Raw genomic sequence first — 229,820 nt, forward strand, 5'->3', positions numbered from 1 at the left:
ACCGCTCCCGCGCTTCACTGCGGAGAGTTTCAAGCTCTGACTGGATCGACTTCCAGTGGCTGTACAGCTCCTGGTACTCCCCCAGGGCCTTGGCGAGGGGCGCACCTGCGAAACGGTCCAAAGCATGCCGCTGCGCCGTGGAACTCTTGAGTCGGATTTGGTCCGACTGCCCATGGACAACCACCAGGCTCTCGCCCAACTCGGCCAGGACCCCCACAGGTGCCGCGCGGCCGCCAACGTAAGCACGGCTGCGCCCATCGGCACCCACGGTACGGGCGAGCAGGAGCTCGGCAACGCCGTCGAACTCTTCGGCCTCGCCGCCGGCTTCCCTGGCACGTTCAACGGCACTGTGTGTGGGATCTAGCTTCAACACCGCCTCGGCGGAGGCTGACTTGGCCCCGCTGCGGACGGCACCGGCATCTGATCGGGCACCAAGGAGGAGCCCGACGGCGGTCACCACCATGGTCTTACCCGCACCGGTTTCGCCGGTGACGACGCTCAGGCCAGGGCCCAACGGCAGGGCGGCATCGGTAATGACGCCAAGGTCACGGATTCGGAGTTCTTCAAGCATGGTTCACTTCGCATTCGTGGGATCGGAAAGGTCACCGTCCCGGGGACCATCTGCATCCCGCGGGCTGTCTACATCCCGGGGACTGGGCAACGGAGCCGGCGAAAGGGTGCGGATGACCGGGATGGGGCCGGTATGGACTTCCCCGGTCCGGGGAGCCGGACCCCGCCAGCCATGGATTGGCAGCTCAAACTTGCGGACCAGGCGGGCAGAGAACGGAGTTTTGTGGGTACGTGCCAGTCGCACCGGAGTGGCCGAACGCGTCACTTCCACACGTGCCCCTGGAGGAAGATCCACCGAACGGCGCCCATCGCACCAGAGGACTCCAAGGGCTTCGGTGCGGTTCATGATTTCCACGGCCAGCTTGGACCTCGGAGAGACCACCAAAGGCTTGGCAAAGAGGGCGTGGGCGCTGATCGGAACGATCACCAAGGCCTCCACCTCAGGCCACACCACCGGCCCCCCGGAAGAAAAAGCGTAGGCGGTGGAACCCGTGGGGGTTGCCAGGACTACGCCGTCGCAGCCAAAGGACGTCAAGGGGCGTTCGTCCACCTCCGTGACAACTTCCAGCATGCGCTCCCGGTTGGCCTTTTCAATGGCAGCCTCGTTCAACGCCCAGGTGTGCCAGATCTTTTGGCCCTTGACCCAGACCTGGACGTCGATGGTCATGCGTTCTTCCACCGTGTACTGCCTGCTTGCGATCCACTCCACCGTTTGGGCGAGGTCTGCGCGTTCGCTCTCCGCGAGGAAGCCAACATGGCCCAGGTTCACGCCCAGCATCGGGACGTCCACTTCCCGGACCAGCTCCGCGGCGCGAAGTATGGTTCCATCCCCACCCAGCACCATCACCAGCTCCACGTCTTCAAGATTGACGTGGTCGTTCAGGATCTCGATTGGTGTATCCAACGCTCCGAAAAACCGTTCAATATCGGCCAGTTCGGACTTCTGCAGCACAGGAACCAGCCCTGAGGAATGCAGTTGCGTACAGGCATCCCACGCTGCGCGGAGCGATTCTTCCCGCCCTGTGTGGGCAAGGACAAGTACACGCCTGCTCATCGGTTCTGCTTTCTAGTGGTTCGGCCAGAGTTTCTTGATCAACGCAGCAACGTCCCCGTCCCGCTCTTCGATCTTAGGCAACACCGCGGACATCCCGCGCTTCATCCACAGGAAGTATTCAACATTTCCGTCCTGCCCCGGCAATGGACTGGCCGCTATATCCATCAGGACGAGCCCCGCATCCACCGCAGCCCTGGCGACCTGCGTAACCGCCCGGCGTCGTTCATGGTCCGAAGAGACCACGCCTGTCCGGCTCAGCCGCTCTTTGCCCACTTCGAATTGCGGCTTGACCATCAGGACCAAATCACCGCCGGGTTCGGTACATTGCGCGAGGGGCCACAGGACCAAAGTCAACGAAATGAAGGACAAGTCAGCCACCGTCAGGCTGACGGGCCCGCCGATCTGCTCCGGGGCCATGTACCTGACGTTCATGCCCTCATGGACATCTACCCGGGGATCGTCCCGCAGGTGTGGCACCAGCTGGCCGTGACCTACGTCAACGGCCACGACGTGCGCGGCACCCTGCCGCAGCAGGACGTCGGTAAAGCCGCCCGTGGAGGCACCGGCGTCGAGGCACCGCTTACCGGCAACCACGACGGCGGGAAACGCCTCCAGTGCGCCCGCCAACTTATGACCGGCGCGGCTGACGTAAATATCCTCCAGGTGGGCCTCGACGCTCAAATCCGTTGTCGGGTCGACTTGGAAGGCGGCTTTGGCCAGGACAGTCCCGGCGGAGCTCACCTTGCCGTCGCTGATGAGCTTCGCTGCATGGGTGCGTGACCTCGCCAACCCACGGGTGACGAGCTCCTGATCAAGTCGGGCCATACGCTTAGCTGTCGCTTTCCAGGCGGGGAGTGTTTATGGGGGCGGCAGGCAAACCGGGTTCGGAGTCCAAGGCCTCCAGCAACGAGTCGTGGATCGCTGCGTACAGGTCACCATGATCCGCCACCGGGGCCGCCGGAACGCTGCCCAGTCGATTCAGTGCCTTGTCAACCAGCGGGTCCCCCGTAAGAGTCGCGGAATCGGGCCACTGCACCTCCGGGCGCACCGTTTCGGGGCTCACGGACGCTGGAATCCCAGAGGCAGGACTTCCGGGCACCGAACCTCCTGAGGCAGGGCTTCCGGGCACCGGGCCATCATGCACGGGGCCGGAAGCCGAAACGTTGTGGGGCTGAATCATCGCACCAGTCTAGTGAGTTCGCCATTCCAGTTGCGGAGCGTGGGCCACCGTTGTGTCAGGCACTTCGGCCCACCACGCGGCGCAAGCTGCACGCCAGGCATCGAGGTCGCCCTCCTCACCTGTCACAGTGACGGTTCCGTCCCCGGCAACTGCCGAAGCTGCCCCGCAACGGAACGTCCCGCCGTCGTCTACTACTTCGGGGTACGGGGCGTACAGGCCCTCAAGGTCTGCCAAGAGGTAGCCGGGACGCTCGTCCGTCCTGGCCGCGAGGATGGTCTGTTTGGTGTCAACCCCGGTGAGGACTGCCGCCGTCGCATATCCTGCGCGGTTGCCGCCCAGGATATCGGTGTCCAAACGGTCGCCCACCACCAAGGGACGATCAGCGCCAAGCCGCTTCGCGGCTGCATGGAACAGCGGCGCCTCGGGCTTACCAGCCACCAAAGGCGTCTTTCCCGTAGCAGCCGCCACTGCAGCCACCAAAGTGCCGTTCCCCGGCGCCATACCCCGGGCCTGCGGAATGGACATGTCGGTGTTCGTGGCAAACCACATGGCTCCCCCGGCCACCACATACGAAGCCTCCGCCAGATCCTTCCAACCGATCTCCGGGTTGAAACCCTGGACCACGGCAACCGGGGATTCAGCGGCACTATGCACCGGTTTGAGCCCGACCAACTCGATCTCGTGGGCCAGAGCCGCGCTGCCCGTAATAAGCACGTGCGCCCCCGCAGGCAGCATGGAAGCCAAGAGCTCCCCTGCTGCCTGGGAGGAACTGACCACCTGATGGTCCTCCGCGGGCGCACCCAACTCACGCAGGTGCGCCGCGACCTGGGCCGGGGTGCGGGAAGCATTGTTAGTCACGTAGCCAAGGCCTACGCCTACGGTTTCGAGACGCTGCAACGCCTCCACGGCCCCCGGGATGGCGTGCGGTCCTGCATAGACCACACCATCCAGGTCCGAAAGGACAGCATCAAAGGATGAGATCAGTGAATCAGCCATGCTGGGAGTCGGTGCCCTGGTTGTCGGCGTCTTCTTCCGCTGACTCATCCTCGTCAGCTTCTGCCGAATCGATGTCCGACTCAGCGTCATCGGATTCGAAGTAGTCAGATTCCGCGTCATCCACCTCAACGTCATCATGCTCAACGTCAGCCGCTGCGGCTTCCGCGATGACCGTTTCCGTTTCAGGTCGAACGACGTCGGACTCCGGAGCCGCCTTGACGAAGCGCGGCTTGCGGGCGGCTGCTTCCTCCTGCTCGTCCCATCCGAGGTCAAGGATCTCCGGCTCAGCGAAATCGCCGACGCCCAAGGCATTCTCGGCCACCAGCGCCTGGCGGGCCCACTTGTCCGCTTCCTCCGTGCGACCCACAGCGGTGAGCGCTTCAGCGTAGGCACGGAACAATCGCGGGCTGTAGGAGAAAGCCCTGTTGATGTCCAGCTGAGGAATCTCCAGCTCGGTGACAGCGGCATCAAACTGCTTGAGATCCGCACGGGCACCGGATGCCACCATGGCGAGCTCCACCTTGCCCGGAGCATCAAGGTCCTGGGCTTCGGGAGAACGAACCATATCCAAGGCACGGTCCGGGCGTCCCAGGCCACGCTCGCAATCAGCCATGACCGGCAGGTGCACATTGGACCCGCTGATACGGCGGTACGTACGGAATTCACGCAGCGCCTCGCCGTAGTGCCCGGCCGCGTAGGCTGTCAGGCCCACAGCTTCACGAACAACCGACAGACGCCCGCCGCGACGGCTTGCTGCCAAGGCATGCTGGAACGCCAGCTCCGGCTCGATGTCGATCAAGCGGCCGGCCATGACCAGGTGCTTGGCCACCCAGCCTGCGCTTTGCTCTTCAAGAGTCTTGATTTGGTGGCCTGTTGCGCGGTCCAGTTCCTTACCTGTGACATCCTCATCGATCTCGGGAGAACGTTCGCGGTCGGGACGGTTGGCACTCCGGATGTCCTTGGCGTTGGGAACCCGCGCCGGACGGTCTTCCCAGGAGTTCCCCCGGTCATTGCGGTCACGGTCTCCACCGAAGGAACGACGCTCGCCATCACGGGCGGGACGGTCACCGCGGTCACCGAAGGGCTTACGATCACGGTCGCCGAACGGCTTGCGGTCCCCACGGTCATTGTTGAAGGGACGGCGATCATCGCTGTCGCGACGCGGGCCATCGAAATTCCGCGGACCACGCTCGGGACGATCACCAAACGGCTTACGATCCCCACGGTCATTGTTGAAAGGACGACGATCATCGCTGTCGCGACGCGGGCCATCGAAGTTCCGCGGACCACGCTCGGGACGATCACCAAACGGCTTACGATCCCCACGGTCATTGTTAAATGGCCGACGCTCGCCATCACGGGCGGGACGGTCACCGCGGTCACCGAAGGGCTTACGGTCACGGTCGCCGAACGGCTTGCGGTCCCCACGGTCATTGTTGAAAGGACGACGATCATCGCTGTCGCGACGCGGGCCATCGAAGTTCCGCGGACCACGCTCGGGACGATCACCAAACGGCTTACGATCCCCACGGTCATTGTTGAAAGGACGACGATCATCGCCGTCGCGACGCGGGCCATCGAAATTCCGCGGACCACGCTCGGGACGATCACCAAAAGGCTTACGATCCCCACGGTCATTGTTGAAAGGCCGACGCTCGCCATCACGGGCGGGACGGTCACCGCGGTCACCGAAGGGCTTACGATCACGGTCGCCGAACGGCTTGCGGTCCCCACGGTCATTGTTGAAGGGACGGCGATCATCGCCGTCGCGACGCGGGCCATCGAAATTCCGCGGACCACGCTCGGGACGATCACCGCGGTCATTGTTGAATGGACGACGCTCGCCATCACGAGCCGGACGGTCGTTGCCGTCACGGTTTTCCCTGGAACGGAACCCACGGGGATCCCCGCCTGAGTTGTTGTTGGGGCGGTACGAACCGCGGTCGTCGCGATTGCCGCCAAAGTTTCCGCGATTGCCGCCGCGATTGCCGCCGTTGTGCTCAGCCATGGTGGATTCCTCCTGTTGCGAGCCGACCACTGGCGCGTGCGTAGTCGCTCATAACCCTTATTTCGTTTTCACGCCGCCGGCAGCACTCAGCTACCGACTCGTATGTCTTATGCAATTCTATTCGACGCGACCACAGCGATCGAACGCCTCGGGCCTATTAGCAGCTCCCGTGGGAAGTTTCACAGCTGATGAAGATGCCCACCCTTGCGGCCCATGCAACTCTGGATCAACGGCCCGGGCCGGTTGTCATCCATTTTATGGAGGCCACGCAGAATGCTTACTGGGTGGCCCAGCCGGTGCTTGATGTGGTGCCTGCTTGTGGTGGTGTTGTGGTGGTTAAAGGGGAAGAGCCCCGACCTGGGGTCGGGGCTCTTGCCTTAATGGTTGTCCGGCGGTGTCCTACTCTCCCACACCCTCCCGGGTGCAGTACCATCGGCGCTGTGGGTCTTAGCTTCCGGGTTCGGAATGGGACCGGGCGTTTCCCCCACGCTATGACCGCCGTAACCTTTTTACCCGTCCCGGACTGGCCGGACACCCTGTGTTGGGGTGTGGTTGTCCTGGGTGGGAAGTTTGTGGTTACAACTGTGGTGCTTGGTTGTTATTCAGTTATTTGGTTCCGGCAACCCGTGGTGGGTTGTTGTTCGGGAACCACATAGTGGACGCGTGCAGTGTGTTGTGTGGTGTAAGTTGTTGGCCTATTAGTACCGGTCAGCTTCACGAGTCTTTAGTCCTCGCTTCCACATCCGGCCTATCAACCCAGTGGTCTGGCTGGGGGCCTCTCACACATAATGTGTATGGAAATCTCATCTTGAAGCGAGCTTCCCGCTTAGATGCTTTCAGCGGTTATCCCATCCGAACGTAGCTAATCAGCGATGCACTTGGCAGTACAACTGACACACCAGAGGTTCGTCCGTCCCGGTCCTCTCGTACTAAGGACAGCCCTTCTCAAATTTCCTGCGCGCGCAGCGGATAGGGACCGAACTGTCTCACGACGTTCTAAACCCAGCTCGCGTACCGCTTTAATGGGCGAACAGCCCAACCCTTGGGACCTACTCCAGCCCCAGGATGCGACGAGCCGACATCGAGGTGCCAAACCATGCCGTCGATATGGACTCTTGGGCAAGATCAGCCTGTTATCCCCGAGGTACCTTTTATCCGTTGAGCGACGGCCATTCCACAATGTACCGCCGGATCACTAGTCCCGACTTTCGTCCCTGCTTGAGATGTCTCTCTCACAGTCAAGCTCCCTTGTGCACTTACACTCGACACCTGATTGCCAACCAGGCTGAGGGAACCTTTGGGCGCCTCCGTTACTTTTTAGGAGGCAACCGCCCCAGTTAAACTACCCATCAGGCACTGTCCCTGACCCGGATCACGGGCCGAAGTTAGATGTCCAAAGTGACCAGAGTGGTATTTCAACGATGACTCCACCCGAACTGGCGTCCGGGTTTCAACGTCTCCCACCTATCCTACACAAGCCACTCCGAACACCAATACCAAACTATAGTAAAGGTCTCGGGGTCTTTCCGTCCTGCTGCGCGTAACGAGCATCTTTACTCGTACTGCAATTTCGCCGAGTTTATGGTTGAGACAGCGGGGAAGTCGTTACTCCATTCGTGCAGGTCGGAACTTACCCGACAAGGAATTTCGCTACCTTAGGATGGTTATAGTTACCACCGCCGTTTACTGGGGCTTAAATTCTCAGCTTCGCCACCGAAGTGGCTAACCGGTCCTCTTAACCTTCCAGCACCGGGCAGGAGTCAGTCCGTATACATCGTCTTGCGACTTCGCACGGACCTGTGTTTTTAGTAAACAGTCGCTTCCCCCTGGTCTCTGCGGCCCACACCCGCTCACGGAGAGCAAGTCTCCATCACGGGGCAGGCCCCCCTTCTCCCGAAGTTACGGGGGCATTTTGCCGAGTTCCTTAACCATAATTCTCTCGATCGCCTTGGTATTCTCTACCTGATCACCTGTGTCGGTTTGGGGTACGGGCGGCTAAAACCTCGCGTCGATGCTTTTCTTGGCAGCATAGGATCACCGGATCCCCCCTTACGGGAGTCCCATCAGATCTCAGGCACGTGCTCGAAGCACACAGGAACGGATTTGCCTATCCCTGACCCTACATCCTTAGACCGGGGCAACCATCGCCCGGCCCGGCTACCTTCCTGCGTCACACCTGTTAATACGCTTACCTCCCAGGATCAGGTCCCGCGCTCGGCCAAAACCCACAACACCACAAGGGTGAGCGGGCAGGCTCCGGGCGGTTAGTATCCCCCGCTTGGCATGGGCGGTTTTTCGCCGGTACGGGAATATCAACCCGTTGTCCATCGACTACGCCTGTCGGCCTCGCCTTAGGTCCCGACTTACCCAGGGCAGATTAGCTTGACCCTGGAACCCTTGATCATTCGGCGGACGGGTTTCTCACCCGTCTTTCGCTACTCATGCCTGCATTCTCACTCGTGTAGGCTCCACCGCTGGTTTACACCGCGACTTCACTGCCCACACGACGCTCCCCTACCACTCCACACCCCTGAACCACGAAGGCTAGGGCAATGTGTGAAATCCACAACTTCGGCGGTGTACTTGAGCCCCGCTACATTGTCGGCGCGGAATCACTTGACCAGTGAGCTATTACGCACTCTTTCAAGGATGGCTGCTTCTAAGCCAACCTCCTGGTTGTCTTCGCAACTCCACATCCTTTCCCACTTAGCACACGCTTAGGGGCCTTAGTTGGTGGTCTGGGCTGTTTCCCTCTCGACTATGAAGCTTATCCCCCACAGTCTCACTGCTGCGCTCTCACTTACCGGCATTCGGAGTTTGGCTGACGTCAGTAACCTTGTAGGGCCCATCGGCCATCCAGTAGCTCTACCTCCGGCAAGAAACACGCAACGCTGCACCTAAATGCATTTCGGGGAGAACCAGCTATCACGGAGTTTGATTGGCCTTTCACCCCTACCCACAGCTCATCCCCTCCATTTTCAACTGAAGTGGGTTCGGTCCTCCACGACGTCTTACCGTCGCTTCAACCTGGCCATGGGTAGATCACTCCGCTTCGGGTCTAGATCACGCCACTACACTCGCCCTATTCAGACTCGCTTTCGCTACGGCTACCCCACACGGGTTAACCTCGCGACGTAACACTAACTCGCAGGCTCATTCTTCAAAAGGCACGCCGTCACCAGAATCAGACTGGCTCCGACGGATTGTAAGCACACGGTTTCAGGTACTGTTTCACTCCCCTCCCGGGGTACTTTTCACCTTTCCCTCACGGTACTGGTCCGCTATCGGTCATTAGGAAGTATTTAGGCTTATCAGGTGGTCCTGACAGATTCGCACGGGATTTCTCGGGCCCCGTGCTACTTGGGATACTCTCCAGGCTGCACACAACATTACGGTTACGGGGCTCACACCCTCTCTGGCCGGCCTTTCAAGACCGTTCACCTATGCACGCACATCACCCCACTGGTCCGGCAGAACCAGAACGGAAAGTCCCACAACCCCGCCCATGCAACGCCCGCCGGCTATCACACATGGAAACGGTTTAGCCTGATCCGCGTTCGCTCGCCACTACTAACGGAATCACTATTGTTTTCTCTTCCTGCGGGTACTGAGATGTTTCACTTCCCCGCGTTCCCCCCACGCACCCTATGTGTTCAGATGCGGGTCACACAATCACCTTGCAGCGTTGTGCGGGGTTTCCCCATTCGGACATCCTGGGATCAACGCTCGGTTATCAACTCCCCCAGGCTTATCGCAGATTCCTACGTCCTTCTTCGGCTCCTAATGCCAAGGCATCCACCGTGTGCCCTTAAAAACTTGACCACACAAGATCAATAAACTTACTCGAGAGAACCACGAGCCACTTGGGCCCAAGGTTCATTCATAAGAAATTGCTGTAGAAACACACACACCAACCACCCCCACCCACCCAAAAAAGGGAAGGACAAAAGGATAATCAGCCACCGTGCATGTTTCAGATGCTCGCGTCCACTATGTAGTTCTCAAACAACAACCCCATCAACCAGCCCCCCACCCACCACAACCCACACACCAACGTGCACGGACCATGACAAACAGACAAGGAAAACCGGAAGCAGGAACAAAAGAAACACCAGAAGATGCCCCCCTGCATTGCTGCAAAAAGGTCCTGTTGCCTCAGGACCCAACAGTGCGCCAAACACAACCCACCAACCACGCCCCAGCAGCGTTCCACACACCCCACACCCCCCAAAAGAAGGACACAAGATGCCGTACTAACACCAGGACACAACCAGCAAAGGCCATGCCAAAAAATGATTTGTTGATATTCCACCCATGAGCACCCACCGCAGAACAAACGCCTGCGCAATGGGCAACACTGGCAACCCGTCATCCACCCATGCAGGCAAACAACACGACTGCTAGCAGCTCCTTAGAAAGGAGGTGATCCAGCCGCACCTTCCGGTACGGCTACCTTGTTACGACTTAGTCCCAATCGCCGGTCCCACCTTCGACGGCTCCCCCCACAAGGGTTAGGCCACCGGCTTCGGGTGTTACCAACTTTCGTGACTTGACGGGCGGTGTGTACAAGGCCCGGGAACGTATTCACCGCAGCGTTGCTGATCTGCGATTACTAGCGACTCCGACTTCATGGGGTCGAGTTGCAGACCCCAATCCGAACTGAGACCGGCTTTTTGGGATTAGCTCCACCTCACAGTATCGCAACCCTTTGTACCGGCCATTGTAGCATGCGTGAAGCCCAAGACATAAGGGGCATGATGATTTGACGTCGTCCCCACCTTCCTCCGAGTTGACCCCGGCAGTCTCCTATGAGTCCCCGCCATAACGCGCTGGCAACATAGAACGAGGGTTGCGCTCGTTGCGGGACTTAACCCAACATCTCACGACACGAGCTGACGACAACCATGCACCACCTGTAAACCGACCGCAAGCGGGGCACCTGTTTCCAGGTATTACCGGTTCATGTCAAGCCTTGGTAAGGTTCTTCGCGTTGCATCGAATTAATCCGCATGCTCCGCCGCTTGTGCGGGCCCCCGTCAATTCCTTTGAGTTTTAGCCTTGCGGCCGTACTCCCCAGGCGGGGCACTTAATGCGTTAGCTACGGCGCGGAAAACGTGGAATGTCCCCCACACCTAGTGCCCAACGTTTACGGCATGGACTACCAGGGTATCTAATCCTGTTCGCTCCCCATGCTTTCGCTCCTCAGCGTCAGTTACAGCCCAGAGACCTGCCTTCGCCATCGGTGTTCCTCCTGATATCTGCGCATTTCACCGCTACACCAGGAATTCCAGTCTCCCCTACTGCACTCTAGTCTGCCCGTACCCACTGCAGAACCGGAGTTGAGCCCCGGTCTTTCACAGCAGACGCGACAAACCGCCTACGAGCTCTTTACGCCCAATAATTCCGGATAACGCTTGCGCCCTACGTATTACCGCGGCTGCTGGCACGTAGTTAGCCGGCGCTTCTTCTGCAGGTACCGTCACTTTCGCTTCTTCCCTACTGAAAGAGGTTTACAACCCGAAGGCCGTCATCCCTCACGCGGCGTCGCTGCATCAGGCTTGCGCCCATTGTGCAATATTCCCCACTGCTGCCTCCCGTAGGAGTCTGGGCCGTGTCTCAGTCCCAGTGTGGCCGGTCACCCTCTCAGGCCGGCTACCCGTCGTCGCCTTGGTAGGCCATTACCCCACCAACAAGCTGATAGGCCGCGAGTCCATCCAAAACCACAAAAGCTTTCCACCCCCCACCATGCGATGAGGAGTCATATCCGGTATTAGACCCAGTTTCCCAGGCTTATCCCAGAGTCAAGGGCAGGTTACTCACGTGTTACTCACCCGTTCGCCACTAATCCCCCAGCAAGCTGGGATCATCGTTCGACTTGCATGTGTTAAGCACGCCGCCAGCGTTCATCCTGAGCCAGGATCAAACTCTCCGTTGAAGTAAAACAAATCAAACAGACACAACCACACCCACCGGAAATAACGACAGGACGCGGCTGCACAAAATTCGAAACCAGCTGAAAACCAGACCACCACACACGGGGGTGCGCAGCAATCCGGCCATAATTTCAACCAATCAATAAAACAATCGGCATCAACAAACTTGGCACACTATTGAGTTCTCAAACAACAGACACTACCGGCACCACCCACACCCACCAGGGTCCAGGATCGCTCCGGAGCAACTTTTCAAACTTACCCGAACCAGCCGCACAAAGCAAACCAACCCCAGGCCTCCCACACCAACCCGGAAGCGCACCAAAGCACCACCGAAACCGGCAATCTGAAGGGAGTCTGTCACCATCATTTCCGCATCAGCGGCGGCGACTCGAATAACTTTACACGCGCCCCACCCCCACACCAAATCCACACCAACACCACCCAAAAACCCCGAAAACACAACGAAAACACCAACCCCACCCCCACAAAACACCCCCAAACACCAAAAACAAACCCCCGTGAACCCCATCACACAACACAACCCCCAAGACATGAGACCCGACATGAGAGAGGACCCGCCCCCAACGCCGGGGGAAGTGAAAGAGGATCCGCCCCAACCCCGGGGAAGTGAAAGAGCGTCGGAAGGTGCAGGGACATCCGGCAGCGCGCGCCCAAAGGAAGAACGACCAAGCGCACCCCAGAATGTCCCACCCGACCAGCCGCCAACCCAACCCCTGGGAAGTGAGCGGGCATCCGGCCCAAGACCCGGGGGATGTGAGAGAAGATCCGCCCCCAACCCCAGGGGACGTGAGAGAGGATCCGGCCCCAACCCAAGGGGACGTGCGAGAGCGTTGGGAAGGGGCAGGGGGCATTCGGCAGCGCGCGCCCAAAGGAAGAACGACCAAGCGCACCCCAGAATGTCCCACCCGACCAGCCGCCAACCCAACCCAACCCAGGGGACGTGAGAGAGCACCCGGCCCCAACCCAGGGGACGTGAGAGAGGACCCGCACCCGCAACCCGGGGGATGTGAGAGAGGATCCACCCCAAACCAAGGGGACGTGAGAGAGGATCCGCCCACAACCCGGGGGAAGTGCGAGAGCGTCGGAAGGGGCGGTGGCGTCCGGCAGCGCGCGTCAAAGCGACGAAGGAGCAGCGCGCCGAGGACGACGCCGCCCCTCCAGCACCCACTCCCACCCCTCCAGCAGTCACACAGCAACCACACCCACTCGGCACTCCCCCGCCCCAACCAACTGCACTCCCCCGCCCCCTCCCAACAAACGCCGGCAAACACAGAAAGGGCCGGCAACCATAACGGCTGCCGGCCCTTTCAGAGCTGGAAAAGTGAAACCTACGCAGATACCTCGATGGTGGCGAGGTTCTTCTTGCCACGACGGAGCAGCAGGTAGCGGCCGTGAAGCAATTGGTCCTGGCCAATAACTGCCTCGGGGTCGGAGACCTTGGTGTTGTTGACGTACGCGCCGCCTTCACCCACGGTCCGGCGGGCAGCGGACTTGCTGTCGGACAGTCCCGAAGCCACCAAAAGATCAATAATGCCCAGGCCATCTGCGGCAACGGTCGCGGACGGAAGCTCTGCCGTTGCGGCTTCGAGGGTTTGCTCATCAAGGACGCCGAGGTCGCCGTTGCCGAAAAGCGCGGCTGAGGCAGCGATGACCTTCTCGGTGGCGTCGACTCCATGGACCAGCGATGTGACCTCGAAAGCAAGCTTCTTCTGGCCTTCACGGGCAAACGGACGCTCCGCCACAGCTTCCCCGAGAGCCTCAATCTCAGCCCGCGAAAGGAACGTGAAGACCTTCAGGCGGTCCACGACGTCCGCGTCGGCCGTATTCAGCCAGAACTGGTAGAACGTGTACGGGCTGCACATGTCCGGGTCCAGCCAGATGGCGTTGCCTTCGCTCTTGCCGAACTTGGTGCCGTCGGAGTTGGTGATCAGCGGCGTACCCAGCGCGTGGACGCTCTTGCCCTCCACCTTGCGGATGAGTTCGGTTCCGCTGGTCAGGTTGCCCCACTGGTCCGAACCACCGGTCTGCAGCGCACAGCCGTAGTCACGGAACAGTTGGAGGTAATCCATGCCCTGCAGGATCTGGTAGCTGAACTCGGTGTAGCTGATGCCTTCGTCAGAGTTCAGGCGCGACGCAACAGCATCCTTGCGGAGCATGGTGCCCACGCGGAAGTGCTTGCCGATCTCACGCAGGAAATCGATGGCGCTCAGGGGCGCGGTCCAGTCCAGGTTGTTCACCATGCGGGCGGAGTTTTCGCCCTCGAAACTCAGGAAGCGGCGCACCTGGCCCTGCAGGTAACCGACCCACTCGGCAACGGTGTCCTTGGTGTTCAAGGTGCGTTCCGCCGTCGGGCGTGGGTCGCCGATCAGGCCGGTGGACCCACCCACCAGGCCCAACGGTTTGTGCCCTGCCAACTGCAGGCGCCGCATCACCAGCAATTGCACGAGGTTGCCCAGGTGCAGGGAGGGCGCGGTGGGATCGAAGCCACAGTAATAGGTAATCGGGTCCCCGGCGAGCAGCTTTTCCAGTTCCGTTTCGTCAGTGGAAACGTGGATCAGGCCGCGCCATTTGAGCTCCTGCCAGACGTTGGCAAAGGCGGGATCGTTGTGCTGGGACTCGAGGTTGTTTACGTGTGACACGAGATCTAAGTTAGCAGGGTTGAAGGTGACCGTTTTCCTAGCGCTCGATGCCCGCTGGTACCGGAGCGGCAGCAATGAGGCGCAAACGCTGCGTGGCACGCGTCATGGCGACATAGAGGTCGCCCACCTTGCCGTGCTCATGGTTGAGCATCGCAGCTGGTTCCAGAACCACCACACCGTCGAATTCCAGGCCCTTGGCTTCCTTGGGGCTGATGACCACGATGTCCTGCTCGTAGCTGCCGGCACCTGTCCCGATGCGGCGCCCGTAGACCTCCCGCAGTGCAGCGGTGGCTTGGGGCAGCAGAGGTCCGTCGGCGATAACAGCCAGCAGGCCGCCGTCGATCGCTTCCACTTCCTCGGGCAGGACCTCCACGAGGTGCGAGACGATTCCCTCGGCATCAACGCGGTCCACAATGGGTGACCATTTGCCTTCACGAACAGCCTTGGGGGCTGAGACCACCAAGCCTGCACGGTTGGCCATGCGGACGGCGGCTTCGGCAATCTGGGAGGGCGTACGGTAGTTGACCGTGAGCTCTTCGAGCGTCCAGCGGTCACCGAACGACGGCGCCAGCGCACTTTGCCACGAATTGGCACCTGCCGCGGCGCTCGTCTGGGCGATGTCGCCCACAATCGTGAAGGATTTCAAAGGACAGCGTCGAACGAGCAGCCGCCATTGCATCGGTGAGAGTTCCTGGGCCTCGTCAACCACAATGTGGCCGAATGCCCACGAACGGTCGCTCGTGGCACGCTCTGCGGCCGTCAGCCGGGCTTCGCGTTCCTGGTTCTGGTCGGCGAGTTCTTCAGCCGAGACCAGAACGTCCACGCCCATGGCTTCCATGTTGGCCAGGGTCTGCTTGGCATTGGCAATGTCCCGGGCGCGGTCAGCTTCCTGCTGCGCCAGCCCCCGGCCGGCCGCCGGATCCAGCTCGCCCAGGAGTTCAGCTGCCTCATCCAGCAGGGGAACGTCCGCTTCGGTCCACGGCGCATCCACCGGCCGCTGCAGCAGGGCACGCTGGGCTGGCGTCAGGTGGGGCGTGCACGCTTCGAGAATGGCCGGCTTGCTGAAGAGTTCGGAGATGAGTTTCTCCGGCGTCATCGGCATCCAGCACAAGTTCAGCGCAATACGCACATCCCTTGCCGAGCGGACGTCCTCGGCCAGGTAGGCACGATCGGCGTTGTTGCCAATGTTTGCCTCCTCAACGAGGTCGGTCAACTGCTCAGTGAGTTCGCGCAGGAGGATCTTGATGAACGTCAGGCGGGCTTCGTTGTGGGGCTTGCCGGTAGCACGTGCCTTCTCGCGGGCCCGCCGGACCTGGCGGACAGTGAGCGTCAGCTTGCGGGAATCAACCTCGAGCACGCGGTCCTCGGCGGGCGTCCGCTGGCGGTTCGCGACCGCGTTCGCCACCACCTTGGCCATGTCCAGTTTGCCTTTGAGGGCCGCGATGTCGGCATCGTCCTCGGGGATGGCGTTGATGCCCGGCATCAGGCGGCCGAGGCTTGCCATGACCACACCCGTTTCACCGAGGGATGGAAGCACGCGCTCGATGTAATGCATGAAGGAGGACGAGGGTCCCACGAGCAAAACACCGGCACTCTTGAGCCGTTCGCGGTGTGTGTACAGCAGATAGGCAGCGCGGTGCAGGGCAACAGCGGTCTTGCCTGTACCGGGACCACCTTGGACCACCAGGGCGCCGGAAATGGAGGAACGGATAATCCGGTCCTGTTCGGACTGAATGGTTCCGACGATGTCAGACATCCGGCCGGTTCGTTTGGAGTTCAGCGCAGCGAGCAACGCGCCTTCACCCTGAAGGGAGTCGTTGTCCGCCAGCATTCCCGCATCCAGGACATCATCCTCAATGGCCTTGACGTCACGCCCCTGCAGGATCAGGTGACGACGACGACGCACACCCTGCCGGTCGAACGCGGTGGCCTGGTAAAAGTGCCCCGCCTCCGGCGCCCGCCAGTCCACCATCAACCGTTGGAGATCGGCTGTGGAAAGACCGATGCGGCCGATGTATTGGGCTTCACCCGAATCAAGGTCCAGGCGGCCGAAGACCAGGCGGTCGTCGACGGCGTCGAGCTGGGCCAGGCGGTCCTCGTACAGGGCCGCGAACGCGTCACGTTCTGAAACGTTCTGCATGGTTCCCACCGCGCCGGCCTTGCGCACCTGCGCCAGCTGGGCGCGCTTTTCTGCGCGCAGCTCATCGAGCCGGGCATACAGCCCGGCCACATATTCCTGCTCGTGGACCAAATCAGCGTCGTGCATCGAACCGTAACCCCTATCGCAAAAGACAGACCGTCCATTCTACAGCGATTTTGGTAAACGTGGGGGGTACATGTCATGTGGTGGGACGCGTACTAAGGAACGATCCGATTTCTGGGCCGTGCTGCCTTGTATCGGGACACCGTGGGATCGTCCTCAATCCAAAACCGCCACGGATAATCGGTGCTTCCCCCTGGACCCGCTACTCCTACCCGAGGCCCGCTGGCGACAGCAGGTGCGGGCGTCGCGGGCAACCACAGGCTGAACGGTGAGGCGAGCGCGTCACGGCCGGTGTCCGCCGTCGTGAGTCCCAAAGCAGAGGCCAGCCGCGCTGGTCCGCTGGCGAGGTCTTTGTGCGATTTGGAAGCCGGACGTCGGATAGCGGCGAGCCCTTCGCCTTCCACGATTTCTCCAGCGCGCAAGAGCAGTGCCGAGGGTGAACCGTCAGGGCCGCAGACGATGTTGGCGCAGTAGTGCATGCCGTAAGTGAAATAGACATAAAGGAATCCGGGCGGCCCGAACATGGGCGCGTTACGGGCTGTGGGACCACCGAAAGTGTGGGAACCGGGATCGGGATGCTCGGAATCGCGCGGGCCCATATACGCCTCGACCTCTGTGAGCCTGACGGCGACGGGGCCGGCTTCCGAGTGGTGGGTGAGTACTGCGCCAAGTATCAGCGGGGCGATTTCGCGAGGATCGCCCTCGAGGAACCTTCGCACCTCCAGTGGATCGGTGACTTCGTTATTGGTGGACGAATTCATGAGCAGACCCTAGCAAGAAAACACCGAACGGCCATGTCCGATTTCCGCTAGCAGCGGCTCCTTGCGGCTGGCAGGATGAAGCTATGGATTTCTGGCAGCGCTACCGGGCGATCGACGCCCGCGACACCCGCTTTGACGGTCAATTCTTCACGGCTGTCAGTTCCACCGGCATCTACTGCCGCCCGTCGTGCCCTGCCCGCACACCCAAAGCAGCGAACGTCACCTTCTACGAGACATCCGCCGCTGCCCACGAAGCAGGATACCGCGCCTGCAAACGGTGCTTGCCTGAAGCCGTCCCGGGTACGCCCGCGTGGAACCTCCGCTCCGACGTCGCCGGCAGGGCCATGCGCCTGATCAACGATGGCGTGATCACCCGTGAAGGGGTGGACGGCCTGGCGCACCGCTTGGGCTACTCTGCCCGGCAACTCAACCGCATCCTCAGCAACGAACTCGGCGCAGGCCCCCTCTCACTGGCACGGGCCAGCAGGGCACAAACGGCCAGGACTCTCCTGGTCTCCACCACCATGCTCCTGGCAGATGTCGCGTTCGCCTCCGGATTCAACAGTGTTCGGCAATTCAACGACACCATCGGCGAAGTGTTCGCGATGACCCCGACGGCGTTGCGCGCCACAGGTGCGAAGTCCGGCCACCGCCGGGGTACTGTGGCGCCCTCAGGCATTGCCCCTGGCGCCTTGACACTCAGCCTGCCCTACAGGGAGCCCTTCGACCCCCGTATTTTCGACTTCCTCGCAGTTCGTGCAATCCCGGGAATAGAGTTGTCGGGAACAGGACCGGACGGAAGCAGAAGCTATGGAAGGACGCTCCGGCTAGCGGGCGGCTCTGCTTCTTTCAGCGTGAAGTACAGTCCCACCGCTGCTGGCAAACCACTGCAGCTGACAGCCTCGGCAGTGGATCTCCACGATCTGCCTGCTTTGCTAAGCCGGGTCCGCCGTTTGTTCGATCTGGACGCCGATCCGCAGGCTGTTGACGCCACCTTGGCCTTGGACCCACGGCTGATGGACAGCGTGCGGGCGATCCCCGGTATCCGCGTCCCCGGTGCCGTGGACCCCCAGGAACTGCTTATCCGGGCCATGATCGGTCAGCAGATCACTGTGGCCGCAGCCCGAACTGCCCTCACTCAGTTGTCCGCGGCGGGTTCCCCAACCGGAAATGGATCCCCCGGCTTGGAGCGCTTGTTTCCAACCGCGGCTGAGCTCGCCAGCCATGGCCGCGAACTTCTTCGCGGACCTCAGCGACGGATCGACTCCATAATTGCGGCAGCCGAAGCGATGGCTGTGGGCGCCCTGGACTTCGGCTACGGGGACGACGCCATCAGCCTCGAACAAAAGCTGCTCCCCCTGCCGGGCGTGGGGCCATGGACTGTTGGCTATGTGGCAATGCGTGTTCTGGGCGCGCCGGACGTTTTCCTGGCGAACGACGCCGCGGTCCGGAACGGCTTGAAGGCTCTGCCGGCTGGCACTGGCCTCAGCGCGGACTTCAGGGAGGTCAGCCCATGGCGTTCGTACGCCACCATGCATTTGTGGCGCGCGGCGGCAACGGCGCGGCTCGGAAGCAAATAAACACGCGGGATGTGATCGAGCGTCCGGCCCAGACCCCGGGGGACGTGAAAGAGCGTCCGGCCCACACCCCGGGGATGTGAAAGAGCGTCCGGCCCACACCCCGGGGAGGTGAGCGAGCGTCCGGGCTTTAGCGGGCGGCGGGTTGGGGTGACGGCCAGGGCAGAAGTTCCGGCAGGTCCACTCCGTCGGCTGCTGCGGTGGCGCGGAGGCTGCCCAGACTGGGTTCCCTGCCCGCAAGCCACGCCGCGATGTCGGTCAGCATGCCCGTGATGGCAATTGAAGTGCCGCCTGTACCAATGCTGAGCTGGGGCAGGCCTGTTGGTTGCAGGACGAACTTATAGGTTTCCGGAACGCGTGCAGCGAGGAACCCGATGAGGTGTTCGCAGAAAGGCCGGCTCCACGTCTCGGGCCCGAATCCCAACCCCAGGTCCGAGGCATGGATAGTGAGCTCGCGCCAAAGGGCCAGGCCACCATCGAATACTGTTCCGTCCCTGTAAGCGATGCGGGCCTGCCAGTCCTCGGGGGCCAAAGAATCGAACGCGGCGATCACTGCCTCCACCGCAGTGGTGACGGACTTCGTGTGCTGGGCCAGGCTGTGCCCGGCGGCAAGTTCGATTGCCTTGTTCCGGCCGTCCATGCCGCCGTCGTAAAGTTCGATACTTTCACCGCGTCGCGCATACTCAAGTTGCCGTGCCATGGCTTTGGATATTCCGGCCACGTGGGCCAGGACGTGACCCCGGGTCCAGCCGGGCAGTTCCGACGGTTCAGCGACGGACGATTCGTCCAGTTTGGTGAGGAGGCGGGTGAGGGTGCCGGCGGCTTTGTGAAGCTCGGCGGGCAGCGCCTCGGGGGTGATCTGAGTCATAGCGCCATGCTAACGCACGCTTAAACGCCTGTGGGACAGCACGTGACGTGCCATCCCACAGGTCATGCAGATACAACTAGCCGGCGTAGGAACGCGCTGCGTCCAGTTCCGCTTCGAGTGCCGTCAGTTGGCGCTCGACGGCGGCTGGTGCCGTCCCGCCCTGCGAGTTGCGGCTGTTGAGCGAACCTTCCGTGCTGAGGACACTGCGGACCTCGGGAGTCAAGTGCTCCGAGATCGTTGAGTACTCCTCGTCGGTCAGGTCCCACAGCTCAACGCCACGGCCTTCGGCCTGCTTGACGGCAGCGCCGGAGAGCTCGTGGGCCTCGCGGAAGGGGACGCCCTGGCGGACCAGCCACTCAGCGATGTCCGTTGCCAGTGCGAAGCCCTGGGGAGCCAGGGATTCCATGCGCTCGGTGTTGAACTTCAACGTGGCAATCATGCCGGACACGGCCGGAAGCAAAAGCTCCAGGGTGTCGGCGGCGTCGAAGACAGGTTCCTTGTCCTCTTGCAGGTCTCGGTTGTACGCGAGCGGCAATCCCTTGAGCGTTGCCAGCAGCCCGGTCAGGTTGCCGATCAGGCGCCCTGCCTTGCCGCGGGCAAGCTCGGCAACGTCCGGGTTCTTCTTCTGCGGCATGATCGAGGACCCCGTGGAGTACGAGTCATGCAGCGTGACGAAGGAGAACTCCTTGGTTGCCCAGAAGATGACTTCCTCGGAGATCCTGGACAGATCCACACCGATCATGGAGCAAACCCAGGCGAACTCGGCAAAGACATCGCGGGAGGCGGTGCCATCAATCGAGTTGTGGACGGCCGAGAAGAATCCGAGGTCTGCAGCAACAGCCTCGGGATCCAGTCCCAGGGAGGAGCCAGCCAGGGCACCTGAACCATACGGCGAAACACCGGCCCGCTTGTCCCAGTCCTGGAGACGCTGCACGTCGCGAAGCAATGCCCACGCGTGAGCCAGGAGGTGGTGGCTCAGCAACACCGGCTGGGCGTGCTGCAAGTGTGTCCGGCCCGGCATGGCAACGCCCTGGTGGGCCTTTGCCTGCTCTACGAGGGCATCGATGGTGGCTAGGACGCCACCGGCAATGATCCGGGCGTGGTCACGCAGGAACATCCGGCCAAGCGTTGCCACTTGGTCGTTGCGGGAACGGCCGGCACGGAGCTTGCCGCCCAGCTGGGTTCCGGCACGTTCGATCAGGCCACGCTCCAAGGAACCGTGAACGTCCTCGTCGCTCTCGGCCGGCAGGTAGGCGCCGCTTGCGACGTCCTCGTCCAGCTGGGTGAGGGCTGCAAGCATGCCCTCGAGCTCGGCGTCGTCCAGCAGTCCGGCCTTGGCCAGCACGCGGGCGTGAGCCTTGGAACCTGCGATGTCGTAGCGGGCAAGCCGCCAGTCAAAGTGGGTGGACTTGCTCAGTGCGGCCAGCGCATCCGCAGGGCCGCCGGCGAACCGGCCGCCCCACAGTGCACCTTCGTTTGTTGCGGACGTCATTACTGCCCTGCGACGCGCAGGTCGCGGCCGGAGGCAACCTTGGAGGACATGCCCCACAGCTCGATGAAGCCACGTGCCATGGACTGATCGAAAGTATCGCCGGTGTCGTAGGTGGCGAGGTCGAAGTCGTACAGCGAGGTCTCGGAGCGACGACCGTTGACGATCGCCTGGCCACCGTGGAGGACCATGCGGATGTCACCGGAAACGTACTGCTGCGTGTCCTCGATGAAAGCGTCCAAGGAGCGCTTCAGCGGGGAGAACCACTGGCCGTCGTAGACCAGCTCGGACCAGCGCTGGCCAACAGTTGCCTTGAAGCGGGCCTGCTCGCGCTCGATGGTGATGTCCTCGAGGTGCTTGTGCGCGGTGATCAGTGCCATGGCACCCGGGGCTTCGTAGATTTCGCGGGACTTGATGCCCACGAGGCGGTCCTCGACCACGTCGATGCGGCCAACGCCTTGGGCGCCTGCACGGCGGTTCAGTTCCTGGATGGCCTGCAGCGGGGTGACTTTGACGCCGTCGATCGCTACCGGAACGCCGGCCTGGAAGGAAATGGTGACCTCATCCGGTGCCGGCGGGAATTCCGGGGTGGCGGTGTAGTCGTAGATGTCCTTGGTGGGCGCGTTCCAGATGTCCTCGAGGTAGCCGGTCTCGACGGCGCGTCCCCAGACGTTCTGGTCGATCGAGTACGGGTTCTTCTTGGTGGTCTCGATCGGCAGTCCCTTTTCCTCGGCGAAGGCGATGGCCTTGTCGCGGGTCAGGGCGAGGTCGCGAACCGGTGCGATGCACTTCAGGTCCGGGCCGAGGGTCTGGATGCCGACTTCAAAGCGGACCTGGTCGTTGCCCTTGCCGGTGCAACCGTGGGCAACGGTGGTGGCGCCGAATTCGCGTGCAGCTTTCACGAGGTGCTTCACAATGACCGGGCGGGAGATGGCCGAAACCAGCGGGTAGTGGCCCTGGTAGAGGGCGTTGGCCTTCAGCGTGGGCATGGCGTACTCGTTGGCAAACTCATCACGGGCGTCGGCCACGTAAGCCTCGACGGCGCCGCAACCGAGGGCGCGTTGGCGGATGGTCTCCAGGGACTCACCGCCCTGTCCGACGTCGACGGCCACAGCGATGACCTCGGCGCCGGTGGCTTCACCGATCCAGCCGATGGCTACGGACGTATCAAGGCCACCGGAGTAGGCCAGAACAATGCGCTCAGTCACGAGAGTGCTCCTTTGTTGTTGCTTGGTTCATTCGAATCAATGCTGTGTGAATCAATGCTGAAAAAGATCAATCAGTTGCCAGGCCCGGCTTCTTCGGCCATGCGCAGGAAACGCGCCGCCAGTTCGGCCCCACCGTCGGGGTCGCGGGCGACCAACAGCAAAGTGTCGTCGCCTGCGATCGTACCCAATACAGAGGGCATCACCGAGTGGTCCACGGCCAGTGCCAGGAAGTTCGCAGCTCCGGGCGGGGTGCGGAGCACCACGATGTTGCCCGAGGCCTCCGCCGTCACCAGGAGTTCTCCGCAAAGCCGGGTCAACCGCGCATCCAGGATTTCCTGGGTGACGCCGCTCTTGGCATTGCGGTCCCCGCCCTCCCCCGGAACGGCGTAAACCAGCGCGCCTTCCTTCCCGCGGACCCGGACTGCGCCCAGTTCCACGAGGTCCCTGGACAACGTGGCCTGGGTGACCTGGACGCCGTCGTCCGCCAGCAGGGCTGCAAGCTCTGCCTGGGAACGCACGGACTCACCCGTCAGGATCGCGGTGATGCGCGCCTGACGGGCAGTCTTGGTGGCCGGGCTGGCACCCGGCACGGAGGGATTGGTGGACACTAGAACGTGCTCTCTCCGGTGCCTTCAACAGGTGCCAGGCCCTCAACAAAAGCCAGTCCGGAGCGGTGCATCAACCAGGCCATGAGCGCCTTCTGGGCATGGAGGCGGTTTTCCGCCTCATCCCAGACAATCGACTGCGGGCCGTCGATGACGCCGGCTGAAATTTCGTAGCCTCGGTAAGCGGGGAGGCAGTGGAGCACGACGGCGTCCGGCGCGGCTTGCGCCATGGCGGCCTCGTCCACGGAGTACTCACGGAAGAGGTTCATGCGGGCTTCTTTTTCGGATTCCTGCCCCATGGAAACCCAGGTGTCCGTTGCCACGACGTCGGCGCCTTTGAGGGCTTCGGCGGCATCGCTGGTGATCAACACCGACCCGCCCGTCTCGGCAGCGCGCTGTTCCGCTGCAGCCACGATCTCTGCTGCGGGCAGGTACCCTTCCGGGCCGGAGATGCGAACGTGCATTCCGGCTGTGACACCGGCAAGCAGGTACGAGTTGGCCATATTGTTCGCGGCATCACCCAGATAGGCCATGCTCAAGCCGGCCAGTTCGCCCTTGTGCTCCTTCACGGCCAGGAGGTCGGCCAGGAGCTGGCAGGGGTGGTAGTCGTCGCACAGGGCATTGATTACGGGCACTTTGGAATTTTCCGCCATGGCTACCAGGCCCGAGTGGGCACCCGTCCGCCACACAATGGTGGAAACCATGCGCTCCAGGACCTTCGCGGTGTCCTCCACGGATTCCTTGTGCCCGATCTGCGCCTCGCCAGGGTTGATGATCAGTGCGTTCCCGCCCATATCCGCAATACCGGTGGCGAATGAAACACGCGTGCGGGTGGAGGTCTTATCGAAGATGACGGCGACGGTCTTGCGGCCGTTTCCCTCCGCGGCGAAGGGCTGGACGCTGTAGGGCGCTGCCTTCATCCGGGCGGCGAGGTCCAGGACCTCTGCCTGCTCGGCGGGGCTCAGGTCCGTGTCCTTGAGGAAGTGACGGGTGGTTGACGTGCTCACTGTGCATCCTTAGCGGTCTGGGCGGTGGCCGTGGCGATCAGGGTGGGAAGGGCATCGAGGAACCTGTCCGCCTGCTCGATGGTCAGGATCAGCGGAGGGGCAAGACGGATGGTCCGCAGGCCCGGGCTGTTGATGATGAAACCGGCGTCCAATCCTGCAGTAACCATGGCAGGGGCGATGTCGGCGTTCACATCGAAGCCGATCAGCAGGCCCTCACCACGGACCTCGGTCACGGCCTCAATGGCTGCCAGTCCTTGGCGCAGGTACTCCCCGACTGTGACTACGTTCTGCAGGACCCCCTGGCTTTCAATGGCGTGCAGGGTGGCAAGTGCCGCGGCGGTAGCCACCGGATTCCCACCGAATGTGGTGCCGTGCTGCCCGGCGGTGAGCAGGGCCGACGTCGTACTTCCGAAAGTGATCAGCGCCCCTACCGGGAAGCCGCCACCGAGGCCCTTGGCGAGCGTGACAGCATCGGGCACGATGCCTGCCTCTTCGCTGGCAAGCCACTTGCCGGTACGGCCAATGCCCGTCTGGACCTCATCGAGGATCAACAGTGCGCCGGCAGCCGTAGTAGCTTCGCGTGCGGCCTGCAGGTATTCGGCGCTGAGCGGGCGAACACCCGCTTCGCCCTGGATGGGTTCCAGGAAGACAGCGGCAGTTGAATCGTCGACGGCGGCACGCAGGGCTTCGATGTCACCGAACGGAATGTGGACCACACCGCCGGGCAGTGGCTCGAACGGCGCGCGGTAGGCCTCTTTGGCCGTGAGCGCCAGCGCACCCATGGTCCGTCCGTGGAAGGCGCCCTCCAAAGCAATGATCTTGGTCCGCTTTCCTCCGGAGTTGTTCCGGCGGGCCAACTTGAACGCAGCTTCGTTGGCCTCGGTGCCGGAGTTGGCAAAGAAGACCTTGGAACCCTCCGGAGCCTTGCTGAGGGCCAGGAGCTTTTCGGCCAAAGCGATCTGCGTGGGGCTCGTGAAGAAGTTCGAGACATGGCCGAGTGTGGCCAACTGGCTCGAAATCACGGATGTGACGAACGGATGTGCGTGGCCCAGGGCATTCACGGCGATGCCGCCCAGGAGATCCAGGTATTCCTTGCCGTCGGCATCCCAGACGAGGCACCCGGCGCCACGGACCAGGACACGCTGCGGAGTACCAAAGACACCCATCAGGGAGGACGAGTAACGGGCAAGCCAATCAGCACCAGAGCTCTGGGAAACGAGGGTGGTTGCGGCAGCCTCCGCAGCGATGGGGGCCCCGCCCGCTTCGCGGTGCCCGACCACGCCCGGCCCCCCATCGCTGCTGCGGCTTTCGGCGGTATGGCTCAGTTCGGTGCTCATGCGTTCACTTCCTCATCAGGGACTACTTGGGTGCCGATGCCCGCCGTCGTGAAGGTTTCCAGCAGCATGGAGTGCGGCAGGCGTCCGTCCACGATGTGTGCGCGCTCCACGCCCTCATCGATGGCTTTAAGGCAAGCAGCCATTTTGGGGATCATGCCGGACTCCAGGCGAGGAAGCATCTCGCGGAGTTCTGATGCTGTCAGCGACGAGATCAGCGACGATTTGTCCGGCCAGTTGGCGTACAGGCCTTCGACGTCGGTGAGGATAACCAGCTTGGTGGCACCCAAGGCCGACGCGACGGCGGCGGCTGCGGTGTCGGCGTTGACGTTCAGGACTTGGCCGGTGGTGGGACCGGAGCCGGCGCCGTCGTCGAGAATTTCAGGGGCGACGGTGGAAATCACGGGGATGCGGCCGGCGTCGAGAATGTCCTTGATACCTGCGGGATCGACGCCCACTACTTCGCCTACAAGGCCCAAGTCCACTTCTTCGCCATCCACAACAGTGCCCGTGCGGACGGCACGCAGCAGCCCGCCATCTTCCCCGGACATGCCCACGGCATAGGGGCCGTGGGAGTTGATGAGGCCGACGAGTTCGCGGCCTACCTGGCCGGTGAGGACCATCCGCACTACGTCCATGGCCTCAGGCGTGGTGACACGCAAGCCACCTTTGAACTCGGATTCAATCCCGAGGCGTCCGAGCATGGAGTTGATCTGGGGTCCACCACCGTGGACCACCACGGGGTGGATGCCCACGTGATGAAGGAACACAATATCCTCAGCGAAGGCACGGCGGAGGTCGTCGTTGACCATGGCGTTGCCGCCGTACTTGATCACCATGGTGGTGCCGGCAAATCGCTGGATCCACGGCAGGGCCTCGATCAGGGTGCCGGCTTTATCCTGGGCTGATTTGGCTGAGACGTGGCTCGTGGAGGTCGTTTCGCGTGTATGCGCAGTCATCGTCATGGGCTCAGCTCGAGTAGGCACTGTTTTCATGCACGTAATCGTGCGTAAGGTCATTGGTCCAAATCGTGGCCTCGGCGTCTCCGGCTTGCAGGTCGATTTCGACCAGCACTTCGCGCGGCTCCAGGTCCACCAGGTTCCGGTCATCGCCGATTGCACCGTTGCGGCAGATTTGGACACCGTTCATGGCAACGTTCAACTGGTCCGCCTCGAACGCAGCATCCGTGGTTCCTACTGCCGAGAGCACGCGGCCCCAGTTGGGGTCCTTGCCGAAGATGGCTGCCTTGAACAGGTTGGAACGGGCCACGCTGCGGCTGACGATTTCGGCGTCGCGTTCGCTGGCCGCGTTGAATGTGCGGATGGCGATGTCGTGGCTGGCGCCCTCGGCATCGCCGATGAGCTTGCGTGCCAGTTCGGCGCAGACCTGGGTGACGGCTTCGCTCAGTTGCGCGGCAGACGGCAGCGCTTCCGAAGCTCCCGATGCCAGCAGCACTACGGTGTCGTTGGTGGACATACAGCCATCAGAGTCTGCGCGGTCAAAGGTGACCCGGGTGGCATCGCGGAGTACGACGTCGAGCTCATCGGCAGGAACCTCGGCGTCGGTGGTCAGAACGACCAACATGGTGGCAAGGCCCGGCGCCAGCATGCCGGCGCCCTTGGCGATGCCGCCCACGGTGAACTGCTTGCCCTCCGCGTCCTTGCCCGTGAAGACCGCTTCCTTGGAGACGCTGTCCGTGGTCATGATGGCAGTTGCCGCTGCTGAGCCGCCGTCCTCGGACAGCTCACCGAAGGCCGCCTCGACGCCCGGGATGATCTTGTCCATGGGCAACTGCTCACCGATCAGGCCCGTGGAGCACACCACGACGTCGGAAGCTGAGACTCCCAGCACGGCCGCCACTTTCTCGGCCGTTGCATGGGTGTTCTGGAAGCCCTGCGGGCCGGTGCAGGCGTTGGCCCCACCGGAGTTCAGGACCACTGCGTCCACCCGGCCATCGCTGACTACCTGGCGGGACCAGTGAACGGGTGCAGCGGCGACCCGGTTGGATGTAAAGACCGCAGCGGCAGCCTTGGACGGGCCGTCGTTGACTACGAGGGCCAGGTCCGGGTTACCGGAGGCCTTGATACCGGCTTTGATGCCGGCTGCGCGGAATCCCTTGGGTGCGGTAATGGTCACGGTGCAACTCCCTGGAGGTTCAGGCCGGCGGTTTCATCCAGGCCGAGGGCAATGTTCATGGACTGCACGGCTCCGCCGGCGGTCCCCTTGGTGAGGTTGTCGATGGCACACGTCACGATGACCCGGCCTGTGTGCTGGTCATAGGCAAGTTGCATCACGGCGTGGTTGGAGCCCTGTACCGACTTGGTGGCAGGCCATTGGCCTTCAGGCAGAAGGTGGACAAACGGCTCGTCGTCGTAGGCGTCCGCCCAGGCTTGGCGGAGCTCGGTTTCAGTAACACCCTGGGCAACCTTCGCTGTGGCCGTGGTCAGGATGCCCCGGCTCATGGGAACCAGCGTTGGAGTGAAGGAAACCGTGACAGGTTCCCCTGCAGCGTTGGACAGCCCCTGTTCAATTTCAGGGGTATGCCGGTGTCCGCCGCCAACACCGTAGGGGCTCATGGAGCCCATGACCTCGGCGCCGATCAGGTTGACCTTGGCAGCCTTTCCGGCACCCGATGTCCCTGAAGCAGAGACAATGACGACGTCGTCCGCCAGGAGGAGATTGTTGGCAAACCCGGGCGTCAAGGCGAGCAGCGCCGACGTCGGGTAGCAGCCGGGAACAGCGATGCGCGTGGCACCTTTAAGGGCTTCCCGCTGGCCGGGAAGTTCAGGCAAGCCATAAGGCCACGTGCCTGCATGGGCCGAGCCGTAGAACTTTTCCCAGGCAGCGGCGTCCTGCAATCGGTGGTCCGCACCGGCGTCGATGACTATGGTTCCCTCGGGCAACTGCGCCGCGATCTCAGCCGAGGCGCCATGGGGAAGGGCGAGGAACACGACGTCGTGGCCCGAAAGGTTCTCCACGGTGGTGTCTTCGAGAATCCTGCTGGCCAAACCATGGAGATGCGGTTGCAGCTCCCCTAGTCTTGAACCGGCGTTGCTGTGTGCGGTGATGGCACCAATGGTGACGTTGGGGTGGCCCGCGAGCAGGCGCAGCACTTCTCCTCCGGCGTAGCCGCTGGCACCGGAGACGGCAACAGAAATAGTCATGACTCCACTGTACAGCAAGAATATTCATGCTGTCCGATATTTATGCATGCAATTGTGAGCAGTCTCATTATTTTGGAGATTAGCCCGTATGCTTAGTGGAGGGTGATCCAGACCGTGCAGTCCGAACGTCGGCTGCAGCGTTGCCCGTTAGCGATACGGGGCACATTTATGTCACCCACGTCCACCGCTGAGCGCCCCAAAGCTCGCGCAATTCAACCAAATCCCGTCGTCCAGAGCTACTCAGAGCTCCTCAAGAGTGTCAAGGCCGCCGGACTTCTCGAGCGCCGCACCGGCTTCTACATTTGGGTCTTCGTGGCCCTGGTCCTGCTGATGGCCGGCACCTGGCTCGGCTTCGCACTCATCGGAGATTCCTGGTACCAGCTGCTGATTGCCGCAGCCGTAGGCATCCTGTGCACGCAACTGAGCTTCCTGGCCCACGAGGCCGGGCACAAGCAGATCTTCGCTTCCCGGCGCGCCAATGACTGGTCAGCCCGTCTCCTGGCCACCGGCGTGGCCGGCATCAGCTACTCCTGGTGGGAACAGAAGCATGGAGCCCACCACAACCACCCCAATGTCATCTCCAAGGACCCGGACATCCGGAACAACGCCCTGGTGTTCCACGAGGACGCCGCCGCGGAACGCAAGGGCCGCCTGGCCTTCCTCACTAAGAAGCAAGGCTGGTTCTTCTTCCCGCTCCTGACGCTGCTGGGCTTGAGCCTGCAGTTCGATTCCCTTCGCTTTGTCTTCGGCAAGCAAAACGTGCGTCACCGCTGGGTTGAAACGCCTATCCTCGTGGCCAGGCTCGCCTCCCTCCCGGTCCTCGCCTTCACGTTCCTGCCCATCGGTATGGCGTTCGCCTTCCTGGGCGTGCAGATCATGGTTTACGGCTTTTACATGGGCGCCTCGTTCGCCCCGAACCACAAGGGCATGCCGGTCCTCCCCAAGGACAGCCGCGTGGACTTCCTGAACCGCCAGATCCTGACCTCGCGCAACATCTCCGGTGGCCTCTTCATGGACTTCCTCCTGGGTGGACTCAACCGTCAAGTGGAGCACCACTTGTTCCCGGACATGGCCCGCCCGCACTTGTTCAAGGCCACCAAGATTGTGCGTGAGTTCTGCGCCAAACACTCCATCTCCTACACGGAGACCACGTTGATGCAGTCCTACGGGATCGTGGTCAGGTACCTCAATGAGGTAGGCCTGGCGGCAGGCCGTGGCTTCGACTGCCCGGTGGCTTCGACGCACGGACGCTTCTAAGCGTTCCACATGGGAAGCCCCAACTTCCCTAGGATGGAATCTGAAACCGGGCACCGGAAGGACCGTCCCGGAGTGAGGAGCCACCATGACGCACGCCATCGTTGCACAGCAGCCCGGAGGACCTGAGGTCCTCGAGTTCGCCTCCGTGGAACCACCAACTCCTGGCCCCGGCCAGCTGCTGATCAAGGTCGCAGCTGCCGGGGTCAACTTCATTGAGACCTATCAGCGCAGCGGTATTTACACAGTGGAGTACCCCTTCACTCCCGGCGCTGAAGCAGCAGGCACCGTGGAGGCCGTCGGCGACGGTGTCGAGGAATTTTCCGTGGGCGACCGCATCGCTACGGCCGAGGGGTCAAGGACCTACGCGGAGTACGCCCTGGTGGACGCAGGCAAGGCGCTTCCGGTCCCGGACGGCGTCGACGACCACACCGCCGCAGCCCTGCCGCTGCAAGGAATCACCGCCCATTACCTGATGAACTCATCGTTCCGGGTAGAGCCGGGCCACACCGTCCTGCTTCATGCAGGTGCCGGTGGTGTTGGCCTGCTGTTGACCCAACTGTTGAAGGCCCGCGGCGCCCGGGTGATCACTACCGTCTCTTCGGACGAAAAAGCGGATCTGTCCACTCTGGCCGGTGCCGATGAGGTGCTCCGCTACGACGGGTTCGCCGACAAGGTCCGCGAACTTACCGACGGCGAAGGTGTCAACGTGGTGTACGACGGCGTCGGCAAGGACACATTCGACGATTCCCTGAAGAGCCTGCGCATCCGCGGTGCCATGGTGCTCTTCGGTGCGGCCTCCGGCCCTGTGCCGCCTTTCGATCCCCAGCGCCTTAATGCGGCCGGATCGCTGACCCTGACCAGGCCCACCATGGCGCACTTCGTTCAGAACGCCCAGGAACGCCGGTGGCGCTCAGCGGAAATTTTCGACGCCGCCGCCAACGGCACACTCGCTGTCAGGGTGGGCGCAACGTACCCGCTCGCGGAGGCTGCCCAGGCACATAGGGACCTTGAGGGCCGCCGCACCACTGGCAAAGTCCTGCTGGTTCCATAATTGCCGGTGCCCGGCCCCCAACGGCGAATGACGTGCAGGAAAACTGTGGATCAACAAAGTGTGTCGCGAAGGAAACGGCGGACACCTTTTGTTCATCTTTCTGCGGAAAGCTGACGTCGTGAGCACAGAACATTCCTTGGGGGCCGGGCATACCCCTGCCTTGACCACGTATCGCCCCCAGCTACCGGGAGGCGCTGCCGCCCCTGCCGAGCGCACCCTCGTTGACATCCTGGAAGAAACCGCCTCGTCATTTCCCGAGGCCTCGGCGCTCGATGACGGCCACAAGTCCCTGAGCTACACCGAACTGCTCAAGGCAGTCCGGGCCTTTGCCGCCCGACTCAATGCAGCGGGCCTGGGGCGGGGCGACAAGGTCGGCATCCGGATTCCCTCCGGCACCAACGAGCTTTACATCGCCATCCTGGGAATTCTCATGGCTGGCGCGGCCTATGTTCCTGTTGATGCGGACGACCCCGAAGAGCGCGCCCGCCTGGTGTTTGGCGAAGCCAAGGTCGGTGCCATCATCGCCGCGGGATTGGAGATCGAACTTTGGGGTGCCGCCCGGGAGCCCGCCTCCATGCCGTCCACGCCCGGCCCGGATGACGATTCCTGGATCATTTTCACTTCCGGTTCCACTGGAACGCCGAAGGGCGTTGCGGTAAAGCACCGCTCCTCAGCAGCGTTCGTGGACGCAGAAGCGCGCATCTTCCTCCAGGCCGAACCCATCGGTCCACAGGACCGGGTGCTGGCCGGGCTCTCAGTCGCCTTTGATGCTTCCTGCGAAGAAATGTGGCTTGCCTGGCGCCACGGCGCCTGCCTAGTACCGGCACCGCGTGCCTTGGTACGTACCGGCATGGACTTGGGGCCCTGGCTCATCAACCACGGCATTACCGTCGTTTCAACCGTGCCCACCCTCGCTGCGCTGTGGCCTGCCGAGGCGCTTGAAAACGTCCGTCTCCTCATCTTCGGCGGCGAAGCCTGCCCGCCCGAACTGGCCGAGCGCCTCGCCGTGGACGGCCGGGAGGTGTGGAATACGTACGGACCTACCGAAGCAACCGTCGTTGCCTGCGCTGCCCCACTGGGCGGGCCCGGCCCCGTGCGGATCGGCCTGCCGCTGGATGGCTGGGACCTGGCCGTCGTCGATCCTCAAGGCATTCCGGTGGCCGAAGGTGAGATCGGCGAACTGATCATCGGGGGTGTGGGACTGGCCCGCTACCTCGATCCCGCCAAGGACGCCGAGAAGTACGCGCCCATGACGACGCTGGGATGGGACCGGGCCTACCGCTCCGGTGACCTGGTGCGCTTCGAGGCCGAGGGCTTGATCTTCATGGGCAGGGCCGACGAACAGGTCAAACTGGGTGGGCGCCGGATCGAACTGGGCGAAGTGGATGCGGCTCTTCAGTCATTGCCCGGCGTGGCCGGGGCCGCGGCAGCAGTGCAGACAACGGCTGCCGGCAACCAGATCCTTGTTGGCTATCTGGCCCCCGCTGAAGGCCATGAATTGTCCATGGAGGAGGCGCGCCGGCTTCTGGGCGAAAGCCTTCCGGCCGCCTTGATCCCCCTGCTGACCGTGGTGGATTCGCTTCCCACCAAGACCAGCGGCAAAGTGGACCGCCATGCACTCCCCTGGCCGCTGGCCGGAGCCGGTGCCACCGAGGCAGGCAACGCCCCGCTGAATCTTCCCGATGACGCCCGCTGGGTGGTGGAGCAGTGGGAGTCGGTACTGGGCAGTCCCGTCAGTTCCCTCGACGCCGACTTCTTCGCCTACGGCGGTGGGTCCTTGGCTGCGGCGCAACTCGTTTCCGCCCTTCGCGTCCGCTATCCCACCATCACCGTGGCGGACATCTATGCCACGCCGCGCGTGGGCGCGTTGATCGACGCCGCCCGGCAGTCGCTTCCCGACGGCGGCGTGCCGGGGCCCGCTGCTGAGCGCACCGTCCGCCCTACTGCCCTGAAGTCGCAGATCTTCCAAGTGCTGATGGGCGTGCCCTTGCACATCCTAGTGGGCATGCGTTGGCTCACCTACCTCATGGCCGCCAACAGGCTGCTCGCAGACTTCGCCGGCTTTGCCGCCGCGCCCGTGGTGTCGTGGTGGTGGATCGCAGCATCTTGGCTGGTTTTCGTCAGCCCTCTGGGCCGGATGGCGATCTCCGTGGTTGCAGCCAGGGTGCTGCTTGGAAGGATCCAGCCCGGCACCTACCCTCGTTCCGGCAAAACCCACCTGCGGCTGTGGCTTGCCGAGCAAATACAAGACCTCTCGGGTGCCATCGGTCTGGCCAGTGCTCCCTTTGTCCCCTATTACGCACGGGCCCTCGGCGCCAAGATCGGCAAAGACGTCCACCTGCATTCGCTGCCGCCTGTCACCGGGCTGCTCTCCTTGGGCAGCGGGGCGAACATTGAGCCCGAGGTGGACCTTTCAGGCTGGTGGGTTGACGGTGACTCCGTCCACATCGGCCAGATCCATGTGGGAGCCGGTGCAGTAGTGGGCGCCCGAAGCACCCTGATGCCGGGGGCCACCATTGGCGCAGGCGCCCATGTCGATGCCGGATCTGCCGTGCTGGGCAAGGTGAAGGCCGGACATCTTGTTGCCGGCTCCCCTGCGGAACGCCGCGGTAAGGCCAAGCACGAATGGCCGGACACCATCAGCCGGCGGCCGGTGGTCGACAGGCTCTGGTTCTCCGCTTTTGCCAGCGCTTCGGCTTTGCTGGCGCTTATCCCCTATATCTCGGCGTTCGTTGGTGCCCTGGTGGTTCTGGCGTTCATCCAGGGCCACGAGTCGTTGGAAACAGCGCTTCCACAGATTGCCCTCGCCGTTCCCCTGGCGGCCTTGGTGTGGTTCTTCGGCAACCTTGTACTCATCTTGATTGTTGCCAGGCTTCTCGGTTTGGGTTTGAAGGAGGGGTACTACCGGGTGCGCAGCCGGATCGGTTGGCAGGTGTGGGCCACAGAGCGACTCCTGGACATGGCGCGAGACCTCCTCTTCCCGGTCTACGCGAGTCTCTTCACGCCTCTCTGGCTACGACTCCTCGGGGCCAAGGTAGGCAAAAACGTGGAAGCTTCCACGGTGCTCCTTGTTCCAAAGATGACCACCATCGGGGACGGAGCCTTCCTTGCCGACGACACCATGGTGGCCTCGTACGAACTTGGTGGCGGCTGGATGAAAATCGCGCCGGCCAAGATCGGCAAGCGCTCCTTCCTGGGCAACTCAGGAATGACCGCCGCAGGGCGTAACGTCCCCAAAAACTCCCTCGTTGCCGTGCTGTCCGCCACGCCGGCCAAGGCAAAGTCCGGCACCTCGTGGCTTGGCAGCCCGCCCGTCAGGCTGCGCCGCACCGCCGTCGATGCTGACCAGACCCGCACGTTCCGCCCGGCACTGAAACTGAAGATCGCCAGGGCGTTGTGGGAACTGTGCCGCCTGATACCGGTCATCCTCACTGTGGCAATCGCCGTCAGCGTGATGCTGGTTCTGGATTGGATTGCACGAGGATGGGGTTACTGGATCGCAGCAGTCCTGGGTGGCGTGGTGATGCTCGCAGCAGGAGCCGTGGCAGCGCTCAGCTCCGTCCTCGCCAAGTGGGCTCTGGTGGGAACCATCCGTGCAGGCGAACACCCCCTGTGGAGCTCGTTTATCTGGCGTAACGAGGTGGTGGACACCTTCATCGAGATGGTGAGCGCACCCTGGTTTGCCCGCTCTGCCGCCGGAACTCCGGCCTTGGTGTGGTGGCTTCGCGGCCTCGGCGCCAAGATCGGCCGTGGAACCTGGTGCGAGAGCTACTGGCTGCCCGAAGCTGACCTCGTGACCCTGGGAGAGAACTCCACCGTCAACCGTGGTTGTGTTGTCCAGACGCACCTGTTCCACGACCGCGTGATGAGCCTGGATACCGTGACCCTCGGCAACGGGGCCACCATGGGTCCTCACGGCGTCATCCTCCCCGCTGCCAGTATTGGCGACGGCGGAACTGTTGGTCCGGCGTCGTTGGTAATGCGCGGTGAGACGGTCCCTGCCGGAACGTACTGGATGGGCAACCCGGTGAGCCCGTGGGTGGGCCCGTCAGCACAAGCGCCGCGCCTGAAGTAGATTGGACGGATATGGCCGCACCAATCCCCACCCCCAAAACCGACGCCGACCCCTACACTTTGGACCACGGCAGCACCAGCTATCGTGTGGACCGGTACGAGTTGGACCTCGATGTCAGGCTGGGCAGCAACAAGCTGATCGGCAAAGCGGTCCTGCGATGCACTGCCTTGGAATCCACGCCGCAGATCGTCCTGGATTTGGTGGGCCTGCGGGCAAGCAAAGTTCAGTTTGATGGCAAGAAGCTCCAGAAGTTCAGCCACCGGGCAGAGCATCTGGTGCTCAACCCGGCGTCGCCGCTGAGACCCGGCCAGCAGTTCTCCTTGGAGATCCGCTATGACGGCAATCCGCAGCCGCGCCGCGGCCTGTGGGGTGACGTGGGGTGGGAAGAACTGAACGACGGCGTCCTGGTGGCCGGCCAGCCCAATGGCGCGGCGTCCTGGTTCCCCTGCAACGACCATCCCCGCTTCAAGTCCAGCTTCCTCATCTCCGTGACCACCGACGATAATTACCGCCCGGTGTGCAACGGCACCTTGATCTCCCACTCCCGCAAGTCCAGCAGGGAGACCTGGGTCTACGAACAAGCTGAACCCATGGCCACCTACCTTGCTACCGTGCAAATCGGCCGGTACGTCAAGGTTCCCTTGCACGTTGACGACACCCACCACCGGGTGCCGCAGTTCGTAGCTGTCACTCCGGAAATGGCAGTGGATGCCCTCCAGGGACTCCGACGCCAGCCGGACATGATGCGGACCTTCGAGGATTGCTTCGGTCCGTATCCGTATACCGACTACACCTCGGTGGTGACTGAAGACGAGCTGGAAATCCCGTTGGAAGCCCAAACCGTCTCCATCTTCGGCCGCAACCATATGCGCGATTCCTGGGATGCCCAGCGCCTGATCGCCCACGAGTTGTCCCATCAGTGGTTCGGCAACTCACTGACCGTCAGCAGCTGGAAAGACATCTGGCTGCATGAAGGATTCGCCTGCTACGCGGAGTGGCTGTGGTCCGAGGAATCCCGCACGATGACCGTGGCTGCGCGGGCAACGGCTGCGTGGAAAAGGCTCGACGCCGGCCCGCAGGACTTGTTGGTGGGCGATCCCGGTCCCGAGTTGATGTTCGATGACCGCGTCTACAAGCGCGGAGCCCTGGCCGTCCATGCCGTACGAATCGCGGCCGGCAACGAGGCCTTCTTCGGATTCCTGCAGCATTGGACGGCCACCAACCGTCACAGCTCGGTGTCAACGGAGGCGTTTATTGAGGCTGCGGATTCGTTCATTCCGGGCTTTGATGCTGGGTCGATCCTCCGGCCATGGCTTTACGAGGCTGTGCTTCCGGCGCTGCCTTCCGCGCGTTAGCCGAGGGCCAGAGCGGCGACTAAACCGTCAGGCAGTGGTGTTTCGGTGACGTCGCTCAGGCCTGGCAGATCCAGCACATCCAGCTCCGCGGGGTTGCGCCTCAGGCCTTCCCCTGTCATCTTCAGCCACGCCTCTTTGCGTGCCCACAGGCGGGCGCGCTGACTATTTCGCTCCTGGTCCTGGATGGTAAATAGGAAGCGCTTTTCGTTTGCGGTCAGCGCGACGTCGTCGAATCCTTCGAAGGCTGCCTTGTCAGTCGATTCAAGGTCCACCCCCAGCCGGAGCTCTTCGGGAGGATGCACGACGCCGGCCAGCAGCACCCAGCCCGACGCTCTGGAGGCGCTGAGCGCCAGAGGTGCGGGGCCGCCGTCGAGCATGAACCCTGGGCGACCATGGTCCTGGCCGGGGCCGCACTGCGGGCAGTGATATTCGGGGACGAGTCGGCGGGACTCCACTCCCAGGAGCGTCGCAGCAAAGTGCAGTGCAGCAAGCCGGCCGGCCACGAACTCGTCACGGTCTGCGGGGTTGGCGTAGCGAAGGGCGCGCTCGAGGGCCAGCTGGCCGAGCAGTTCAACCGCGTCTCCTGCGCCGGGCGTCTCATCGAGCCTCCACAGGTCAAGCACCGGATTCTGCATCACGCCCTCCTCTCACGGCTAAGTCCCCAGCCCAATGTCGCAACAGCTATGGGTGGATTCCCCTTCTGTGAGGCTTCAAACGACTCTGCCATCGTCCCGTGTCCATGCCCAAATCGGGCTCCGTACGACAGGTGTTAGACCATCCTGACAGGCGATAAATGGAGAAGTGGCCTTTCACCTGTGAAGGCTTTTCTCGGGCCCCAAAAAATTCTAAAGTCGGCCGGTGCGATGAACTCGCAATTGCGCAAACCCGGTTATGCTAGTCGTTGGATTTATTGTTCCGGCTTTGGGGGCCCAGCATGGAAATTGCTTTTGATGACGGCGCGGCCGACGCGCCTCCGTGAACGATCTCCACCTGAACCCCGGCGGCACCGTATACCGGGGAACCTACGACTGGGACCACGTAGCTGAAGTCAGGCATGGGCTCGGCTGGCAGCGTAAAAGCACCGCAGACCCGGGATTCGGCGCCGTCACCTTCGGCACGGACGGCGCCACAGGACCGGATGGTGCCACAGAACTCCCAACGAAAACCCACGACGGACAAACAGGCGGCAAGGAAGGCATCTACGGGTACTTCGATAGGAGAACCCAGTCAAGCTAAAACCAAGCCAGAATCGCCCTCGGCTTGAATGACCAACTCACGAATGCGACACGATGACAACCATGCACCGCCCCCACTACAGGCGCATCCTTCCCGCCGCAGCCATCCTTCTAATCACCCTTGCAGGGTGCGGAAAAACCCCTGGAACCAATCCACCTACCGGCACCGCGGAGCAAACCATGGAACCAGAACAAGCCCGCACAGAGTACTTCAACCTCTTCAACAAGATTCAAGCCCTCGCCCCCGGCGACTGGGGTGTCGCGCCGCCCTCCGAATTTCAAGGCGACGCTTGCCGGCTCCCGGACGGGACTGACGGCACCCAATTCTCAGTCAATACAAGCCGCAGCCCACTGAGCCGAGAGGAAATGGATGCTCTCCACGAGAAGGTCAGGGCCGAGTTCGAGACCACCGGCTTCACTGTCCGGCAATCAACTGACGGAGGAGAGAACTTCGTCAGAAGAACTAGCGTCTTCGGACCCGAAAAGTTCGTCATGGGAATCACCACCGGCAAATACGGCATCGCCCTCAGCGGAAATACCCGTTGCGTTCCAGACCCGGAAGGCGAATTTCGCTAGGAAGCCATGACCACAACGCTCCGCCGCCGGTACTGGCGCATCCTTCCCGCCGCGGCAATGCTTCTTCTCACTCTTGCAGGGTGCGCGGCAACGCCGAGCACCAATTCACCTACCAGCACCGCGGAGCAGGCCATGGACCCGGAAGAAGCCCGAACAGAGTACCTTGAACTCTTCAACAAGATTCAAGCTCTCGCCCCGGGCGACTGGACGAAAGTCACACCAGACAAAGCAGGGTGGGTCTGTGATCGTCCCCTCGGCACGGAAGGCACTCAGGTGTCTTTCGATACCAGTAGGAGTCCGCTGAGCCGGGAAGAAATGGACGCTTTGCACGACAAGGTCAAGACCTTGTTCGAGGCCACCGGATTTAATCTGAGGCAGGAAATTGATGAAGGTCCGAACTTTGTCCGACACACCGTGGTCCTCGGGCCTGACAAGTTCTCTATGGCGTTCGGTACGGGCAAGTACGGTATCACCCTCAGCGGGAATACCCGCTGCTTTGCCGACCCTGAAGGAAAATATCGCTAGGAAGGGTCATGTCACCTGCTGCGGGCCCTGCCATACTCAGCCGCTGCTGGAGCCCGCCAGAGGGGCGGGCAGGGTGCGGACAAAGGTTGCTCAGACAACCAGGCATTGTTACCAACAGGGGTGGGGCGTGCCTAGGCCAAGAACGTGGTCAGCCAAGGGAAGGTCGCCCGCGGGCCAATCCACACACCCGTTACCCCATAGAGAACTTTGTCCCCTGCAAAGTGTAGCTTGTGCTTGGCGGGCTCCTATTCGCCAAAGCACGTGTTCCCCGCAGCCGTGAATCTGCTGCGGGGAACACTGGCTGGATTAACCCAAGTGGGCTACTTCACCGACGTCAGGTAGTTCGCCAACGTGGGCGTGATGCGGGTGCCCGAGTTGGAGCTTCCGCCGTTGGTGTGGATTGCCATGATGGTGTTGGAGCTGTTGTAGACGGGTGCACCGCTCTGCCCGCCGTAAGTGTCCATCTTGTAGTAGACCTTCTCAGTGGTGGTGGTCTCGATGGGGCCGGTCATGGACCACATGGTGCCGAAAGCCTTGTCGCCCGGGTAACCACGAACGGTCACATTGGTGCCATTCAGGCTGGCGGTGGTGCCGGTGTAATTCAACCAGCCGGTGGTGTTGCCGATGGTGCAGTCGAGCTTGATGACACCCCAGTCAGCGTTGGTATTGGCAGAATCGATCCATCGCTGATCGGTGTAAATCTTCGTAGCACCACAGGTGCCATAGGGGTCTGTTGAGCCATTCCGGCCGGGAGCTACTTTGACGCCCCAGGAGTAGTCGGCCTCGGAGCCTGTTCCACCCTCATGGACACAGTGACCCGCCGTCAGCACAGTGTCGTCGGAAATCAACGCACCGGAGCAGATGTAGCCGCCGTTGAACTCGATCTGGACTATTGATCGGATGGGAGCAGCCGTCGTGTTGGTGATGCGCACCCGGCCATCAGCGCCGATGACTGAATCGGTGGAAGCGCCACCGTTCTTTGAAGGTGCGGCAATCGTGTACTTGTCGGCCAAAGGTGAAGCCGCAGATCCTGAAACCTGTGACGGGTCCACCGTGTGCGATACAGGCTGGACCTCGGCGGAGGCTGTTTGCGGCGTCGACTCTGACGCTGTTGCGGCTCCACCAAGCGAGGACGTCAAAGCCATCACTGCAGCTCCAACCAGCAAAGCAACGTTGTGCTTTTTCATGGGTACCTTTCAAGGGACGGCTCTCAGTGAACCGTGCAAGGGATGTGATACACATGTTTCACATGTGCATGACAAAACTGTCATACACATGTGAATGTTCTGTCAAGATGCTGGGAGCTCAATCTCAAAAAGAAAATCCCCGGGACCACCAGGTCCCGGGGATTCACTTGATAGTGGGGCTAGCGCTGGACTGCGCCGAACCGTTCGGCTGCAACGGCAACAGCGGCGGCTCGAGCCTCAGAAGCTTCATCGGCCGTCAGGGTACGGTCATCGGCGCGGAAACGGAGGCCGAAGGCCAGCGACTTCCTGCCTTCCTCGATCCCGGGGCCAACGTAGACGTCGAACAATGCGACGTCCTCGAGGAGTTCCCCAGCACCTTCGCGCAGTGCCGAGAGGACCTGATCTGCCGGTACGTCCTGAGGGACAACCAGAGCAACGTCCTGCGTCGCCACCGGGAATCCGGAGATGTGCTTGGCCACGATCACATCAGCCGCAGCCTCGAATAATGCTTCCACATTGATCTCGAGCGCCACTGAACGTGCAGGCATATCGTGTGCAGCCAGCAGCTTCGGGTGAAGCTCACCTGCGTATCCAACAACATCTCCGTTGCGCAGCGCGAGCTGGGCTGCGCGGCCCGGGTGGAAGGCCTGGTGACTGCCCTGGCTGACCACCAGTTCAACACCGAGCACGTCGGCAATAAGGCGGGCAACGTCCAAGGCATCAGCCCAGTCCCACGCACGGGGTGCGTGCATGGCCGCGGCAGGAGAATCATGGCCGGTGAAAACAGCGGCGATGTGCAGCGGCTGGTGCGGGACGCCGTCGTACAGTGCATCCAGAACCTCATCCGAAGGCTTGACGCCCAGCGGCGGAATGGAATCCGTGCCCAGCGTTTCGCCCGGGAGGAAGACCGAACCTGCTTCATAAAGAGCCAGGTCGCGGAAGCCGCGCGAGTGGTTGCGACGGGCAACCTCGATCAAGCCCGGGAGGATGGACGTGCGAAGGAACCCTTGCTCTTCGCTGATCGGGTTTGCCAGCTTCAACGCCGGACGCGCTGCTCCTTCAGCAGCAACACCGAACGTGTCGTTGGCTGCCTTGGAAACGAACGGGTAGGACAGCACCTCGGTGAGGCCGGCATCGGCCAGTGCCTGAACAACGCGGCGCTTCTGCTGCTGGCTGCGGCTCAGGCCACGGCCCGGGGGCGCCACGGGAAGGGTGGATGGGATGTTGTCGTATCCCACCAGCCGGGCGATTTCCTCGGAGAGGTCCTCCTTGGTTTCAAGGTCATTGCGCCAGCTGGGAGCCGTCACCAAGTAGCCGTTGGCGGTCTTCTCTACGGCGGCCCCCAGATCCACCAGCGACGTGGTGATCTGCTCTTCAGTGAAGTTGATACCAATCCGTGCCGCGGCAAATTCTGCCGGCAGCTCGATGGTGACAGCGTCAGGGGCGGTTCCGACGTCGGTGCCGGCCTCATCTGCCGTGCCCCCGGCGAGCTCCACCAACAGGTCCACGACACGCTGCGCGGCAATGTTCGCGATGTGCCAATCAACCCCGCGCTCAAAGCGCTTGGAGGCTTCGGAGGGCAGCTTGTGGCGGCGACGGGAACGGGCGATCGACACTTCATCGAAGTGTGCGGCTTCCACCAGGATGCTCGTGGTGGAATCGGACACTTCAGTGTGGGCACCACCCATGACGCCGGCGATGCCGATGGCGCCGGAGTCATCGGTGATCAGCAGGTCCTCGACGTCGAGCGTGCGCACCTTGTCATCGAGGGTTGTGATCTTCTCCCCCGCCACGGCACGACGCACCACGATGTCGCCTGCGAGCTTATCGAGGTCGTAGCAGTGGTTCGGCTGGCCGAGCTCAAGCATGACGTAGTTGGAGATATCAACCGGCAGCGAGATGGACCGCACGCCTGCCAGTCGGAGGCGCGCGGACATCCACGGCGGCGTGGGACGGGAAGCGTCCACACCACGTACCGTGCGGGCCACAAAGCGGTCGCAGCCGGGCTTGCCGTAAATGGGAGCGTCGTCGTTGAGCTTGACGCCGTAGCCGCCCTGCAGGGTGGCCGGAGCCGAGACCTTGGACGCGGGATCCACGAAGGTGGTTCCAGTGGCGTGGGCGTACTCGCGGGCCACGCCACGGATGGAGAATGCGTAGCCGCGGTCCGGGGTGACGTTGATTTCCGCTGCTTGGTCGTAGAGACCCAGCAGTTCCATGGCGTCGGTGCCGATTTCAGGGTCCAGGCCGATGCTTGAGAGGACCAGGATGCCGTCGTGGTCATCGCCGATTCCCAGTTCGCGGACAGAAGCGATCATGCCCGCAGACAGGTGGCCGTAGGTCTTACGTGCAGAGATCTGGAAGTTTCCAGGCAGCACTGCACCGGGGAGGGTGACAACCACTTTGTCGCCCTCAACAAAGTTGTGCGCACCGCAGATGATGCCCTGAACGCCGGAAGGATCAATGCCCTTCCCGGTGAGGGTCTGTTCCTGTCCCTCCGGAACCACCCGGACCTGGCACCAGTTGATGGTCTTGCCATTGGTCTGCGGTTCCTTGACCAGGCTCAGGACCTGGCCCACCACGACGGGGCCGGTGAGCTCGTCCGTGGGACGGTGGACTTCTTCTTCTTCAAAACCGACCTTGACCAGGTCAGCCATGACGTCTTCGGCCGTAGCATCGGCCGGAACCTGCGCGAATTCACGCAGCCAGGAAAGTGGGATACGCACTGTTAGATCTCCATCCCGAAGTGCTCGCTGAAACGTACGTCGCCTTCGATCATGTCGCGCATGTCGCCAACCTCGTTGCGGAACATGAGCGTGCGCTCGATGCCCATGCCGAAAGCAAAACCTGAATAGATGTCCGGATCGATCCCGGCTGCCCGGAGGACGTTGGGGTTGACCATGCCGCAGCCACCCCATTCGATCCAGCGGGGACCGCCCTTGGCACCCGGGTGCCAGATGTCCAGCTCCGCGGAAGGCTCGGTGAACGGGAAGTAGTTGGGGCGCAGGCGGATGGAGGCTTCGTCGCCAAACATCTGGCGGGCGAAGTGCTCCAAGGTGCCGCGCAGGTCGGCCATGCTGAGGTTCTTGTCGATCGCAAGACCCTCGAACTGGTGGAAGACCGGCGTGTGCGTGGCGTCGAGTTCGTCCGTGCGGAACACCTTGCCCGGGCACAGGACGTAGATGGGAACTTCGCGTTCCAGCATCGAGCGGACCTGCACAGGCGAGGTGTGCGTGCGCATGAGCAGGTGGGCCTCAGGGGGCTCCACGAAGAACGTGTCCTGCATTTCGCGGGCAGGGTGGTCCGGCTTGAAGTTCAAGGCATCGAAGTTGAACCACTCGGACTCGACCTCGGGCCCTTCGGCGATTTCCCAGCCCATGCCAACAAAGATGTCCGAGACGCGGTCCTGCAGGGTGGACAGCGGGTGGCGTGCACCTGCCCGGCGTCGACGCGGAGCGGCGGTGACATCCACGGTTTCTTCGACCAGGATGCGGGCGTCGTTCTCGGCCTCGAGAACCTCTGTCCGGGCTGCGAGCGCCTGGTTGACGCGGCCCCGGGAGGACCCCATGAGCTTGCCGGCCGCAGCCTTGTGCTCCTTGGCGAGCCCACCGATTTCACGGTTGGCAAGGCTCAGCGGCGACTTCTCACCGGTGTGGGCGAGGCGGACCGCCTTGAGTTCTTCGAGGGAGGAAGCGGCTGCTATTGCAGCAACGGCGTCCTCGACGGCAGCGGTGATGGCGGCTTCATCCAGCGGGTTCGGGATGGCAGCGCCTGGCAAAGTGTCAGTCATCTACTGTTCTTAGCTACGAGTAGGGAGCGGCCGGCAAGGCAGGCCTGCAAAACGAAAGGGCAGTGCTCACCGCGGACGGCAGGCACTACCCTTCAGTCTAGTTGAACGTCGCGGACGGGATTTAACCCACCAACCTGCGTCCCGCAATGTGAACGGCACGACGGCGGCGCCCACCGCGGGTGCCCGGGCATGCCGCCGGCGAGCGGGGCCATTGCGGCGTTGGCGAGCCACCGCCGTCGCTTGCTGATTCCCCGCAACGGGAGCGCGACGTGCAATGCCAGCGGGTCTAGCATTGGCCCCATGACACCCGCGCAACGGCTCAGGCAGCTGGCCAACGTCGTGAATCTGTCCACCCCATTGGGACTGGTGGTCGCCCTCGCGTCCCGAACCACGGTGTCGCGCGGACCGCGTGGGCTCCTGATCGCGGCCGGTTACGGCTGGAAGCTCCCTCATGCGGGGGCATTCACACTGGGCAACGTCATTCTCTACCGGGCACCCCACGGAGTTGCCGGCAGCAATCCTGTATTGCTGGGCCACGAGGAACGGCACAGCACCCAATACGCGTACTGCCTGGGCTTACCGTTCGTTGCCCTCTACGGAATCGCCGCGGGTTGGTCCATGCTCCGCAGCGGCAACCCGGCGTCGAGGAATTTCTTTGAACGCCAGGCCGGGCTCGCGGCGGGCGGATACATTGACAGTGACCACCATCGGCAGGACGCCCCTGCCGTCAAGGGAAACGAGGCCTCATGAAGCGAACCATCACCGTTACCGGCACTGCGAGCGCCAAAGCGGTTCCGGATCTCGTCACACTGACCCTGGGCGTTGAAACGCGCAGGGCCACTCCCGGGCAGGCTTATGGCGACGCCGGCAAGGCGGCAGGTGCTGTTGCGGCTAGCTTGCGCGATGCCGGCGTGACTGACGCCGACCTCCGGACCAGCGGACTGAATCTTCGGGCCGACCTTCTCTGGGTGGAGGGTCAAGGGCAGAAGGTCGCAGCATATGTTGCATCCACAAACCTGCAGGTGGGCATCCGTTCGCACGCTGATGCTCCGGCGGCCATTGCAGCCGCTGTTGCGGCCGGCGGTGACGACATCAGGATCAATGGAATCGAACAAGGCTTTGCCGATCCAGCCCTGGTGAACGCACAAGCGCAGGAAGCGGCCTGGAAGGACGCCCTGGCACGCGCCGAACAGTACGCAGCCCTGGCTTCTGCCCGCTTGGGGCAGGTCAAGTCCATATCCCAGGAACCGGTACATGGAGCCCCCATACCACTGGGCGGGATGGTCAGGGCATCGTTCTCCGCTGAAGCGCTGCCGGTCGAAGCCGGGGAGTCTGCTGTCTCGGCCAGCGTTACCGTGGAGTGGGAGCTCCTCTAGTGGATACTGCCAGCACTCAAGGCAGCATCCACCTTCGTCCCTAAGGCGGTCCGGACCACGACGGCGAGTCCCTCCGCCGCGGCTTCCAGGGGCATGCTTGGGGTTCCGCTTACCGGTGATACCTGGTCCGGAAGATACGGAATGTGCACAAAGCCTCCGCGGACCCCAGGGGTGGATGCGAGCAGGTGCATCAAGGCGTAGAAAACGTGGTTGCACACGTACGTACCTGCGGACTGGGATACCTCGCCTTTGATTCCTGCGATCTGGAGGTCCCGCAGCGCGGCCTTGATGGGCAAGGTGGAGAAGTACGCTGCGGGGCCGCCCGGGACGATTTCCTCGTCCACAGGCTTTTGGCCTTTGTTGTCGGGGATCCGGGCATCATCGCAGTTGATGGCAACTCGTTCCAGGGATATCCGGCCCCGGCCACCGGCCAGGCCTACACAGACCACAAGGTCCGGGTTGATGGTGCCAACTGCTTCGCTCAGTGCCGTGGCCGACTCACCAAAGACGCACGGCAGCTCGCGGGCTTCGACCTCGATCCCCTCAGCCCGGAGGATGTCCTGCGCGCGGCGCACGGCATGCCAGGAAGGATTGACATCGTCCTGGCCGAACGGTTCAAAACCAGTCAGCAGAATCATGGGGCAACCTTAGCAACGCCCGCTTGGGTATTGGAGACTTCAGGCGCTGGGTCCTTGACATCCATTCGAACATACCTTCGAATAGAGACCATGAGATGGGACGCACAAGCACTGTCACCTACCCGTGGACCGGCGTCCGACGACGGCGGCACTTCAGCTCCAGGCCCTGCCCCGGCCATGGATGCGCTACTGCCGCTGGCCGGGCTGGTGCGTTCCATCTCGACACCCGAATTCTCCGGAGTCACCTTTCATGAGGTCACCGCAAAGTCAGTGCTCAACAAGGTGCCTTCGGGTTCGGCCATGCCGTTTGAGTGGACCGTGAACCCTTACCGTGGCTGCAGCCACGCGTGCGTCTACTGCTTCGCCCGCAAGAGCCATACGTATTTGGAGTTCGACGCCGGACGGGACTTTGATTCCCAAGTAGTAGTAAAGGTCAATGCCGCCGAAGTATTGCGGAGGGAACTCGCCAAGCCGTCGTGGGGACGGCATCAAGTTGCTTTGGGAACCAACACGGATCCCTACCAGCGGGCCGAAGGTCGCTACGCCCTGATGCCCGGGATCATCCGTGCGCTTGCGGACTCGGGCACACCGTTTTCCATCCTGACCAAGGGCACCCTGCTGGCAAGGGACATCCCCCTGCTCAAGCACGCTGCCACCATGGTCCCTGTGGACCTGGGCATTTCGCTCGCGATGACCAATGAGGATCTCGCCGAACTGGTCGAACCTGGCACGCCCTCACCCCGGGCACGGCTCAAGCTCATCTCACGGCTCCGGGATGCCGGATTGGGATGCGGCGTCATGGCGATGCCCATCCTGCCTTGGCTGACCGACTCTGACGAAGCCCTTGATTCCTTGTTCAGCGAACTCGCAAAGGCCGGCGCCACCGGAGTCACCGCAGGCGCCCTTTATCTGAAGCCGGGAACGCGGGAGTGGTACATGAAGTGGCTGGCCGGCCAGCACCCCGAACTGGTCGGAAAGTACCGCCGCCTCTACGGACAGGGCTCTTACGTCTCCAAGGAATACAGCACCTGGTTGACCGGCCGGATCACCCACTTCAAAGCAAAGTACGGCTACAGCAGGACCTCCGGGTTCAGCCATCGCAATGCCCGTCCGCAAGCTGCCGAAAACCGTCCAGGCAATGTTTCCCTCCCAGGGCAGCAGCCACTGTTCTAAGCTGGTCGAACCGCCCTGGTCCTTGCCGTCTTACCTCCCTCAGCGCCAACCAGCGGTCCTGCTAGGCGGCCGCAGCCACCCGGTCCAGCAGCGCCCGAACAATGGGAAAGTCGGCCGGGATCCACTCCAGGCCGAGCGCTTGGTCATCATCCTCCACCGAAACCCAACGGAGTTCGTCGTGGTCTTCCAACGGCGCAGGCTCACCGGCGACAAGTTCCGCGAACCAAACACGCATGGCGGCCCGTTCATTGAGGGCCCACCCTTCGGGCCGGCCTGACTCCAGTTCCAGCCCGAGCCGGACCTCAATGCCCAACTCTTCGGCGAGTTCACGATGCAGGGCGGCCTCGGCAGTTTCGCCGGCTTCTACCTTTCCTCCAGGGAATTCCCACATTCCGGCGAACTGCGGGGGTGCTGAGCGGCGGGCAGCAAGAAGGCGCGTAGGTGCTTCCAGGGAGTCGACGATCGCAGCTCCAACAACGTTTATCAGTGCAGTCACTCCCCCAGTCTAGGGTGGGTCACTTGATGGGCATGATCACATTCGGAGGCCAAAGGACAAGCCGCGGCACTAAGCTTGTTATCGGATTTTCTCCAGATTCCCCAGCCACAAGGCACACCGTAAGAAACAGGGTTATGACTACCACCGCGCCCCCACCGACCACCGCCAAAGCAACAAGGCGCCACCTTGGCCTGGCCATCCTTGCCCTGGCCATGGGAGGTTTTGCCATCGGTACCACTGAGTTCGCCATGATGGGCCTCCTGAAGGAAGTGGAGGAGGGACTCGGCATCAGCACCCCCGAGGCAGGAAACCTGATTTCGGCCTACGCCCTGGGAGTGGTGATCGGCGCGCCGATCTTCGCCGCCTTTGGAGCCAAGCTCCCCAAAAAGCACCTCGCCTTGGGACTCATGCTGTTCCTGTCCTTGGCCAACCTGACATCCTTCGTCGCACCGGACTACGGCTTCATGCTGCTCTCCCGCTTCGCTTCGGGGCTTCCGCACGGGGCCTTCTTCGGCGTAGCAGCCGTCATCGCTGCAGGCCTGGTTGCTCCCACCAAACGCGGGTGGGCGATCTCCATGGTGATGGCCGGCCTCACGGTATCCAATGTCATTGGCGTACCGCTGGCCACCTGGGTGGGACAGACATTCGGGTGGCGGCTGCTCTTCATCATTGTGGGCGCCATCGGGTTGCTGACGGTGGCCATGGTGTGGAAATTCGTACCCTTCGAAGCAGCCCACCCGGATGCCAGCATCCGACGCGAACTCGGCGCCCTCAAGCGCCTCCAAGTATGGCTGGCCCTGCTGATCGGCATCATTGGTTTCGGCGGCTTCTTTGCCGTCTACACCTACATCGCGCACACCATGACCTCGGTGGCCGGAATCCCCGAGAGCCTCATTCCCGCCGTGGTGGCCCTCTATGGCCTCGGCATGGTGGCAGGCAACATCGTGGGTGGACGCATCGCGGACAAATCCGTCATGGGAACCATCTACTGGGTCATGCCGGGAATCGCAGTGGCCCTGGTGGTCTACGCCATCGCGGCGCATTGGGCCTGGGCGGCATTCATCATGGCCTTCGTCGTCGGAGGTGTCGGTTCGATGCTGACACCCGCACTGCAGACCCGCCTGCTGGATGCTGCCCCTGGCGCTGCATCCCTGGCGTCCTCGCTGAACCACTCTGCCCTCAACATTGCCAACGCCCTCGGAGCCTTCCTGGGCGGCACCGTGATCGCATGGGGATGGGGATATGTGGCCCCGGCACTGGTGGGCGCCGTGCTCGCCATACTGGGCCTCGGCGTGGCCCTGATCAGCGGCATGGTGGAACGCAAAAGGCCGCTTGTCAGCTGATGGCAACCAGCAGCACCGCCCGGAACATGGGCCAATGAAGAGGGGCTCCGCGTTGCGCGGAGCCCCTCTTCATTGCCCTGTGGCCTTAGTCAGCCCAGCCCAGGTGCCTGAACGCGTACGATGTCCGGCTCCAGATAGATGACCCTCGCAATGGGGACTGCTGCGCGGATCCGCTGTTCGGCGTCGTCGATCCCCTTGGCAATCTCCTGCCCCGTTTCAGAGGCTCCCATGGAAATCTTGGCGGCCACCAACAACTCTTCCGGGCCCAAGTGGAGTGTCTTGAGGTGGATGATGCGGGTTCCGTCCGCTTCCAACGCTTCAGTAATACGTTGGACGTCCTCTTTGGTAGCCGACTCCCCCAGCAACAGGGACTTCGTTTCCACCGCAAGTATCACCGCAATAGCCACCAGCAGGAGTCCGATCATGGCTGTACCCAGGGCATCCCAGACACCATTTCCGGTAACCAACGTCATGCTCACACCGAACAACGCGAAGAGCAAGCCAAGGAGCGCGCCGAAATCCTCCAGGAGGATGACAGGAAGTTCCGGCTGCTTGGCGTTACGGACAAACTTCACCCATGACTGCTTCCCGCGGATGTGGTTCGATTCGATAATCGCCGTGCGGAACGAGAACGACTCAGCCAGGATGGCACCGACCAGGACAGCCAGCGGCACCCACCAAAAGTCTCCCTCGATGCCATGAGGGTGCTGGAACTTCTCCCAGGCCTCATACAGGGCGAACAGGCCACCGACGCTGAACAACACGATCGAGACGATGAAAGCGTAGATGTACCGTTCGCGGCCGTAACCGAATGGATGTTCCGGGCTCGCCGCGCGCTTGGCACGCTTACCGCCCACCAGCAGAAGAAGCTGGTTGCCGGAGTCCGCCACCGAGTGGATGGCTTCGGCAAGCATGGACGATGATGCCGTCAAAAAGAACGCAATAAATTTCAGGACAGCAATGGTCAGATTGGCAGCCAGAGCCGCCACAATCGCTTTGGTACCGCCACCTGCAGCCACGAAAGCTTCACCTCTTCGGGTTTGGGAAGGAATGTCATGAGCCAAGAAGAGTCGTCATCGTCTGATCCCGCATGCATTACCGTACCCGGGGAGGCGGTCTTTAGACATTCCCCACTGTGACGCCCTGCTGGGAGCGTGCACTGGCGTAGAGGCATACTGTCGCCGCCGTTCCCAGGTTCAAACTCTCAGCCGCTCCGTAAACGGGGACAGCCACCCGGTGATCGGCAAGTGCCAGTTCATCATCCGACAAACCCTGCGCCTCATTGCCGAACAGCCACGCTGTAGGGGCTTCGAGGGCATACTCAGAGGCAACGGAACCGTTTCCAAGCCTTCGGGCAGCATTCTCGTCCTGGAGCTTGTCCAGGTTGACGGTCCCGTAGCCATCAGCGGCCAGGATGCCAATACCCCGCTCACGGCAACGCTCCACGAGGTCCTCCACATCGGCGCCGAGCACCACTGGAAGGTGGAACAGCGAACCGGCTGTGGACCGGACAGCCTTGGGGTTGTAAATATCCACGCTGGAACCTGTCAGCACCACGGCATCAGCACCTGCGGCATCGGCAGCGCGAAGGACAGTACCGGCATTGCCGGGGTCCCGGACCTGGCACATGACCGCGATCAGGCGCGGACCGGCGTCGAGTACTGATTCAAGGGTGACGTCCACAAAGCTGCACACAGCCACAATCCCCTGCGGATTGACTGTATCTGCCATGGCTGCCAAGACTTCGTCACTGGCCAGCCGGAGAGGAGTACCCAGGGCGAGCTCGGCGAGTTCCGGTAGACGGTCCAGGCACGCTTCGCTGGCAAAGACTTCATGCACGACGGCGGAACCTCCCGCCGCGGCACGCTCGCGGTGCAGGCTTAGCGCCTCACGCACCGCCTGCGGCCCCTCGGCCAGGAAGCGTCCGCGTTTTAAACGCGCCGGGCGCCCGGCAAGCTTGGCGACGTCCCTTACCCGATCTGCTCGGGGGTTGGTCATCGGAAAGTCTTGCGGGCGCCCGGTTTGGTTCATATAAAGAACTTTAGTGGCAGTTGCGACTAGTTCTTGATCTGCTGGCGTGCTTCGCCACCTGCAGGCTCGAAGCCGGCAGCCTTTGCAGCCTCAACGGTGGAGAACCAGTATTCAGCAGCGGTGGTGTTGTACCAGGTGGAACCCGGAACGTGGTACTTCTTGGACTCGGCGTTGCCCTTGATGGCGTAGCCTTCCGGAGCCTCGTCGCCATCAGCGGCAACTGCGCCATCGATGGCCGGCTTCTCGGAAACGACAGCCTTGACGGCCGTTGCCGTCGCAGCAGCCGGAGCAACCTTTGCAGCCTTCGGAGCAGCCTCGGCCTTGGCGGCCGGAGCGGACGTGTCAGCCGGAAGTGCAGCCTTTGCAACGTTCACCAGAGCGGCGAAAGCGTTGGCGTCAGAGACGGCCAGCTCGGCCAGCATACGGCGGTCAACCTCAACCTCAGCGGCCTTCAGGCCCTGGATGAGACGGTTGTAGGTGAGGCCGTTGGCGCGGGATGCAGCGTTGATACGCTGGATCCAGAGGCGACGGAAGTCACCCTTCTTCTTACGGCGGTCACCGTAGCTGTACACAAACGAGTGCAGCAGCTGCTCTTTGGCCTTGCGGTACAGGCGCGAACGCTGACCGCGGTAACCCTTGGCGCGTTCGAGGACAACCCGGCGCTTCTTGTGGGCGTTTACCGCCCGCTTCACACGTGCCACGTGCGTACTCCTTCAGAAATCTTTATCCCAAGCTGCTACTGCCGGAAACCCGGCCGGCCTGAGAAGGCTTTTGGTGTAGTCGGCCACTGCCGGATGGCAGTAACCAAAGAACTTGGAACTTAGACGCCGAGCATCTTCTTGATGACCTTGGCATCGCCCTTGAAGACGAGCTTGTCGCCGGCGAGGCGACGGGTCAGCCTGGAGGACTTGTGCTCCAGGTAGTGACGGCGGTTGGCCTGCTGGCGCTTCAGCTTGCCGGTACCGGTCAGCTTGAAGCGCTTCTTAGCACCGCTGTGGGTCTTCATCTTCGGCATGGGAACCGATCTCCTTACGTATCCACGGACGAGTCCGCGATTCTTTCGCGCAGCCGGCCCGCGAGGGCCGGCGTGCTGGTTGCTTGCCGGTGGAGGCGGGGCCTCCGCGGCGTTGAACTAGTTGGTCTTGCGTGACGCAGGCTTCGGCGCGGCCTTTGGGGCCGCGGGCCGAGCTGCCGGCTTGGGAGCTGCCGGCTTGGCCATGGGCTTCGGAGCCGCAGGAACTGCAGGCTTCGGAGCGGCCGGGACCACAGGCTTCGGAGTTTCAACCGGGGCAGCCTTCGCTGCCGGAGCCTTCTCAGCCGGAGCCTTTTGGGCCGGAGCAGCCTTTGCAGGTGCTGCCTTGGCCGGTTCAGCCTTGGGAGCCGGAGCTTCCTTGACTACGGGTGCTTCTTCAACAACGGGCGCCGGAGCTTCCTCTGCAACAGGAGCTTCCTCGGCTGGCGTTGCCTCTTCAGCTGCCGGGGCTTCTTCAACAACCGGAGCCTCTTGGACTTCGGCTGCTTCAACCTCAGGAGCCTCGGGAGTTTCCTGCGTGGTCTCCTCTTCGCCAACCAGCAGGCCGGCCGGAAGAAGGTCGCCCAAGCTCTGGGTCAGCGGAGCCTGGTCACCGTCGGTGTCCACGCGTCCGGAAGCCTTGGCCTCGTTCTGGGCCTTGGCTTCTGCACGCTGTGCCGCGCGGCGGGCTTCTGCCTTGGCTTCGGCCTTGTTCTTCAGCGGACCGATCACCATGACCATGTTGCGGCCATCGATGCGCGGGCTGGACTCTACGATGCCAACCTCGGCAACATCTTCGGCAAACTTCTGGAGAAGGCGGATGCCCATCTCGGGACGCTGCTGCTCACGGCCACGGAACTGGATCATGGCCTTGACCTTGTCACCTGCACCGAGGAACCGAAGGGCGTGACCGCGCTTGGTTTCGTAGTCGTGCTTGTCGATCTTGAGGCGGAAGCGAATTTCCTTCAGAACCGTGTTGGTCTGGTTCTTGCGGGCTTCGCGGGCCTTGACTGCAGCCTCGTACTTGTACTTGCCGAAGTCCATCAACTTGCAAACAGGAGGCTTAGCCTGCGGGGCAACTTCAACGAGATCGAGATCGGATTCGGCAGCAAGACGCAGGGCGTCCTCGATGCGGACAATTCCTACCTGTTCGCCGGCAGGGCCGACCAACCGCACCTCGGGGACGCGGATACGCTCATTGATTCTTGGCTCGCTAATGTTAAAGCTCCTGTGGTTGTGGTGATTTCACCGGCAAATAGAGAAGGCCTCCAATTGCTGGCGCAATCGAAGGCCTCGAAGATCGGCTGCACTGCCCCTACAGGGAGTACGCACTTCGGGTGGCTGTGCCACCCAAGTGTCCGACCAGGTACCCGGCAACCTCTTGTCCCCGAAGGGATCACGTCCCTGAAGGGAAACGGCTGACGCGGGTGGGAGAGAACTCCGCTTGCAAACTGAAAGACAATTCTACAGAAACAACCCGCCAAGTGCACATTGCACGCGGCGGGACCATTACTGCTGTTCTTGGCCCTGAACTTCCGGCCATGAATAACGACTTCCAGTCGGTCTGTGACAAGCTTACCAGTATGAGCACTGAAGACAGCAATTCCCGCAACTCCTACAGCGAAGACGCCGCGCCTGCCACCGATTCCGGTGTTTCCCAGCAGATCCGCGACATCGCTGAAGTACCGGCCGTGGAAGTCATCACCACTGGCGCCGTTCACTTGATGAGCGCAGCTGCGGTGAAGGTAGGCCTGGCGGACGACCCCAACGCAGAGGACCTCAAGGACCTCGACGAAGCCCGCAAGCTGATCACAGCCCTGGCCGGCCTCGTGTCGGCGGCTGCCCCGGAGATCGGGTCCCAGCACGCTGGTCCGTTGCGCGACGGCCTTCGCTCACTGCAATTGGCATTCCGCGAAGCCTCGCTCATCCCGGACGCCCCGGGCAAGGGCCCGGGTGAGAAGTTCACCGGACCGGTTAACTAGCCCCCAACTCCCCCAGGAATCAACGACGGCGGGTCGACCACATGTGGTCGACCCGCCGTCGTGCGTTCCCGGCTTGTCCGGCTTTGTCAGCTGTCTGGTTCGCTCGGCGCGCCCGGTTCTTCCGGTTCTTCCGGTTCTTCCGGTTTGTCCGTTTGGACCGCAGTTGATGCGATTAGACGCGGGCGGCCCGGCGGCGCAAGGAGGTCAGGAGCAGACCCGCGACGCAGAGCAGGACACCTGCCGAACCGATGGCCGCAAAGCCGGCGGAAGGACCAACCGTGTCGATGAAGACGCCGGCCAAAGGAGCGCCAAGGGCGACGCCTGCCGTGAGGGCAGAGCCATACCAGCCCATGGCCTCGCCACGGCGTTCCTCATCGACGAGGTCGGCCACCTTTTCCGAGGACGCGGACAGGACGGGCGCGCAGAGCAGGCCCGGCAAAAGCGACAGGAAGGCCAACGTCCAGGTGTCCTGGGCAAAGCCCATGGGAATAGTCAGTGCGGCCATTCCCAACAGGAGCAACATGGGCGAAATGGAACGCTTCATGGAGCCGTAAATCAGCCCGCCGACCACCGATGATGCGCACCAGAAGAAGAACACTATGCCGATCTGGTTCTCATGCCCGCCACGTTCCAACAGGCCAACGATGCTGACATCCGAGCCACTGAGCACCATGCCCGATCCCGCGGCCACAGCGAAAAGCGCAGCCACGGAGGCAGTGAACCAGGTGAAATTCCTGGCAACCCGGCTTTTGAGCGCTGCACTGCGCGACGTTGGAGACGTCATCTCGGAGGCCGCTTCCTGAACGTGCGCCGGCGCGGAAGCCACCATCGCCGCCTCCGCGGCAGCGAGGTCCGCCGCAGCACGGTCCGCGGACTCCTCCGGAGTGCAGGCGGTTTCACTTCGAGTCGGCGGGTTGAACCACATGAGGAACAAGCCAGCCACCGACACCGAGATGCCTACCGCTGTCAGACCGATCGCCGAGAAACCGGCCGTGGCCACAATGGCGCCAACGGCAGGTCCAATCATGAAGACAAGTTCCGTGGCAATGGAATCCAGGGCGAAGGCAGACCGGCGCTGCTCCCCCTCAACCATGACGCCCAACGACTGACGCACAACACTGAAGATCGGCAGGGTAAAGAGCCCGCCGACAAAAACCAATGGCAGAAGCCACTCGTAGGAAACGTGCGGGACGATGGACCAGATCACGGTCTCGGAGACCACGGAAGGAATCAGGGCCTTCCTCAGGCCCACCGTGTCAACCCTTCGGCCCCGCCACGGCGCGCCCACGGCAATGCCGATGGTCATGACAGCGGCGGCCGCGCCGGCGGCGGCGTATCCCTGATTCAAAGTCAAGACGATGTGCAACGTCAGCAGAACGCCTGCTGCAGAGTGCGGAATACGCGCGATCATGCCCACCACCAGCAAGCGCCGGACAGGGCGGATGGACAGCATCTCTTTGTAGAGAGCGAAATTCACTGGCTAAAACCTCTTGTTCCCCCGGGGCAGGCCGGGGAACCGGCTGCCATTAGTGCGGCCCAGGCTCCTGTGCTGCACGCTGCAATTTCACTTCAATGGAGTCAACGCCCTCTGCGAAGGAATCCATCCGCGCCCATGCCTCGTTAAGTTGGGCAACCAGCGCTTGGACAGCCACCGCATCGAGGCCATCTTCGAGATAGAGCACCACGCGCAACTCCGGACCGGAGCCGCCGCCAGACACGGTGCGGCCATCGGCTGTCAACGACGCTACGCCTGCGCCGGGTTGCGTCTGAAGCCGGCGGACCGTCCGGAAAGTTGACACTGTTGAAGCGAGAGCAGACTCCAGTTGATCATCAAGGTATGACGGCGTCCAGTCCCGCTGCTGGGCGAGGGCCCACAGGGCAGGGCGCCGGACCACGAACGTGAAGTCCGAGCCGGGATCCACAACAAGCAACTGCGCGCCTTCAGAGACTGCTGAGAGCGCAGCGCGAGCCGCATAAACCGCCACGGGACGGGCTTCGCCGTGCCAGGCTTCCAGTGCTGCAGCAGAAGTGAACACGGGCATCGCCTTGCGACCGTCTGGCGCCTTGAGTGTGACCAACGCCATATCAGCCTGTTTGTCGGCGTGCAGCCCCTCGACGCCCTCAGCTTCCTCAGCCAACTGCGCAACGACCGGAACGAATACCCGTGCAGTCGCCAGCGAGGCAACAACGTCGGCCTCGGTACCGGCACCTTGGATCAGCGAGGCGATGGCGGTGAGGTAGCCGGCGTCGGCCGTTCCGTCGTCGTCCTCAAAGTTATGGATCCTGGCATCGTCCCCACTAAGGCTCCTGCCCGCCCACGGCTGCCCCGCCGAGTCCGTTGCTCCCCCGGCACCGGCCAATGCGGCAGCAATGTGGCCTGGCAAGTGCCGGCTTCCGGAACCTGTCTGGTTACCTTGCCGATGTCCGGCGTCGTGGGGCATCAGCGACGACCGGCAACGTCCAGGGCTTCGGGCAGCGTGAAGGCACCGGCGTACAGAGCCTTGCCCACAATCGCGCCCTCAACGCCCAGGGGCACCAGTTCACGCAGCACCCTGAGGTCCTCAAGGCTGGAAATCCCACCGGAGGCCACAACGGGCTTGCCGGTCTTCTCCACCATTTGACGCAGCAGTTCCACATTGGGCCCCTGCAAGGTTCCGTCCTTGGTGACGTCCGTGACTACATAACGTGCGCAGCCGGCATCCTCGAGGCGGGCCAGGACCTCCCAAAGGTCGCCACCCTCCTTGGTCCAGCCGCGCCCGGCAAGGGTGGTACCGCGGACATCGAGTCCGACGGCGATCTTGTCACCAAAGCGGTCGATGGCCCTGCGGGTCCACTCCGGGTTCTCAAGCGCTGCCGTGCCAAGATTCACGCGTGCGACGCCCAGTTCAAGGGCGCGGTCCAACGACTCGTCATCACGCAATCCTCCGGACAGTTCCACCTTCACGTTCAGCTGCTTCACCACCTCACTGATGAGGCCGGCGTTGTTGCCACGGCCGAAAGCGGCATCGAGGTCAACCATGTGAACCCATTCAGCGCCGGCATTCTGCCAGTTCAGGGCTGCTTCCAGGGGGGTTCCGTAGCTGGTTTCCGAGCCGGCCTCCCCTTGGAGGAGGCGGACCGCCTGGCCGTCAACGATGTCGACGGCGGGCAGGAGTTCCAGCACGGGCTGGGCGGAGGTGGTCATGTGGGTCCTTGGAGTTCGAGGTTCGACGCGGTCTGGTTGATGCCCGGTTCAGTTACCGGGCAGCGTCAAGAGGTAGGCCGCCAGCAGGGACATCCCTGCCAGCGCGTAAAAAGCAATGGAAACCCAGCGCGGTTTCTTCTGCTGGTGGAAGGAAATACCGCCTCCCACCAGCACGCCGGCGAGGCCCATGAGGACAACAGACCACATCTAGGCGGCACCGCTTCCGCTGGCTTCGGCCGCTGGAGTTGCCGGCTTTTTCAGGCCGTCCACCCAGTTCCTCAGCAGGCGCGCACCGGCATCGCCGGACTTCTCCGGGTGGAACTGCGTTGCGCACAACGGGCCATTTTCGACGGCGGCGATGAAGCGTGCGCCGTGCTCTGACCATGTCACCCGGGGCGGAGCCATGCGCGGTTGAACAACATCGAAGTTCCACTCCTGCACACCGTACGAGTGCACGAAATAGAAACGCTCGTCCTCGACGCCGGCAAAAAGCCTGGAACCTTCCGGAACATCCACCGTGTTCCAGCCCATGTGCGGGACAACGGGTGCCGGCAGGAGTTCCACCTTGCCCGGCCACTCGGCCATGCCTTCGGATTCGGTGCCGTGTTCCACCCCGGCTTCGAAAAGGACCTGCAAACCAACGCAAATGGCAAGTACCGGGCGCCCACCGGCAACCCGGCGACCGATCATGCGGATGCCGTCTACTGCTTTGAGTTCCTTCATGACGGTTTCGAAGGCGCCGACACCGGGGACCACCAGGCCGTCGGCATTGAGTACGTCTTCGGGTTTGGAACTGAGCACGACATGAGCCCCGGCACGTTCCAAGGCCCTGACAGCCGAACGAACGTTGCCGGAACCGTAGTCGAGCACCGTGACAGTGGGCTTGCCTTCCGGCGACGTGGGCTTGACCGAAGCGATGGTGTCGGCCACTGCCCCGTCCTTGAGTACCTGACCGCTCACAACGCCCCCTTGGTGGAGGGAATGCCCTCGACCCTGGGATCGGATTCCACCGCGGCACGGAGCGCCCGGGCAAAGGCTTTGAACTGGGCTTCCACGATGTGGTGGGGATCGCGGCCGGCGAGAACGTTCATGTGCAGGCAAATCCCTGCGTGCAGGGTAATGGCCTCAAAAACGTGGCGGGTCAACGAACCGGTGAAGTGACCACCAATCAAGTGGTACTCCTGGCCGGCAGGTTCTCCGCCGTGAACCAGGTACGGCCGGCCCGAGACGTCCACCACGGCGTGCGCCAGGGCTTCATCCAAAGGAACGGTGGCTTCACCGAAGCGGCGGATCCCGGCCTTGTTACCCAGGGCTGTGCGCAGCACCTCACCGAACGTGATGGCCACATCTTCCACCGTGTGGTGGGCATCGATGTGGGTATCGCCGGTGGCTTTGACGGTCATGTCAATCAGCGAGTGCTTGCACAGTGCCGTGAGCATGTGGTCATAAAACGGCACGGAGGTGCTGATGTCCGAGACACCGGTCCCATCCAGGTTGATCTCCACCAGGACTGAGGATTCGCTGGTGGTGCGCTCCATGCGCGCGGTGCGGGCAGCGGACGGCGTGGCGCCGGTTTCGCTCATTGGGATGTCCTTATACACGAAGAGTGAATGGGTTCAACATACAAGTTTAGGCGGGCTGTGACCCCTGGCCGTCCAACAGCGCTTCCAGCGCCTGGAGGAACGCCGTGGTTTCCGGCTCTGTTCCGGCCGTAACCCGCAAGTGGCCGGGAATGCCGACGTCGCGGATCAGGACCCCCGCATCAAGCAGGCCCTGCCAGATCGCATGCGGGTTCTCGAGCCCACCGAAGAAAACGTAGTTGGAGTCCGACGCTGCAGGCTTCAAGCCCATGCGCAGGAGTTCGGTCACAATCCGGTCGCGTTGGATCTTAATGTCCTCGACGTCGGCCATGAGGGCTTCGCGGTGATTAAGCGCGGCGAGGGCGGTCGCCTGCGTGACAGCCGAGAGGTGGTACGGGAGGCGGACCAACCTGATGGCATCCGTGACCTCCGGCGCCGCGGCCATGTAACCCAGCCGGGCACCCGCAAGGGCAAACGCCTTGCTCATGGTGCGGGAAACGATCAAACGCTCGCGCCCAGGCAGCAGGGTCAGTGCGCTCGGCGTATTGTCGTGGGCGAACTCGTGGTAAGCCTCGTCAACAATTACTATGGCCCGGCTGGCTTCGCCGGCCTCGTAAACAGCCTCAACGACATCAAGGCCCAGCCCTGTGCCGGTTGGATTGTTGGGAGAGCAGAGGAACACAATGTTGGCTCCTGTTTCACGGACCTGGGCGGCAGCCGAGGCTGCATCGAGCCCATAGTCCTCGGCCCGGACCCCCTGGACGTACTCTGTATCCGTGCCGCTGGCCAGCAACGGGTACATGGAGTACGTGGGCGGGAATCCCAGCGCCTTCCGGCCAGGTCCGCCAAATGCCTGGAGGATCTGCTGCAACACCTCATTGGAACCGTTGGCTGCCCAGATGTTGCCGGGAGTGAGACCGTGGCCAAGGTATTCGGCCAACGATTCCCGGAGTTCAGTGAACTCCCTGTCCGGGTAGCGGTTGAGCCCGGTGGCGGCAGCAGCTACAGCTTCCGTGATGGCCGCCTGAACATCCGCAGGGACTCCATGGGTGTTTTCGTTGACGTTGAGCAAAATGGGAACATCAAGCTGCGGCGCGCCATAGGGGCTCAGTCCACGCAGGTTGGTCCGGAGGGGTAGTCGGTCAAGTCGCTCAAGCTGGTCACTCACCACCCCAGTTTAAGGGGCTGGGTGGACTGGCCACTAACTGTGACGCCAAACCCCGGCGGGCGCCGGGACGGAATTGGCTAGCTGGCGGGTACAAACAGCTGCTGGCCAGGCTGGATGCGGCCACCGCGGAGGTCGTTCAACTGGATGATCTCGGCGATGACATCGCGCGGATCCCGCTCAGGAGCGGCAGCCCCGGCGATGCCCCACAGTGACTGACCCGGCTGGACCGTTACCGTTACCGCAACAGGTGGCCGAAGCTGCGCCTGCGAATCAGATGCCTTTGCAGGAGAGGTGATGAAACCAGCAAGGCTCAGCAGCGCAGCCACCAGCAGCATCGCAGGGATGCCGAAGAAGACGATCCGTCCCCGTCGGGTCAGACGCAGGCGCGTCGGCGCCTGGGTGGTACGGAAATCAGCGAACGTAGTGATTGCGGACATGAGCTGAGCCCTTCTGAGCTATTGCCGTGCGCCGGATCCCGGTACATGGCTGCCAATTCTTTGGTGTTCCCCTGCGTGTCACGGCTTGTCCGAACACTTTGTTCGAACACTCTGTTCGAACACTCCGTTCGAACATCGGGCCCCAACAGCAGGTTTATAGAACACATATTCGAACCTTGCTATGACATTTTTAGCACTTATCAACGAACGGTGTCGAGACTCGCTAGAACAAATGTTTGATAAAGGCCTGTGGCTGCCCTACGTTTGAGTGAAGAAACAGCACTGTTTCAGTGGAACAGGAGGGTCTGACATTTTTGGCAGACCCCTTCGTCCCCGGGCACACTCCGGGCGGAATGAAAGGCATTGGCGAACATGGCAGCGAAAGCCACCGGCGGCGGGGCACCCCTGCGGAGCCAGCAGCCTCAAAAGAGTCCCAAAAGCCTGACCGTCCGGCAGAAGAAGATCCTGGAAACCATCCAGCGATCAGTCAACGACAACGGGTATCCGCCCAGCATGCGCGAGATCGGTGACACTGTAGGGCTCGCGAGCCTGTCGAGCGTGACTCACCAGCTCTCCCAGCTGGAAAAACTTGGTTATCTCCGCCGCGATCCCAAACGTCCCAGGGCCATGGAAGTCCTGATGCCCCTTACCCTCGATGGCGGACCCATCCCGGGAGTGGAAGCGCCGGCAACTCTGCGCAGCACGGGCGGCTTTGCCGTGACGGAGCTTGCCAGCGCCAGCGATACTGCCATGGTGCCCTTGGTTGGCCGCATTGCTGCCGGCGGCCCCATTCTGGCTGACCAGACTGTGGAGGACGTGCTTCCCCTGCCCCGGCAGCTCGTCGGGCATGGCGAGCTGTTCATGCTGAAGGTGGCCGGCGATTCGATGATCGACGCTGCTATCTGCGACGGCGACTGGGTTGTGGTCCGCCGGCAGAACGACGCGATTAATGGAGACATCGTCGCCGCCCTGCTGGACGACGAAGCAACCGTCAAAACCTTCCGCCAGCGCGATGGCCATACGTGGCTTCTTCCCCAAAACACCCAGTACGAACCCATTTTGGGCGACCAAGCCACCATCATGGGCAAGGTCGTATCGGTCCTGCGCTCCCTCTAGGAGGCCTTGGAGGACCCCAAACGTTCCAGCACGCCCCGAACCACTGCGCGGTCCGTCGTAGCCCAGAAGGGCGGCAGTGCAGCCCGGAGGAAGCCTCCGTAGCGCTCCGTCGAGAGCCTGGAGTCCAGGACAGCCACAACCCCTTTGTCGCCGGTGGACCGGATAAGCCGGCCTGCTCCTTGAGCCAGGCGGATAGCGGCATGAGTAGCTGACACGGCCATGAAACCGTTCCCGCCGGACTGCGCCACAGCGCGTGAGCGGGCAGTCATCAGGGGGTCATCGGGCCGCGGGAAGGGAATACGGTCAATGACCACCAGGCGGCATGAACCACCCGGGACATCCACGCCCTGCCACAAGGACATCGTGCCGAAGAGGCAGGTATCGGGTTCATCGGCAAACTGCTTGACCAAGGCTGCCATGGTGGATTCGCCCTGGCAGAGGATATTGACATCAAGTCGGAGCCGCATGGCATCGGCAGCTTCCTCGGCGGCCCGTCGCGAGGAAAAAAGGCACAATGCTCCCCCGCCGGAGGCACGGATGAGGTCTTCCAACTCATCCAGGGCATCAGGTGAGGTTCCACGGCCTGGCTTGGGCAGGTGCTTGGCCACGTACAACACCCCTTGTTTGGGGTAGTCGAAGGGTGATCCGACGTCGATCCCCGTCCAGCTCGGTGCACCATCGCCGATCAGCCCCAGGCCTCCGGCTGCCGGCTCAAAAGCCGAACCGATGGCCAGCGTCGCGGAGGTGAGCACCACCGTGTGGCCCGCAAACAGGCCTTCCCTCAACCTGCCAGCAACGCTCAACGGAGCGATGTTGATAAGAGCAGGGGCAGTCTCGTCGGGTTGGGAATACCCCTGGCTGGGGTCAAAGGTGCTGTTCCGCGAGAACCATACGACTTCCCGGTTCTCCTTGGCGGCCAGCATGCGCTCACACAGCTCCAGGATGAGCATGAGCCGTGAGCGGGCCAGTTGCCGACCGCCGTCGACCGCGTTTGAAGAGTCGGTCTTCGAATCCGACAACGCCGCGCGCGTGGCTTCGCGCAACTGATCCAGGCAATCGAGCTGTTCGTCGTTGAGTCCGCTGGGCAGAAGTCCATTGGGAACGCCCGCTATGGCCATGTCCAGGCGATCGGCCGCGGCATTGAGCGCATCCACCGTAATGGCGGTGTGCTTGCGGGCACTTGACGCCGCTGCGTGGACCATCGCCACGGACAGCTGGCCGGAGACCGCGCCGGTGACGCGGTCCTGCAGTTCGTGCGCCTCGTCAACCACCACGACGTCATATTCAGGCAGCACAGCGAGCCCCTCAAAAGCGCTGACGGCCAGCATGGCGTGGTTGGTAACCACAACGTCGGCCTCACCGGCCCGTGAGCGCGCCAGCTCGCTGAAGCACTCTTCGGCCAGCGGACACTTCTGCGCGCCGAGGCACTCCATGGAGGTGACAGAGACCTGTCTCCAGGCACGGTCCGTGACGCCGGGCATAAGCTCGTCACGATCGCCTGTAGTGGTCTTCTCCGCCCATTCCCGGAGCCGGACCACTTCCTTGCCCAACTGGGATTGCGGCCCACCCATGGATGCAGCAAAGTGCGGGACGCTGGTGTCCTCGCCCAAAGAGAAGAGCTGCCCTTCGGAAGGCTCCTCACTGGGGAACCCGCCTTCAAGTTTTTGCCGGCAGACATAGTTGGCCCTGCCCTTGACCAAAGCCACCTTGACTGGCCGTTCAAGGGCGGGGGTAATGTTCTCCAGCAGCCGCGGCAGGTCACGGCCCACAATCTGGGTTTGGAGTGCCAAGGTGGCGGTGGACACCAGAGTCGGTTTGGCGCTGTCCATTGAATGCGCGATCAACGGGATCAGGTACGCCAACGACTTACCTGTGCCCGTTCCCGCCTGAACCAGCAGGTGCTCCCCGGTTTCAATGGCCCTGGCAACGTGTTTGGCCATCTCGTGCTGGCCGGCACGGCTCTGACCACCCATGCCGGCAACAGCCCGGTCCAACAACTCGAGGGTGGTTTTCTCCCCCAATGACTCAGCGGCGTCCGCCGCCACGTTCTCAACCATTAGTGACGAACGGCTCCAGTTCGGCTGCCAGGCCTTCGCGGACCATGACAACTACGCGGGTCCCGTTTTCCTCGTGCTCCAAGGTCAGGATCTCCGAGTCGGAGCTGTGCAGTTTACTGATCATTTCGCCGCGATCGTAGGGAATGAGCAGTTCCAGCCGAACTCCAGGCCGGGGAATGGATTGGCTGATGTCTTCCAACAACTCGGCGATGCCCTGGCCCGTACGGGTGGAAACCACCGCGTGCCGGGGTTCCTTCTGCTTGAGCCGCTCCACGACGAAGGGATCCGCGACGTCAACCTTGTTCAGGACAATGATCTCGGGCACCTTGCGGGCGTCGACCTCCGTGAAGACGGAGCGGACGGCAGCGATCTGGCCCTCCGGATCAGGATGCGAGGCATCCACCACATGCAGGATCAAATCTGCGTCGGCCACTTCCTCCAGGGTGGAACGGAAAGCCTCGATCAGCTGCGTGGGCAGTGAACGGACAAACCCCACGGTGTCAGCAAGCGTGTAGCCGATGCCATCCGGAGTCTGGGCCTTACGGACAGTGGGATCCAAGGTGGCGAACAGCGCGTTCTCCACCAGGACACCGGCATCAGTGAGGCGGTTCAGCAGCGAGGACTTTCCAGCGTTCGTGTAACCGGCGATCGCGACAGAAGGAACGGCATTACGACGGCGGTTGGCCCGCTTGGTCTCACGCGCCGGCTTCATGGCAGCGATTTCACGGCGAAGCTTGGCCATGCGCGTGCGGATCCTGCGGCGATCCAGCTCTATCTTTGTTTCGCCCGGACCACGTGAACCCATTCCGGCGCCGGCCCCGCCCACCTGGCCACCGGCCTGGCGCGACATCGAGTCGCCCCAACCACGCAGGCGGGGCAGGAGGTACTCGAGCTGCGCAAGCTCAACCTGGGCCTTGCCCTCACGGCTCTTGGCATGCTGGGCGAAGATGTCCAGGATCAGAGTGGTCCGGTCGACAACCTTGACTTTGACAATGTCCTCAAGCCCACGGCGCTGGGAAGGCGCCAGTTCGGTGTCAACCACGACGGTATCGGCGCCTGTGGCGGCAACGATGTCCTTCAATTCCTGTGCCTTGCCTGACCCCAGGAAGGTGCCCGGGTCCGGCTTCATGCGCCGCTGCACCAAGCCATCGAGGACTTCCGAACCGGCCGTCTCAGCCAGGGCAGCCAACTCCCGCAGGGAGTTCTCGGCATCTGCAAGAGTGCCCTCGGTCCACAAGCCGGCAAGGACAACGCGTTCAAGGCGCAACTGCCGGTATTCGACTTCGGTGACATCTTCGAGTTCCGTTGAAAGTCCGGCAGTACGGCGCAGGGCCCGGCGCTCTGCCAGGTCTTCCTGGTCACCGTCGTAGATGCTGTGTTCCTGGTCAAGGGTGGAGATGGCTTGCGCCTTGCCGAAAACCCCGCTGGCATCGTTGTCATCGGATGCCTGCGCAGGTACATCCTTGGAAAGAATCCGGTCGATCACGGCCTGGATTTGTTCAGGACTCATGTCCTGGGCGTCGGAATCGGATCCGGAGTGCTTCTGGGTGGTCATGGTCTCCTTAGACTGTTCGGCAATTCCAGAATAGTGCTGTTTGTTGTTTGATGGGGCGCTATTCGCGCTGGGCTGACGGGCTTGGGCCAAAGAGGGCCTCCTGTGCTGGCCTGCTGCCTGTGAAAGGGCAGCAGCTGCTGTGATCTGGCATGGTGGGATCCGCTCGGAGGTTCCTGGCCATCTCAAGATTGCACTGGTCAGCTGACCTGTCGAACTACCAAGAGCCGGCGGTTCAGTGGCCTGACGGAAGGGTGTGATCTTCGATGCGTCCATGGCCCTGATGGGCCAACAGACTGTGCCGTAGGAGCTGCCTGGCGGAAAGACCGTGGCTTGGCTCAATGCCAAGGACCGGCCTGCATCGCGGGCTGTGCCGTACAACGCCTGAAAATTCAGACGGGTTTCGGCCTACTGATCGAAATTACTCGAAGATCAAGAACATGCATTCAACATTATCATCCGATGTCAAATCATCCGTTGGGAGCCGCAGTTTCCCATGGCGCCGCCAGCCAACTAATCTGGCAAATTATGGAGTCTGCACACTATTTCACCGCCCAGCCAGCCGGACCGTTCACCAGGAAGCCTTTGACTGTTGAACTCGCTGGGGCCACGCGCCACCTGCAGACCTCCTCGGGCATCTTCAGTCCGGACGGAGTGGACAAGGGCACAGCGATCCTCTTCTCGGAAGTTCCGCCGCCGTCGCCGCAGGGAAACCTGTTGGACATAGGTTGCGGCTGGGGTCCCATCGCACTGACACTGGGGCTGATGGCGCCGCATGCCAAAGTACATGCAGTGGACGTCAACGAACGCTGCGTCACCTTGACCAACGAGAACGCGGCAGCCCTTGGCTTGGCCAACGTAAAGGCCAGCCTGCCACACGAGGTGGACCCCGCCGTCGAGTTCGACACCATCTGGTCCAACCCGCCCATCCGCATCGGCAAAGACGAACTCCACACCCTGCTGCTGACATGGTTGCCCCGGCTGGCCCCGGGAGGAAATGCCTGGCTGGTGGTCCAAAAGAACCTTGGCTCGGACTCCCTCCAGCGATGGCTGGCCGGCGAACTGGATGCGGGCTACACAGTGACCCGCGAGAGCACGTCCAAGTCGTTCCGGATCATACGTGTCAGGAAAGCGTCCCAGTAGCCACAATGACTGCCGGACCGCTGAGCTCCACGTGCTCGCGCCCGCCGGCGCCGGGGAAGAATTTGACGTCCACGACGCCGCCGGGCACCATCACGTGCCAATCGTTTGGCGCGGTGTTACCGGCCCAGTGACGGATCGCGACGGCCGCGGCACAAGCGCCGGTACCGCAGGATTGCGTCTCCCCTACGCCGCGTTCATGGACGCGCATGGTGATGGTACCGACCCCATCCTCAACCAAGGGATCGGCCGGAACCACGAATTCAACGTTGGTACCGTTGGCAGGCTTGGGATCCACCACCGGGGCCTTGAACAATTGCGTTGCCGACAACTCTTTGAGTTCTGCCAAGGCAACCACGGTATGGGGATTGCCCATGCTGACCGAGAGGCCGGGACGTGCCACTTCCAGGCCGTCCGCGCTGACCAAGGCGTCCATGGCCTTGCTGGTGGCCTCCTGGGGGAAGATAAACTCCCATGGCCCCATGTCTACGGCGTATCCGTTGGCCGTACGGACCACTTTCTTGATTCCTCCCCTGGTGCCGATGGTCAGGGTTTCACCCGGACCAAGGTCAACCAGTTTCTCGGCAATGAGGAAGTGGACGAACACGCGCACGCCATTTCCGCACATCTCCGAGAGGGAACCGTCGCCGTTGCGGTAGTCCATGAACCACTCGGCGTCCGGATCCTGTTCCAGGAGGTTCCTGCCCTCGGGGAGGAACCGTGACGGCACGGCACGGATGAGGCCGTCACCACCGATGCCAGTATGCCGGTCGCACAACTGCGCAACCTGTTCCGGAGTGATCTCGTGGGCGTCGCCGGGGTCGGCAATAAGGACGAAGTCGTTGCCGGTTCCGTGCCCCTTGGAAAACGGCAGCCCCGCAAGGCTGGAGGCGGTCACGGAGCCAAAGGCAGTTGCAGGCTGCGAGGCGGGAATTGCGGAGGTTTCGTCCATGGCACTAGGCTACCTGCCGCGCAGGTAGGGCCCGAAATTACGCGGGCTGCTCCCCGGCCGCAGCCACCGCCTTGCTGAGAAGTTCAGGGTCGTGCCAGTCGAACCAGGTGATGCGGGGGTCAGCCCTGAACCAGGTGAGCTGACGCCGGGCAAACTGCCTCGTGGCAACAATGGTCTCCTCCGCAGCTGTGGCAACGTCGGCCCGGTTGTCCAAAACATTCAGGAACTGTGAGTACCCCAGTGCGCGGGAGGCTGTCTTGCCTTTCCTGAGGCCGGCAGCATCGAGCCGTTCAACCTCCTCCAAAAGGCCAACCTCCACCATCCGGTGGACCCGCAACGCCAACCGCTCCCTCAGCACCTCCCTGTCCACGGACAACCCGATCTGCAGGGCCGGCTGGAAGTACTGACGCTGGGGCATGAATGAACTGAAAGGCCGTCCGGTGAGCTGGTGTACTTCAAGGGCACGGATCACCCGGCGCGCATCCCCCAGACGGGCAGCCGAGACGGGATCTACGTGCTCGAGCCGGGCACGCAGCGGTGCAAGGCCGTCCGCGTCAAATTCTTCTTCCAGGGCCTTCCGGACAGCGGAGTCTGTACCAGGGAACTCCAGGACGTCCAGCGCGGCCCGGACATAAAGACCCGATCCTCCCACCAGGATGGGGCGCTTTCCCCGCGAACGGATTTCAGCGATGGCCCTCCGGCAATCCGCTTGGAAGTCCGCGACGCTTGCCTCCTGGGTTACGTCCATGATGTCCAGCAGGTGGTGGGGCACTCCCCTGCGCTCGTCCACGCTGATTTTGGCTGTCCCTATGTCCATGCCTCGGTAGAACTGCAAGGCGTCTGCATTGATGACCTCGCCGTCCAAGGCGAGGGAAAGACCGACGCCCAGGTCCGACTTACCGGAACCAGTAGGGCCGACCACTGCTATGACGGGCAGGGAAGCATCCTCTGAGGAAACAGGCACGTGATCCGGATCCTGCGTCAGGCGCGACGGGCAGGCAACGACGGCATTCCCAATGACACGCCGGCCTTACCGGCTGCGCCGGGGGCCGGGACGCCGCAGGAGTCAGCTTGGGAACGATCCCAAGCATCACCGGCACGGGAGCGGCGCAACACGTAGTCCCCTGCCGTGGCGGGATCAGCCACGAGGTGGAAGGAAGCGGCCTCCGTAATGGTGACAGTGACGAAGTCGCCGGGACGCGGAGATTCTGCGCCGGCCGGCACGGAGAAGTGCACCAGGCGCTGGTCCCTGGAACGGCCGGACAAGCGGTGGGTTTCCCCGGCCTTGCGCCCGGACTGTGCCGTCACCAGGACCTCGACCGTCTGGCCCAACTGCTTGGCATTCTCCTCCGCGGCAATGCGGTCCTGAAGGGCCGTCAGCCTTTCGAAGCGTTCCTGGACCACGGCTTTGGGAAGCTGATCCGGCAAGTCCGCGGCCGGGGTCCCGGGCCGCTTGGAGTATTGGAAGGTGAAAGCGGAGGCGAAGCGGGATTTCTCCACAACGTCCAGGGTGGCCTGGAAGTCGTCCTCTGTTTCACCCGGGAATCCAACAATGATGTCCGTGGTGATGGCCGCATTGGGAATCAGCTCACGGACTTTGTCAAGAATGCCCAGGAACCTGCTGGAGCGGTAGGACCGGCGCATATCCTTGAGTACTTTGTCAGAGCCGGACTGCAGCGGCATGTGCAGCTGGGGCATCACATTGGGCGTCTCGGCCATGGCTTCGATGACGTCATCGGTGAAGGCTGCCGGGTGGGGGCTGGTGAAGCGGACACGCTCCAGACCTTCGATTTCGCCGCACGCCCGCAGGAGCTTTGAAAAAGCCTGGCGGTCCCCGAACTCCACGCCGTACGAGTTCACGTTTTGGCCCAGGAGGGTCACTTCCACCGCGCCGTCGTCCACAAGGGCCTGGATCTCTGCGAGGATCTCACCCGGCCGGCGGTCCTTTTCCTTGCCGCGGAGCGAAGGCACAATGCAGAAGGTGCAGGTGTTGTTGCATCCCACAGAGATGGAAACCCAGCCTGAATACACCGAATCCCGCTTGGTGGGAAGGGTGGACGGGAAGACATCCAGGGACTCGAGGATCTCAAGTTGCGCTTCATTATTGTGCCTGGCACGGTCCAACAGTGCGGGCAGGGCCCCGACGTTGTGGGTACCGAACACGGCGTCGACCCACGGCGCCTTCTTCACGATGGTTTCGCGGTCCTTCTGTGCCAGGCAACCACCAACTGCAATCTGCATGCCGGGGTTTTCCGCCTTGACCTGCCGGAGCTGGCCGAGGTTTCCGTAGAGCTTGTTGTCCGCATTTTCCCGCACGGCACAGGTGTTGAAGACCACCACGTCGGCCAGTTCGCCCTCGGCGGGGACATAGCCTGCGTCCTCCAGGAGTCCCGCCATGCGTTCTGAATCATGAACGTTCATCTGGCAGCCGAACGTCCGGACCTGGTAGGTCCTGGGCTCAGCGGAAGGAATGGTGGCAGCTGTTGGGGAAGGAATGGTCAAACTCACTACTCAAGGGTACCGGCTTCTGCCAGCACCTCACCGACGATCCTGAATGCCATGGAGGGCGCGTAGCCCTTCCGTGCCAGCATCGACGCCAGACGGCGCGTGTACTTGTCCCGCTCCGCCCTATCGTTCAGGTCCACACCGGGCCGAAGTTTGCGTTGAACCAGTTCCCGCGCAGCCAGTTCCTCGTCCTGGTCACTGAGCTGGGACAAGGCTTCTTCAGCCGCATCCAGTTCGATTCCCTTGTCCGCCAGTTCCCGTCGAATGGCGCCCTTGGCGAGCTTCTTGCTCTGGGAACGACTGCGAACCCACATCCGGGCGAACTCAGCATCGTCTATGAGTTGGACTTCTTCGAACCGGTCCAGAACTGCCTCTGCCACATCCTCGGGCACATTGCGTTCCGCGAGCTTGCGCGAAAGCTGAAGCCGGCTCCGCGGCGCCATCGTCAACTGCCTCAAGACGATGGCGCGCGCCACGGATTCGGGATCAGGCTCGGGATCGGCGGATACGGACGATTCCGGATCCGGCCCTCTTCTAACCGTCAACGGCCTTCAGCTTTGGGGAGTCTTCTTCCGGCTTGACGCCCACGCCAAGCTTTTCCTTGATCAAGCGCTCCAGCTCCTGGGCGAGCTCCGGGTTGTCCCGCAGGAAGCGACGCGAGTTCTCCATGCCCTGGCCAAGCTGGTCGCCATCATAGGTAAACCACGAGCCGGACTTCTTGATGATTCCGTGCTCGACTCCCATGTCAATGATGCCGCCCTCACGGGAAATGCCCTGGCCGTAGATGATGTCGAACTCAGCGATCTTGAACGGCGGCGCCATCTTGTTCTTGACGATCTTTGCCTTGGTCCGGTTGCCGACGGAATCCGCACCCTCCTTCAGGGTCTGGATACGGCGAACGTCGATGCGCACGGATGCATAGAACTTCAGGGCTTTACCACCGGTGGTGGTTTCCGGGGAGCCGAAGAAGACGCCGATCTTTTCGCGAAGCTGGTTGATGAAGATGGCGGTGGTCTTGGTCTGGCTGAGCCGACCGGTGATCTTTCGCAGTGCCTGGCTCATCAGTCGTGCCTGGAGACCCACGTGGGAGTCACCCATCTCGCCTTCGATTTCCGCACGGGGCACCAGAGCTGCCACGGAGTCAATGACGATGATGTCCAGCGAGCCGGAGCCCACCAGCATGTCCATGATCTCCAAGGCCTGCTCACCGGTATCCGGCTGCGAGACAAGCAGCGCGTCCGTGTCAACACCGAGCTTGGCCGCATAATCGGGGTCCAGGGCGTGCTCGGCGTCAATGAAGGCCGCAATGCCGCCGGCACGCTGCGCATTGGCAACTGCGTGCAGGGCAACAGTGGTCTTACCCGAGGATTCAGGACCGTAGATTTCAACTACGCGGCCGCGGGGCAGGCCGCCAATGCCAAGGGCGACATCCAAGGCGATGGAGCCGGTGGGAATGATCTCGATCGGAGCGCGGGTGTCATCACCCAGGCGCATGATGGAGCCTTTGCCGAACTGCTTGTCGATCTGGGCAAGCGCTGCTTCGAGCGCCTTTTCACGATCCGGGGTTGCCGCCATGGTTCACACCTCTGATGCTTTCTCGCTGTGGAGTGGCCCGAAAGGCCGCTTTCCTGTCATGTCAGACGCTATTACGGAGCACTGACATTTTTATGAGCCGAATCCGGCTATGTGGACAACCGGGCAATCCGGAAGCTCGGAAACACGGCCTTCGGGACCAATTTTCCTCTCAAAGGAGCATATCCCCATCCGAACAGATATTCGAACAACGGCCCGGCGTGTCACCGCGTCCCGCAGCCGGAACGGCGATCACCCGGCCCGTAAGCCGTCAGCTGGAGGCAGGCTTGATGTCCCGCCCAAGCCGGCGTTCCGGGGGAACATCCTGGACTTCGCATACGGCCAACCACACCTCGCGGGGGTGGTATCCGGAGGCCAACGCCTCAACTGCAGTCCTGCCACCCACACCTGCAAGTACCAAGGAACCGGCCAGGACCCGGGAATAACCTGGCCCGAATTCGTCGTCCATCAATCGCCAAAAGTCACTTGCCCTCACGGATAGAGTCTCTCACGGAGCCGGACTCTAGAATGGTTGCCATGAGCAATCCTCTCCAGAGCACGCCCGGTCAGGCCGTGTCAGGCGACGCCGTGGACGACGCCCTCCAGCAGGTGGAACACCAGCTGAGCCTGCTCTGGCGCCGCGCCCGGTCCATCTCCCACCAGCTCTCACGCCAGGTCCACCCGGATATGGAACCGGCCGCCTACGGGCTGTTGACCGTCATCCGGAGGGAAGGACCCATCAGGCTGACGGACCTGGCTACGTGCATCGGCGTTGGAAAGCCATCGGTGAGCCGCCAGATCGCCTTCCTCGAAAGCGTCGGGCTGGTCTACAAGGAAGCGGATCCCCAGGATGGGAGGGCACAATCCATCCGGCTGACCGAGAAGGGCGAGGACAAGATGCACCAGGTCCAGGATGCGCGCCGCCAAGTGTTCAGGGAACGCCTGGGCGAATGGCCGCTGGAGGATGTCCAGACGCTTGCGGACTACATGGGCCGCCTCAACGCCATCTACGGCGACGGCGTGCTCAAGGACGTCACCATGCGGGAAGCGGACAGCGCCCCGGAACCCACCGGGCCTGCTGACGCCTGATCCGCATTTGTGCCGGTACCGGTAGAAGGAACCCACCGGAAAAGCCACTTTTGGAAACACAAAGAAGGTCCCCAGCCATTGGCTGGAGACCTTCTTTCAATTCTGGTGGAACGGTTACCGGGCTCCGGAGAGCATTCCCTGCGGGAAGTCGTCCGTGAGGTCAAGATCGCGGCCGTAGCGCTGGGAGAACTCCTGCGGAACGGTGTCCGGTACGGCAACTCCCTCAGCAACAGCCACACGGTCGCTGACTTCGCGGAGCATGTGGGACAACGGAACATCCAGGGCTGTGCAGATAGAGGACAGGAGCTCGGAAGAAGCCTCCTTCTGGCCGCGTTCAACTTCACTCAAGTAACCAAGTGAGACGCGTGCGCTGTGCGAAACCTCGCGGAGGGTACGGCCCTGACGCTGGCGGACATCGCGCAGTACATCACCGATCTCGTGGCGTAGTACAACCATTTTGCGCTCCTTCTGTTCGCTCTGTGCCTGATCAGCCAAGCCCACATCCTTCCAGCGGACAACGCCGTTTACGGATACGGGCTGCTTTACCATCTGTATCGCCTTGCTCCCTCGTTCTTCCGGTTTCGCTGGTGGGCGGACCGGGTTGGTTTTTACATCCTAGGCGCCCCGGCTCTTCCGAAGCGACACAATGACACAACTATTGGCAATCAGTTTTTGTTCCCGGCTACTTTACGAACGGTAACCAACCGCTTCCACCGCAGCAAGCAGACGCGCCAGGGCCGCCTCGCACGCTTGCCCGCGGACGGACTGGCGGTCCCCCGTGAAGCTGAATTCGAAGGCTTCCGTTCCGGCGTCCGTAGCGATTCCAACGAACACTGTCCCCACGGCTTTACCGTCATGGGGATCCGGTCCGGCAACACCGGTGGTGGAAACACCAATCGTGGCATCGCAGGCCCGGCGGGCACCCTCGGCCATCGCTTCTGCGACACTCCCGTCAACAGAGCCGACGGCGGCAAGGAGTTCCTGCGGGACGTCCAGCACGCGGGCCTTGACGGAGTTTTGATACGCCACGACGCCACCTTGCAGCATCCCTGAGGCACCCGGCGTATTGGCCAGGGCCGCGGCCACCATGCCGGCAGTCAGCGACTCCGCCGTGGCCACAGTTTGCTTCGCGGCGATCGCCGCGGCGACCACCGCTGTCGAGATCTCTGCTGCGCCGGTGACAGCATTGCCGGACGTCATGCCCGGCGGCCCGCGGCGCGCAGCTTGAGGGCCTGGATGACATATTCGACGCCGGTCCACAACGTGATGGCAAGCGCCAGCATCATGACCCAGAAGGCTACGTCACCCAGCCAAGGGGCAATCGCCTTCAGCGGGAGGATGTACAGGAATATCGCAACGGTTTGGACCACTGTCTTCAGTTTTCCACCGCGGGAAGCCGGCATGACACCGTAGCGGATAACGACGAAGCGCAGGGCGGTGATCCCCCACTCACGGACCAGGATCAGGATGGTGACCCACCACGGCAGCTCGCCCAGGATGGACAGGAGAACCAAGGCTGAGCCGATCAGCAATTTATCGGCAATGGGATCGGCGATCTTGCCGAAGTTGGTGATCAGGCCACGCGCCCTGGCGATGTCGCCGTCGAGCTTGTCCGTGTAGATTGCGACACCGAAGGCCACCACTGCTGCCCAGCGCCAAAGTCCGTACTCGCCGTTGTCGGCCAGCAGGAACCAGACGAAAAACGGTACGAGGACGATGCGGAGCATCGTGAGGATGTTGGGCAGGTTCCAGACATCGGAGCTGCTGGAAGTCGCGTTATCACCCTCGGCTGTAGTCACCCCTCTAGGCTACCGTCTTTGGGGCTGCCGCTTTTTGCCCTTAGCGCCCGGTGAGCGACCAGGCGTCTTCGCCGTCCTCGTCCTCGTCATTGGGACCGTCAGCGCCGTCATAATACTCAATGGCCTGTGTCCGGTTGTCCAGGTCCGCCTGCACCAGGTCCTCCGCATAGCCGCCGACGGCGATGTTCGAGTTCGCGTTCTCGCTCAAGGCAGCCGTGTGGGCGTCGGGAGCAGCAGGCGACTCCTGGCCCTTCATCGCAGCCAGGACAGCCGCGAGATCATCGGGCTTGACCAGGACGTCACGTGCTTTGGAACCCTCGGAGGGGCCAACTACGCCGCGGGATTCGAGAAGGTCCATCAGGCGCCCGGCCTTGGCAAAGCCTACCCGCAGCTTGCGCTGCAGCATCGAAGTCGAGCCGAACTGCGTAGTGACCACCAGTTCGGTGGCCTGCAGCAGGACCTCGAGGTCATCTCCAATGTCGTCGTCGATCTGCTTCTTGGGGGCCTCGGCGGCAACGTCGTCGCGGTACACAGCCTGAAGCTGTCCCTTGACGTGCTCCACCACCTTGTGGATTTCGGATTCGGTCACCCAGGCACCCTGGACACGCATGGCCTTGGAGGCACCCATCGGCAGGAAGAGCGCATCACCTTGGCCAATGAGTTTCTCGGCGCCAGGCTGGTCCAGCACAACGCGGGAGTCCGTCACCGAAGAGGTCGCGAAGGCCATGCGGGAAGGGACGTTCGCCTTGATCAGGCCCGTCACCACGTCCACGGAAGGTCGCTGGGTGGCCAGGACCAGGTGGATACCGGCAGCGCGGGCGAGCTGGGTGATGCGGACAATCGAGTCTTCGACGTCGCGCGGGGCCACCATCATCAGGTCTGCGAGCTCGTCCACGATCACCAGCAAATACGGATAGGGCTTGATGACGCGCTTGGAGTCCACCGGCGGCACCACTTTGCCCGCACGGACTGCCTTGTTGAAATCATCAATGTGCTTGAACCCGTAGTTGGCGAGGTCGTCGTAGCGTGCGTCCATCTCCCGGACCACCCACTGCAAAGCTTCCGCGGCCTTTTTGGGGTTGGTGATGATGGGCGTGATCAGGTGCGGGACGCCCTCATAAGCGGTGAGCTCCACACGCTTGGGGTCCACCATGACCATGCGCACTTCATCCGGGGTGGCGCGCATGAGGATGGAGGTGATCATGGAGTTCACGAAGCTCGACTTACCGGCACCCGTAGCACCGGCCACCAACAGGTGGGGCATCTTGGCAAGGTTCGCCACCACGTAGCCGCCCTCAACGTCCTTGCCGACACCCATGACCATGGGGTGGTCGGTCCGGCGGGCGTTCTGGCTCCGGAGCACATCGCCCAGCGAAACCGTTTCGCGGTCAGTGTTGGGAATCTCGATACCAATGGCGGATTTACCCGGAATGGGGCTCAGTATGCGGACATCACTGGAAGCCACCGCATAGGAAATGTTCTTGGACAGCGCCGTTACACGCTCCACCTTGGTGCCGGGCGACAACTCGATCTCGTAGCGGGTCACGGTGGGGCCACGGCTGAAGCCCGTCACTGCAGCGTCCACATTGAACTGCGTCAAGGTGTCCGTCAGGGCGGCCACGACCGCGTCATTGGCCTCCGTGCGCTCCTTGGGAATGGAGCCCGGTGTCAGGTAATCCGACGCCGGCAGGGTGTAGGTGACGTCCCCGGCCAGGGACAGCTGTTCCGTGCGTTGGGGAATCGGAGTTTGCGGGAGGGGTGCCCCCGCAGGCTTCGCGGGGACCTGCGCCACAGTGGGGGCGGGCACGGTCATGTCGGGGGTGATCACCGGAATGGCTTCGGTGGGGTTGTCGATTCCGGGCACGCCCCCCAGACCTTGGGCCGCCTTGATCTTCCCGACGGCGATCTCGGCCTGGGTTGGGCGACGCACCCCCGGCGGGACCCGGGGTTCGGGCGCTGCGGGAGTTTCGTCGTCGTCGACTATTGCGTGTTCAAACGCTTCATCCCCGACGTAACCCTCAAGGCCGGCGTCGGGTTCTTCGTCCTTGCCGAAGAGGCGCATGCGCTTTTTCTTTGGCTTGGCAGGCGCGTCGTTTTCGTAAAGATAGCTGCGATCGTGGGCGTCCTTGCCAGAGTTGTCCATAAGGTCAACGCCCATAAGGTGCTCGTAAGCGCCCCGGATGCGGGCAGGAATGGCTCCGAAGGGGGTTGCGTTGACGATCAGGAAGGAAACAAAGGCCAGGAGGCTGTAGAGAATGACCGGCACTGCAACGTGGATGGCGGCCAAAGGCGCGGCGGCCAGGAATCCCAGCATGCCACCTGCGCGGCGCAGGCCATCGAATCCGTCGGCAACCGTGGGCAGGCCACCAATGACGTGGGCCAGGCCCGAACCGGCAAGGGTCATGACCATGAAGCCAATACCCACGCGGTTGTTGCCCCGGCCGTCCTGGGGCTTCCGGAACAACCTGAACGCACAGACAAAAAGCATGAAGGGCAGGAGCAGGGTCATCCAGCCGAATGTGCCGTTGACCACGCTGTAGACAACGTCCGGAAGCCAGCCCGTCAGCCCCCACCAGGCGAACGTGGCAATCGCGATGCCCAACACCAGGTTGAACAAAGCTGCGCCGTCGCGCCGGTCCGCGGGATCGAGGTCGCTGACATCGTAGCCAATGCGCCGGACGCCGGCACCGACCACATGGCCGATCCCCTGCCAAAATCCGGAAAGCAAGCGCAAGGGCAACGGAGCCTGGGGCTCGACGGCGGCTGCTTGCTTGGTGCGGGCAGTGCTTCCCCGACCATTCCTGGCCGCGGCTGCAGTGCTTTTGGATGCAGCTGCGCCCCGGCCTGTGCCGCCGGATTTACTGCTGGAGCTGCCTCGTGGCGTGGAGGTAGTACGGGTCGCCATAAGTGCCACGGTACCCCAAGGGGGCCTGAAATCCGCGGATTTCAGGCCCCCTTGGGTATGCATGTTGCCCGCAGGCTATGCCTCGAGGACCACCGGGATGATCATGGGGCGCCGGCGGAGCTTGCGGTTGACCCAGGTGCCAATGATCCTGCGCACCACTTGCTGCAACTGGTGATTGGTGTGGTCGGCGTGATTAAGCACGGCGTCCTCCAATGCGGCGTTGATCTTGGGAATGATCTCGTCAAAGACGGAATCGTCCTCGGCGACGCCCCGCGCATGGATTTCCGGCCCTGAGACGATCTTGCCGGTAGTGCGGTTGATGACCGTGATGATGGAAATGAAGCCTTCATCTCCGAGGATGCGGCGGTCTTTGAGGTCCGCGTCGGTGATTTCACCCACGCTGGATCCATCCACGTAAACGAATCCGACCTCCACCTGGCCAACGATGTTGGCTTTGTGGTCCTTGAGGTCAATCACCGTTCCGTTGTCGCTGAGGATAATGCCCTCGGACGGAACCCCGGACTCCAACGCGATGTTGCCGTTGGCGATGAGGTGTCGGGTTTCCCCGTGCACCGGCATGGCGTTCAGCGGCTCCAGGATGTTGTAGCAGTACAGCAACTCCCCTGCCGCTGCGTGCCCGGAGACGTGGACCTTGGCCGTGCCTTTGTGGATCACGTCCGCACCGAGCTTGAGGAGTCCGTTGATGATGCGGAACACGGCGTTCTCGTTGCCGGGAATCAGGCTTGAGGCCAGGATGACGGTGTCGCCGGGTCCAACCACTACGCGGTGGTCGCCGTTGGCCATCCGTGACAGCGCAGCCATGGGCTCGCCCTGTGAACCGGTGGACATGAGGACCACGCGGTCATCGGGCATGTTGTCGATGTTCTTGATGTCCACCAGGATGTTATCCGGCACATCGAGGTACCCCAGTTTGGCGGCGATGGCCATGTTGCGGACCATGGAACGGCCGACGAAAGCGACCTTCCTGCCATGCTTTTCCGCAGCATCAAGGACCTGCTGGACCCTGTGGACGTGGGAAGAGAAGGAGGCAACGATAAGGCGCTTCTTGGCCTGTCCGAACAAGCGGTCCAGGGTAGGGCCGATTTCCTTCTCGGCCGTAGTGAACCCGGGGACGTCCGCGTTGGTGGAGTCGGCCATGAAAAGGTCCACGCCCTCCTCGCCCAACCGTGCGAAGTGGCGGAGGTCGGTGATGCGGCCGTCCAGGGGCAACTGGTCCATCTTGAAGTCGCCGGTGTGCAGGACGTTGCCGCCCTCGGTCCGGATGAAAACAGCCAAGGCGTCCGGGATGGAGTGGTTGACGGCAACGAACTCGCACTCAAACGGGCCGAACTGCTCCACCTGGCCCTCGGTGACGGTAAGGGTGTACGGCTTGATCCGGTGTTCCTGAAGCTTTGCTTCCACCAAGGCAAGGGTGAGCTGGGACCCGATCAGCGGAATGTCGGCCTTGAGGCGCAGCAGATAGGGAACAGCGCCGATGTGGTCCTCGTGGCCGTGGGTCAGCACGACGCCTACGACGTCCTGCAGCCGGTCCTCAATGTAGGAGAAATCGGGCAGGATCAGGTCCACTCCGGGCTGCGTCTCTTCGGGGAAGAGCACGCCACAGTCAACGACCAGCAGCTTGCCGTCGATTTCGAAGACGGCCATGTTGCGGCCGATCTCTCCCAGGCCACCGAGCGGAACAATCCGCAGCGTACCTTTCGGCAGTTTCGGCGGAGTAACCAGTCCGGGAAGGGCGGTTTGGGTCATATTGTGCTACTTTCCGGCGGTACCGGCCTAGACGTTGAAGTCCATTCCGGCTTCCGCCAAATCCCCGCGGATGATTTCGATCTCGGCCGCGTCCGGCTCCACGAGGGGCAAACGGACAACCGAGTTGGGCAGGACTCCCTGCCACTTGAGAATCTGCTTGGCGGCTACTGCGCCTTGGACCCGCGTCATGGTTGCGCGAATGACGGGTTCCAGTTCAAAGTTGATGGCCCTCGCAGTGGCGAGGTCGCTGGCGTTCACGGCGTCGATCAGTTCGCGGAAGCGACGCGTGGCCACGTGAGTGGTGACGCCCACCAGGCCGACGGCGCCGAGCGCCATCCACTGGAGGGTCAATCCGTCATCACCGGAATAGAAGACCAGGTCGGTCTCAGCCATGACCCGGGTCGCGGCGGCAAAGTCTGCCTTGGCGTCCTTGACCGCCACGATGTTCTGGTGCTTGGCCAGGCCGATCATGGTCTCAGGAGCAATCGCAATGGAGGAGCGGCCCGGGATGTCGTAGAGCATGACGGGCAGGTCCGTTGAGGATGCAATCGTCTCAAAGTGCGCCCGGACACCGGCTTGGCTGGGCTTGTTGTAGTAGGGCGTCACGATCAGGAGTCCGTCAACGCCCACTTCAGCGGCACGCTGGGAGAGGTGGACCGAGTGCGCGGTGTCGTTGGTGCCGGTTCCGGCGATGATGGCGGCTTTGCCACCGACGGCTTCTTTGACCGCCCGGAACATGCCCACGTTTTCGTCATCCGTGAGCGTTGAGGTCTCTCCTGTGGTGCCGGTGACAACGAGGCCATCGCAACCATCCTGGACCAGCTTCTCTGCGAGCGCGGCGGCTTGATCGTAGTCCACCTTGCCGTCCTCGGTGAACGGGGTGACCATGGCGGTCAGCAGGGTACCAAGGGCGGGAGTGTGGGCGCGCAAGTCAGACATAGGAAAAACGTTACCCTGTCACGGGCTCGTTACAAGAATGGGTCCCGCGTGATGGTCCTCATGCACCGGCTGCGGTTCTGGAGTCATGGGCGGCGACACCGTCCCCTCGTGGCCGCTCCCCCGCCGCCGGGCAGCAAAACTTCGCGGCTATGCCGGCCCACTTGTCCGCGCAGGTTGCTCAGCGCAATACTGCGCCACGGCCCGCTCCTTGAGGTGTTCGGCCCAGGTCACCAGCCGCTGGGAAGCGCGAACGTACTCGAACAGTTCCAGCGGCGTCAGGGAACCCAGGTCCGCCTCGGATAGCCGCCGGGCAAGTTCAGCCCCTGGCGGCTGCTCGGCCAACACAGTTCCTTCGCGGCGCCACTGGGTGTCTTCGGGGGGTTCGCCGGCGACGAGTTGCCTGAACAGGAAGTCGACGACACCGGGGCTCATCGCTTTCATGGGCCCGGCGAGACCTTCGGGTGGCGTGGGAACATCGTTCATCCTGCCATGCTATTCGAACATATATTCGAAGACAAGAGCCGGGTCCGTTCCGGCCACGCCGGCCGCAGCCCTCCCAGATGCCCGGTCAGCCGTGCGCGTTGGCGACAGCCGCCAGCTGTGGACCCAGCCTGTCAGCCATGAGCCGGTAGCCGGCATTGTTGGGATGCAAGGTATCGGGCATCATCACCGCAGCCTCCGCCGGGGTGAACACCCCTTCGCCATCCAGCAAGTGAGTGCGCGTATCCCCCCGCTCGCGGACTAACCCCACCACATCTGCCACGGCCTTCCTGTAGTCCGCGAGCGTCCACCCAACGGCATTGGGCGCCTCCTCGCGGGGAAGGGAAAGGACCGGAGAGATGACCGCGATAGGCACCTCCGGGTGTGCCCTCCGGATAGCGCTGAGGAAGCCCAATACCTGGCTCGCGAAGGTCCGGCCCGAGAAGGCGGCCACGTTGTAGGTGTTGATTCCCAGGCATAAGGAGATGAAGTCTGCCGGCAGCTGGCAAATGGTGCTCTCCGCCGCCGGGTCCAAATGGCATTCACCACCGAAACCCAAGGACTGTAACTGCCAGCCGTATTGCCTGGCCACCACAGCAGGCCACGCCTCTGATGGACCATCGGCCTGCCTGCATTGGGTGATGGAGCTGCCGTAGGTGATCCATCGTTTGCCGGATCCCCCGGCAACCTGAACGTCTTCGCCCTTCAGCGACACCTCCAGCACCCTGAGGAAACCATACTGTGGCAGCCAAAGCTGAACAGTTGATTGCGGCGGCATGGAGCCAAGATCGAGATCATGACTGACACGGCCGGCGCCCGACACACGATGCCGGAGGACCCCGTTCACCAGGACGTCGAAAGGCGATCCGTCCTCGGGGCCTTCGGCTTCGATGACCAGGTGCCCGGTCGTTGCTGTCCAGGTTGCGTGGATCCCGGCGCACATCCTGGCGCGCTCCTCAAGGCCGTCCGTGGCCGGCGGCATGAACAGGTCGCCGTCAAGGCGCCGGAACTGCTGCCAGCCGTCGGAATCGTTCATGATGGTGAATGCTCCAGCCCACTGGGCGTTGACGGATTCCATGGCATGGGACTCTACCGCCGGAACGGCTCACAGTTGGCTATGAGACCATCGCAGCATGACTTCCCAAGAGACTGCCCCTCCGCGGAAAGCGCGCGACGGCGGCCAGGTCTCCTCCCGGCTTACAGGGATCGACGCCGCCAGGGGTGCAGCGTTGCTGGGCATGATGTCCACGCACCTCCTGCCGACGTTCGGACCCGCCCCATCGTGGGACCCCACGTTCGTGGGGTTGGTGTTTTCGGGGCGGTCATCTGCCTTGTTCGCGGTCCTCGCCGGAATCGGACTGGCGTTGACTACCGGCAAGCAGGAGCCACGCCAAGGGGGCGAACTCCGCGCGGCCAGGGGTGGGGTCGCCATGCGGGCGCTGGTGATCGCCGTCGTCGGGCTTGCCCTGGGTGGGCTGGATGTCAACATCGCAGTGATCCTGGTGCACTACGCCGTACTTTTCCTCTGCATCCTTCCGTTCCTTGGGCTGAGGTTGAAGGCACTGTCTTTCTGGGCGTTGGGATGGGTCCTTTTATCCCCAGTGGTGGCCTACTTGCTCCGACCCCTGCTGCTGGAGACCACTCCGCCCTTGCAACTGGGCCACAATCCCGGCACGGAGGACCTGGGGACGCCCGGCCAACTCCTTGCCGATATCTTCTTCACTGGCTACTACCCGGTTTTCCAGTGGATTTCCTACCTGCTGATAGGCCTGGTCATCGGACGCCTGGCGCTGACCAGGACCAAAGTGCAATTGTTGCTGCTGGCCGGCGGAGTGGCAGTAGCCGCTGCGGCCAAAGTGGTCGGATTCCTGGCCATGGAAGCCTGGGGCGGCCGCGCCGCCCTGGAGAAGCTCCCCGGCACCCGCGGGTACCCCTTGGACAGCATGCTGCAGGTAAACCTGACGGGGCTGGATCAAACGGGTTCATGGTGGTGGCTGGCCACGGCATCCCCCCATGCCGGCACCACGCTGGACCTTTTGCACACCAGCGGAACAGCTGCCGCGGTGGTGGCTTTCTTCCTGCTGCTGGCTGCCGCCGCGGAAAACCTCAAGGTCAATATCCTCATGGTGCTCAGTGGACCGGGAGCCATGACGCTGAGCCTCTATTCCGCCCATGTATGGGTGGTTTCCGGGTTCACCAACAAGCCGCTGCCCGCCGGGTGGACGGAAGAGGGCATGTACTGGACCCAGGCGCTTTGCGCAGTGGTGATCGGTGCGTGTTTCGCCTTGCTCCGGCGTCGTGGGCCCTTGGAATGGGTGGCCCACCAGGCGTCAAGGCTCGGCAGCTACCGGCCCGCAGCGGTGGGCTGAGACCGGAACAGCTTCACGGCGTCGCGCATTGATGCCCGGGCGCGCTTACGGTCGCCGGAGGCGTCATAGGCGCAACTCAACCGGAACCATGAACGCCAGTCTTCCGGCGCGGCTTCGGCCTCGGCACGGTACTTTTCAAATTCGGCATCCGCGGCAGACCGGACAATCCGACCTCCAGGTGTGCGCGGCAGTGTGTCCTCGGGCAAGCCGCCTTCGGCTTCCAGGACCTTGGCCATTTGTTCGGTTCGCGCACCAAAGAGCAGTTCGCGGATGAGGGCCCACGCCCCGACGATCGGCAGCACAAGGTAGGCCGCTCCTATGCCCTTCGCTATCAGGTTGGGGTCACCGAGCAGGAGGAACGAGCGCTGCACGGAGACCACCAGGTACAGGACCAGCAGGAGGGTGATGGCACCAACCCAGATTTTGGTGCGGTTCTTCTTCAACGAAGTCCAGAAATTTCCCATGAACCTAAAGTCCCAGCTCCAAATAACCATCAAGGCCAACAGTGAGGCCGGGGTTCGCTGCAACTTTGCGCAGCCCCAGCAGGACACCGGGCATGAACGAAGCCCGGTCAAAGGAGTCGTGACGCAACGTCAGTTGCTCACCAGGGCCGCCAAACAGGACTTCCTGGTGGGCTACCAAACCCCGGAGCCTGACGCTGTGGACACGGACGCCCTCCACATCACAGCCCCTGGCCCCGTCCAAGGACGTCTCCGTGGCGTCCGGACTTGCCGGCACCCCGGCTTCCCGACGGGCCTCCGAGATCAGCTGCGCTGTGCGAACGGCCGTGCCGGAGGGAGCATCCACCTTGTTCGGGTGGTGCAGTTCAATGATTTCAACGGACTCGAAATACTGGGACGCCTTGGCGGCAAACGCAGAAGCCAGCACGGAGCCCAGGGCAAAGTTGGGGGCGATCAGGACGCCGGTGCCCGGGTTCTGTTCCAATAAGGCGCGAAGGGAGTCCAGCTTGTCCGCGTTCCAGCCGGTAGTGCCCACAACGGCGTGCATCCCGTGCTCGACGGCGAACCGGACGTTGGCCTCGGTAGTATCCGGAACGGTGAGGTCAACAACATACTGCGCACCGGCGTCGAGCAGGGTTTCCAGGGAATCGCCGCGGCCCAGGGCGGCTACGAGCTTCATGTCATCAGCTGCTTCCACAGCTTTAACGGCTTCACTTCCCATGCGCCCGTTGGCGCCCAGCACTGCAACAGCAAGTTGTTCGGTCATGCCGTTAACCCTACCGCCGGGCCGGGGCCCGGCAGGAACCGTGACCCGGGGCTACTCTCCCGCGCCAACCCACTCAACGGTGCCATCGGAAAAGAACTGTTCCTTCCAGATGGGCACCTGTGCCTTGACCCTGTCCACCAGCTCGGCACAGACGGCAAACGCCTGCCCCCGGTGCGCCGCTGCGACGGCACACACCAGCGCCGGGTCGCCTATCTGGAGCATTCCGATGCGGTGTGCCGCCCAGATCCGAACCGGTTGATCGGCTTCGCCTGAGTGTTCGGCTACCAACTGTGCCACGACGTCGGACATGACCTGGTGCGCCGTGGGATGGGCGCTGTAACTGAGCCGGTCCACCGCTTTGCCGGAATCGTGGTTCCGCACCACACCACTGAAGCTGACTACCGCACCGGCGGTGTCCGATTCAACAGCCGCGATGGCTTGGTCAACGGAGATTGGTTCGGCGCTGAGGACCGCGCTGACTACTTCGAAGTCTGTTTCAGTGCCCATGGCTGCCTTCCAGTTGTTCGCATAAGTGCCCAATGACCGGGTCCAGGACGGCAAGCCCATCCATAACCCCTTTCGGGGATCCCGGCAGGTTGATGATGAACGTCTTCCCCGCGGCTCCCGCGTGGCCACGGCTCAGCATGGCCATGGGGGTTTTCGCAGCACCCGCGCGCCGGATTCCTTCCATGATGCCCGGTATTTCCCGGTCCAGGAGCGGAAGCGTCATTTCCGGTGTCATGTCATCCGGGCTGAGTCCTGTTCCGCCGCTGGTGATGACGACGGCGGGGTCCTGGGTCAGGAGCGCCCTCAGGGCAGCGCCCACGGGTTCTCCGTCCGGAACCACCATGGTGGGAAAGGTTTGGAACCCATGTTCATTGAGCCAGTCCAGGATAATGGGCCCGGTCTCGTCGGCGTAGATTCCGGCTGCGGCGCGGGTGGAGGCGATCACGACGCCGGCCTTCCGGACACTGTTCGGTTCACAAGCGCTCATTTGCCGGCCTCCTGGAGAGGTTCCCCGGAAACGTCCCAGTCGCCGCTCTTGCCACCGCTTTTGGCGAGCACGCGGATGTCGGTCAGCACTGCGTGCTTATCCACGGCCTTGATCATGTCGTAGACACTCAGTGCCGCCACCGACGCCGCTGTCAGGGCCTCCATTTCGACGCCGGTGACGCCCTTGGTCTTGACGGTAGCCACAATGTTCACTGCGTCAGCACCGAGGTCGAAATCCACCGTTACCTTGGAAATCGGCAACGGGTGGCATAACGGGATCAGCTCCGGAGTCTTCTTCGCCGCCATGATTCCTGCCACCCGGGCCACGGCGAGCGCGTCACCTTTGGGCAACTCGCCGGCACCAAGGAGCGCCATCACTTGCCCGGTGGTGCGGACCGTTGCCGTTGCGGTGGCCTGGCGGGTGGTAACTGCCTTCGCCGACACATCAACCATTTGTGCGGTGCCGTCCTGCCGGAGGTGCGTCAGCCCGCCGTCGTGCTCTGTTCTTGTCCCGGGAGTTTCATTCACAGCATCCATACTTCCACTTCGGCTCCTGCGTTGAGTTCCGTGACGGCGGCGGGTATCTGGATCAACGCATTGGCGCGGGCCAAGGCATGCACCAGATGGGACCCGGCCCCACCTTCCATGTGGACCGTGCCATCGCCGGCCACAGATCCGCGCCGGACCTGGTGCTTGCCGTCGGGCGAGGTCAGCGGCGCAGCCAGGCGCGCCGCCTGGACGGTCCTGGGGGCCGGCGTACCCATGACCTCGGACAAAGCCGGCCGGAGGAACATTTCGAAGGAGACGAGGCAGCTGACCGGATTCCCGGGAAAACCAAGGAAGGGAACGCCGTTGAAGGTTCCCAGGCCCTGCGGCCCGCCCGGCTGCATGGCAACGGGGACGAAATCAACAGGCTGGCCCACCATGGCCTGGCGCACCACCTCGTAGGCTCCTTTGCTCACTCCCCCGGTAGTGACGATGATGTCCACAGCAGTCTCCGCCTCGCCGGTGTGATGTTGAAGGACCGACAAAAGGCTGGAGGGATGGTCATCTGAAATACCGGAACGGACAACCTCCAGGCCGGCTTGGCGCATGGAGGCCTCCAGCAGCGTGCCGTTGGAGTCGAAGATCTTCCCGGCAGTCAGCGCCTCCCCCGGTTCCACCACCTCATCCCCGGTGGTCACCAGGAGGACCCGCAGAGGTTCGGGAACCTCGACCGTTGCCAGGCCCAGGGCCGCCAACAGGCCAAGCTGGGCCGGTCCCAACAGGGTGCCGGCAGCCAAGGCAAGTGCGCCGTGTTCGATGTCGCTGCCACTGTTCCGCACATAGGTACCGGGCGACACGGCGGGAAGCTCCACGACGGCATCCGTGTCGCTTGGCTCGGGAAAGGACGCGGGGCTGGCCTTTTCGACAGGCACGACGGCGTCTGCCCCGTCAGGAATCATTGCTCCGGTCATGATCGGGGCGGCAAAGCCGGGCTCCAGGGCCGCCGGCGCCGCACCGGCCGGGACAGGAGCCGCTACGCGGAGTTCCGCGCCCTGTCCGGGAATGTCCTGCGAGCGAACGGCAAAGCCGTCCATCTGGGAGTTGTCGAACGGCGGAAGGGACAGGGGTGCGAAGAGGTCCACGGCGAGCGGCTTTCCCAGGGCTTCGAGCAATGGCACCCGGCAGGTGCCCTTGGCGGCGGCGACGCCTGCCAGCAATTCCACCACTGCCTGGCGATGGTTTGCGACTGATCTGGGCACGGACAACCTCCTGTAGTGACATCCCTGCTACCGGGAATTCTCCGGACCTACCCAGACTAGGGCCTCATCCCACCTTGACGTTGATGGTGTGGTAGCCCGTGGCGCCGTCGGGAGCCACGGGGGCTTTGTCCTCGGTCTGCGGTTGGCCCGTGGAGTCGGTGGCCCGCACTTGTACCTCGTAGTCGCCGGGAGAGAGTTCAACGCCCAGTTGCCACTGGTACCAGGTGTCGGTTGAAATCCCTCCGGCCAGCGTGGCCTGCTTCCATGGTCCACGGTTGAGCCGAAGCTCCACCCGGCTGACTCCCCGGTGCTGGGCCCAGGCCACGCCTCCGAACTGCACCGTTCCTGATTGGACAGTCCTGCCGCTGCGGGGAACATCGATGCGGGACTGCGTTTTGATGGGACCGTGATCGCTCCAGCCGCGGGGAGTCCAGTAGGCGGTATCGTCGGCGAAGCGTGTGACTTTCAGTTCGGTCAGCCACTTGGTGGCCGAAACGAATCCGTAGAGGCCAGGGACAATCATGCGCACAGGGAAGCCGTGTTCCAAGGGAAGTGGCTCGCCGTTCATGCCCACGGCGAGCATTGCATCACGGTTGTCCGTCAACGCCTCCAAAGGGGTGCTCGCTGTCCAGCCGTCGTTGCTGGTGCTCAGCACCATGTCCGCGCCCGCCTTGGGCCGGGCCATGGCGAGAAGCTCCCTGACCGGCCAGCCCAACCAGAGTGCGTTGCCGATCAGGTCTCCACCTACGTTGTTGGACACGCAGGCGATGGTGATGTGACGCTCCGTCATGGGCTTGGAGAGAAGCGTGGCGAAATCAAGTTCGACCTCGTTCTCCACCATCCCGGTGACCTTGAGCTTCCACGCAGGCGGGTCGATGGCAGGGACGGTCAGTGCAGTGTCAATCCTGTAGAAATCGGCGTTGGGGGTCACCAGCGGGCTGATACCGTCCACCGACAGCGAGGCGCCGGCGGGTATTGCCTGGGTCGGCGTTGTTGGCTCCGGGAGGGTCATGGACTCCCGGAAACCTGACGCCACGGTGGTTGCGCGGGTGAGGACGGCGGTAACGGTTCCGGCCACGGCGGCCGCAAGGGAGGTTCCGGCGAGGGCATTAAGGAAGCTGCGCCGCGCCAGCGGCGCGGGATCGTCACCCTGGCGCGCCCGTGCAGCACCGGGAGGGAGCCAGGTGGCGAGCCGGCGGACGAGTGCCCGCAACAGCAGCATGGTAACGATTGCAGCGACGATAGGGGCCAGGGCCGCTTGCGGGCCCGCCTGGGCACGGGTAACGACGGCGGTCAGGCCGGCCGCCCCGGCAACTCCGGCCATCGTCAGGCCCCAGCCAGTACGGCGGCGTTCCAGGACACCTGCCAGTGCTGCCAGCAGCCCTGCGACGATCCCGATCGAGGCGATCAATACGATCTTGTCCGCAGTGCCGAACAACTGTACAGCGAGGTCCTTGACCCCCGGAGGGACGGCGTCGATCACTGCACCGCCCAAGGCAGTGACCGGAGAAACCAAGGGACTCAGCAGGCCAGCGGTCAGCTCGCCCGCGGCGATCCCGGCGCCGCCGGCCGCGATGCCGGACGCCGCAGCCCACAGGCGTGGGTTGGGCCGGGCCCGCGGCGACTTCTGTGCTTGGGGTCCGGACGGGACTGCGGTGTCCCGAGTCCCTGCGCGTCCCTGTGTGCCTGTGGTTTCCGGCGTGCCCGAGGATTCCTGTGTGCCTGCGGTGTCCCGGGTCCCTGCGCGTCCCTGTGTGCCTGTGGTTTCCGGCGTGCCCGAGGTCTCAGGGGTCGCTGCGCGTCCCTGCCCGTCCTCCCACTGGCCTGGCTTGTCGATACTGCTGGGCGTGGTCATGCGTCGCCTCCTGGGCGTTGCTCTGTTGAAGTCCCGGTCGAAACCGGGAGGGAAGATGGCGGAACCTCCCGCGCCGGAAGGAATGCGGCCGGACCCTGGTCAGCTTGAAGCGGCACAGCTTGAGATGGAACAGCTTGAGATGGAACAGCTTGAAGCGGGTCAACTTGAGATGAAACAGCCGGTTTCGAACCCGAGGCGGGAGGGGCTGCTGTGAGCGGCCCCTCCGCGAGGGGGCCAGCGGGAAGGGGGCCTGCGGGAAGGGACAGCGCAAACCGGCAGCCGCCGTCGACGTTCTCTACGGTGACCGATCCCCCGTGCGCCTTGACGATGCCGGCCACCATGCTCAGTCCGATGCCCGCGCCACTGTAGCTGCCTTGCAGCCCCTCAGCAGCTCCACGGGCGGGATCTTTCTGCCAACCCGTCTCGAACAGGTGGGGCAGGTCCTCGGCAGGAATGCCCCCGCACTGATCCTGTACCGCAACCACTGCCCGCCAGTCGTTCTCCGTGCCTTCCCGGGCCGTGCTGTCCTCTCCGACGCTGTCACTTCCAACGCTGCCCCTTCCAACGCTGACGTGGACTTCGGTGCCCGGGCGGCTGTAAGTGATGGCGTTGAGCAGGATGTTCCGAACGGCCCTGGCGAGGCTTGGTCCGTCGGCGACTGCCATGCACTCCCGGTCCCCGCCGCCGTCGAGCGTGATGCCGCGTTGGGCGGCCAAGGGCGCAAGATCGGAGAGTGCATCACTGACGAGGTCGTAAAGGTCCAGGGGTTCTGCACGAAGGCGCAGGGTGCCGGCCTGGATCTTGGACAACTCGAGGAGGTCGTTGACCATGGCGGTCATCTGCTCGGTCTGACCGATGATTTTCCGGTAATAGCCAGGGACATCTGACGCCATGCCGTCTTCCAGTGCCTCCGTCATGGCACGCATGCTGGCCAGCGGGGTCCGGAGGTCATGCGAAATCCACGACACAAGCTCCCGCCGGGCAGTCTCAATGGCGGCTTCGCGTTCGCGTGACTCGGCGAGGCGCCGGCTGCTGGCTTCGAGCTCCTGGGCAAGTTCGGCAAGTTCGGACGTCATGGCCGGAGCGCTTCCCCGCCCCTCTCCTGCATGGTCAAGGGTTTCTCCACGGCCTAGCCGCCGCGCAGCATCCACCAACCGGGCCGCATTCCGGGACACGCCGGCGCCCAACATCAGGGACAGTGCTACAGCTACGGCTGAGGCCATGGCCAGGATGTACCACATGACTTCCAGGTCCCTCGCGGAGATGAACATGGCATTGAAGGCGCTGACCATGCCGGCTACCAGGACTGCCACTGTAGCCACCACCACCAGGCAGATCTGCGCCAGGACAGATGCCCGCCGCAGCAGGCGCAGGCTGAGCAAGGTGGCTGCGCCGATGAGGACGGCCCAGAACAGCACCCAGGCCAGGATGGTCCAGAGCTCACTGCCCTCCATGGCCCTCCTCCCCTGTATCGGTAGGGCCGGCAACTATGTCGGAGCTGCCCGCAACCTGGCCGGCGCCGGAATCGAAACGGTACCCCACGCCCCAGACGGTTTTGAGCAGTTCCGGTTTGGTGGGGTTGGCTTCAATCTTTTCCCGAAGACGGCGCACGTGCACTGTAACGGTCGAGAGGTCGCCGAAGTCCCAGCCCCACACGGCTTTGATGAGTTCCTCCCGGCTGAAAACCTGGTTGGGACGCCGCATCAGGAAAGCCAGGAGATCAAATTCACGGACTGTCAACGCCAGCAGAACTCCATGGTGCGTGACCGTCCGGGATGCGGGATCCAGTTCGAGCCCAGCAGCTTCCACGGGTGGTTCCGGCGTGAACTCCTTGATGCTTCGCCGAAGCACCGATTTCACCCTCAGGACCAGTTCCCGTGGCGAGAAGGGCTTGGTGACATAGTCATCGGCCCCCATCTCCAAGCCCCGGATCCTGTCATCTTCGGTCCCCAAAGCCGTGACCATGATGACCGGTACGCTCATGGTTCGGCGGAGCCGCCGGCACACTTCAACGCCGTCCAGTCCAGGCAACATCCGGTCCAGGATCACGAGGTCGGGCTGCCGCTCGGCTGCCAGCTCCAGTGCCGTGAACCCATCACCGGCCATATCCACTTGGAAGCCCGCCTGCAGCAGATAGTCGCGGACCACATCGGCGATGGTCTGTTCGTCTTCGACCAGGAGGATGCGTCGATTCCCTGGTTCCGCTGATGATGCCGTAGGTGTGGTCACACTTTCAGCATAGGTTTGCCGGCGATGTCCGGCACCCGATCATGGCTTCCCCGGCGCAAGCGTATGGAATCCGTAAGAACTGTATGACTGTAATCGGTGTCACTGATCCCGCCACGGTGGCGTAGCCTGAATTTATGAGTGTTCAGCTGGGAATGCCGGTGCCCCCTCCGGCAGGCGCCGCCGGCAGCAAGGAAAGTGGCGTCCCCGTACCGCCGCCGCGGCCAGCGGAAACGCCTGCGGGCTTGTGGGACCGTTATGGCCGGCGGGCTACCGATATGCGCCTGTCCCTGACGGACAAATGCAACCTGCGCTGCACCTACTGCATGCCGGCCGAGGGACTGGAATGGCTCTCCAAACAGGCCGTGATGACCAGGGACGAGATCGTCAGGATCGTCCGCATCGGTGTTGACTCTCTGGGCGTTCGCGAACTCCGGCTCACCGGCGGCGAGCCCTTGGTCCGCGCTGACTTGGTGGACATTATTTCCGGAATCCGCACTGATCATCCGGACCTTCCCATCTCCATGACCACCAACGGCGTTGGGCTGGACAAAAAAGCGGCGGCGCTGAAGGCTGCAGGCCTGACAAGGATCAACGTCTCGCTCGACTCCTTGCACGAGGAAACCTTTACCCAACTCACGCGCCGGCCCTTCCTGGATCGCGTCCTGGCCGGTGTCGACGCCGCTTGGGCAGCCGGCTTGGGGCCGGTCAAGTTGAACGCAGTGCTGATGCGCGGAATCAACGACGCCGAATCACCGGACCTGCTGGCCTGGGCGTTGGACCGAGGCTATGAGCTCCGCTTCATTGAACAAATGCCCCTGGACGCCGATCACGGATGGACGCGTCGCAACATGATCACGGCCGCGGAAATCCGCGAACTGGTTTCCCGTGACTTCGTGCTGGGCCGGGACCCCCGGGAACGGGACAGCGCCCCCGCCGAGCGATTCGAAGTACGACGCCGGGACACGGCATCGGGTGAAGCCACCGGTCCGGTACTTGGTACAGTCGGCATCATCGCCTCAGTCACCGAGCCTTTCTGCGCCGACTGCCGCCGCACCCGCATCACCGCCGAGGGCAAGATCATGAGCTGCCTCTTCTCCCGCGAAGAATTCGACCTCCTGGCATTGCTTCGTGGCGGGGCCACGGATCAGCAACTGGCGGAACGTTGGCAGGACGCGATGTGGGTCAAGCCGAAGGCCCACGGCATGGACCACACCGGTCTCGGCGCAGCGGACTTCGTCCAGCCGGACCGCAGCATGAGTGCAATCGGAGGCTGAATCCTTGCTTGTCCGTTACTTCGCTGCCGCACGCGCGGCCGCAGGGGTCGAAGAAGAAGTGCACCTCCTCCCGGAAGGCACCAGCCTGGAAGCGCTCCTGGAAGCCGCCCTCGCCGTCGAACGTCCGCTGCCCCCGGAAGGGACTCCCCCGCTGGAGCGCATCGTGGCCCGGAGCAGTTTCCTCCGCAATGAGGTGGCGGTGCGGGACCGTTCAGCACCACTGGGAGCCCAGGATGTCATCGACGTCCTGCCGCCCTTCGCGGGCGGTTAAGGCTCAAGCTTTCCTGAAGACGCTCTTGAGCAACGGGCTGAAATCGGCTGTTCCTTCAAGCCGGAGATCGGCCGTGTGCACCAGAACCCCGTCCTCAACCCAAAAAGTGTGCCTGGCCACGCCGTCGGCAGTCCTCCGGTCCAGGGTCAGGATCCCTTCGTGCCAGGCCCCCCGGACGGGGCTGGCGGGCGATCTCCCCAGGCTGTCCACGTAGTACCAGAGAGTATCCCCGTGGTCCCGGTCAACGGTGAACATGCCATGCCCTTCAAAATGCGTGCCGTCCGGTTCCCGGTGCCGGTAGCTCTGGACGACTGCATACCCGCCGGCGGCCTTGGTGAAAACCACCTCCGCTTCCACGGTCCGGGCACTCCCCCACGGCGAGGCTGCAACTTCGGTGATGCCGCGCCAGTGACCGAGGAAGTCATGCAGCAACTCCGCAGCTTGGCCGCTTGGGGGCTGGTTCATCGCCTCTCCTACGTAGTCAGGGCAGCATCATCACTGTGTGATCATGCTGCCCTGCTGAGAGTGCGTGAGTCCAGAGATTCAGAGGCCGAAGGTCTCGGTTTCCTCGAAAGGACCTACCACCGTGATGGTCCGGGGCGCCGCTGCGAGTTCGCGGGCCAGTTCCTGGACTTCCTCAACGGTGACAGCCTGGATCCGGGCAAGGGTTTCGTCAATGTCCTGGAACTCACCGGAAACCAACTCTGCCCGGCCCAGCCGCGACATCCGGGACCCCGTGTCCTCAAGGGCCAGGACAATTCCACCGCTGAGCTGTCCCACAGCCTTGCGGAGTTCCTCCTCCGTGATGCCCTCCTTGGCAAGTTTCTCCAACTCCACACCCAGGAGGTCCAGCACTTGTCGGACCTTGGACGGCGTGCAACCCGCATACATGCCAAAATACCCGGCGTCTGCGTAGGCGGCAGTGAAGGAATAGGTGGAGTACACCAGGCCGCGCTTCTCACGGATTTCCTGGAACAGCCGGGAAGACATGCCGCCACCCAGGACGGCGTTAAGCACGCTCATGACGAACCGGCGGTCATCGGTAGCCACGATAGTCGGGCAACCCATAATGATGTTGGCTTGCTCCACGGGACGTTTGACCACGTGGAGGCCCGAGGTTCCGCTGATGACAGCGCGTTCGGTTCCCCTGCGGTTCACCGGGGCAGCTTGGGGATCGAGCGTCCATCCCGCGGCAGTGAGGGCGTCAAGGACGAGGTCGCAGACCACGTCATGGTCGAGCCCACCGGCTGCGGTGATGACAAGTTCCTCCGGACGGTAGTAGCGCTGGTAGTGCGCCCAGACCGAATCCCTGGCCACAGCTTTGATGGCGTCCGGCGTTCCACCGATGGGTCGGGCCAGCGGGTGTTTGCCGAGGACAGCTTCGACGAATTTCTCGTGCGCAACATCTGTGGGGTCATCGCTGTCCATGGCGATTTCCTCCAGGATGACGTCGCGCTCCTGCTCCAGTTCAGCTGGATCCAGGACCGCTCCGGTGATCATATCGGCAATGACGTCGATGGCCATGGGGAGATCGGTATCCAGGACCCTGGCGAAGTAGCACGTGCTTTCCTTCGCAGTGGCGGCGTTCGACTCCCCACCTACCTCGTCAAAAGCCGAAGCGATCTCCAAGGCGGTGCGTCGCTTGGTGCCTTTGAACAGCAAGTGCTCAAGGAAGTGGGTGGAACCGTGCTGGCCCTCCGCTTCATCGCGTGAACCCACTGCCACCCAGAACCCTATGGTGGCCGACCGTTGGCCGGGCATTGCCTCGGTCAGGACGCGCACTCCGCCGGGGAGGACCGAGCGCCGAACGACGGAACCGCCCTCGGCACCATGGATCAATTCGCCACCGGGAAGGGTTTGCTCCAGCGGCAGGGGTACGACAGTCATCAAGGCCTTTCAGGTTTTCAAGTTAAGGCCGGAAGGGCCGGTGGAGCTTTTTCAAGCCCACCGGCCCCGCCGGGTGTACTGCTTACAGACTACTCTGCGGACTCTTCAGCGGCCTCGGCCGGAGCGTCCTCAGAAGCTGCGCCTTCTTCCTCGGCAACAACCGGGGAGAGGGAAAGCTTGCCGCGGTCATCGATCTTGGTGATCTCGACCTGGACCTTCTGGCCCACGGAGACGACGTCATCAACGTTGTCCACGCGCTTGCCGTTGGCCAGCTTGCGGAGCTCGGAGATGTGCAGCAGGCCGTCCTTGCCCGGGGTGAGGGAAACGAAAGCGCCGAAGGTGGTGGTCTTGACGACCGTACCCAGGTAGCGCTCACCGATTTCCGGCACCTGCGGGTTGGCGATGGCGTTGATGGCGGAACGTGCTGCATCGGCAGACGGACCGTTGGTAGCGCCGATGTAGACCGTGCCGTCATCTTCGATGGAGATGTCCGCGCCCGTGTCTTCCTGGATCTGGTTGATCATCTTGCCCTTGGGGCCAATGACCTCGCCGATCTTGTCAACGGGGATCTTGACGGCGATGACGCGCGGAGCGAACTCGGAGAGCTCATCCGGGGTGTCGATCGCAGCGTTGATGACCTCGAGGATGTGCAGGCGGGCTTCGCGGGCCTGCTTCAGTGCTGCTGCCAGCACGGAAGCGGGGATGCCGTCGAGCTTGGTGTCCAGCTGGATGGCCGTGACGAACTCTGACGTACCGGCAACCTTGAAGTCCATGTCGCCGAAAGCGTCTTCGGCGCCGAGGATGTCGGTCAACGCTGCGTAGCGGGTCTGGCCGTCAACCTGGTCGGAAACCAGGCCCATGGCGATACCGGCAACTGCTGCCTTCAGCGGAACACCAGCGTTGAGCATGGAAAGGGTCGAAGCACAGACCGAGCCCATGGACGTGGAGCCGTTGGAGCTGAGGGCCTCGGATACCTGGCGGATGGCGTAAGGGAACTCTTCACGCGTCGGCAGAACCGGAACCAAGGCGCGCTCTGCAAGGGCACCGTGGCCGATTTCGCGGCGCTTCGGGGAACCGACGCGGCCGGTCTCACCGGTGGAGTACGGCGGGAAGTTGTAGTTGTGCATGTAGCGCTTGCGCGTTACCGGCGACAACGAGTCGATCTGCTGCTCCATCTTGAGCATGTTCAGCGTGGTGACACCCATGATCTGGGTCTCGCCGCGCTCGAAGATCGCAGAACCGTGAACGCGGGGCAGAACCTCTACCTCGGCGGTCAGCTGGCGGATGTCCGTCAGGCCACGGCCGTCGATGCGGATCTGGTCCTTGAGGATGCGCTGGCGCACAACCTGCTTGGTGACCGAGCGGAAAGCTGCGGACAGCTCCTTCTCGCGGCCTTCGAAGGTACCGGCAAGTGCGCCCAGGACTTCGTCCTTGAGCTCGTCGGAGGCGTTGTCGCGCTCCTGCTTGTCCGCGATCTGGAAGACAGCAGCCAGCTTGTCGGCGGCAGCGGCTTCAACAGCGGCGTAGACGTCGTCCTGGTAGTCCAGGAAGACCGGGAACTCAACCGTGGGCTTGGCGGCGCGTGCAGCCAGGTCCGCCTGTGCTTCGCAGAGTGCCTTGATGAACGGCTTTGCAGCCTCGAGGCCCTCGGAAACAACCTCTTCGGTAGGAGCGGTGGCGCCCTGTTCCTTGATGAGGTTCCAGGAGTTGTCCGTAGCTTCGGCTTCAACCATCATGATGGCGACGTCGTCGCCCGTGATGCGGCCGGCAACGACCATGTTGAAGACGGCGTTCTCGAGCTGGGAGTGCTTCGGGAAAGCAACCCACTGTGAACCCTGTTCGTCGGCGATGAGGGCAACGCGGACGCCACCGATCGGGCCGGAGAACGGAAGGCCGGAAAGCTGCGTGGACATCGAGGACGCGTTGATCGCGACGACGTCGTAGAGCTCGTCGGGGTTGATCGCCAGGACGGTGACGACGATCTGGACCTCGTTGCGCAGGCCCTTGACGAATGCGGGGCGCAGCGGACGGTCCATCAGGCGGCAAGCGAGGATGGCTTCGGTGGACGGGCGGCCTTCGCGGCGGAAGAACGAGCCCGGGATGCGGCCGGCAGCGTACATACGCTCTTCGACGTCAACCGTCAGCGGGAAGAAGTCGAAACCTTCGCGCGGCTGCTTGCCTGCGGTGGTTGCCGAAAGCAGCGCGGTGTCTTCGTCGATGTAGACCATCGAAGCGCCGGCTGCCTGCTTGGCAAGGCGGCCGGTTTCGAAGCGAATGACGCGCTTGCCGAAACGGCCGTTGTCGATAATGGCTTCGGAGAACTGGATTTCGGGACCCTCCATAGAGAGTCACCTCCGTTTCTGTTAGCGGAAGTCCGCCGCATCAACCCAGGCCTCTTCTTTTTTCCTGGCCTGTACGACACCCGGTCATCGATCGAGATCCACGGGCCAACCGTCAACGGTTGCTCCCGGGAATCACTACCGAGGACCGCGAATGCGCGATGCGGTTGATTCCTGTTTTTAGTTGTTGGTGAAGTAGGCGGCCCGTTCCGTGAGGGACCGGGCCGCCCCTAAAGTCAGACTAGCGACGCAGGCCGAGACGCTCGATGAGCGCACGGTAGCGGGCGATGTCGGTGTTCTTCAGGTAGGTAAGCATGCGCTTGCGACGACCAACCATGGCCAGCAGACCGCGCTGGGTGTGGAAGTCGTGCTTGTGCTCCTTCATGTGCTCAGTCAGATCCTTGATCCGCTGGGTCAGGACTGCAACCTGTACCTCGGGCGAACCGGTGTCGCCTTCAGAGGTTGCGTATTCCTTGATGATGGACTGCTTTACAGCGGCTTCAAGTGCCACGTGAACTCCTAGAGTTGTGCCGTGCCTCCCGGTGCAGCGCCTCGCTGACGGGTTGCCCTTGTGGCGTCGCCGCACACAAAAACAGGTCCAGCCGCCACGGACTGCAGCCGGATCCACTCATCAGTTTACCGGCAGGCCGGCAGTGTTGTCGAAATGCCCTTAGCCACGGCCAAGGAGCTCATGGGCCTGGGCCACATCCAGGCACATTTGCTCAACCAATGCCTCTGGCCCTGTGTACGCCACCATGCCCCGCAAGCGCTGGGTGAATTCAACGGCGACGGTTTGGCCGTAGAGGTTGAAGTCCTCCACTTTTTCCTCGGGCCGGTCGATCACGTGGGCTTCGACCTGACGGCTGACGCCATCGAACGTGGGGTTGGAACCCACGGATATGGCCGCCGGCCACCGCGTCCCGGACTGGTCGATCAGCCAGCCGGCATAGATTCCGTCCGCAGGAACGTATCCCGTGGAGTCGTGGGAGAGGTTGGCAGTGGGAAATCCGAGGTCCCGGCCGCGGGCAGCGCCGTGGACTACCTCCCCGCGCATGCGGTGGGGCCGGCCCAACACTGCTGCTGCGGTTACGACGTCGCCTTCAGACAACGCCTCCCGCACCCAGGTTGAGGAACAGCGGCGGTCGGCATCGCCGTCGTCGTGTACCGGGGAGCCGCCTGCACCATACTCATTGACTACCTGGACGCTGAACCCGAGCCGGCCTCCCAGCTCCTGCATGGTTACGACGTCACCGGCATTGCCTGCTCCGAAGCGGAGATCGTGCCCCACCACGAGATGCGCGGCGTGGAGTCCTTCGACCAAGACCTCCTGGACAAACTCCAGTGGCGTCATTGCCGCAAGGTCGAGGGTGTACTTCATGACCAATACCGCATCCACGCCGGTATCGCCGAGGGCCTCAAGTTTGTCCTGGAGCCCCATGATGAGTTCCGGGGCAGATTCGGGCCTGTGCACTTGCGCGGGGTGGGGATCGAACGTTACCGCTACCGAGGGAATGTTGTGCCGCTTTGCTGTATCGGTCAACTGCGACAGAACGTGCTGGTGGCCACGATGGACGCCGTCAAAGTTCCCGATGGTAACGACAGTAGGTCCGAAGTCCTTGGGGACTTCGGTGGGATCGTTCCAGATGTGGACCATCAACCTCGCCTTTTACTGCAGATGTTCATTGCGCCCGGCAACCTCCCGGCGCCGGAACATTCTAAGGTTACCCGCTGGGATGTTTGACTCAGGACGGCCGGCGCTTGTTCAGCCACAGAAGGCCCAGGATCGGCAGCACCAGCGGGACGAAGCCATAACCGCGGCCAAAGAGGGACCAAACAGTGTCATGGGGGAAAGCGACGGGATCAAAGAGGCTCATTGCGCCCACCACCAGCACTCCCACAAGTTCCGTAAGGACAGCGGCGACGGAGACCTTGAACCAGGTGCGGCCGGGCTTGGCCAGCGAAATGGTGGCGATGATATACACGACGGCGGCGAACGCCGACAGGATATGCGCCAACGGAGCTTCTGCGAACTTGGTGGCGATCTGGTAGCCGGCACGAGCCGTAGCGGAGAGCGCGAACACCGCGTACACAGCGATCAGCAGGCGGCCAGGTCCGGTGTTCCTGGTGTCCTTCCGCTGCGGGTTGGCCGGGTTGGTCTCGGTTCCAGTCACGTTGCGTTCTTCCTTCAAGGTCAGTACCAGATCTGGTTCATGCGGGCGCCCATGACGAGTACGGTTACTCCCACGGCGGCCAGGACGAAGTTGCTCCAGCGTGTTCGTTCCAGGATGGCCCAGTAGACAGCACCCAGGGGAATCATCAGGGCGGTCGCGAGGTAGCCCCAGAACTCCCAGGCCTCACCGGCAATCTGCTCGCCTGTGGCTACCCGGACTATCGATCCCACCAAATAGACCAGGAGGACCAATTCGACGGCGAGCACGGAGTAGATGGTGGGATCGTTCGGGGCCTTCTTCATCAGGCCCGCTACAAGGCACACGATGGTGGACACCAATCCGACGATCAGGATGGCATAGAAGTATCCGTCCATGGTTACTCCGCCTTCCCTGATCCGGAGCCGGTTCCAGGAGCGAAGACCAGGACGGGTTTGGCGAAGCTTCCGGTATCAGCCAGCAGCGCTACCAACTCCCCCGAGGGCGCAAACGCCGCCGCAGGGTTCACGGCCGTTGCCGCCTCCTGCGTTCCGGCTCCCGGTCCGGCAGCAATACGGCGGCCAAAGGAAATTTCCGTGGTTTCTTCCTCGGTCAGTTCCCGGTTGGGCATGAGGGCCCGCGCCGCCTGGGACATCTCCAGGACGTTCAGTTCCTCTGCCAGTTCTTCCAAGGTGCGGGCCTGGTCCAGGGTGTACGGACCAACCTGCGTCCTGCGCAAGGCGGTGAGATGGCCGCCGACACCCAGGTCATTGCCGAGGTCGCGGGCCAAGGCCCTGATGTACGTACCGGAAGAACACTCCACGGTGACATCGACGTCTACTACCCTGCCGCCGTCGACCCTTTCCACCGAGTGGACTTCGAAGCGATGGATGGTGACCGGGCGGGCTGCAAGCTTTACTTCCTCACCGGACCGGACGCGGGCATAGGAGCGTTCGCCGTTGACTTTGATGGCACTGACGCTGCTGGGAACCTGCTGGATGGGGCCGGTCAATGCGGCCACGCCCGCAGCGATGCCATCATCGGTGACATCTGCCGCGCTCCGGCTTTCGGTGACCTCGCCTTCGGCGTCATCGGTGATGGTGGTTTCGCCCAGCCTGATGGTGGCAGTGTAGGTCTTGGACGTGCCCACGATGTAGGTCAACAGGCGCGTGGCCTTGTTGATGCCAAGTACCAGGACACCGGTAGCCATGGGATCCAGGGTTCCCGCATGCCCCACTTTCCGGGTACCAGCCAGCCGCCGCATCCGGCCAACCACATCGTGGCTGGTCCATCCCTGCGGTTTGTCAACGATTACCAGTCCAGAAAGCACGCTTACCAGTATATGGGTGGCTAGGATGGCTCCCATGCCTGAGCTTGCCCCGCACGTCCGCAACGTCCCCGTGAACCAGATCCGCGAGATCACCGAAGCCGCCTGGTCCACCCCCGGAGCGATCGTCCTCAGTATTGGAGAACCGGGCTTTGCACTCCCCCGGCACGTTTTGGACGCCGGCATTGCCTGCCTGGACAGGGACGAGACCAATTACACACCGAACGCCGGAATTCCCGCACTCCGCGCAGCCTTCGCAGCCCGCTTCCGGGAGCAGCAAGGCGTGGACATCGGTCCGGAGCGGGTCTATGTGGTCGATGGCGCCCAGCAGGGCCTGCACTTCGCCATGAGCCTTCTCCTCGCTCCCGGGGACGAGATCCTCATCCCTAATCCCGGCTACCCCACGTTCGCCATGACCAGCCGCCTCCTGCACGCCGTGCCGGTGGAGTACCCGCTGTATCCACAGAATGACTTCCAGCCGCACATCGAGGACATTGAAGCCCTCATTACGCCACGGACGCGCGTCATCATGCTGAACTCTCCGTCCAATCCCCTGGGCGCGGTCATCAGCGAAGAGACCACGCGCCAGCTGGTGGAGCTGGCTGTCCGGCACGACCTCTGGATCATTTCGGACGAGTGCTATGAAGCCTTCACTTTCGATGTCCCGCATGTCAGTCCTGCCCGCTTTGACAGCGACATCCCCGGCGAAGCCCGCGTTTTCACTTCCTTGACGCTGTCCAAGACGTACGGCCTGACAGGCCTGCGCATCGGCGCCTTGGTTTGCCCGCCCGGGCTGGAGCAGAAGATGAACAACGTCATGGAGTCGATCGTCTCCTGCGTGGCTTCGCCCTCCCAGTACGCCGCCTTGGCTGCGCTCACTGGCCCCCAGGATTACGTTTCCCATGCACGTGACCATTACCGGAGCAACCGCGATGCAGCCTCCGCTGTGCTCTCTGCCAAGGGAATCCCGTTTCTGGGAGCACAGGGGGCGTTTTATTTGTGGGCAGACGTCTCCCACGTCAGTGGCGGCGACGTCAGGACCTGGGTACGTGCCTTCCTGGCGGAATCAGGCGTGTCTTTCGCGCCGGGAACAGCGTTCGGCTCCATCGGTGAAGGGTGGATCCGCATCGCCGTCTGCGGCGGGCAACAGGACCTGCTCGACGGCGTCAGCCGGCTCCCGCGCAGGGTCTAGTTTCCGGTGGGTTCAGGGCGCCGGGGCTCAGTACGCTGTACGGCGGGAGTGGTTCAGCCAGGCGTCGAACGGGTCACCTGACGCCGGCAACTCAGCGTGCTCCACCGGAAGCAGCTCTGGCCTGGTCCCGGCGAAATATTCATAGAACACAGCGTCATCGAAACCTGCCCGTGCGGCACCATGCCTGTCCGCCGCGAAGTAGACATGGCCGATCCTGGCCCAGAGGGTGGCGGACAAGCACAGAGGGCAAGGCTCGCAGCTGGCGTAAAGAACAGACCCCGTGAGGTCGAACCGCTGCGTTGCAGCCGCTGCCCGGCGGATCGCCACCACTTCGGCGTGGGCGGTGGGGTCGTGATCGCGGGTGACCCGGTTGACCCCCTCATGGACGGTGCCGTCCGCGGTGACCACGACGGCGCCGAAAGGACCACCGCCGTCGGCGACGTTTTTCACCGCCAGCCTGATTGCGCGGTTCAGGTATTCATCACGTTGCTGAGCACTGTGCGCCGACATGCTCCGATCCTAACGAGTTTGAGTACAGCTAATGCCCCTAAAACGCAGTCTTAGGGGCATTAGCTGTACAAAAACGCTGAGGGTTTTAGCGGTTGGCGTCTTCGTCGAGTTCTTTGTCGCCGGAGAGATCAGTGTCCTCTTCGTCGAAATCGTCCTCATCGATGTCCTCAGGGGCGTCGCCCTTGTAGGGGTCGGCCTCGCCGGCGTGCTTGGCGCTGGCAGCGAGTGCCGCCACCTCGGCGTCGCGACGCTTGGCTTCGCGGAGCAACTCCTCAAGGTTCGAGGCGTTGACCGGAATCTGGTCCGCTACAAACTCAAGCGTCGGCGTCAGCCGGACGGTGATGTTGCGGCCGACTTCCTGCCGAAGCACACCCTTTGCCTTCTCCAAGGCGCGGGCAGCATCAGCCTGGGCTACCTCATCACCGAAGACGGTGTAGTAGATGGTGGCATGCTGAAGGTCATTGGTGACGCGGGCGTCGGTGACCGTGATGGACTCGACGCGCGGGTCCTTGACCCTGCGACCGAGGGCCTCAGCGACGACGACCTTAATCCGCTGTGCCAGTTTGGCAGCGCGTGCGGGATCAGCCATGACTTCCTCCTGGAAAGTAGAAACGGGGACGGAACGGGTCCGCCGGGGCTACCCGACGGACCCGCTCCAAACGGAACCTAGACGCGCGGCTTCTCGCGCATTTCGAAGGTCTCGATGATGTCGCCTTCAGTGATGTCGTTGAAGGAGCCAAGACCGATACCACACTCGAAGTCGGTACGGACTTCGGTGGCGTCATCCTTGAAGCGCTTGAGCGTCTCAACGGTGAGGTTGTCACCGATAACCTTGCCGTCGCGGCTGACACGTGCCTTGGTGTTACGGCGGATGATGCCCGTGCGGACGATCGAGCCTGCGATGTTGCCGAACTTGGAAGAACGGAAGACTTCGCGGACCTCGGCAGTACCGAGCTGGACTTCTTCGTATTCCGGCTTGAGCATGCCCTTGAGAGCCATCTCAATGTCATCGATTGCTGCGTAGATGACCGAGTAGAAGCGCATGTCCACGCCTTCACGGTCAGCAAGTTCAGCAACGCGCTCGGCCGGCTTGACGTTGAAGCCGATGATGATGGCGTTGTCCACCGTTGCCAGGTTGACGTCGTTCTGCGTAATGGCACCCACACCGCGGTGGATGACACGGAGCTGAACGTCGTCGTCTCCGACGTCGATCTTGAGCAAGGCGTCTTCGAGGGCTTCCACGGCACCGGACACGTCACCCTTGAGGATGAGGTTGAGGGTATCGATCTTGCCTTCGGCAACGGCCTGGTCGAAGTCTTCCAGGCTGATGCGCTTGCGACGCTTGGCCAGTGCGGCGTTGCGGTCGGCAGCTTCACGCTTTTCAGCGATCTGGCGGGCCGTACGCTCGTCCGGGGTCACCAGGAAGGTGTCACCTGCACGCGGCACGTTGGACAGGCCGAGGACCTGGACCGGGCGGGACGGCAGCGCGACATCGAGTGCCTCGCCGTTCTCGTCGAACATGGCGCGGACGCGGCCGTGAGCCGTACCGGCCACGATCGTGTCGCCCACAGCCAGGGTTCCGGACTGGACCAGGACGGTAGCAACAGCACCGCGGCCCTTGTCCAGGTTCGCTTCGATGGCAATGCCTCGAGCGTCCTTGTCCGGGTTGGCGCGCAGATCCAGTGCGGCATCGGCCGTCAGCAGGACAGCGTCGATCAGTTCGTCGATGTTGAGGTTCTGGCGTGCAGAGACCTCAACGAACATGGTGTCGCCACCGTATTCTTCCGGAACCAGTCCGTACTCGGTCAGCTGGCCCTTCACCTTGTCAGGGTTGGCGCCTTCCTTGTCGATCTTGTTCACTGCGACGACGATCGGCACGTTTGCTGCCTGGGCGTGGTTGAGTGCTTCCACCGTCTGCGGCATAACGCCGTCGTCGGCTGCGACAACCAGGATCGCGATATCGGTGACCTTGGCACCACGTGCACGCATGGCCGTGAAGGCCTCGTGACCGGGGGTGTCAATGAAGGTGATGTCGCGGGCCGTGCCCTCGTGGACGTGGCTGATCTGGTAAGCACCGATGTGCTGGGTGATACCACCGTGCTCGCCGGCCACAACGTTCGAGTTGCGGATGGCGTCCAGCAGGCGGGTCTTACCGTGGTCGACGTGGCCCATGACGGTGACAACCGGTGCGCGGGCCTCAAGGACGTCGTCGCCTTCGGCGTCGAGTTCGTCCTGGATGTTGATGTCGAACTGGTCCAGCAGCTCGCGCTCTTCGTCCTCGGGGGAAACAACCTGGAGCTTGTAGCCGAGTTCGGCGCCAAGCAGGCCAAAGGTGTCCTCATCCAAGGACTGGGTAGCCGTCGCCATTTCACCAAGGTGGAACAGCACGGTCACCAGCGAAGCCGGGTTCGCGTCAATCTTCTCGGCGAAGTCCGTGATGGACGAACCACGACGCAGGCGGATGATGGTCTCGCCATCGCCGCGGGGTACTGATACGCCGCCCAGCGACGGAGCACTCATCTGCTCCAGTTCCTGGCGCTTTGCACGCTTCGACTTGCGCTGCTTGCCACGACCGGCGCCGCCCTTGCCGAAGGCACCCTGGGTGCCACCGCGACCGCGGCCACCCTTGCCGAAGCCACCGCCGGCGGGAGCTCCGCCACCGGTACCTGCACCAGGTGCGCCACCGGGACGACCGGGTCCGCCACCGGGACGGCCTGCGCCACCCGGACGGCCTGCGCCACCGGGAGCCGGACGCTCAGTGCGGTTGGGCATCATGCCCGGGGTAGGACGGTTTCCAGCACCGGGACCACCGGCGGGACGCGGTGCGCCCGGACGGGGTGCACCGGGACGCGGTGCACCCGGACGGGGGCCACCTGTACCTGCTGCGGGACGGGGTCCGCCTGCGCCGGCCGCGGGACGTGGACCACCGGGACGTTCACCGTCGTTGCGGCGTTCGCCGCGGGGCATGCCCTGCGACGGAGCGAAGGGGTTGTTGCCCGGACGCGGCGGACGATCTCCGTCGCCACCACGGCCGCGGGGCATGCCCTGCGAGGTAGCAAACGGGTTGTTGCCCGGACGGGGACCGCCGGGACGCGGAGCCTGGCCACCCTGGCGTGCCGGAGCCGGGGTCTCTGCCTTGGGGGCAGGACGGGCGCCGGGCTTGGCCGAAACCGGAGTGGACGCCGCGGGAGCAGCAGGTGCCGCCGGAGCCGAAGCTGCGGGGGCCGCAGGTGCTGCCGGAGCGGGAGCTGCCGGAGCCGGGGCTGCAGGTGCCGGGGCAGGAGCCTTCGGCGCTGCGGGACCCGGAGCCGGAGCTGCCGGACGGGATGCTGCGGGACGGTTGGCCGCCGGAGCGGCTGCGGGGGCGGCGGCCTTGGCGGCACCGGCACCCGGGTAGGCGTCGCGAAGCTTCTTCACGACGGGGGCCTCGATGGTTGACGAGGCGGAGCGAACGAATTCGCCCAATTCCTGCAGTTTGGTTACTGCATCTTTGGAAGTAATACCGAGCTCTTTGGCGAGCTCATGTACGCGGACCTTGGCCACATTTCTCCTGTCTCGGTCCGCACCGAGCCAGGCACGAACCGTCTACTTCTTACTGCGGGCCTTCGCCGCTTGCGCGATTGAAAGGCCCATTGCAGAGCGCAACAAAGTTGTCATCGTTACGCACTCATCGCTGGGAACTCATCGGGTTTCCATCAGTTTTCTGACCCGCTTTCAGGTTTGGACGGTTTTCCCGTGGTGGCCTGGGCCTCCACAAGTGGCGTGCCGCGCATCAGGTAACGTTCGACGGCGTCCGTTTCGGCAGCGCCCGCAAGGGCCCTTCCGAAAGCACGCCGCTTGATCGCCAATGCCAAGCACTTTTCGCTGGGGTGCAGCCAAGCACCCCTGCCAGCCATCCGGCGTCGTTCATCCACCAGGACAGCGGACGAACCGCTGCCTTGGGCGACGAGCCGGACAAGCTCGGACCGGGAGCCTTGCTTCCGGCATCCGATGCACGTACGAACAGGCCCGTGGCCGTGTTCAAGCAGTTCAGCCACGACGTGTCCAACCTGCCTTACGTTACTGGCGCCCGGCTTGCCCCATTGCTGCACATGCAGCTGGGGCACGCCAAAGCGCGCGGATACCGGAGGTAAGCCCGGTTCCATCTATTCTAGCCCCCAGCCGCCGGTCTCCCGAAACCAAGGGCACCGCAAGCGCGGCGCGGAACCGGCGGCATCAGCCGCCGGCCAAGGCGCTAGTCGACCTTTACCGGAGCGGCGTCGGAGATGATGTCAATGCGCCAGCCGGTCAGCTTTGCCGCGAGCCGGGCGTTCTGGCCTTCCTTGCCGATGGCCAGGGAAAGCTGGTAATCGGGAACCACTACACGGGCCGAGCGGGTTGCCTCGTCAGTGATAGTGACCGAATTCACCCGTGAGGGCGACAACGAGTTGGCAATAAAGGTTGCGGGGTCGTCACTGAAGTCAACGATGTCGATCTTTTCGTCATTCAGTTCAGTCATGACGGCCCGGACCCGCGAACCCATTTCGCCGATGCATGCACCCTTGGCGTTGATGCCGGGCGCATTGGCCTTCACCGCGATCTTTGTACGGTGGCCGGCTTCACGTGCCAGGGCAACGATCTCCACGGAGTGGTCGGCGATTTCCGGAACTTCCATTTCGAACAACTTGCGGACCAGCCCGGGGTGCGAGCGGGAAAGCGTGATGGAAGGACCCTTGGCACCGCGGTGGACATCCACCACGAAGGCACGCAGGCGGCTTCCGTGGAGGTACTTTTCTCCGGGGACCTGCTCGGGCGGCGGCAGCAGTGCCTCCACCGATCCGAGGTTGACCTGGATCATGTGCGGGTTGTTGCCCTGCTGGATCATGCCGGCCACGAGCTCGCCTTCACGTCCCTTGAACTCGCCCAGCACGTTGTCGTCCTCCACGTCGCGAAGACGCTGGAGGATGATCTGGCGTGCCGTGCTGGCCGCGATGCGGCCAAACCCGGCCGGGGTGTCCTCGAACTCGCCGATGGGCTCGCCGTCGTCGTCGATCTCAGTGGCCCAGATGGTCACGTGGCCGCTCTTGCGGTCCAACTCCGCGCGCGCCTTCTCGAAGGCCCCGGGCGTCTTGTGGTACGCCACCAGCAAGGCTTGCTCGATGGTGGGAATCAGGAGATCCAGCGGGATTTCACGCTCACGCTCCAGGAGTCTCAGTGCGCTCATGTCAATATCCATTAGGCCTCCTCAGAAGGTCCGTTGTGCTCGTCTTCCAGCGCAGCCTCGTGGAGGTGGCTGAATTCAATCTCGACTTTTCCTTGGCGGATCCTGTCGAAAGGAATAGTGATGGGGTCGCCCTGCTTGGGCTTCATGCCCTTTTTGACTTCATGCTCAGGGATCAGCGTCACGCCGTCGTCCTCCACGGAGGCGATGCGTCCCAGCAGGTTCTCCCCCTGGATCACGTTGACCCGGACCATGCGTCCACGGGCCCGGTGCCAGTGCCGCGGTTCGGTCAGCGGGCGGCTGACGCCCGGAGAAGAAACCTCGAGGTCATACGGGCGTCCGTCATCGTGGGGATCGTTGTCCAGGATATCGGACAGTCCGCGCGAGACCTCGGCAATGGCGTCAAGGCTGACACCGCCGGTTTGTTCCTGCGGCAAGTCCACGACGACGTGGACAGTGCGGTGGGAACCGGCAACGTGGATGGAAACATCCTCGAGGTAGAGCCTGCTGGCAAGGACAGCCGGTTCAAGCAGGGCTTTGAGCCTGCTTTCTTCCGGGTTGTGGATGGTGGCCGTTGAGTTGGATTCAGAACGGTGTGTTGAAGTCGTGGCTTCCGAGTCACTCACGTTGCCCGCCGCCTCCCGATAGATGTTGTTGTGACTACTAGCCTAACGATTTTCCCGGGAACATGGTGCACGGACTTCGCCGCCCACGTGACACCATGGTCTGTTGTGAATGGGGAGACAAGCGAACAACGACGAACACCGCCCTGGGGCCGGGTGCTGCTTATTGCCCTGGTGGCGTTGCTCGTGGCAGGGACCGGAATCGTGCTTATTCCGCGTGATTCCGGCACTCCCCCGGTGGTTCCCTTCTCCGAAACGGCCCGGGCCAGAGCTTTGGAGGACACCCTGCGGCTTCGTGAATCCGCGGCCGCGTTGCCTCCACAAGGCGCTTCGGATGCGTCTCGGGCGGCCCTCGCGGACGCTGTGACATTGCTGACAACCCAGGCTCAGGCCCTCCTGGTGGTCCCGGAAGCCACGCCCACCGGACCTCCTGTTTCACCGGAGGCCACAGCCGGTTCCAGCACCCGTGCCGCCTTCATTGCCGAGCTGGGCGCCAGCGGCACGCAGCGCCTGGCCGATGCCCGCGAGTCCGACGGCGGCATCGCGCGGCTTCTCGCCGCCGTCGGATCCGCGCAAGTGCTGGAAGCTGAAAAGCTGGCCGGCGCCTGGGAATTACCGGTCCCCACGCCACCGGCATCGCAGGCCCCTGCAGCAACACCGTCTGCAGCAACGCCGCCCGCCGCAACACCGCCCGCCGCGTCCTGCCCCTCGGCAAGCCCCACACCGGAGCCGGAGTCCGCTACTACAGACACAGCCCTGGCCGCAACAGTCCGCATGCACCAGGAAGCCGTCTACGCCTACCAGGTGGCACTGAAACGGCTGGACGCCGCAGCCGCCCGCACCGCCGTCAAAGCCCTTGCAGACCACGAAGTGTTGCTCCAGCAAGTGGAGGCGCTGACCCGCGCCAACTGCGGGGACGTACCAGCCACCGAAGCCGGCTACAGGCTTCCGGGACAGTTCACCAAGGACCCCGCCAGCGCGTTGGCAGCGTTGGAAACCTCGGCGCTTCCGGTGCTGGGCGACCTCGTTGCACTCTCCACGGCTGAAACCCGGGCATGGGCCGTGGACGGGCTCCTGGCCGCTGCCCGCAGGAGCCTGGGATGGGGCGCGGATGTTCCGGCCTTGCCCGGGCTGGCGCTCGACGCCGGGGACTTGCCGCCGTTGCCCGCGCCCGGTCCGGCGTCGGGTCCGGCTTCCAGCACCAGCACACCCAGCACCAGCACGGCTGGCACCAACACGCCCAGCACCAGCACACCCAGCACCACCACGCCCGGCACCAACACGCCCGGCACCAGTAAGGACGTTCCCAGCCGGGCCGGATAGGCCAGCCTATCCATGCTGGCCAACGTCCTCCCCCGGTGCTTGGCTTGGAGCATGGCTTCCACCGACACCGCCACCGTGCACGAGAACGAACCCCACCGGGATGACCTGGCGCACCGGTTGAACTGGTTGCGGGCCGGGGTCCTGGGCGCCAATGACGGGATCGTGTCCGTTGCCGCGATCGTGGTAGGCGTGGCCGGCGCCTCCACCAACACCGGCAACATCCTTGCCGCCGGCGCTGCCGGCCTGGTGGGTGGTGCCATTTCCATGGCTTTGGGTGAATACGTCTCAGTCAGCAGCCAGAGTGATACCCAGAAGGCCCTGATCGAGAAGGAACGCAGGGAACTGGCCGAGCAGCCCGAGGACGAACTCAACGAGCTGGCCGCCATCTACGAATCCAAGGGGCTCAGTGCGAAGACAGCACGGACGGTAGCCGAAGAACTGACTGAACACGACGCCCTGGCCGCCCACCTTTCGGCGGAATTGAACATCCACCAGGACGACATCGTGAGTCCATGGAACGCGGCTTTGGCTTCTGCGGTGGCGTTCACGTTGGGAGCCATACTGCCACTGCTGGCCATCCTCCTGCCCCCGCCGGAGTTGCGGGTGCCGCTGACATTTGCGGCCGTACTGCTGGCGTTGGCGATCACAGGAGTAGTCGGCGCATGGATTGGTGGCGCTCCCCGGTTCCGTGCGGCCTTCCGGGTGGTGCTTGGCGGCGCCCTTGCCCTGGCTGCCACGTTCTCCATTGGAACCCTCTTGGGCGCCAGCGGCGTTTTCTAGGGTCCGCGGCCAGCCCGCAGAGTTAGGCTGATCGCGTGACCCTTCACGCGATCATTCCGATTCCGGGCGACCTCCACGCCCGGTACAACCGCGACTCCGCGGGGCGTGACTGGCTGGCCAGCCTTCCGGGGCTCGTCGCCGGCGCCTTGGACCGGTGGAATCTCTCAGTAGACCTCGCACCCGGCTCCGAACCCTGGAACGGCCATGGGGCCTTGGTGGTTCCTGTCCTTCGGGACGGCGTGCCGCTGGCCCTGAAGATCGCGTTCCCGCATGACGAGGCACAGGTGGAACGCCACGCCCTGGCGCTCTGGGATGGCCACGGCGCAGTGGACCTGGTGGCAGCAGATGCGTCCAGTTGCTCCCTGCTCCTTGAACGGCTGGACGCCTCCGGCTGGCTCCAGGACGCTCCCATGGACCACGCGCGGGACGCCTGGAGCGCGGTCATGAGACAACTCTCCATCCAACCCGACGAACGCCTTGAATGGCGGGCGTTTGACCATGTGGCCGCAACAGCCGAGCGGTGGACCGATGAGCTGCCGGCGGAATGGGAACGCCTGGACCGTCCCTTCCCACGATGGCTCCTTGAAGCTGCCTTGGAAGTGTGCCAGACCCGCGGCGCCGTGGGTCGTCGTTCCGGCACGGATGTGCTGGTCCACACTGATCTTCACTTCATGAACATCCTTGCTGTCCCCGCGGAAAACCGGGCATCGCGTGGCGATTACCTGGCCATAGATCCGCAGCCACAGATCGGCGAGGCCGAGTTCGCCGTCGCACCGGTTCTGTGGAACCGGATCCAGGACCTCTCCCGCACCGCTCCGCAAGAGGCTTTGAGGGAGCGCTGCCACGACTTCAGCGTCGCTGCCGGGCTGGATCCGGAGGCCGCCCGGCAGTGGAGTGTTGCCCGGGAGGTGGAGAACGCCCTCGGATATGCGTCCAGCCCGCGCCACTTCGGAGACCTTGCCCGTTCCCTGTGGGTCGCAAGTACTCTCACCGGCAAAACCCTCGGCGACCTCCCCAAGCCCCATGATCTCCCTGATCCCGGCGCCTCCGCGGACTAGGCCATGGCACTTGGAGTTGCACTGATCGGATCCGGGGCCATCGGCTCGCGCATCGCCGAACTGCTAGACGCCGGGACCGCCCCTGGCGTCAGCCTCACCGGAGTGGTGCCCCACGGCGATGCAGGTACCGGCTTCAGTTTCGCCGACGCTTTGGAGTCCGCTGATGTGGTGGTCGAATGCGCAGGCGTCGCCGCAGTTGCCGAGTTCGGGCCACGCACCATCAGGGCCGGCAAAGACCTGCTGGTAACTTCGATCGGTGCATTATGCGAACCCGTGCTGCGTACCACCCTGCTGGAGGGAGGTCCCGGCCGGACTTACCTCACCACCGGCGCCCTGGGCGGACTGGACGCCATCACGGCCGCCCGCGCAGGAGGAACCATCCACCGCATCACCCTGAAATCGCGGAAACTTCCCGCAGCCTTGGTGCAGCCCTGGATGGACGGCGGGACCAAGGAACGGCTCATTGGAACTACCGGCCCGTTGGAGCTTCTGCGGGGCGGGCCGGCCGAACTGATCAAGGCGTTCCCCAAATCCACCAATGTGGTCTCCGCGCTCGCCCTGGCAGCAGGCAGCTGGGACGTGGTGGAGGCGGTCCTCATTGCGGATCCTGCCGCACACCGGACCGCCCACCATGTGGTTGCCGAAACCAGCCTGGGTACGTTTGATATCTGTGTCACCAACGAGGCATCCCCCGGCAACCCGGCGTCGAGCGCTTTGGTTCCCCACGCCGTCGTCCGCGGTTTGAAGTCGCTGGCCAACGCCAGCGGAACATTTATCTGACGCGGGAATCAGGCGGCGAAGTTCTCATTCCAGACGTCCATGCCGAGCTTGATGATCAACGCCGCCACGACGATCAGGAACACAACGCGCACAAAACCGCTGCCCCGGGCTACGGCGGTGCGGGCGCCAAGATAGCCACCTGCCATGTTGGCAAGGCCCAGGACAAGCCCCACGCCCCATAGCAAAGAGCCGTGGGGAAGAAAGAAGATCAGCGCGCCGGCGTTGGTGGCCATATTGACGATCTTGGCCTTGGCGCTGGCTTCGAGGAAGGCGTAGCCCATGGCCGAAACCAGGGCGATCACCAGGAAAGAGCCGGTGCCGGGGCCAATGAGGCCGTCGTAGAAGCCAATTACGGCACCGATGAGGCAGGCTACGACGTAGTGCTTATGGCCGTCGTGCCTGAGGGCAGTCAGCTCACCGGCACTGGGTCGCAATGCTGTGAAAACGGCGACGGCGATCAATGCCACCACGATGATGGGCTTGAACACGCTGGCCGGCAGCGATGCAGCCAGGATGGCTCCGCCGAAGCTTCCCGCCAACGCGATGACCGCCATGGGCACAGCCGTCTTGAGGTCCGGTCCCACACGCCGGTAGTACGTCACGGCGCTGGTAGTGGTGCCGAAAATCGACCCCATCTTATTGGTGGCCAAAGCCTGAACCGGCGTGATGCCTGGAACCAGCAGCAGGGCGGGGAGCTGGATCAGTCCCCCGCCCCCTACCACGGCATCCACCCAGCCGGCGGCGAATCCAGCCACCACAATCAGGATGAGAGTGGTGAGCTGGATTGATTCGAAGCCGGAAATCACCGGTTTCGTACGGCGTTGACCACGTAATCCACGGCCTTGTCCACCGCGATGTTCTCCGATTCGCCGCTGCGGCGGTCCTTGACTTCCACAACACCGTCCACCAGTCCCCGGCCAACGGCCAGGATGGTGGGCACGCCAACGAGCTCGGCGTCGCCGAACTTCACGCCGGGAGATACCTTGGGACGGTCATCGAAAATGACATCCAGGCCGGCAGCTTCGAGCTCGGCGGAGAGCTTTTCAGCGGCGTCGAAGATCTCATCCCCGCGGCCGACGGCCACCACATGGACGTCTGCCGGAGCCACGGAGCGCGGCCACACCAGACCCCGGTCGTCGTGGTTGGCTTCAGCCAAGGCTGCCACGGCACGGGTGACACCGACGCCGTAGGAACCCATGGTGACTACCTGCTGCTTGCCGTTCTGGTCCAGCACCTTCAAGTCCAGCGCGGCGGCGTACTTGCGGCCAAGCTGGAAGATGTGGCCCATTTCGATGCCGCGGGCGGTCTCCAGCGGACCGGATCCGTCCGGGGCGGGGTCGCCGGCACGGACTTCGGTACTCTCGATGACGCCGTCCCAGGTGAAGTCGCGTCCGGCGACAAGCCCGAAGACGTGCTTGCCATCAGCGTTGGCACCGGTGATCCAGCTGGTACCGGAAACCACGCGGGGGTCCACCAGGAACAACACCTTCGAGGTACCTTCCAGGCCAAGGACGGGCTCGTTCAGGGACAGTCCGGGGCCGATGTAGCCCTTGACCAGCCACGGCAGCTTCTTGAGGTCCTCTTCGTTGGCAGCTTCAAGGCCGATTTCACCGGCAACGGGCAGGTGGGAGCCAATGTTGGCTTCCACGCGCTTGAGGTCCACCCCGCGGTCGCCGGGAACGCCGATCACGACGATCTGGCGCTCACCCGTGGGAAGCGTCACGGCAAGGACAACGTTCTTAAGCGTGTCGGCGGCAGTCCAGGCGCCGGCGTCGGACCCGCTGCGGGGAGCCAACTGGTTGGCAGCCTCCACCAAGGTATCGATGGTCGGCGTGTTCGGAGTGTCCAGTACTTCGGCGGCCGGAGCGTTGCTGAAGTCGATCTCCTCGGGAACCACGGTGGTCACGGCCTCGACGTTGGCGTAGTAACCACCGGCAGAGCGCACGAACGTGTCCTCGCCAATCTCGGTGGGGAACAGGAACTCTTCGCTCTTGGATCCACCCATGGCGCCTGCGGTGGCGGCAACGGGGATGACGTCCAGGCCGAGGCGGGCAAAGATCTTCAGGTACGCGCCGCGGTGGGCGGCGTAGCTTGCATCCAGGCCGGCGTCGTCGATGTCGAACGAGTAGGAGTCCTTCATGATGAACTCGCGGCCGCGGAGGAGTCCTGCCCGCGGGCGGGCTTCATCGCGGTACTTGTTCTGGATCTGGTAAAGGCTCAGCGGCAGATCCTTGTACGAGGAGTACAGGTCCTTCACCAGGAGCGTGAACATTTCCTCGTGCGTCGGCGCCAGGAGGTAATCAGCGCCCTTGCGGTCCTGGAGACGGAAAAGGCCTTCGCCGTACTCGGTCCAGCGGTTGGTGGCTTCGTAGGGCTCACGGGGCAGCAGGGCCGGGAAGTGGACCTCCTGGGCACCAATGGCGGCCATTTCCTGGCGGATGATCTCTTCGACCTTCCGCAGGACGCTCAGTCCCAGCGGCAGCCACGTGTAAATGCCGGGAGCCGCGCGGCGGATGTAGCCGGCACGGACCAGGAGCTTGTGGCTGGCGACCTCGGCGTCAACGGGATCTTCACGCAGGGTGCGCAGGAATAACTGGGAAAGGCGAAGGACCACGGGTACGTATCCGTTTCTATGGCAGATGTGGCAAAAACAACTGTCTACTAATCTACCGTCTGCCCTCACACAGAAGAGCCACGCCCTCGCATGTGGAAGCCCCTGGCCGCGACGGGCTGGTCATCCTGCGATGGCGTGGCTCAACGGCCGGCCGGCCGCAGACTCTGTCCTGGGACTAGATCGCCGTTCCCTCCAGCGGAACGGGATCAACTGCGGCTGGGAAGCATGGGTCACTGCCGAGCTCACGGGCGGCATGGGCGCCAAGGACGCCCGTCAAGGTCATGTTCATGAGTCCCCCTCTGCCACCCGCACCCCAACGACACGGCTTGGGTAGAACCTATGTGATCGCGGACACATTTTCAAGGATTTGGCCATCCGGTCGAGCCACCATTGACTGGCCCGGGGCAGCGGATTTACCGTTAATTCATCAGTTGGTGAATTTCTGGAGCCTACGGGAGGCCCGCATGCCGCCGCTTACGACAGCCATCACTGCCAGTGGCCTCCACGTCTCGCGTGGGCGGACCGCCATTCTCCACGGCCTCGACTTCTCGGTCGATTCCGGACGGATCACGGGCCTGCTCGGCCCTTCCGGCAGCGGCAAAACCACCCTGATGCGGGCCATCGTCGGTGTGCAAAAGACGACGCGCGGTACCCTGTCGGTCCTCGGGCTGCCTGCCGGCAGTCCCGCGCTCAGGCACGACGTCGGATACGTCACCCAGGGTGCCAGCGTCTATGCGGACCTGAGCGTCGAAGCCAATGTCCGGTACTTCGGCGCCATGCACAACGCAACAGCGGCGGATGCTGCCGGGGCGATTGCCGCCGTCGGGCTCACATCCCTGGCGCGGCGCAAGGCCGCGGACCTCTCGGGCGGGCAGTTCAGCCGCGTATCGCTCGCCTGCGCACTGGTGGCACATCCCCGGCTGTTGATCCTGGACGAGCCCACGGTGGGCCTTGATCCCGTATTGCGGGCCGAACTTTGGGAGCGCTTCGCGGGAATGGCGGCCTCCGGTACAACGTTGGTCGTCTCCAGCCATGTCATGGAAGAAGCCTCACATTGCTCCTCACTGCTCCTGCTGCGCGAGGGCTTGCTCCTGGCCCAACTCACTCCCGCTGAACTGGCTGAACGCGGCCACAACAGCGATCTGGAACGGGCGTTCCTGACCATCATCAAAGCCGCTGACCGCGGCCAGGAAGAAAGTCCGGTGGCCTCATGAACCCCCGCATGACCTTTGCCACGGCCGCCCGTGTCCTTGGACAGCTGCGGCACGATCACCGCAGCGTCGGCCTCATCCTCGTGGTCCCCGCGCTGTTGCTCGCAGCCGTCTACTTCCTCTTCGAAAACGAAAACCTGCCACCGGGGTTTCCACGCACCTTCGACCGCGTGGGGCTGATGATGCTCGCCATCTTTCCGTTCGTGGTGATGTTCCTGGTCACCTCCATCACCATGCTCCGCGAACGGACCTCCGGAACGTTGGAGAGGCTGCTGACCACTCCCATCCACAAGGCCGATCTCCTGTTCGGCTATGCGGTTGCCTTCTCCATCATGGCCGCGCTGCAGTCCGTGGTGGCAACGGCTGTGGCTTACTGGATCTTCAACCTCGACATCAAGGGGAGTCCGGGATTCGTGGTGTTGATTGCCGTCATCAACGCCGTGCTCGGCGTGGCCCTGGGCCTGCTGTGTTCGGCCTTTGCCCGCACCGAGTTCCAAGCAGTGCAGTTCATGCCCGTAGTAGTGGTCCCGCAGATCCTGCTGTGCGGCTTGTTCGTAGCCCGTGAGGACATGAACCAGGTCCTGGAACGGATCTCAGGGGTCCTGCCGCTGACGTTTTCCGTGGATGCACTAAAGGAAATTGCCGGGAACACCGAAGCAACTGCGGCGATGTGGCAAGACGCCGCGGTGATGGGCGGGATCGTGGTGGGTGTCCTCGTCCTGGCCTCGTTGACGTTGCGCAGGCAGACCCGATGAACCTGCCCCAAGCACGGCGGGGGCGCCGAAGCGCCGGTGACCACTCGAGGGAGGGCATCCTTGCTGCGGCGCGGAAGTTGTTCGCCGAGCAAGGATTCGATGGGACCAGCCTCCGTCAGGTGGCCCGTGAAGCATCGGTTGACCCGGCCATGGTGCACCACTTTTTCGGCGGTAAAGACGAGCTTTTTGCCGCCTGCGTAGAATTGCCCGCCGACCCGGCCGAGGTGCTGGCCGACGTCGAAACCATGGACCCTGCGGCGAGGGCCGAGGCAATTGCCAGGGCGGTGCTCCGGCTGTGGGAAAGCCCCGCACAGCACGGATTGGTCGCTTTCGTCCGTGGAACCATCGGCTCGACGTCGAAGACCGCATTGCTGCGCGGAATGGTGGAGCGGACAATATTGTCGCGCATCATGGCCGGCATGCCGGGACCGTCCGCGGAATTGCGGCTGCGGGGGAATCTGGTGGCCACGCAGGTTGTGGGGCTCATGCTGGTCCGTTACGTAATACGGCTCGAACCCTTGGCCTCCGCCGATCCCGAGGACGTGGTGCGCTTGGTGGCACCCACCCTCCAGCGCTACCTCACCGGTCCCTTGGACTCCCCCACAAGGCTATGCGGAGGTGGGGACGGCTGATGTGAGTGGGCCGAGGGCGGACGCCTCAGAAAAGGACAGTGGCGAAAGTGCCCACTTGCTCGAAGCCCACCCGCTCATAGGTGGCGCGGGCCTTGGCGTTGTAGTCGTTGACGTACAGGCTCGTCACGGGGGCAAAAGTCTTGGAAAGATTCACGACGGCGGCCATGTAACCGGCGCTCTGGCCGTGTCCACGTAATTCGGGATTCATCCACACACCCTGTACCTGCGTGACATCGGCTGTGACGGCGCCGAGTTCAGCTTTGAAGACCACAGTTCCGTGAGCATCAATGTGCACCAGGGAATGCCCTTGGCGGATCAATCCGGCAACCCGCCTGCTGTAGAACTCCTGGCCACCGAGGAAGGGAGAATAGCCAACTTCTTCCTCGAACATCGCGGCGCACGCCGGCAGGATACGGTCGAAGTCCTCCATGGTGCCAAATGCCAGGTCCGGATTGGCACCGATCATGGGCCGTCCCGACATGGTCAGGAGCGGCTGGCATGCACGGATCTCGTGGGCAGAGTGGCCCAATTGTTCGAAACGTGAATAAAGCGCGAGCACGGTGTCTGCGGGGCCGAAAATGGAAGCGTACCGGCGACCGGTTTGGTGGGCAGCGGTCGCTGCATAACCTGCCAGGGCGGGATCCAACTGGACGGGAACCAGGTTGGCTCCGGCCCAGCAGGCGCCCAAGAGCGTTTGGTCGTCAAACACACCAAAAATACTGGCACCGCCACTGGTGGGCGCAGCCGTTCCCGTGCTGTCCAAATGGGCAAGGATGAACACGTTGGCTACTACGTCTTCGCTTGCCAGCGCGCGAAGAGCCAGGGTGTCGGCATTGCCGAGCACCCTGACTCCCAAGCCGTTCTCGTTACGAGACGCTAACCACGGGGCTACCCTTGACAGCATCTTCGCCATCGGCCTCCCCCATCTCTTCGGCGATGCGCATGGCCTCTTCGATCAGTGTCTCAACAATTTCGCTCTCAGGCACAGTCTTAATGACTTCACCCTTCACGAAAATCTGGCCCTTGCCGTTTCCGGAGGCCACACCGAGGTCTGCTTCACGGGCCTCACCGGGCCCATTGACGACGCAGCCCATGACGGCCACGCGGAGCGGAATCTCCATGCCTTCCAGTCCGGCCGTCACCTGTTCCGCCAGCGTGTACACATCAACCTGCGCACGGCCACAGGACGGGCAGGAGACAATTTCCAGCTTGCGGGGGCGGAGGTTGAGCGACTGCAGGATCTGGTTGCCCACCTTGATCTCCTCCACCGGCGGCGCCGACAGGGAAACACGAATAGTGTCACCGATCCCCCGGGACAGGAGGGCACCGAAAGCCGTTGCGGACTTAATGGTTCCCTGGAACGCCGGCCCGGCCTCGGTCACGCCGAGGTGCAAGGGCCAGTCGCCCTTCTCAGCCAGCATTTCGTAGGCAGCCACCATGATGACGGGGTCATTGTGCTTGACGGAGATCTTGAAGTCGTGGAAACCGTGCTCTTCGAACAAGGAAGCTTCCCAGACAGCGGACTCCACCAGCGCTTCCGGCGTTGCCTTGCCGTACTTCTTCATGATGCCCGGCTCCAGGGAGCCGGCGTTGACGCCAATACGGATGGAGGTGCCGTGGTCCCGGGCTGCTGCCGCAATTTCCTTGACCTGGTCATCGAACTTGCGGATGTTGCCCGGGTTCACCCGAACAGCAGCGCATCCGGCCTCAATGGCGGCAAAGACGTACTTCGGCTGGAAGTGGATGTCCGCGATCACGGGGATCTGGGACTTCCGGGCGATGATGGGCAGCGCCTCAGCATCATCCGCCGAAGGGCACGCCACGCGCACAATATCGCACCCTGATGCCGTCAGTTCGGCAATCTGCTGAAGGGTGGCATTGATGTCCGTGGTGGGCGTGGTGGTCATGGACTGAACACTGATGGGTGAGTCAGAACCAACTCCGACGGACCCAACCTTGATCTGCCGTGTCTTACGACGTGGGGCAAGGACGGGGGGTGGGGCTGCTGGCATTCCCAGGCTGACCGAGGTCACGTGGACTCCTTGGGTTGGGGTGGATCGTAATGGTGGTAGCGGCCTGTCAGGACGCGTGGGCAGCCAGGACGCCGATGATGGGGGACCACTCGGTGCTTCGGATGCCGGCAATCACGCCTGCTTCGGCAAACGGATCCTGCTTGAGGAGATCGTTGAGGCCGGCTTCGTCCACTGACTTGAAGATCAGGAGGGCGCCGGCGCCGTCACCGTAGGGGCCACTGGCCAGCAACGTGCCTTCCTCGGCCAGTTCAGCGAGCCAGGCGCGGTGCGCGGGGCGGGCTTCGTCGCGCAGTGCGCCTGAATCGGCAACATATACGTACTCAACAGCGAAAACAGTCATGGTGCTAGCCTATCCCGCCTGCTCTGCAGGAATTGTTCACAGCCCTGCCGATAATGTTCACAGCCCCCTCGAAAATGCTCACAGCTTAGCCAAAGATATTCACGGGCTTCACGATGTCCGCGTAGATCAGCAGCGCGCCCATGGCCATCAGCAGCGCGGCTACGACGTAGGTCAACGGCAACAGTTTCGCGATGTCGAATGAGCCTGGATCCGGCTTGCCCCTCAGCCTGGCGACCTGACGCCGTGCACCTTCATACAACGCCCCGGCTACATGGCCGCCGTCAAGGGGAAGCAACGGGATGAGGTTAAAGATGGCCAACGCGAAGTTGAGCCCAGCAAGCAACCCGACCAAGGTACCAATCCGTGCCTGCATCGGAACTTGCTCCATGGCCGCAACTTCCCCTGCCACGCGGCCAACGCCTACCACGCTGATGGGTCCGTTGGGGTCCCTGGGCTCCTCACTGAAGGCAGCCTTTGCTACCCCGACAACCCGGGCCGGCAGGTTGAAGATCACACCGGAAATTTGTTTGATGTTCTCCCCCGCCATGGGAAGAACGGCCGACGCCGGTTGCGGCACCAGGGCGCTTTGGGCTCCGATGCCGAGGAAGCCGACTTCCTGGTACTGCAAAACTCCATTGGCGTCCTGCGCCTGGCGACCGTCAGGTCCAACGACCGGACGGGAGGAAAGCACGGGGGTCACGGTGGTTTGGACGGGTGAGCCGTTGCGTTGGACGGTGATGGCCACCTCCCTGCCCGCCGAGGCACGGATCCAGCCGGTCAGTTCATCCCAACTGGTGACGGTTTTTCCGTCAAAGGAAGTGATGGTGTCGTTCGGTTGAAGGCCCGCAGCTGCGGCCGGTGTGGGTTTGCAGTCCGCGGAGTCCGGGTCAACCGTTTCGCCCGCCGCAACCTGGCATTTGGAAACATCGGCAATGGTGGTGGTTGCTTGGGCTGTCCCGAAGCCCATGAGCAGCACGGCCAGCAGGATCAAGCCGATGATCATGTTCATGGCGGGCCCACCAAGCATGACGATGACTTTTTTCCACACCGGCAGCTTGTAGAAGACCCGGTTTTCGTCCGCCGGACCAACTTCCTCGTGCGCCATGGAACGCGCTTCGGTGGCCAGTGTCTGGAACATTCCCGTGCTTGAAGGACGGACGGCGCCGTCCACCTTGTTTGGCGGGTACATGCCGATCATGGAGACATATCCGCCCAGCGGAAGCGCTTTGAAGCCGTATTCCGTCTCCCCTTTTTTCCGGGACCACAGGGTGGGGCCGAAGCCGATCATGTACTTGGTGACGCGCACTTTGAAGAGCTTCGCCGGTACGAGGTGGCCTACCTCGTGCAGCGCGATGGAAACGGCGACGCCTATGGCGACGAAGACGACTCCGAGAATGAAGAGAAGAACGGGACTCATGCCGGTGGGACTGCTTCCATAAGGGTTGGGCTAGTGGGCGCTGTTGGCTAAACGATCAAGGGTACGGGCGCGTGCCCAGTCCTCAGCATCCAGCACGGACTGAACTGTCAGCTCGGAGGAGCCTGAATGTTCACTGAGAACCGACTCCACGGTATCCACGATGTCCGTGAAACGAATGCGGCCGGCATGGAAAGCCTGGACTGCTTCCTCATTGGCTGCGTTGAATACTGCGGGGAAAGTGCTCCCCTGTTTGGCTGCATCCTTGGCCAGGTCCACTGCAGGGAAAGCCACGGTGTCCAGTGGCTCGAAAGTCCAACTGGTGGCCTTGGTCCAGTCGCAGGCTTGTGCAGCCCGCGGGACCCGGTCCGGCCATCCGAGCCCCAAGGCGATAGGCAGCCGCATGTCCGGTGGTGATGCCTGGGCGATGATGGAACCATCGACAAACTGGACCATGGAGTGGACCACCGACTGGGGATGGACCACGACGTCGATCCTGTCCAGGGGAACATCGAACAACAGGTGTGCCTCGATGACTTCCAGCCCTTTGTTCACCAGGCTGGCCGAGTTCGTTGTGACCATAAGGCCCATGTCCCAGGTGGGGTGGGCCAGCGCTTCCTGGGGCGTGACGTGGTGCAACTGATCGCGCGTTCGGCCACGGAAGGGACCGCCCGAGGCCGTCAGGATCAGCTTCTCGACTTCCTGGGCAGTCCCGGACCGAAGGCACTGGGCGATCGCGGAATGCTCCGAGTCAACCGGAACGATTTGGCCGGGGCCTGCAGCAGCTTTGACCAGGGCGCCGCCCACGATCAGTGACTCCTTGTTGGCGAGCGCCAAGGTGGCGCCGGTTCCCAACGCGGCCAACGTGGGTGCCAGGCCAATGGACCCCGTAATGCCGTTGAGCACAACATCGCAGTCGATGGCTGCAATCTGTGTGGAGGCGTCCGGGCCGACGAAGACCTCCGGCTCGAAGTTCCTTATCCCGGCAACGGCGGCCGCCTCTTCAATCAGCCGGCGCAGCACCTGTGGATCGCCGTGGGCAATGCCTACAGCCTGTGCCCGGGTATGGACAGCCTGCCGGGCAATGAGTTCCGGGTTTCCCCCACCTGCGCTCAGGGCCACCACTTCAAAGCGGTGCGGGGCAGCATCGACGACATCGATCGCCTGCGTGCCGATGGAACCTGTGGACCCGAGGATGACGATCTTGCGCGGCTGCATTGTTCAAGTATCCCAGCCCACCACGGAGCCCGCGACCGCGGGCTGGCCTATGTGGAGAAACGGTACTTCTTGACCATCATCCTTCCGCGCGTACCGTGGAACCGTGGAGTGGTTGTCCTGGTTGGATGCTTGGGACTACGAATTTGCCCGGCAGGTATTGCAGCGCGGCACCGCTGCGCTGTACCTGGTTGCCTTCCTCTCCACGGTGAACCAGTTCCCGGCCCTCCTCGGCGAGCGCGGCCTTTTGCCCGTTCCGGCTTTCCTGGACCTGGCACGCAAGCTGGGCAGGCCCACGCTCTTCCGCTGGCGCTATTCGGATGCGCTTTTGAGAACAGTCTGTTGGACAGGGATAGGCGTGGCAGGTCTGCTGGTTGCAGGGCTGCCGCAAACCGGCCCTCCGTGGCTGCCGATGCTGGCTTTCCTGACGTTGTGGTTCCTGTACATGTCAATCGTCAACGTCGGCCAGACGTTCTACGGCTTTGGCTGGGAGATTCTGCTGCTTGAGGCCGGCTTCACCGTGGCCTTCCTCGGTTCGGACCGGACGCCCCCGCCAACCACCATCCTGGTCCTCATCGTGTGGCTGGTCTACCGGCTTGAGTTCGGGGCCGGGATGATCAAGATCCGCGGGGGCAGGGAGTGGCGGGACATGACCGCCATGTTCTACCACCACGAGACCCAGCCGATGCCGGGTCCGCTCAGCAGGCAGGCGCACCTGCTCCCGCGGCCGCTGCACAAAGTGGAAGTGGTGGGCAACCATTTCGCGCAGCTGGTGGTGCCATTCTTCCTCTTCGCGCCACAGCCACTGGCAAGCATTGCCGCAGGAATTGTCGTCGTGACGCAACTGTGGTTGGTGGGCACCGGAAACTTCGCGTGGCTGAACTGGGTGGCGATTGTCCTGGCTTTTGCTGCCGTCAGCGACCCCGTGGTCCACGCCGTCTTTCCGTTCATCCCACTTGACTGGCACCAGGGCGCCGATACGCCCCTGTGGTGGTTCGCCGTCGTCGTGTCTGTGACTGTCCTGTTGTTGGTATGCAGCTACCGTCCGCTCCTGAATCTGTTCTCCAGCCGGCAGATGATGAATGCCAGTTTCAACCGCTGGCGCCTGGTCAATGCCTACGGCGCTTTCGGGACAGTGACGAAACAGCGCATTGAGATCGTGGTTGAGTGCACCATGGATGACGATCCCCTGGCCCCGGATGAGCGGTGGTCCGAGTATGGCTTCAAGGGCAAGCCCGGCGATGTCCGCCGACTCCCCCGGCAATGGGCGCCGTACCATCTGCGCCTGGATTGGCTCATGTGGTTCCTGCCATTGCGGACCGTTCACGAGGACTGGTTTTACGCCTTCCTGGACAGGCTCCTGGAGGCGGACAAGCCGACGCTTGGGCTGCTTCGCCAGGACCCGTTCGACGGCGAACGCCCCCGTTGGGTGCGGGCGCGCAGCTACCTCTACCGTTTTGCCAGCCGGGCGGAGTTCCGCGCGACCGGCGAACGTTGGGTAAGGGTGTTGCTCTACGACGCTGTTCCGCCGGTGCAGTCAGGCCCGGGACGCCGGCTTCGGCGCTGAGGCTGATTCCTGTGCCGGCGCTGAGGCTGATTCCCGTGCCGGCGCTGAGCCTGCCTCCCTTGCCGGCGCTGAGGCTGAATCCCTTGGCGGGGCCGTGGACTCACGAACCACCAAGTGTGTTGCAAGTTCGACGCGCCGCGAGTCGATGTCTTCACCTTGCATTTGGCGAAGGATGAAGTTCAGCGCCGATCGCCCTATTTCCTGGAGGGGCTGGCTCACCGAGGTCAGCGGCGGCGTGGACTCCTCGGCTTGGTAGGTTCCATCGAACCCGACCAGGCTCATGTCCTCGGGGATCCGGATCCCTTGCCTGCGTGCCTCGGCCAGGACACCCATGGCAATGCTGTCGCTGCCGGCAAAGACGGCCGTGGGCGGATCTTCCAGTGCCACCAGTGCCTTGAAGGCTGCCGCTCCATTCTCGGGCCGGAACTGGCCTGCAGAAACATATTCATGCTCCACGGTGATGCCTTCTGCCATGAGTGCGGCCATATAGCCGTGGAGCCGGGCCTGGCTGCATTCGGCCGTGGCAGGACCGCCGATGTAGGCGATGCGTCGATGCCCCAGCTCCAGGAGGTGGGTGGCGGCGACCTTTCCACCTGCCCAGTTGCTGGCGCCCACGCTGAACAGGTCAGCGGGAGGGGGATTCAGCGGGTCGATGACCACAATGGGGATTTGGCGCCTCTGGAAAGCTTCCAGGTGGGCTGTTCCGAATGCCGAGGTGACCACGATCATGCCGCTGCGGCCTTCGTCGACCATCCGCTGCGCGCGTTCTTCCGGACCCAGCGGCGGTGCTGCCTGCAGCCCGGTCACCGAAAGGATCACTTCCATGTCCGAAACGTTGGCCTGCTCCATGATCCCTTTGAGGACTTCCATGTTGTAGGCCGAGTTCAGGGAGTCAAACACCGCTTCGACGGTCCTCTGGACGGGATTGGCTTTGCGCTGGAGCGGGGATTTATATCCGGTCCGTTGCAGGGCGGCCAAGACCCGCGCGCGGGTGCCCTGCGCCACGTCTTCACGCCCATTGACCACTTTGGACACCGTGGGCACGGAGACGCCCACCTCTTGCGCCACGGCGGAAAGGGTCAGTTTGGAGGGTCGTTCGTTGAGGCTCACGGCTACCGCTTTCGAAAAGTTTCGGTTGATAACAGTCTGCATTGATAGCGGGGTTCTCGTCAACAGGACAGTAACCAGAACGAATTTGTTCCATAGAAGGCCTTGACGGTGATGCGGGTCACGGCTAAGTTTGGTGGGCACTTCCGAAAGGACTTACGAAACATTTCGAAAAGTTGCTGGAACCAGGGATCGAAGTCGATCTCCTAAACCGCGGAGTGTGGCTTTTTACACGCACAACCGGGCAATCAGCGTCGAGCCCGAAGGACGAATGGAAACTGCACATGAATAATCTAAAGTTGCGCACCGCCGGACTGGCCGTTTCTGCAGCGGCATTGTCGATCTCACTCGTAGCCTGCGGATCCTCCGGCCCGGCCGGATCGGGCGCTTCCGCGGACTCGGCTACCATGTGGGGACTTACCGGTGGTGACCAGCCCGTGTTCCAAGCGTCAGTGGATTCGTGGAACAAGTCCCACCCGGATTCCGCCATCAAGCTCGACTTCTTCGCCAACGATGCCTACAAGACCAAGGTCCGCACCGCCGTCGGCGCGGGCCAGGGGCCCACGCTGGTTTACGGCTGGGGCGGCGGGGTCCTGAAGTCCTACGTCGACGCCGGACAGGTGGATGACCTGACGGGATTCCTCAAGGAGAACCCCGACGTCCAGAGCCGCTACCTCCCCTCCATCCTTGAGAGCGGCGTGATCGACGGCAAGACCTACGCACTCCCGAACAACAAAGTGCAGCCCGTAGTCCTCTACTACAACAAGGAAGTCTTCGACAAGGTCGGAGCACAACCGCCCAAGACCTGGGATGAGCTGATGGCACTGGTCCCTAAGTTCAAGGAAGCCGGCGTGGCGCCCTTCTCCTTGGGTGGCCAGTCCAAGTGGCCGGACCTGATGTGGCTTGAATACCTGGTGGACCGGATCGGAGGACCCGAGGTATTTGCCGACATCGCAGCGAACAAGCCCGGCGCGTGGTCCGACCCCGCTGTGCTGGAAGCACTGAAGAAGATCCAGGAACTGGCCGATGCCGGAGGATTCATCAACGGATTCTCCTCCATTGCCGCTGACAGCAACGCAGACCAGGCCCTCCTGTACACCGGCAAGGCCGCCATGATCCTGCAGGGCAGCTGGATCTACCAAGGCATGAAGAAGGACGCGGCCGACTTCGTCTCAAGCGGCAAGCTCGGCTACATCCCCTTCCCCACCGTTGAAGGCGGCAAGGGTGATCCGGCGAACGTTGTGGGAAACCCCTCCAACTTCTGGTCTGTGTCTTCCAAGGCCACCGAAGAGCAGAAGAAAACCGCCCTCGAATACGTCAAGGACGGAATGTTCAACGACGAGAACGTCCAAAGCCTGATCAACTCAGGAGCAGTGCCCGTGGTAACAGGTATTGAGGACAAGCTCGCGGCTTCCCCTGACAAGGACTTCCTGACCTACGTGTACGGCATGGCCAAGGACGCCCCGGACTTCACGCTTTCCTGGGACCAGGCCCTGAGCCCTGCCCAGGGAGATGCCATGCTGGCCAACCTGGACCAGATCTTCCTGAAGAAGATCACTCCTGAGCAGTTCGCTTCCACTATGAACGCGACAATCGGGAAGTAATCCAGTGTCGGCAACCAGCACCACTGCGCGCAAGGAGCTGGGCGTCGGACACACTGCAGGCACCCGTCGGACCCTGGAAAAGGGTCCGACGGGGTGGCTGGCAGTCCCCGCCCTGGCCTTCTTCATGCTTTTCGCCATCCTCCCGCTCCTGGGAGTCCTGTTCCTGAGCTTCACCCGCTGGGACGGACTGGGAGAGATCAAACTGGACGGGCTGTCCAGCTGGAACACGGTCCTGGCCGATCCCGTCACCGGAAACGCTTTGTTGGTGACGGCCAAGATCATGTTCTTCTCCTTCATTGTCCAGGCCCCCATCAGCCTCTTGCTCGGGGTCTTCACAGCCGCCAGCCAGAAGTACCGCGCTGCACTGGCGGTCCTCTACTTCGTGCCGCTGCTCCTCTCCTCGGCAGCAGTGGCCATCGCCTTCAAAGCGTTGCTCGATCCGAACTTCGGACTCGGTCCCGGATTAGGCCTGCCCTTCCTCGCCCAGGATTGGCTGGGCAACTCGGACCTGGTGCTGTTCGTAGTGGTCTTCGTGATCGCCTGGCAGTTCGTGCCCTTCCACACCCTGATCTACCAAGGCGGCGTCCGACAGATTCCCGCTTCCCTGTACGAAGCTGCCCAGATTGACGGTGCCGGCCGTGTCCAGCAGTTCTTCAATATCACCTTGCCGCAGCTCAAATACACCATGATTACTTCCTCCACCCTCATGGTGGTGGGTTCCCTGGCGTACTTCGACCTGATCTTCGTGCTGACCGCCGGCGGCCCCGGCTACTCCACCAGGCTCCTGCCGCTGCACATGTACCTGACCGGCTTCAAGGCCAACGACATGGGAGCGGCGAGCGCCCTGGGCGTCATCCTCGTTGTCATCGGACTGGCCTTGGCTTTGTTCCTGCAACGACTCGGCGGCAAGAACCGCAACGCGAGCCAATTGGAAGGTGCGTAATGGCTGCCACAACACAATTGCCCACACCCCCGGCGACAATGCCACAACAAGGGACCAACCGGCGTCGGGCCCCAAAGCTTGGCCGCGCGCGGCCAAACTTCCTGGGCGGGCTGGGTGGCTGGCTGTGGCTGGCGGTCATCATCGTACCGGTGTACTACGTAGTGATCACCAGCCTGAAAAACCAGGCAGGGTTCTTCACTTCCAATCCGATGCTGCCTCCTGCCGAGCCCACCTTGGAGAACTACAAGCTGGTCCTGGAGAACGATTTCGCCAAGTACTTCACCAACAGCCTCATCGTCACCGTGGGCAGCGTGGTCCCGGCACTGTTCGTCGCCTTCATGGCCGCCTACGCGATCGTCCGCGGCAAAGGACGATTCCTCGGCTGGACCAACAACGTTTTCCTGCTGGGTCTTGCGATCCCGTTGCACGCAACCATCATTCCCATCTATTGGATGATCACCAAGGCGCACATGTACGACACGCTGCTGGCGCTGATCCTGCCCTCCATTGCCTTTGCGATCCCGGTCTCCGTGCTCATCCTGTCCAACTTCATGCGCGATGTTCCCAACGAGCTCTTTGAATCGATGCGGCTGGACGGTTGTTCCGATTGGGCCATGATGTGGCGGCTCGCACTGCCCATGACCAAGCCCGCCGTCATCACGGTTGGCATCTACAACGCACTGCACGTGTGGAACGGATTCCTGTTCCCGCTGATCCTCACCCAAAGCCCCGACACCAGGGTCCTGCCGTTGTCGCTGTGGACCTTCCAAGGTGAGTTCAGCGTCAACATCCCCGCAGTGCTCGCCTCCGTGGTGCTGGCCACGCTTCCCTTGCTGGTGATCTACGTCGTGGCGCGCCAGCAGTTGCTCAGCGGCCTGACTGCTGGTTTCAGCAAGTAAACGGGCTTCCACCAACCAGAAAGGATTCAGATGACGGACCTCCAACCACTGCGCGTGGGCATGGTGGGCTATGCCTTCATGGGCGCCGCCCATTCCCATGCCTGGCGCACCGCACCGCGCTTCTTTGATCTTCCCCTCGCTCCGGAACTGACAGCCGTTGCCGGCCGGAACGGTGACGCTGTCCGGGCCGCGGCAGCCAAATACGGCTGGGCATCAACTGAGACCGATTGGCGCCGCCTGATCGACCGCGATGACATCGACCTCATCGACATCTGCACCCCCGGGAACACCCACGCCGAAATAGCGATCGCCGCCCTTGAAGCCGGTAAGCACGTCCTGTGCGAAAAGCCCTTGGCAAATTCGGTGGAAGAAGCCGAAAAAATGACGCTCGTCGCCCAGGCTGCGGCCGAGCGTGGTGTGTTCTCCATGTGCGGCTTCAGCTACCGGCGCACCCCTGCTTTGGCGTTGGCCAAGCGGATGGTGGAGGACGGCCGGCTGGGCGATATCCGGCACGTCCGGGCCCAATACCTCCAGGACTGGCTCAGCGACGCCGATGCCCCACTGACCTGGCGGCTGGATAAGTCCAAATCCGGGTCCGGGTCACTCGGTGACATCGGCGCGCACAGCATCGACGCCGCCCAGTGGATCACCGGGCTGAACATCACTGGCGTTTCGGCACTGTTGGAAACCTTCGTGAAGGAGCGCCCGGTGGGCGGTGACCTCGTGGGCCTGGGTGGCCATGGTGGTGCCGATGGTCCACGCGGTCCGGTCACGGTGGATGACGCAGCGCTCTTTACCGCCCGTTTCGAGGCCACGCCCGACGCCGGTGCTGCCGCCGGCTCACCGGGCAGCACCACCACCGGGCCCATTGGCATCTTCGAAGCAACCCGTTTTGCCCTGGGACGCAAGAACGCCATGCGCCTGGAACTGAACGGCACCAAGGGATCGATCGCGTTCGACTTCGAGGACATGAACTCCTTGCAGTTTTACGATTCCGCGCTGGAACCGGATGCAGGCTTCCGGAAGATCATGGTCACCGAACCATCCCACCCCTACACCGCCAATTGGTGGCCCACCGGCCACGGCCTGGGCTATGAGCACGGCTTCACGCATCAGGTGGTGGACCTCGTCACGGCCATCGGCGCAGGCGAGCAGCCCACGCCGTCGTTCGCTGACGCATTGCAGGTGCAAAAGGTGCTGGCCGCGGTAGAGGCGAGCGCAGAGAACGCCAGCCACTGGCAGAACGTGTGAGAGGAAAAACCATGAACCGACCCATCACCCTGTTCACTGGCCAGTGGGCCGATCTTCCGTTTGAGGAAGTAGCCCGGCTCGCCGGCGAGTGGGGCTTCGACGGCTTGGAGATCGCGTGCTGGGGAGACCACTTGGACCCGCAGCGTGTGGTGGAGGATGAGGGCTACCTGCAGGAAAAGCTGGACATCCTGGACAAGCACCAACTGAGCGTCCACGCGATCGCCAACCACCTCACCGGCCAAGCGGTGTGTGATGACCCCATTGATGAACGCCACCAGGACATCCTCAGCCCTTCAGTCTGGGGCGATGGGGATCCGGAGGGGGTCCGGCAACGGGCCGCCGAAGTCATGAAGACCACAGCCCGTGCTGCGGCAAAGCTTGGGGTGAAGACGGTGACGGGCTTTACCGGCTCATCCATATGGAAGTGCGTGGCCATGTTCCCGCCCGCATCCGAGGCCATGATCGAGCGCGGCTACCAGGACTTCGCGGATCGTTGGAACCCCATCATGGATGTGTTTGACGAAGAAGGCGTCCGATTCGCCCTGGAAGTCCATCCCTCTGAAATCGCCTATGACTACTGGACCACCAAGCGTGCCTTGGAAGCGATGGGCCACCGGCCAAACTTTGGCCTCAACTTCGATCCCTCCCATTTCATCTGGCAGGACCTTGACCCCACGATGTTCCTCCAGGACTTCGCGGACAAGATCTTCCACGTCCACGTGAAGGAATCCGTCCGGCAACTCAATGGACGCAACGGCAGGCTGGGGTCGCATTTGCCCTGGGCTGATCCCCGCCGGGGGTGGGACTTCGTCACCGCCGGCCACGGCGATGTGAACTGGGAGCCGATCTTCCGCACCCTCAACGCCATTGGTTATGAAGGCCCAACCAGCATCGAGTGGGAGGACGCCGGCATGGACCGGCTGCTCGGCGCTCCCCAGGCGCTGCGCATGGTCCGGGAGTTGGCCGGCATACGCCCTCCGGCTGCCGCCTTCGATGCCGCTTTTGCAACGCGCTGACCGCACCAAAGCACTGACTCACTGACTCACTGACATACGCCCAAACGAAGGAAACCATGACAAGCAACAACAAGACAGCGCTGGTGGTTCGCGGCGGCTGGGACGGACACCAGCCGGTGGAAGCCACGGAGCTGTTCATCCCTTACTTGAAGGCCAACGGCTACGAGGTCCGGGTGGAGGAATCCCCCAAGATCTACGCCGACCCTGACTACATGGCCACCGTTGACCTGATCGTGCAATGCATGACCATGACCACCATCGAGAAGGACGAGTTCGAGGGACTGCGTACTGCCGTCGAAAACGGTACCGGCCTGGCCGGCTGGCATGGCGGAATCGCTGATTCCTATCGCAACAACTCGGACTACCTTCACCTGATTGGTGGCCAGTTCGCCTGCCACCCGGGCAAGCATGCGGACGAGCGGATCGGTGAGCAGTCGGACAACTATGTCCCGTACACCGTTTCCATGCTTCCCGCCGCCTCCGAACACCCCATCACGCAGGGCATTGGAGACTTCGATCTGGTCACCGAACAGTACTGGGTCCTCTCCGATGACTACATCGACGTTCTGGCCACCACCACGCAGAAAGTACGCGACTGGGACCCCTGGAACCGCGAAGTCACCTCGCCGGCCATCTGGACCCGGCAGTGGGGCAAGGGCAGGATCTTCGTCTGCACCCCCGGGCACCGTGTGGAAATCCTTCAGGACAACAACGTCCGCACCATCATTGAAAGGGGCATGCTGTGGGCAAGCCGCTGAACATAGGCGTCATCGGCTGTGGTGCCATCATCGCCCAGTACCTGACAAACTTCCGCCGCCTGGATTCGATCAACCTGGTAGCGGTAGCGGATCTCGACTTCGCCCGGGCGCAGGCCGTAGCGGAATCCTATGACGGCGTCCGTGCGCTGTCCGTAGACCAGCTCCTGGCTGCTGAAGATGTGGAACTCGTCCTGAACCTCACTATCCCGGCCGCCCACGCCGACATCGCACTGAGGGCCATCGCAGCGGGAAAGTCCGTCTACGGGGAAAAACCGCTGGCTGCCACCACGGCCGAAGCCCAACAGGTGCTGGATGCGGCCGCCGATGCAGGACTCGCGGTAGGTTGCGCCCCGGACACAGTGCTGGGAACCGGAATCCAGACAGCCCGAAAGGCAATTGACGATGGACTGATTGGGGCACCAATTTCGGCCACCGCCACCATGGCAACCCCAGGCCACGAACGGTGGCACCCGAACCCCGATTTCTACTACCAGCCCGGCGGTGGTCCCCTGCTGGACATGGGCCCCTATTACGTCTCTGCGCTGGTCACGCTGCTCGGACCCGTGGTTTCAGTCCTGGGTGCTGCCAGCCATACCCGCAAGGAACGCACCATCGGTTCCGGCCCGCGCCAGGGACAAGTGGTTCCCGTTGACATCGACTCGCACGTCACAGGCATCCTGGTCCATGCCTCCGGCGCCATATCAACGCTGTTCATGAGTTTCGATGCCGTCAAGACCAAGAGCCCCAACATCGAGATCCATGGTGAAACAGGCTCGCTGATCGTCCCTGACCCGAATCATTTCGACGGCGATGTGCAGCTGTTCGCTTTGGGCGCGGAGGAATGGGAGAGTCTCCCGGCCTCTGCCGGTTATGTGGACTCGGGCCGCGGCTTTGGCATCGCCGACCTCGCCATGACCCCGGCCGGGCAGGAACCACGCGCCGGTGGCCAGTTGGCCTTCCACGCACTGGAAGTCATGGAATCTGTGCTCGAATCCGCCAAGAGCGGGCAGGCGGTACCGATCAAGAGCACTGCCTCCCGGCCCCCCGTGGTTGAACTGACGGACATCGCGACGCCGGTCCGCGCCTAGCGCTCAGACCACCCCCGCCGGGGTGGGAGTTAAAGCCCATGTTTTGCCGCCGAAACATGGGCATCAACTGTCACCTCGCGGGGTGCCCGGCCCGGCGAAGGGTCGCTTGGGCATGCTTAAGGATGGGCCCATCGATCATCTTGCCCCGGAATTGGAACACTCCCGTGCCTGCCGCGGCCGCAGCTTCCAGGAGCTCATTGGCCTGGCCAATGGCTTCGGGTGTTGGCGCATACGCCTCCCGTACCACCGCTACCTGGTTGGGGTGGATGCAGGCTTTCGCACCGAACCCGCTGGCCACGGCATCGTGGGATTCGGCCAACAGGCCCTCAAGATCCGGGATGTTCACATACACGGAGTCGATGGCTTCCTTGCCTGCGGCCTTGGCGGCGAGCAGTACAGCGGACCGGGAGTGAAGGGCAACAGCCCGGTACACGCCGTCGTCGTTCCTGCTGGAGAGGCCACCGAGGGAAGCCAGCAAGTCCTCTGCGCCCCACATCAGGCCCACGACGTTCGGCTCGGCAGCGATGGCCGGGGCGTGGACGATGCCCGCGGCGGTTTCGCACAAGGCGATGACGTCGAAACCAGCCAGCTCCCGCAACTGCTCCGCGCTCTCTGCTTTGGCGAGCATGATGGTGCGGTAGGGCGTATCAGCCAGGGCTTCGAGATCCAACCCGAACTCGGGCGTCCCCACGGGATTCACCCGGACGATGGTTCGGCGCGGATCCAGACCGGCGCCACCGGACTGTTCCAGAATCGCTTGGCGGGCCGCAGGCTTGTCTGCCGGCGCTACTGCATCTTCAAGGTCGAGGATGACGGCATCGGATCGATCAGCAGCCTTGCCAAAACGCTCCGGCCGGTCTGCAGGGCAGAAAAGAAGGGCCGGCCCCATGGTGAACGCTGAAGTGGAGGGGGAATCGGGAGAAGGCATGGGGCTCCTGGCTGGTGGGTTCTGGCAAGGCATGGAACGGATTCAAGGCTGGGCTGCGTGCGCTTCCTTGGTCCACATGAGGCAGGTCCGTGTTGCCAGGGCAACCACGGTCCCATCCTGGTTTCGACCGGTGTGCCGCATGGTCACCACACCTTGGCCCGGGCGGGATGACGACAACCGTTTTCCCGTGATTTCCGTTTCCGTGTACAGGGTATCGCCGTGATGGAGCGGGTGCGGAAAAGTGACATCCGTCAGGCCCAACTGCGCAATGATGGTGCCCTGCGTCAACTGGGTCACGGACTGGCCCACCATGGTGGACAGGGTGAACATCGAGTTCATCAGCCGCTGCCCGAAAGGTTGCCCCGCGCTCCACGCCGCGTCCAAATGCAGCGCCTGGGTGTTCATGGTCATGGTGGTGAAGAGGACGTTGTCTGCCTCGGTGACCGTGCGCCCGGGCTTATGCGCGTAGATCACACCTTCTTCGAGCTCGTCGAAGTACAGCCCGCGCTGCTCGATGACCCGCGTCATACAGTGAGCTCCTGGTCTTCTTCGAACAAGTCCGCTCCGGTTGCCGCGAGGACGTCCTCAAGAGTGACGTTGGGAGCCAGTTCGCGCAGGACCAGGCGGGGGCCACCTTGGTCCTTGACGACGTCGATGACGGCCAGGTCCGTGATGATCCGGTCCACGCACCCTTTGCCTGTCAGGGGCAGCGTGCACTCCTGGACAATTTTCGGCCGGCCGCTGCGGTCTGCGTGTTCCATCATGACAATGACCTTCTTGGCACCGAACACCAGGTCCATCGCGCCGCCCATGCCCTTGACCATCTTGCCCGGGATCATCCAGTTGGCGAGGTCTCCGTTGGCGGCCACCTCCATGGCACCGAGTACTGCGACGTCAACGTGGCCGCCACGGATCATGCCGAACGAGGCCGACGAGTCGAAGAACGCAGCGCCGGGATTCGTGGTGACCGTTTCCTTGCCGGCGTTGATGAGGTCCGGATCGACCCTGTCCTCCGCCGGGTAGGGGCCAACCCCCAGGATCCCGTTCTCGGAGTGGAGAATGACTTCCACACCATCAGGGATGTAGTTGGGAATCAGCGTGGGCATCCCGATACCCAGGTTCACGTATTGCCCGTTGACCAGCTCCCGGGCCACACGGGCGGCAAGTTCGTTGCGGGTCCACCCTTTGGCTTCGTGGTGCTCGACGTCGGCGCGACGGTACTCGTGCCGTACGGCTTCGGGGCGGGGCGGAATGTCGTGGAAAGTGTTCTCGGTCATCGTTCCGCTCCTGCCTGGGCTGTGGCGGATTGGCCTGCGCCGGCACTGGAGGCCAGCGCCACGGTCCGCTTCTCTATCCGCTTCTCACTCGAATTCGCCACCACTACCCGCTGGACGAAGATGCCCGGCGTGTGGATGTGTTCCGGGTCAAGCTCGCCGGGTTCCACCAACTCCTCAACCTCGGCAATGGTGGTCTTTGCCGCCATGGCACAGAGGGGGTTGAAGTTCATTGCAGTCGCGTGGAAGACCAGGTTGCCGTGCCGGTCGCCCTTCCAGGCATGGACCAAGCCGAAGTCAGGTGTCAGGGACTCTTCCAGCACATAGTCGGCGTCATTGAAGGTCCGCACTTCCTTGGGCGATGAGGCCAGCGCAACGTTGCCTTCGGCGTCGTACTTTTGTGGAAGTCCGCCCTCCGACACCTGGGTGCCCACACCGGCCTTGGTGTAGAAGGCCGGGATGCCGGCACCACCGGCACGCAGCTTCTCCGCCAGGGTGCCCTGCGGGGTGAGGACAACTTCCAACTCCCCCGCCAGATACTGCCGGGCAAATTCCTTGTTCTCGCCAACATACGAGCTGATGGTCCGGCGGATGCGGCCGTCTTTGAGGAGAATGCCAAGGCCCCAGTCGTCCACGCCGCAGTTGTTGCTGACCGTCTCAAGATCGGTGGTGCCTTGCCGGTGGAGGGCGTCAATCAGGGAAACGGGAATACCGCAGAGGCCGAACCCTCCCACAGCCAACGAGGCACCGTCCGGGATGTCCTTCACCGCTTCCGCGGCGCTGGCAACAACCTTGTCAATCATCCTTGATCCTTCCCGTACGGTTACAGACCCAGCTCGCGGGCGATCAGCATCAACTGGACCTCTGTGGTGCCTTCCCCGATTTCAAGGATCTTGGAGTCGCGGTAATGGCGTGCCACCGTGAATTCGTTGATGAAGCCATAGCCGCCGAACACCTGGGTGGCGTCCCGCGCGTTGTCCATGGCTGCCTCGCCTGCGACCATCTTAGCGATGGCGGCTTCTGTCTTGAACGGCTTGCCTGCCAGCATCCGGGAGGCGGCGTCGTAGTAGGCAAGACGGGCAGTGTGGGCCCTGGCCTGCATCCTGGCGATCTTGAACTGGATGGCCTGGTACTTGCCGATGTTCTGCCCGAACGCGCTGCGTTCCTTGGCGTACTTCACGGACAGATCCACGCAACCCTGGGCTGCACCGGTGGCCAGCGCAGCTATGGCAATACGGCCCTCGTCAAGGATGGAGAGGAAGTTGGCATAGCCACGGCCACGCTCGCCCAAAAGGTTCGCCTCGGGAACGCGGACGTTGTCCAAGGTGAGCGGGTGCGTATCGGAAGCGTTCCAGCCCACCTTGTTGTACGGCTTCTCCGCCGTGAAACCGGGCGTGTCCGTCGGCACCAGAATGGTGGAGATTTCCTTCTTGGTGCTGCCGTCAGGGTTCTCCTTGTGTCCCGTCACTGCGGTCACCGTCACCAGCGAGGTGATGTCCGTGCCGGAGTTGGTGATGAACTCCTTGTTGCCGTTGATCACCCAGTCACCGTTGTCCAGGTGCGCGTTGGTCTTTGTCCCGCCGGCATCGGAGCCTGCTTCCCGTTCGGTCAGGCCAAACCCGGCCAGGGAACGTCCCGACGCCAGCTGCGGCAGCCATTCCTCTTTCTGGGCGTCCGTCCCGAAACGGTACACGGGCATGGCACCAAGTGAGACCCCGGCTTCAAGCGTGATCGCCACCGACTGGTCAACCCGGCCCAGTTGCTCCAGTGCCAGGGCAAGGGCAAAGTAGTCGCCACCCATCCCGCCGAACTCCTCGGGGAAGGGCAGGCCGAACAAGCCCATCTCCCCCATCTGCTTCACAACCTCGTAGGGGAAACTGTGTTCTTCGTCGTGCTTGGCCGAAACGGGCGCAACAACCTCGTCGGCGAACTCGCGGACGGAGTCGCTCAGGTCCTGGTATTCCTCATTGAGTTCAAACGTGCTCATGCCTGGTCTTCCTTGTCTGTGGTGTTGCCCGGGTTCCTGCCGGCGGCCTCGTGATCTCCAGTGGCGTCGGCTGCGTGGATGGTGGCGAGCACCTGGTCGGCCTTGACCAGGTCGCCGGGTTTGCTGGTGAGGTGAACGGTTCCCGCGACCGAGGCCACCAATTGGTGTTCCATCTTCATCGCTTCCACGGCAAGGAGCGCCTGGCCTTCCTCGACCCTCTGGCCATCTGCCACCGACACGGACACCACCGTTCCGGGCATTGGCGAGCGCACTTCCGGGTCCGCGGCCCCTTCTTCGCGCTGGATGCCTGCAAGCATCCGGCGCAGGCGTTCTGCCCGGTCCAGGACCTCGAGCCTGCACGACCAACCGTTACTGCCGACGTGGATTTCGCGGGGATTACTTCCAGCGGTCCCCACCGCGAAGGTGACTGGACCGTCGTCGAACTCCAACGCAATCGCATTGTCAGTTCGGTCCGACACCTTTACGCTCACGGGGGCCCCGCCGTCGATCCTTGCCGTGAGGGTTCCGTCCCCTTCAGTGATGGAGACAGTGGAGACGGTACCGCCGGGCACCCCGAACGTCACCGTCCATGCGGCCCGGGCACCAAGACGCCACGAATCCGGAGTTGCCCACGCGTCGCCCGCCAGCGTCGCTCCGGTCCGTTCCAACCACAAGCTGAGAGCGGCGGCGATCAGCTCTACGGGACCTGCGTGCCGGAACTCCATGAACGGAAGACGGCGCTCGATCAAACCCGTATCCAGTTGCCCGGCGCGGACCTGGGGATCATTGATCAGCAGCCGCAGGTATTCAACATTCGTATCGACACCCAGCAAGGTGTACCGGCCAAGGGCAGCGTCCAGGGTATCCAGGGCCGCTTCCCGTTCCCCGCCCCAGGCGATGACCTTGGCAAGCATGGGATCGTAGTCCCCCGTGATCTCCAGGTTCTCCCGCATGGCCGAATCAATCCGCACATCCGCGTGCACCCGTTGCTGCCCTGACACGGACGGATCCCCGGCGCCCTGTTCTGCGAGCGCCACGATCCAGCCCATCGACGGCATGAAGTTCCGCTCGGGCACTTCCGCGTAAACGCGTGCCTCCACGGCGTGGCCATGAATTACGACGTCGGACTGCGCCACGGTGAGCACCTCACCTGCGGCGATCCTCACCTGCCATTCCACGAGGTCGATGCCGGTGACCATTTCAGTCACCGGATGCTCCACCTGGAGCCGGGTGTTCATCTCCATGAAGAAGAACTCGTCAGGGTGTTGGTCCGAGACCAGGAACTCGACGGTTCCGGCGCCGCTGTAGTTGACGGACCGCGCCGCGTTGCAGGCTGCCTCACCAATGCGGGCCCGCTGCTCCGCGCCGTTCGGCAGCGATTCGAACAGGGCGGACGGGGCTTCTTCGATCACTTTCTGGTGGCGTCGCTGGAGGGAGCACTCGCGCTCGCCGAGGTGGATGACGTTGCCGTGGTTGTCGGCCAGGATTTGTACTTCGATGTGCCGGGGCGTGCTGATGAGCCGCTCCAGGAAAAGAGTGTCATCCCCGAACGCGGATGCCGCCACGCGCCTGGCCGTAACGAGGGTTGAGGCCATGTCTTCGGGCCGTTCCACCACATGCATGCCTTTGCCGCCACCACCGGCGGAGGGCTTAATCAGCAGGGGGAAACCCACCTCCGCTGCCGCCTCGATCAGTTCCTGGTCGGTCAGGCCGGGCTGGGCTATTCCCGGAACGCACGGCACGCCGTAGGCCATGACGTGGTTCTTGGACCGGATTTTGTCGCCCATGACGTCGATCGCACCAATTCCCGGCCCGATGAACGCGATGCCCGCGGACTCCAGCGCCTTGGCGAACTCAACGTTCTCTGACAGGAAGCCGTAACCGGGGTGGACCGCTTCGGCGCCGCTTCGACGGCACGCCTCGATGATGGCATCGATTCTCAGGTAGCTTTCCGCAGGTGCGGTCCCACCGATTGCCACGGCGGTGTCGGCCAAGGCGACATGCTTGGCGTCTTTGTCAGCGTCCGAGTACACAGCGACGGATCGAATGCCCATCGCCTTCAGGGTGCGGATGACACGACACGCGATCTCACCTCGGTTGGCAACGAGGACGGCGGTGAAACTGCGGGGTTCGACTTCCGGGCCGGATGGCGCGGGGGCTGTAGTAGTTGTTGTTGTTGGCAGGGTCATGGTCACATCCTGAAGAGGCCGAAGGCGGTCTCGGGCAGTTGCTGGCGGGAGAGGACATCCAAGGCCATTCCCAGAATCCGCCGGGTGTCAGCGGGATCGATGATGCCGTCGTCCCACAACCGGGCGGTGGAGTAATACGGACTTCCTTGGTCCTCGTACTGTTGCTTGATGGGCGCTTTGAAGGCTTCCTCATCCTCGGCAGACCATTCCTGGCCGGCCGCCTCGTACTGATCCCGTTTGACGGTTGCGAGGACACTGGAGGCCTGGTTTCCGCCCATTACGGAGATCCTTGCGGCCGGCCACATCCAGAGGAACCGCGGCGAATACGCGCGTCCGCACATGGAGTAGTTGCCCGCGCCGAAGGAACCGCCGATGACCACTGTCAGTTTGGGTACCCGGGCTGTTGCCACCGCGGTGACCATCTTGGCCCCGTTCTTGGCGATGCCGCCCTGTTCGTAGTCTTTGCCGACCATGAAGCCGGAGAGGTTCTGCAGGAAGACCAGGGGAATGCCACGCTGGTCGCAGAGCTCGATGAAGTGGGCTCCCTTCAAGGAAGACTCGCTGAAGAGAACCCCGTTGTTGGCAACGATCCCCACCGGATGGCCGTGCAGGTGCGCGAATCCGGTGACCAGGGTGGTGCCGTAGTTCTTCTTGAACTCATGGAACTCCGAGCCATCCACGAGCCTGGCAATGACTTCGCGGACGTCGTACTGTGCGTTCACGTCCACGGGAACCACCCCGTAGATTCCTGCAGGATCGACGGCGGGCGGCAGGACGACGTCGGACACGTCCCAGGCCGGCTGCGCCGGCTTCGGCAAGGTTGCAACAATGTCCCGAACGATCTCCAGAGCGTGCTGGTCGTTCTCGGCCAAGTGGTCGGTAACCCCGGAAATCCTTGAATGGACGTCCCCGCCGCCCAGTTCCTCCGCGGTGACGATTTCGCCAATGGCCGCTTTCACCAAGGGAGGTCCGCCGAGGAAGATGGTGCCCTGGTTCCGAACGATGATGGTCTCATCGCTCATGGCAGGTACGTAGGCGCCACCTGCCGTGCACGATCCCATGACAGAGGCGATCTGCGGGATTTTGGCCGCTGACATTTTGGCCTGGTTGTAGAAGATCCGGCCAAAGTGCTCTTTGTCCGGGAAAACCTCGTCCTGCTTGGGAAGGAATGCTCCACCTGAATCTACGAGGTAGATGCAGGGCAGCTTGTTTTCCAAGGCGATCTCCTGGGCCCGGAGATGCTTTTTCACCGTCATGGGATAGTAGGTGCCGCCCTTGACGGTGGCGTCATTGGAGATCACCAGGACATGCCTGCCGTGAACCAGCCCGATACCCGCGATCACCCCGGCACCTGGTGAATCGTCGTTGTACATTCCATTCGCAGCCAAGGGTGCGATCTCCAGGAACGGGCTGCCGTCATCGAGCAGGTAGTCGATGCGTTCACGCGGCAGCAGTTTGCCGCGGGCGATGTGCCGCTCACGTGAGGCGGCCGGGCCGCCGAGGGCCGTGGTCGCCAGGCGTTCCTTGAGATCTGCCACCAAGGCACGTTGTGCCGCTTGATTGGCTTCAAAGGTGCCACCGGCCGTTCCCGCCAGCTTGGAAATTGTCTCCATCGACCCCTGTTCCATTCCCGGCCGCAGGCCATTTCGGTTAGTGCCACGTAACTGAAATTTAGGTTAGTCTTTATTAACTGTGATGTCCAGCACAGCCGAACCAGCAGGGGTTGGGTCCGGCACTGGCACTTAGGAGGAAAAGTGACCGGAGGTCCGGAAGCAAGCAACAACGGCACCCGTGCCGCTGCAACGCAGCGGGGGCAGGCCAAGGAGCTCCGGCGACTGGCTCTGTTGTCCGCGGCCGCCGGACTCTTTGCGGAGAACGGCTTTACCCGCGTGTCCCTTGAAGATCTTGGCGCAGCAGCGGGAGTCAGCGGACCCGCCGTCTACCGGCACTTTCCAGGCAAGCAGGCGGTACTCGGAGAGCTGCTGCTCAGCGTCAGCCGGGACTTGTTGGACGGCGGGTCAAAGGTGGTATCCGAAGCGGAGGACCCCCTGTCCGCGCTGAAGGGATTGATCCAATTCCAGGTCGACTTCGCGCTCAGCAACCCTGACGTCATCCGCGTTCAGGACCGGGACTTCGGAAGCCTCAGCGACACCGACCAGGCCGAAGTCAGGTCGCTCCAGCGCAGTTACGTCGAAACGTGGGTAGACGTCCTTGCCCGCCTCCACACCGACGCCGATGTCCCCGGCCTTCGGGTCCGGGCTCATGCAGCCTTCGGCCTTATCAACTCCACACCCCACTCGGTGCGCCACCACGGCAGGAAAATTGCCGTGAAGTCAGCCAGGCCCATCCTCGAACAGATGGCCCTGGCTGCCCTCGTGCCGGCGTAATTACCTGCTCGTCCAACCGCTGAGCCAACAGCTGAGTCACCTCATGCCGTAGCCGGACCGGCCACCTTCCCGGCGCGATCGGACCCCTGATGCGAGTGGACCCCAAACGTGGGTGCACCCTGGAGGAGGGCGATGAGATCCCCGCCATGGGTCAGTTGCGGATGGTGCCCTGCACCCGGTACCCGGATCAGCTGGACCTGCGGAAGTGATTCAAGGCGCTCAACCATCTCCGGGGCGATGGGGTCATCGCTTCCCGTGATGATGCGGACACTGCCGCTGAATCGCCACAGCGCTTCCTGGAGTTCGGCCCGCCAATGCTTGGACCCGGCATGGGCGAGGTGCTCAGCTACCCTCCTGCCGCGGCTTCGTTTGAGGTCGCTGACACTTGACTCAAGGGCTGTGGCGTACCCTCCCGATCCTGTCAGCTGATGCGAGAGTCGGGTGGAGCCGGTGTGCCGGAAGTAGGTGCGCGCGAGAGGTTGCACCCTGGCCAATGCGCCCATTCGGGGCTGGAGGAAGAATGGTGCGATCAGCGTGAGGGACTTGACCTGCCCGGGGAACCGATCAGCAGCCACCACTGCCGCAGCCGCTCCGATGGAGTGGCCGATGAGGTCGGCGGGTTCGCCACCCAGGACAGCGGGCAGCCACTGCTCCCAGTCCTGAATGCCCGATCCACCGCTGAGGCCGAGTCCGGGCAGGTCGAGAACGCGTGCGCCGATCCCGGATGCGACGTCGGCCCATGTGTCTGCATTGACCGGCAAGCCGGGAAAGACAACCCTGCTGGAGCTGGCCGCGCCCAGCTCGAAGGTCCTCAGGCCACCAACGTTGACGAAACGACGACCGGCACCTGAGACGGTGCCAAACCGATGCGCAGCCAGGTAGTCGGCCCAGCGCTCCAAGGCGACCAGCACGTCCGGCATGCGGATTCCATGCTTGCCTGCCAGTTCGATGGCGGATCCGGTGGGATAGCGGTCCTCTGACATGAAAGTGAGCGTCTCGGGATCGGCCTTGGTGATCCGCTGCGGGAGCCGCTTGATCACACTGACCGGCATCCTGACCCGCGGGACCTTCGCACCAAGATGTTCGCCCACATGGGTGAGCAGGTCTGCCAGTGGCGGGGTGGCGTCGTCGAGAATCCAATATGACTTGCCGGCAGCGGTGGGATCTACAGCTGCGGCCGTCATGAAAGCCGCCAGGTAGTCGACCGTGACCACCGGAAGGAAGGTCCTTTGGTTTCCCGGCAATGCGGCAACGGAGCCGTTGTGGATCTGCTCGATGGTGGACGCCAGCCCGATGAGCTGATCGGACTCACCGGTCACGCTGTCACCGATCACGCTGGATGGATTGACCAGGGTCCAGGGCACTCCGCGTTCAAGGGCCCTGGCCTGGAAAATGGCGTCGGATTCGACCTTTGATGCCTCATACGCGCCAAGTTCCTTGTATAACGCGTCGCGATGGTCATCGGACCATGGCACAGTCGCCGGGTCCTGTCCGCCAACCCGGTAGCCCGACACATGGACCACGCGCCGAAGATTGGGCAGTTCCGCGGCGAAGTCGATCAGCTTCTCGACGATGCCAACGTTCGCTTGACGCGCCTCCCCGGCAGTCATCCCAAACCGGTACGATCCGGCGCAGTTGTGGATTTCGGTGACGAATTCGAATGCCGCTGGGCCACCGGCGATGATCCCGGCGGCATCGAAGTCGACGATCGCCGTTCTGATGCCCTGCGCGAGGCCATGCTCCCTTGCCCAGCGCTGGACACGGGCTCCGGAGGCGGCGGTTCGCACTGCTGCCGTAACGTGCGCGCCGGCTTCGGCAAGAGTAAGGACAAGGTGCCGGCCGACCATACCCGAGGCGCCGAAGACCAAGGCGTGTCGGGGCTTTTCATTCGAGGTCATCGCGCTCCCCCGGTGGCGTTGCAGCGCTGATCAATGAGTTCTGCGACGACGTCTGCGGCCGAAAGCAAGGGTTGGGTGCTCTGCATGGCACGAGAGAGGATCACCGCCCCTTCGATCATCGACACGACAACGGTTGCCAGGGACCGGGCTTCCGCGGCGTCAATACCATTGGCCTCCAGGAGCGCGGACGTGGGGGCAATCCAGGATTCGAAGGCAGCCGCGCAAGCCCCCCTCAGCCGCTCGTTCTCCGCACCCATCTCCAAAGTGACTACAGAGACCGGGCAACCCAGCCGGAAGTTGCTTCCGCTGACAAGGGAAGCCAGCGCCTCAATGGCAGCGCGGGCGGCCCCAGCGGCACTGCCTGCCGACACTGCCGCTTCAGCTATCAGCGTCTCGAACTGCTTTGCGGCGAGTTCGACTGCCGCGACACCAAGTCCCTCCTTCCCGTCGGGGAAGTGGAAATAGATCGATCCTTTCGGGGCCGCGGCATGTTCGATCACGGCATTAAGCCCCGTTCCGCTGTAGCCGTTGGTCTGGATGAGTTCGAGCATTGACTCCGCGAGCCGCGCTTTGGTGAGGTTTCCTTTTGATGCCATGGAAAAATAATAGACCGGTCTATATATTTTTCCTAATGGCGCCCTTCACCGGATGTTTGGCCCCGTGGGTGGCTTCGGCATGCCTAGGACTGCCAGGGCCAGCTTGGGAGGATGTTTTCTGCCGCGGCTCCCCTAGGCTGAAATTCGAAGCCCTGGCGAATCGACGCAGAGAAGCAACCGACCGAATTCGACGCAGCAGGGCCCATGGACCATCGATGCAAAGGAGAAACCCATGAGGATTGCCGTCACCGGCGGAAGCGGAAAACTGGGCAGGAGCGTGGTCCGCCGGCTCACGCAGGATGGCCACCAGGTACTGAACTTGGACCGCACCGGAACCCGCGGCAAGGGATACGTCGCAGTGGATCTCCGCAATTATGGGCAGGTCCTTGATGTGGTCCTGGGCTTGGACGATCAACACGACGGCCTGGATGCCATTGTTCACCTGGCCGCCATCCCCGCACCGGGACTGGCCCCCGACGCCGCGATCTTCGAGAACAACATGGTCTCTACCTACAACGTGTTCCAGGCTGCACGGCGGGCGGGCATCAAGAAGGTGGTGTATGCCTCCAGCGAAACAGTGCTTGGACTCCCCTTCGACATCGCCCCTCCGTACATTCCCGTGGATGAAGAGTATGCGGCACGGCCGGAGAGCACTTACTCGCTGGTGAAGCATCTTGAGGAGCAGATGGCCATCCAGCTCACTCGGTGGGATCCGGAACTAAGCATCACGGCGCTGCGGTTCTCCAACGTCATGGACCCCGAGGACTACGATGCCTTCCCGTCCTTCGACTCCGAGGCAACACTGCGTAAATGGAATCTGTGGGGCTACATCGACGCCCGGGATGGCGCACTGGCAGTGGTCAGGGCCCTGGAACATGCCGAACCGGGGTTCGAGGCTTTCATCATCGCCGCAGCCGACACCGTGATGAGTCGCAGCAGCGCGGAGTTGGCGGCGGAAGTCTTCCCCGGCGTCGAGATCCTCAAGGAACTGGGCGAGCACGAAACCATGTTGTCGATCGACAAAGCCCGCAGGCTCCTGGGCTTCGAACCCGAGCACAGCTGGCGGGCAGTCCATTCCAACCGCACTACTCCCACCGAGGACTGACGCGCGACGACCCATCCCTTAACTGCAGTTTCCTGCAAGCACTCGTAAAGGGATGGGCCGGCGCAGCTTCGGTACCGCTAGATCATGGTCATGACCATGGCGGGGTCGGCCAGAATGGCGCCAAGGTCCGCAAGGAACCGTGATCCCTGTTCACCGTCCACCAAGCGGTGGTCGAAGGACAGGCTGAGGGACATGACCTGGCGGACGGCGAGTTCGTCATTGACCACCCAGGGCGCCTTCCTTACCGCGCCCAGGGCAACAATGGCAGCCTCCCCGGGGTTCAGGATGGGAGTCCCGGCGTCGATGCCAAACACGCCGATGTTGGTGATCGAGATGGTCCCGCCGGACAGGTCGCCCGGGGAGGTCTTGCCCGCACGGGCGGTATCAGTCAGTTCCGTCAGCGCTGTGGAAAGCTCCCGCAACGACATCCTGTCCGCATCCTTGATGTTCGGTACCGTCAGGCCTCGCGGCGTTGCTGCGGCGATGCCCAGGTTGACGTAGTTGAACTGGACGATCTCCTGGCTGGCCTCGTCCCAGCGCGAATTCAGCGAGGGGTTGTTCCGCAACGCCACGAGGACAGCTTTGGCGGCGATGGTCAGCGGAGTCAACTTGAAGCCTTCGAAAGACCTGTTGCCCTTGAGCTTGGCCAACAACTCCATGGTTGCGGTGACGTCAACGGTCAGGAACTCTGTCACGTGGGGCGCAGTGAAAGCGCTTTGGACCATGGCCGCGGCCGTGAACTTCCGGACCCCCTTGATCGGTGTCCGGGTTTCGCGCCCGCCTTCGGCAGGGGGAACTTGAGCTTGCGCGGCAGCCGACGAAGCTCCGGAGAAATCCAGGACGTCATCGCGGGTGATGAGCCCACCCGGTCCGGTACCGGAGATGCGTTCAAGTTCGATTCCGAGATCGCGGGCAAGCTTTCGGACCGGCGGGGTGGATCGGGGACGCTCGGAGACTGCGGCTTCTGCCTGGGGCGAGGCTGCCGGCCCCGAAATCGCCGGGGTAGCAGGCGATTGCGGCTTTATTTCCTGGACCTGGCCGCGGGCACGCCGAGCGGGCCGGCCTGAATGTTCGACGACGGCGCCGTAGCCCACCAGGTTCGGCTCACGTTTTGCCGGACTCCCCACAGCTTCGGCAGCGGCAGTGGCCGGTGCACCTTTCACAGAGGCCCCGCCGGCAGCGTCGGCCGCGCCTCCCCCGCTGGAGGACCCGGCGTCGTCCACCTCGAAGGAGACGATCGGCTTGCCGACTTCCACCACCGTGCCGGGCTGCTCATGGAGTTGGGCCACCACTCCGGCGAAGGGTGAGGGCAGCTCCACAACAGCCTTGGCTGTTTCCACCTCGGCGATGACCTGGTTCAGTGTGACGGTATCCCCCACCGCAACCTTCCAGCTGAGGATTTCCGATTCCGTCAGGCCTTCACCAAGATCCGGCAGCTTGAATTCCTTGATCATGGTGAGGTTCATCCTTCCAGTCCACTCAGCGAGTTGGGGCGGCCCAAGGCGCGATCGACGCCGTCGAGGATCCGGTCCAGATCCGGCAGGTGGTGCATCTCGAGCTTGGAGTAGGGGTAGGGCACATCAAAGCCCGTGATGCGGACGGGAGCAGACTCCAGGTAATGGAAGCAACGCTCAGTGATGCTCGCGGCTATTTCCGCGCCGAGGCCACCGGACTGGCCGGCCTCGTGGGTAATGACCAAGCGGCCGGTCTTCCGGACGGAGGCTTCCACCACGGGGTAATCAACGGGGGCCAGCGAACGGAGGTCGATCACCTCCACGGAGACGCCCTCATCCGCTGCTGCCATCGCGGCATCCTTGGCGGTTTTCACCAAGGGGCCGTACGCCACCAGCGTCACATCGGAACCGGCGCTGACCACGGCAGCCTTGTCCATCGGAAGGGCCGTGGAGAGGTCGATGGTTTCATCGACGTCGCCTTTGTCGTGATAGCGCCGTTTGGGTTCGAAGTAGAGGACAGGATCATCCGAAGCTATGGCCTGCTGGATCATGGTGTAGGCATCCTGGGGATTGGAAACAGCGACCACCCGGAGGCCGGAAGTGTGGGTGAAGTAGGCCTCCGGTGATTCGGAGTGGTGCTCCGGGGATCCAATGCCGCCGCCAAAGGGCACGCGGATGGTGATGGGCATCTTGACCCGCCCCTGGGTGCGGTAATGCATCTTGGCTACCTGGCTGACGATTTGGTCGAAGGCAGGGTAGATGAATCCATCGAACTGGATCTCGCACACGGGACGGTAGCCCCGGTAGGCAAGGCCAACGGCAGTGCCGATGATGCCGGACTCCGCCAAAGGGGAATCAATGACCCGGTGTTTCCCGAAGTCTTTCTGGAGGCCATCGGTGACACGGAAGACGCCGCCGAGGGAGCCGATGTCCTCACCCATGAGGACAACTTTGGGATCGTTCTCGAGCGACTTGCGGAGGCCGGCGTTGATGGCACGGGCAAACGTGAGCTTGGACATCAGAGTGCACCTTCCTCGACTGGCTGGTTGAACCCGCTTGGCTGGCTGAAACTGTTCAGATAGCGCGAGTAATGGTCCTTCTGGCGTTCGATCCAGGAATTGGGCGTGCTGTAGACGTGATTGAAGACCTCCAACGGCTGCGGGTCGGGCATCCCGATGCAGCTGGAACGGAGCTCGGCTGCAACCGCATCAGCCTTGGCCTTGACGCGGGCTTCGACGTCCTCGGTGAGCAGGCCTTTGGTTTCAAGGAGCTTGCGCAGCCGGAGGATGGGATCCTTCGCGGCCCAATCTTCCAGCTCAATGGGGTCACGGTACCTGGTGGGGTCATCGGCTGTGGTGTGCGGGCCCATGCGGTAAGTGACAGCCTCAATAAAGGTCGGTCCCCCGCCGTTGCGTGCACGGTCAAGTGCCACACGCGTGGCCGCCATGACGGCAAGGACGTCGTTGCCGTCCACCCGGATGCTCGGAATGCCGAATCCAGTGGGCCTGTCAGCCAGTTGCACGTGTGACTGTATGCGGACAGGTTCGGAGATGGCCCAATGGTTGTTCTGGCAGAAGAACACCACGGGGGCTTGGTAGCTGGCGGCGAACACCATGGCCTCGTTCACGTCGCCTTCGCTGGTGGCGCCATCACCGAAGTAGGCCAGTACCGCCGTGTTGGCACCATCGAGTTGAACTCCCATGGCGTATCCCGTGGCGTGCAGGCTTTGGGACCCGATGATGATCTGGGGCGTGGCAAGCTTGATGCGCTGCGGGTCCCACCCGTAGGAGGCATTGCCCCGCCAAACGCGGGCGATCTCGGACAGGTGCGCACCGCGGACGTAGGCCACACCGCTTTCGCGGTAGCTCGGGAAGACAAAGTCGTCATCTCGGAGTGAACGGCTCGAGCCGATCTGGGCCGCTTCCTGGCCAAGGAGCGGTGGCCAGAGCGCCAACTCGCCCTGACGTTGGAGCGCCGTCGCCTCGGCGTCAATGCGGCGGATTACTGTCATGTCCTCAAACAAGGAACACAGTTGCTCGTCGCCGACGTCCTTGACCCAAACGTCGAACTCCGGGTGGCTGATCCGTTCCCCGTCCGGGGACACCAACTGGAGCAGATTGCCACCAGTCCTCAAGGGATTTTGTGCACTATGTCCTGGGCCCGGAGTGTCATGGTGCACTCCCTTGCCCGCCTGATCCGTCAACACAGGTGATCGCAACCTTCCGGCTCGTTTTCGTCGGCGCTGGCGGGACTTGTGATCCTGCCGCAGACCGGCCCTCCGGCACCTTCGCCGGAGTTAATTGTGACCCTACTCACAAGGCGCATCGGGTACAACCACCCTCCGGGAAATTGAGCATCCTGCCCTGTTTGGACAGTTGGGACCGTGCTAATCTTGCGCATTATGCAACCCTTGGATGGCACTGACACCCGGCTCCTTTCCGCCATGGCAAAGGACCCCCGCGGGACAGTTGTGGCCTTGGCCCAAAAGCTGGGCCTCTCCCGCAACACCGTGCAGGCCCGCATGGCCTTGTTGGAGAAGAAGCACGCGTTTCTGTCCTTTGAGCGCAGGATCAACCCGGCTGCCCTCGGCTACCCGTTGACTGCATTCATCACAGTCCACGTACAACAGCAAAAGCTCGCCTCGCTGGCCCAGGATCTTGCGGACATTCCGGAGATCCTCGAAGGCTTTGGCCTAACGGGTTCGGCGGATCTGCTGCTGCGCGTTGTCGCATTGGACGCAGAGGACCTGTACCGGATAAACGGAAAAATCCTTGGCTGCGACGGTGTGGAAAGGACCGATACAGCGCTGGCGATGCGGGAGATGATTCCCTACCGCGTCCAACCGTTGCTGGGACGGCGCTCCGGGGACTGAAAAGCCCCACCCACCTGCGGTTTTCTGCGAGGCGGTACTTGCCCGGAGAACCCGCATGCGATTGGATGCAAGAGGACGTATCGGGGGCCGGCCAGAGGACCCCGGCCATGTGGTGGCCCTGCCGAAGGCTGCTGAAAGGGGCACTACCGTGAGCAACCCGCAAGAACCCGGGCAACCCAACCCCCACTACCCGGGCAACAACCCGCCGCCGGTTCCGCCAGGCCCCGGTTACCAGGCACAGCCCGGCGCCGCGCCGCAGTGGCAGCAGCCGCCGTCGTCCACGCCTGCTGGACCTGGCGGTCCCGGGTCCGGAAACCCGCCGTATGGCGGCCCCACCTACGGCGCCCCACAGCCCGGAGCACCCGGCCAGGACGCCAACAACCCCTACCCGCAGGGACAAAACGCCTACGCCCCCGGCCAGAACCCTTACCCGGAGAACCCTTACCCGCAGGGCCAATTCCAGCCCGGACAGTACCCTCCGGGCCAATTCGGGCAACCGCCGGCCAAGAAGAGCAGGAAGGTTTTGTGGATCGTCCTCAGCATCGTTGGCGGTGTGATCGTCCTGGCCGTGGTTGGCATTGTGCTGCTGGTCAACCTCGTGGGCAATGCGACGTCCAAAGCCAGGTCCCTGGCTGACGAATTCACCAACCTTGTGGTCTCCGGACAGACAGAGCAGGCCTACGATAACTACCTGAGCCAGCCGCTGAAGGACGAGCTGGACAAGGATTCGTTCATGGACGGCATTGCCAGCCTGAACCTGGATGCCTCATGCAAACCGAACTACAACTCGGTGAACGTGAACAACAACAACGGCAACAACAAGGCCGATCTTTCCGGGACTTTGCAGTGCGACGGCAAGACCATAAATCTCCAGTACGTCTTCGAGGGCACCAACGACCTCAAAATGAGCAGCATCCGTCTTCGCCCGTAATTGCGGCAAAGAAATTTCCGCACTACCACCCATCCACCTGCGCATATGGTCCGAATCCCTGCTTGAGAGCCCCAGCCGGGGCTCAGCAGGACGGCCGGAACAACCGGCCATCATCGGAAGGCCCGGACCATGCGTACTTCGCCCAATCGCCTGATCGCCACCATCTTCGGAGCTGTCTACCTCCTGGTAGGCGTGCTCGGATTCTTTGTTACCTCGGGAATCGGCTTCTTCGCCACCGAGGGCGCCAACCTGATCATCTTCGCCGTGAACCCCCTCCACAACATCATCCACCTGGCCATTGGCGCCGCCCTTCTGTACTCCGGCATGAACAGCGTCACGCTGTCCAAGTCGGTCAACACCGCTGTCGGTGGCGTCTACCTCCTGGTAGGCATCCTGGGCCTGTTCCTGGTGGGTTCCTCACTGAACATCATCGCCCTCAACGGCGCGGACAACGTCCTGCACCTCGCCAGCGCCGTGGTCCTGCTCGGTGTTGCCCTGTCCCAGGACAAGGCCGCAGTGGCTTCCGCCCACGCCTGATCCGCCTGAACAGCGCCTGAACAGACTCATCAAGCAGCGATAGGACGGCAAGGACCATGGAACGCAGAAACCACCCCACACTGAACGCAGCCACCCTCCTGTTCGTGTACTTCGCAGCGATGGCCGCCGGGATGGTCGAGCTTTCACTTGCCGCCGGATATCTGACGGGAAACACCTCAGCGACACCGGGAACCGTGATCAGCGGCGTCGCAACCCTCGCCGCGGGCCTGGCCTTCCTGGGTTGGTCCCTGTGGGGCTTGCACCGCAACGCCCTGGTTTTCGCCCGATGGGCGTTTCCTGTTCTCTCGGTTGCTGCGGCGGCGCACCTTGCAGTCACGGTTGCCGAAGTCAGTGCCCTCCGCTCGCTTGATGTGAGCCACGTTGCCGCCCTCGGCCTGACGCTCATGGCACTTGCCGGGGCGGGCTGGCTGAGGCGGCAGCATAAGACCAACGACGGCGGCGCCCACGGCCAGCCAAGGACCGGGCGGCTTCTGGCAGCCGCGTTCGGAGCCGCCGTCGTTGTTGCCTCAGTGGCAACACCCGGGCTGGCTGCCTCAATGGCAGGACAACACGCCGTCCCGCATGGCGAGCACGGCCAGTCCCCACATGAAGAAAACGGCCAGGGCTCCAATCCCGCCCTGGTCCCGGGTCGCCACCACTAGTTGACGGCGACCAAGCCGGCGCACCATCGACAATGCCCACTGTTGATGGTGCGCCCGGTTCGTGGATCATGGAGCCATGGATCCTATCGAGGCGCTCGACGAAATCTCCTTCTGGCTCGAACGCAGCCAAGCCCCCACCTTCAAGGTCCAGGCCTTCCGAAAGGCGGCCGACGCCGTGCGGCAGCTATCGCCCGAACAACTGGCGAAGCTTGCAGGCAGCGGGCGGATCACCAGCCTCAAAGGCGTCGGCAACCGGAGCGCTGAAGTCATCACGCAGGCCCTCGAAGACCGGGTACCGGACTATCTTGCGGACCTGCGCGAGCGCGGAACGGAATCGTTGGCATCCGGTGGGGAAACGCTGCGGGCGGCTCTTCGGGGCGATCTCCACAGTCACAGCAACTGGTCCGACGGCGGCTCCCCCATCGAAGCAATGGTGGCAGCGGCCCGGACGCTCGGCCGTGAGTATCTTGCCCTCACCGACCACTCCCCCAATCTGACCATCGCCAATGGCCTGAGCGTGGAACGGCTTGAAAAGCAGCTCGGCGTGGTGGATGGGATCAACGCAAGCTCTGATGGTTTCCGCCTCCTGAAAGGAATTGAAGTAGATATCCTCGAGGACGGAACCCTGGACCAGACTCCCCCCATGCTGGCCCAGTTGGATGTGGTGGTCGCCAGCGTCCACTCCAAGCTCCGCTCGGACAAAAAAACCATGACAACGCGGATGCTGGGCGGCATCAGCGATCCCCATACCAACGTGCTGGGGCATTGCACCGGGCGCCTGGTCCAGGGATCGCGGGGAACACGGCCCGAATCCGAATTCGATGCCGCAAAAGTTTTCAAGGAGTGCGCGGAGTGGGGCGTCGCGGTCGAAATCAATTCCCGTCCCGAGCGGCAGGACCCGCCGGACAACCTCATTGCCATGGCCTTGGACGCAGGCTGCCTCTTCAGTATCGACAGTGACGCCCACGCTCCCGGCCAACTGGATTTCCTGCAGTACGGGGCAGAACGCGCTGAAAGACTGGGGGTGCCCAAGGAACGGATTGTCACCACCTGGCCCCTGGAACAACTGAGGGAATGGCTCAGCTTGAAGAAGTAGGGAAGTGCCCGGCCTGGCGAAAGCCAGCACACAAAAGGCTCCGCCTGCGCGTTCGCAGGCGGAGCCTTTTATGGTGGCGGGTCTATCTCTGCGCGGCCTTAGTGGTCTACGGCTTTCTCTGCACCGACACCCGTCAGCGAGCGCACTTCCATCTCCGCCTGCTTGGCCGGATCTTCACGCCGCTTGTCCAGGACAGTTCCGAGCCACCCCAGGAAGAATGCCAACGGAATGGACACTATTCCCGGGTTGCTCAGCGGGAACAGGGCGAAGTTCGCTCCGGGGATCATGGAGGTCTTGGCACCGGAAACCACGGGCGAGAACGTGATGAGCAGGATGGCCGCAGCCAAGCCGCCGTACATGCTCCAAACAGCGCCCTGGGTGGTGAACTTCTTCCAGAACAGGGAGTAGACGATCGTGGGCAGGTTTGCCGAGGCGGCGACGGCGAAAGCCAGCGCCACCAGGAACGCCACGTTCTGGCCATTGGCAAAGATGCCACCCAGAATCGCGAGGACGCCGATCACCACAACGGTTCGGCGCGCCACCTTCACTTCGGTGGTTGCATCGGCCTTGCCCTTGGCGATGACGTTTGCATAGATATCGTGGGCAAACGAAGCAGCGGCCGTGATGGTCAAGCCGGCCACTACGGCAAGGATGGTGGCGAAAGCGACCGCCGAAATGAAGCCCAGGAGCAGCGGCCCACCCAGGTGGAAGGCCAGCAGGGGTGCGGCAGAGTTGACTCCACCGGGCGCGGACTTGATGGTTTCCGCGCCAACCAAGGCAGCTGCGCCGTAGCCAAGCACCAGGGTAAAGAGGTAGAAGAGGCCGATCAACCAGATCGCCCAGACAACGGATTTGCGTGCTTCCTTGGCCGTGGGAACGGTGTAGAAGCGCATCAGGACGTGCGGCAGGGCGGCTGTACCGAGGACGAGCGCCAGTCCGAGGGACATGAAGTCCAGTTTGGACGTTTCGGTCTTGCCGTACTGCAGTCCCGGGTTGAGGATGTTCGGGTTGTTGGCAGCCTCAGCGGCCGAACCCAGCAGGCTGGAGAGGTTGAAACCGTAAATGGCCAGCACCATGGCGGTCATCACGGCAGCACCGGCGATCAGCAGGATGGCTTTGATGATCTGCACCCAGGTGGTGCCTTTCATGCCGCCGATCAGTACGTACATGATCATGAGTGCGCCGACGACGATAATCACCAAGGCTTGCCCGCCCCAGTCGCTGATGCCCAGCAGGAGCGAAATCAGGCTGCCTGCACCCGCCATCTGGGCGAGGAGGTAGAAGAAGCAGACGGCCAGGGTGGAGAGGGCCGCGGCAATCCGAACGGGGCGTTGGCGCAACCGGAAGGACAGGACGTCGGCCATGGTGAACTTGCCGGTGTTGCGGAGCAGTTCCGCCACCAGGAGCAAGGCCACCAGCCAGGCGACCAGGAAGCCGATGGAGTAGAGGAAACCGTCATATCCATTGATGGCGATGGCACCGGTGATGCCGAGGAACGAAGCCGCGGACAGGTAGTCGCCTGCGATGGCCGTGCCGTTCTGGGAGCCAGTGAATGACCGCCCGGCTGCGTAGTAGTCCGCTGCGGTCTTGTTGTTCCGGCTGGCCCGGAAGACGATCACCATGGTGACCGCCACGAAGAGGGCAAATATGCCCATGTTGAGCAGGGTGGTGTCCTTCAACGCTGCTACGTTCACTGCTGCCGGGACCATGGTGTTCATTTGGCTGCCCCGTTGATCACATTGCCGTCCTTATCAAATTCGTGGCCCTCGATCTCGTTGCGGATTTCTGCAGCGATGGGGTCAAGCTTCCGGTTGGAGTAGCTCACGTACCAGGCCGTGATGCCGAAGGTGGTGACGAATTGCAGCAGCCCGAGAAGCAGGCCGACGTTGATATTGCCCCAGACCTTGATGGACATGAAGCCCACCGCGTAGTCAGCCAAAAGGACATACGCGAAATACCACAGCAGGAATACCACTGCCATGGGAAAGACGAAACTGCGGTGTCGTTTGCGCAGTGTCTTGAACCGTTCCGTCTGTTGGACTTCCTGGAAGTCCACGGACGCCGTTGCGTCCTGGGGTTGGGCCTCATTACCCATGGTTCCTCCTGATTGTGATGTGTCCACATCGACTCCACACGCCTCGCCAATGTGACTGCAATCACTATCGAACGCTTCGGGGTGCGTGTTCCAGAGCCTCGCCCGCAGCCATCGCCCAGCGGTTGCGGTGCTGCGCCAAACGGTGGCCCAAGGTTCGACGAAAGGTATTTCCGTTGCTTGGAAAAGATGCGGGATCGGTCCGGCTACGCTGGCCTTATGCCCGATTCACCGCTCCTCACCGCAGCCGCGATCGCTGTGATCGTGCTGGCTGTCGCCGTCGTGGTTGGCGTTGGCTACAAGGTGATGCGTTCCTTCCGGGACCTTGGCACCGACGCCGAGCGCGCCACCTACAACACGTTGCATGCAGCCTCCCGTGCCGGCCAGCACCTGAGGGGTGGCCTGCAGCCTGCCGGGGCGGCCAAAGCCAGCAGGCAGCTTCGGGTCCTTCTGGGCTGCGACGCCTTGGCCATCACGGACACAGATTCGGTGCTGGCCTGGGATGGCACCGCAGAAGAACTCAGGTCGTCGCTGATGCGTCTTGCTACCGAAGTACTCACCACCGGACGAACCGTGGTGGTGCCCCACGGCGGGCGCCGGTCTACCGGAAAGCCGGAGCACGGGACCCATGATTTCAGCGTGGTGATTGCTCCCATCCGTTCCGGTTCCAAGGTGGTCGGTTCGGTGGCGGCCCTGGCCCCGGCAGCAGGGGCCGGGCTGGTCAGGGCCACCAGCGAGGTTGCGGACTGGATTGCCGCCCAGCTGGAACTCACGGAGCTTGAAGCCTCACGGACGTTGCTGATGGAGGCTGAGGTCAGGGCGTTGCGTGCTCAAATCAGCCCTCATTTCATCTACAACTCCCTCAACGCCATTGCTTCCTTCATCAACACCGATCCTGCCAGGGCCAGGGAGCTGGTGGTGGAGTTTGCAGACTTCACCCGGTACTCCTTCCGGCGCCACGGCGACTTCACCACAGTGGCCGAGGAACTTCGCTGCATTGACCGCTATCTTTTGCTGGAACGGGCACGCTTTGGTGAGCGGGTCCAAGTGAGCCTCCGGATCGCCCCGGAGGTCCTCAGCACGGTCATCCCCTTCCTCAGCCTGCAACCACTGGTGGAAAACGCGGTCCGCCATGGCCTGGAAGCCAGGGATGGCCCGGGCCACATCACCATCTGCGCCAACGATGCCGGCGCGTTCGCCGAAGTGACCATCGAGGACGACGGCGTGGGCATGGACCCGGAGCACCTGCGCTCGGTGCTGGCCGGGCACACCGATGGCATTCACGTGGGACTGCGCAACGTGGACGCGCGCTTGCGCCAGGTCTACGGCGATGAACACGGACTGGTCATCGACACCGCCCCAGGTGAAGGGACCCTGATCACCATGCGGGTGCCCAAATCCCAGCCCGGGCATGACGCTTGAGGTGAAGGTTAGTCTTTAAGGATGATCAACGTGCTCGTCGCTGATGACGAACTGCCCGCCGTGGAGGAGCTGGCCTTCCTGCTGGGACGGGATGAAAGGATTGGCGCCATCCACCGGGCGTCCTCGGGTGCAGAAGCGCTGCGGACCCTGGAAACGGAGGCCGTGGACGCGGTGTTCCTCGACATCCATATGCCGGCCCTCTCAGGCTTGGACATCGCCCGGGCGATTTCGCGCAGCAACAATCCACCCGCCGTCGTTTTTGTCACTGCTGACGAAGACTGTGCACTGGAAGCCTTCGACCTCGCTGCGATCGACTACCTCCTCAAACCCCTTCGCGCCGAACGCCTTTCGCGCTCCGTGGACCGGATCAGCGACCTCATCAAGGATGGAACCCCCGCGCCGGAGATGATCACGGTGGATCTGGGCAGCACCACCCGCATGATCCGCCGGGACGATGTCACCTACGTTCAGGCCCAGGGAGACTACGCCAGGTTGCACACGGCCGAGGCCAGTTACCTCATCCGGGTCCCCTTGAGCGACCTCGAACAGAAATGGGCTGAGGCCGGATTCATTCGGATCCACCGCTCGTACCTCATTGCCCTGAAGCATGTGGAGCACCTTAGGTTGTCGGCCACCGGACCCAGCGTGGCGGTGGCGGGAGCTGAGTTGCCCATCAGCCGGCGCCATCTGCCTTCCGTCAGGGACAAACTGCACTCCACACGCATCCGGCCGCAAGGATGACGCGGGTCCGTGTCACAGCACCCCACCGGTCGGCCACTGCGGCTCCCGGCCGGCTGCCGTACCCCCGCGAGGTCGCAGAAGACTCCGACGCCGGCAGGATCTTCATCCGTTCCCTGATCCGCTCCCAACTGCGCCTGGCACTGGTAGTGGCCTGTGGCTTTCTGATCATCCTCGTGGTGGTCGCTCTTTTCCTCGTGTTCGGGCCCGGCGTAGCTGAAACAAGGGTCCTGGGGATTCCACTGGACTGGCTGGTACTGGGCCTTGGCATCTACCCAGTCATTGGCCTCAGTGCCTGGCTCTACAACCGTGCGGCAGCGCGGAATGAAGCGCGGTACCGGGACCTTGTGGAGGACAAGTGAATCCGGCTGTTGCCCTGATCGCCTTCCTCGCCGTCTCACTCTCCACAGCCGTCATCGGCTTTTACGGCCTGCGGATTTCACGGACAACCGGAGACTTCTATGTGGCCTCGAGGACGGTCCCACCCTGGTGGAATGCCTCGGCAATCGGCGGCGAGTACCTCTCTGCCGCCAGCTTCCTGGGCGTCGCCGGGCTGATCCTGCTCTCGGGAACAGACGCCCTCTGGTTCCCCGTGGGGTACACCGCAGGCTACTTGATGCTGCTGCTCTTCGTCGCCGCTCCCCTGCGTCGCTCAGGCGCCTACACCATCCCTGATTTCACCGAAGCCCGTTTGGATTCCAGGCTGGTCCGCCGCGTCACCAGCCTGGTGGTGGTCGCCGTCGGCTGGCTTTACATCGTCCCGCAACTCCACGGGGCGGCGCTCACCATCCGCATCACCACCGGCCTGCCTTCGTGGGTAGGTTCGACGGCGGTTGTGGTGGTGGTGTGCCTGACGGTGGTGGCAGGTGGCATGCGCTCCATTACCTTTGTCCAGGCATTCCAATACTGGCTCAAACTGACCGCCCTGGCAGTGCCGGTGGTCTTTGTGCTGCTGGTGCTGGCCGGGAACGGCACAACTCCCCAGGCTCCCCTGCCGGTCAATCCCACCGGCCAGGCCTCCGCCGGCGTGTACCAACACATTTCCCTGTTGGTGGCCTTGCTCTTTGGAACCCTGGGCCTGCCCCACGTCCTGGTGCGGTTCTACACCAACCCGGACGGGCAATCGGCCCGCCGCACAACCCTCATTGTGCTGGGCCTGCTCTCCGTCTTCTACCTGTTTCCCACGGTATCCGGTGCCCTCGGACGGATGTTCGCACCCGAACTTGCCCAGTCCGGGCAGGCGGATGCTTTGGTCCTGCTGCTCCCGGGGAAGCTCATAGGCGGCGTTGCAGGAGACCTGCTCTCCGCCCTTGTAGTCGCTGGAGCCTTCGCCGCCTTCCTCTCCACCACGTCCGGACTGGTGGTTTCGCTGTCCGGCGTCATCAGCCAGGACCTGTTCGGTGGGAGCGTCAAGGGCTTCCGCCTCGCAGCGGTGCTGGCCGCCGTCGTGCCTTTGGGTTTTGCCTTCATGACCGACTCCCTGGCCCTTGCCGGGAGCGTGGGCCTGGTCTTTGCCTTCACGGCCTCCACCATCTGCCCGGTATTGCTGCTGGCAATCTGGTGGCGCGGGCTCACAGATGCCGGCGCCATCTCCGGAATGCTCACCGGCGCGCTGCTGTGCGGCGGGGCCATGGTGGCGGGCACACTCATGGGGCCAGGAACTGCACCGGCTTGGCTTGCCCAGCCGGCGGCATGGAGCGTTCCCGCCGCCTTCGCTGTGACAGTGGCCGTTTCCCTGACAACCAGAAACCGTGTGCCGGCGTCAGTAAACCGTGTCATGTCACGACTGCACGTACCGGAACGGCCTGTGGTTACGGAGAGATAGCTGCGGCAAGGCGTTGTCCGGCGCCCCCTCAGGGTGGACAATGACGCCATGTCCGAGGAACCAGGTGCCGCCGGTCCGGAACCGCCGGCGCCAACACCGGAACCATCCCCCAGCGTCCGGGCACAATTGCTGGCCACCGAACACTGGAGCCTGCTCGCCTCGCGCAGCACCACCCAAGGGGAGGTCCTCACCAGGATCAGCATGTTCCTGACCTTCACGTCCGCAAGCCTTCTGAGCGTGGCGCTGGTGGGTAACGCCACCCAGTTTTCCGATGCGTTCAGGGCGTTCGCATTGACAGTGCTCAGTATTGACCTGGTGGTGGGCCTGCTCACGCACGTGCGCGTCATGAGCGTAGGCATGGAGGACTTGATGTACGTCCTGGCGATGAACCGCCTGCGGGCCGCCTACGTCGATATGGATCCCGGCATAGGGCCTTACCTCATGGCCGGGGCGCACGATGACGAGGCCGGCGCCAAAAAGACGTACTACTTCCTGGGCAACAGGAAGGACTTCAGCCAAGTTGCCGGCAGCAGCATGGTCTTCATGGGGTTCGTGAATTCGGCCTTGATCGCGCTGCTGCTGGGATCGGCACTCCTGGCAGCCGGGCTCCCCACAGCCGCGGCAGCGCCCGTGGCCGTTGTGGTCGCGCTGGCGTTCTTCGGCACATCCCTGGTCCGGGGCCACAGACGCTACCTGGAAGTCTGGCAAAACAACCCACCCGTTTCGCCCACGCGCTAGCCCTGCGCGCCAGGGGTGCGGACTAGTCGATGGCCGCCATGAGCTCGACGGCACGGGCGAGGAATGCGTCCACCTGGGCTTCTTCGTAGCCTTCATTGCCCTTGGCAGCCCGGAAAACGGCGCGGCGCACCGTGTCAACGCTCAGGACTTGGTCGTGCTCAAGGTAACCCACCAGTTCCGCACACAGGGCATCGACGTCCTGGATGTTGTAACTGCGTGCCCGCTTGCTGGACGGACGGCGGAACCGCTCGCCGTCGGGGCGGTGAAGGCGTCCACGCAGGATGCCGGAGAGCTTGCCGATCTGGCGCAGCCAGGCTTCCTCGCCTTCGCGGCTGATCAAGTCATCGCGCTCACGGCGGGCAAATGCATCCTCGAGCCGGTCCAGGGCGGCGTCTACGCTGTGTGCGTCGTACCCACCCTTCACGGGATCGAAAGCAACGTCCCGCACGTCAACGCTGGCCACCTGGTCAGCGGCACCTACCGGGTTTTCGAACGATGTCCTTGCACGCTGGAGGAATTCGTCCACTTGCTTGGCGTTATAGCCGTACTTGCTGCGCTCCACGCGGTCGAACGTTGCGGGAATCTGGCGTCGAATATCCACGGACACTAATTTTCCTTCGTTGATTCTCAGACGCCGCTGAGCAGCGCGAACAGAACATAGGCTACAGGGGCCGCGAACACAATGGAGTCCAAGCGGTCCATCACACCACCATGGCCGGGGAGGATGCTGCTCATGTCCTTGACACCCAGTTCCCGTTTGACCATGGACTCGGCGAGATCACCGGCGGTAGCTGCCGCCACCATGCCAATGGCCAGCACCAAGCCCACCCACCAAGGCTTATCGAGGATGAAAATGCATGCCAGGACCCCAATCAGCATGGCACCGCCCACTGATCCGGCGAAACCCTCCCAGGACTTCTTGGGGCTGATCTTTGGAGCCATCGGGTGCTTCCCGAACGAGGCCCCCACGATGTACCCGAACGTGTCATTGGAAACCACCAACAACAGCATGGAAGCGATCTGCCAGGCGCCGTCGGGAATCCCGTCCGGCCAAAAGCCGACGGGAGTCGGACCGCTGCTGGTGTGCAGGGACAGGGACGCGAAGCTGATGAGGAAAGGAATCCACGCCAAAGTGAACACCCCGGCGAAGACACTCCTCGGAGCTCCGGCGGCACTCTCGATGGACCGCCACAGCAGGACGGCAACGGAACTGGCCGTCATGGTGAACAGCAGGCCTTCAAGGCCGCCAAAATAGGCCGATACCGGCATCACCAGGCTGCCGACCATCACGGGGATGATCGGCATCCTGGTGCCTTGGGCTTCGAGGGCCCGGAAAACTTCCCATACCCCCAACACCGCAAATGCTGTGGTGAGCAGGACGAATCCCAACGGGAGGAAAAGCAATCCGCCCAAAACCGCCAAAAGCATGGAAAGCCCGACGCCGATGGCCGCCGGAAGATTACGCCCCGCCTTGGGCGTGGGGTTCGTCCGGACGCGCCTGGTGCGGTGCGGGGTATCGCGTGTCGGGACCCGTCCAGCGGGCGCCGGCTCAGCCTGGTTCATCAGACCTCGAGCAGCTCGGCTTCCTTGCGCTTAAGCAGCTCGTCGATGCTGTCAACGTGCTGCTTGGTCAGGGCGTCGAGCTCCTTCTCAGCGCGGGCACCCTCATCTTCGCCGGCTTCGCCGTCCTTGACCAGCTTGTCCAGCGTGTCCTTTGCCTTGCGGCGGATGCTGCGGATGGAGACCTTGGCGTCTTCACCCTTGCCCTTGACGATCTTGACGTACTCCTTGCGGCGCTCTTTGGTGAGCTCCGGGATGGTCACGCGGATGACGTTGCCGTCGTTCGAGGGGTTGGCGCCGACCTCGGAATCGCTCAAGGCCTTCTCGATGTCGCGCAGAGCGGTCTTGTCGTAGGGCGTGATGAGGATGGTCCGGGCGTCAGGAACACCGAAGGACGCCAGCTGCTGGAGCGGCGTGGGCGTGCCGTAGTACTCGACGATCACCTTGTTGTAGAGACCGGGGTTCGCCCGACCCGTACGGATCGTGGCGAAATCGTCCTTGGCTACCTCAACCGCCTTGTCCATCTTCTCGCCGGCTTCGAGCAAGGTCTCTTCGATCACGGGTTTCTCCTCAGAAAATAGTTGCTGCCCAAAAGCAGGCCGCAGTACACAGTAAAGATCCGCCGTGAGAGGCGGACGGTCCTAGAAATATCCTAGCCCTTGCTAGGGAGTAACCAGGGTTCCGAGCGTTTCGCCCAGGATGGCACGGGTAACGTTGCCCTCGCCTTCCATGCCGAAGACCACCATGGAAAGATTGTTGTCCTTGCACATGGTCATGGCCGTTTGGTCCATGACGCGGATGTCCCGGCGCAGGGCGTCGTCGTAGCTCAGGACATCGAGCTTCTCAGCTTCCGGATCCTTCTTGGGATCGGCGGTGTACACGCCATCCACGCCGCTCTTGGCCATGAGGACAACATCCGCGTGGACTTCCAGGGCACGCTGGGCTGCCACGGTGTCAGTGGAGAAGTAGGGCAGTCCGGCGCCTGCACCGAAGATGACCACGCGGCCCTTCTCCATGTGCCGGATGGCGCGGCGGGGAATGTAGGCCTCGGCGACCTGGCCCATGGTGATGGCGCTCTGGACCCGGGTTTCAACGCCGGCCTGCTCCAGGAAATCCTGCAGGGCCAGGCAGTTCATGACCGTGCCGAGCATTCCCATGTAGTCGGCGCGGGAGCGGTCCATGCCGCTCTGGGACAGTTCTGCGCCGCGGAAGAAGTTGCCGCCGCCCACGACGATCGCAACCTCGACGTCGGAGACAGCTGCCGCGATCTGCTTGGCGATGGCCCTGACGGTTTCAGGATCGACGCCGAGCTTGCCTCCGCCGATGACCTCACCGGAAAGTTTCAGAAGTACACGTCGGCGGGTCTTCTCGGGCTGGATTGCAGTGTTGACGGTTTCCATGGTGCCTCCCGTTGGTGGACTCTGGCTAGATTATCGTGCTGTGGGTCCGCTCAGGTACTACCCGGACGGGTGCATGAAAAAGGGGCGGCCACCGAAGTGACCACCCCTTTTCATGAATTACTAGTTTCCTACGCGGAAACGGGTTACTGCAGTTGCCTTGACGCCGGCCTCTTCGAGGACCTGTGCAACAGTCTTCTTGGAGTCCTTGGCGAATGCCTGGTCAACCAGAACTTCACCCTTGTAGAAGCCCGTCACGCGGCCTTCCACGATCTTCGAAAGAGCAGCTTCGGGCTTGCCTTCAGCCTTGGCGGTCTCTTCGGCGATGCGTCGCTCGGACTCGACCAGTTCGGCCGGAACGTCGTCGCGGGTCAGGTAGTTCGGAGCCATGGCTGCAACGTGGACAGCGATGTCGTGCGCGGCGGTGGCAGCGGCTTCGCCTTCACCGTCAACAGCGAACAGGACGCCGACCTGGGCCGGAAGGTCCTTGGACGTCTTGTGCAGGTAAGCGTCAACCGTGGTGCCCTCAACGCGGGAGATACGGCGGACAACAACCTTTTCGCCGAGGACAGCGCCCTCTTCGACAACAACCTCGGACAACGGCTTGCCGTCAACCTCGGTAGCCAGCAGGGTCTCGAGGTCGGCTGCGCCGGACTCGACTGCAACGTTGAGGACCTTGTCGGCCAGCTGGATGAACTTGTCAGCCTTGGCAACGAAGTCGGTTTCGCAGTTGACCTCGATCATTACGCCAACGCCGCCGTTGACCTTGGCAGCAACCAGGCCCTCGGCAGTGGAACGGCCTTCGCGCTTGGTAGCACCCTTGAGGCCCTTGATGCGGATGATCTCGATGGCCTTCTCGGCGTCACCGTTGGCTTCGTCAAGAGCCTTCTTGACGTCCATCATGCCGGCGCCGGTGCGCTCGCGCAGGGCCTTGATGTCAGCAGCAGTGTAGTTCGCCATGTGAACCCCTCTGTCTAGAAATTTGTGTGTTTACGGACTGACAGGACGGCCGCCCACCGTGTGAGCTGCCATCCTGTCAGTTGCCCCCGATGCTGTTTCCGGCATCAGGGAAGGTCCAGATTTACTTGGCTGCTTCGGCTTCGCCGGCTGCAGCTTCAGCTGCGGGAGCCTCAGCTGCCGGAGCCTCAGCCGCGGGAGCTTCTGCTGCCGGAGCTTCGGTTGCTGCTGCTTCTTCAGCCTTGCTGCCTTCGAGGAGCTCGCGCTCCCACTCAGCCAGCGGCTCTTCAGGAGCTTCGGTGGTGCCCGTTGCGCGCTGGTTACGGGCGATGAGGCCCTCAGCTACGGCGTCGGCAACAACGCGGGTCAGCAAGTTGACGGAGCGGATGGCGTCGTCGTTACCCGGGATCGGGAAGTCAACTTCGTCAGGATCGCAGTTGGTGTCAAGGATGGCTACAACGGGGATGTTGAGCTTCTTGGCTTCGTCAACAGCAAGGTGTTCCTTCTTGGTGTCAACAACCCACAGAACCGAGGGAGCCTTGGTCAGGTTGCGGATACCACCGAGGTTGGACTCAAGCTTGGTGAGTTCGCGCTTGAGGAGCAGGAGCTCCTTCTTGGTGTAAGCCGAGCCTGCGACGTCGTCGAAGTTGATCTCTTCGAGTTCCTTCATGCGCTGGATGCGCTTGGCGACGGTCTGGAAGTTGGTGAGCATACCGCCCAACCAACGCTGGTTGACGTAAGGCTGGCCAACGCGGGTAGCCTGCTCGGCAATTGCTTCCTGAGCCTGCTTCTTGGTGCCAACGAACAGGACGGTGCCGCCGTGGGCGACAGTAGCCTTGACGAACTCGTAGGCGCGGTCGATGTAGGACAGCGACTGCTGGAGGTCAATGATGTAGATGCCGTTGCGCTCCGTGAAGATGAAGCGCTTCATCTTCGGGTTCCAACGACGGGTCTGGTGTCCAAAGTGGACGCCGCTGTCAAGCAGCTGGCGCATAGTTACGACGGGCATGCCGACGCTCCTTCCGGCAGGTCATTCATGAGAGAGCCCAAGGGGCTGCTCTTACCCTGCCAATAGTTGACGGTTGTTTAGCCTTTGCCCGGATGGGCGTGGCTCCTGGCATCCATTGCGCTTCTCATCCGGCACAGAGCCTAAGCTCAGCCGGACCGCAAGAGGCACAATCCTCCGCAGCCTGAAGCCAAGGGGCTTCGCTGGTGGAGGGTTGGATACGCGTAGTCAGCCTGGGGCCCTCGCATATCTGAATGAGACATGCTCCTGAACCAGCTTGAGGGCACAGCAAACTGCTCCACCAAGTGTACTACAGCCACCCCACAGGTTTGACCGCAGCCGCGGTTGGTTGTCCACATAGGGCAAGTGCGGTATCGATCGCCGGCGGGCACCGCGGGAGGCTCTATCCATGACGATTGCGAAGTCCTTGATGGCCCTGCTGGCGGCGCTGGCGATGGCGGCAGGCACACTTGGCGGTGCTGCTCCGGCCGAGCCAGTTCCAGGCACGCCCGATCCGACCGGCGCCCGGTGGAGTTGGCCGCTCTCCCCCAAGCCTGCCGTGCTGCGGATCTTCGACCCGCCGGACAAACCATGGCTGAGTGGTCACCGCGGCGTGGATTTGGGACCAGCGTCCGACGGCGGAAAGGTCACCGCGCCCTCGGCGGGCGTGGTGACCTTTGCCGGCGTCGTGGTTGATCGACCGGCACTGACCATCGATCACGGCAACGGTCTCAAGAGCAGCTTCGAACCCGTGGCCAGTGACCTCAAACCCGGAGACGCCGTCCGCAAAGGCCAGGTCATTGGCACCCTGGAGCCCGGTCATTGCGGTGCCGCGGCCTGCCTGCATTGGGGCGTTCGCCAAGGCGCGGATTACCTCAACCCGCTGGATTTCGTGGAGGACATGCGCCCGTCGATCCTGCTGCCGTTGTACTGATTACCTGTTGCGCCTAGACGATGGCCGAGACGCCCGTGATGGCACGGCCGGTGACCAGGGTGTTGATCTCGTGCGTGCCTTCATAGGAGTAGATTGCCTCCGCGTCGGAGAAGATCTTGGCCATGCCGTAGTCCGTGACGATCCCGTTGCCGCCCAGGATGCTGCGACCCAGGGCAACACTTTCCCGCATGCGCGCCGTTGCAAAGGCCTTCGCCAACGCCGACTGCTCATCCTTGGCCACTCCCGCATCTTCAAGCTGGGCCAGGCGCACCATCATGCCCATGGATGCCACGGTGTTTCCGAGGATTTGGACCAACTGGTTCTGCACCAGCTGGAATGCCGCCAACGGCCGCCCGAACTGCTGACGCTCCACCGCGTAGCTGCGGGCGACGTCAAAAGCTGCCATCTGAAGCCCAACCGCCTGCCACGCCACAGCCAGGCGGGTGACTTTGAGCACCTTGTTGGTGTCCCGGAAACTGTTGCCGTTGGCCAGTTTGAAGAAGTCCGGAACCACCACATTGTCCAGGACGATGTCTGCGTTCTGGACCGTACGCAGGGAGATCTTGTTCTCGATCTTGCTGGCAGAGTAGCCGGGCAAGGTGGTGTCCACCAGGAAGGCCTTGACCTGGTTGTCCGCAACGTCCTTGGCGTAAATGACTACCCAGTCGGAGAAGGTGGCGTTGCCGATCCAGCGCTTGGCTCCGTTGAGGATCCAGTTGTCACCATCGCGCCTGGCTGTGGTGCGGGTGCCGCCGGCAACATCGGAGCCACCCAGGGGCTCGGTCAGGCCAAAGGCGCCGATTTTCTTCAGCGAGTAGATCTCCGGAAGCCAGGCATCCTTCTGCTCCTGGGAGGCAAGGGCCTCGATGGACCCTGTGAAGAGGCCGTCGTGCACGCCCATGAAAGTGGCAATGGATGCGTCTGCCCGGGTCACTTCAGCGTGGAGCATGCCGGCGAACAGGTTGGAGTACCCCTGCCGGCGGACAGGACTGACCAGGTCCAGTTCACCGAGCTTGGGAATGAGGTCCATGGGGAACTCGCCACGGTTCCAGCAGTCCACGGCGATGGGCTTGACCTCGCGGGCAAGAAACTCCCGGACCTCAGCCAACCGGTCCTGCTCTTTTCCTGTCAGCATCTGCTCAAAGGCGTAGAAGTCGCCGTCGGCATACGGAAGATTGGCGGCGTCGAATGCAGCGTTGGACATGTTCGCTCCTTCAAGGGTGGTCACCTGCGACCAAAACTAAGTTACTGATGAGTAACTTACCTCAACTGAGGGGGAACGCAAAAGAGCCGTGGCCGACAATCCAGGATTGTCGGCCACGGCTCATTCATGAAGGTGTAGGGCTACTCGGACTTGAACCGAGGACCTTAGGATTATGAGTCCCGCGCTCTAACCAGCTGAGCTATAGCCCCATGATGCCCGGTCCGGCCGCTGCGTAAACAGCAGTACCGGGCAAAGCACTCCAGCAATTCTAATAGCTGCCGGGGAGTGCTTTTGTCACACGACCTTGTCCTCGTAGGAGGCACCGCGGTAGAGGTCCTCGAAGGTCTGGAGGGTGCCGTTGATGCTGTGCGGTTCCACCATCTCCCGGCTCAGCTTGCCCATGGCTTCCAGCTCGTGCTTGGGAAGCTCCACCAGCTTGGTGATCTTGGCTGCCAGTTCGTCGCTGTTGTTGGGCGTGAAAAGGTAGCCGTTCTCACCGTCACGAACCAGGTGCGGCAGGGCCATGGCATCGGCCAGCAGCACGGGAGTGGAAGCAGACATCGCCTCCAAGGTCACCAGGGACTGGAGCTCAGCCGTACCGGGCATGCAGAAGATGTCGGCCTTAATGTAAGCCTCGCGCAGGTCTTCGTCGCTTGCCAGACCGAGGAACCTCACCCGGTCCCCCAGCCCCAGCTTGGCCACCTGTGCCTCAAGGGCGGGGCGGACTTCGCCGCCGCCCACAATTTCCAGGTGGACGTTCAGTTCGCGCGGGGTCTTGGCCACGGCGTCAATCAGGACGTTGACGTGCTTTTCTTCTGCCAAACGCCCGGCGAACAGGACCGTGGGATTGGCGTGAGGCTCAATGGTCTCGCCAGGCTGGAGCTCGTAGGCCGAGGAGTCAATGCCGTTGGAGAGCGGCAGGACCTTGCGCAGGAAGGCGTGCTGGTGCATTGCTTTGGCAGCCAGGGGCGTGGGTGTGGTGACCACGTCCGCCTGGCCCATGACCTTGCCCATGTCCTTCCAGGAGATGCGGCCAACAATGTCCTTGAACCACTGCGGGAACGGCAGGAACGGGTTCAGGTTCTCCGGCATGAAGTGGTTCGTGGCAACAACGCGGATACCGCGCTTCACGGCCTCGTACAGGACGTGCTCGCCGATCATGTAGTGGCTTTGGATGTGGACGACGTCCGGCTGGACTTTGTCGAACAAAAGGCTGATTTCCTTTTTGATCTCCCACGGAAAACAAATACGGAAGTACTCATGGGTGAAGACGCCGTGCGAACGCAGCCGGTGGACTGTGGCTTCGTCGCGGAACTCTGTGTAGCTTTTGCCCGTGTCCGGACGGCAGGCCAACACGTGCACGTTGTGTCCACGTGCCGTCATCCCCTTGGCCAGGCGGTAGCCGAACTGGGCGGCGCCGTTGACGTGCGGCGGATACGTATCGGCCGCAATCAGAAGGGTAAGGGGCTTGGTGGTGTCGGGAATGGTCACGTGGAGAACTCCTGATGGTCACGGTGCGGACAGCATTGCTTGTGGCAATACTGCGGTGTCGCCGGGTTGCCGGTCCGCGTGCAGCGGCGGCGCAAGGTGCAGCTCTGCCCTAAGCCTTCTTGTTGGCGGCCGCCTTCGCGTCCTTCTTGCGTTTGGTGACTTCCGGGTGGTGCCGGCTCAGGGCAATAACCCCCACGATAGCAAGCGTTGCCGCCACAGCCATGGCGATAGCCATGACGGCGTGGACATCGGGACGAAGCTCACCAAGGATCACAATGCCGATGGCGATGCCTACCATCGGGTCGATCACGGTCAGTCCTGCTATGACCAGGTCCGGCGGGCCACCTGAGTAGGCGCTCTGCACGAACCAGGAGCCAAGTCCCCCGGCGGCCGCGATGGCGATCAGGGTGTACCACTGGACGTTGAGCAGGAACAGGCCGTTGGGGTCGAGCAGGTGCTTGCCGATGATCCGCGTCAGCACGGCAACAAATCCGAAGAGGACCCCGGCTCCCAGAATGTACACAAAGGCGCTCATGCGGTGTTTGAAAAGTACGGCCAGGGTCCCGAAGATGCCCACTGCCAGAGCCAGCAGCAGGACAATGGTCAGTTCGTCCTCACTGTTGACGTGGTGGTTCTCCTGGGTGACGAAGACGGCCAGCAGCACGAACAATGCCGAACCCGTGACGCACGCGCTGATGGCCACTACAGTTGCCCGGTTGATGCTCAGGCCCTGGTCCTTGGCGTTGACCACCGTGGTGATCACCAGGGCAATGGCACCAATGGGCTGAACCACGGTGAGCGGGGCGGAGACCAAGGCGATCGCGTTCATCACCATTCCAAGGGCAAGGAACAACAGCCCGAGCATCCAGCGGGGATTGCGCAGGAGCCTCAGGAAACCGTTTGAACTCAGGGCCAGGCCGCCGGTATCGGCTTTGACCGCGCTGCCCTGCCGTTGGGCGCCTATAGCCAGAAAAAAGGCACCAAGCACCGCAAGGAAAACCGCCAGCCAGACCATCAGCCGTGTCCGCCGTCGTCGTTTTTCAGTTCTTTACCCTTACGCAAGATGGCCCAGAAATAGTTGTAAGCCGCAATCCAGTGTCCCAGAAGCCCAAGCCCCAGGAATGTCCAGGCGGCTACGAAGTAGACCTCGGTGAACGGAATGGGCAATTTGGAGAGGACCAGCAGGGGCGTGCCGAGCAGCAGCAGCGCCGTGCGGATTTTTCCGATGATGCTCACCGGAAGGTCCGGGTGGCTGCGGAAGTAGTTCAGGGAAGCAATGGCCAGGATGGCATCGGGCACCAGCAGGGCCGCCAAATACCACCACTGCACGACGCCGGCCACGGCCAAAGTGAATGCTACGGCCAGGAGCGCGGCACGGTCAGCCATCGGATCAAGGATGCGTCCCAGCTTGGAGGTCTGGTCGAAACGCCTTGCGATGTAGCCGTCCACCCAATCGGTGCTGCCCATGATGACGAGCACCAGGACAGCGAACCCATACTCCTGCTCCGATAAAACGAGCCACACGAACAAGGGGACCCCCATGAAACGGAGGACCGTGAGGATGTTGGGGACAGTGAAGATGAGGTCGTGGTCGACTTGCGGCCGATCAGGATTTGAACCAGCACCGATCAATCTCACCTATGTCCCCCTTCCCATTCCCAGTGTGTGTTTTGACCCGGAAGGGCTGCCTACTTTTTCAGCAGCTTCCGCAGGGCTACAACGAAGACCACGGCGGCAGTGGCAAACGCGGCGAGGTCCTTCCACCGGGCGGCGAGCCGTTCGGTCAGGCTTTCGGGGACGGAGTCTCCCAAGGCAGCAAACTTTGCCGCAGCGAAGTCCTTGCCCTCGGTGAACTTTTCGTTGGCCTCCGCCAGCAGGGCCTGGCCCTGCTTCTTGACGTCCAACTGCTCACCGAGTTCGTCGCGGACCCCGGTGAGGTGCTCGCGACGCTTCTTCAGGCGCGAGCGAAGTTCCGCTTCCGTGGGTGCCTTGACTGCGTCCGCCTCCTTGGCAGCTTCCTTCGCCGCTTTCTCTGCCTTGGCCTTCTCGGCAGCTGCTTCCTTTTGGGCCTTCGCTGCCTTGGCGGCGGGCGAATTGGGATCCAGGATGGATTCGTCGAAATCCGAGCCTTCCTTGGCAATTCCAAGATCGTGCTTGATGCCCCGGATGGTGTCTTCGGGGACCAACGGCATGGCCTTCTTGAACTTGGCAATTCCGATCAGGGACGCAATGGCCACAATGATCAGGAAGAATGCTGCAACGATCAGCGCCGCGAGCCAACCCGGCATGATGGTTGCCAGGCCCAGGATGGCGGCAACAACAAGGGCGATGACCAAAAGGGCAAGGAACACGAGGGCCACGCCAAAGAAGGCACCGGCTATGCCAACCTGGGTTGCCTTGCGCTTGAGCTCGACCTTAGCCAACGCAATTTCGTCGTTGATTTGGCGTGGCGCCAACCGCGCAACGAGCTTGAGGGTCTTCGGCAAAGTACGAATGGCTGGTCCTTGACTGGTCCGGCCGGTGTGACGTCCACTCATGGGTTCCGCCTAACTGCTTTCCTCTGGGCATCGTATGGGGCGAACGCGGACGGAATTCTTCCACCGCGGACACCTGTCCTCAAAGCTATCATTCAGGTTCCTGCTGAACTTTCGGGACCACAGTGCGGCGCGCCCGTCATACGCCAAATAAATATGACCTGGGCCATAAGATAGATGATCGTGACCTCTCCCATTGCTCCGGGCGACTCCCTGAGCCGACGCGAAAAACTTGTCTACATTCTCCTGCTGGGTGCACTGACCGCGCTGGGTCCCTTCACGATCGACCTTTACCTCCCGGCGTTCCCGGCGCTGGAGGAAAGTTTCGATGTCTCCGCCGCGGCCATCCAGCTCACGTTGACCGGTACCACCGTAGGTTTTGGGCTCGGCCAGCTGGTGGTGGGTCCGTTCAGCGATAAAGTGGGGCGCCGCCTTCCGCTGATCCTCGCCACTGCCGTGCACATCGGCTCGTCCCTCGGAGCAGCGCTGGCAACAGACATTGGGATGCTCTCGCTTTTCCGTGTCCTGATGGGAATCGGCGCGGCCGGCGGTGGCGTGGTGGCCATGGCCATGGTCCGGGACCTCTTCCACGGCTACTCCATGGTCCGCATGTTTTCAAGGATGTCACTGGTCAATGGCCTGGCCCCGATTCTTGCCCCCGTCATCGGATCGCAGCTGCTCCTGGCGTTTCCGTGGCCCGGCATTTTCTACTTCCTGGCCGCCTACGGCCTGATGGTGATCCTTGCCTCCATCTTCTTCATCAGGGAGACACTGCCCGCAGAGCAGCGCGGCAAATCCACCATCACAGTGGGTCAGCGCTACAAATCGGTCCTGACGGACCGGATCTTCGTGGGCATGGTACTGGTGGGAAGCCTGAACTTCGGTGGCTTGTTTGCCTACCTCTCTGCGTCCACCTTCCTGTTCCAGGATGTCTACGGATTCTCGCCCCAGGAATACGGAATCCTGTTCGGTATCAACTCCCTGGGCATTGTTGCCGGTGTCCAGATCAGTTCACGCCTGATCCGCCGCGTGGCCCCGCAGTGGATCGTTGCGGGGGCAACGGTCTTCATGCTGTTCACAGCCCTCGTGATCGTGGTGCTGGACCTTCTGCACGTTGGCCTCTGGGGCATCCTCATTCCGTTGTGGTTCTACATCTGCGCGACCGGCTTCATGTTCCCCTGTGTCCAGGTCTTGTCCCTCGCGAACCACGGCGCCCAGGCAGGCACCGCAGCCTCCCTCCTGGGAGCATCCCAGTTCATGATGGCCGGAATCGTCCCGCCGGTAGTTGGCTGGCTGGGCGTCAGCTCCGCTGTTCCCATGGGTTCAGTCATGGCTGTGTGCATCACCGGCGCGATCGCTGCCCTCTGGCTGGTGGTCCGCCCGCGCACCGTTCCCTCCATCCATTAGGAACGCCCCCGTAGGCTGGGACCATGACCAGGAAACCGCACCGTAACGGCAGGGGACTCTTCCTCGGCGCCCTGCTTGGCGCCATGGCCGGCGCACTCATAGGCCGGGCGGCCGGAAGTGCCCTGTTCGGCGCGATCCTTGGTGCCGTCGTCGGTGCCGCCGTCCTGTACCGGGTGAACCCCGGCCCCTGGAACAGGGGCTAGCGCGCCGGCACACAACGCGCCCCGCAAAAGGCGACCCGCCGCCGTCGGACCGTCGAGCCTCTCCCTTTACACGCTTCCGCAAGGCAGAATGGTGGCCAGCCGGGCTGTCCGGCGCCGGACCGGTGAAGGGGACATCACATGAGCGCGGCTGTGGAATTGCGGGGCGGTGTCCGCGGCTTGGCTACGCTGCGACGACTGCCCCTGACACTGGGGTTGGCAGCTTTGCTGTGGGTCCTGGGGGCAATAACGGGGAGTCTGCTGGATGGACCCAGCGAGGCTTTGCTGGACCAGCTGGGCCTGGGATTGGCAGTGGAGCCAGGACCATGGTGGTCCGTTTTCACGTCGGCATTCTTTGCCTCGTCCCTTCTGGACTATCTTGCCTGCACGGCCGCAATCCTGGTGGGCGTCGGAATCGCCGAGCGCGTGATGGGTTCCTGGGCCGCCCTGCTCGCCTTCATTGCAGGCTCAGCCCTCAGCGCCCTGGTACTTGTGGCACTTGTGACGTTCGGAACCGACGCGTCCGACCAATGGCTCAGTTTCCTGGGCGGCGAATATGTTGTAGGCGCCTATGGCGGCGCTGCCGCCGCCCTCGGATTTGCGACGGCGGCACTGGACGCGCTCTGGCGGCGTCGGCTGAGGACGTGGCTGCTGGCCGCTACGCTGATGTTCGCCCTGTTCGTGGGGGTGGCCCAAACACTTCAAGCACTTGCCGGTGCCGTGCTGGGCACCCTGGCCGGCTGGGCCATCCAGTCCTTGGTCTTCCGGCGCCGCGCAGGCTCTCTGCATTCCTCAACCATCCGTGAAACCCGGTTCCTGGTGGGTACGGTAGTTGGCGTTTTCGCTCTGGGACCCCTGCTCACGCAACTGACCGGCACGTGGGAAATCGGTCCCCTGTCCGTGGTCTCGGAGGTCATGCTCCAGGCCAGTCCCGACGCCGATGAAGTCAAGGAAGCCTGCGATAACGACACCAGCTGCGTGACGTTGCAGGGAATCGTGGGCGTCCAAAGCTTCGGCGCAGCAATCCTGACGCTGATACCGGTCCTCCTGCTCCTCGTCTGCGCTGAAGGACTGCGCCGGGGTCGCCGGCTCGCCTATCGGCTGACCCTGGTGATCCAGGCGTACCTTGCCGCCGTCACGGTCCTGTCCATCGTCCAATACGCCACCGATCCGGAAGTCACCCTGGGCGATGACGATTTCGGCTATCTCCTGCTGTACGCGGTCCCGGCATTCCTGGCCCCGGTAATCATCGTGGCGTTGCTGCTGGCCAACCGCCACAAGTTCAGGGTGGAGTCCAGCGACGCCGGATACCGGGTCCTGGGAAGGACATCGCTGTTCCTCGCGGTGGTCGCAATCGTCCTGTATGTCGCGTTTTGGTTCGCGGAAGGCAACCCGGGTCGCTCGACCCTGTGGGACCTCGCCGGCCAACTGACGCACATCCTGGTCCCCTTCCCTGTTCCCTTTGTGGTGGCCCTCCCCCAAGGCCTGCTGAGCACCGTGGTGTATGGACTGGGCGGGGACATCATCTGGCTATGCATCCTGGTGCTGGTCCTGAACAACTTCCGGCGGTTCAGGCAACTTGCAACGGACCCGGCAGCTGATCTGGGCCACACCCGGGAGTTGCTCCACGACGGCGGCGGCACGCTGTCCTGGATGGCACTGTGGGATAACAACCAGTACTGGTTCGCCCCCGACAGGAAGTCCGGTGTTGCCTTCCAGGTCCATAACGGTGTTGCCCTCACGGTTGCCGGCCCCTTTGGCGCCGAAGAGCATCACGCGGACGCAGCCACTGGATTCGTGAACCACTGCGCCGGCCTGGGACTGACACCGTGCTTCTATTCAGTGACCGCCGAACTGGATGGACCGCTCCTGCCCCGGGGGTTCCGCAAGTTGGAAGTGGCCGAGGAGACGCTCCTCAACGTCCAGGCCATGACCTTCAAGGGCAAGGAATGGCAAAACGTGCGCACCGCCCTGAACCGGGCAGAGAAACTGTCCATCAAGGACCACTGGTATCCGTACCAGGGAATGCCCCCGGGAATCAGGGCCCAACTGGCGGAGATCTCCGAAGAGTGGGTTGCGGACAAGGCCCTGCCGGAGATGGGCTTCACCCTGGGCGGCTTGGATGAACTGAAGGATCCTGAAGTCCTCTGTTGCGTGGCGGTCGATGACGACGGCCTGGTCCATGGGGTCACCAGTTGGCTGCCGGTATTCCGGAACGGTGTCATCTCCGGCTGGACGCTGGACTTCATGCGACGCCGGACCACCGGTTTCAAGGGAGTGATGGAATTCCTGATCGCCTCTGCCGTAACCCACTTCAAGGAAGAGGTCCCCATGATCTCCTTGTCCGGCTCGCCGCTTGCCAACGCCGGTGCCGGTGCCGGTGCCGGTGCCGGTGCCATCGACGGCGACCACAGTTCCCTGGACCGCGTCCTGGCACTGCTCGGCAATGCCCTGGAGCCGATGTACGGGTTCAAGTCATTGGCCGCCTTCAAGTCACGGTTCCAGCCGGAGCACCGCACCCTGTACATGTACTACCAGGACCCCCTTGCCCTCCCATCGATCGGCATCGCGGTAGGTTCCGCGTACCTGCCCGGGCTCTCCACGGCGCAAAGCGCGGGCCTGCTGCGGCAAATGGTTGCCCGGGAACCTGCAGCATGACGCCGGGGACCCACTAGCCATGGACGACCTCCTGAAACTTGAGATCAGCGGCCCTGTGGTCATGACCGTTGCCGGGGCGATCGGCGTCGTGTTCTTCCTGGTGCTCTTCCTGCGGCCGTCTGCCCGTTGGGCGTTGACCGCGATCGTTGCCATCGTGGCGGCTGCGCTGCTGGGGTGGTTGACGGTGTGGATCGTGGAGGACGTCATGGACGTCTTCCATGTGGGACTGACCCCCCGCGTCTGGTTCTGGGCCATCTCCTGCTTCGCAGCGCTGGGACTGGCCGTGGTCAGCTTCCGGCACAGCCGCGCGTGGCGGAAGGTGGTGGCTGCGGTGTCCATCCCTGTCTTTGTCCTGGTCGCGGCCCTGGGCATCAATACGGAGTTCGGGCTGAACAACACACTGGGTTCGGCCTTGGGCATTTCCACCGAGGGCGCCATCGAGTTGAACAAGCCGAACCCGGATGCTTCCATACCCGCTGGGCCCCTCTGGGAGAGCTGGAAACCCCCGGCAGGAATGCCCGCCAAAGGTAAGGTGGGCACCCAGGTGATTCCGGCGACTGCCTCCGGATTTGAGGCCAGGCCGGCAGGGATCTACCTGCCTCCGGCAGCGCTGACCGCGAACCCGCCCCGGCTGCCACTTTTCGTCCTCATGATGGGCCAGCCAGGCCTTCCGGATCCCCAGTATGTCTCAGCCGCACTGGACGAATTCGCGGCGAAGAACAACGGCCTGGCCCCAATCGCGATCGTGGCGGACCAGATCGGACCGGATGAGAACGACACCTTGTGCTTGGACACTGCCAAGTACGGCAATGTGGAGAAGTACATCAATGAGGACGTAGTGAACTGGGCGAAAGCCAACCTGAACATCCTCCCGGACCGCGGGCATTGGACCATCGCCGGCTACTCAAACGGCGGCCAGTGCGCGATCTCCTTCGCCCTGAAATACCCCAAAATGTGGGGCAATGTGGTGGACATCTCGGGTGAAGAATTCCCGGGAGCCGAGGACCCTGCAGGGAACCTCGCATCCATCTTCGGCGGCAGCCAGGCGGACTACGACGCCCAAAAGCCCATCAACATCATGAAAGGCAAGCAATTCCCGGACACAACTGCAGTCTTCACCGTCGGCTCCGATGACGTGACCTACGTGGCCGCAGCGAAAGCTGTCTCTGCCGCGGCACGGGAGGCAGGCATGACGGTGACCTATTACGAGGTTCCCAACGGCGGCCACGTGGGACTGGCGCTTAATGCGGGGCTGACCAAAGGGTTCGAGGTCCTCTACCCACGGCTTGGCCTTTCCCGCTAGGTATTCCCCTGTTGCCTGCCCCGTACCGGCGATAAAGTTGAGGTGTGCCCCATTGGCAAGAGCTGCAGCCGCTTCCGGCACCGTGGCAGCGCCGGGATGAACGCATCCTGCCGCTGTGGTGGGACCGCTTGTGCTCAGTGACCAGTCCCCAGTCGGCCGCCCTCTATGCCGCGGGCCTCTTTACCGATGACCGCCGCCGGCCCATCGCCCAGTGGTACAACCCCGAAGCGGACGCCGCATTGCTTGTGGCCCCGGAGACGTCCCCCGAGTGGCCGGTCCAGCGGTTTGGCATCTTCTATGCACCACCCGGCGGAGGCTTCACGCGGGTCTACTCGGCCCCGCACGAGTGGCATCCGCGCGAACCCAGGACCCCGCCCACGGAGCAGGATTCGTTTGTGGCGGCCGTGGCCGAGGCCGCACGCTTCCTGCAGGTGGAGATGGATTTCGTCTAGAAAAAGTTGGACCCCGCACCGGCGTGATGCCGATGCGGGGTCCGGATGCTCCTCCGACTGGACTTGAACCAGTAACCCTTCGATTAACAGTCGAATGCTCTGCCAATTGAGCTACGGAGGAATGAAGCGGTTATGACTTTAGCAAAGGTTTTACCGGAATGCGAAATCGACTCCGGATACCCCCTCCGGGTATAAAAATACCCCCGTTCCGGAACCCGGAACGGGGGTATTGTGCGCTCCTCCGACTGGACTTGAACCAGTAACCCTTCGATTAACAGTCGAATGCTCTGCCAATTGAGCTACGGAGGAATGAAGCGGTTACTAGCTTAACAGGGGCCCGGCGGAAAACGAAATCGAGCTTCTCAGCCGTCCGATCGCAGCGCCCGGCGCTCCATTTCGAGCTGCATCAGTTCGCGGTTCAGGCGTTGGAATTCCTCCGGATTTGCTCCTGCATCCAGTCGCTGCAACTGGCCCATCTTGTCTGCCTTGATACGGGTGATCTGCAGTTCAAACAGGCGGGCCAGGATGTCGCGGCAATACCGCTGCATGGCCTCCGGGGTACTGGCAGGCAGGGGTGTTACTGCCAGCTCGGATACCAAGGGCCGCAGCGGCTCGGGTACTTCCTGGCGGACCTGCTCCACCCAAGCCACGGGATCGCCCGCGTGGGCAAGCCCGGCAGCCCGCACTGCCGTGTGGACGGCGGCGTAGGCGGGGGTGGCGAAGTGGGAGGCTTCGAAGCGCTCCCAGGCTCCCCCGCCCAGCACGCCCGGCTCCTGGAGGACAACCTCCAGCGCCTGGCGTTCCATGCCGGCAATGGGATCCCGGGGATCGGGGCGTTGAAAGACAAGGCCGCTCGACGGCGGTGCTCCCGCCGGTTGTTCGGCGGCACCGGCCGGCAGTGGTGCACTGCCACCGGATGCAGCGCGCTTTGCCGCCGCCCCCACGTAGCTGCTGACTTCCTCAATGGGCATGCCCAGCCACCCGGCCAGGTTGCGTGTGTAGCCGGGCCTGGTGGCTGAATCCCTGATCTGCGCCACCACAGGGGCGGCTTCGCGCAAGGCTGCCACACGGCCCTCGACGGTGTCCAGATTGTGCCTGCGGAGCGTCGCGCGGATGGCGAACTCGAAGAGGGGCTTCCGGGTCCCGATGAGGTCGCGCACCGCGGCGTCGCCCTTGAGCTGGCGAAGGTCGCAAGGATCCGCGCCCGATGGTTCCACGGCAACGTAAGTCTGGGCCGTGAAGCGCTGGTCTTCCTCAAACGCCCTCAGTGCCGCCTTCTGGCCGGCGGCATCGCCGTCGAAGGTAAAGATGACCTCTCCCCCGCTGCCGTCGTCCGAAAGCAGCCGCCGGGCAACCTTGATGTGTTCGGTACCGAAGGCAGTACCGCAGGTGGCTACCGCCGTCGTGACTCCTGCGAGGTGGCAGGCCATAACGTCCGTATATCCTTCCACCACCACCAGCTGCCGCTCCTTGGCGATGTTCCGCTTGGCGATGTCGATCCCGTAGAGGACCTGGGACTTCTTATAGAGGGTGGTTTCCGGGGTGTTGAGGTATTTGGGGCCTTGGTCGTCCTCGTAGAGCTTGCGGGCACCGAAACCGATCGTGTCCCCCGCGATGTCCCTGATGGGCCAGATCAGCCTGCCGCGGAAGCGATCGTAGATGCCCCGGTTTCCCTCCGAGAACATGCCTGTGAGTTTCAACTCAGCATCGGTGAACCCCCTGCCGCGCAGGTGCTTCAGCAGCGCGTCCCAGCCCTGGGGAGCGTATCCCACGCCGAAATGTTCGGCGGCCGCGCGGTCAAAGCCGCGGCCATCCAGGAAGTTCCGGCCCTCGGCGGCACCGGGGGTCAGCAACTGCGCACGGAAGAATTCGTCGGCGATCTTGTGGGCATCCAGCAGGCGTTGCCGCTTGCCCACTTCCTCACGGCTGGGACCGGTTCCGCCGTCCTCGTAGCGCAGCTCGTAGCCAATCCGGGCGGCCAATTTCTCAACAGCCTCATGGAAGGAGCTGTGATCCATTTTCTGGACAAAGGAGATGGCGTCACCGTCTTCGCCGCAGCCGAAGCAGTGGTACCTGCCCACCTGCGGGCGGACCGTGAAGGAGGGGGATCGTTCGTCGTGGAAGGGGCACAGGCCCTTGAAACTGCCCAGCCCGGCGCCCTTGAGCGTGACGTAGCCGTCAACGACTTCCTTGATATCCGTGCGCTGGCGTACTTCGTCGATATCTTCACGTTTGATCAGGCCAGCCACGTCACCATCCTAGTCTCTCGCCCCAGGACTCCCGGCCGATAACGCCGGCTGCCCAGGAGTCACCAGAGCGATGGCAGGCTGCCCACGAGCCGTTCGTACACGGCCAGTGCCGAGACGTCCGTCAGTGATGCCACTTGGTCGATCACGACGCGCAACCGGGCACCGTCGTCGGCAGCATCACGCCAGTCCGCGGCGAACATCGGCTCCAGGTGGCGGTCGCCGGTGGCGTTCAAAACACCCACCAGCGCATGCAGCACTTCGCGTTGACGTTCGTACACCGGCTGGCGGTGGTCCGTGGAGATGACAAAGGTGGTGGCCAGGCCCTTGAGGACCGCGATCTCAGTGACGGTGTCCTCAGGAACCATGAGCTCGGCGTCGTAGCGGGTCAGGTTGGCCGGACCGAAGTGGGCACGGGTTGTTTCCATGGCACTTTGGCAGAACCGGCCGATCAACTGGCTGGTCATGTCCTTCAAGGCGGCCATGGATTTCCGGCTGCCATCGGCTTCCCGGACCCAGACCTTGGTGGCCTCCAGCCGCGCCAGCGCAGCATCGATTTCGGCGGGATCGTTATGTGGCAGGTACCACTGCTTGGTGTAGCCCACCACGCGCGCCCGGTGGTCGGGGTTGTCCAACCACTTAAGCTGGAAGTGTCCGGCGACTATCGCGTCCTCAACGTCGTGGACCGAGTACGAGATATCGTCCGCCAGGTCCATCACCTGGGCCTCGATGCAGGAGCGGTTTCCGGGGGCGCCTTCGCGGAGCCATTCGAAAACCGGAAGATCGTCCTCGTAGGCGCCGAACTTGCTGGTCCGCTGTCCATGGATCACGGGGGCATCGACGGCAGACCACGGGTACTTGGAAGCGGCGTCGAGGCTGGCGCGGGTCAGGTTAAGCCCTGCCGGCCGGCCGTCCTCGGCAAGGACCTTGGGCTCGAGGCGGGTCAGCAGGCGAAGCGTTTGGGCGTTGCCTTCGAAACCGCCAATGGTATGGGCGACCTCGTTCAACGCGGACTCGCCGTTGTGGCCGAAAGGCGGGTGGCCAAGATCGTGGCTCAGGCACGCAGTGTCCACAACGTCCGGATCGCAGCCCAGGGAACGGCCCAGCTCACGGCCCACCTGTGCCACTTCCAGGCTGTGTGTCAGACGGGTGCGGACAAAATCGTCAGTATCCGGGGCAACCACTTGCGTTTTGGCACCCAGCCGGCGCAGTGCGGAGGAATGCAGGACCCTGGCCCGGTCACGTTCAAAGTCGGAGCGGTACGTGTTCTTCCGTGGCTCTTCGACCCACCGCGCAGAGTCCGCTTCCGCATAGCCGGGAATGGCCAGGACGTAGTCGTGGGTGCTGCTGTTGTGGCCGAGCACTGCTTCGGTTCCCATTGGTATCTGCCTCCTTCAAGCGCCGGGGTGTGGAGCTTCTTGAGTCAGTCTTACACGTGTGAGGCTAGCCGCCCGAAACGTCCAGCTCGGCAGCGGAGATATCCGCGCTCTGTTCAGCGTTCAGCTGACGGCTCACCAGCCAGTCCTTGGGCAGGGCAGGCTTCTTGGGTGAACCCGCACGGCCCCTCGGGCCTTCGGAATCGACGCCAGGGTAGGGCGAGTCCATGTCCAGTTCATCGAGGTATTCGCGCAGCACCTCAAGGGTGGGCACGGTAGCCAGTTTCGCGCGGAGTTCGCCGCCCACGACGTAACCCTTGAAGTACCAGGCCATGTGCTTGCGGATCTCGCGCAGGGCCTTGTATTCGTCGTTCCCGAAGGTCTCCACCATGAGCTCGGCGTGGCGGTAGACGCCCTCAGCCACTTCGCGGAGCCCGGGACGGTGCCGTTGGTCGCTGCCTTCAAAGGCTGCCTGCAGGTCGCCGAACAACCAAGGACGGCCCTGGCAGCCACGGCCAACCACCACGCCGTCCACGCCGGTTTCCCGGACCATGCGGACAGCGTCCTCGGCCGACCAGATGTCTCCGTTGCCCAGCACGGGGATATCCGGGAGGGCTTCACGAAGCCGGGCGATGGCGGACCAATCGGCCTGGCCGGAATAGAACTGTGCTGCGGTCCGTCCGTGGAGGGCGACGGCGGCCACTCCGGCATCGCGGGCAATCCGGCCGGCGTCGAGGTACGTCAGGTGGTCCTCGTCAATGCCTTTGCGCATCTTGATGGTCAGCGGGATGCCGCCCTTGGAAGCTTCCTTAACCGCAGTGTTGACGATGGAGGTGAAGAGGTCGATCTTCCACGGCAGGGCCGAACCGCCGCCGCGCCGGGTCACTTTGGGCACGGGGCAGCCGAAGTTGAGGTCGATGTGATCCGCCCGGTCCTCCTCGACGAGCATCCGCACCGCTGCGCCTACCGTCACCGGATCCACGCCGTAGAGCTGGACCGACCGGACTTTCTCGTCCTCGTCGTGCGAGATGATGCGCAAGGACTCGGGCGTCCGCTCCACCAGGGCACGGGAGGTCACCATCTCGGCCACATACATGCCGCCACCGTATTCACGGCAGAGCCTGCGGAAGGCCGAGTTGGTGATGCCCGCCATGGGGGCAAGGATTACCGGGGTGTCCACGGTGATCCCACCGAGCTTCAATGGCGGGAGCTCGAGCTTTGGTGCGGGGGGCGTTGCTACAACAGTCACCTATCCATTGTTGCAAAGCGGGGCAAATCCGTGGACGCCCTGCCTGAACTCTGCCTTGTTTGTCCATGCGTACGTAGTATTGCGGGGCGAACAGGAACAGGGCTTGGGTTTAGGTGGCGTCGTTCGTGTCTCCGCGCCGCTCCGCTTCGCGCTGTGCCCGTCGGCTGCCAGGCTGCGCCGGCTTGCCGGACGCGTCAAGGCGCTCACCGGCGTCGTGATCTGCCGTCGGAACGGAACCCACGACGGCGGCAGCGGCCGCCAAGGAACCGGTGTCCTTAAGCTCATCTGCAGTTACAGCGGGGCCACCGGCAGCAGCGAGTCGCTTCATGCCAGTGGCCTTGACCACCAGGACCGCGATCAGCGTGGTGACCGGGATGGCCAGGACCAGTCCGATGGAGCCCACGAGTGTCCGGATGACTTCCTCGGACAATTCGGCGCTGGTCAGTGCTTCGGCCAGAGGGCGGTCGTAGAGCATCACGATGATGAGGATCGGGAGGGCAGCCCCGGCATAGGCAAAGGCGATGGTGTAGACCGTCGAAGCGATGTGGTCCCGGCCGATCCTCATGGCCGAGGTAAACAGCTTGCGTGCACTGGTGTTGGGGGCGAGTTCGTAAAGTTCCCACACTGCGGAGGACTGTGTGATGGTCACGTCGTTCAGCACGCCAAGGCCGGAAATGATGAGGCCGCAAAGGATGATCCCGGAAATCGAGATCTGGGGTGACATATTGACCAGCGTCGAGGCATCGTGGTTTCCCACACCGGCCAGGTTGGCGGCGTCAGTGGCCCAGGCAGCCAACAATGCGGTGATGCTGAGCCCAAAAATGGTTCCCAGCAGCGCCGTCGATGTCCGCGCCGAGAATCCGTGCGCGAAGTACAGCACCCCGATCATGATCACCGTTGACCCCACCAGTGCCAGAAGCAGCGGCGGCTTGCCCTCCACCAGTCCAGGCAGGATGAAGCTCACCAGGACGAAGTAGGCACCCACCAGCCCGAGCAGCGCACGGAAACCGCGCCAACGGGCCACCGCAATGACCACCGCTGCGTACAACACGGCGAGGATGGCGATGGGGATGGAACGGACGAAATCGACGAAAACGTACGCTGGAGCTCCACTGCCGGCGTTGGCGCCCTGGACTGCGGAGAGGTTCAGGTACCTGATGGAATCCCCCACATCCACGCCGTGGGACATGGCTACGTCAGGGTTGATGACCACCTTGACGACGTCTCCACCCTTATCCGGCTCAGTGAAAGCGAACGTGCACTGCGACCCGCCTTGGTTTGGATCGGTTTGGCCCGTGCTGCCCTGGACTGTGCCGGACGGGTCCGTGGCGCCCTGGCCGGCATCGGCCTGGCCGGTTTGTGTGCAGCTTTCCACCACCACGCTCTGGATCCGGCCGGTATCGAAAGTAACGCCGGGCGCGGCCTGGTAGGGGCTGGAGAAGGTGATACCTTCGCGGCTCCCGGAGGGCCACATGACCATCATGGCCACGAGGGTCAGGACGCCCAGCGGAACCAGTATGGCCGCCAGGATCCAATTGGCCTTTTTCCGCGAGGCAAGGGCCTGCGGGGTTGGCTCTGGACTTTCAGAATGTCCGTGGGAGTGACCGTGGCCCATCAGCAGCAAAACCTCATGGCCTTAAGCCTACGCGGCACCAGGGCCGCTGCAGACACTGCCGGGAAACGCAGGATCCCACGCTGCCCGCAGAAAGCGGGCGGCGTGGGATCCGTAACGGCGAATCAGTGGTCAGTCGCTGACGATCACCGTATCCGCGCCCCGTACATGGGCTTTCCCGGAGTCCGACAAGGGCTCCAGGACAGTGCGCAGCGCCGTCATTGAATCATCAACTTCCAGCAGGACAGGGTGCTGGTAGGCAATGAGTGCCAAAAGGTCCCGCACCGCAAAAGCTGCTTCCTCGGCCGAGAGCTGTGGATCATGGCCCAGGAAGACATCGGAAGGCTCGTCGGAGTTGCCTTGGGCGTAGCTGATGGCGAAGGCCTGGATCTTGCCCTTCCTGCTGGCTGGAACGCCCTGGCCAAATGCACTGGCTTTGGGCGCCCGCAGGACAATCGCCCCATGGGCGCCAGTGAGGTCGTGCAGGAACAAGCGCTGCACCGTGGCGATGCTGAGTTCCCCCGGGCTGTCCCAGTGATGGACGTGCGAGTAATACTTGCCCACCACGTCGCTCAACTCAACGGATCCCGTGGCCAGGTCTTCCACGCGCTCTGAAGCGGCTTCCTCCGAACCGTCGCCGAAGCGCGGCAAAGACAGAGGTTCCGGCTTCACCACAACCAGCTGGGAACGCTGGATGGGAACCAGTCCCGCGGCAGCAGCAAAAGCCGCACCCGCAGTGCCCGGCTCCACCTTGCTGCGCAGCTTGGAAACGCCCGACGGCGAGTTCGCGGCTTCGCGGCGGAGCATGGTCAGCAGGGTGGCACCGACGCCTTCACGCCGGTGGTCCTTGGCAACCTCGATGTACACCCAAAGACGTTCGGGGTGCAGGGAAGCCTCGTGGACCACGCCGGCGGCAACGGGAATCCGCACGCCATCGACCACGTCTTCGGCCACGATGCACCGACGCCAGGGCTGGTTGCCGGACGGTGCCAGGGCCGCCCGGAACTGCTCAGCGGGAAGTGTCTCGGGGCCACCCCAGATTTCCAGGAGGGCGAGGTCGTCGCCTTCCTTCCATTCGCGGTACTCCAAAGCCACGGTCAGGCGCCGATCAGTCGAGCTGCCAGGTAGCCCTCAACCTTGTCCAGGGAGACGCGTTCCTGGCTCATGGTGTCGCGCTCACGGATGGTCACGGCCTGGTCTTCGAGGGTGTCGAAGTCCACAGTGATGCAGAACGGGGTACCGATTTCGTCCTGGCGACGGTAGCGGCGGCCGATGGCGCCGGCGTCGTCGAAGTCGATGTTCCAGTTCTTGCGCAGCTGGGCACCCAGGGCCTTGGCCTTCGGGGACAGGTCCTCGTTGCGGCTCAGCGGAAGGACGGCGGCCTTGACCGGCGCCAGGCGGGGATCAAGCTTGAGCACGGTGCGGACGTCGACGCCGCCCTTGGCGTTGGGTGCCTCGTCCTCGGTGTAAGCGTCGATCAGGAACGCCATGAAGGACCGGGTCAGGCCTGCGGCAGGCTCGATCACGTACGGCGTGTAGCGCTCGTTGGTGGCCTGGTTGAAGTAGCTCAGGTCCGTCCCGGAGGCCTTGGCGTGCGTGGACAGGTCAAAGTCCGTGCGGTTGGCGATGCCCTCAAGCTCGCCCCACTCCGAACCCTGGAAACCGAAGCGGTACTCGATGTCCGTGGTGCCCTTGGAGTAGTGGCTGAGCTTTTCCAGCGGGTGTTCGAAGAAGCGGAGGTTGTCCTCACGGATGCCCAGGTCCGTGTACCAGGACATGCGCTCCTTCATCCAGTACTGGTGCCACTCTTCGTCCGTTCCGGGCTCAACGAAGAATTCCATCTCCATCTGCTCGAATTCACGGGTACGGAAGATGAAGTTGCCGGGCGTGATTTCGTTGCGGAACGACTTGCCGATCTGGCCGATACCGAACGGCGGCTTCTTCCGGGACGTGGTCAGGACGTTGTTGAAGTTCACAAAAATGCCCTGGGCGGTTTCCGGGCGCAGGTAGTGCATGCCTTCTTCGCTGGCCACCGGGCCGAGGAATGTCTTGAGGAGGCCGGAGAATTCCTGGGGCTCGGTCCACTGGCCGCGCGTGCCACAGTTGGCGCAGACGATGTCGGCCAGGCCGTTTTCTGCCGGGCGGCCCTTCTTTTCCTCGTACTCTTCCTCGAGGTGATCCGCGCGGTAGCGCTTGTGGCAGGACAGGCATTCAACCAGGGGGTCGGAGAAGACTTCCACGTGGCCGGACGCTTCCCATACCTGGCGGGGAAGGATGACGGAGGAATCCAGGCCTACAACATCCTCGCGGCCGCGGACCATGCTCTGCCACCACTGGCGCTTGATGTTTTCCTTCAGTTCGGCGCCAAGGGGACCGTAGTCCCACGCCGAACGGGAGCCACCATAGATTTCACCGGCCTGGAAGACAAAGCCCCTCCGCTTGGAGAGGGAAATGACCTGGTCAAGGACGGATTTTGCTGCCATGGGTAACTCCATTTGTTCTACAGGGCCGCTGGGTGCGGTCCGCGGTGGTGTGCCCCGGAATCCGGACGAGGTTGTCCGGCGGGGTGTCGGGGGAAAAGTTTGTTGCAAGTACCCGAAGATACCTGAAAGTCATGCGAGTCCTACCCTACCGGCCTTTGGCAGGGCTTCTCCTTGTCAAGGCACCTTTGGGCCAGGGCAACGTCGCTACGATGATCGCGGCCAGCGTCAGGACCGTACCCAGCACCGTGGGCAAGGCGACCACCGCGCCGGGACTGGGGATCACGACGTCGAGCACCAGCGAGCCCACCAGTTGACCGGCGATCATGCCCAAGCCGGTGATCAGCACGCCCAAGCTGCGGACCAGCAGCGCGGCCAGGCCAATAAACAGGCATCCCATGGGGCCGCCGAGGTAGTACCACCATTCCGGGGGAAGCGGATTTCCCGGTCCTGCCACAGCCAGCTTGATGATCCAGGCCACCCAGAGGATGGCCGACCCGGCAATGAAATTGACCAGGGTGGCTGCGATGGGTGTCCCGTAATGCACTGTGGCGGTACCGTTCATGGCCTGCTGGAAACTCATGAAGAATCCGGCTGCAAGCGGCAGCAGCACTGGAAGGACCAGCGAAGCAATGTCCGCATCACCGCCGAACCGGGGTGACACAGCCCAGGCCACGGCGGCCACTGTCAAGACACTGCCGATGACGCGGACTCCCGTGATGGCACGTTTGCCGCCTGGCCCGATTCCCATCCTGTCCACCAACAGCCCGCTCAAGGTTTGTCCCGTCACAGCCGCCACCGTGAACAAGGCCACACCGAGCAACGCCACCGTGAACGACTGGGCAAAGACGAAGAGAGCGCCGATGGCTCCGGCCATGACGTAGAAACGGGGAAAGCTGCGGTTGCGGACCGCGGGGATGATGCGTTGGAGGCCGGCCCTGCCTCTGGGGGTGGCCAGCGAAATCGCGGTAATCAGCAGCAGGCCTGTGGTGAAGCTCACCACGGCAGCTGCGATGCCGTCGTCGAGCCTGGCGCCGAGGGCCCCATTGATCCTTCCCTGAAGCGGGATGACCAAGCCTGTTGCTACTGCGACGGGGAGGCCAACGGCGAGTGGAAGGGTGGGACGGGGAGAAGGCTGCGGCACTGTCACCACACTACTTCAGGCATCATTGCTGTATGAGCACTCCGGAAATCGAAGAGATCCCCATCCGCGACGACATGATCCGCCTTGGCCAGCTCCTGAAGCTTGCCAACCTCGTGGAGGACGGCGTTGAGGCCACGGAGCTCATCAAGAACGGCCTGGCCAAGGTCAACGGCGAAATCGATGACCGCCGTGGCCGCCAGCTCCACGTCGGAGATACTGTGACGGTCAACGGCCGGACAGTCCGAATCACCGCCGCCTGATACAACTCATCGCCACTGTTACAACGCGGGGTCACTTGTGGCCCCCTGCCCGGCGGTCAAGGGTGCATAGGTGACCCCGCGTTGGTTTTGGGCCGCGCTGTTTTTGGGCCGCGCTGCTCCTAGGCGGTGAGCACTTTGTGGGTGAGGAATTCGCCCACGTGGCCGATCTCCTGTTGGTTGATCCCGTGCCACATTCCCGTGTAGAGCACCTTGGTGAGGTCAACGTGCCCGCGCACCCAGCCCATGGTGTACTCGATCTTGTCCTGGGTGATGACGGGATCCTGCTGGTCCCGGCCCCAGAACATGGGCAGCGAACCATCCAGTTCGTGGTCCCGGAACGCGGCGTCAGCGCCGGCGTCGATCACAAAACCTGAAAGCCCGACGACGGCGGCAAAGTCTGCGGGACGGTAGCGGAGCATGGTGGTCGCCATGGCCATCCCCATGGAGAAGCCCAGCAGGGTGACCGAAGTGTGGTTCGCCTTGACCGTATCCAGCCATGCCAGCGCGTACTCGGCCGCAAGCTTCACAGCGTCCAGTGAGTAATCGATCGATGCCGTGAGCGGGAACCATGTGAAGCCCGGACCCATGGACATGGGTGCACGAAGTGCCGCAACCACGAAGCCTTCAGGCAGCAATCCGGCAAGGCTGAAGAGGTCGTCCTCGTTGGAGCCGTAACCGTGCAGCAGGACCAGGAGAGGCTTGCCTGCCCGCTCGGCTTCATCATGGGACCACAGGACGACAGGTGCTGGAAAGGGGGTTGCTTCAGTCATGGCTCCATTCTTGCAGTTACCCACAAGTAACAACCTACGGTGGCGTAGGGTCGCGGTCAGGGGGCAGGATATGAGCGTGAGTGAGAACAATCAGTTGTTGAAACCCGGCGATCCTGTACAAAAACACCCCTGGACCCGATACGTGGCACTGGGAGACTCCTTCACCGAAGGCATTGGGGACCCCGAGCCCCGGAATCCCGGCGGCCACCGCGGCTGGGCGGATCGGGTGGCGGAGGAACTGGGCCGCGGCCAGGAAGACTTTGCCTACGCCAACCTTGCCATCCGTGGCAGGCTGCTCCAGCAAATCATCGACGAACAGGTGGCCCACTGCCTGGAACTGCAGCCTGACCTGGTATCCATCTCCGCAGGCGGCAACGACCTCATCCGGCCAGGCGGCGACCCCGATCTTCTGGCCGAAAAACTCGATGCCGCAGTAGGTGAGTTGAGCTCCGGAGGCGCTGCCGTGGTGCTTTTCAACGGCCCGGACACGGCATCCTCCGTCCTCGGACGCATCCGCGGCAAGGTTGCCATCTACAACGAGAACCTCAGGACAGTGGCCGCACGCCACGACGCCATCATCGCTGACATGTGGTCACTGAGGCAGCTGGCAGACCCGCAAATGTGGGACCCGGACCGCTTGCACTTCTCTCCCCTGGGCCACCACACGATCGCCATGATGGTCCTGGACGCCCTGAACGTCCAGCACACCCTCGAACCGCTGCTGCCCAAGCCACTGCCGCCCCGCACGTGGCGGGAGGCCCGTTCTTCGGACCTCGTTTGGGCCCGCGAGTACTTTGTCCCCTGGGTTATCCGAAGACTGCGGCACCAATCCTCCGGTGACGGCATCAGCCCCAAACGTCCGACGCCGGGTCCCGTCTTTGGTTCCAGCGGCACCGTGCTGCCACGGCGCTAAGTCCACGTCCTGGTGCTGGTAATCCGGAATCATGGTGGCTGCAGTTCCTGTAGCTTCAGATTCGTGTGGGCTCGATGACCGACAGCGCGTTGATGTTTGCCGAAAGCGTCCGGCGCCTGCGGCTGCGCCGGCAAGGATTGCGGGTTCCTTCGTCCGCGGACGCCGGGGATGTGGTCCGCAACCTGCTTGCAGTGCAGTCCCAGGAATTTCCGTATGCGCGGTGGACCCTTGCCCAAAGGACCATGGCTTCCACCACCGCCAATGACGTGGAAAGGGCCGTTGCAGAGGGAACCATCCTTAGGACGCACATCCTCCGGCCCACCTGGCATTTTGTGCACCGGGACGACCTCGGCTGGCTCATGGGACTCTCTGCGGAGCGGCTCCATCAGGGAAACAACGGCATGTACCGCCAAACAGGGGTTGACGCGGAATCCACCGCCCTCAGTGGCCGGATCCTGGCTTCGGCGGTTGCCGACGGCGCCCACAAGACCCGGGAAGAGCTGGGCGGGATCCTGGAAAAAGCCGGTCTCCCCGGCAAAGGCCTGGGGTTCATTTACCACCTCATGCACGCAGAGATCAGCCGCATCCTGGTGAGCGGCTCCCCCATCCGCTCAGCCGGTGGCGCGCTGAAGCAGACGTATGCCCTCTTCGAGGAACGCGTGCCCGGCTTCGTTCGTGCGCCCCTGACAAGCGAGGACCGCGAAAAGGCCTTGGGCGGGTTGGCGCTTCGGTACTACACCAGCCGTGGACCCGCCACCATCAAGGACTGCGCCGTCTGGTCCGGGCTCACCATGAAAGATGTGAAGCTGGGCATCGAGGTCGCGGATACGTTGTCCCCCGGCGCCCTTGCCACGGTCACCCAGGACGGCCTGGGGTTTTACCTGGCCCGGGAAGATGTCAGTGAGCTCACCGATCCCGCGTGCTCTTCGCCGCCTGACGAGGCAAAACTACCCCGTGTTGACCTCATCCAGTGCTACGACGAATACGTCATGGGCTACTCACAGTCCAGGCACTATCTGGGCGGGACAGCACCATACTTCCCCGAGGACAACGGACCCATGCACGTAGTCCTGCTGGATGGCAGGTTGGCCGGATGGTGGCGGCACGGCTTTTCAGGGGGTGCCTGCCAGCTGGACGTCCGGATGAACCGGGCAACAACCGCGGCGGAGCAGGAGGCCTTAGTGGCCGAAGTGGAAAGGTACGGCCGGTTCCTGGGCATGGAAGCCACGCTCGTGTGAAAGTGCCAGTGCCTCCGGACTGCTCGGTTCCCTTGGGCAAAGTCCATGCTGGATGGCAGGGCTAAGCTGGAACGAGACCTAGGAGGCCTGCACTGTGAACAATCTGATCTTCTGGATCATCGTCTGCTCGTGGCTGATTCCGCTCGGGATCCGCATGTACAACCGCTCCCGAGCCCGCCGGATCCAGCAAGGAACGTTCCGCGACCCCGGCTACCCACCGCAGAACCTGCCCGGTCCGGGCTACCCACCGCAGCAGAACTACCCCGGCCAGCCGTACCCACCGGAAAGTTACCCGCAGCAGAACTACCCCGGCCAGTCGTACCCACCGGAAAGTTACCCGCAGCAGAACTACCCCGGCCAGTCGTCCGAGCCGACCGTCATCCGCCCGGCGGAGACGTCACCGCAGTCCGGGTCGCCGTCGGGCACTTCATCCCCCACGCCGTACCCTGCCGCCGGCAGCCCGGAGCCGCAAGGCTACCGTGCCCGCAAGCTGGCTGAGCTGGACGCGAAGTTCAGCAACGGAGAGATCGCCATGGAGGACTACATGAAGCAGCGCGGCGAGATCATGAACGGCTGAGGCTTACGGCCGACCCAGCCCGCGGCAGCCGGCAGCTCAGGCGAAGAAGGCTTCCCGAAGCTGCGGAGCGAGCTGCCCAATCTCCGTGAGGAAACCGTCGTGGCCGATCGGTGCCTCAATAACATGGACCGGAACCACACCAGGGAGCGCGGCTGCCAACTCCCGGGATTGAGCGGGAAAATACAGCCTGTCGCTATCCACCGCTGCCACGAAAAACTCCGCCGTGGTCCGCGACAAAGCTGACTCCAGGGATCCCCGGCCGCGTGCGACGTCGTGGGACATCAGGGCTTCTGTGATGGCGATGTAGCTGTTGGCATCAAAGCGGTGGACGAGCTTTGTCCCCTGGTGGTCCAGGTAGCTTTCCACCTGATACCTGCCACGCTCACCGAGTACCGCGGCGGCCAGGGGTGTCTCCTGGTGCTGGGCTTCCCGGCCGAAGCGGAAATCCAGTTCCAGCGCCGAGCGGTACGTGATGTGGGCGATCCGCCGGGCCAAGGCCAGCCCGTGTTCAGGTGCCCTGCCTGCGTAGTAGTCGCCGTTGTTGAAGTTCGGGTCCTGGCGGATGGCCAGTGTTTGGGCCTGCGCGAAGGCGATCTGCTCGGCCGTGCTGTAGGCGCCTACGGAAATCACGGCGCAGCGTTTGACGCGTTCCGGGTAGGTCACAGCCCATTCCAGGGCGCGTGCACCGCCCATGGATCCACCCAGGACGGCGTGCCAGGAGTCGATTCCCAAGGCATCGGCGAGCCGCCCTTCTGCCACTGTGCTGTCGCGCAAGGTGACCAACGGAAACCGGGAGCCCCAGGGGCGGCCATCGGGTGCCTCCGACGACGGTCCCGTGCTTCCGTAGCAGCCGCCCACGATGTTGATGGAGACCACGAAGAACCTGTTGGTATCGATCGTGGCTCCGGGGCCCACCAATTGCTCCCACCAGCCTTCCTCGTCCGTGGCTCCCCGTGCCACGTGGGTGCTGCCCGTGAGGGCGTGCTGGATCAGGACGGCGTTGGAGGCATCTGCATTCAACTGGCCCCAGGTCTCGTAAGCCAGGACAACGTCGGGAAGGAACCCGCCGGCTTCAAGTTCCAACGGCCCGATGCCGGCGTACTTGACGGTTCCGTCTTCTTCTCCGGATTTTGGAAGGGCTGTAGCAGTAATGGTCATTCCTTTGACACCTTAACCTCGCGCTTGCCCGTCGCCTTGCGTGCGAACAGGCCAGGTCTTCACCCGGGGCACCCCACCGCGGAGGAGGGTTGCCGGCCAGCAAGCCGGGGCTGTGTGCTGGCACTCATGACCTAATACGAAGAGTCTAGGAAATACAGGGCGGTTCTGGCGAAGAATGTGACAACAGTGTGACGGTTTTGGGCAGCTTCGTTCACCAATCGCCGCCGTGGGATGCCGTCCGGCGAATAATCGACGGCCCGGACGGCATCCCCTTGGTTGAGGCGGCTACAGCCGCCCGACAGCTTTCAGCGGAGGGTTCAGGCTCCCTTGGCGGCCCGGAATCCAGCTTCGAGGTCTGCGATGATGTCATCCACGTGCTCGATGCCCACCGACAAACGCACCAAACCGGGGTGCACGCCCGCGGCGACCTGCTGCTCCACAGTCAACTGGCTGTGCGTGGTGGAGGCCGGGTGGATGACCAGGGATCGGACATCGCCGATGTTGGCAACATGCGAGTGCAGTTCCAGAGCGTCCACGAATCGCTTACCGGCTTCAACGCCGCCCTTGATGTTGAACGCCACAATGGCCCCGGTACCCCGGGGACCGTATTTGCGGCCGCGGTCATACCACGGGCTGGACGGCAGGCCCGCATAGGCGACCGATTCGACGTCGTCGTGGGCTTCCAGCCACTCGGCCACCTTGCTGGCGTTGGCTACATGGCGCTCCACCCGCAGGCTCAGCGTCTCAAGGCCTTGGGCAATCAGGAAGGCATTGAACGGTGAAACAGCTGAGCCGAGATCGCGGAGCAACTGGACGCGGGCCTTCAGGACGTAGGAGAGGTTGGCGCCCAATGCTCCGTCCTTGCCCAGGTCCCTCGCGTAGACCAGGCCGTTGTAGCTGGGGTCCGGGGTGTTGAAGCCCGGGTAGCGCTCCGGGTCCTTACCGAAATCGAAGTTGCCGGAATCGACAATCACGCCGGCAATGGCAGAACCGTGGCCGCCAAGATACTTGGTGGCGGAGTGGACCACGACGTCGGCGCCCCACTCGATGGGACGGATGAGGTAGGGCGTGGACAGCGTGTTGTCTACGATCAGCGGCACGCCGGCTTCGTGGGCAGTCCGGGCAACTCCCTCGATGTCCAGGACGTCCTGGCGCGGATTCGACACCACCTCGCCAAAGAAGAGCTTGGTGTTCGGCTGCACGGCATCGCGCCACTGGTCCAGGTTGTCCGGGTCCTGTACGAACGTCACCGAGATGCCGAACTTCTTCAGGGTGTGGGCCAGCAGGTTGTAGGTGCCGCCGTACAAGCTGGGGCTTGCAACGATGTGGTCTCCGGCCTCGGCGATGTTGAGGATGGCGAAGGTCTCCGCAGCCTGGCCCGAGCTCAGCAGGAGCGCACCCAAACCGCCTTCGAGGCTTGCGATCCTCTGTTCCACCGCATCCTGGGTGGGGTTGCCGATCCTGGTGTAGATGGGTGCGAGCTCAGCCAGGGCAAAGCGGTTGGCTGCGCTCTCGGCGCTGGGGAACACGAAGGACGTGGTCTGGTAGATCGGCAGCGCCCTTGCTCCCGTTGCGGAGTCGGGCTCCTGGCCTGCGTGGATCTGGCGGGTTTCGAAAGACCATCCTTGGGACATGGAGTTCTCCTGTTCGTGGCGCATGGGTTCTGTGGAAACGTGCTGCATGTGAGCTGGGCCCCAGTCTAGGAAGTGTCCGGAGCCTAAGACAGCTTTGTGACGCCGGTGGAATCTTTCGGTCTTTCAGCGTCTCTCCATGACGCCGTCCGGTAGCACTTATACACATCCCACCTTAGTTAGGCTTGACTTAGCTGAGACCCCGATCACAAAGTGCCAAGATGAAGCCATGCGCATGGATCACGTCTCTTACGCCTGTGAACGAGATGGCCTTTTGGCCACTACCGAACGAATTTCCGCGGCACTGGGAGTGGACGCTGTCCGGGGCGGAGTGCACCCGCGCTTCGGTACCCGGAACATGATCATTCCCCTTGCGGATAACAAGTACCTGGAAGTGGTGGAGGTCCTGGACCACCCCGCTTCCGACAAAGCACCTTTTGGCCAGGCAGTTCGTGCCCGCTCGGCCGCCGGTGGTGGCTGGATGGGCTGGTGCGTCGCCGTTGACGACCTGGCACCCTTCGAGGAACGCCTTGGCCGCTCAGCCGTTCCGGGTAACCGCAAGTTCCCTGACGGCCGGGAACTGGTGTGGCAGCAGATCGGCATCCTGGGCTTGATCGCAGATCCCCAGGTCCCGTACTTGCTCAAGTGGGAGGGCGACCCCTCACTGCACCCGTCCAGGATCTACGAGAGCGACGTCAAGATGTCCAGCCTCACCATTGCAGGCTCGGCGGAACGCGTCACGGAATGGCTCGGAGAAGCTGTGGAGAAGCCGCTTGAGGACGTTGCGGTCCAGTGGATGGCACCGCATGGCACTCCGGGAATCATGTCCGTAACTTTCGAAACCGCCTCAGGAGCCGTCACCATCTGACAGCCCCCTCCCCCGGGCCAGTCCCGCCGCCGGTCGATCCTGCCCGGAACAAACGTCGGCCTGGAATAAACTTCGGCCGCCATCAGCGGGTGCCAATGACGTCACCCACCGATGGCGGCCGGATACTTTTAACGTGCCCTGCCTACCCCAGCCCGATCGCCTTGCCGAACAAGCTGAAGCCGACAAAGGCCACAATGTCCAGCAGGGCATGGGCGATCACCAAGGGCATCACCCGCTTGGTCCTGGTGTAGATCCAGGCGAACACCAGGCCCATCACCACATTGCCGATAAAGGGTCCAAAGCCCTGGTACAGGTGGTAGCTTCCCCGCAGGACGGCGCTGACCACAATGGCCACCGGCGTGCTCCAGCCAAACTTGCCGAAGCGGTCCATGAGGTACCCCACCACGATCACTTCTTCGACGATCCCGTGCCGCACGGCCGAGAGGATGAGTACGGGCACGGTCCACCAGTAGGCGTCCAAGCCGCTGGGGACGATCGCAGTGGTAATGCCCAGGGCCCGGCCGGCAGCATAGAGGCCCAGGGAGGGAATGCCGATCAGCGCAGCAAGTCCCACGCCGTGCAGCAGGTCCTTTCCGGGCCGGGCGAAGTTGAAGCCCAGCCGGGCGAAAGCCCCGCCGGCGCCGCCGTCGCGGTTCCCCTGGCTGTGGGTGGACAGGAAGTAGAACACCAGGGCCACCGGCACGAGGGCGAAGATGATATCCAGTAACTGGTAGGTGAGGTCAAAGTACTCGCGGGTGTTTTGGGACCTGTTCAGGGTGGACGTGGCATCAGCCAAAGGAGCCCGCGTCATCTTGTCCAGGAGTTGCACCACGGAATACACGGCCGACTGGCCCAGGGACAAGCCCAGGACAATCAGCACTTCGGCGCGTAATCGCCGTCGGGAAGCAAGAAGCATGTACCCACCCTATGCTTGGTGGGATGGGCGCCCCAGCGAGAATTTTCATGATCCGGCATGGCCAGTCGGCCGCGAATGCCGACACCACCATCTACAACCGTGTGCCGGACTACCGGATCCCCCTGACGGAGCTCGGCGTGGAGCAGGCACGCGTTGCCGGGGAGGACCTTAGACGCAAGCTCGACGGGCAGCAGGTCTGCGTCTACGTCTCACCGTATTTGAGGGCGTATCAAACCCTGGAGGCGTTGAACCTTGGCCCCTTGATGGAACGGGTCATTGAGGAACCCCGGCTTCGCGAGCAGGACTGGGCCAACTTCCAGATCGCCGGGGACATCGAGGACCAAAAGGAGCTCCGAAACCTCTACGGCCACTTCTTCTACCGGTTCCGCGAGGGTGAGTCAGGCTCGGACGTCTACGACCGCGTGTCGTCCTTCATGGAGACCCTCTACCGCCACTGGCAAAAGCCCGCGTATTCGCCCAACACCCTCCTGGTCACGCATGGGTTGACCATGCGCCTGTTCTGCATGCGCTGGTTCCATTGGACTGTGGAGTACTTCGAGTCGCTCAACAATCCGGACAACGCTGAGTTGCGCACGCTGGTGAGGGACGACGACGGCCAGTACAGCCTCGATCTACCGTTCAGCCAGTGGGTGCCCAGGGAAGTTGACGATTCCGTGCTGCATGCGCCCAGAATGCGGTTCTAGCGCTGCAAGTTTCCTGCAGGGCTCAGTTCCCTGCAGGGCTCAGCCGGCGGCTGCGACGATGACTTCGGTGCCCTTGGCTTCGAAGGCAGCTTTGTCTTCGGCACTGATCCCGGAATCGGTGATGAGGTGCCTGAAGTCGTATCCGGCCATGGCGGCGAAGGAGCGGCGGCCCACCTTGGAGGAGTCTGCCACGACGTAGGATTCCGTGGCCCGGCGTGCCATCACGGTGTTGACCATGGCTTCGCCTTCATCGGTAATGGTGGGGCCGAGGTCCGGATCAACGCCGTTGACGCCAATGAACGCAATGTCCAGGGCCACTTTTTGCATGATGACGTCCGTGTAGGGACCCACCAGTTCGTAGGAGCGCGGGTTCAGGATGCCGCCGGTGACCATGATCTTGATATTGGGCCGGACCGCCAGTTGCGAGGCGATATTGATGGCATTGGTCACCACCGTCAGGGTGGGCCGGTTGGACGGCGCGTTGAGGTCTTCGCGGGTGGAGAGCAACTGGGCCAGCGCGGTGTTGGTGGTTCCGCCGCTGAGGCCGATCACGGCACCGGGCCGGATCAGGGCTGATGCTGCCAGCGCAATGTCCTGCTTGGCCTGGGCGTGGTCGTCACGGTTGTAGCGGCCCGGGAGGTCGTAGGCCACCGATCCTGTAGTGGCGCCACCCCTGGTGCGGCTGAGGAGGCGCTGCTTGGCGAGGCTGTCCAGGTCCCGCCGCGCCGTGGCCGGCGACACGCCAAGGCGCGTCACGATGTCCTCGACTTCCACATGGCCGGACTCGGCCAGGAGATCGAGGATGGCAGTCAGCCGATCGGTGCGGGTCATGACGGGCCTTTCGCGGGTTCGGAGCTATTTCGCTTTGGCGAACAGCGTCAGCATACGTGCGGACTCCAACACAAGGGCATCCCGGCCGGCCTTGATGTACTTCCGGGAATCCACCACTGCAGGGTTGGCATCGAGGTACTCACGGACTGCGCGGGTAAAGAACCCGTTCAAATGTGTGGATACGTTGATTTTAGTCATACCCGCGCCAATAGCTGCCACGAGCATCTCGTCTGTGACGCCTGAGGAGCCATGGAGGACCAGTGGTTTTCCTACAGCAGTCTTCAGCCGGGTGATCAAATGCAGGTCCAGTGCCGCGCTGCGTTCGGTCATGGCATGGGATGAACCTACGGCCACGGCCAAAGCGTCAACGCCCGTGGCTTCGACGAACGCCCGGGCCTCTGCGGGGTCGGTCCGGACACCCGGGGCGTGGGCGCCGTCTTTCCCGCCCACTTTGCCCAGTTCAGCCTCCACATAGACACCGCGCTGGTGGGCGTAGGCGGCGACGCGCTGGGTGACTTCGACGTTCCATTCATAGGGCAGATGGGCGCCGTCGTACATCACGGAGCCGAAGCCAAGGTCAACGGCGGCAAGCGCGAGGTCCTCGGACTCGGCGTGGTCCAGGTGCAGGGCGACCGGGACAGCGGCCGAGCGTGCGATCGCGAGCGCCGCTGAAGCGATCGGTTCGAGCCCGCCGTGGTATTTGGCGCAGTTCTCGGAGATCTGCAGGATCAGGGGAACCCCGGCAGCCTCGGCTCCGGCCACCAGGCCTTCGGCCGTCTCGATGTGGATGATGTTGAACGCGCCCTGGCCAGTACCGGAGGCCGAGGCCCTGTCCATGAGTTCCCGCGTGTTGACCAGGGTCACCGGGTCTCCTTCCATGTCACGATCAGTTGGTCTTGAAGTTCCTGGTAGCGCGGTGAGATTTCGCCGGCGGCCGGCATGAGCACGGCGGCTGCTGACCAGGCGGTGGCGCGGCGGAGTATTTCGCGCGGTTCGGTAATGCCTTCGGCGAGTGCGACGGCGGCAGCCGCCACGCCGGCGTCGCCCGCCCCTGTGGGGTTGCCGCTCAGCGCCTCAGGCAGGCGTGCGCTCCGGTAGCCACCGGGAGCGGCGTGGTCGAAGGCGAGCATGCCGTCCGCGCCGGCGCTGACCAGCACTGTCCGGGCGCCCATCTCGATCAGGGCAAGGGCTGCCGCTTCCAGGCTGGATTCTCCGGTCGCTTCGGCGAGCTCGTGATGGTTTGGCTTCAGGATGTCGGCCCCGGCCTTGGCTGCGGCGATGATTCCGGGACCTGAGGTGTCAATGATGGCCGGGATGCCGGCGTCGTGGGCCAGGCGCACGAGTTCGGGATAGAAATCCGCTGGAGCCCCCGGCGGCAGGCTGCCGGAACCAACCAGGACGGAGGCCGGCAGGTTCCGGTTGCCGCTGACGGCTTCAACTATGGCGATCCGGAGTGAGCGCCAGTCATCGGGCAGAAGGGCCTGCCCTTCCTCGTTGAAGATGGACGTTTCGCCGGCGACCGTGTCCACGAGGGCGATGCTGCGGCGGGTCTCGGCGGCCACTCCCACCAGCGTGTGGGGAACTCCGCTGGTCCAGAGCTCCGCTGCCAGGGTCTGCCCGGCTGCGCCGCCGGTGGGTGCGATCGCCAGGACAGGGTAGCCAAGCTGGTGCGTCACGCGGGCAACGTTGATGCCCTTGCCACCGGCGCGGCTCAAAGGAGTGGGCACGCGGTGGCTGGCGCCCTCGGTGATTCCCTGAACGGCGTAGGTCATGTCGATGGCCGGATTGGCAGTGACAGTGATGATGCGGTTCACGTTGGCTCTCTTCATTGTGACGCCCCCTGGAGTGCTTTGGCCGTCAAAAGTGCCCTTGCGTTCAACGCCGCACCCAGCAGGCCGGCGTCCTGGCCCAGCTGGGCCCTGATCAGCTGCGGCCGCCGCTGGAAGTCAAGGATTCCGTCCACCTTGGCCCGGAGGGGCTCCAACAGTTCGTCGCCCGCCTCAGCCAGGCCGCCTCCTATCACCACAGCTTCGGTTCCCATGATGTTGACGCATTGGCAAATGGTGAAGGCGAGGGCATCGACGGCATCGGACCAGATGCGGGCAGCAAGGTCATCGCCCTCTCCTGCCCTGATCAGGACCCCACGGGCACCGTTGACCCTGTTTCCGGACGCCCGGTAGTAGCGTTTGGCGATGGCACCGGCCGAGCCGACGGCTTCGAGAATGGTCGAACCTGCCGATCCAGGGCCGGCGTCGGGATCCGGTACCTGGGCGTGGCCAAGTTCTCCGGCGAAGCCGCCTGCGGTGACAGCCTTGCCGCCGGAAAAAACGGCTGCGGCGATCCCGGTGCCCACCACCATCACTACAACGTCATTGAATTCCTTGGAGCCGCCGAAGGTGTGCTCCACTGCGGCAGCGGAGCGGACATCGTGATCAAAAGCCACCGGGATTCCCAGCCGCTTTTGGGCTTCGGCCGTGAAAGGGAAATTTCTCCAGCCGAGGTTGGCGGAGTAGACGCCGATGCCGGCAACGGAATCCACGATGCCCGGGACGATGATGCCGGCGGCTTTGGCAAGGGTTTCCGGGAATTCCTCCGCCAACTCGGCCTTAAGCTCGGCCAGCCTGTCCAGGACGGCCTCACCCGGGCGGGCAGGGTCCAAGGGCGTAGGGACCCGGCGCATGCCAAGGACTCTCCCCCGGGCATCCACCAGGCCGGCCTTGATATCAGTGCCGCCAACGTCGAAAGACAGGACCGGCGATTCAGCGGCTCCGAGAACCATGACGGGTGCCTAGGCGGAGGCGTCGAGAATGACGGAGCGCGTCAGGTTGCGGGGCAGATCCGGATTCAGGCCACGGACGCGCGCGCGCTCCAAAGTGACCTTGTGGACGCGCGCCAGTTCAGCCAGCGGGTGCTTGTCAGTGTGGAGGTAAAGGGCGCCGGTGACGGCCATGTCACTGTCCAGGCCTTCGGGCTGGGTACCGAACAGCCACGTCACCCGGCCCGGAGCGGCGATGGAGATGGGTCCGTGGCGGTATTCCATGGCGGGGTAGGACTCGGTCCAACCCTGTACAGCCTCGCGCATTTTCAGTCCGGCCTCATGGGCCAGCCCGACAGTCCAGCCCGTGCCCAGGAAGGTGAATTGCTCCGCATCCAACAGCTCCTGCGGGACCGGAGCAACCACGGCGTCGCGGGCATCCTCGATGGCCTGCTGCACATCGATATCAAGGCTTGTGAGCAGGTAGACCAATGCGGTGGTGGCGAACCGGGTCTGGACCACGGAACGTTCATCGGCGTACTGCAGTCCGATCACGGCATCTGCAAGCTCGACGATCGGAGACGTGGTATCACCAATAATCGCCACCGTGGGGACAATTCCCTGAAGGTCAGCCAGGATCTCAAGTACCTCAGTGGTGGTGCCTGACCGCGTGATGGCCACAACGGCGTCGTACTGGCGATCGGCACTGTTGTTGTTGAGGAAGGCCTCGGAGGCGGCGAAGGCATCGGTGACGCCCTTGCCTGCGGATTCGCGCGCTGCTGCATAACTCTGGGCCATGAACCAGGACGTTCCGCAACCGATCACGGCGATGCGCTTTCCGTCGGCGGGAAGCAACTGCTCGGCCCGGGCTTGTTCTACCGCCCGCTGCCAGACCTCGGGCTGGGAAACCAGCTCTTCCTCCATGAAGGCGCCCAGTGTGTTCTCGCTCATCGTGTGTTCCGCTCCCGCTCAGCTTAATGACGTTTTCTGATCTATAGAAACACTAAACGATCATTTTCGATCTCACAAGGATCATCCGCGCGGGAAGACCGCTCATTATCTGCGTAGGTGCGGAATGCGCAGGATGACAGGGAAAGCGTGTGCCGACATGTGCACTTAAGTTAACTGACTGTTAACTCTTGTCAACTTCTGTCCCATGAAGCAGGCTTAGAACCGTCCGCAAGAATCTGATCAATATCAGCTCGGAAAAATCAAGAAGGAGCATAATGCCCCGCTTGTTATCCCCCAGACGCATCGCAGCGCTCAGTTTGGCCTGCGTCGTCGCCTCATCCTCGCTCGGTCTGCTGGCCATAGCACCGGCCACGGCAGCCCCGACCTCCCCGCCCTCCCCGCAAGCCGACCCCGTCAGCACTGCAGAAACAGCCACCATCGCCTCCGGCCAACTCACCGTGGATGTCTCCACCGGCTTTCCGCAGGTCCTCAGCTATACAGACGCAGCCACCAAAGCACGTCTGGAAGGGACCGCGAAGCGGCTCAGCACCATCACCCTCAACGGTGTGGAGTACACGGTGAGCGGGACCTCCACCGCATCCGGGAAGGATGCCCGGGACTACGTGATGACCGTTTCGGAATTCGGCAACACCGTCATCAACGCCCGTCTCTCGGTGAAGAAGAACGTGGTCTCCTTCAATGTCACCGAGATCAAGGACTCCGCTGATCATCAGGTCAAGACCCTGCAACTCCCCCGGCTGAACCTGGTGACGGTCGGATCCGCCCAGCCCGGAGCCCAAGTGTCAACGGCCAACCTGTCCGTGGACCGCAGCGTTAGCGGTGACGAGTTCACACCCATTACCGCCGCCACTGCCCTGGACGCCACCGCCAAGAGCTCGGCCTACGCCCTGGCCAACACAGCGTCCCTGGGCGCGGCGGTCGAATCGAATGCCCTCTACGACACGTCCTCGGGTCCCGGCGCCAAGGATCGCGGGCGGTTCTGGCGCCAGGCAGTAAGTGATGGTGCCGGCGGAGTTTCCATGGGTGTCGCCAGTGGCCAATGGCTGTACCGGGCAGAAGGCTCCCCGGCCACCGAGGAACTTCCGTGGACGCGGGTTGCCATCACCACCGACGCCAACGCCGACGGCGGAGTGGATTGGCAGGATGCCGCCATCGCCATGAGGTCCATCCAGGTCAGCGCAAACAAAGGCGAGCAGACCCCGGACAACGTGATCACCCACATTCCCTTCAACTTTGCCTCCCAGGCAACCCACCCCTTCCTGCGCACCCTCGATGACGTCAAGCGCATCGCCCTGGCCACGGACGGACTCGGGCAGGTGGCCATGCTCAAGGGCTACACCAGTGAAGGACACGACTCGGCCAATACCGATTACGGCAATAACTTCAATACACGCGCGGGCGGGCTGGAAGACCTTAATACCCTGGTCAAGGAGGGCAAAGACTGGAACGCCAGCTTCGGAGTCCACATCAACGCCACTGAAATCTATCCCGAAGCCAAGTCCTTCAGCGAGGACCTGCTGCGGGCGGACAAAGGCTTGGGGTGGAACTGGCTGGACCAGTCCTACTACATGAACCAGCGTGCAGACATCACCTCCGGCAAGCTTGCCCAACGCATCAAGGAACTGCGGGAAGCCACGGACAAGAACCTGGATTTCGTGTACGTGGACGTCTACTACGAGTTCGGCTGGCTGGCCGAACGCCTCCAACAGGAACTGGTGAAGAACGGCTTCCGGGTGGGCTCGGAATGGGCGGACCACCTCTCGCGGAACAACACCTGGTCGCACTGGGCCAATGATGAGAAGTACGGCGGCTCCACCAACAAGGGCGTCAACTCACAAATACTGCGCTTCATCAACAACACCCAGTCCGACGTCTGGAACCCGGACCCCAAGCTGGGCGTGAGCCACATTGTGGAATTTGAAGGGTGGACCGGACAGAACGACTTCAACGCATTCAGCGAAAATGTCTGGACAGCCAACCTGCCCGCAAAGTTCCTGCAGCACCACCCCATCACCAAGTGGACAGCTGACAGGATCGACCTCGCCGATGGCGTGTCCGTTACCGGAAACACAGCAGCCGAACGCAACATCACGGTTGCGGACACCTCGGTTTTGCGCGGCGGAACCTACTTGCTGCCGTGGTCTTCGAAGGAAAACGGCAAGGCCGACAAGCTCTACCACTACAACCCCGCCGGTGGTACCAGCACGTGGACGCTCACCAAGGAGTTCGCCAAGGCCAACACCCTTGAGCTGTTCAAACTGACGGACAACGGCCGCGTCAAGGTTGCCGACGTCCCCGTAGTCAACGGACAAGTGAATGTCACCGCTGATGCCAGGCAGCCCTACGTCCTTGCCCCCGGGAACAGCAAGCCGGGGCTGCCCGGTACTGCCGGCTTCGGCGAAGGGACCGCGTTCAACGATCCCGGCTTCAACGGCGCCGATCTCTCCGCGTGGAACCCGGCCGGCAGCGTCACCCAGGTCCGCGACGACAAAGGCCGCCGCTACGCGGAGATGGGGGCAGCGGCGTCGTCGATCAGCCAGGACGTCAAGCTCGACGCCGGAACCCAATCCGTGAGCGCCTGGGTGGAAATCCAACCCGGCAAAACCCGGCCCACCACGCTGTCCGTGGACATCAACGGCAAAACCGAAAGCGTCACCATCGACTCCTCCAACGCCGAAAACTACGTGGCCGGCGACGAAAAACACGGCACCTCCTTCCAGCGCGTCCGTGTGCTGGTGGACGTCCCGCACAACAACACCAAAGCCAAGGTCACCGTCACAGCGGCCGACGGCGACGCAACAGTTCGCGTTGATGACTTCCGGGCGGTGAAAACCAGCCGGGTACCCACTACGGGCCTGATCAGCGAAAACTTCGAAAACGTAGACCAAGGCTGGGGACCCTTCGTCAAGGGCGACGCCGGCGGCTCCACCGACCCGCGCACCCACATCACCGAACGCCACGTACCCTTCACCCAAAAGGGCTGGGACACCAACCTGATCGATGAAGTCCTGGACGGTACCTGGTCCCTGATCGCACACGATGAAAACCGCGCTCCCAACGGCGGACCCGGCATGGTGTACCGCACCACGGAGGCAACAGTGCCGTTCCAAGCCGGCCACAAATACAAGGTCTCCTTCGACTACCAGAACTCCAAGGCCGGGCAGTACGCCTGGGTTTCCGGCTACGACTCCCAGGCCGGTCCCGCCGTGACCGGAAGCCATGCCCTCGATGCCAAGACCTCCACCACACGGTTCGGGCAGACACTGGACACCGGTTTCTGCGGCGACTACTTTGTGGGCCTGCAACGCACTGGCAGCTCAAACGGTTCGGACTTCGCCTTGGACAACTTCCTGGTCGAAGACCTCGGAGCCTCGGAATCCGTCCCGGCGTGCGCGCAACTCTCGGCCTCCCTTCAAGGGGACGTGGTCCAGCAAGGAAAGGCGCAGGACTTCGTGACCACCTTTGTCTCGGACGAGCCGGCGGCCATCAAGGACCTGGCCATCACCCTGGCATTACCCGAGGGATGGACGGCAACGCCCTCCACACCTTCTTCCGCGGACACCCTGCCCGCCGGAGGAACCCTCACCACCACCTGGAAACTCACCGCACCGGTTTCAGCGGATGGCGACTACCCCATCAAGGCGACAGCCACATACAGCACTACGTCCGGGCAGGCGGGCAGCCGGACCATCACCACCACCAGCACCGTCCGGACGCTCCCCAAGCCACCCCAGACCACCGCGTTCGCCAGCGACCACCCGTGGGTCAGTGCAGCCAACGGCTGGGGTCCTGTGGAGAAAGACCAGTCCAACGGCGGAACCGGGGCCGGTGACGGTACTCCCCTCACACTGAACGGCACGGTCTACGCCAAAGGCCTGGGAGCCCACGCCAACGGCAACGTCCGCTACTACCTCGGCGGATACTGCACCGCCTTCACCGCCACTGTGGGCATCGACGATGCCCAGCCGACGCGCGGAAGCGTGAAGTTCTCGGTAGTGGCAGACGGAACCACCAAGGTGACCACGCCGGTCCTCGGCGCTGCGAGCGCTCCTCTCCCACTCACTGTGGATGTCACCGGAGCACAGTATGTGGAACTGGTGGCCGACGATGCCGGGGACTCCAACGGCAACGACCACGCGGACTGGGCCGACGCCAAATTCACCTGTTCCACCACGTCCCAGCAACCGCCGGCACCTGTCCTGACGGGGACTGTGTTCGCCTCCGACCTCCCCTGGATCGGCAGCACCAACGGGTGGGGTCCTGCGGAACGGGACCGCGCCAACGGTGAGCAGAACGCCGGCGACGGGCCCGCCTTGCGGCTTGACGGCGTCGTGTACCCGAAGGGCATCGGAGTCCACGCCGACTCGAAAATCAGCATCGCCACCGAAGCCAAATGCACCGCATTCAGCGCGGTGGTGGGCGTGGATGACGCGAAGCTGAACAAGGGCCTGCACGGTTCTGTGGTGTTTATCGTCAAGGGCGACGGGCGGGAACTGATGCGGACTCCCGTCCTCAGCGCCGATTCAGCCGCGCTTCCGCTCGCCGTGGACATCAGCGGCGTAAGGAACGTGGAATTGATCGCCGACAAGAACGGAGACGACGCCGGCGACGACTGGGGCGACTGGGCAGACGCAAAGTTCAGCTGCGCCTAAAGAGCAACGCGGGGTCACTTGTGGCCCTTCCGGAACTGCGGAAGGGGCCATAAGTGACCCCGCGTTGTTTAAGTTCAGACAGCCCGGACGCCCGCGCGCCACACCGAATGCGTCAGCGGGATCCCCGGGCGGTAGGCCAGGTGCGTGGCCGACGGCGCCTTCAGCAGGTGCAAGTCCGCGCGATGCCCGACGGCGAGCGAACCCACCGCCCGTTCGCCGTCGACGTCGTTCCCCGACTCCCGCCCCAATGCCAAGGCGCCACCGTAAGTGGCCGCCCGGACGGCTTCGTGGACGCTGAGGTGCATTTGAAGCACGGCAGTGGTGACACAGAAAGCCATGGAACTCGTAAACGAGGTACCGGGATTGCAGTTCGCCGCGAGGGCGAGCTGCACGCCGGCGTCGAGCAATTCACGGCCAGGGGCAAGCGGTTGCCGGGTGGAAAGATCGCAGGCAGGAAGGCACGTTGCCACGGTGCCCCTGCTTCCCTGACCCGCGGCCGGGTCCCAGCCGGCCCACGTTCCCGCGAGCGCAGCAATGTCCTTGTCCGAGAGGTAATTGACGTGGTCCACGCTGGCGGCGCCGAACTCCACGGCCAAGGCAACACCGGGGCCTTCGCCGAGTTGGTTGCCGTGGACCCTCAAGCCCAGTCCGGCCTTTTTCGCTGCCGTCAGGACACGCCGGGACTGGTCCTCAGTAAACGCCCCCCGTTCGCAAAACACATCTGCCCAGCGGACATACGGCAGGACGGCGTCCAGCATCGGACCGCACACCAGGTCCGTGTATTCCTCGGGATCTGAACCTTTCGGGACAAGGTGCGCCCCGAGGTAAGTGACCTCATCAACTTCGGCTGCGGCGATGCGGGCGCTGCGGGCCTCGTTGTCAACGTCAAGCCCGTACCCGGTCTTGCTCTCCAAGTAGGTGGTTCCTTGCGAGACTGCCTCGGCCACGCGGCCCCGGACCAAGCTGGCAAGCTCGTCGTCGCTGACCCTGCGCGTGGCACCCGTGGTGACGGCGATCCCGCCCGCGCTGTAGCTCTGGCCCGCCATGCGGGCCTCGAACTCAGCCGTGCGGTCCCCCGCGAAGACCAGATGGGAATGCGAATCCACCCAGCCGGGCAGGACGGCGCGGCCCTCGGCGTTGATCATTTCGTCGGCGGCCGGAGCGTCCTTGGCCGAACCGATCCAGGAGATGCGCTCGCCTTCGAACACGATTGCGGCGTCCTTCAGGACCCGGTGTTCAAGGTCCTGGGTCATCAGTTCGCCGATGTTGGTGATGACTGTGCTGCCGCTGTTCCCGTTCCTGTTTCCGCTCATGACCCTATTGTTCAGCGCCGGATGGACCAGCGTGTGGCTGCGAGCTGCTCCGCTGTCCGGGATTCCGGACTGTCGGCCCCGACCTCGCCGAGGATCAGGGCAGTGGCCAGTTCCGCAATGGCCGAGGACGTTTGGAAACCGTAGCCGCCCTGTCCGGCCAGCCAGAAGAAGCCGGGCGCTTCGGCGTCGAATCCCACCGCCGGAACTCCGTCTGCAGCTTCGGTGCGCAGGCCCGTCCACGCGCGGTCCACTGAGCGGATCCCCAGGGTCGTCACGGTGTTGAGGTTGCTGATCAAGGCCTCCACATCACCGGCATACGGCTTGGCATCTTCTGCGCCGCTGGGCACGCTTTCCGAGGGCGAGATCAGCACTTGGTTGCCTTCGGCGCGGAAGTAGAACGAGTCATCTGCTGCGCACACCATGGGCGTTTGGGGCGTCAGGGGGTTCTCGACATTCACTATCGCGGCAGTCCGACGGTATGGCTGCAGGCCCAACTTCTCCACGCCGCTGATAACGGCAAGCTCGTCCGCCCAGGCACCTGCGGCATTAACCACGACGCCGGACTGGAAGCCTTCGGTGCCGGCGCCCACCTGCCAGCCGCTCCCCAACCGCTGGGCGGAGTGGACCCTGGCTCCGGTGATGATGTCCACGCCGGCAGCTTCTGCCGTCCGGCGGTGCTCGTCCAGCAAGAGCGGGGCGTTGCAGCCGAAGGAGCCACTATCCAGCCCGGCCGATGTGAAGGACCCGGGGTCCAGGGCCGGGCAAAGACGCATCGCTTCGTCGTGGGTAATAGCGTGCATGTTCCCGCTGGCCTCGGCCCGTACCGATTCTTCATCGCCCACCAGCATGAAGCCGCGCGGGGTGAGGATGGGTTCGGCCGCTACGGCATCCCGGGCTGCCAGCATCTCCAAGGTTCGGATGGTCAGTTCCTGCACCACCGCCGGGCCGTAGCTGGGGATCAACTGCCGGGCTGAACGCGAGGAAGTGTGGAAGGCAAGGGATTGCTCTGCTTCGACAAGCGCCACAGTGCACTTGCCCGCGAGGGCCGCCGCCAAGGACAGTCCGCCGATCCCGCCGCCAACGATTACCACGTCATAATTCGAAGCCATGGGACCATCCTGTCAGACCCGATGCTCTCCCACATCCCACGCCCTTCAAGGGAAACCATCTCTCACATCCCACGCGCTCCAAGGGGAAACCTTCTCCCACATCCCACACCCTCCAGGGAAACCTTCTCCCACATCCCACCCGCTTCAAGGGAAACCTTCTCTCACATCCCCCGCGTTCCAGGGAAACCTTCTCCCACATCCCACGCCCCTCAGGGAAACCATCTCTCACATCCCACACCCTTCAATGCGCGCCGGGTCCCTGGGCTTCAACGTCGGCCAGTACTGCAACAATGACGGCATGCACCGCAACCATCCCATCCGGCGAGTAGCAGAAGATCCCGCCAAAGCACTGGACCGCCGCCAGTGGCCGGCCAGCCTTCCTCCGGTGGCACAGCTTCTGGACCAAGGTCTGGATCTGACGCCTGCAACAATCCTGGTGGGCGAAAACGGTTCTGGTAAGTCGACAGTTGTCGAGGCCATCGCCATGGCCTACGGTCTGTCTCCGGAGGGCGGCTCAACGGGGGCCCGACACACTACAAGGTCCACCGAATCCGAACTGGGCAGCCACCTGCAACTCATCCGAAACGCCGGAAGCAGCAAGCGTGGTTACTTCCTTCGGGCTGAAACCATGCACGGTTTTTTCACCTATCTGGAGCAGAACCCCAGCACTTACGGCGACTTGCCCTTCCACGATATGTCGCACGGCGAATCGTTCCTCGAGCTCGCTGTTGACCGGTTCCGTGGGCCCGGATTATGGGTATTGGATGAGCCGGAATCAGCGTTGTCGTTCAATGGCTGCCTCAGCCTGCTCTCAGTTCTCAAGGAGTTGCTGGTTGATGGCAAGTCCCAGGTCATCATGTCTACGCATTCGCCTTTGCTTGCCGCACTTCCCGGTGCCCAAATACTTGAAGTCGGGCACTGGGGTCTTCGGTCCAGACAATGGTCGGATCTGGACCTGGTCACCAATTGGCGATCATTTCTGGACGCCCCGGAAAGATTCCTCCGGCACCTTTAGGACGGGAGCCGACGCTCGCTCACTTTCTTGAAGAAAGTGAGCGAGGATCACCCCAAACCCCCGGGAGACATGAGAGAGGATCACCCCAAAACCCGGGGGACGTGAGAGAGGAACACCCCAAACCCCCGGGGGACGTGAGAGAGGAACACCCCAAACCCCAGGGGACGTGAGAGAGGACCCACCCAACCCCCCGGGGGATGTGAGTGAGGGCTTAGGCGACTGCGGCGCGACTCTTGACGAACGCCTGGACGCAGGCTTCGACGTCGTCCGCGCTGTGGGCGGCGGAGAGCTGCACACGGATCCGGGCCGCGCCCCTGGGCACCACGGGGAAGCTGAAGGCCGTCACGAAGACGCCGTTGTTGAGCATTTCGTCCGCGATCCTGGCGGCCATCACGGCGTCGCCAAACATGACGGGGATGATGGCGTGCTCGCCGTCGAGGAGCTCGAAGCCTTCCTCGCTCATGCGGCGGCGGAACAAAGCTGCGTTCTCAAAAAGTCGGGTGCGGAGTTCACCGGACTCCTGTACCAGTTCAATGGCCTTGATGGTGGCCGCGACGATTGCCGGGGCCAGGGAGTTGGAGAACAGGTACGGGCGGGCCTTCTGGCGGAGCATCGCAACGATCTCGCCGCGGCCGGAAACGTAGCCACCCGAGGCGCCGCCAAGTGCCTTGCCGAAGGTGCCGGTGTAGATGTCCACACGCTCGGAGACACCGGCGTGTTCGGGGGTGCCGGCGCCGGTGGGGCCCATGAAGCCGACGGCGTGGGAGTCGTCCACCATGACCAGGGCGTCGTGCTTCTCGGCGAGGTCGCAGATCGCTTCAAGTGGTGCAAGGAAGCCATCCATGGAGAACACACCGTCCGTGACGATGATCTTGCGACGCGACCCCGAAGCCTCAAGAAGCTTGGATTCGAGATCGGCCATGTCCTGGTTGGCGTAGCGGAAGCGCTTTGCCTTGCTCAGGCGGATGCCGTCAATGATGGAGGCGTGGTTCAGGGAGTCGGAGATGATGGCATCGTCCGGGCCGAACAAGGACTCGAAAACGCCACCGTTGGCGTCAAAGCAGCTGGAGAAGAGGATGGTGTCCTCAGTACCCAGGAACTTCGAGACGCGGGCCTCGAGTTCCAGGTGCAGGTCCTGGGTTCCACAGATGAAACGCACCGATGCCATCCCGAAGCCGCGCTCGTCCATGGCTGTCTTGGCGGCGGCAATGATGTCCGGGTGGTCTGCCAGGCCGAGATAGTTGTTGGCGCAGAAATTAAGGACCTTGTTGGCCGGCTGGCCGAGCTGCCCGGCAGCGATGTGGCTGGCCTGAGGGGAATCGATGTGGCGTTCGGTCTTGAAGAGTCCGGCGCCGCGGATCTCCTCCAGTTCGCCCTGCAGCTGGTCTTTGATGGCTGAATACATGGGTACTCCTAAAGTTGGGGGTGTCCGGGGCAAGGATGGTCGGGTGGCAGTCCGAGTGGGATTACAGTTCAGTCCAGTCGAGGACCACTTTGCCGCCGGTACCGTTGCGGGCAATCTCGAAGCCCTTCTCCCAGTCCTTGGCAGAGAGCTTGTCGGTGACTACCGCGGAGATGTTGCGATGCAGCGCGGGGTTGGAGGACAGCATGGCGCTCATGGCGTACCAGGTCTCGAACATCTCCCGGCCGTAGATGCCCTTGAGGGTGAGCATGTGCGTGACTACCTTGCCCCAGTCAATATCGATGGACTGGCTGGGGAGCCCGAGCATGGCGATGCGTCCGCCGTGGTTCATGTTGTCGATCATCTCAGGCAATGCCGTGGGGTGTCCCGACATTTCCAGGCCGATGTCGAATCCTTCGCGCATACCCAGTTCCTGCTGGGCTTCGCGGACGCGCATCTTGGAGACGTCGACGGCGAGGTCTACACCCATTTGCCGCGCCAGTTCCAGCCGCGGGGCTGAGACGTCAGTGATGGCGATCTTGCGCGCACCGGCGTGACGGGCGACGGCAATGGCCATCAGCCCGATGGGTCCGGCACCTGTAATGAGCACATCTTCGCCAACCAGCGGGAAGCTCAGTGCCGTGTGGACGGCGTTGCCGAAGGGGTCGAAAATCGCTCCGAGTTCCGGGGTAACGGATTCGTCGTGGTGGACCCACACGTTGGTTTCCGGAATCACCACGTACTCCGCGAAAGCACCATCGCGTTGCACGCCGACGGAGACGGTGTGGATGCACATCTGGCGGCGTCCGGCGCGGCAGTTGCGGCAAATTCCGCAGACCACATGGCCCTCGCCGGAGACCCGGTCCCCCACCTTGACGTCGCGGACGTCTTCGCCAATTTCCACGACTTCGCCATAGAACTCGTGGCCGGCGATCAACGGAGTTTCGATGATGCCCTGGGCCCAGGCGTCCCAGCTCTGGATGTGCAGGTCGGTGCCGCAAATGCCGGTGGTCATCACACGGATTTTGACGTCGCTGGGGCCCGCTTCGGGCTCAGGACGTTCGACGAGTTCGAACCCTGCGTGGGGTCCGGATTTGTAGAGAGCCTTCATGGGATTCCTCACTGCCGGGGCTGCTTCGCTGCTGCTGAGTCCATTAGAGCCCCGTCAACGATTTAGCACAACTAGATTCTTCTCAATCAACGATTTAGGATTTGCTAATGGAAATACACCAGTTGCAGATGCTTCGTGAGCTTGGCGACCTCGGCAGCGTCAAGGCCGTGGCCGAGACGCTCATGGTCACTCCGTCGGCTGTTTCCCAGCAACTCGCACTGCTGCAAAAGTCAGTGGACGTGCCACTGACGCGCAAAGAGGGCCGGGCTCTGGTGCTCACCGACGCAGGCCGCGTCCTCGCAGAGGCAGGTGCCGCCGTCGTCAATGCCATGGCAGATGCGCGGGCCGCCATCGGCGCGTACCACGATGCTCCGGACGCCCCCGTGAGCGTGAGCGCCTTCCATAGCGCCGGGCAGGCGTTGTTCGCCCCGTTGGCGGCGTTGCTGGCATCCGGAACAGCGTCCGACGGCGGGAAGTCGCCTCGCCTCCGACTGTCCGACGAAGATGTGGCGCAGGAGGATTTCCCGGGGTTGGCGGCCCGCTATGACTTGGTTTTGGCGCACCGAATGGACAACAGCCCCCAGTGGCCCGAAGACAAGGTGGCCGTGATTCCCCTCGCCGACGAGCCCCTGGACATCGCCCTCCCCGCGGATCACCCCCTGGCGGACCGTGCGGAACTGAAACCATCCGACGTCGTGGGTGAATCCTGGGTGACCAGCCGTGACGGCTACTCCCCCGCGGACGTCCTTGCCGCGGTCGTTGCCGTTAGTGGCAGGCCCGCCGAGGTGCTGCACCGGATCAACGACTATTCCACGGTGGCGGCGCTGGTGTCTGCGGGCGGGGCGATTGGGCTGTTGCCCCGGTTCACCGCGCGACGGGTGCTCGATGCCGGAGTGGTGCTGCGTCCATTGTCAGGAGTGAATTCGGTGCGCAAGATCGACATCCTGGCCCGCCCCGAAACGCTCAAGCGGACATCGGTCATGACGGTTTGCGAGTCACTTCAAACCGTCATGACCGAGCTTGTGGAACTGTCCGGCCGGCGCTGACCAGCACTGACCGGGCAGCCCGGGTCAGTCGCGGACCAAGGCGGGCTGTCCGGCGTCGAAATACGCCACCAGCTCCGCAGGCAGCTCCGGCACCTCCCGGGCAGAGCCGTCACCACGCAGTGATTCCGCCGCCAGGATGCCGGCCACCACTGCCTGCCGCGCCGCAATGGGGCTTGTTTGGGTCCGGCCGCCTTCGGAAGCGAACTGCAGGAACTCCCCGATCAGGCGCGGGTCCGCACCGCCGTGGCCGCCTTCGCCATCCTCGATGGTGATGACCTCGTCCGGTACGGCATAGCCGGAGGACCGGCTGGTCCATACATTGATGGTCTCCCCCGGCCCGTCGCCAAGGTTCTCAATGCGCCCCTTGGTGCCAATGACGGTGTAGTTGCGCCAATAGTCCGGGGTGAAGTGGCATTGCTGGTAGGAAGCCAGCACACCGTTGTCCAGGACCATGTTCATCATGGAAATGTCCTCGACGTCGATCACCTCCGCCAGGTCCTTCTGCTCGGTGGGCGGCCAGTTGTCCATGGAGAACCAGTCCCCCATGCGCCTGCCGGCGTTGTTGCTCCGGTTGGCTACATCGCCGTATACGGCCAGATCTCCGACGGCGGAAACCCGCTTGGTGTATCCCCCGGCCAGCCAATGGATCACGTCGATGTCATGGGCACCCTTTTGGAGCAGGAGCGAGGTGACGTTTGCCCGTTGGGCGTGCCAGTCCTTGAAGTAGTAGTCGCCACCGTGGCCCACGAAGTGGCGACACCAGACCGCTTTGACCTCGCCGATGCTGCCTTCCTCGATGAGTTGGCGCATCTGTACTACAACCGGCATGTGCCGCATGTTGTGGCCGACGTAAAGACGGGTGCCGGTCTCATAGGCGGTCTTGAGGATCAAGTCCGCAGCCTCGATGGTGATGTCCAGGGGCTTCTCGCAGAAGGTAGGGATTCCCGCCTTGAGCGTACGGACTGCGACGGCGGCGTGCTGGTTGTCCGGGGTCAGGACCAGGACAGCGTCGATCCCACTGGCCATGAGTTCCTCGAGATCCCCCGTGACGCGGGCGGTGGGAATCCGTTCTGCAGCGTCTGCCCGGCCGCGTTCACTGAGGTCGCAAACGATGGTGACCTCAGAGCCCTGGCCTGGCTTGTGGGCATGCTTCCACAGCCCCGATCGCAGGCCGAAACCAACGATGCCGACCTTCAAATCCTTTTCCATGGTGTGCAGTTTCCTTCTTCTGTTGCTTAGTAAAGTCTGGTTGCGGCGCTGCGGTGCGGCGCCGATTCACGCACGAACAAGTGCCAGGGGAAGTCCAGGACACCGGGCTCCTCTGCGGTGCCGGCATCGGCCGGTCCTGTCGCACGGCGTAGGAGCAGCCGGGCAAGTTTGTCGAAGAAATCCACTGGACCAACTGTGCTGAGGGAGGGCGACATCCTTTCGCCCTCCACGGTGTTGCCCACGCCGATGATGTCTACGTCGGTGCCTACCGCCAGGCCCAATCTCTGGGCGGCGTTGATGGCGCTGACTGCGGCATAATCCGTAGTGGCGTAGATGGCTGTGGGCCTGTCCGGCAGGCTGAGCACGCGGGTTGCTGCCGCATAGGCCCCGGCGCTGGTGCCATCGAACAACCCCACGTAGTCCTCGCGTTGCAAAATCCCCGCGTGCTCCAGTGCCTCTGCGTACGCGCGGTACCTGGTGCCACCGGATGTGCCGGCCGCCGTAGCAGGAGTCAGGCAGGCGACGCTGCGATGGCCGTGGAGCAGGTGCTCCACGGCCATGCGGCAGCCGGGTCCGGCGATGGATCGGATGACGTCGAAGCCTTCCGCATTCACGTTCTCGTCAAAGACCACCAGCGTGGTTCCGTGCCCTGCCAGTTTTCGCAAGGCCTCCCTCTGATCAGGACGGACGGCGTCGACGAACACAGCGTCGGCATTGTGCGTGCCAAGGACCTTGACCCAGTCGGCGTCCCCAAGGATCATCGGGGTGATTCCCAACGGGGCGGCCGCCTTTTGAACGGCCTCGATCACCGACAACGACCACGGATCGGAGAGCATGGTCAGAGAAAGGATCACGGTGTTGGTGCGGCCCGTCCGGATGGCCCGGGCTGCCTGGTTGGGGCGGTAGCCAAGCCGCTCCGCGGCCGCCTTGACCTTCTCCGCCGTCGGGTCCGAAACACCGGGGCCGCCATCACCTCGGCGACCGGACAACACGTAGGAGACCGTGGCGGTGGACACGCCTGCCAGTTCGGCCACCATGCGAATGGTGGGCCGGACTCCGGTGGTGCTTGCTTTTGCCATGGTTCCCCCTGCTGTGTTCGTTGTCCGCCAGTGGTTTCCGGCACTGGCTGGTTGTTTGTTTGAGGCTAGCTCCTGAATACCGGCACATTCGGGTCCAACGCGGCCTGGTATTCCTCGCGCATCTTGTCGCCGCCTTCACTCTTCCAACGCTTCACAGCGTCCTTGAGCTCGTCCACCTTGGCGCGGCCGGTAATGATGTCCACTACCTTGTCCCGCAGTTGCTTCGTGATTTTGGCGCCTACCTTGGCGTTGGTGTCCGAGTAGGAACCGTTGGTGGGGTTGCGCCATGCAAACTCAAGCAGTTTTTCTTCCTGCTGGCTGACGTATCGCGTGTCGTCGTCGAAGCCCGGGTTGAAGATGACGTTCTCCGGGCTGGACATGATGTTCAAAGCCGAGACCAGGCCGGGCGCGTTGGTGGTTCCTGTCTCGGTGCGTGCCGGGTTGCCCGAACCGTCGATGGTGTAGTCCTCACCCAGCTCGCCGAAGTTCTTCTGCATGTACTCCACCGTGCCGAACGGGGCGGACAGGTAGTTGATGAGGGAGAGCAGTTCACGGATCTTCCCTTCCTCGGCCTTCTTGAACGGCGTGAAGCCCACCGTGCCGTAACCCATGTCGTAGACCGGCTTGACCTTGCCGTCGGCACTGAACGGAATGAGGACATCGAACCGGGCGGTCTTGTTCAGCGCGCGGTAGCTCCGGATATCGTGCGGGCCAACCACTACCTGGGCTGCCACGCTGCCGTTGGCGACACGTGAGCGGATGTCCGTTGCCTTGGAGTCCGGGTAGAACACGCCTGCTGCGAACATTTTGGCGGTGAACTCCACACCGGCCAGGTACTCGTCTGTCTCGTAGAGGTGGGTAAGGGTACGGTCCTTGTTCACAGCCCAGCTGTTGGGGGCCCCGAACCATTCGGTGACCATGTGAAGGGCATTGATGTAGGCCGGTTCCAACGCATACTGCTGGTCACCGGGACGGGTCAGCTCCTTGGCTTTGTCCAGGAACTCATCGGCGCTTGCCGCTTCAAAGCCGCCCACCTTCGCCCACATGTCGTGGTTGCCAAGGTACACCTGGCCGAACGGGGTGCTCGGGATGGGAGCTCCCCAGATCTTGCCGTTCACGACGGCGGTCTTCCAGGAATCGGGCTTCAGTGCAGCCAGGTTGGGGTACTCAAGGACGGCGTCACCGGAGAGGTACGGCGTCAGGTCCTGGAACTTGGCTTCCAGCATGGGCCCGACGTTGGGGATACCCTGGTTCGGCGGAACCCACATCATGTCCGGCAGATCGTTGCTGGCCAGGACGGTGGCGAACTTTGCCGGGTAGCCGTCTCCGATGTCTTCGGCGATCTGAAGCTCCAGGTCACCGCCGAGCTTGGTGTTGAGCCGCTGCCAGAAGGGATTGTCCTTCATGCCGGGGCTCATGGTGTCGAACGTTTCGGTCAGGCCGGTCACTTTGCCCTTGAGCGGCGGTGTCTTCACGGACTGCACGGCATTGGGCAGCTTGAAGTAGCCGGCTTGGAGGCCCTTGGCGTTGCCCGCAATATCCGGGGTAACGCCGGTGAATTCCCTGTAGGTGGGCAACTTGACCGAAGCGGAGGCAGCGGCGCCTCCACTGCCCGATGCTCCGCCGCCACCGCAGGCGGACAGGCCTGCAGCGGTCACGGCCAGGCCTGCGAGGCCAAGGAAACCGCGTCGGCTGAATCCAGCCTGGGAGGTAGTGCTCGTCATGGCATAACCCTTTCTGGTTACTTGCTTTTCTCTGAGGTTTGAGTGCTTGGGTATTTCTGGAGTTCGGAGGCTGTCAGCCCTTGACGGCGCCGGTGATGACGCCCTTGGCGAAGTGCTTCTGCAGGAAGGGGTAGACCATCAGGATGGGGACCAGGGCAACCACAACCACGGCCATCTGGATGGACTGCGGCGGCGGCGTAGTGGTGATTCCCAATTGGTCAGCCGCACCGCTGCCTTGGACCACGAAATTGCGGAGCAGCAACTGGATGGGCCACTTGCTGTGATCGTTGATGTAGAGGAGCGCGTTGAAGAACGAGTTCCAGAAACCGACCGCGTAGAACAGCCCGACCACGGCGATCACGGCTTTGGACAGTGGCATCACGATGCGCCAAAGGATTTGCCAGTCGTTGGCGCCGTCGATCCTGGCACTTTCGATCAGTTCACCGGGGATGTTCATGAAGAATGACCGCATCACCACAAAGTTGAAGGCTCCAAAGATGCCCGGCAGGATCAAGGACCACAGCGAGTCCAACAGGCCCAGTTGCCGGATCATCAGGAACGACGGGATCAGGCCCGGAGCAAACAGGAGGGTGAACAGGACGGCGAGAATCACCGGGCGGCCAAAGAGGACGGTACGGCTGGTGGCGTAGGCCATGGTGATGGTCACGAAGAGCGCCAGGATGGTCCCTACTGCTGTGACCAGCATGCTTACGCCTAGTGATTGCAGCACCATGGGGCCTTTGAAGATGGTGGCGTAGGCCTCCAACGTGGGGCGTTCGGGCCAGAGGACAAAGCCGCCAGCCTTCACCAACTGCTCTGTGTCAGCGAGGGACGTCGAGACCACCAGCAGGATGGGCGTGAGGATGGACAAGCTGAAGACGACCAGCACTACTGCTTTGATCGTTTGGTAAAGGGCGGAAGGCTTTTCCTTCCAGACCGGGCGCTTGGGGTTGTAGGTAAGTTCCCGGGGTTTCCTGGTGAAAAGTGTTGTTGCCATGGGTTTCTCCTTGTGCGGCAGGCGCGAGGGTCAGCGTGGCTTTCAGCGCACTTGTTTTGCGAAGATGCCGTCTTCGCCGAAGCGGTGGGCAAGTTTGTTGGCGCCGTAGATCAAGAGAGCACTGACCACTCCCTTGGCCAGGCCGGCTGCGGCACCTGAGCTCCAGCCGCCGCCCACCACGCCGGTGTAGTAAGTGAAGGTGTCCAGCACTTCCGCGGCTCCAGCACCGACAGCGTCGCGCTGGAGGATGAACTGTTCAAAGCCGACCGAGAGGATGTCGCCGACGCGCAGGATCAGCAAAAGTACGATCACGGGCCTCAAACCCGGAAGGGTGATGTGCCACATCCGGCGCCATCGACCGGCGCCGTCGGCAGCAGCAGCCTCATAAAGGGACGCATCGATGCTGGCAAGGGCTGCCAGGAAGATGATCATTGCCCACCCGGCGTCCTTCCAGATCATTTGGACAACCACCATTACCGGGAAAGTTTCCGGATTGGTCATGAACGGAATGGGGTCCATTCCCCAGTCCCTCAGCAGGTTGTTGACGAAGCCTGCGCCGCCGAGCATCTGCTGGAAGAACGCGATGACCAGAACCCAGGACAGGAAGTGCGGGAGGTAAGCGATGCTCTGGAAAATCCGCCGGACCCGGGTGCTGACCAACGAGTCCACGATCAGCGCCAGTACCAAGGGAACCGGAAACAGGAACACCAACTGCCAGCCGGCCAGGTACAAGGTGTTCCAGAAGGCGTGAATGAAGTCCGGGTTTCCGAACAGGTCCACGAAGTTCTGCCAGCCGACCCACAGACTGTCACCGATGCCCAGATAGGGCTGGTAGTCCTGGAACGCGATGACGTTGCCCAGGATGGGGATGTAGAAGAAGAGCAGCAGGAACGCCACACCCGGGACCATCATGAGCAGCATCTGCTTGTCGCGCCGCAGACGGGACCGGAAACTCTGCTGCGGGGGCTTGTTCCTCTTCCGCTTCTTCGCAGATCCAGGGGCGCTCCCCCGTGCCGGCGTCGCGACCCCGCGGGCCTCCGGCAGTGCCGGGGCCTGTTCCGTCGTCGAGTTCATGCTGTCTCCTCAAGTGTTGAGCCTGTACCAGCAATGTGATCCAAGCCACGCTCGTTAACCGTTTAACAAACCATAAGTGACAAGGATCTCTTTTTGCAAGAACATGATTGAAAGTGATCGCAAAAATCACTTTTCATCACTTCGGAGGGTTTGGCTCACTGTGGCCCGGGCGGTAGTGGCGCGGGGCGGTAACGGGTGCCTGGTTAAGGCGAGGGCAGGACGGGAGCCTCCGGCAGGCCACCCGGCCCCGCTAAAGTACAAGCAGTTGGATTTTCAGACAGAAGGTGGACATGGCAGATTGCTGCAGCCCGGGCACCGGTGCCCGGGAACACCCCGCGCCCGGGCCGGCACTGCCCCTGCGCCCGGCGGGCGGACACCGGGACCCGGGCGCCGCCGTCGAGCCTTCCGCGTCGACGGCTGTCCCAGCCGTAAGCGGCGACGGAACCAACGATGTCGACATCCCTGCCGGAACGTTTTCCATGGGCGATCCCTTCAACGAAGGTTACGAAGACGACGGCGAATCACCCGTGCACGAGGTGTCGGTCTCACAGTTCCGGATCAGCGCCACCACCGTGACCAACGAAGAGTTCGCCGCTTTCGTCGATGCCACCGGCCACCGCACGGAGTCGGAGATCTACGGAACATCAGCAGTGTTCCACCTCGCCGTGAAGGCCAACGGCCAGGACGTTTTGAACCGGGTCAACAACGTTCCTTGGTGGCTCAATGTCCGTGGAGCGGATTGGGCCCATCCCGCAGGCAAGCTCTCCCACTGGTCCGACATCCCGGACCACCCCGTTACCCATGTGTCCCACAACGACGCCCTGGCTTACTGCCAATGGGCGGATCGCAGGCTTCCCACGGAAGCCGAGTGGGAATATGCCGCACGCGGCGGGCTGTCGGGGCAGCGCTATCCCTGGGGCAACGATCTGCACTCCACCACAGCAACAACAGAGGGCCACAACTGCAACATCTGGCAGGGCGACTTCCCGACCCGCAACACAGTGGAGGACGGCTACCTCACCACCGCGCCCGCAAAAGCGTTCAACCCCAACGGCTACGGGCTGTTCCAAACCAGCGGGAATGTGTGGGAATGGTGCAGCGACTGGTTCCTGCCCAAGTACTACAAAACCTGCCACGCACAGGGAACCGTCCAGGACCCGCAAGGGCCCAGCATCGGCCGGGGCCGGGTAATGCGCGGCGGCTCATACCTCTGCCACGATTCCTATTGCAACCGCTACCGCCTCGCCGCACGGAGCTCAAACACGCCGGACTCAGCCAGCGGCAACCTCGGTTTCAGGACGGTGGCCCTCTAGCTGCGCGGCTTTGACCTACTTGTGCCCATGCCCACGCTGGTGCCCATGGCCTTTGATGCCAACCGGCAGATCGCCGGAGACGATCCTGGTGGCTGTCACTGAGCCGCCATCCTTGGTGCCGCTGATGCGCACGGCATCGCCGGCTTTGAGGTCAGCCGCCGTGGCCGACGCCAGTGACGGCCTGCCTTTGCCATTCCCCGGCTCCGAGGTCCCTGCAGAAACTTTGGCGATCCGCGTCTCCGCGTTGATCGCGTAGCGCTGGCTGAAACCGTCCTCGCTCTTCACAGTCACCTCCGAAGCGCTCACGGCATCGATGGTTCCAGCCTGGGTCACCACGGTGCGGTAGCTCCCATCCTGCTGCTTCACCACGTGTTCGCCATGGATTGGCTGCCCGCGGCCTTCGGTGGGGTCGGATTTAGCGGACGCGGACGTACCGGGTGAGGCAGAAGCGCTCGACGGCGAAGGGCTGGGTTGGGTGCCCGCCCACACGGCGGCGGCCCCGCCGCCGGTCAAGGCAACGGCGATTCCGCCGGCCAGAAGGACCTTCCGGAAGCTGGGTGACAATGTGGCCATGGATCCATTGTGCGCCCAAAGCAAAGTAGGCCGCAGTAAAAACTGCGGCCTACTTTGAAGGGAAGAGCGGGTGCCTAGCCCTGGACGCCCAACTTCTCAAGGATGAGTTCGCGGACGCGTCCAGCGTCTGCCTGGCCACGGGTGGCCTTCATGACGCCGCCAACGATTGCACCGATGGCCTGGACCTTGCCGCCACGGATCTTCTCGGCGACATCCGGCTGTGCTGCCAGTGCTGCGTCGATCGCTTCCAAGAGAGGACCGTCGTCGGATACAACCGCAAGGCCACGCTTCTCGACGATCTCCGCCGGAGTTCCTTCGCCGGCGAGCACGCCGTCCAGGACCTGCGTGGCCATCTTGTTGTTGATCTTGCCGTCTTCAACGAGCTTGTTCAGCTCGACAATGACCTGCGGCGTGACACCGAGCTCGGAAGGATCGACGTCGGCCACCTTGGCGCGGCCTACGATTTCGCCCATCCACCACTTACGGGCAACATCGGCGGAGGCACCGGCAGCAATGGTTTCCTCAATGGAATCCATGACACCTGCGTTCACTACGTCACGGAATTCCAGATCCGAGTACCCCCATGCTTCCTTCAGGCGCTTGCGACGCTCGGCCGGCGGCTCGGGAAGGGTAGCGCGGAGTTCCTCCACCCACTCACGGGAGGCGACAACCGGAACCAGGTCCGGCTCCGGGAAGTAGCGGTAATCGTCAGCGTCGGACTTGGGCCGGCCCGACGTCGTCGAACGCGTGTCCTCGTGCCAGTGGCGCGTCTCCTGGATGACCGGCTCGCCGGAGTCAAGGACGGCAGCGTGGCGCTGGATTTCGTAGCGGACGGCGTGCTCGACGGCCCGCAGCGAGTTCACGTTCTTGGTCTCCGAACGAATACCGAAGCGTTCCCGACCATGCGGGCGGAGGGAAACGTTGGCGTCGCAACGGACGTTTCCACGCTCCATCTTGGCGTCGGAAACGCCAAGATTCTTCACGATCTCACGGACAGCGGCGACGTAGGCCTTGGCCAGTTCAGGCGCCCGGCTGCCGGCACCCTCAATGGGCTTGGTGACGATTTCCACCAACGGAACACCCGAACGGTTGTAGTCCACCAACGAGTAATCGGCACCCTGGATACGGCCGGCCGCGCCACCCATGTGCGTGAGCTTGCCGGCGTCTTCCTCCATGTGGGCGCGCTCGATCTCCACGCGGAAGACGGTGCCGTCCTCAAGCTCAATGTCCAGGTAACCGTCGTAGGCGATCGGCTCGTCGTACTGCGAGGTCTGGAAGTTCTTGGGGGTGTCCGGATAGAAATAGTTCTTCCGGGCGAAGCGGCAGGACTCGGCAATCTTGCAGTTCAGGGCAAGGCCGATCTTGATGGAGGACTCCACAGCCGTTTTGTTCACCACTGGCAAGACGCCGGGCATGCCCAGGTCAACCTCGTTGACGTTGGTGTTCGGTTCGTCACCGAAAACATTCGGCGCGGAGGAGAACATCTTGGTCTTGGTGTTGAGCTCCACATGGACCTCAAACCCCAAAACGGGATCGTACTTCTCCATGGCCTCTTCGAAGCTCAGGGTTGCGTCGACGGACATTAGTTGGAACCTCCGGCGGTGTTGGATACTGCACCGAGAGCAGGCGCCTGCGCAAGCATCGGACCGCCCCACTTCTCTTCAAGCATTGATTCGAGGACTGCGCCCACACGGTACAGGCGGGCGTCCTGGCGGGCAGGAGCCAGCAACTGGATGCCAACGGGCAGGCCGTCTTCATCAGCCAGGCCACCAGGCAGGGACAGACCCGGAATACCGGCAAGGTTGGCCGGGATGGTGGCGACGTCGTTCAGGTACATAGCCAAGGGATCATCCAGCTTCTCGCCCAGCTTGAACGCCGTGGTGGGCGCCGTCGGGGAGATCAGGACATCGGCCTTGGCGAAGGCGGCATCGAAGTCACGCTGGATGAGCGTACGGACCTTCTGCGCCGAGCCGTAGTAGGCGTCGTAGTAGCCGGCGCTCAGCGCGTAGGTACCGAGGATGATGCGTCGCTTCACTTCGTCGCCGAAACCGGCGGCACGGGTGGCACCCATGACGCGCTCGATGGTCATGGGTCCGTCCTTGGGGAGGACGCGCATACCGAAGCGGACGCCGTCGAACTTGGCCAGGTTGCTGGACACCTCGGAGGGCATGATCAGGTAATAGGCGCCCAGGGCGTACTTCAGGTTGGGGCACGAAACCTCGACGATTTCAGCGCCTGCATCCTTGAGCAGCTGGAGGGACTCATTGAAACGGTTCTCGACGCCGGCCTGGTAGCCCTCGCCGTGAAGTTCCTTGACGATGCCGATCTTCATGCCGGCCACGTTGCCGACGCGGGCGGCAGCAACAAGATCGTTGAACGGATCGGTCAGCGACGTCGAATCAAAGGGGTCATGCCCGCCGATGACTTCCTGCAGCAGCGCCGAGTCCAGCACCGTACGGGAAACCGGGCCGATCTGGTCCAGGGACGAGGCCATGGCAATGGCGCCGTACCGGGAAACCGCACCGTACGTCGGCTTCACGCCAACGGTGCCCGTGACGGCACCGGGCTGGCGGATGGAGCCACCGGTGTCCGTGCCGAGCGCCAGCGGCGCTTCGAAAGCGGCGACGGCGGCAGCGGAGCCACCCCCGGATCCACCGGGAATCCGGTTCAGGTCCCAAGGGTTGCGGGTAGGGCCGTACGCCGAGTGCTCCGTGGAGGAACCCATGGCGAATTCGTCCAGGTTGGTCTTACCCAGGATCGGCATCTTCGCCGCGCGCAGCTTCTTCACCACGGTGGCGTCGTACGGGCTGTGCCAACCCTCAAGGATCTTCGAACCAGCAGTGGTCGGCTGCCCGATCGTGACGATGAGGTCCTTCACGGCAATCGGTACACCGGCGAGGGCGTGCAGCTCTGCGGCCGCGGAACCGCCCGCAGCACGGGCAGCGTCAACCTCGGCCGCAACAGCCAAAGCCTCTTCGGTATTTACGTGCAGGAAGGCGTGGACACCATCGGCTCCGCCATCAACAAGGGCGATACGGTCAAGGTGCGCCTGCGTCACCTCGACGGCGGTGACCTCGCGGGCGGCCAGCTTCGCAGCGAGATCGGCAGCGGAGTGGTGGATGAGTTCGTTCTTCGGTTCAGTCATGTGATTAGCCCTCATCCAGGATCGCGGGGACCTTGAAACGGTTCTCGTAAGCATCCGGTGCGCCGGACAACGCCTGCTCCGCCGTGAACGTGTGGCCCACAACGTCCTCACGGAACACATTGGTCAACGGAATCGGGTGCGACGTCGCCGGGACGTCCTCCCCCGCAGCTTCGCTCACGCTCTTCACCGAATCCACAATGACAGCAAGCTCAACAGCCATCCTGTCCAGTTCTTCGGCACTCATTTCAATGTGAGCCAGACGCGCAAGATGCGCGACGTCGTCACGGTTGATCGCAGCCATGGATCTCCCCTGCAAAGTTCAAATGGTTTTCCGAACCAGTCTACTTGGATTGGGTGTGCCGGTCAGACGGCGGGGTTGGCTATGTGGAAAGTGCTCGCCTGCGGCGACTGCCCGGACACGATCCTTTGGTCGCTCGCTCGTGCCTCGCTGAGACGCGACCGGCAGGATGTCTCCGGACCGCCGCCTCCCTGCCCATCCCACCTTGCGGCCGGCGCCCTACGCTGCTCCGGGATCCCCAAACAAAAAGACCCCCGGGCGGACCATGTCGGGCTTTGCTTTCCTGTTGGGTTGGGGCCGTGGGCTTGGGGGGCTTGATTCGCGATGTGGGGCGAAGCTTCCTTTGGTGCGCGGGATGACGTGGGTGCTCCCGCAAAAGGACCCAGGCATCCGGAAGCGTGCGTCAAAGCGACGAAGGAGCAGCACGGGGAGGATGTCTGGGTTCTTTTGCGCCGGAAGGCGGCCACTTTGGGCCGCCCTCCGGGGGATTGTCCGGGCCGGATTGCTTTGTCGGCACACCGGCGTTGGGGTTCTATCCGGCAGGTCAGCCGATGCCGATTGCTCCGGTCAGGACACCCACTGCCAGCATGACCACCGAGATCACGGCCGTGCGCCAGAGGACCTTCTTGTGGTGGTCGCCCAGGTCCACCTTGGCCAGGGAGACCAGCAGGAGGATGGCCGGAACCAAGGGGCTCTGCAGGTGGAATGGCTGCCCGGTGATGGAGGCGCGGGCCATATCCACGGCATCGACGCCGTAGTGCGCTGCGGTTTCGGAGAGGACCGGCAGGACACCGAAGTAGAAGGCGTCGTTGCTCATGAAGAAGGTCATGGGGATGCTGAGGAGGCCGGTGATGATGGCCATGAACGGGCCCATGTCCGCGGGGATGATCTGGACCAGCCACTCGGACATTGCCTTCACCATGCCAGTGCCGTTCAGGACACCGGTGAGAACTGCAGCTGCCATGACCATGCTGACAACGGCGACGATCGAAGGTGCGTGGGCGATCAGCTGCGCTCCCTGGTCCTTGACCTTGGGGAAGTTCACCAGCAGGGCAATGGCGGAGCCCACCATGAAGACGAACGGCAGCGGAACGATGTTGGCAACCAGGACCACCATGACGGCGACCGTCAGGGCCAGGTTGAACCAGAACAGCTTGGGACGCAACGTGGCACGGTTGGGGTCCAGCGCGGTGTCCGCCATGGCGGTGTCGTGGTCGTCCACCAGGGTTGCCGGGTCTTCAAGAACCGCGACGCCGGAGCCTCCGCCGGTGCCTGGCTTGCCCGCAGTGGTTGAGCCTTTACGGGCAAAGCCGAAACGGCCGGCGCCTGAACCTGTACCGGAACCGGCGGTGACGGCACCGCCGCGGCCCGTGCCGCCGTCGAACGCTTCTGAAGGATCGGCGACGTCGCCCCAGATCTCAGGAGCGGTGGTGCGGAGGCGGTTGCGTTCCTGCAGGCCGAGCAGCCAGGCGAAGACCAGGACAACGATCAGGCCGACGATGAGGGACGGGACCATGGGGACGAAGACGTCGTTGACATCGAGCTTCAGGGCGGTGGCGGCGCGGGCGGTTGGCCCGCCCCACGGGAGGATGTTCATGGTGCCGTTGGCCAGGCCCGCCACGCAGGTGAGGACCACGGGGCTCATCTTGAGGCGCAGGTATACGGGCAGCATGGCGGCGGTGGTGAGGATGAAGGTGGTGGAGCCGTCACCGTCCAGGGAAACCGCTGCGGCAAGGATCGCCGTGCCGAGGACCACCTTGGCGGGGTCGTTGCCCAGCTTGCGGAGAATGAACTTCACCAAGGGATCGAAGAGGCCGACGTCGATCATCAGGCCGAAGTAAATGATCGCGAACATCAGGAGTGCGGCCGTGGACGTCATGGACTTCATGGAGTCCATGACCATGGGTCCGATACCGAGGCCCGCCCCGGCGAAAAGGCCGAAGACGGTAGGGACGATGATCAGCGCCAACACTGGCGTCAACTTTTTGGTCATGATCAGGACCATGAATACCGCAATCATTGCGAATCCAAGCAAAACCAGCACGGCCGGCTCCTTACTACTGTGAATGGCGCCACGTCGGTGTGATGCGCACTACAGACGATATGGTGGCGCCCGTCACTGGGAGGGGTTTGTGGGAATTGTTGGGAATACTGCTCGTTACGAAGGTTGTGCGCATTGTGCTCAGTGCTTCAATGGAGCATGCGTTTCTCCACCCAAACCCTCCTCCTCCAGCTTGGGGTGGTGCTGCTGGTGGTCCTGCTCAGCGGCGCCGTCCATGGGTGGCTGGTGTACGAACGGATCGGCGACGAAGCCGAGAACCAGGCACTCACCCTTGCAAGGACGGTTGCTGCAGATCCGGATATCAGGTCCGGCGTCCAGGCCATCAGCAAAGAAGAAGGAACGCCTCCCCCGGATATCCTTGCGGCCGGCCCCCTCCAAGCGGCCGCCGAAGCCGTGCGAACCCGGACGGGCGCATTGTTCGTGGTCATCACGGACGAAACCGGGCTCCGGCTGGCCCACCCCGAGATCGCCCGGCTGGGCGAGCGGGTCAGCACGGATCCTTCCGTGGCACTTGCCGGAGAGGAAATCACCACGCGCAACACCGGAACCCTGGGACCGTCCGCCGGGGCTAAAGTACCCGTCTACGCCCCGGGGGCTTCCGGTGCCATTGTGGGCGAAGTCAGCGTGGGCTATTCCGTGGAGTCGCTCAGCAACAGCCTTGCCCGGGACATTGCGCCCATTGCCCTCACTGCCGGGGGTTCTTTGGTGGCCGGCGTACTGGCATCGTTCCTGCTCCGGCGCAGGCTACAGCGGCTCACCCTCGGCTTGGAGCCCGAGGAAATCAGCACCCTGGTCCATGATCAAGTGGCAGTCCTTCAAGGCGTGGACGACGGCGTGATCGGCATCGCCGCGGATGGTCGCATCTCCGTTTTCAACGCCGCAGCCGCCAGGCTCCTGGACATGCCCGATGCCACCGGCCAGGACTGGGTCTCCGCCGCCGTTCCCGAACACCTCAAGCAGCTCACCCAGCCGGCAGCCCGGGATGCCGAAGCCGTCGAAATCGTGGCGGGCGGGCGCGTCCTGGTTGCCAGTGCACGGAAGGCCTGGCACCGCAAGGAGGACCTGGGCTGGGTGGTCATGTTGCGGGACCGCACCGAACTGCAGCAGCTGACCCGTCAACTCGACGCCGTGGGGACCATGTCCACCGCACTGCGCGCCCAGCGCCACGAGTTCGCCAACCAACTCCACACCATCGCTGGATTCATGAGCATCGGCCAGTACCAATCTGCCAAAGAGTACCTGGCCAGGATCTCGGCAACAGGGCCGTTGAAGTTTCCGCTGGAGCAGGCCGAGCTGCTTCAGGACCCCTACTTGCAGGCGTTCGTAGGAGCGAAGAGCGTAGAGGCCTCGGAGCGTGGCGTGGCCCTGCGCATCGGACCCGAAACACTGGTCCGTGGACACGTTGCCGATCCACAGGACGTGACCACAGTGCTGGGCAACCTGATCGACAATGCGGTGAGCGCCGCCGTCGCAGGCTCCTCGGACGAGCGCTGGGTGGAGGTCGAACTGCTCGATGACGCCACCACAACCGGCGGGACTTTGCATCTGGTGGTGGGCGACTCCGGCGACGGTTTGGGGAGCCTGGAACCTGAAGAAATCTTCGCGGAAGGATTTACGACGTCCGCACAACCGGTACGCTCGGGGGCTGGACAAGGTTTGGGGCTGGCATTGGTGCGGCAGCTTGCACGGCGGCGCGGCGGTGATGTCCGCGTCCTGGAGCCCGGGAGCCACGGCGGCCCCGGCGCGGTATTCATGGCAACGATCCCCGGCGTCATGGATGCGGCCGGGCGCGGTGCTGCCGAACAGGGTGCTGCCGGAACCGACTCGACGTTGAGGGAGGACAGCAATGGCTGAGGATTTACGCGTGCTGATTGTGGATGACGACTTCCACGTTGCCCGGCTTCATGCCGCCTATGTGGATTCGGTGGCCGGCTTCATGGCCTTGGCACCGGCGGGGTCGGTGTCCCAGGCTTTGCAGGCCATCCATAGCCTGCGCCCCGATCTGGTGCTGCTGGACGTATACCTACCGGACGGCTCCGGCCTGGACCTTCTGGGCCAATTGGACGTGGATGCCATCATGCTCACGGCGGCCTCTGACGCCCAATCCATCAGGGTCGCTTTCAGGCGCGGCGCCCTGGGGTACATGCTCAAGCCGTTCACCGCAGAGTCGTTGTCCCAACAGCTCCGCTCCTACGCCAGATACCGGCGGATTTTGGCCCAGCAAACCGCTGTGGACCAAACCACCATTGAGCGGGCCAAGCGGTCCCTGATCCCGGGTGATGTTACGCCGGCCGCCAAACCCCGTTCGGCAACCGAAGCTGCCGTCCTCGAATCCCTGCTGCCCGGTGAACAGTATTCAGCTGCCGAGGTGGCTGAACGCGTCGGCGTTTCCCGGGCCACGGCGCAACGGTACCTTTCCTCACTGGCGGATGATGGCGCCGTCGAGATCCAACTGCGGTACGGGACCACGGGCCGGCCGGAACACCGGTACGGCGTCCCGGCCTGACCTTAGGCGGACTTTTGCGCTACGAGCTCGATCTCCACCAGCATGTCCGGATCAAGGAACGGCAGGACGTGCACCAGGGACAAGGTGGGACGGATCTCCCCGAAGACTTCGCCATGCGCACGGCCGGCATCTTCCCACTTGCTGATGTCCGTCAGGTACAGCTTGGACTGCACCACGTCCTCATAGGAGAACCCTGCTTCTTCCAGGACAGTCCCGAGCTTCTCGAGGATGTACTTGGTCTGGGTGTAGAAGTCGTCGCCAACGATGCCCTGTTTGCCATCGACAAGCCCGGACGCAGCCGTCGCCGAAATGAAAAGTGTGTTGTCCACCTGGACTGCGCGGGAGTATCCAAGGGTCTGCTCCCAGACCGAGCCCGTGCCGAATGTCTTGCGCATGCCGCGCCTTCCTGTCGCTTCGCACGGTCCGGTGACCGGCGTTTACGAAGGAAACTTTATGAGTTTGGAAGGTCCAGCCGGTAAACGAACAGCTTTATGTCGGTGCCGGGAACAAACCAATCGCGGTGCGGAGCACGGTCAAAGCCGGTACGCGCATAGAGGGCATTGGCACTTTCCCACGTTGCACCCGTGGTCAGGGACACTGCCTTGATACCGTCCATGGCCTTGGCCTGATCCACCACGGCCTGCACCAGGGCACGGCCGGCTCCGGAGCGTTGGACTGCCGGATCCACCACCAGCGTACGGAGTTCCAACTCGTCCTCGAGGCCGATGTCCGAGAAACCGCCGCCTGCAGGTGCCGCCGTCACAGAGCCGATGATTTGCCCGTTGCGCTCTGCCACCAGGATTTCTGCGTGCTCCGCGCGTCCGGCCACGTCCTGAAGCTTCTGCAGGTACGGGTGATCGGCGTCGCCGTAGTACCCAGCGGTGACGTAGGAATCCTGCGTAATGCGGGCAACGGCGTCGTAGTCTTCGGGCAGGGCGGAACGGACGGTAATCGGCGAAAGCACCTACCAATGGTAGTTGGATTGGAGGCGCGAACAGCGCCGGAATGGCCTTTCCGTGATGGAGCTATCAGTCTCATCCGGAAGGCACGACGCCGGATGGCTGGCTCTGCGCCCTCCACTCAGGGCTGCGGGGGCTGCTTTTGTGTTGCCCCACGTGGCGCAGGATGGAGCACCATTGCGTGCGGTGAACCCCGGTTTCGTGCTGTTGCGGGGACATGTCGGGGCGCTGGCGGACCCCTTGGAACCCGTGCTTAAGTTGCCACACACCAGCCCCAGAAGTTCCGAGTATGAGGAGAAACCATGACCCCGCCACACCGCCAACTTCACCTGAACGCCTTCCTGATGAGCACCGGGCACCACGAAGCATCGTGGCGTTTGGCGGAGAGCGACCCCCTTGCCTCTACCAAGGTGGAGCACTACCAGCATCTGGCCCGCACAGCCGAAAGGGGAAAGCTGGACTCCATCTTTTTCGCGGACTCCCCGGTCCTTTTCGGGGAAGTGGGCAGGCGACCGGCAGGGAAGTTGGAGCCCACCGTCCTGCTGACGGCACTGGCAGCAGCCACCCGGAAGATTGGCCTGATTGCTACTGCCTCCACCACCTACAACGATCCCTTCAACCTGGCCCGCCGCTTTGCCTCGGTTGACTGGGTCAGTGGAGGCCGCGCAGGGTGGAACGTTGTCACCACAGCGGGGCCGGATGCAGCCCGCAACTTCGGCGTGGATGATCAGCCGGCGCATGCGGTCCGGTATGAACGGGCCGCCGAATTCATCGAGGTTGCCCGGAAACTGTGGGACAGCTGGGAAGACGACGCCATCCTGGCGGACAAGGCCGACGGCGTCTGGGGGGACGACACCAAGATCCGCACCATCGACCACGAAGGAAAGCACTTCCGCGTCCGTGGCCCCCTGAACGTGCCCCGGTCCCCGCAAGGCCACCCGCTGATCGTGCAGGCAGGGTCATCGGAGAACGGTAAGAATTTGGCGGCCCAGTATGCGGAAGCCGTCTTCACCGCCCACCAAACGCTGGCTGATGCCCAAGCCTTCTATACGGACCTGAAGGCACGCACTGCGGCTGCAGGGCGGGATCCCGAAGGCATCAAGATCCTGCCCGGAATCGTCCCCGTGATCGGCTCCACCGAGGCTGAAGCCCTCAAACTCGAGCAGGAGCTGGACCAGCTCATCAAGCCCGAGTACGCCCGCGAACAACTGGCCAAAACCCTCCGCCTATCTCCTGAGGACCTGCCATTGGACCGCCAATTGCCCGCCGATCTGCCCTCGGAGGATGAGATCGAGGGTGCCAAGAGCCGCTACACGCTCATTGTGGAGCTGGCCCGGCGCGAACAGCTCACCGTCCGGCAGCTGATCGGGCGCCTCGGCGGCGGCCGCGGTCACCGGACCTTCTCCGGCACACCCGAACAGGTGGCCGATGCCATCCAGGACTGGTTCTTTGCCGGCGCCGCTGACGGTTTCAACATCATGCCGCCCGTGCTTCCCTCCGGCTTGGAGATCTTCGTGGACCAGGTGGTACCGATCCTCCAGCAGCGCGGACTGTTCCGCACCGAGTACACGGCGTCCACCCTTCGCGGGCACTACGGGCTCGAGCGCCCCAAGAACCTGTACACCGGGAGCGTCCCGCAGGAGCTTAGCTCCATTGGCTCTGCCTTCTGACGGATTTCAGCCTGAGCCGGATTTCAGCGCTTGGGCCAACTCCATAGCGGCCCTTCCAACGGACCCATGCCCTTGATCCTGGTCTCGCCCATGTCCTTATACAACTCGTGTTCATGGGCGGCGCCGCTGCTCCGCAAAGCACTCAGCAAGGCTTCCCAGTGGGTCACCACGATCATCTGGCTGTTGGCACTGGCCTGGACAATCAGTTCGGCCAGTGCCGGCATCAGGTCAACGTGGAGGCTGGTCTCCGGTTCGTTCAGGACCATGAGCTCAGGCGGACGCGGGGTCAGCAAGGCGGCGGTCAGCAAGAGGAACCGCAGGGTCCCGTCCGATAGCTCGGCAGCCTTCATGGGACGGAGCATGCCCGGCTGCCGAAGCTCCACGCTGAACCGGCCATCGTGGACGGCTATTTCCAATAAGCTTCCAGGAAAG

At 63.1% G+C, this 229,820-nt stretch carries 209 protein-coding genes, 3 tRNA genes, 3 rRNA genes and 1 riboswitch (2 of these 216 only partly in view); of the genes, 67 read left to right on the forward strand and 148 right to left on the reverse strand.

Annotated elements, in window-relative coordinates:
- The 6 genes in view from recN to AC6JA3_RS13385 are tightly spaced (at most 12 nt apart) and all read right to left on the reverse strand, a layout consistent with a single transcriptional unit that may run on beyond the window.
- Positions 1-571: the start of a DNA repair protein RecN gene (recN, locus tag AC6JA3_RS13360; RefSeq protein WP_091554383.1), read on the reverse strand. Its footprint begins 1,169 nt before the window's first position; only the first 571 of its 1,740 coding nucleotides appear in the window; its start codon is at positions 569-571; its stop codon lies off the left edge, out of view.
- A 3-nt stretch (positions 572-574) separates the two neighbouring features.
- On the reverse strand, positions 575-1,624 hold the full coding sequence (locus tag AC6JA3_RS13365; protein WP_026542455.1) for an NAD kinase: 1,050 nt from the start codon (positions 1,622-1,624) through the stop codon (positions 575-577).
- A gap of 12 nt (positions 1,625-1,636) precedes the next feature.
- Positions 1,637-2,449 (reverse strand): TlyA family RNA methyltransferase, encoded by an 813-nt coding sequence (locus tag AC6JA3_RS13370; RefSeq protein ID WP_026548554.1) that lies wholly within the window; start codon positions 2,447-2,449, stop codon positions 1,637-1,639.
- 4 nt (positions 2,450-2,453) lie between these two features.
- Complete coding sequence (locus AC6JA3_RS13375; RefSeq protein WP_497920157.1) at positions 2,454-2,804, reverse strand: hypothetical protein; 351 nt, start codon at positions 2,802-2,804, stop codon at positions 2,454-2,456.
- Positions 2,805-2,813: 9 nt separating this feature from the next.
- A complete protein-coding gene (locus AC6JA3_RS13380; RefSeq protein ID WP_026542452.1) occupies positions 2,814-3,800 on the reverse strand; it encodes an HAD-IIA family hydrolase in 987 nt (328 codons plus the stop codon).
- A complete protein-coding gene (locus AC6JA3_RS13385; protein ID WP_254779567.1) occupies positions 3,793-4,629 on the reverse strand; it encodes a tetratricopeptide repeat protein in 837 nt (278 codons plus the stop codon). The genes AC6JA3_RS13380 and AC6JA3_RS13385 overlap by 8 nt, the downstream gene beginning before the upstream one ends.
- 12 nt (positions 4,630-4,641) lie before the next feature.
- Between AC6JA3_RS13385 and AC6JA3_RS13390 the strand changes: the two genes are divergently transcribed.
- On the forward strand, positions 4,642-5,715 hold the full coding sequence (locus AC6JA3_RS13390; RefSeq protein WP_497920158.1) for a hypothetical protein: 1,074 nt from the start codon (positions 4,642-4,644) through the stop codon (positions 5,713-5,715).
- Positions 5,716-6,194: 479 nt separating this feature from the next.
- Here the strand turns inward: AC6JA3_RS13390 and rrf are convergent.
- The 6 genes from rrf to AC6JA3_RS13420 all read right to left on the reverse strand — a co-directional run bounded on the left by rrf (position 6,195) and on the right by AC6JA3_RS13420 (position 17,428).
- Positions 6,195-6,311, reverse strand: a 5S ribosomal RNA gene (rrf, locus tag AC6JA3_RS13395).
- A 174-nt stretch (positions 6,312-6,485) separates the two neighbouring features.
- Positions 6,486-9,630 (reverse strand): 23S ribosomal RNA (locus AC6JA3_RS13400).
- Positions 9,631-10,223: 593 nt separating this feature from the next.
- Positions 10,224-11,743, reverse strand: a 16S ribosomal RNA gene (locus tag AC6JA3_RS13405).
- The 16S, 23S and 5S rRNA genes sit together here, the layout of an rRNA operon.
- A 1,350-nt stretch (positions 11,744-13,093) precedes the next feature.
- Positions 13,094-14,404, reverse strand: a complete 1,311-nt coding sequence (gene tyrS, locus AC6JA3_RS13410; protein ID WP_026547366.1) for a tyrosine--tRNA ligase — start codon at positions 14,402-14,404, stop codon at positions 13,094-13,096.
- A 37-nt stretch (positions 14,405-14,441) separates the two neighbouring features.
- A complete protein-coding gene (locus AC6JA3_RS13415; protein ID WP_026541623.1) occupies positions 14,442-16,670 on the reverse strand; it encodes a HelD family protein in 2,229 nt (742 codons plus the stop codon).
- Between the two features lie 92 nt (positions 16,671-16,762).
- Positions 16,763-17,428 carry a DNA-3-methyladenine glycosylase gene (locus AC6JA3_RS13420; RefSeq protein ID WP_043432687.1) on the reverse strand — a complete coding sequence of 222 codons (666 nt, stop codon included), beginning with the start codon at positions 17,426-17,428 and terminating at the stop codon, positions 16,763-16,765.
- 83 nt (positions 17,429-17,511) lie between these two features.
- Here AC6JA3_RS13420 and AC6JA3_RS13425 point away from each other — a divergent pair, with 83 nt between their 5' ends.
- Positions 17,512-19,008 (forward strand): AlkA N-terminal domain-containing protein, encoded by a 1,497-nt coding sequence (locus AC6JA3_RS13425; RefSeq protein ID WP_347783529.1) that lies wholly within the window; start codon positions 17,512-17,514, stop codon positions 19,006-19,008.
- 127 nt (positions 19,009-19,135) lie between these two features.
- Here AC6JA3_RS13425 and AC6JA3_RS13430 read toward each other — a convergent pair whose 3' ends face one another.
- The 9 genes from AC6JA3_RS13430 to argC form a co-directional block, all read right to left on the reverse strand.
- Positions 19,136-19,873, reverse strand: coding sequence for a maleylpyruvate isomerase family mycothiol-dependent enzyme (locus AC6JA3_RS13430; RefSeq protein WP_223945100.1), 738 nt, complete (start codon positions 19,871-19,873; stop codon positions 19,136-19,138).
- Positions 19,874-19,949: 76 nt separating this feature from the next.
- Entirely contained in the window at positions 19,950-21,365 is a 1,416-nt protein-coding gene (argH, locus tag AC6JA3_RS13435) for an argininosuccinate lyase (protein WP_026541619.1), read from the reverse strand.
- Complete coding sequence (locus AC6JA3_RS13440; RefSeq protein WP_026541618.1) at positions 21,365-22,570, reverse strand: argininosuccinate synthase; 1,206 nt, start codon at positions 22,568-22,570, stop codon at positions 21,365-21,367. Before AC6JA3_RS13440 ends, argH begins: the two co-directional genes overlap by 1 nt.
- 71 nt (positions 22,571-22,641) lie before the next feature.
- Complete coding sequence (locus AC6JA3_RS13445) at positions 22,642-23,178, reverse strand: arginine repressor (protein ID WP_011774347.1); 537 nt, start codon at positions 23,176-23,178, stop codon at positions 22,642-22,644.
- Complete coding sequence (gene argF, locus AC6JA3_RS13450; protein WP_026541617.1) at positions 23,178-24,182, reverse strand: ornithine carbamoyltransferase; 1,005 nt, start codon at positions 24,180-24,182, stop codon at positions 23,178-23,180. The genes AC6JA3_RS13445 and argF overlap by 1 nt, the downstream gene beginning before the upstream one ends.
- Positions 24,179-25,519, reverse strand: coding sequence for an acetylornithine transaminase (locus tag AC6JA3_RS13455; protein ID WP_245232888.1), 1,341 nt, complete (start codon positions 25,517-25,519; stop codon positions 24,179-24,181). The genes argF and AC6JA3_RS13455 overlap by 4 nt, the downstream gene beginning before the upstream one ends.
- On the reverse strand, positions 25,516-26,475 hold the full coding sequence (gene argB, locus AC6JA3_RS13460; protein ID WP_026547362.1) for an acetylglutamate kinase: 960 nt from the start codon (positions 26,473-26,475) through the stop codon (positions 25,516-25,518). Before argB ends, AC6JA3_RS13455 begins: the two co-directional genes overlap by 4 nt.
- A gap of 10 nt (positions 26,476-26,485) precedes the next feature.
- Positions 26,486-27,652, reverse strand: coding sequence for a bifunctional glutamate N-acetyltransferase/amino-acid acetyltransferase ArgJ (argJ, locus tag AC6JA3_RS13465; RefSeq protein WP_223945097.1), 1,167 nt, complete (start codon positions 27,650-27,652; stop codon positions 26,486-26,488).
- Positions 27,649-28,680 carry an N-acetyl-gamma-glutamyl-phosphate reductase gene (gene argC / locus AC6JA3_RS13470; protein WP_026547360.1) on the reverse strand — a complete coding sequence of 344 codons (1,032 nt, stop codon included), beginning with the start codon at positions 28,678-28,680 and terminating at the stop codon, positions 27,649-27,651. Before argC ends, argJ begins: the two co-directional genes overlap by 4 nt.
- A 168-nt stretch (positions 28,681-28,848) precedes the next feature.
- Between argC and AC6JA3_RS13475 the strand changes: the two genes are divergently transcribed.
- The 4 genes from AC6JA3_RS13475 (at position 28,849) to AC6JA3_RS13490 (ending at position 36,418) form a co-directional block, all read left to right on the forward strand.
- Positions 28,849-29,937, forward strand: a complete 1,089-nt coding sequence (locus tag AC6JA3_RS13475) for a fatty acid desaturase family protein (protein ID WP_347783530.1) — start codon at positions 28,849-28,851, stop codon at positions 29,935-29,937.
- 85 nt (positions 29,938-30,022) lie between these two features.
- Complete coding sequence (locus tag AC6JA3_RS13480; RefSeq protein ID WP_026547358.1) at positions 30,023-30,988, forward strand: quinone oxidoreductase family protein; 966 nt, start codon at positions 30,023-30,025, stop codon at positions 30,986-30,988.
- Between the two features lie 118 nt (positions 30,989-31,106).
- Positions 31,107-35,063 (forward strand): Pls/PosA family non-ribosomal peptide synthetase, encoded by a 3,957-nt coding sequence (locus AC6JA3_RS13485; protein WP_347783531.1) that lies wholly within the window; start codon positions 31,107-31,109, stop codon positions 35,061-35,063.
- 11 nt (positions 35,064-35,074) lie between these two features.
- Positions 35,075-36,418 carry a M1 family metallopeptidase gene (locus AC6JA3_RS13490; protein WP_347783532.1) on the forward strand — a complete coding sequence of 448 codons (1,344 nt, stop codon included), beginning with the start codon at positions 35,075-35,077 and terminating at the stop codon, positions 36,416-36,418.
- On the opposite strand, the gene AC6JA3_RS13495 is transcribed toward AC6JA3_RS13490, so the two are convergent.
- Entirely contained in the window at positions 36,415-37,053 is a 639-nt protein-coding gene (locus tag AC6JA3_RS13495) for a 4'-phosphopantetheinyl transferase family protein (protein WP_347783533.1), read from the reverse strand. The two genes, AC6JA3_RS13490 and AC6JA3_RS13495, sit on opposite strands and share 4 nt — an antisense overlap.
- 340 nt (positions 37,054-37,393) lie before the next feature.
- On the opposite strand from AC6JA3_RS13495, the gene AC6JA3_RS13500 reads away from it, so the two are divergent.
- The 3 genes from AC6JA3_RS13500 to AC6JA3_RS13510 all read left to right on the forward strand — a co-directional run bounded on the left by AC6JA3_RS13500 (position 37,394) and on the right by AC6JA3_RS13510 (position 38,754).
- Complete coding sequence (locus AC6JA3_RS13500) at positions 37,394-37,654, forward strand: hypothetical protein (protein WP_223945093.1); 261 nt, start codon at positions 37,394-37,396, stop codon at positions 37,652-37,654.
- A 62-nt stretch (positions 37,655-37,716) separates the two neighbouring features.
- Positions 37,717-38,229, forward strand: a complete 513-nt coding sequence (locus AC6JA3_RS13505; RefSeq protein ID WP_223945092.1) for a hypothetical protein — start codon at positions 37,717-37,719, stop codon at positions 38,227-38,229.
- A gap of 6 nt (positions 38,230-38,235) precedes the next feature.
- Positions 38,236-38,754, forward strand: a complete 519-nt coding sequence (locus AC6JA3_RS13510; RefSeq protein ID WP_347783534.1) for a hypothetical protein — start codon at positions 38,236-38,238, stop codon at positions 38,752-38,754.
- A gap of 320 nt (positions 38,755-39,074) precedes the next feature.
- On the opposite strand, the gene AC6JA3_RS13515 is transcribed toward AC6JA3_RS13510, so the two are convergent.
- From AC6JA3_RS13515 to pheS, 3 genes are all read right to left on the reverse strand, one after another.
- Entirely contained in the window at positions 39,075-39,941 is an 867-nt protein-coding gene (locus AC6JA3_RS13515) for a trypsin-like serine peptidase (RefSeq protein WP_497920159.1), read from the reverse strand.
- Between the two features lie 179 nt (positions 39,942-40,120).
- Entirely contained in the window at positions 40,121-42,664 is a 2,544-nt protein-coding gene (gene pheT, locus AC6JA3_RS13520) for a phenylalanine--tRNA ligase subunit beta (RefSeq protein ID WP_347783535.1), read from the reverse strand.
- Positions 42,665-42,666: 2 nt separating this feature from the next.
- The gene (gene pheS, locus AC6JA3_RS13525) at positions 42,667-43,728 is read right to left on the reverse strand and encodes a phenylalanine--tRNA ligase subunit alpha (RefSeq protein WP_026541598.1); all 1,062 of its coding nucleotides are present in this window, start codon (positions 43,726-43,728) and stop codon (positions 42,667-42,669) included.
- A gap of 300 nt (positions 43,729-44,028) precedes the next feature.
- Between pheS and AC6JA3_RS13530 the strand changes: the two genes are divergently transcribed.
- Both AC6JA3_RS13530 and AC6JA3_RS13535 read left to right on the forward strand, forming a co-directional pair.
- Positions 44,029-44,478: a hypothetical protein gene (locus tag AC6JA3_RS13530; protein WP_347783536.1), complete on the forward strand. Its 450-nt coding sequence runs from the start codon at positions 44,029-44,031 to the stop codon at positions 44,476-44,478.
- Entirely contained in the window at positions 44,475-45,104 is a 630-nt protein-coding gene (locus tag AC6JA3_RS13535; protein ID WP_347783537.1) for an SIMPL domain-containing protein, read from the forward strand. The genes AC6JA3_RS13530 and AC6JA3_RS13535 overlap by 4 nt, the downstream gene beginning before the upstream one ends.
- On the opposite strand, the gene pcp is transcribed toward AC6JA3_RS13535, so the two are convergent.
- Positions 45,101-45,742: a pyroglutamyl-peptidase I gene (pcp, locus tag AC6JA3_RS13540; protein WP_026541595.1), complete on the reverse strand. Its 642-nt coding sequence runs from the start codon at positions 45,740-45,742 to the stop codon at positions 45,101-45,103. The genes AC6JA3_RS13535 and pcp overlap by 4 nt on opposite strands.
- Before the next feature lie 90 nt (positions 45,743-45,832).
- On the opposite strand from pcp, the gene AC6JA3_RS13545 reads away from it, so the two are divergent.
- Complete coding sequence (locus AC6JA3_RS13545) at positions 45,833-46,915, forward strand: Rv2578c family radical SAM protein (RefSeq protein ID WP_497920160.1); 1,083 nt, start codon at positions 45,833-45,835, stop codon at positions 46,913-46,915.
- A gap of 61 nt (positions 46,916-46,976) precedes the next feature.
- Here the strand turns inward: AC6JA3_RS13545 and AC6JA3_RS13550 are convergent, their stop codons facing one another.
- A complete protein-coding gene (locus AC6JA3_RS13550) occupies positions 46,977-47,411 on the reverse strand; it encodes a (deoxy)nucleoside triphosphate pyrophosphohydrolase (RefSeq protein ID WP_497920161.1) in 435 nt (144 codons plus the stop codon).
- A gap of 134 nt (positions 47,412-47,545) precedes the next feature.
- Between AC6JA3_RS13550 and AC6JA3_RS13555 the strand changes: the two genes are divergently transcribed.
- A complete protein-coding gene (locus AC6JA3_RS13555; protein WP_347783540.1) occupies positions 47,546-48,754 on the forward strand; it encodes an MFS transporter in 1,209 nt (402 codons plus the stop codon).
- Between the two features lie 89 nt (positions 48,755-48,843).
- Here the strand turns inward: AC6JA3_RS13555 and AC6JA3_RS13560 are convergent, their stop codons facing one another.
- The 5 genes from AC6JA3_RS13560 to infC all read right to left on the reverse strand — a co-directional run bounded on the left by AC6JA3_RS13560 (position 48,844) and on the right by infC (position 52,973).
- Positions 48,844-49,773 (reverse strand): cation diffusion facilitator family transporter, encoded by a 930-nt coding sequence (locus tag AC6JA3_RS13560; protein ID WP_026547340.1) that lies wholly within the window; start codon positions 49,771-49,773, stop codon positions 48,844-48,846.
- 100 nt (positions 49,774-49,873) lie between these two features.
- Entirely contained in the window at positions 49,874-50,785 is a 912-nt protein-coding gene (locus tag AC6JA3_RS13565; protein WP_026541590.1) for a TrmH family RNA methyltransferase, read from the reverse strand.
- Positions 50,786-50,811: 26 nt separating this feature from the next.
- The gene (gene rplT, locus AC6JA3_RS13570; protein ID WP_026547339.1) at positions 50,812-51,486 is read right to left on the reverse strand and encodes a 50S ribosomal protein L20, sunset domain variant; all 675 of its coding nucleotides are present in this window, start codon (positions 51,484-51,486) and stop codon (positions 50,812-50,814) included.
- 119 nt (positions 51,487-51,605) lie between these two features.
- Positions 51,606-51,800, reverse strand: coding sequence for a 50S ribosomal protein L35 (gene rpmI, locus AC6JA3_RS13575; RefSeq protein WP_011774324.1), 195 nt, complete (start codon positions 51,798-51,800; stop codon positions 51,606-51,608).
- Positions 51,801-51,917: 117 nt separating this feature from the next.
- Positions 51,918-52,973, reverse strand: a complete 1,056-nt coding sequence (gene infC / locus AC6JA3_RS13580; protein WP_026547338.1) for a translation initiation factor IF-3 — start codon at positions 52,971-52,973, stop codon at positions 51,918-51,920.
- A 407-nt stretch (positions 52,974-53,380) separates the two neighbouring features.
- On the opposite strand from infC, the gene AC6JA3_RS13585 reads away from it, so the two are divergent.
- Entirely contained in the window at positions 53,381-53,779 is a 399-nt protein-coding gene (locus AC6JA3_RS13585; protein WP_026541587.1) for a DUF1844 domain-containing protein, read from the forward strand.
- Between the two features lie 172 nt (positions 53,780-53,951).
- Here the strand turns inward: AC6JA3_RS13585 and AC6JA3_RS13590 are convergent, their stop codons facing one another.
- From AC6JA3_RS13590 to AC6JA3_RS13625, 8 genes are all read right to left on the reverse strand, one after another.
- Positions 53,952-55,256: an MFS transporter gene (locus AC6JA3_RS13590; RefSeq protein ID WP_026541586.1), complete on the reverse strand. Its 1,305-nt coding sequence runs from the start codon at positions 55,254-55,256 to the stop codon at positions 53,952-53,954.
- A 49-nt stretch (positions 55,257-55,305) separates the two neighbouring features.
- On the reverse strand, positions 55,306-56,220 hold the full coding sequence (locus tag AC6JA3_RS13595) for an SseB family protein (RefSeq protein ID WP_347783541.1): 915 nt from the start codon (positions 56,218-56,220) through the stop codon (positions 55,306-55,308).
- Positions 56,220-56,963 carry a bifunctional 1-(5-phosphoribosyl)-5-((5-phosphoribosylamino)methylideneamino)imidazole-4-carboxamide isomerase/phosphoribosylanthranilate isomerase PriA gene (gene priA / locus AC6JA3_RS13600; RefSeq protein ID WP_026541584.1) on the reverse strand — a complete coding sequence of 248 codons (744 nt, stop codon included), beginning with the start codon at positions 56,961-56,963 and terminating at the stop codon, positions 56,220-56,222. Before priA ends, AC6JA3_RS13595 begins: the two co-directional genes overlap by 1 nt.
- Before the next feature lie 48 nt (positions 56,964-57,011).
- Positions 57,012-57,170: a CG2302 family histidine operon protein gene (locus AC6JA3_RS13605; RefSeq protein WP_167332884.1), complete on the reverse strand. Its 159-nt coding sequence runs from the start codon at positions 57,168-57,170 to the stop codon at positions 57,012-57,014.
- Positions 57,171-57,923, reverse strand: coding sequence for an imidazole glycerol phosphate synthase subunit HisH (gene hisH, locus AC6JA3_RS13610; protein ID WP_347783542.1), 753 nt, complete (start codon positions 57,921-57,923; stop codon positions 57,171-57,173).
- A complete protein-coding gene (gene hisB / locus AC6JA3_RS13615; protein ID WP_026541582.1) occupies positions 57,920-58,546 on the reverse strand; it encodes an imidazoleglycerol-phosphate dehydratase HisB in 627 nt (208 codons plus the stop codon). The genes hisH and hisB overlap by 4 nt, the downstream gene beginning before the upstream one ends.
- A 46-nt stretch (positions 58,547-58,592) precedes the next feature.
- The gene (locus AC6JA3_RS13620) at positions 58,593-59,711 is read right to left on the reverse strand and encodes a histidinol-phosphate transaminase (protein ID WP_347783543.1); all 1,119 of its coding nucleotides are present in this window, start codon (positions 59,709-59,711) and stop codon (positions 58,593-58,595) included.
- Positions 59,712-59,788: 77 nt separating this feature from the next.
- Positions 59,789-60,148 (reverse strand): LysM peptidoglycan-binding domain-containing protein, encoded by a 360-nt coding sequence (locus AC6JA3_RS13625; protein ID WP_026541580.1) that lies wholly within the window; start codon positions 60,146-60,148, stop codon positions 59,789-59,791.
- Between the two features lie 372 nt (positions 60,149-60,520).
- Here AC6JA3_RS13625 and lexA point away from each other — a divergent pair, with 372 nt between their 5' ends.
- Positions 60,521-61,264 (forward strand): transcriptional repressor LexA, encoded by a 744-nt coding sequence (gene lexA, locus AC6JA3_RS13630; protein ID WP_026541579.1) that lies wholly within the window; start codon positions 60,521-60,523, stop codon positions 61,262-61,264.
- Here lexA and AC6JA3_RS13635 read toward each other — a convergent pair.
- The gene (locus tag AC6JA3_RS13635; RefSeq protein WP_347783544.1) at positions 61,261-63,321 is read right to left on the reverse strand and encodes an ATP-dependent DNA helicase; all 2,061 of its coding nucleotides are present in this window, start codon (positions 63,319-63,321) and stop codon (positions 61,261-61,263) included. The genes lexA and AC6JA3_RS13635 overlap by 4 nt on opposite strands.
- Positions 63,314-64,876 (reverse strand): GTPase HflX, encoded by a 1,563-nt coding sequence (gene hflX / locus AC6JA3_RS13640; protein WP_026541577.1) that lies wholly within the window; start codon positions 64,874-64,876, stop codon positions 63,314-63,316. The genes AC6JA3_RS13635 and hflX overlap by 8 nt, the downstream gene beginning before the upstream one ends.
- A gap of 525 nt (positions 64,877-65,401) precedes the next feature.
- Between hflX and AC6JA3_RS13645 the strand changes: the two genes are divergently transcribed.
- Complete coding sequence (locus tag AC6JA3_RS13645; protein WP_026547335.1) at positions 65,402-66,016, forward strand: class I SAM-dependent methyltransferase; 615 nt, start codon at positions 65,402-65,404, stop codon at positions 66,014-66,016.
- Here the strand turns inward: AC6JA3_RS13645 and dapF are convergent.
- From dapF to AC6JA3_RS13675, 6 genes are all read right to left on the reverse strand, one after another.
- Entirely contained in the window at positions 65,997-66,965 is a 969-nt protein-coding gene (gene dapF, locus AC6JA3_RS13650) for a diaminopimelate epimerase (RefSeq protein ID WP_347783545.1), read from the reverse strand. The two genes, AC6JA3_RS13645 and dapF, sit on opposite strands and share 20 nt — an antisense overlap.
- Positions 66,966-67,002: 37 nt before the next feature.
- Complete coding sequence (miaA, locus tag AC6JA3_RS13655; protein WP_347783546.1) at positions 67,003-67,929, reverse strand: tRNA (adenosine(37)-N6)-dimethylallyltransferase MiaA; 927 nt, start codon at positions 67,927-67,929, stop codon at positions 67,003-67,005.
- A 17-nt stretch (positions 67,930-67,946) separates the two neighbouring features.
- A complete protein-coding gene (miaB, locus tag AC6JA3_RS13660; RefSeq protein ID WP_347783547.1) occupies positions 67,947-69,473 on the reverse strand; it encodes a tRNA (N6-isopentenyl adenosine(37)-C2)-methylthiotransferase MiaB in 1,527 nt (508 codons plus the stop codon).
- Positions 69,473-69,946, reverse strand: coding sequence for a regulatory protein RecX (locus AC6JA3_RS13665; RefSeq protein ID WP_397334569.1), 474 nt, complete (start codon positions 69,944-69,946; stop codon positions 69,473-69,475). Before AC6JA3_RS13665 ends, miaB begins: the two co-directional genes overlap by 1 nt.
- Before the next feature lie 58 nt (positions 69,947-70,004).
- A complete protein-coding gene (recA, locus tag AC6JA3_RS13670; protein WP_026541571.1) occupies positions 70,005-71,045 on the reverse strand; it encodes a recombinase RecA in 1,041 nt (346 codons plus the stop codon).
- Between the two features lie 268 nt (positions 71,046-71,313).
- Positions 71,314-71,538, reverse strand: coding sequence for a DUF3046 domain-containing protein (locus tag AC6JA3_RS13675; protein WP_026541570.1), 225 nt, complete (start codon positions 71,536-71,538; stop codon positions 71,314-71,316).
- 41 nt (positions 71,539-71,579) lie between these two features.
- Between AC6JA3_RS13675 and AC6JA3_RS13680 the strand changes: the two genes are divergently transcribed.
- On the forward strand, positions 71,580-72,131 hold the full coding sequence (locus tag AC6JA3_RS13680) for a MarR family winged helix-turn-helix transcriptional regulator (protein ID WP_035760990.1): 552 nt from the start codon (positions 71,580-71,582) through the stop codon (positions 72,129-72,131).
- A gap of 114 nt (positions 72,132-72,245) precedes the next feature.
- Here AC6JA3_RS13680 and AC6JA3_RS13685 read toward each other — a convergent pair whose 3' ends face one another.
- The 8 genes from AC6JA3_RS13685 to AC6JA3_RS13720 form a co-directional block, all read right to left on the reverse strand.
- Entirely contained in the window at positions 72,246-72,680 is a 435-nt protein-coding gene (locus tag AC6JA3_RS13685) for a helix-turn-helix domain-containing protein (RefSeq protein ID WP_014921288.1), read from the reverse strand.
- Between the two features lie 138 nt (positions 72,681-72,818).
- Complete coding sequence (locus tag AC6JA3_RS13690; RefSeq protein WP_223945075.1) at positions 72,819-73,331, reverse strand: CinA family protein; 513 nt, start codon at positions 73,329-73,331, stop codon at positions 72,819-72,821.
- Positions 73,328-73,930 carry a CDP-diacylglycerol--glycerol-3-phosphate 3-phosphatidyltransferase gene (gene pgsA / locus AC6JA3_RS13695; RefSeq protein ID WP_026541567.1) on the reverse strand — a complete coding sequence of 201 codons (603 nt, stop codon included), beginning with the start codon at positions 73,928-73,930 and terminating at the stop codon, positions 73,328-73,330. The genes AC6JA3_RS13690 and pgsA overlap by 4 nt, the downstream gene beginning before the upstream one ends.
- 40 nt (positions 73,931-73,970) lie before the next feature.
- The gene (locus AC6JA3_RS13700; RefSeq protein ID WP_497920162.1) at positions 73,971-76,835 is read right to left on the reverse strand and encodes an FtsK/SpoIIIE family DNA translocase; all 2,865 of its coding nucleotides are present in this window, start codon (positions 76,833-76,835) and stop codon (positions 73,971-73,973) included.
- A gap of 75 nt (positions 76,836-76,910) precedes the next feature.
- Positions 76,911-78,602, reverse strand: coding sequence for a ribonuclease J (locus tag AC6JA3_RS13705; RefSeq protein WP_026541565.1), 1,692 nt, complete (start codon positions 78,600-78,602; stop codon positions 76,911-76,913).
- Between the two features lie 27 nt (positions 78,603-78,629).
- Positions 78,630-79,541, reverse strand: a complete 912-nt coding sequence (gene dapA / locus AC6JA3_RS13710) for a 4-hydroxy-tetrahydrodipicolinate synthase (RefSeq protein ID WP_026541564.1) — start codon at positions 79,539-79,541, stop codon at positions 78,630-78,632.
- A gap of 147 nt (positions 79,542-79,688) precedes the next feature.
- Positions 79,689-80,024 carry a hypothetical protein gene (locus AC6JA3_RS13715; RefSeq protein ID WP_026541563.1) on the reverse strand — a complete coding sequence of 112 codons (336 nt, stop codon included), beginning with the start codon at positions 80,022-80,024 and terminating at the stop codon, positions 79,689-79,691.
- 85 nt (positions 80,025-80,109) lie between these two features.
- Positions 80,110-81,099, reverse strand: coding sequence for a GDSL-type esterase/lipase family protein (locus AC6JA3_RS13720; RefSeq protein WP_051421584.1), 990 nt, complete (start codon positions 81,097-81,099; stop codon positions 80,110-80,112).
- Positions 81,100-81,154: 55 nt separating this feature from the next.
- Between AC6JA3_RS13720 and AC6JA3_RS13725 the strand changes: the two genes are divergently transcribed.
- A complete protein-coding gene (locus tag AC6JA3_RS13725; protein WP_026541562.1) occupies positions 81,155-82,390 on the forward strand; it encodes a heparan-alpha-glucosaminide N-acetyltransferase domain-containing protein in 1,236 nt (411 codons plus the stop codon).
- On the opposite strand, the gene AC6JA3_RS13730 is transcribed toward AC6JA3_RS13725, so the two are convergent.
- Genes AC6JA3_RS13730 through AC6JA3_RS13770 form a run of 9 tightly spaced genes read right to left on the reverse strand, consistent with a single transcriptional unit; the run spans position 82,366 to position 90,439 of the window.
- The gene (locus tag AC6JA3_RS13730; RefSeq protein WP_026541561.1) at positions 82,366-82,854 is read right to left on the reverse strand and encodes a hypothetical protein; all 489 of its coding nucleotides are present in this window, start codon (positions 82,852-82,854) and stop codon (positions 82,366-82,368) included. The two genes, AC6JA3_RS13725 and AC6JA3_RS13730, sit on opposite strands and share 25 nt — an antisense overlap.
- A gap of 4 nt (positions 82,855-82,858) precedes the next feature.
- A complete protein-coding gene (gene dapB / locus AC6JA3_RS13735; RefSeq protein ID WP_026541560.1) occupies positions 82,859-83,617 on the reverse strand; it encodes a 4-hydroxy-tetrahydrodipicolinate reductase in 759 nt (252 codons plus the stop codon).
- Between the two features lie 51 nt (positions 83,618-83,668).
- Entirely contained in the window at positions 83,669-84,124 is a 456-nt protein-coding gene (locus tag AC6JA3_RS13740) for a molybdenum cofactor biosynthesis protein MoaE (protein WP_026541559.1), read from the reverse strand.
- On the reverse strand, positions 84,114-84,611 hold the full coding sequence (locus AC6JA3_RS13745; RefSeq protein WP_026541558.1) for a MogA/MoaB family molybdenum cofactor biosynthesis protein: 498 nt from the start codon (positions 84,609-84,611) through the stop codon (positions 84,114-84,116). The genes AC6JA3_RS13740 and AC6JA3_RS13745 overlap by 11 nt, the downstream gene beginning before the upstream one ends.
- Entirely contained in the window at positions 84,608-85,147 is a 540-nt protein-coding gene (moaC, locus tag AC6JA3_RS13750; protein ID WP_026541557.1) for a cyclic pyranopterin monophosphate synthase MoaC, read from the reverse strand. Before moaC ends, AC6JA3_RS13745 begins: the two co-directional genes overlap by 4 nt.
- On the reverse strand, positions 85,135-86,361 hold the full coding sequence (locus tag AC6JA3_RS13755; RefSeq protein ID WP_347783550.1) for a molybdopterin molybdotransferase MoeA: 1,227 nt from the start codon (positions 86,359-86,361) through the stop codon (positions 85,135-85,137). Before AC6JA3_RS13755 ends, moaC begins: the two co-directional genes overlap by 13 nt.
- Positions 86,362-86,419: 58 nt before the next feature.
- Positions 86,420-88,210, reverse strand: coding sequence for a molybdopterin-dependent oxidoreductase (locus AC6JA3_RS13760; protein ID WP_238324912.1), 1,791 nt, complete (start codon positions 88,208-88,210; stop codon positions 86,420-86,422).
- A complete protein-coding gene (locus tag AC6JA3_RS13765) occupies positions 88,207-89,664 on the reverse strand; it encodes a sensor histidine kinase (protein WP_238324911.1) in 1,458 nt (485 codons plus the stop codon). Before AC6JA3_RS13765 ends, AC6JA3_RS13760 begins: the two co-directional genes overlap by 4 nt.
- Positions 89,651-90,439 (reverse strand): response regulator transcription factor, encoded by a 789-nt coding sequence (locus AC6JA3_RS13770; RefSeq protein WP_051421583.1) that lies wholly within the window; start codon positions 90,437-90,439, stop codon positions 89,651-89,653. Before AC6JA3_RS13770 ends, AC6JA3_RS13765 begins: the two co-directional genes overlap by 14 nt.
- A gap of 134 nt (positions 90,440-90,573) precedes the next feature.
- On the opposite strand from AC6JA3_RS13770, the gene moaA reads away from it, so the two are divergent.
- Together moaA and AC6JA3_RS13780 are read left to right on the forward strand one after the other, a co-directional pair.
- Positions 90,574-91,713, forward strand: a complete 1,140-nt coding sequence (gene moaA, locus AC6JA3_RS13775; RefSeq protein ID WP_497920164.1) for a GTP 3',8-cyclase MoaA — start codon at positions 90,574-90,576, stop codon at positions 91,711-91,713.
- A gap of 4 nt (positions 91,714-91,717) precedes the next feature.
- A complete protein-coding gene (locus AC6JA3_RS13780; protein ID WP_026541553.1) occupies positions 91,718-91,984 on the forward strand; it encodes a MoaD/ThiS family protein in 267 nt (88 codons plus the stop codon).
- 3 nt (positions 91,985-91,987) lie between these two features.
- On the opposite strand, the gene AC6JA3_RS13785 is transcribed toward AC6JA3_RS13780, so the two are convergent.
- The 8 genes from AC6JA3_RS13785 to truB all read right to left on the reverse strand — a co-directional run bounded on the left by AC6JA3_RS13785 (position 91,988) and on the right by truB (position 99,687).
- On the reverse strand, positions 91,988-92,449 hold the full coding sequence (locus tag AC6JA3_RS13785) for a DUF1579 family protein (RefSeq protein ID WP_026541552.1): 462 nt from the start codon (positions 92,447-92,449) through the stop codon (positions 91,988-91,990).
- Positions 92,450-92,527: 78 nt separating this feature from the next.
- Positions 92,528-93,871 (reverse strand): M16 family metallopeptidase, encoded by a 1,344-nt coding sequence (locus AC6JA3_RS13790; protein ID WP_026541551.1) that lies wholly within the window; start codon positions 93,869-93,871, stop codon positions 92,528-92,530.
- 89 nt (positions 93,872-93,960) lie between these two features.
- Positions 93,961-96,213, reverse strand: coding sequence for a polyribonucleotide nucleotidyltransferase (locus AC6JA3_RS13795; RefSeq protein WP_026541550.1), 2,253 nt, complete (start codon positions 96,211-96,213; stop codon positions 93,961-93,963).
- 238 nt (positions 96,214-96,451) lie between these two features.
- Entirely contained in the window at positions 96,452-96,721 is a 270-nt protein-coding gene (gene rpsO, locus AC6JA3_RS13800) for a 30S ribosomal protein S15 (RefSeq protein ID WP_026541549.1), read from the reverse strand.
- Positions 96,722-96,880: 159 nt separating this feature from the next.
- A complete protein-coding gene (locus AC6JA3_RS13805) occupies positions 96,881-97,864 on the reverse strand; it encodes a bifunctional riboflavin kinase/FAD synthetase (RefSeq protein ID WP_026541548.1) in 984 nt (327 codons plus the stop codon).
- A gap of 88 nt (positions 97,865-97,952) precedes the next feature.
- Entirely contained in the window at positions 97,953-98,399 is a 447-nt protein-coding gene (locus AC6JA3_RS13810) for a hypothetical protein (protein ID WP_026541547.1), read from the reverse strand.
- Positions 98,400-98,401: 2 nt separating this feature from the next.
- The gene (locus AC6JA3_RS13815) at positions 98,402-98,755 is read right to left on the reverse strand and encodes a hypothetical protein (RefSeq protein WP_026541546.1); all 354 of its coding nucleotides are present in this window, start codon (positions 98,753-98,755) and stop codon (positions 98,402-98,404) included.
- 2 nt (positions 98,756-98,757) lie between these two features.
- On the reverse strand, positions 98,758-99,687 hold the full coding sequence (truB, locus tag AC6JA3_RS13820; RefSeq protein ID WP_026541545.1) for a tRNA pseudouridine(55) synthase TruB: 930 nt from the start codon (positions 99,685-99,687) through the stop codon (positions 98,758-98,760).
- Positions 99,688-99,721: 34 nt separating this feature from the next.
- Here truB and AC6JA3_RS13825 point away from each other — a divergent pair, with 34 nt between their 5' ends.
- Positions 99,722-100,876 carry a pyridoxal phosphate-dependent aminotransferase gene (locus AC6JA3_RS13825; protein WP_497920165.1) on the forward strand — a complete coding sequence of 385 codons (1,155 nt, stop codon included), beginning with the start codon at positions 99,722-99,724 and terminating at the stop codon, positions 100,874-100,876.
- Between the two features lie 27 nt (positions 100,877-100,903).
- Here AC6JA3_RS13825 and AC6JA3_RS13830 read toward each other — a convergent pair whose 3' ends face one another.
- The 6 genes from AC6JA3_RS13830 to rimP all read right to left on the reverse strand — a co-directional run bounded on the left by AC6JA3_RS13830 (position 100,904) and on the right by rimP (position 107,212).
- The gene (locus tag AC6JA3_RS13830; protein ID WP_026541543.1) at positions 100,904-101,386 is read right to left on the reverse strand and encodes a nucleoside deaminase; all 483 of its coding nucleotides are present in this window, start codon (positions 101,384-101,386) and stop codon (positions 100,904-100,906) included.
- 85 nt (positions 101,387-101,471) lie between these two features.
- Positions 101,472-101,975 (reverse strand): 30S ribosome-binding factor RbfA, encoded by a 504-nt coding sequence (gene rbfA, locus AC6JA3_RS13835; protein ID WP_091550594.1) that lies wholly within the window; start codon positions 101,973-101,975, stop codon positions 101,472-101,474.
- A 77-nt stretch (positions 101,976-102,052) separates the two neighbouring features.
- Complete coding sequence (gene infB / locus AC6JA3_RS13840) at positions 102,053-104,929, reverse strand: translation initiation factor IF-2 (RefSeq protein ID WP_026541541.1); 2,877 nt, start codon at positions 104,927-104,929, stop codon at positions 102,053-102,055.
- Between the two features lie 152 nt (positions 104,930-105,081).
- Positions 105,082-105,423, reverse strand: a complete 342-nt coding sequence (locus AC6JA3_RS13845) for a YlxR family protein (RefSeq protein ID WP_223945063.1) — start codon at positions 105,421-105,423, stop codon at positions 105,082-105,084.
- A gap of 197 nt (positions 105,424-105,620) precedes the next feature.
- Complete coding sequence (gene nusA / locus AC6JA3_RS13850; RefSeq protein WP_026541539.1) at positions 105,621-106,601, reverse strand: transcription termination factor NusA; 981 nt, start codon at positions 106,599-106,601, stop codon at positions 105,621-105,623.
- Positions 106,601-107,212, reverse strand: coding sequence for a ribosome maturation factor RimP (gene rimP / locus AC6JA3_RS13855; RefSeq protein WP_026541538.1), 612 nt, complete (start codon positions 107,210-107,212; stop codon positions 106,601-106,603). The genes nusA and rimP overlap by 1 nt, the downstream gene beginning before the upstream one ends.
- Positions 107,213-107,242: 30 nt before the next feature.
- Here rimP and AC6JA3_RS13860 point away from each other — a divergent pair, with 30 nt between their 5' ends.
- The 4 genes from AC6JA3_RS13860 to AC6JA3_RS13875 are packed head-to-tail and all read left to right on the forward strand — an operon-like array spanning position 107,243 to position 111,150.
- On the forward strand, positions 107,243-108,532 hold the full coding sequence (locus tag AC6JA3_RS13860; RefSeq protein WP_497920167.1) for a DUF4439 domain-containing protein: 1,290 nt from the start codon (positions 107,243-107,245) through the stop codon (positions 108,530-108,532).
- Between the two features lie 51 nt (positions 108,533-108,583).
- Entirely contained in the window at positions 108,584-109,312 is a 729-nt protein-coding gene (locus AC6JA3_RS13865; protein ID WP_026541537.1) for a VIT1/CCC1 transporter family protein, read from the forward strand.
- A 35-nt stretch (positions 109,313-109,347) separates the two neighbouring features.
- Complete coding sequence (locus AC6JA3_RS13870; protein ID WP_091550597.1) at positions 109,348-110,370, forward strand: aminoglycoside phosphotransferase family protein; 1,023 nt, start codon at positions 109,348-109,350, stop codon at positions 110,368-110,370.
- 3 nt (positions 110,371-110,373) lie between these two features.
- Complete coding sequence (locus AC6JA3_RS13875; RefSeq protein WP_347783552.1) at positions 110,374-111,150, forward strand: aspartate dehydrogenase domain-containing protein; 777 nt, start codon at positions 110,374-110,376, stop codon at positions 111,148-111,150.
- Between the two features lie 8 nt (positions 111,151-111,158).
- Here AC6JA3_RS13875 and AC6JA3_RS13880 read toward each other — a convergent pair whose 3' ends face one another.
- Both AC6JA3_RS13880 and AC6JA3_RS13885 read right to left on the reverse strand, forming a co-directional pair.
- Positions 111,159-111,956 carry a sulfite exporter TauE/SafE family protein gene (locus AC6JA3_RS13880; RefSeq protein ID WP_026541534.1) on the reverse strand — a complete coding sequence of 266 codons (798 nt, stop codon included), beginning with the start codon at positions 111,954-111,956 and terminating at the stop codon, positions 111,159-111,161.
- Positions 111,953-113,764: a proline--tRNA ligase gene (locus AC6JA3_RS13885; protein ID WP_347783553.1), complete on the reverse strand. Its 1,812-nt coding sequence runs from the start codon at positions 113,762-113,764 to the stop codon at positions 111,953-111,955. Before AC6JA3_RS13885 ends, AC6JA3_RS13880 begins: the two co-directional genes overlap by 4 nt.
- Positions 113,765-114,228: 464 nt before the next feature.
- Between AC6JA3_RS13885 and AC6JA3_RS13890 the strand changes: the two genes are divergently transcribed.
- From AC6JA3_RS13890 to AC6JA3_RS13900, 3 genes are read left to right on the forward strand one after another with little or no spacing between them, the layout of a single operon-like run.
- Entirely contained in the window at positions 114,229-114,978 is a 750-nt protein-coding gene (locus tag AC6JA3_RS13890) for an ABC transporter ATP-binding protein (protein ID WP_026547307.1), read from the forward strand.
- Between the two features lie 8 nt (positions 114,979-114,986).
- Positions 114,987-115,730 (forward strand): ABC transporter permease, encoded by a 744-nt coding sequence (locus AC6JA3_RS13895; protein WP_081733354.1) that lies wholly within the window; start codon positions 114,987-114,989, stop codon positions 115,728-115,730.
- A complete protein-coding gene (locus AC6JA3_RS13900) occupies positions 115,727-116,362 on the forward strand; it encodes a TetR/AcrR family transcriptional regulator (protein WP_347783555.1) in 636 nt (211 codons plus the stop codon). The genes AC6JA3_RS13895 and AC6JA3_RS13900 overlap by 4 nt, the downstream gene beginning before the upstream one ends.
- Before the next feature lie 25 nt (positions 116,363-116,387).
- On the opposite strand, the gene AC6JA3_RS13905 is transcribed toward AC6JA3_RS13900, so the two are convergent.
- From AC6JA3_RS13905 to dxr, 5 genes are all read right to left on the reverse strand, one after another.
- Positions 116,388-117,266, reverse strand: a complete 879-nt coding sequence (locus tag AC6JA3_RS13905) for a GNAT family N-acetyltransferase (RefSeq protein WP_026541529.1) — start codon at positions 117,264-117,266, stop codon at positions 116,388-116,390.
- Positions 117,229-118,395 (reverse strand): flavodoxin-dependent (E)-4-hydroxy-3-methylbut-2-enyl-diphosphate synthase, encoded by a 1,167-nt coding sequence (gene ispG, locus AC6JA3_RS13910; RefSeq protein WP_011774258.1) that lies wholly within the window; start codon positions 118,393-118,395, stop codon positions 117,229-117,231. Before ispG ends, AC6JA3_RS13905 begins: the two co-directional genes overlap by 38 nt.
- A 46-nt stretch (positions 118,396-118,441) precedes the next feature.
- Complete coding sequence (locus tag AC6JA3_RS13915) at positions 118,442-118,735, reverse strand: YciI family protein (RefSeq protein WP_026541528.1); 294 nt, start codon at positions 118,733-118,735, stop codon at positions 118,442-118,444.
- A gap of 85 nt (positions 118,736-118,820) precedes the next feature.
- Entirely contained in the window at positions 118,821-120,152 is a 1,332-nt protein-coding gene (locus AC6JA3_RS13920; RefSeq protein WP_026541527.1) for a M50 family metallopeptidase, read from the reverse strand.
- A gap of 30 nt (positions 120,153-120,182) precedes the next feature.
- Positions 120,183-121,367, reverse strand: a complete 1,185-nt coding sequence (gene dxr / locus AC6JA3_RS13925) for a 1-deoxy-D-xylulose-5-phosphate reductoisomerase (RefSeq protein WP_026541526.1) — start codon at positions 121,365-121,367, stop codon at positions 120,183-120,185.
- Positions 121,368-121,470: 103 nt separating this feature from the next.
- On the opposite strand from dxr, the gene AC6JA3_RS13930 reads away from it, so the two are divergent.
- Positions 121,471-122,931, forward strand: a complete 1,461-nt coding sequence (locus AC6JA3_RS13930) for a lipase maturation factor family protein (protein ID WP_347783556.1) — start codon at positions 121,471-121,473, stop codon at positions 122,929-122,931.
- Here the strand turns inward: AC6JA3_RS13930 and AC6JA3_RS13935 are convergent.
- A complete protein-coding gene (locus tag AC6JA3_RS13935; RefSeq protein WP_223945055.1) occupies positions 122,902-124,041 on the reverse strand; it encodes a LacI family DNA-binding transcriptional regulator in 1,140 nt (379 codons plus the stop codon). The genes AC6JA3_RS13930 and AC6JA3_RS13935 overlap by 30 nt on opposite strands.
- Before the next feature lie 281 nt (positions 124,042-124,322).
- Here AC6JA3_RS13935 and AC6JA3_RS13940 point away from each other — a divergent pair, with 281 nt between their 5' ends.
- The 7 genes from AC6JA3_RS13940 to AC6JA3_RS13970 are packed head-to-tail and all read left to right on the forward strand — an operon-like array spanning position 124,323 to position 131,597.
- The gene (locus AC6JA3_RS13940) at positions 124,323-125,642 is read left to right on the forward strand and encodes an ABC transporter substrate-binding protein (RefSeq protein ID WP_347783557.1); all 1,320 of its coding nucleotides are present in this window, start codon (positions 124,323-124,325) and stop codon (positions 125,640-125,642) included.
- A gap of 4 nt (positions 125,643-125,646) precedes the next feature.
- Positions 125,647-126,585: a carbohydrate ABC transporter permease gene (locus tag AC6JA3_RS13945; RefSeq protein ID WP_347783558.1), complete on the forward strand. Its 939-nt coding sequence runs from the start codon at positions 125,647-125,649 to the stop codon at positions 126,583-126,585.
- Complete coding sequence (locus tag AC6JA3_RS13950; protein ID WP_347783559.1) at positions 126,585-127,484, forward strand: carbohydrate ABC transporter permease; 900 nt, start codon at positions 126,585-126,587, stop codon at positions 127,482-127,484. Before AC6JA3_RS13945 ends, AC6JA3_RS13950 begins: the two co-directional genes overlap by 1 nt.
- 30 nt (positions 127,485-127,514) lie before the next feature.
- Complete coding sequence (locus tag AC6JA3_RS13955; RefSeq protein WP_091550614.1) at positions 127,515-128,735, forward strand: Gfo/Idh/MocA family protein; 1,221 nt, start codon at positions 127,515-127,517, stop codon at positions 128,733-128,735.
- 11 nt (positions 128,736-128,746) lie between these two features.
- Positions 128,747-129,751 carry a sugar phosphate isomerase/epimerase family protein gene (locus AC6JA3_RS13960; RefSeq protein ID WP_026541520.1) on the forward strand — a complete coding sequence of 335 codons (1,005 nt, stop codon included), beginning with the start codon at positions 128,747-128,749 and terminating at the stop codon, positions 129,749-129,751.
- Between the two features lie 56 nt (positions 129,752-129,807).
- Positions 129,808-130,509, forward strand: coding sequence for a ThuA domain-containing protein (locus tag AC6JA3_RS13965; RefSeq protein WP_026547298.1), 702 nt, complete (start codon positions 129,808-129,810; stop codon positions 130,507-130,509).
- On the forward strand, positions 130,494-131,597 hold the full coding sequence (locus AC6JA3_RS13970; RefSeq protein WP_091550616.1) for a Gfo/Idh/MocA family protein: 1,104 nt from the start codon (positions 130,494-130,496) through the stop codon (positions 131,595-131,597). The genes AC6JA3_RS13965 and AC6JA3_RS13970 overlap by 16 nt, the downstream gene beginning before the upstream one ends.
- Positions 131,598-131,667: 70 nt before the next feature.
- Here the strand turns inward: AC6JA3_RS13970 and AC6JA3_RS13975 are convergent, their stop codons facing one another.
- From AC6JA3_RS13975 to AC6JA3_RS14005, 7 genes are read right to left on the reverse strand one after another with little or no spacing between them, the layout of a single operon-like run.
- The gene (locus AC6JA3_RS13975) at positions 131,668-132,525 is read right to left on the reverse strand and encodes an HpcH/HpaI aldolase/citrate lyase family protein (protein WP_347783560.1); all 858 of its coding nucleotides are present in this window, start codon (positions 132,523-132,525) and stop codon (positions 131,668-131,670) included.
- Positions 132,526-132,567: 42 nt separating this feature from the next.
- A complete protein-coding gene (locus tag AC6JA3_RS13980) occupies positions 132,568-133,053 on the reverse strand; it encodes a MaoC family dehydratase (RefSeq protein WP_026541516.1) in 486 nt (161 codons plus the stop codon).
- Positions 133,050-133,802: a CoA transferase subunit B gene (locus tag AC6JA3_RS13985; RefSeq protein ID WP_026541515.1), complete on the reverse strand. Its 753-nt coding sequence runs from the start codon at positions 133,800-133,802 to the stop codon at positions 133,050-133,052. The genes AC6JA3_RS13980 and AC6JA3_RS13985 overlap by 4 nt, the downstream gene beginning before the upstream one ends.
- Positions 133,799-134,602, reverse strand: a complete 804-nt coding sequence (locus AC6JA3_RS13990; RefSeq protein ID WP_091550620.1) for a CoA transferase subunit A — start codon at positions 134,600-134,602, stop codon at positions 133,799-133,801. Before AC6JA3_RS13990 ends, AC6JA3_RS13985 begins: the two co-directional genes overlap by 4 nt.
- Positions 134,603-134,622: 20 nt before the next feature.
- Positions 134,623-135,786: an acyl-CoA dehydrogenase family protein gene (locus AC6JA3_RS13995; RefSeq protein WP_347783561.1), complete on the reverse strand. Its 1,164-nt coding sequence runs from the start codon at positions 135,784-135,786 to the stop codon at positions 134,623-134,625.
- Positions 135,783-137,975, reverse strand: coding sequence for an acetyl/propionyl/methylcrotonyl-CoA carboxylase subunit alpha (locus AC6JA3_RS14000; RefSeq protein ID WP_497920168.1), 2,193 nt, complete (start codon positions 137,973-137,975; stop codon positions 135,783-135,785). The genes AC6JA3_RS13995 and AC6JA3_RS14000 overlap by 4 nt, the downstream gene beginning before the upstream one ends.
- Before the next feature lie 2 nt (positions 137,976-137,977).
- Positions 137,978-139,588: a carboxyl transferase domain-containing protein gene (locus AC6JA3_RS14005; protein ID WP_347783563.1), complete on the reverse strand. Its 1,611-nt coding sequence runs from the start codon at positions 139,586-139,588 to the stop codon at positions 137,978-137,980.
- Positions 139,589-139,729: 141 nt separating this feature from the next.
- Between AC6JA3_RS14005 and AC6JA3_RS14010 the strand changes: the two genes are divergently transcribed.
- Positions 139,730-140,362: an SACE_7040 family transcriptional regulator gene (locus AC6JA3_RS14010; RefSeq protein WP_026541511.1), complete on the forward strand. Its 633-nt coding sequence runs from the start codon at positions 139,730-139,732 to the stop codon at positions 140,360-140,362.
- A gap of 41 nt (positions 140,363-140,403) precedes the next feature.
- Here the strand turns inward: AC6JA3_RS14010 and AC6JA3_RS14015 are convergent, their stop codons facing one another.
- Positions 140,404-142,260 carry an alpha/beta fold hydrolase gene (locus tag AC6JA3_RS14015; protein WP_347783564.1) on the reverse strand — a complete coding sequence of 619 codons (1,857 nt, stop codon included), beginning with the start codon at positions 142,258-142,260 and terminating at the stop codon, positions 140,404-140,406.
- On the reverse strand, positions 142,257-142,856 hold the full coding sequence (locus AC6JA3_RS14020) for a TetR/AcrR family transcriptional regulator (RefSeq protein ID WP_026541510.1): 600 nt from the start codon (positions 142,854-142,856) through the stop codon (positions 142,257-142,259). The genes AC6JA3_RS14015 and AC6JA3_RS14020 overlap by 4 nt, the downstream gene beginning before the upstream one ends.
- A 232-nt stretch (positions 142,857-143,088) precedes the next feature.
- Between AC6JA3_RS14020 and AC6JA3_RS14025 the strand changes: the two genes are divergently transcribed.
- On the forward strand, positions 143,089-143,961 hold the full coding sequence (locus tag AC6JA3_RS14025) for an NAD-dependent epimerase/dehydratase family protein (RefSeq protein ID WP_026541509.1): 873 nt from the start codon (positions 143,089-143,091) through the stop codon (positions 143,959-143,961).
- Positions 143,962-144,038: 77 nt separating this feature from the next.
- On the opposite strand, the gene AC6JA3_RS14030 is transcribed toward AC6JA3_RS14025, so the two are convergent.
- From AC6JA3_RS14030 to pdhA, 3 genes are read right to left on the reverse strand one after another with little or no spacing between them, the layout of a single operon-like run.
- Positions 144,039-145,427 carry a dihydrolipoamide acetyltransferase family protein gene (locus AC6JA3_RS14030; protein ID WP_026547293.1) on the reverse strand — a complete coding sequence of 463 codons (1,389 nt, stop codon included), beginning with the start codon at positions 145,425-145,427 and terminating at the stop codon, positions 144,039-144,041.
- The gene (locus AC6JA3_RS14035; protein ID WP_026541507.1) at positions 145,424-146,434 is read right to left on the reverse strand and encodes an alpha-ketoacid dehydrogenase subunit beta; all 1,011 of its coding nucleotides are present in this window, start codon (positions 146,432-146,434) and stop codon (positions 145,424-145,426) included. Before AC6JA3_RS14035 ends, AC6JA3_RS14030 begins: the two co-directional genes overlap by 4 nt.
- Complete coding sequence (pdhA, locus tag AC6JA3_RS14040) at positions 146,434-147,621, reverse strand: pyruvate dehydrogenase (acetyl-transferring) E1 component subunit alpha (RefSeq protein WP_026541506.1); 1,188 nt, start codon at positions 147,619-147,621, stop codon at positions 146,434-146,436. The genes AC6JA3_RS14035 and pdhA overlap by 1 nt, the downstream gene beginning before the upstream one ends.
- Positions 147,622-147,816: 195 nt before the next feature.
- Between pdhA and AC6JA3_RS14045 the strand changes: the two genes are divergently transcribed.
- The 5 genes from AC6JA3_RS14045 to AC6JA3_RS14065 all read left to right on the forward strand — a co-directional run bounded on the left by AC6JA3_RS14045 (position 147,817) and on the right by AC6JA3_RS14065 (position 151,513).
- Positions 147,817-148,287 carry an Lrp/AsnC family transcriptional regulator gene (locus tag AC6JA3_RS14045; RefSeq protein WP_026541505.1) on the forward strand — a complete coding sequence of 157 codons (471 nt, stop codon included), beginning with the start codon at positions 147,817-147,819 and terminating at the stop codon, positions 148,285-148,287.
- A 148-nt stretch (positions 148,288-148,435) separates the two neighbouring features.
- Positions 148,436-149,218, forward strand: a complete 783-nt coding sequence (locus AC6JA3_RS14050; protein ID WP_026541504.1) for a hypothetical protein — start codon at positions 148,436-148,438, stop codon at positions 149,216-149,218.
- 129 nt (positions 149,219-149,347) lie between these two features.
- On the forward strand, positions 149,348-149,755 hold the full coding sequence (locus AC6JA3_RS14055) for a DUF4383 domain-containing protein (RefSeq protein ID WP_026541503.1): 408 nt from the start codon (positions 149,348-149,350) through the stop codon (positions 149,753-149,755).
- A 56-nt stretch (positions 149,756-149,811) separates the two neighbouring features.
- Positions 149,812-150,417, forward strand: coding sequence for a hypothetical protein (locus tag AC6JA3_RS14060; protein WP_347783565.1), 606 nt, complete (start codon positions 149,812-149,814; stop codon positions 150,415-150,417).
- A 76-nt stretch (positions 150,418-150,493) separates the two neighbouring features.
- Positions 150,494-151,513: a PHP domain-containing protein gene (locus AC6JA3_RS14065; protein ID WP_347783566.1), complete on the forward strand. Its 1,020-nt coding sequence runs from the start codon at positions 150,494-150,496 to the stop codon at positions 151,511-151,513.
- A gap of 98 nt (positions 151,514-151,611) precedes the next feature.
- Here the strand turns inward: AC6JA3_RS14065 and AC6JA3_RS14070 are convergent, their stop codons facing one another.
- Complete coding sequence (locus AC6JA3_RS14070; RefSeq protein WP_026541500.1) at positions 151,612-153,231, reverse strand: monocarboxylic acid transporter; 1,620 nt, start codon at positions 153,229-153,231, stop codon at positions 151,612-151,614.
- Positions 153,228-153,608 carry a DUF485 domain-containing protein gene (locus AC6JA3_RS14075; RefSeq protein WP_026541499.1) on the reverse strand — a complete coding sequence of 127 codons (381 nt, stop codon included), beginning with the start codon at positions 153,606-153,608 and terminating at the stop codon, positions 153,228-153,230. Before AC6JA3_RS14075 ends, AC6JA3_RS14070 begins: the two co-directional genes overlap by 4 nt.
- A 216-nt stretch (positions 153,609-153,824) precedes the next feature.
- Between AC6JA3_RS14075 and AC6JA3_RS14080 the strand changes: the two genes are divergently transcribed.
- The 5 genes from AC6JA3_RS14080 to AC6JA3_RS14100 are packed head-to-tail and all read left to right on the forward strand — an operon-like array spanning position 153,825 to position 158,328.
- Positions 153,825-155,027: a sensor histidine kinase gene (locus AC6JA3_RS14080; protein WP_026541498.1), complete on the forward strand. Its 1,203-nt coding sequence runs from the start codon at positions 153,825-153,827 to the stop codon at positions 155,025-155,027.
- A gap of 21 nt (positions 155,028-155,048) precedes the next feature.
- On the forward strand, positions 155,049-155,768 hold the full coding sequence (locus tag AC6JA3_RS14085; protein ID WP_026541497.1) for a LytR/AlgR family response regulator transcription factor: 720 nt from the start codon (positions 155,049-155,051) through the stop codon (positions 155,766-155,768).
- Positions 155,765-156,127, forward strand: a complete 363-nt coding sequence (locus AC6JA3_RS14090) for a hypothetical protein (RefSeq protein WP_026541496.1) — start codon at positions 155,765-155,767, stop codon at positions 156,125-156,127. Before AC6JA3_RS14085 ends, AC6JA3_RS14090 begins: the two co-directional genes overlap by 4 nt.
- Positions 156,124-157,590 carry a sodium/solute symporter gene (locus AC6JA3_RS14095; RefSeq protein WP_026547287.1) on the forward strand — a complete coding sequence of 489 codons (1,467 nt, stop codon included), beginning with the start codon at positions 156,124-156,126 and terminating at the stop codon, positions 157,588-157,590. Before AC6JA3_RS14090 ends, AC6JA3_RS14095 begins: the two co-directional genes overlap by 4 nt.
- A 48-nt stretch (positions 157,591-157,638) precedes the next feature.
- Positions 157,639-158,328: a hypothetical protein gene (locus tag AC6JA3_RS14100; protein WP_347783568.1), complete on the forward strand. Its 690-nt coding sequence runs from the start codon at positions 157,639-157,641 to the stop codon at positions 158,326-158,328.
- Positions 158,329-158,350: 22 nt separating this feature from the next.
- Here the strand turns inward: AC6JA3_RS14100 and AC6JA3_RS14105 are convergent, their stop codons facing one another.
- From AC6JA3_RS14105 to rpsB, 6 genes are all read right to left on the reverse strand, one after another.
- Complete coding sequence (locus tag AC6JA3_RS14105; protein ID WP_026541493.1) at positions 158,351-158,935, reverse strand: DivIVA domain-containing protein; 585 nt, start codon at positions 158,933-158,935, stop codon at positions 158,351-158,353.
- A gap of 20 nt (positions 158,936-158,955) precedes the next feature.
- The gene (locus AC6JA3_RS14110) at positions 158,956-159,891 is read right to left on the reverse strand and encodes a phosphatidate cytidylyltransferase (protein WP_026541492.1); all 936 of its coding nucleotides are present in this window, start codon (positions 159,889-159,891) and stop codon (positions 158,956-158,958) included.
- On the reverse strand, positions 159,891-160,448 hold the full coding sequence (gene frr / locus AC6JA3_RS14115) for a ribosome recycling factor (protein ID WP_026541491.1): 558 nt from the start codon (positions 160,446-160,448) through the stop codon (positions 159,891-159,893). Before frr ends, AC6JA3_RS14110 begins: the two co-directional genes overlap by 1 nt.
- Positions 160,449-160,550: 102 nt before the next feature.
- Entirely contained in the window at positions 160,551-161,288 is a 738-nt protein-coding gene (gene pyrH, locus AC6JA3_RS14120; protein WP_026541490.1) for a UMP kinase, read from the reverse strand.
- 120 nt (positions 161,289-161,408) lie between these two features.
- Positions 161,409-162,245 (reverse strand): translation elongation factor Ts, encoded by an 837-nt coding sequence (tsf, locus tag AC6JA3_RS14125; protein WP_026541489.1) that lies wholly within the window; start codon positions 162,243-162,245, stop codon positions 161,409-161,411.
- Positions 162,246-162,366: 121 nt separating this feature from the next.
- Positions 162,367-163,251 (reverse strand): 30S ribosomal protein S2, encoded by an 885-nt coding sequence (rpsB, locus tag AC6JA3_RS14130; protein WP_026541488.1) that lies wholly within the window; start codon positions 163,249-163,251, stop codon positions 162,367-162,369.
- A gap of 406 nt (positions 163,252-163,657) precedes the next feature.
- On the opposite strand from rpsB, the gene AC6JA3_RS14135 reads away from it, so the two are divergent.
- Complete coding sequence (locus AC6JA3_RS14135; protein WP_035760961.1) at positions 163,658-164,182, forward strand: M23 family metallopeptidase; 525 nt, start codon at positions 163,658-163,660, stop codon at positions 164,180-164,182.
- A 13-nt stretch (positions 164,183-164,195) separates the two neighbouring features.
- Here the strand turns inward: AC6JA3_RS14135 and AC6JA3_RS14140 are convergent, their stop codons facing one another.
- The 6 genes from AC6JA3_RS14140 to AC6JA3_RS14165 form a co-directional block, all read right to left on the reverse strand.
- Positions 164,196-165,386 carry an acyl-CoA dehydrogenase family protein gene (locus AC6JA3_RS14140; RefSeq protein ID WP_026541487.1) on the reverse strand — a complete coding sequence of 397 codons (1,191 nt, stop codon included), beginning with the start codon at positions 165,384-165,386 and terminating at the stop codon, positions 164,196-164,198.
- A 135-nt stretch (positions 165,387-165,521) separates the two neighbouring features.
- Positions 165,522-165,595 (reverse strand) — tRNA-Ile (locus tag AC6JA3_RS14145).
- A gap of 85 nt (positions 165,596-165,680) precedes the next feature.
- Entirely contained in the window at positions 165,681-166,877 is a 1,197-nt protein-coding gene (locus AC6JA3_RS14150) for a glycosyltransferase (RefSeq protein ID WP_026541486.1), read from the reverse strand.
- Positions 166,878-166,986: 109 nt separating this feature from the next.
- A complete protein-coding gene (locus AC6JA3_RS14155) occupies positions 166,987-167,892 on the reverse strand; it encodes a DMT family transporter (RefSeq protein ID WP_026541485.1) in 906 nt (301 codons plus the stop codon).
- Positions 167,892-168,515 carry a CDP-alcohol phosphatidyltransferase family protein gene (locus AC6JA3_RS14160; RefSeq protein WP_026541484.1) on the reverse strand — a complete coding sequence of 208 codons (624 nt, stop codon included), beginning with the start codon at positions 168,513-168,515 and terminating at the stop codon, positions 167,892-167,894. Before AC6JA3_RS14160 ends, AC6JA3_RS14155 begins: the two co-directional genes overlap by 1 nt.
- A 50-nt stretch (positions 168,516-168,565) precedes the next feature.
- On the reverse strand, positions 168,566-169,414 hold the full coding sequence (locus AC6JA3_RS14165) for a phage holin family protein (RefSeq protein WP_026541483.1): 849 nt from the start codon (positions 169,412-169,414) through the stop codon (positions 168,566-168,568).
- A gap of 174 nt (positions 169,415-169,588) precedes the next feature.
- On the opposite strand from AC6JA3_RS14165, the gene AC6JA3_RS14170 reads away from it, so the two are divergent.
- The 5 genes from AC6JA3_RS14170 to AC6JA3_RS14190 all read left to right on the forward strand — a co-directional run bounded on the left by AC6JA3_RS14170 (position 169,589) and on the right by AC6JA3_RS14190 (position 175,431).
- Positions 169,589-170,818: a multidrug effflux MFS transporter gene (locus AC6JA3_RS14170; protein ID WP_026541482.1), complete on the forward strand. Its 1,230-nt coding sequence runs from the start codon at positions 169,589-169,591 to the stop codon at positions 170,816-170,818.
- Between the two features lie 23 nt (positions 170,819-170,841).
- Positions 170,842-171,021, forward strand: coding sequence for a YMGG-like glycine zipper-containing protein (locus AC6JA3_RS14175; protein WP_026541481.1), 180 nt, complete (start codon positions 170,842-170,844; stop codon positions 171,019-171,021).
- Between the two features lie 138 nt (positions 171,022-171,159).
- Complete coding sequence (locus AC6JA3_RS14180; RefSeq protein ID WP_026541480.1) at positions 171,160-173,676, forward strand: DUF2156 domain-containing protein; 2,517 nt, start codon at positions 171,160-171,162, stop codon at positions 173,674-173,676.
- A 19-nt stretch (positions 173,677-173,695) separates the two neighbouring features.
- Positions 173,696-174,979 carry an alpha/beta hydrolase gene (locus AC6JA3_RS14185; protein WP_026541479.1) on the forward strand — a complete coding sequence of 428 codons (1,284 nt, stop codon included), beginning with the start codon at positions 173,696-173,698 and terminating at the stop codon, positions 174,977-174,979.
- Between the two features lie 44 nt (positions 174,980-175,023).
- Entirely contained in the window at positions 175,024-175,431 is a 408-nt protein-coding gene (locus AC6JA3_RS14190; RefSeq protein WP_026541478.1) for a hypothetical protein, read from the forward strand.
- 48 nt (positions 175,432-175,479) lie between these two features.
- On the opposite strand, the gene AC6JA3_RS14195 is transcribed toward AC6JA3_RS14190, so the two are convergent.
- The 9 genes from AC6JA3_RS14195 to AC6JA3_RS14235 all read right to left on the reverse strand — a co-directional run bounded on the left by AC6JA3_RS14195 (position 175,480) and on the right by AC6JA3_RS14235 (position 185,547).
- Positions 175,480-175,552: transfer RNA gene (locus tag AC6JA3_RS14195), tRNA-Asn, on the reverse strand.
- A 115-nt stretch (positions 175,553-175,667) separates the two neighbouring features.
- Positions 175,668-175,740, reverse strand: a tRNA-Asn gene (locus tag AC6JA3_RS14200).
- A 53-nt stretch (positions 175,741-175,793) separates the two neighbouring features.
- On the reverse strand, positions 175,794-177,680 hold the full coding sequence (dnaG, locus tag AC6JA3_RS14205; protein WP_026541477.1) for a DNA primase: 1,887 nt from the start codon (positions 177,678-177,680) through the stop codon (positions 175,794-175,796).
- A gap of 59 nt (positions 177,681-177,739) precedes the next feature.
- The gene (locus tag AC6JA3_RS14210) at positions 177,740-179,056 is read right to left on the reverse strand and encodes a deoxyguanosinetriphosphate triphosphohydrolase (protein ID WP_026541476.1); all 1,317 of its coding nucleotides are present in this window, start codon (positions 179,054-179,056) and stop codon (positions 177,740-177,742) included.
- 64 nt (positions 179,057-179,120) lie between these two features.
- A complete protein-coding gene (gene dusB / locus AC6JA3_RS14215) occupies positions 179,121-180,302 on the reverse strand; it encodes a tRNA dihydrouridine synthase DusB (RefSeq protein ID WP_026541475.1) in 1,182 nt (393 codons plus the stop codon).
- Between the two features lie 109 nt (positions 180,303-180,411).
- Positions 180,412-181,917 carry a YibE/F family protein gene (locus AC6JA3_RS14220; protein ID WP_035760979.1) on the reverse strand — a complete coding sequence of 502 codons (1,506 nt, stop codon included), beginning with the start codon at positions 181,915-181,917 and terminating at the stop codon, positions 180,412-180,414.
- A gap of 129 nt (positions 181,918-182,046) precedes the next feature.
- On the reverse strand, positions 182,047-183,009 hold the full coding sequence (locus tag AC6JA3_RS14225) for a GNAT family N-acetyltransferase (RefSeq protein ID WP_026541473.1): 963 nt from the start codon (positions 183,007-183,009) through the stop codon (positions 182,047-182,049).
- Positions 183,010-183,011: 2 nt separating this feature from the next.
- Entirely contained in the window at positions 183,012-184,397 is a 1,386-nt protein-coding gene (locus AC6JA3_RS14230; protein WP_172324116.1) for a glycine--tRNA ligase, read from the reverse strand.
- Positions 184,398-184,542: 145 nt separating this feature from the next.
- Positions 184,543-185,547 carry a DMT family transporter gene (locus tag AC6JA3_RS14235; protein ID WP_026541471.1) on the reverse strand — a complete coding sequence of 335 codons (1,005 nt, stop codon included), beginning with the start codon at positions 185,545-185,547 and terminating at the stop codon, positions 184,543-184,545.
- A gap of 23 nt (positions 185,548-185,570) precedes the next feature.
- Here AC6JA3_RS14235 and AC6JA3_RS14240 point away from each other — a divergent pair, with 23 nt between their 5' ends.
- Positions 185,571-185,798 (forward strand): RNA-binding S4 domain-containing protein, encoded by a 228-nt coding sequence (locus tag AC6JA3_RS14240; protein ID WP_347783570.1) that lies wholly within the window; start codon positions 185,571-185,573, stop codon positions 185,796-185,798.
- A 119-nt stretch (positions 185,799-185,917) separates the two neighbouring features.
- Here AC6JA3_RS14240 and AC6JA3_RS14245 read toward each other — a convergent pair whose 3' ends face one another.
- Positions 185,918-186,568 carry an alpha/beta hydrolase gene (locus AC6JA3_RS14245; protein ID WP_347783571.1) on the reverse strand — a complete coding sequence of 217 codons (651 nt, stop codon included), beginning with the start codon at positions 186,566-186,568 and terminating at the stop codon, positions 185,918-185,920.
- Between the two features lie 70 nt (positions 186,569-186,638).
- On the opposite strand from AC6JA3_RS14245, the gene AC6JA3_RS14250 reads away from it, so the two are divergent.
- The 3 genes from AC6JA3_RS14250 to AC6JA3_RS14260 all read left to right on the forward strand — a co-directional run bounded on the left by AC6JA3_RS14250 (position 186,639) and on the right by AC6JA3_RS14260 (position 189,296).
- Complete coding sequence (locus AC6JA3_RS14250) at positions 186,639-187,481, forward strand: SGNH/GDSL hydrolase family protein (RefSeq protein WP_051420857.1); 843 nt, start codon at positions 186,639-186,641, stop codon at positions 187,479-187,481.
- A 74-nt stretch (positions 187,482-187,555) separates the two neighbouring features.
- The gene (locus AC6JA3_RS14255) at positions 187,556-188,719 is read left to right on the forward strand and encodes a winged helix DNA-binding domain-containing protein (protein ID WP_223945029.1); all 1,164 of its coding nucleotides are present in this window, start codon (positions 187,556-187,558) and stop codon (positions 188,717-188,719) included.
- A gap of 94 nt (positions 188,720-188,813) precedes the next feature.
- Complete coding sequence (locus tag AC6JA3_RS14260) at positions 188,814-189,296, forward strand: hypothetical protein (protein ID WP_223945028.1); 483 nt, start codon at positions 188,814-188,816, stop codon at positions 189,294-189,296.
- A gap of 36 nt (positions 189,297-189,332) precedes the next feature.
- Here AC6JA3_RS14260 and metX read toward each other — a convergent pair whose 3' ends face one another.
- Complete coding sequence (gene metX, locus AC6JA3_RS14265; RefSeq protein ID WP_497920170.1) at positions 189,333-190,454, reverse strand: homoserine O-acetyltransferase MetX; 1,122 nt, start codon at positions 190,452-190,454, stop codon at positions 189,333-189,335.
- A 15-nt stretch (positions 190,455-190,469) separates the two neighbouring features.
- Positions 190,470-190,586, reverse strand: a riboswitch (SAM riboswitch).
- 185 nt (positions 190,587-190,771) lie between these two features.
- A complete protein-coding gene (locus tag AC6JA3_RS14270; RefSeq protein ID WP_347783664.1) occupies positions 190,772-192,112 on the reverse strand; it encodes a bifunctional o-acetylhomoserine/o-acetylserine sulfhydrylase in 1,341 nt (446 codons plus the stop codon).
- A gap of 202 nt (positions 192,113-192,314) precedes the next feature.
- Between AC6JA3_RS14270 and AC6JA3_RS14275 the strand changes: the two genes are divergently transcribed.
- Positions 192,315-192,953, forward strand: a complete 639-nt coding sequence (locus AC6JA3_RS14275) for a VOC family protein (RefSeq protein ID WP_347783574.1) — start codon at positions 192,315-192,317, stop codon at positions 192,951-192,953.
- 142 nt (positions 192,954-193,095) lie between these two features.
- Here the strand turns inward: AC6JA3_RS14275 and AC6JA3_RS14280 are convergent, their stop codons facing one another.
- Entirely contained in the window at positions 193,096-193,869 is a 774-nt protein-coding gene (locus AC6JA3_RS14280; protein WP_347783575.1) for a CPBP family intramembrane glutamic endopeptidase, read from the reverse strand.
- Positions 193,870-193,892: 23 nt separating this feature from the next.
- On the opposite strand from AC6JA3_RS14280, the gene AC6JA3_RS14285 reads away from it, so the two are divergent.
- A complete protein-coding gene (locus AC6JA3_RS14285; RefSeq protein WP_026547271.1) occupies positions 193,893-194,573 on the forward strand; it encodes a histidine phosphatase family protein in 681 nt (226 codons plus the stop codon).
- Between the two features lie 39 nt (positions 194,574-194,612).
- Here the strand turns inward: AC6JA3_RS14285 and AC6JA3_RS14290 are convergent, their stop codons facing one another.
- Genes AC6JA3_RS14290 through AC6JA3_RS14310 form a run of 5 tightly spaced genes read right to left on the reverse strand, consistent with a single transcriptional unit; the run spans position 194,613 to position 199,110 of the window.
- Positions 194,613-195,404, reverse strand: a complete 792-nt coding sequence (locus tag AC6JA3_RS14290; RefSeq protein ID WP_026541460.1) for a DeoR/GlpR family DNA-binding transcription regulator — start codon at positions 195,402-195,404, stop codon at positions 194,613-194,615.
- 24 nt (positions 195,405-195,428) lie between these two features.
- A complete protein-coding gene (locus AC6JA3_RS14295) occupies positions 195,429-196,283 on the reverse strand; it encodes a class II fructose-bisphosphate aldolase (protein WP_035760959.1) in 855 nt (284 codons plus the stop codon).
- Positions 196,265-197,233 (reverse strand): 1-phosphofructokinase family hexose kinase, encoded by a 969-nt coding sequence (locus AC6JA3_RS14300; RefSeq protein ID WP_347783576.1) that lies wholly within the window; start codon positions 197,231-197,233, stop codon positions 196,265-196,267. The genes AC6JA3_RS14295 and AC6JA3_RS14300 overlap by 19 nt, the downstream gene beginning before the upstream one ends.
- Positions 197,230-198,183, reverse strand: coding sequence for an ROK family protein (locus AC6JA3_RS14305; protein WP_497920171.1), 954 nt, complete (start codon positions 198,181-198,183; stop codon positions 197,230-197,232). The genes AC6JA3_RS14300 and AC6JA3_RS14305 overlap by 4 nt, the downstream gene beginning before the upstream one ends.
- A gap of 9 nt (positions 198,184-198,192) precedes the next feature.
- Positions 198,193-199,110, reverse strand: coding sequence for an SIS domain-containing protein (locus tag AC6JA3_RS14310; RefSeq protein ID WP_347783578.1), 918 nt, complete (start codon positions 199,108-199,110; stop codon positions 198,193-198,195).
- Positions 199,111-199,385: 275 nt separating this feature from the next.
- Between AC6JA3_RS14310 and AC6JA3_RS14315 the strand changes: the two genes are divergently transcribed.
- Positions 199,386-203,783, forward strand: coding sequence for an endo-alpha-N-acetylgalactosaminidase family protein (locus AC6JA3_RS14315; RefSeq protein ID WP_347783579.1), 4,398 nt, complete (start codon positions 199,386-199,388; stop codon positions 203,781-203,783).
- Positions 203,784-203,857: 74 nt separating this feature from the next.
- On the opposite strand, the gene hutI is transcribed toward AC6JA3_RS14315, so the two are convergent.
- Both hutI and AC6JA3_RS14325 read right to left on the reverse strand, forming a co-directional pair.
- Positions 203,858-205,096 (reverse strand): imidazolonepropionase, encoded by a 1,239-nt coding sequence (gene hutI, locus AC6JA3_RS14320; protein ID WP_347783580.1) that lies wholly within the window; start codon positions 205,094-205,096, stop codon positions 203,858-203,860.
- A gap of 11 nt (positions 205,097-205,107) precedes the next feature.
- The gene (locus tag AC6JA3_RS14325; protein WP_347783581.1) at positions 205,108-206,205 is read right to left on the reverse strand and encodes an NAD(P)/FAD-dependent oxidoreductase; all 1,098 of its coding nucleotides are present in this window, start codon (positions 206,203-206,205) and stop codon (positions 205,108-205,110) included.
- 298 nt (positions 206,206-206,503) lie between these two features.
- Here AC6JA3_RS14325 and AC6JA3_RS14330 point away from each other — a divergent pair, with 298 nt between their 5' ends.
- Positions 206,504-207,220, forward strand: a complete 717-nt coding sequence (locus tag AC6JA3_RS14330) for an AAA family ATPase (protein ID WP_026541453.1) — start codon at positions 206,504-206,506, stop codon at positions 207,218-207,220.
- Between the two features lie 211 nt (positions 207,221-207,431).
- Here the strand turns inward: AC6JA3_RS14330 and AC6JA3_RS14335 are convergent, their stop codons facing one another.
- Together AC6JA3_RS14335 and tdh are read right to left on the reverse strand one after the other, a co-directional pair.
- Positions 207,432-208,625, reverse strand: coding sequence for a glycine C-acetyltransferase (locus AC6JA3_RS14335; RefSeq protein WP_026541452.1), 1,194 nt, complete (start codon positions 208,623-208,625; stop codon positions 207,432-207,434).
- 61 nt (positions 208,626-208,686) lie between these two features.
- Complete coding sequence (gene tdh, locus AC6JA3_RS14340) at positions 208,687-209,733, reverse strand: L-threonine 3-dehydrogenase (protein WP_026541451.1); 1,047 nt, start codon at positions 209,731-209,733, stop codon at positions 208,687-208,689.
- A gap of 107 nt (positions 209,734-209,840) precedes the next feature.
- On the opposite strand from tdh, the gene AC6JA3_RS14345 reads away from it, so the two are divergent.
- Entirely contained in the window at positions 209,841-210,779 is a 939-nt protein-coding gene (locus tag AC6JA3_RS14345; protein ID WP_026541450.1) for a LysR family transcriptional regulator, read from the forward strand.
- A gap of 24 nt (positions 210,780-210,803) precedes the next feature.
- Here AC6JA3_RS14345 and AC6JA3_RS14350 read toward each other — a convergent pair whose 3' ends face one another.
- The 5 genes from AC6JA3_RS14350 to AC6JA3_RS14370 form a co-directional block, all read right to left on the reverse strand.
- Entirely contained in the window at positions 210,804-211,997 is a 1,194-nt protein-coding gene (locus AC6JA3_RS14350) for a Gfo/Idh/MocA family protein (RefSeq protein ID WP_026541449.1), read from the reverse strand.
- 17 nt (positions 211,998-212,014) lie between these two features.
- Positions 212,015-213,067 (reverse strand): LacI family DNA-binding transcriptional regulator, encoded by a 1,053-nt coding sequence (locus AC6JA3_RS14355; protein ID WP_026541448.1) that lies wholly within the window; start codon positions 213,065-213,067, stop codon positions 212,015-212,017.
- 65 nt (positions 213,068-213,132) lie between these two features.
- On the reverse strand, positions 213,133-214,791 hold the full coding sequence (locus tag AC6JA3_RS14360; protein ID WP_026541447.1) for a type 2 periplasmic-binding domain-containing protein: 1,659 nt from the start codon (positions 214,789-214,791) through the stop codon (positions 213,133-213,135).
- Positions 214,792-214,864: 73 nt separating this feature from the next.
- Positions 214,865-215,788: a carbohydrate ABC transporter permease gene (locus tag AC6JA3_RS14365; RefSeq protein ID WP_026547142.1), complete on the reverse strand. Its 924-nt coding sequence runs from the start codon at positions 215,786-215,788 to the stop codon at positions 214,865-214,867.
- Positions 215,789-215,830: 42 nt separating this feature from the next.
- Positions 215,831-216,862, reverse strand: a complete 1,032-nt coding sequence (locus tag AC6JA3_RS14370; RefSeq protein WP_497920172.1) for an ABC transporter permease — start codon at positions 216,860-216,862, stop codon at positions 215,831-215,833.
- A gap of 290 nt (positions 216,863-217,152) precedes the next feature.
- Between AC6JA3_RS14370 and AC6JA3_RS14375 the strand changes: the two genes are divergently transcribed.
- A complete protein-coding gene (locus AC6JA3_RS14375) occupies positions 217,153-218,175 on the forward strand; it encodes a formylglycine-generating enzyme family protein (protein ID WP_347783583.1) in 1,023 nt (340 codons plus the stop codon).
- 15 nt (positions 218,176-218,190) lie between these two features.
- On the opposite strand, the gene AC6JA3_RS14380 is transcribed toward AC6JA3_RS14375, so the two are convergent.
- The 5 genes from AC6JA3_RS14380 to AC6JA3_RS14400 form a co-directional block, all read right to left on the reverse strand.
- Positions 218,191-218,748 carry a DUF5666 domain-containing protein gene (locus tag AC6JA3_RS14380; RefSeq protein WP_347783584.1) on the reverse strand — a complete coding sequence of 186 codons (558 nt, stop codon included), beginning with the start codon at positions 218,746-218,748 and terminating at the stop codon, positions 218,191-218,193.
- Positions 218,749-218,822: 74 nt separating this feature from the next.
- A complete protein-coding gene (gatB, locus tag AC6JA3_RS14385) occupies positions 218,823-220,331 on the reverse strand; it encodes an Asp-tRNA(Asn)/Glu-tRNA(Gln) amidotransferase subunit GatB (RefSeq protein ID WP_026541442.1) in 1,509 nt (502 codons plus the stop codon).
- Entirely contained in the window at positions 220,331-221,893 is a 1,563-nt protein-coding gene (gene gatA / locus AC6JA3_RS14390) for an Asp-tRNA(Asn)/Glu-tRNA(Gln) amidotransferase subunit GatA (protein ID WP_091550673.1), read from the reverse strand. The genes gatB and gatA overlap by 1 nt, the downstream gene beginning before the upstream one ends.
- Positions 221,894-221,897: 4 nt before the next feature.
- A complete protein-coding gene (gatC, locus tag AC6JA3_RS14395; protein WP_026541440.1) occupies positions 221,898-222,194 on the reverse strand; it encodes an Asp-tRNA(Asn)/Glu-tRNA(Gln) amidotransferase subunit GatC in 297 nt (98 codons plus the stop codon).
- A 541-nt stretch (positions 222,195-222,735) separates the two neighbouring features.
- Positions 222,736-224,235, reverse strand: a complete 1,500-nt coding sequence (locus AC6JA3_RS14400; protein WP_026541439.1) for a CitMHS family transporter — start codon at positions 224,233-224,235, stop codon at positions 222,736-222,738.
- A 156-nt stretch (positions 224,236-224,391) separates the two neighbouring features.
- Here AC6JA3_RS14400 and AC6JA3_RS14405 point away from each other — a divergent pair, with 156 nt between their 5' ends.
- Positions 224,392-226,107, forward strand: coding sequence for a sensor histidine kinase (locus tag AC6JA3_RS14405; RefSeq protein ID WP_347783585.1), 1,716 nt, complete (start codon positions 224,392-224,394; stop codon positions 226,105-226,107).
- Entirely contained in the window at positions 226,100-226,759 is a 660-nt protein-coding gene (locus AC6JA3_RS14410) for a response regulator (protein ID WP_026541437.1), read from the forward strand. Before AC6JA3_RS14405 ends, AC6JA3_RS14410 begins: the two co-directional genes overlap by 8 nt.
- Positions 226,760-226,761: 2 nt before the next feature.
- On the opposite strand, the gene AC6JA3_RS14415 is transcribed toward AC6JA3_RS14410, so the two are convergent.
- Together AC6JA3_RS14415 and AC6JA3_RS14420 are read right to left on the reverse strand one after the other, a co-directional pair.
- Positions 226,762-227,154, reverse strand: coding sequence for a RidA family protein (locus AC6JA3_RS14415; protein ID WP_347783586.1), 393 nt, complete (start codon positions 227,152-227,154; stop codon positions 226,762-226,764).
- Positions 227,155-227,210: 56 nt separating this feature from the next.
- Complete coding sequence (locus AC6JA3_RS14420) at positions 227,211-227,723, reverse strand: GNAT family N-acetyltransferase (RefSeq protein ID WP_026541435.1); 513 nt, start codon at positions 227,721-227,723, stop codon at positions 227,211-227,213.
- A 297-nt stretch (positions 227,724-228,020) separates the two neighbouring features.
- Here AC6JA3_RS14420 and AC6JA3_RS14425 point away from each other — a divergent pair, with 297 nt between their 5' ends.
- Positions 228,021-229,388, forward strand: coding sequence for an LLM class flavin-dependent oxidoreductase (locus tag AC6JA3_RS14425; RefSeq protein WP_347783587.1), 1,368 nt, complete (start codon positions 228,021-228,023; stop codon positions 229,386-229,388).
- Between the two features lie 23 nt (positions 229,389-229,411).
- Here the strand turns inward: AC6JA3_RS14425 and AC6JA3_RS14430 are convergent, their stop codons facing one another.
- On the reverse strand, positions 229,412-229,820 hold the end of the coding sequence (locus AC6JA3_RS14430) for an AAA family ATPase (RefSeq protein WP_347783588.1). It continues 800 nt past the right edge of the window; 409 of the gene's 1,209 nt are visible here — the last part of the coding sequence; the start codon falls outside the window, past its right edge; the stop codon is at positions 229,412-229,414.

The sequence above is a fragment of the Arthrobacter sp. TmtSoilC79 genome, from assembly GCF_059739405.1.

Excerpts from the sequence above, each read along its gene's own strand:
- AC6JA3_RS13365 (WP_026542455.1), bottom strand. The coding sequence starts at position 1,624 with ATGAGCAGGCGTGTACTTGTCCTTGCCCACACAGGGCGGGAAGAATCG.
- AC6JA3_RS13370 (WP_026548554.1), bottom strand. The coding sequence starts at position 2,449 with ATGGCCCGACTTGATCAGGAGCTCGTCACCCGTGGGTTGGCGAGGTCA.
- AC6JA3_RS13375 (WP_497920157.1), bottom strand. The coding sequence starts at position 2,804 with ATGATTCAGCCCCACAACGTTTCGGCTTCCGGCCCCGTGCATGATGGC.
- AC6JA3_RS13380 (WP_026542452.1), bottom strand. The coding sequence starts at position 3,800 with ATGGCTGATTCACTGATCTCATCCTTTGATGCTGTCCTTTCGGACCTG.
- AC6JA3_RS13415 (WP_026541623.1), bottom strand. The coding sequence starts at position 16,670 with ATGCACGACGCTGATTTGGTCCACGAGCAGGAATATGTGGCCGGGCTG.
- AC6JA3_RS13420 (WP_043432687.1), bottom strand. The coding sequence starts at position 17,428 with ATGAATTCGTCCACCAATAACGAAGTCACCGATCCACTGGAGGTGCGA.
- AC6JA3_RS13425 (WP_347783529.1), top strand. The coding sequence starts at position 17,512 with ATGGATTTCTGGCAGCGCTACCGGGCGATCGACGCCCGCGACACCCGC.
- AC6JA3_RS13430 (WP_223945100.1), bottom strand. The coding sequence starts at position 19,873 with ATGACTCAGATCACCCCCGAGGCGCTGCCCGCCGAGCTTCACAAAGCC.
- argH (WP_026541619.1), bottom strand. The coding sequence starts at position 21,365 with ATGACGTCCGCAACAAACGAAGGTGCACTGTGGGGCGGCCGGTTCGCC.
- AC6JA3_RS13455 (WP_245232888.1), bottom strand. The coding sequence starts at position 25,519 with ATGAGCACCGAACTGAGCCATACCGCCGAAAGCCGCAGCAGCGATGGG.
- argB (WP_026547362.1), bottom strand. The coding sequence starts at position 26,475 with ATGACTGCGCATACACGCGAAACGACCTCCACGAGCCACGTCTCAGCC.
- argC (WP_026547360.1), bottom strand. The coding sequence starts at position 28,680 with ATGACTATTTCTGTTGCCGTCTCCGGTGCCAGCGGCTACGCCGGAGGA.
- AC6JA3_RS13475 (WP_347783530.1), top strand. The coding sequence starts at position 28,849 with ATGTCACCCACGTCCACCGCTGAGCGCCCCAAAGCTCGCGCAATTCAA.
- AC6JA3_RS13480 (WP_026547358.1), top strand. The coding sequence starts at position 30,023 with ATGACGCACGCCATCGTTGCACAGCAGCCCGGAGGACCTGAGGTCCTC.
- AC6JA3_RS13490 (WP_347783532.1), top strand. The coding sequence starts at position 35,075 with ATGGCCGCACCAATCCCCACCCCCAAAACCGACGCCGACCCCTACACT.
- AC6JA3_RS13495 (WP_347783533.1), bottom strand. The coding sequence starts at position 37,053 with ATGCAGAATCCGGTGCTTGACCTGTGGAGGCTCGATGAGACGCCCGGC.
- AC6JA3_RS13505 (WP_223945092.1), top strand. The coding sequence starts at position 37,717 with ATGCACCGCCCCCACTACAGGCGCATCCTTCCCGCCGCAGCCATCCTT.
- AC6JA3_RS13510 (WP_347783534.1), top strand. The coding sequence starts at position 38,236 with ATGACCACAACGCTCCGCCGCCGGTACTGGCGCATCCTTCCCGCCGCG.
- AC6JA3_RS13515 (WP_497920159.1), bottom strand. The coding sequence starts at position 39,941 with ATGAAAAAGCACAACGTTGCTTTGCTGGTTGGAGCTGCAGTGATGGCT.
- pheS (WP_026541598.1), bottom strand. The coding sequence starts at position 43,728 with ATGACTGACACTTTGCCAGGCGCTGCCATCCCGAACCCGCTGGATGAA.
- AC6JA3_RS13530 (WP_347783536.1), top strand. The coding sequence starts at position 44,029 with ATGACACCCGCGCAACGGCTCAGGCAGCTGGCCAACGTCGTGAATCTG.
- AC6JA3_RS13535 (WP_347783537.1), top strand. The coding sequence starts at position 44,475 with ATGAAGCGAACCATCACCGTTACCGGCACTGCGAGCGCCAAAGCGGTT.
- pcp (WP_026541595.1), bottom strand. The coding sequence starts at position 45,742 with ATGATTCTGCTGACTGGTTTTGAACCGTTCGGCCAGGACGATGTCAAT.
- AC6JA3_RS13545 (WP_497920160.1), top strand. The coding sequence starts at position 45,833 with ATGAGATGGGACGCACAAGCACTGTCACCTACCCGTGGACCGGCGTCC.
- AC6JA3_RS13555 (WP_347783540.1), top strand. The coding sequence starts at position 47,546 with ATGACTACCACCGCGCCCCCACCGACCACCGCCAAAGCAACAAGGCGC.
- AC6JA3_RS13565 (WP_026541590.1), bottom strand. The coding sequence starts at position 50,785 with ATGAACCAAACCGGGCGCCCGCAAGACTTTCCGATGACCAACCCCCGA.
- rpmI (WP_011774324.1), bottom strand. The coding sequence starts at position 51,800 with ATGCCGAAGATGAAGACCCACAGCGGTGCTAAGAAGCGCTTCAAGCTG.
- AC6JA3_RS13585 (WP_026541587.1), top strand. The coding sequence starts at position 53,381 with ATGAGCACTGAAGACAGCAATTCCCGCAACTCCTACAGCGAAGACGCC.
- AC6JA3_RS13595 (WP_347783541.1), bottom strand. The coding sequence starts at position 56,220 with ATGCCCCACGACGCCGGACATCGGCAAGGTAACCAGACAGGTTCCGGA.
- priA (WP_026541584.1), bottom strand. The coding sequence starts at position 56,963 with ATGACCACCTCCGCCCAGCCCGTGCTGGAACTCCTGCCCGCCGTCGAC.
- AC6JA3_RS13605 (WP_167332884.1), bottom strand. The coding sequence starts at position 57,170 with ATGTGGTCTGTTGTCCTCATGGGCCTCGCCGGCGTGCTGGTGGGAGGC.
- hisB (WP_026541582.1), bottom strand. The coding sequence starts at position 58,546 with ATGAGCGAAACCGGCGCCACGCCGTCCGCTGCCCGCACCGCGCGCATG.
- AC6JA3_RS13625 (WP_026541580.1), bottom strand. The coding sequence starts at position 60,148 with ATGTCCGCAATCACTACGTTCGCTGATTTCCGTACCACCCAGGCGCCG.
- lexA (WP_026541579.1), top strand. The coding sequence starts at position 60,521 with ATGGCAGCGAAAGCCACCGGCGGCGGGGCACCCCTGCGGAGCCAGCAG.
- AC6JA3_RS13635 (WP_347783544.1), bottom strand. The coding sequence starts at position 63,321 with ATGGTTGAGAACGTGGCGGCGGACGCCGCTGAGTCATTGGGGGAGAAA.
- hflX (WP_026541577.1), bottom strand. The coding sequence starts at position 64,876 with ATGACCACCCAGAAGCACTCCGGATCCGATTCCGACGCCCAGGACATG.
- AC6JA3_RS13645 (WP_026547335.1), top strand. The coding sequence starts at position 65,402 with ATGGAGTCTGCACACTATTTCACCGCCCAGCCAGCCGGACCGTTCACC.
- dapF (WP_347783545.1), bottom strand. The coding sequence starts at position 66,965 with ATGGACGAAACCTCCGCAATTCCCGCCTCGCAGCCTGCAACTGCCTTT.
- recA (WP_026541571.1), bottom strand. The coding sequence starts at position 71,045 with ATGGCGGCAACCCCGGATCGTGAAAAGGCGCTCGAAGCAGCGCTTGCC.
- AC6JA3_RS13680 (WP_035760990.1), top strand. The coding sequence starts at position 71,580 with ATGAGCAATCCTCTCCAGAGCACGCCCGGTCAGGCCGTGTCAGGCGAC.
- AC6JA3_RS13685 (WP_014921288.1), bottom strand. The coding sequence starts at position 72,680 with ATGGTAAAGCAGCCCGTATCCGTAAACGGCGTTGTCCGCTGGAAGGAT.
- AC6JA3_RS13690 (WP_223945075.1), bottom strand. The coding sequence starts at position 73,331 with ATGACGTCCGGCAATGCTGTCACCGGCGCAGCAGAGATCTCGACAGCG.
- AC6JA3_RS13700 (WP_497920162.1), bottom strand. The coding sequence starts at position 76,835 with ATGGCGACCCGTACTACCTCCACGCCACGAGGCAGCTCCAGCAGTAAA.
- AC6JA3_RS13705 (WP_026541565.1), bottom strand. The coding sequence starts at position 78,602 with ATGACCCAAACCGCCCTTCCCGGACTGGTTACTCCGCCGAAACTGCCG.
- dapA (WP_026541564.1), bottom strand. The coding sequence starts at position 79,541 with ATGTCTGACTTGCGCGCCCACACTCCCGCCCTTGGTACCCTGCTGACC.
- AC6JA3_RS13715 (WP_026541563.1), bottom strand. The coding sequence starts at position 80,024 with ATGAACGATGTTCCCACGCCACCCGAAGGTCTCGCCGGGCCCATGAAA.
- AC6JA3_RS13720 (WP_051421584.1), bottom strand. The coding sequence starts at position 81,099 with ATGGAATCCGTCAACGCCCAGTGGGCTGGAGCATTCACCATCATGAAC.
- AC6JA3_RS13725 (WP_026541562.1), top strand. The coding sequence starts at position 81,155 with ATGACTTCCCAAGAGACTGCCCCTCCGCGGAAAGCGCGCGACGGCGGC.
- AC6JA3_RS13730 (WP_026541561.1), bottom strand. The coding sequence starts at position 82,854 with ATGGGAAATTTCTGGACTTCGTTGAAGAAGAACCGCACCAAAATCTGG.
- dapB (WP_026541560.1), bottom strand. The coding sequence starts at position 83,617 with ATGACCGAACAACTTGCTGTTGCAGTGCTGGGCGCCAACGGGCGCATG.
- AC6JA3_RS13740 (WP_026541559.1), bottom strand. The coding sequence starts at position 84,124 with ATGGGCACTGAAACAGACTTCGAAGTAGTCAGCGCGGTCCTCAGCGCC.
- AC6JA3_RS13745 (WP_026541558.1), bottom strand. The coding sequence starts at position 84,611 with ATGAGCGCTTGTGAACCGAACAGTGTCCGGAAGGCCGGCGTCGTGATC.
- moaC (WP_026541557.1), bottom strand. The coding sequence starts at position 85,147 with ATGGATGCTGTGAATGAAACTCCCGGGACAAGAACAGAGCACGACGGC.
- AC6JA3_RS13760 (WP_238324912.1), bottom strand. The coding sequence starts at position 88,210 with ATGACCACGCCCAGCAGTATCGACAAGCCAGGCCAGTGGGAGGACGGG.
- AC6JA3_RS13765 (WP_238324911.1), bottom strand. The coding sequence starts at position 89,664 with ATGGAGGGCAGTGAGCTCTGGACCATCCTGGCCTGGGTGCTGTTCTGG.
- moaA (WP_497920164.1), top strand. The coding sequence starts at position 90,574 with ATGAGTGTTCAGCTGGGAATGCCGGTGCCCCCTCCGGCAGGCGCCGCC.
- AC6JA3_RS13785 (WP_026541552.1), bottom strand. The coding sequence starts at position 92,449 with ATGAACCAGCCCCCAAGCGGCCAAGCTGCGGAGTTGCTGCATGACTTC.
- AC6JA3_RS13790 (WP_026541551.1), bottom strand. The coding sequence starts at position 93,871 with ATGACTGTCGTACCCCTGCCGCTGGAGCAAACCCTTCCCGGTGGCGAA.
- AC6JA3_RS13795 (WP_026541550.1), bottom strand. The coding sequence starts at position 96,213 with ATGGAGGGTCCCGAAATCCAGTTCTCCGAAGCCATTATCGACAACGGC.
- AC6JA3_RS13805 (WP_026541548.1), bottom strand. The coding sequence starts at position 97,864 with ATGGTCCACATCTGGAACGATCCCACCGAAGTCCCCAAGGACTTCGGA.
- AC6JA3_RS13815 (WP_026541546.1), bottom strand. The coding sequence starts at position 98,755 with ATGGACGGATACTTCTATGCCATCCTGATCGTCGGATTGGTGTCCACC.
- AC6JA3_RS13825 (WP_497920165.1), top strand. The coding sequence starts at position 99,722 with ATGCCTGAGCTTGCCCCGCACGTCCGCAACGTCCCCGTGAACCAGATC.
- AC6JA3_RS13830 (WP_026541543.1), bottom strand. The coding sequence starts at position 101,386 with ATGTCGGCGCACAGTGCTCAGCAACGTGATGAATACCTGAACCGCGCA.
- rbfA (WP_091550594.1), bottom strand. The coding sequence starts at position 101,975 with ATGGCTGATCCCGCACGCGCTGCCAAACTGGCACAGCGGATTAAGGTC.
- nusA (WP_026541539.1), bottom strand. The coding sequence starts at position 106,601 with ATGGATATTGACATGAGCGCACTGAGACTCCTGGAGCGTGAGCGTGAA.
- AC6JA3_RS13865 (WP_026541537.1), top strand. The coding sequence starts at position 108,584 with ATGGCTTCCACCGACACCGCCACCGTGCACGAGAACGAACCCCACCGG.
- AC6JA3_RS13875 (WP_347783552.1), top strand. The coding sequence starts at position 110,374 with ATGGCACTTGGAGTTGCACTGATCGGATCCGGGGCCATCGGCTCGCGC.
- AC6JA3_RS13890 (WP_026547307.1), top strand. The coding sequence starts at position 114,229 with ATGCCGCCGCTTACGACAGCCATCACTGCCAGTGGCCTCCACGTCTCG.
- AC6JA3_RS13895 (WP_081733354.1), top strand. The coding sequence starts at position 114,987 with ATGACCTTTGCCACGGCCGCCCGTGTCCTTGGACAGCTGCGGCACGAT.
- AC6JA3_RS13900 (WP_347783555.1), top strand. The coding sequence starts at position 115,727 with ATGAACCTGCCCCAAGCACGGCGGGGGCGCCGAAGCGCCGGTGACCAC.
- AC6JA3_RS13905 (WP_026541529.1), bottom strand. The coding sequence starts at position 117,266 with ATGCTGTCAAGGGTAGCCCCGTGGTTAGCGTCTCGTAACGAGAACGGC.
- AC6JA3_RS13915 (WP_026541528.1), bottom strand. The coding sequence starts at position 118,735 with ATGACTGTTTTCGCTGTTGAGTACGTATATGTTGCCGATTCAGGCGCA.
- AC6JA3_RS13920 (WP_026541527.1), bottom strand. The coding sequence starts at position 120,152 with ATGAGTCCCGTTCTTCTCTTCATTCTCGGAGTCGTCTTCGTCGCCATA.
- dxr (WP_026541526.1), bottom strand. The coding sequence starts at position 121,367 with ATGCAGCCGCGCAAGATCGTCATCCTCGGGTCCACAGGTTCCATCGGC.
- AC6JA3_RS13940 (WP_347783557.1), top strand. The coding sequence starts at position 124,323 with ATGAATAATCTAAAGTTGCGCACCGCCGGACTGGCCGTTTCTGCAGCG.
- AC6JA3_RS13950 (WP_347783559.1), top strand. The coding sequence starts at position 126,585 with ATGGCTGCCACAACACAATTGCCCACACCCCCGGCGACAATGCCACAA.
- AC6JA3_RS13955 (WP_091550614.1), top strand. The coding sequence starts at position 127,515 with ATGACGGACCTCCAACCACTGCGCGTGGGCATGGTGGGCTATGCCTTC.
- AC6JA3_RS13960 (WP_026541520.1), top strand. The coding sequence starts at position 128,747 with ATGAACCGACCCATCACCCTGTTCACTGGCCAGTGGGCCGATCTTCCG.
- AC6JA3_RS13965 (WP_026547298.1), top strand. The coding sequence starts at position 129,808 with ATGACAAGCAACAACAAGACAGCGCTGGTGGTTCGCGGCGGCTGGGAC.
- AC6JA3_RS13975 (WP_347783560.1), bottom strand. The coding sequence starts at position 132,525 with ATGCCTTCTCCCGATTCCCCCTCCACTTCAGCGTTCACCATGGGGCCG.
- AC6JA3_RS13980 (WP_026541516.1), bottom strand. The coding sequence starts at position 133,053 with ATGACGCGGGTCATCGAGCAGCGCGGGCTGTACTTCGACGAGCTCGAA.
- AC6JA3_RS13985 (WP_026541515.1), bottom strand. The coding sequence starts at position 133,802 with ATGACCGAGAACACTTTCCACGACATTCCGCCCCGCCCCGAAGCCGTA.
- AC6JA3_RS13990 (WP_091550620.1), bottom strand. The coding sequence starts at position 134,602 with ATGATTGACAAGGTTGTTGCCAGCGCCGCGGAAGCGGTGAAGGACATC.
- AC6JA3_RS13995 (WP_347783561.1), bottom strand. The coding sequence starts at position 135,786 with ATGAGCACGTTTGAACTCAATGAGGAATACCAGGACCTGAGCGACTCC.
- AC6JA3_RS14000 (WP_497920168.1), bottom strand. The coding sequence starts at position 137,975 with ATGACCCTGCCAACAACAACAACTACTACAGCCCCCGCGCCATCCGGC.
- AC6JA3_RS14005 (WP_347783563.1), bottom strand. The coding sequence starts at position 139,588 with ATGGAGACAATTTCCAAGCTGGCGGGAACGGCCGGTGGCACCTTTGAA.
- AC6JA3_RS14015 (WP_347783564.1), bottom strand. The coding sequence starts at position 142,260 with ATGACCTCGAATGAAAAGCCCCGACACGCCTTGGTCTTCGGCGCCTCG.
- AC6JA3_RS14020 (WP_026541510.1), bottom strand. The coding sequence starts at position 142,856 with ATGGCATCAAAAGGAAACCTCACCAAAGCGCGGCTCGCGGAGTCAATG.
- AC6JA3_RS14025 (WP_026541509.1), top strand. The coding sequence starts at position 143,089 with ATGAGGATTGCCGTCACCGGCGGAAGCGGAAAACTGGGCAGGAGCGTG.
- AC6JA3_RS14030 (WP_026547293.1), bottom strand. The coding sequence starts at position 145,427 with ATGAACCTCACCATGATCAAGGAATTCAAGCTGCCGGATCTTGGTGAA.
- AC6JA3_RS14035 (WP_026541507.1), bottom strand. The coding sequence starts at position 146,434 with ATGTCCAAGCTCACGTTTGCCCGTGCCATCAACGCCGGCCTCCGCAAG.
- AC6JA3_RS14045 (WP_026541505.1), top strand. The coding sequence starts at position 147,817 with ATGCAACCCTTGGATGGCACTGACACCCGGCTCCTTTCCGCCATGGCA.
- AC6JA3_RS14055 (WP_026541503.1), top strand. The coding sequence starts at position 149,348 with ATGCGTACTTCGCCCAATCGCCTGATCGCCACCATCTTCGGAGCTGTC.
- AC6JA3_RS14060 (WP_347783565.1), top strand. The coding sequence starts at position 149,812 with ATGGAACGCAGAAACCACCCCACACTGAACGCAGCCACCCTCCTGTTC.
- AC6JA3_RS14065 (WP_347783566.1), top strand. The coding sequence starts at position 150,494 with ATGGATCCTATCGAGGCGCTCGACGAAATCTCCTTCTGGCTCGAACGC.
- AC6JA3_RS14070 (WP_026541500.1), bottom strand. The coding sequence starts at position 153,231 with ATGAACACCATGGTCCCGGCAGCAGTGAACGTAGCAGCGTTGAAGGAC.
- AC6JA3_RS14075 (WP_026541499.1), bottom strand. The coding sequence starts at position 153,608 with ATGGGTAATGAGGCCCAACCCCAGGACGCAACGGCGTCCGTGGACTTC.
- AC6JA3_RS14080 (WP_026541498.1), top strand. The coding sequence starts at position 153,825 with ATGCCCGATTCACCGCTCCTCACCGCAGCCGCGATCGCTGTGATCGTG.
- AC6JA3_RS14085 (WP_026541497.1), top strand. The coding sequence starts at position 155,049 with ATGATCAACGTGCTCGTCGCTGATGACGAACTGCCCGCCGTGGAGGAG.
- AC6JA3_RS14090 (WP_026541496.1), top strand. The coding sequence starts at position 155,765 with ATGACGCGGGTCCGTGTCACAGCACCCCACCGGTCGGCCACTGCGGCT.
- AC6JA3_RS14100 (WP_347783568.1), top strand. The coding sequence starts at position 157,639 with ATGTCCGAGGAACCAGGTGCCGCCGGTCCGGAACCGCCGGCGCCAACA.
- AC6JA3_RS14110 (WP_026541492.1), bottom strand. The coding sequence starts at position 159,891 with ATGAACCAGGCTGAGCCGGCGCCCGCTGGACGGGTCCCGACACGCGAT.
- pyrH (WP_026541490.1), bottom strand. The coding sequence starts at position 161,288 with ATGGAAACCGTCAACACTGCAATCCAGCCCGAGAAGACCCGCCGACGT.
- tsf (WP_026541489.1), bottom strand. The coding sequence starts at position 162,245 with ATGGCGAACTACACTGCTGCTGACATCAAGGCCCTGCGCGAGCGCACC.
- rpsB (WP_026541488.1), bottom strand. The coding sequence starts at position 163,251 with ATGCCCGTCGTAACTATGCGCCAGCTGCTTGACAGCGGCGTCCACTTT.
- AC6JA3_RS14135 (WP_035760961.1), top strand. The coding sequence starts at position 163,658 with ATGACGATTGCGAAGTCCTTGATGGCCCTGCTGGCGGCGCTGGCGATG.
- AC6JA3_RS14140 (WP_026541487.1), bottom strand. The coding sequence starts at position 165,386 with ATGTCCAACGCTGCATTCGACGCCGCCAATCTTCCGTATGCCGACGGC.
- AC6JA3_RS14155 (WP_026541485.1), bottom strand. The coding sequence starts at position 167,892 with ATGGTCTGGCTGGCGGTTTTCCTTGCGGTGCTTGGTGCCTTTTTTCTG.
- AC6JA3_RS14165 (WP_026541483.1), bottom strand. The coding sequence starts at position 169,414 with ATGAGTGGACGTCACACCGGCCGGACCAGTCAAGGACCAGCCATTCGT.
- AC6JA3_RS14170 (WP_026541482.1), top strand. The coding sequence starts at position 169,589 with ATGATCGTGACCTCTCCCATTGCTCCGGGCGACTCCCTGAGCCGACGC.
- AC6JA3_RS14175 (WP_026541481.1), top strand. The coding sequence starts at position 170,842 with ATGACCAGGAAACCGCACCGTAACGGCAGGGGACTCTTCCTCGGCGCC.
- AC6JA3_RS14180 (WP_026541480.1), top strand. The coding sequence starts at position 171,160 with ATGAGCGCGGCTGTGGAATTGCGGGGCGGTGTCCGCGGCTTGGCTACG.
- AC6JA3_RS14185 (WP_026541479.1), top strand. The coding sequence starts at position 173,696 with ATGGACGACCTCCTGAAACTTGAGATCAGCGGCCCTGTGGTCATGACC.
- AC6JA3_RS14210 (WP_026541476.1), bottom strand. The coding sequence starts at position 179,056 with ATGGGAACCGAAGCAGTGCTCGGCCACAACAGCAGCACCCACGACTAC.
- AC6JA3_RS14220 (WP_035760979.1), bottom strand. The coding sequence starts at position 181,917 with ATGGGCCACGGTCACTCCCACGGACATTCTGAAAGTCCAGAGCCAACC.
- AC6JA3_RS14230 (WP_172324116.1), bottom strand. The coding sequence starts at position 184,397 with ATGGCAGCAAAATCCGTCCTTGACCAGGTCATTTCCCTCTCCAAGCGG.
- AC6JA3_RS14240 (WP_347783570.1), top strand. The coding sequence starts at position 185,571 with ATGAGCACTCCGGAAATCGAAGAGATCCCCATCCGCGACGACATGATC.
- AC6JA3_RS14245 (WP_347783571.1), bottom strand. The coding sequence starts at position 186,568 with ATGACTGAAGCAACCCCCTTTCCAGCACCTGTCGTCCTGTGGTCCCAT.
- AC6JA3_RS14250 (WP_051420857.1), top strand. The coding sequence starts at position 186,639 with ATGAGCGTGAGTGAGAACAATCAGTTGTTGAAACCCGGCGATCCTGTA.
- AC6JA3_RS14255 (WP_223945029.1), top strand. The coding sequence starts at position 187,556 with ATGACCGACAGCGCGTTGATGTTTGCCGAAAGCGTCCGGCGCCTGCGG.
- metX (WP_497920170.1), bottom strand. The coding sequence starts at position 190,454 with ATGACCATTACTGCTACAGCCCTTCCAAAATCCGGAGAAGAAGACGGA.
- AC6JA3_RS14270 (WP_347783664.1), bottom strand. The coding sequence starts at position 192,112 with ATGCGCCACGAACAGGAGAACTCCATGTCCCAAGGATGGTCTTTCGAA.
- AC6JA3_RS14275 (WP_347783574.1), top strand. The coding sequence starts at position 192,315 with ATGCGCATGGATCACGTCTCTTACGCCTGTGAACGAGATGGCCTTTTG.
- AC6JA3_RS14280 (WP_347783575.1), bottom strand. The coding sequence starts at position 193,869 with ATGCTTCTTGCTTCCCGACGGCGATTACGCGCCGAAGTGCTGATTGTC.
- AC6JA3_RS14285 (WP_026547271.1), top strand. The coding sequence starts at position 193,893 with ATGGGCGCCCCAGCGAGAATTTTCATGATCCGGCATGGCCAGTCGGCC.
- AC6JA3_RS14290 (WP_026541460.1), bottom strand. The coding sequence starts at position 195,404 with ATGACCCGCACCGATCGGCTGACTGCCATCCTCGATCTCCTGGCCGAG.
- AC6JA3_RS14295 (WP_035760959.1), bottom strand. The coding sequence starts at position 196,283 with ATGGAAGGAGACCCGGTGACCCTGGTCAACACGCGGGAACTCATGGAC.
- AC6JA3_RS14300 (WP_347783576.1), bottom strand. The coding sequence starts at position 197,233 with ATGAAGAGAGCCAACGTGAACCGCATCATCACTGTCACTGCCAATCCG.
- AC6JA3_RS14305 (WP_497920171.1), bottom strand. The coding sequence starts at position 198,183 with ATGGTTCTCGGAGCCGCTGAATCGCCGGTCCTGTCTTTCGACGTTGGC.
- AC6JA3_RS14310 (WP_347783578.1), bottom strand. The coding sequence starts at position 199,110 with ATGAGCGAGAACACACTGGGCGCCTTCATGGAGGAAGAGCTGGTTTCC.
- AC6JA3_RS14315 (WP_347783579.1), top strand. The coding sequence starts at position 199,386 with ATGCCCCGCTTGTTATCCCCCAGACGCATCGCAGCGCTCAGTTTGGCC.
- hutI (WP_347783580.1), bottom strand. The coding sequence starts at position 205,096 with ATGAGCGGAAACAGGAACGGGAACAGCGGCAGCACAGTCATCACCAAC.
- AC6JA3_RS14325 (WP_347783581.1), bottom strand. The coding sequence starts at position 206,205 with ATGGCTTCGAATTATGACGTGGTAATCGTTGGCGGCGGGATCGGCGGA.
- AC6JA3_RS14330 (WP_026541453.1), top strand. The coding sequence starts at position 206,504 with ATGCACCGCAACCATCCCATCCGGCGAGTAGCAGAAGATCCCGCCAAA.
- AC6JA3_RS14335 (WP_026541452.1), bottom strand. The coding sequence starts at position 208,625 with ATGTATTCAGCCATCAAAGACCAGCTGCAGGGCGAACTGGAGGAGATC.
- tdh (WP_026541451.1), bottom strand. The coding sequence starts at position 209,733 with ATGAAGGCTCTCTACAAATCCGGACCCCACGCAGGGTTCGAACTCGTC.
- AC6JA3_RS14345 (WP_026541450.1), top strand. The coding sequence starts at position 209,841 with ATGGAAATACACCAGTTGCAGATGCTTCGTGAGCTTGGCGACCTCGGC.
- AC6JA3_RS14355 (WP_026541448.1), bottom strand. The coding sequence starts at position 213,067 with ATGGCAAAAGCAAGCACCACCGGAGTCCGGCCCACCATTCGCATGGTG.
- AC6JA3_RS14360 (WP_026541447.1), bottom strand. The coding sequence starts at position 214,791 with ATGACGAGCACTACCTCCCAGGCTGGATTCAGCCGACGCGGTTTCCTT.
- AC6JA3_RS14365 (WP_026547142.1), bottom strand. The coding sequence starts at position 215,788 with ATGGCAACAACACTTTTCACCAGGAAACCCCGGGAACTTACCTACAAC.
- AC6JA3_RS14370 (WP_497920172.1), bottom strand. The coding sequence starts at position 216,862 with ATGAACTCGACGACGGAACAGGCCCCGGCACTGCCGGAGGCCCGCGGG.
- AC6JA3_RS14375 (WP_347783583.1), top strand. The coding sequence starts at position 217,153 with ATGGCAGATTGCTGCAGCCCGGGCACCGGTGCCCGGGAACACCCCGCG.
- AC6JA3_RS14380 (WP_347783584.1), bottom strand. The coding sequence starts at position 218,748 with ATGGCCACATTGTCACCCAGCTTCCGGAAGGTCCTTCTGGCCGGCGGA.
- gatB (WP_026541442.1), bottom strand. The coding sequence starts at position 220,331 with ATGTCCGTCGACGCAACCCTGAGCTTCGAAGAGGCCATGGAGAAGTAC.
- gatA (WP_091550673.1), bottom strand. The coding sequence starts at position 221,893 with ATGACTGAACCGAAGAACGAACTCATCCACCACTCCGCTGCCGATCTC.
- gatC (WP_026541440.1), bottom strand. The coding sequence starts at position 222,194 with ATGGCTGCGATCAACCGTGACGACGTCGCGCATCTTGCGCGTCTGGCT.
- AC6JA3_RS14405 (WP_347783585.1), top strand. The coding sequence starts at position 224,392 with ATGCGTTTCTCCACCCAAACCCTCCTCCTCCAGCTTGGGGTGGTGCTG.
- AC6JA3_RS14410 (WP_026541437.1), top strand. The coding sequence starts at position 226,100 with ATGGCTGAGGATTTACGCGTGCTGATTGTGGATGACGACTTCCACGTT.
- AC6JA3_RS14415 (WP_347783586.1), bottom strand. The coding sequence starts at position 227,154 with ATGCGCAAGACATTCGGCACGGGCTCGGTCTGGGAGCAGACCCTTGGA.
- AC6JA3_RS14425 (WP_347783587.1), top strand. The coding sequence starts at position 228,021 with ATGACCCCGCCACACCGCCAACTTCACCTGAACGCCTTCCTGATGAGC.